This window comes from Desulfosporosinus hippei DSM 8344, from assembly GCF_900100785.1.
GTDB classification, from domain to species: domain Bacteria; phylum Bacillota; class Desulfitobacteriia; order Desulfitobacteriales; family Desulfitobacteriaceae; genus Desulfosporosinus; species Desulfosporosinus hippei.
Genome location: NZ_FNCP01000005.1, coordinates 1 through 194,987 on the forward strand (window position 1 = coordinate 1; position 194,987 = coordinate 194,987).

Genomic DNA, 194,987 nt, shown 5'->3' on the forward strand with positions numbered 1-194,987 from the left:
CCGCCAGCGTTCGTCCTGAGCCAGGATCAAACTCTCCAAAAAAAGTTATTTCAAACTTCTCATTAGAAGAAGATGATTGACTCATGATTTATTTTGAAACTCTTGCGAGTTTCTCTCATTGGCTGTCCTTGTTGTTTAGTTTTCAAAGATCAGGATTTTTGTTTTGACCCGTTTAGGCCGGAATCATATCTTAGCATTTTCAACTTGCGTTGTCAATACTTTTTTCAGTCGAGTAACACTGAGTATAAACTCTATGTACCTTTCGTTTCTATGATTCTCTTTGCCGGTTTATGACGGAATTTTACGTTAGCATTTTCAACTCTCGTTGTCAATAACTAATTTCGAACTTGTTGTTTAAGTGTTCGGCCTGATTCTTGGCCGGAAACACATAATAGCATCTTCAACTTATGTTGTCAACACCTTATTTGAGAACCCGAACTGAAGATTGACACCTATATCGGCAGACGATATAATTCAATATAATATCGGCAGCCGATATAACAAAGTTATTAAGTTTAGTTTAGGAGATCAAACAATATGCCTGAAAGTACAGAACGCGGTGCTCTTACGGAAGCCGTTTACTATATCCTCTTAGCACTACATTCTCCCATGCATGGTTATGGGATTATGCAGTACGTCAAAGAACTTAGCAACGATCGCGTAAATCTTGGACCGGGAACTCTCTATGGAGCTATCAATACACTAATCGAAAAGGGGTGGATTAAAGCCTTGTCTACTCCTGAAAATAGCAGAAAAAAGGAATACGAAATTACTCTAAAGGGCCGAAAAACACTGCTCTTGGAAATAGAACGTTTAGAGGAACTACTAGCCCATGGTAATAAAATTGCTAGGAGGGATGCCTGATGAAATATCGGACTTTTAAATTCTTTGTAGACTTTGAAAAAGAAGAGAAATGGTTAAATCAAATGGCTGCCAAAGGTTACAACTTTATAGATTTCAGTCTTCCTGGCCGTTATTTATTCGAAACAGGTAACCCTGGGGAATACATCTATCGAATAGAATTACTGAAGCATCTGCCAAACTCCCCAGAGAGTAAAGACTATATCGAATTTCTGGAAGATACCGGAGGCGAGCTGGTATCAAGCCATTTTCGCTGGGCTTGGTTTCGCAGAAAATCCGCAGATGGTCCCTTTCACTTATTCACAGATTATTCCTCCCAAATTAAACATTATCAAAGAATTATTTGGTTTATTGGTATTGTTGGTATTATTAATCTTGTTATTGGATTTTACAATCTGTGCTATGGCCTTCTTCTAACAGGCCCAGATTACGGTTTCTTCTTCAATGCCTATTTAGCGCCTATTAGCTTCTTAATAGCTTTCTTCTGTCTTAAAGTCACAACTTCCTATTATCTCAACCTAAAAAAGTTACAGAGGGAAAGCCAAATTCACGAATAACTATGTCAAGAGATGGAATATTGAGCTTCTTTATCTTTAATCCGCCGATAAAGTTCTTCATTGACAGGTGTAGAGACACCATATTTTTTCCCAATTCTATTACTGCCCCGGAGAATAAATCCACCTCACTGAAACGTTTCGCCTCCATATCTTGACGCATTGAGGGTTTGCCTTCTGGGCACAGTGGATCTAAAACATTCAGCCAATATTTTAAGTCCAGCTCCGTCAGATTAGTACCCTCCTTTTCTGACAGAACCATGACCTCCCTCATTGCTGCAATCATTGTATCTCTAGCCGCACCCTCTTTTTGAATTTCCCCATAATTGCTCTCATAGACGGCAACTGTTTGGTTCACACCTACATTGAGCATGAATTTACCCCAGATTCGCTTATTCATGTCCGTAACTGCTTCAAAAGGGACAGCCACGCTTTCAAAAAAGCGCGCGACTTCCCGAACCCGCTCTGAGATAACCCCTGATTCTCCCTCACCAAAGACCAGCATCCCCATATGATCATAAGTTGCTCGATTCCCAACTTTAGCAGCATCCATCCCTTGTGCTACACAATAGAGGATTTTGTCCATTCCATAAGTCTGTCCAATAATCCTTTCACTTGTGATTCCATTCAGTGCGGATAAAATGATGGTATGTTCCCCTACCTGATTCTTGACTGCTTTAATAGCATCATTAAGTCCACTGTATTTAACTGCAAAAATAATAAGATCCGCTGGTTCTTCTACGTCCTCGGGTGCTAGATAATTGAACTCGCAGCGCTCACCATTGCAAAAAACAGAATCACTTTGATACCGTCGGGTTCTTTCTTGGTCAGCAATAATTCTCAAAGCTCCTTTGGGCATTCTTTTGGTCAAATGATGTCCATATAAAATCCCTAATGCCCCTAAGCCAATAATACATACTTTCTTTATCGCCATAATACCTTTACCTTTCTATCATTTTTAATGACCTCAATAATATTAGCGTGCCAAATCCATTCGAATTGCCGTCTTCTTTCATGCCGATAATTATTTTTAAAATCGATATATTTGCTGTAATATTTACATGATAACTATACCTTTTTCATATAGCATTGACAACGATTAGGGCTTGTTTAGAAGATTCTAAGACCTATCCTTAATAGTGTCGTTGATATTTAAAACACCCTTGGTAAGTCAGAAACTTACCAAGGGTGTCTATTTAAGAAAAACTCTCTAAAGTGATATAGATATAGTAGGGAATCAGATATTTACAATCTTTGTCGAGATATTCCCGCTGAATGTCTTATCGTGCTCCACAAACAAAATAGTCGGTTGGTATTCAAGCAACAGTTCTTCGATCTGTATACGAGAAATTACATCTATAAAGTTGAGGGGTTCATCCCATATATATAGATGGGCTTGTTCACAGAGGCTTTTGGCAATCAACACTTTTTTCTTTTGACCGCCGCTAAACGTTGACATATCCTTTTCAAATTGAATTCTGGAAAAGGCCAGCTTTCTTAAAATGGACTTAAAAAGGCTTTCATCAATGGCGTTGTCTTTGGCATAGTCTGTCAAATTACCCTGTAGCTGCGAAGTATCCTGTGAAACAAAGGATATTTTAAGCTGACTCCCTTTCCTAAAGGTGCCAGTATAGTTTATAGCCTCGCCACAAATAAGTTTAAGAATACTTGATTTTCCTGAGCCATTTTTACCGATCAGGGCTATTCGGTCACCTTGCTCGATCGTGAAGCTTATATCGTTACAAATCATTGTTTTGCCATAAGAAACTGAAACTGCTTCAAGTTCGACAAGTTGATTCTTATGATAAGCAAGTTGAGAAATCTTCAGGCTGTCGGCTTCTTCAATATTTTTAAGGAGTTTAGACTTTTCAGCAATGGCTGACTGCTGTCTGCTTTCGATTGACTTGGAGCGTTTCATCATCTTAGCAGCCTTATGACCAACGTAACCCTTATCCAGCTTTGACCCGGAATTTGTTGTACCATTTTTAGTCTTTTCCACTTCCTGTGACCAGTTGTTCGTTCGTTTGGCCGAATTCGATAAGCGATTAATATCTTTTTTAAGCTTTTCATTTTCGGCAAGTTCAAAACTATCCTGCCTCTTTTTATTGTTCCACCAACTTGAAAAGTTACCTTTTTGAATTTCGATATCAGCCTTATTAATGGAAAGAATATGGTCAACACAGTTATCCAGGAATGCTCTGTCGTGGGATACCAGTATGAAGCCACTTTTTGTCTTGAGATACTCACTGACAAGTTTTCGGGCCGTCATATCCAGGTGATTAGTGGGCTCATCAATCAATAGAAAACTATTCTCCTTGAGAAATAAAGCAGCAAGTAACACTTTCGTTTGTTCACCCAAGGATAAGGAAGCAAAAGGACGATATAAAACCTCCTCGGAAACTTCCAGCAACGAAAATTCCCGCATTAATTTCCAGTGCAGGTAGTCTGGAAAAATGTCGTTGATTACATCAAGGGTATTTATTTCCTTGTTTTTAACCTTAAAAGGAAAATATTCAAAGCTGACACTGGCCGAAATCTTACCGCTATATTCATAGTTACCCAGCAATAACTTAAGAAATGTCGTCTTACCTCTACCATTTCTTCCGGTAAACCCTAATTTCCAATCTGTGTCTATTTGAAAGCTCACGTTTTCAAAAATGTTATCGTAGCTCCCGTCGTAAGCAAAGGTCAGATTTGTTACATTTATTAGTGACATAATTTTGTCCTCCTGTGCAAAAAAATAAGAACCGCAAGAAAGCACTTCTTACAGCTCTTAAATACACAGCTAAGCCAGACCCCTATCAGGGATATGGTAAAAATGTATCCTTTGAGTGAAAAGAGTTAGTAACTTTCTTGCCTAAGCACAACAAAACAAGCCGTTTCTGCGACTGTCCATATTATGCTTTGTAATTAGCAAGAAAAATTACGCATCTTTCCATCTCCAATCTCTAATTGATTTTTTCATTTTACTATACACCCTAAAAAAATACAACTGTAACATAGGGAGCATTAATCTCCATATATAGGAAACCACATTTTCAAAGTAATGCAGATTTTTGTAAGGAGCCATAGACCCTCTTTGTCAGGATGCCTGCAGCAATAGTTCCTACGAAGGCGGTTAGGCAGGAGGATAAAAGTGCGATCTTCCAGTCAAGATGAAAGACATAGATTAATCCAACCATAACGCAAAGGTTGCCGGAAACAGCAGTCCCGAGCATTGCCAATATGTGGTGGCCTAATTTATCCATGGATAATCTTCCGGAAATTAATGAGTAGACAACGGATCCGATAACATTGGCGAATAGGAAGAAAAAGCCCAGGGGCGAATAGCCTGTAGCCATGGCTACTACGGCTTCCACTACTCCGGCGATAATACCCGCCGGTTGTCTGTACATTAAGACAATCAGACCGGTAAAGAATGCCCAGCATGTGCCATTAAGTAGTAAGAGGGTTGGATCCAATATTGCGTCAATACGTCCTGTAACCTGCATCATGATCAACATGACGATTCCTATGATGACTGAGCCTACAAGTGCCTTTGTGTCAGTTCTGAATAATTTTTTATTCATCTTTTCTCCCCCTAAAATTATTCTAATTATATTAATGGCAATATCTTGCTTGTCAGGCTGATGATTATTACCATTAACATCCCAGAAATTAAAACAACATCGTACGTCCTAAGCTCCAGACTCGAGGTAAACGTGCGGGTTTTAGTTCGTCCGTAGCCTCTTAACTCCATGGCCAAGGCAGTTTCAGTGGCGCGTCGAACTGAGCGATATAAAAATGGCAGAAAGGTTGGAAAAATACCTTTGAGATTGTCCCAAGCACTTTCCATTCTGAGACCCCGAGCACGTTGGCTATCAATTATGGATATATATTCAGCTTTCATGAGTGGGAGGAAGCGGACACTTAGTCCTACCAACATAGCAAATCGGTAAGGAATCTTGAATTTTATCAGCATCAAGGTAAACTCTTGAGGTGAGGAAGATGTGAAAAAATGCATACTTGCCAAAACAATAATGCCAGCCTTGAGTATACCGGTGATCGCTAGTGGCAGGGCTTGACTGTATATTTTCAGAATTCCCCATTGGTAGATTAGAACGCCTTCCCGACAAAAAATCAGCTGTACGACCAGTATCTGAAGTCCCAAAAGCAATAAAATCACAATCATGGCTTTATACCGCTTTAAGGAACCCATCAAGATTAGCGAGGCCATAACCTCCACTAATAAAACAATACTTAACTGAACAGCAGTCCCACTAATCAGTGAGAAATTGATCATCAGAACATACCAGGCCAGCTTTGTCCGGGGATCAAGCTTGGAGAGACCCATCTTCAACCTCCCTGAAAGAAATAGGGTTATGAAAATTCAAACCAATGGCTTTAAGTGTATCAAGATGTTGATCGAGATCTCTTCTCGATATATCAAGTTGAATACGATGATTATGCAGGGCGACCAGCCTGTTGGAATAGTCTTTTGCCATGGTCAAGTCGTGAGATATAAGTAGGATTGTGTGGCCATTTTTTGATAAGTGAAGGAGTTTGTCCATGATCATATACCCTTGGTTTTCGTCAAGACCTGAAGTTGGTTCGTCGGCAATAATGAACTCCGGATCACTGACGAGGATGGAGGCCAAGGCTAAAAGCTGGCGCTGACCACGGCTTAAGCGATGAGGGTGTATTGTTTTATAATCCAGTAGTCCCACGAACTTGAGGGACTCCTCAATCTTTTGTACTATTACTTCATTTTGTTCCCCCCTTAACTTCAGAGAAAATCCGACTTCTTCTTCTACGGTGCTTGCAAAGATCTGATAGTCAGGGTTTTGAAACAGAAATCCTACCTGGGAACGGATCTCTGCCAGTTTCCCTTTATTCAGAGGCTGGTTAAACACTTTAATCTCGCCTTTTGAGGGCTTCAATAGACCGATAAGCAGCTTAGCTAAGGTCGATTTTCCGGAACCGTTTAAACCTATAACTGATAAAAAATCCCCCTTATAGATTTCCAAATTAATATCTTCACAACCTAGTAAATTGTTTTTGTACAGGTAGGTGACATTCGAAATTTTAGCAATAATTTCATTGGGCCTACTTTGATCCTTGTTGGAGGAGGAGAGGTGTTTTATCCTTCCTCTTCGATGCATCATTTGCTCCATGTAGTATGCTTTTGGTAAATACTCTTTAACAATTTCACCTGCTCGAATATAGAGGACTCTGTTGGCATAGTTGAGGACTTCTTCAATTCGATCCATAACTAAAACAATGGTTAAATTCTTAGTTTTATTCAATTGACCTAACCGCTCATAAAGCTCATTGCGGCCTTGTGGATCAAGTTCAGCCGTCGGCTGGTCTAGAATTAAAATAGGGGCATTGAGGGCTAAAACACCAGCCAGAACGACTCGTTGGGCTTGACCACCTGAAAGAGCTGCCGTTTGTCGGCTTTCATAGCCCTTTAAACCGACAAGTTGCAAGGCGGTTTTAACCCTCTGATCCATTTGCTCTAAGGGGATTTCCAGATTGCCGAGGCCAAATGCAATATCCTCGTAGACATCCAAACTAATAATTTGATTTTGGGGCTCCTGCATCATGTATCCCGCATAATTCGACATTCTATTAAGAGGCATATTCTTAATATCTTGCCCCATGATTGTGACTTTTCCCGTTAAGTCCGCGTCATGATAGTGAGGGATTGCGCCTGTTATGGTATGTAGTAAAATGGATTTTCCAGAAGCTACTCCTCCGGTAATGACGATGAAATCTCCCCTAACAATCTCAAAATCGATGTTTTTTAGTGCTGGTTTTTCTTCATGCGGAAAGACTAGTTTTTCAATTTTAATCTTAGCAATCGTTTCCATGACATCTCCTAAAGTTTGAATTAAAAAAAGCCCCAGCTTAATAAGCTAGAACTTTACCTTTGTCCTTTTGCAATATTTCATAGGCAGGTTTCCTGACTTATAGACTAGAATGTACGCCTTCCCAGTTACCCAGTGGCAAATGTACATTTTCAACATCTACTTACAGTGGTGGGTCCGTCCAGGATTATTAACCTGGTTCCCTATTATCCCTTGCGGGCACCTATTCAATAATGTATTCTATTAGACTTATGATAGAATAATTCGATTAGTTTGTCAATAAACGTTATAAAAATCACTCTGTATTTAACCCTTCTTTTTGCTTGATGGATACAGCATAACATCTGTAATTATGCACCATTAGATCTCTATAGGTTAAATAATCGGCCATACCGAACTAGGTGATAAATCATTCTCTTGATTCTTTTTTGTTATTTGGGTTAAGGATTTGGCCAAGCGCTGGACGCTTTCCAGTAAAACCGCTTCATTATGAGCGGTAAAACAAAGGCGAAGCTCCTTATCCTGGGTAGGCATTGTATAGAATGCTTCTCCTGGCACAAAAGAAATTCGGTTCTTGGCTGCTTCATGGAGGAGTCGCTGGGAAGTGCCCGCTTGTTTTAACTTACACCAAAAATAACACCCACCCTCGGGTACAGTGAATTCAAGATCGTTGGCACACAAACGCTGGAGGGCTTTAGCCATTGCATTTCGGCGTTTTTTATATTCCCTGCGCACAGTTTCCAGATGCGGAACCAACTTTCCTTCGTTTAAAAACATCGTCACCAACCATTGGGCAATGTTGTTGGAATGGAGGTCTATATACTGTTTTTCCAAGGCAAGGCGGTTAATCAAAACAGGCGGGCCTGCCAGATAGCCGGTGCGTAAGCCGGGGAAGAGAATTTTAGAGAACGTCCCTAAATAAACAACTCCTCCGTAAGTATCTATAGCTTTAAGAGACTGAGGGGGCTTTTGGTCATAATACAGATCACTATAGGGATCATCTTCCACGATAACAAGCCGATGACGTTTGGCTAAGTTTATCAGATCTTGGCGCTCATGCGCCGGCATAACCCTTCCGGTGGGATTTTGATAGGTCGGTATACTATAAAACAATTTTGGCCGATAGCGAATTATAAAGTCCTCCAACAGCTCTAATGATAATTTCCCCGAACAAGGTAGACTTAAAACTCTGGCCCCTGCGGCCTGAAACACCTGCATAGCCCCGATGAAGGTTGGACCTTCCATGACAACGTAGTCACCTGGTTCTAACAACACTTTGCTAAGTAAGTATAATCCCTGTTGTGACCCGGAGAGAGTTAGGATGTTCTCTGTGGAAGTCGAGATGCCCTTTTCACTCAACATTGCCGCAATTGCTTTTCTCAAGGGGGTATATCCTTCTGTAGGGATATGTCCAAAATCAGCAAGGTTAGCAGTTCCAATATTCCGGTTAAATAACTCGGTAAAGATGTCCAAAGGATAAAGAGCAGGATCAGCCATACCTGCCGCCAGAGATATAGTTCCTGTGGCAGGAGTAGAGACTAAATCTCTCAGAATTGATGCTAAGGGGTTTTGAGGATAGGCAGTAAACAGTTGGGGCCAGGGAACTTCAGATGAAGACTCAACATTAAGTGTTTGGGCTACATAAGTTCCACTGCCGACTTTTGTCCAGACCAATCCCATCTGCTCCAACTTCCGATAAGCATTTATTGCGGTTGTACGACTGACTGAAAAGAGGTCAGCCAATTCCCGCTCAGGGGGCAGCTTTGTTCCGGCAGGCAGGATTTCCTTGTGGATTTTGTCAGCAATCAGTAAGGCAATTTGCAGATAAAGAGGTTGTTTATCCGAGGGATCCAACTCTGCACTATTTAGGTATTTGGATATGTCCATTTATCACTCCACCTTATTATGTATCCAATTTTGATTATATCCTCATAATTGGATATTTACAATATTTTAGACAATCGTTAAGATTGAGTAAATGTTTAAGGTAGGTGGAGTGATCATGCAGCAAACAAGCCTCATCTCAGGCAAGAATTCATTTGCAGAAGAAGTGGGGGTCGCACTTCGAGAGTGTACACCTGTTGTGCTCGGGGTAGTTCCCTTTGGGATTACCTGCGGAATAATGGGCCTTACAGCCCAACTGTCAGGATTCGAAACTATTCTAATGTCGGTCTTAGTTTTCGCCGGTGCGTCACAATTTATTGGCATTACCATGTTAGGCGCAGGTATAACCGGTTGGGGAATTATAGTACTGACTACCTTACTGGTAAACTTACGCCACTTAATAATGGGATCGTCCTTGGCACCCTATATGATTAAACTGCCCCTTCCCCTTCAAGCATTTATGGCCTTTTTTTTGACCGATGAAGCCTATGCCCTGACCATTAGCAGAATTCCCAAAACCGGATACAGCGTGCTCTATCAAGTAACCGTAAGCACAACTCTTTATCTGGTTTGGGTTCTAGCTACTGTAACCGGGGTATTCTTAGGCAGCTACATATCCGACCCCTTAACTTGGGGGCTGGATTTCGCCATGCCGGCAACCTTTCTGGTATTACTGATCCCGATGTTGGCAAGCCGTATCAGTCTTATTGTATTCGGAATTGCTGCAGTAGTCTCGGTATTCGGGGCCCTGTATCTACCCGGCAAGTGGTACATTATCGTCGCCTGCCTTACAGCCAGTCTAATCGGCGGTTTATTGGAAGGAGATAGCAATCATGCGAAGTGAAGTTCTGGTCATTATTATTGGGATGACTTTAGTTACTTACTTTACCAGATTTGGAGCTCTAGCTTTATTCCGCTTTACTGGGATACCGACCTGGTTAAATAGATGGTTAAAGTATGTCCCAGTTGCTATCTTGACGGCCTTAATCATACCGTCATTACTTTTACCTCAGGGATATTTGGATATCAGCTTAAACAACCACTACCTAATTGCCGGCATAACTGCTGCTTTTGTAGCCTATAAGAGCCGTAATATCATTGCAACCTTGGGACTTGGAATGTCTGTAATGCTTATCTTGAAATTATTGTAGATACTTGAAATCAATCCAATAAAAAACACCCTGATATTGCTTCTGCAAATTCTTAAGGGTATTATAAAAAACCAATTCCTGGCATTGCCAATTATCAGAACTTGCCTAGTAAAAGGTTAAGGGCCCGTTCATTCTCATGAACAGGCTCTTTTTGTGTTTATTATTTTTTTGAGTTGTCACTTTAGCTTAAGTTCAGGGATTTGGGTGAGGGCATTCTCTGACCAAAAGAACACAGATAAAATTCGTGTACACTGCTACTTATAATTCTTAACTAGAGCCAGCAAATACTTCGACTTCATTTGTTCACTAGCCATAATCTGCTTGGTAGGAGGCATTTTTAAGATAGCTCCCAGGATTGCGGCCATAGCTCTGTGACTGTAATGAGCCTGGTTATCGAAAATCAGGTTTTGAAGTTTCCCTTGTTCAATACTCATCAACACAATTCGGTGAACGGAATTTATAGGAGTAATAACTCGTTTGTTCCGATGCTTAAGGGTAATTGACCCACGATTACAGGCTCTGACACAAACACCGCAGCCCAGGCATACTTCTTCGTCTATAACTGCTCTCTTTATAACTTTATGGTTCCCCGTCTCCTGAGTAACCAGCTTTATGGCTCCAACTGGGCAAGCCAAGACACACTTGCCACAGCCATTGCATTTGTCGTTGCTAATTTCAGGCAAGAAATTAGTAGTATTGATTGAATTTAAAGTTCCAAATCTCTTAATAGCCAGAAGGGCTTCGCAGCAACATCCACAACAATTACAAATAAAGGGTAAACCCTCTTGTTCATTTTCTCCAATTTGAACCAGATTGTGATCGTAAGCCTTTTCAAGCAAGCTCATACATTCGGAAACACTGACCTCCCGGGCATGACCATACTTAATAAGGCTTGAAGCCGTAGTTCCAAAGGTCATGCAGATATCCATAGGAGCATTACAAGCTTTGCCGAGATGCCTCATTTTATGCCTGCAATAACACATGCCGATTCCTATACTAGAGGCTTGTTTTATAACATTGCTGGTTCTTTCGTAATCTAGGATATGTAAATTGTTTACTGTGCTTAAAGCCTGTTCATTAACGAAGATTCTTCCCAGCTTTGTTTCAGTGACAAATAAATCCCGGACGAAATCCTCTTCAACATTTAAGTATTGGTAAAAAAGCTCGGAAAGCAGCTTCTGGTCCAGGTCTGCTCTGATGCGCATCAAGGAAAACTCAAAGAAGCCTGCCATTGGTGGCGGCAAAACGAAAGTTCTGTCCCCATCTGTGCCTTCAATATCTATCAATAAGGCGCGGGAAGCCAGTTCGGTAAGTATCTTTTCAGTGTCTTCTCTACTCATTCTTAAAGCTGCGCTGGCAGTTTGAATTGAGAAAGGTTTTATGGGTAAAGCCGACATAACCCTGGCTTCTTTTTCATTCATTAAGACACTAAGGATCTTAAATAAATAATCGGAAGGCGGAGCTCCTTGAGGAAATTGATTAAGTCGTTCACTCAATTGCTGGAATCCTGATTTAATACTTCTATGTGCCATAGCTCTCCTTATTTTAAAGGTTTGTTTTAAGATAATTATTTATTAATACTATAATTATTCCATGTTTCTATATCTATTTTTGACTAAGATTTGTCTGGTTAGACTATATTCAAATTCTATTTCTCATATTATATTTGCCATATTCTAGACTAATGCTGACGATAGTCCGCTTGTGAATATTAATTTTTGAAAGGCTCTGAATCTTATGCTATCATGAAACTGCGGTCAGGTGGTCTGACCATTAGTCATACTTTAAATAAATGATATTGCATTTATAGGAGGTTGAGTCATGCAAATCCTAGTATGTATTAAACAAGTTCCGGGAACCTCAAAGATAGACGTGGATCCAGTTACAGGTGTCTTAAAACGAGACGGAGTGGATTCCAAGATGAATCCCTACGATTTATTTGCAATAGAAACAGCCCTGAGGCTCAAAGAACAAAAAGGTGGAACCATTAAGGTCATAAGTATGGGACCACCTCAAGCTAAGGAAGTCATTAAAGAAGCCTTCATGATGGGTGTCGACGAAGGTGTATTGGTTTCGGATCGTAAGTTTGCCGGGGCAGATGTACTGGCAACCTCTTACGCTATTTCTCAAGGGGTTCGCCAACTGGGCAACCTGGACCTAATCCTTTGCGGTAAGCAAACAACCGATGGAGATACTGCCCAAGTAGGGCCCGAAATGGCTGAATACCTAGGTATTCCTCATATTGCCAATGTCTTAAGGATCATTGAAGTTAAAGAGTCCTCCATCCTTGTGGAAATGGATATGGCCAACACTATAGAAATGGCCGAAATTAAATTCCCTTGTCTCTTAACTGTGGAAAAAGACATTTTTCAACCCCGACTTCCTTCCTACAAGAAAAAGCTTAGTACGAAGGATCGTGAAATCAAGACGATTACCTTCAACGATCTTGAAGATAAAAATGAAAAAAGATATGGACTTAGTGGTTCGCCAACTCAAGTTGAACGAATCTTTCCCCCTTCTGTTAATACGGATCGAGAAACTTGGACAGGTACCGGAGCAGAGCTTAGTTCTCAAATAGCCGATAAACTCAAACAATTAAAGTTCATTTAAGGGGGAGAATTCATGAGTAAGTTAATTTGTCACCAAGAAAAATTAAACGAATCCATTATTCAAGCCTTAGTGGAGGTTTGTCCATTTAATGCTCTTGAAGCAAAGAATGGAACCCTGGAAATCACAGCAGCCTGTAAAATGTGCAAAATCTGTGTTAAAAAGGGTCCCCTAGGGGTCATGGAATTTGTCGAAGAAGTGGCCACCACCGTTGATAAAAGTTTATGGAAAGGTATTGGAGTCTACGTTGACCATGTTGAAGGGGAAATACATCCTGTAACCTTTGAGCTGATCGGTAAAGCCAAGGAACTTGCGGCAGTGGTCAATTTCCCGGTATATTGTGTATTTATTGGCAATGACATTAAAGATAAAGCTCAAGAGTTGCTTCATTATGGCGTTGACGAGGTCTTTGTCTACGATTATGAAGAATTAAATCATTTTCGTATCGAGCCCTATACCGCTGCCTTTGAAGATTTTATTCAGAAAATGAAACCCTCTTCCTTACTCGTCGGAGCTACAACCATTGGCCGCTCTTTAGCGCCCAGGGTAGCGGCAAGATTCCAAACTGGCTTAACTGCTGATTGCACAACCCTCGAAATGAAGGAGAATACTGACCTGGTTCAAATCAGACCTGCTTTTGGCGGCAACATTATGGCTCAAATTATTTGTCCTAATACCAGGCCTCAAATGGCAACCGTAAGATATAAGGTTATGGATGCTCCTGAAAAACAGTGTGAGCCAAAGGGTAAGATAACACTCTGTGAATTAGATCCAGCCAAACTTGTATCTGCTATTAAAGTTTTAAAAGTAACCCGCAAAGAGATCGAAGCAAATATCTCTGATGCAGAAGTAATTATTGCTGTAGGCAGAGCTTTAAAGTCCGAGAAAGACATGGCTATGATCCAGGAATTAGCGCAATTGTTAGGCGCTCAAATAGCAGGTACTCGACCCTTAGTGGAAGCCGGTTGGATTAATGCAAAGCAGCAAATAGGTTTATCCGGCAGAACCGTTAAGCCTAAACTGATCATAACGCTGGGAATTTCGGGCGCTGTTCAATTCGCTGCGGGAATGAACAGCTCAGAACAAATCTTTGCGATTAATAAAGACCCTCATGCATCAATTTTTAATATCGCTCATTATGGAATTATTGGAGACATTTATGAAGTCGTTCCTCAACTAATCGAAGATATCAAAAGCTCTAAGCCTCTGGCTTGCGCCCGTTAATTTATGGGAGTGGAGTCGTGAATCAGATAGAAAATCGTGGAGGGGATTGCATGAATAACTATAAAACGCTGGATGCTAAAGATAGAGAGTTTTTAGTTTCGCTTTTAGGTGAAGAGCGAGTTTATACCGGAGAAGCTATTAGCGATGATTTTAGCCATGATGAATTAGGCGGAATAAGTAGATTACCCGACGTTTTAGTGGATGTTCTGTCCACCGATGAAGTTTCAAAAATTATGAGCTATGCCAATGAAAATAATATTCCAGTGGTAGCCAGAGGATCAGGAACCGGACTTGTTGGAGCATCAGTTCCAATCTTTGGCGGGATCATGCTGAATATGTGCGGCATGAATAAGATCCTGGAACTCGATGAAGAGAACCTAACCCTCACCCTAGAACCGGGAGTGCTATTAATGGAAATCAGTAAATATGTAGAGGAACATGATTTGTTCTATCCCCCAGACCCTGGTGAAAAATCCGCCACCATCGCCGGTAATATTAATACCAATGCCGGTGGCATGAGAGCAGTAAAGTATGGAGTAACCAGAGATTATATCCGCGGGCTTGAAGTAGTGCTTCCCACTGGCAAAGTCATTAATGTCGGAGGAAAGGTCGTTAAGAACTCTTCCGGTTACAGTGTGAAAGATTTAATCTGTGGTTCTGAAGGAACTCTGGGTATTGTCACTAAAGTGATCTTAAAACTTATTCCTCTACCGAAGAAAGCTATTTCCCTCCTAATCCCCTTTCCCGATCTGGACAGCGCCATTAGTACGGTTCCTAAAATTATCAAATCAAAATCCATTCCTACAGCCATTGAATTTATGCAGAGAGAAGTCATTCTTGCTGCTGAAGAATTTCTCGGCAAAAAATTCCCCGACAACTCCTCCGACGCCTATCTCTTGTTGACCTTCGATGGCAATAGCACAGAAGAACTGGAAAAAGATTATGAGAAGGTGGCGAATATCTGCCTTGTAGAAGGGGCTTTGGATGCCTTCATCATCGACACCGATGAACGCAAAGAAGCTGTTTGGTCTGCCCGTGGCGCTTTCTTAGAGGCAGTAAAAGCCTCTACCACGGACATGGACGAATGTGATGTGGTTGTGCCCCGCAACCGGGTCGCTGAATTCATAAAGTACACCGATCTTCTTCAGGAACAGTTTAATGTTAGAATCCGAAGTTTCGGCCATGCCGGTGACGGCAATCTCCACGTCTATGTGTTAAAGGATGAGTTATCGGACGAGGCCTGGAAAATTAAACTGGCTGAAGTTTTTGAAGCAATGTATCGAAAGTCTCGTGATCTCCATGGACTGGTATCAGGAGAACATGGTATCGGCTATGCCAAAAAAGGCTATATGTTTGATCAATATGAACCAGACTATGTCGAACTTATGAGAAACATTAAGTTGGCCTTTGACCCTAAAAACATTCTCAATCCAGGTAAAGTCTGCGAGTAAAAGCAACGTTCAGCAAAATAAGAACCACCCACTAAAAAAGCCTAAAGTTTGCCGGAAATTCTCCGCAAGCTTTAGGCTTTTTATCTTCTTTCCTATCCAATATCAAGACAATGATATTAAAGACTATAACGAACTGTCTGCACATTAAGTTAGCTTTTCACCTTAAACCGGCCAAACTTAATTTTTATCCCTTGATTGCAAAATTTCTCTTCATATTCTGTCATAATATTTCCTTGAAAATCACTCTGATGTAAATCATCCGTGATATATAGTCCAGTGAAGCCTTCCCCTTTTAAATACTCTAAGCTATCTATAAAGAGTTTTTCATCATCCGTCTTAAACCAAATTTCTGATTCTTTTTTTAAAATGGTTTGATACTGTCTAAGCAGATTAGTATGAGTTAACCTTCTCTTGTGATGCCTTCTGTTAGGCCAGGGATTGCAGAAGTTAATGTAAAGTTTCTCAATTTCTCCCTGAGCAAAAATCCCCTCGATATTCTCAACATTTATTGGAATCAGTTTAAGATTCTTGAGCTGATTTTCATTAGCTTTTCTCAAGACATGAACCAACAGTTCGTAGTAGACATCAATAGCAATATAGTTAGTAGTTGGATTCGCACTTGCCAGTTCGTTAATAAACCGACCGCGACCACATCCCAATTCCAAATGGATTGGGTAATCATTACCAAATAAGCCCTTCCACTTTCCTTTATACTCCCAAGGGCTAAAAATGACATTCTGATCGTTTTCCAATTCAGGCTTAGCCCAGGCTCTTTTTCTAAGTCGCATCTAAACTTTTCTCCTCTAAATACCAATGATGTCTAATGATTATAGATGTTTCTTTATTCTTGATTCTTGATTCTTGATTCTTTATTCTTGATACTATAACGCTCTGTTAACACGGCAATCTAGAGCCCCTTTAGCCAGTGAATTAAGACAGTTGTTACACCCGATACAGCGCACAACATTTCTGTTGTCAGCAAACCAACTCCTCCTGAAGCACGCTGACGATAATACTCCACCATACGGTCGCTGACCTTACCTTCCTGGTCAGCAAACCCGGTAGTAATTGGGGGATAGACAATCCTGTTACGCAGTGGCACACCTGCGAAAGAAGTTGAAGAATATAGTAAATTGGTCATCGGAAAAAACCCTCCCTTTCTGAATAACAATAAGGAATTATTATAGTTGTGTCCCCCCTAAATATTTAACAGTTTTCGTATTCCTTATTATAAAAGGAACAAGGCTATAACTACTTGACACCAAAATTATGACCTAAGAACGTCTCTTTCTTATGATTAGTTTTGCTACCTCAACTTTGCTTCATCATCTCTTCTTTAAGGAAGGTGTACTCACATATGGCTAAAACATCAGTTTTTTTGCAAAAGTTCCCACATACTATTTTAGCTGTCCTTGGCGGATGTTTTGGCATCTTTATTTGTTTAAGTGATCTATTTCTACCAACTTCATTACGTTTGAATTTGTTTGTATTGCTCACTGTCATCCTTATTATAACAGGACTGTTCCTAGGTTTAATACTTAAAAAGCTATTTTTTAATGCCTACCGAGACACTCTTACCGGATTAGGAAACAGGGGTATGTTTTATCATAGCCTTAAAAATGAAGTGAATCGGATAAAAGGTAAAGACTTATGCCTGGCGATGCTGGATCTGGATAATTTCAAGCAAATAAACGATACCTATGGTCACATTGCCGGAGATATTGTACTTAAGAAACTGGCTAAATTATTAGAACAAAATATCCGCAAATCAGATACCGTCGTTAGATGGGGTGGTGAGGAGTTTGCAATCATAATGCCGGCTACTAATATGAAAGGGGCTTACGCATTATTGGAGAGAATAAGGACAATTATTGAAGCACATAACTTTGGCTCTGAGATAAACTCCAGACAAATTACCTTTAGCTCCGGTGTAGTCTCCTACTTAAATGTATCCAATGTATTGCTAACGAAGACTAATGAGCTAAATCCCTTAGACCTCTTCGTTAACTTGGCTGACAAGGCTTTATACAAAGCTAAAGACTCGAAAAATACTGTTGTTACATGGAATGAAGAGCTTTGTGCCTAAAAAGTTCTTCATGTTTATAGAGTGGCTTTTAATCAAATTTTAATTTTAAGCAAATTTCCCTTGAAGTTTTATAGGTTAGAATTTAGACATACTCAATGAAGCGTAACGATAAGCCTACAGGCTTTTCGCAAAGCCGTATTCTAATCTAAAAACAAGGGGGACTTTATCATGACAACCTTAGAACAAGTGGAAAAACTATGTGCAATGGCTAAAATCAGCTACGAAGAGGCTAAAGCAGCCTTAGATGCAACAAACGGCGATTTACTGGAAGCTATTATCTATCTGGAGAAACAAGGAAAGATAACAGCGCCAACAGGAGAAGGTTTTTACAGTAGTGAAAAGAAACAATATCATGATTATGATGCCCATCATGCTCATAATGCTCATCATCACTGTCACGATGGAAAACACTTTGCTTCCGGGCTAAAGAAAATCGGCAGCTTTTGCATGAAAATGATCCGTAAGGGTAATACAAATTCTTTTGAAGTACTTAAGGGAGAGGAAATCAAAGCCTCTTTTCCGGTGATTGTACTTGCACTGCTTCTGGTCTTTGCCTTCTGGGTCACTATTCCACTGATCGTAATCGGATTATTCTTTGGTCTGCGTTATCGGTTTAACGGGCCTGATCTTAAGCATAACCCGGTCAATGACGCAATGAACAGTGCAGCTGATGCAGCAGAAACCCTTAAGAAGTCTATCGAAATTTAAGAAATCCCCAGTCATGAACTCAAAGGATGCTGGCGCTAAAAGTCGTCTGCATCCTTTTCTTTTATGGATATTACTGCAAATGCGACGGTTGCCAATCAAAGTCTGCTCCTTGGTACTTGCATAAACCGTAAATTATAACTTACAATGTCCTTTATAGGAGTTGATATAGTTGATCAAGTTTTACAACCGGAAAAATAAATCCTACGAAATCGAGCAGGTGGCAGGAGAAAAGGTTTTAAACTGGACCTACTCTTCCCCACTGGGTATGAATCTCTTAGAAGCTGTCATCAAGAAAAAAATGTGTTCAAGCCTCTATGGTTGGTATCTGGACAGAAGAATAAGCAAGAATAAAATAAATCCTTTTATTGAAAAGTTTAATATAGATATGTCTATTGCCGAAAAAAACTCTCAGGATTATTTGTCCTTTAACGATTTTTTCTATCGGAAATTGAAGCCTACCGCACGTGTAGTAGATTCTGATCGGAATTCACTGGTTTCTTTTGGAGATGGGAAGCTTTTTGCCTATGAGAATATAGATTTAGAAAGACTTGTTCAGGTCAAAGGTCTCACCTACAGCCTTAAGGAGCTCATTAAAAACCCTCAAGTTGCTGAAAAATATCAGAAGGGCACCTGCTTGATTTTAAGGCTCTGCCCGACAGATTATCACCGTTATCATTTTATCGACAGTGGAACCTGTGAGGATACAGAGAAAATAAAAGGAGCTTACTACTCAGTAAATCCGGTTGCTCTTCGAAAGGTTAAAAAACTGTTTTGTGAAAACAAAAGGGAATGGAGTACTTTCCATTCGGATCACTTTGGCGATGTCTTATATGTTGAGGTAGGGGCGACCTGTGTCGGATCAATTATTCAAACTTATACCCCTCAGAAGCCCCTAAAGCGCGGAGATGAAAAGGGCTATTTCAAATTTGGCGGATCGACTGTGATTCTATTCTTCCAGTCCAATAAAGTAAAAATTGACGAGGACATAGTTGAACAAACAAAGCTCGGGTATGAAAGTTATGTGTTGCTTGGTGAAAGAGTCGGCACGAAGATTTAGTTGACTAAATCCTCAAGAAGTCCACAAGTCTACCTATATGTTTTCCAAAGGGCAGTCATAAATAGAATGATATTCTATTTTGAGACTGCCCTTTATCTTATTCTAAATTGCCAATACATAGGCATAGGCTTTGTCTTTGTTAAAGCTTCAGCTTAGTCCTTATCCTAATACTGAGAATTCTGATTGAAAAGAATGGCAAAAAGCCTTGACAATAATTTGAAGATGTATTATTGTATTAAGAGGTTAATACAATAATACAGAGGTGATATTAATGCCCTGGGAATTAAAAAATGACAGACCTATTTACACCCAGCTAATTGAACAAATTGAGCTAATGATATTTTCCGGTGTATACCCCCCGGGGTCTAAACTCCCTTCAGTACGGGATATGGCTCAAGAAGCCGCGGTAAATCCCAATACCATGCAAAGGGCTTTAGCGAAAATGGAGGACGATGGCCTCATCATTACTCACCGCACAAGCGGTCGATCGATTACGGAGGATGCACGGATGATTGAAAAGGCGAAAACTAAATTGGCTCAAGAGCAAATCTCGGACTTCTTAGAAAAAATGCAGTTGATGGGTTTCGAACAAAAGGAGATCTTAACTATTATCGATAACATGGTAAAGGAGATGAAGAAATGAGTTCGATTTTCGAATGCAGCGGCCTAACTAAACAATTTGGCAAGAAAGAAGCATTATCTGGGGTTAATTTAAAGGTCGAACGAGGGCAGATAGTTGGGCTTCTGGGACCAAACGGCAGCGGAAAAAGCACCCTCATCAAACTTGCCAATAAACTCTTAACCCCTACTAGTGGTACAATTCTCATTGGAGGCAAGAAACCGGGGGTAGCTACTAAGAAAATCGTATCCTACCTTCCGGAAAGGACTTATTTGAATGATTGGATGCGTGTAAACCAACTCATTGAGATGTTCTCAGATTTCTATGAAAATTTCAACCCTGAGAAGGCTTACGATATGTTAAAAAGTCTCAAGATCAATCCTGATGACAGGCTAAAAACCATGTCCAAAGGTACGAAGGAAAAAGTACAGTTAATTCTGGTTATGAGCCGCGAAGCAGAACTTTATCTATTGGATGAACCTATAGGCGGAGTTGACCCGGCAGCCAGAGATTATATTCTTCAAACAATACTTCGCAATTACAATGAAAAAGCAACAGTGGTTATCTCAACCCACCTGATTTCAGATATAGAGAATATCTTGGATTATGTGATATTTATAAATCAAGGGCAAGTAGTTTTGACCTCTTCTGTAGATGATATTCGAGATGAAAAAGGAAAATCTGTGGACAGTTTATTCAGGGAGGTGTTCAAATGTTAGGCAGGCTTATGAAGTATGAAGTTAAGGCTACCGGAAGAATATTCTTACCCCTATTTCTTGCTTTGTTAATTTTTGCAACTATCACCAGGTTCTTATCCTCAATTGGTCCGGAGGCATGGGATACCCCTGCAGTGATAAGCATGGTCATCTATGGCATTATCATGGTAGGAATGTTTGTAATGACCTTCATCATGATGATTCAGCGTTTTTACAAGAATTTGCTTTCTGACGAAGGCTATTTAATGCTTACTCTACCTGTAAAGCCCTGGCAGCACATTGTCAGTAAACTTTTGGTTTCAATGCTGTGGATAGCAGCCAGTATAATTACGACCTTTATTTCGAGTTTGGTTATAGCTCTTAAAAAAGGAGATCTCACAAAAGGTTTTGCAGAGTTTAGTGCACTTTATCACCGTGCTATTCAAGAATTGGGCTCATCAGTCTATATTTTGTCTTTCGAGATTATAATATGGCTTCTCATTAGCTTAGCTTCAGGCATTTTAATTATCTATGCCTCAATCGCTCTCGGACACCTCTTCAATCGACATAAAATGTTAGCTAGCTTTGGAGCTTTCATTGTCTTAAGTACCCTTACCCAGATCTTTTTCACATTCCTCGGCATGATCCCGGGAGCCACTTATTTACCCAATCTTCATATCTCAGCCAATGATATCATTGGCATGAAGCGAATCGCTCATCTGGCAATGTTTGGTGGAATCATTTTCAACGCTCTTCTCTGCTCAGCCTACTTTGCTATAACCAATTTCATTTTAAGTAAACGACTTAATTTGGAATAGTCTAGACTCTGCATCCCTGAACTTATGTTGAACCCACAGAATTAGGAATCAGCCCTTAAATTAAGAATATATCCCCTACATGAACATGGTCAGGATTTTTTTCAACAATCCTGACCATGTTCATTGTATTAAGGTCCTATCACAGACTGGCTCTTCTTGCTATATTCCCTGTTAATGAATGTCAAATTGGTGAATGCTACATTTGCTTAAATTTTTGACTTATTGATGAAACATAACTTAACTACTACCCAAAAGAGAGGTGCTATTATGGAATACTATAATGATTTAGAAAGTGAATCCCATCTACAAAAGAAAGCCGCAGATGTTTTAGCAGGTACAGCATTCAATGATCTATTTCCAGCAGAATTTATGAGACAGTATACAGAATTTAAATCAATCGAAGAATTATTAGCCTCAGGCGGATTTGTGATAAATTCTGAAGAAGATTATGATTCTATTCCTGATAAGGAAATTGATGCCCATATAGCCAAGACTACTCAATTTAAATCCTGGAGAGAAATGCTTACTAATGCCATACAAGCTGCAGCTCTCTTAAAAATTAGTAATTGATCACTCTCGAAGTTGCTCCAACATTTCAATATGCTTAGCTTTATTTTCAATCATATCTGTTAGTATTCGATAGGTATTTGTGCGAACATCATCACCGGTCTTTACAAATCTCCCTTGAATATCTAGAAATAAGGAATAAACTGCTTTCTCCATTTCCAGAGAAAAGTTCAATAACTCTCGTGCATTCGTTACATTTTCAGTATTAATACGATTATTAAAGTCATTAATCAGGAAAGAAATCTTATCATAAATTGAAAAATCTATTTCTTCGAAATCCCTATCATTAACTAAGTTTAATAAAGCCTCGTAATACTCTATTGTCTTGTTAACCTCTTTGCTTAAAACCTTAGTCAATATTTTAATTGATAAGATTTCCGCCTTATCCTGACCTATCTTTTCGTACACAGCTCTACGGCGAACTGCAATATTGACTGCTTTTTCAATGATGTCTGCTACGTTGTATCCCATAATTTAACTCATCCACCTTATGTTATTCGTCAGGACAAAAATTTCTCCATGATCTCAATAAATCTTGCCTCTTTTCTTATAAAAGCATCCACAATATCCGGGTCAAAATGTGTTCCTCTGCCCTCCAGGATAATCTCTTTCGCTTCATCATGGGTAAAGGCATTTTTATAGATTCTCTTACTTATCAAGGCATCATACACATCACTGACTGCCATTAGTCTACCTGAGATTGGAATTTCTGTTTTGGCTAAGCCCCTAGGATATCCTGATCCATCCCATTTTTCATGGTGTGTTAGAGCAATTTCCTTGGCTAGGGTTAGGAAGGAATCCTCGCCTAATTCTTTGATTCCAACCATGAGGGATTCTCCACCATAAATTGTGTGTTTCTTCATCTCTTCGAATTCTTCCTCGGTTAAGCGTCCTGGTTTCAAAAGAATGCTGTCCCGAACCCCCACTTTACCAATGTCATGTAAGGGGGCTGATTGATATAAGAGTTCAATATAGTCGTTGGTTAGAATTCCTTTATATTTGTCGATACCCTGCAGTTCTAAGGCCAATTCTTTGATGTATCCTTGAGTTCTTTTGATATGTTCCCCAGTTTCCGGATCCCTAGTCTCTGCTACTGCAGCAAGACAGTATATAGCGGCAGAGTTTGTTCTTTCGAGGAGTTTCGTTCTCTCCTTAACCTTTTCTTCTAAATACTGATTCTGATTTTCCAAGAGCAGTCGGGCTTCTTCAATCTTCAGTTGCGTTCTAACTCGGGCTTTTACTTCGACAATCTCAAAGGGCTTAGTAACATAATCTACTGCTCCTAAGGTAAATCCTTTGGTCTTTGAATCACTATCGGTAATTGCTGAGAGTAAAATGACAGGTATATTCTCCAAGTCAGGGGACTTCTTAAGTGTCCGTAAAACTTCATACCCATCCATCTCAGGCATCATAATATCGAGGAGAATTAAATCTGGTTTTTGCCCTTCAAGAAGTTCCATGGCCTCTACCCCATTAATGGCAATAATCAATTCATAATCATCTTGGAGTGCTTCAACCAGAATATCAATATTCATTTCCGTATCATCAACTATCATGATAGTCCTTTGTCTACTCATGGCTCTGCTCCTTTATCAGGTTCAGTAATTCTTGAACCATAACCTTAGCCTCTTTATAGCGGTAGCGATTGACCAGTTTTTTTATCTCGTTTATTTGTGTACTAAAGGGCAATTCTTGAGAATTAGAACCAAGCTCACTCATGATATCTTTTATTTCTTTAGCACGAGCTTTTTCCAAAGCCTCGGCTAGTTTAGATAAGGCATCATCAAGATCAAAATGGGAACTTAGCAGATTTTTCTTGGGATCCTTGACCGAAATGATCCCGTTAATAGTCTCAATTAGTTCTAAGTTTAATCTGGAAAGTTCATCAAGCTTTTGCGCCAAATCCTGTTCCTTGTAGGACTCATAGTCTTCTTCTAGCTGAATGATAAAAGTGCTGAGCTTAATTGCCCCTATATTTCCGCTAACACTTTTAAGACTGTGAATCAATCGCTTAGCATCTTCATGTTGATGATTCATCCTCATTGCCGTAAGATCTTCGGCTAGGTAGCTGTAGCTATCCGAGTATTTCTTTAATAAGCCAGAATAGAATTCTTGTTTATTACCCAATCGACTAAGGGTTCTTTCATAATCTAATATTTCCATCCTTTGAGGAGCATGCGTTCCAAGGCTTTTCGTATTCTTACCTACCAGCCATTTTTCAAGGGTCTCAAACAATAGTATTGGATCGATAGGCTTGGAAATGTAATCATTCATTCCTGCTTCAATGCTTTTTTCCCGATCCCCTCTAAGGGCATTGGCCGTCATAGCTATAATAGGCAATTCCTCGCTTGAATAGCTTTCCCTTAGAATCTCTGTGGCTCTATATCCATCCATAATAGGCATTTGCACATCCATTAAAACAGCATCATATCTATTCCCATGAACATATTTAAGAGCTTCCTGACCATTATCGGCAATGCTGACATGGATACCGGCTTGCTCTAGAATATCCTTCGCAACTAGTTGATTAATTTCGTTATCTTCAACAAGCAATAGGCGTTTGCCTGTCAGCTCCCCTCGATACTTTGATTGAACTTCTTCATTGTGTATCCTATTGGCCTGACTCCACTCTCTCCCTTTTAGAGCATTCATGACTGCATCAAACATAAGGGATTGGTTAATAGGCTTTACCAAGAAATATTTGATCCCCAATTGATTTGCTTGAGTATAATAACTTTCTCTTCCGGCGGCACTTACAAAAATTGTTTTTGGCAAAGTAATTTCGGTATTTGCTACTAACCTCTTATACATCTCTATTCCTGACAAATCAGGCAGATTATAATCTAATACGAGCAAATCAAAATCTATCTGATGCATCAGTTCAATGGCTTCAAACGGATTATTTAGGGCTGTTACCTCTAAGGAGAAAGAGCAAAGCATTCTTTCAAGAATTACTAGGGACGTTTTATTATGATCGACAACTAGTACTTTTTTCCCTCGTAAATCAGGATAGTCTGCAAAGTTAGGTTTTATTAGAGCCGAGTCCTTCTTAAATTGGAGAAGAACTTCAAAGCTGGCACCTTCTCCATAGACACTTTCGACCCAAATCTCCCCATCCATTAGTTCGACTAATTGTTTTGAAATGGTTAAACCAAGCCCAGTCCCGCCATATTTTCTGGTTGTTGAGCCATCTGCCTGGGTAAATGCCGTGAATAGTCTGCCTATATGCTCCTCTTTAATTCCAATCCCTGTATCCGTTACCCTAAAATGCAACTTAACTTTGTCTTCGGTTTCTTCGAAAACTCTTACGGAAACATTGACCTCTCCCTGATCTGTAAATTTTATAGCGTTAGTGATTAAATTCGATAAAATTTGTTCTAAGCGAAATGGGTCACCAATCAACTCATCCGGTACTGCTTCTCCTCTGTCAAGATTTATGTCAATTCCTTTATTAGTTGCAGAAATTGTATATAAATTTGATATATTCTCCAGAACTTTATCTAAATTAAACTGAATCATTTCTATTTCTAGTTTCCCGGCCTCAATTTTTGAGAAATCTAAAATATCATTGATGATTCGTAGCAATGCTTTTGATGCTTCTTCAGTCTTTAAAACATAACTCTTCTGAGTGTCCTTTAAATCCGATTGTCTTAATAAATGGGTCAGCCCCATAATAGCATTCATGGGTGTTCTAATTTCATGACTCATATTGGCAAGGAACTGACTTTTTGCCTGACTAGCTTCTTCCGCTTCTTCCATAGCAGCCTTTAGTTCAACTTCTATCCTTTTTCGTTCCGTGATATTTTGAAGCACTCCTATGAACCTTTGTACGTTTCCCAGCTCATCTCTTTCAATTACTTGTCCTATAAAGGAAAACCAACTATTCGGGTCTGCCTTTAATCGCACCTCAGTATAAAAGTCTTCGCCTATCATTGGTAAGTTCTCTTCCCGAAACGGGGTAAAATTGGAAAGATCTTTATCGTAAACATAATCCTCTAATTGTCCTTGAAACTGAACCCAATCGCTCTCCTTGATGAGGCCTTGCTGATACCCAGGTGCATTAATTAAGTTCAGGAAAATCCCATTAACCACCAAAACATTATTGTTGCAATTAGAATCATAGAGCCCTATATGCGAGGCTTCCATGGCAATTCTAAATCTATCTTCCGAAATAGCTAAATTATTCGTGACCTCTGTTAAAGCTAGAGTGCGGTCTTTTACCCGACACTCCAGTTCCACATTCAAACGTATTAACTCAGCTTCAGCACGCTGTCGTTCTTTAATTTCGTTGTTAAGGGCCTGGACATTGTTTCGAATATTGCTAGCCATTTCGTCAATGGTATTGGCAAGTATCCCGATTTCATCTTTGCTGGCTTTTAGGTCTAAGGGGATTTCAATAAGATTCGTACCATCAGAGTGCTGGATAATTTCGACCATACGAGTCAAGGGTTTTGTCATTACAGTTGTCATTTTATTAGCCGCAATGAAAATAAAGAGACATGCCACCACTGCACCGACAATAATTAAGAATAATAAAAATCTCATTGCCTCTAATGATTCACTGTGTTCTATTCCAATTGCTAAATATAAACCCTCAGAATTAGGTATTTTAGCGTAAATAAGATAATTGACTCTATCTTCTTGGGTAATTTTTAATTCTCCTGAAGAGTGTAAAGTTACTAGATCTTTAAAGTTTTCAATAGATGGCGAAGGTTTTTCTAAATTAGGATTTATAATAGCTTTGCCGTTTGAGTCAAGTATCCACATTTCAGTGAATTTGCTCATTTTCTCTTCAACAAATGATCCCATTAATTTTTCGATGGGAATATTAATAATGATTGATCCCTTTAGATTACCAACGTCATCTATTACCTTTGTACCTATGTAAGTAACATATTCTGCGTCATTTTCATCAAAAACGGGTTTAGAGATCAAGGTCAATTTATCTCCCGCTAACAATTGCTTTGCAAAATCAGCATCCTTAAGATTACCAGGGTTATGGGCATACTCTTCACCAGTTACCCACCTGTATTTCATAGCTGACCATAAATCATTTCGATTCATTTGCTTATCAATTTCTTTTTTAACACTTGGGTATTGACCTTTTTTGAAGGTTTCTGTACTAGCAAGCTGCTCTAACATATTTGCCTGGTTATTAAACCGTTCGCCAAGATATCGGGCTTCCCCATCAACAACCTGTAACCCGATATGACTTATCAAGGGTTTAATGATGTTGTCTACTTGATAATATAAAAAAGTACATATTAAAACTAGAACAATAAACATTAGCATTGTATAGGTAGCTCTTAATTTGTGTTTAAACGATTTATTGACAAAATTCCTTTTCAAAAACTGACATCTCTTTTCTTCCCTTAAGTTTCCTTATCTTTTCGACAATTAAGCATCTATTCCTGCTAATTTTCAGAACCTAATCTCATCTAGGATAACTGTACTAATGTCAAGACCGTCTTAGTCTTAGTCTTAGTCTTAGTCTTAATTTAGTGTTTAAAAACTTAGTTTATTATTATCAATATTAATTGACAAGCATATTCGTTCTTGATAAAATTTGTATTATAATTACTAATATAAATTTGCTTGCACTAATATCAAACTGAGCTTTTTCTATATGATTTAAAAGGGAGAGTTATGAAAATGCAAACCCCACCGTCCACTGAAATTCCGACAAACAAGAAAGTGCAGCTCATAAAAGCTCAGCAAGGGGAGCTGGATGCCGTAATGGTATATCGCAGATTGGCTGAAGCCGTAGACGACAAAAACAGTAAAAAAACCTTTCTGAGAATTGCCGCAGATGAAGGAAAACATGCAAGTATCCTAAAGAAATATACCAATGAAACTTTGCAGGCCAGTAATTTTAAGGCCATAGTAGTTACTAACCTGTACAAAATTCTAGGGTCTCGATTTACGCTTAAATTGCTAGAAAAAGGAGAACTCAAGGCCGTAGAGGGGTATTCCCAACTTGTCGCTGACTTCCCAAGTATTGGAGATATTATTCGTGACGAAGCATTACATGCAAATTTATTAAAAAAAATGTAGATGAAACATTAGGCGGCACCAGTGTTTTTTCATAAAATGTATCTAGCTTACTTAGGTCTAGATTTAAACATAATACTTCTAGCTCCGAAAAACTCTTTTATTTAACAAACAAGATGGTTAAGCATATGCGCTTAACCATCTTGTTTTTAGCTTCTGATTAACTTAGTCTCCATCGTGTTAAGGGAGAGACCACCTTCTTAATCTTCAAGTCCTGCAAAATCCAATGTTGCAAAAAGATCCTCAAGGGTCTCCGCCCGTCGAATCAGTTCAACACTGCCATCTTCCTTGAGAAGCAACTCAGCCGAGCGAAGTTTACCATTATAGTTAAATCCCATGGCATGACCATGTGCACCTGCATCATGAATAACCACGATATCATCAACATCCATTCTGGGCAAGGCTCTATCTATGGCAAATTTGTCGTTGTTCTCACAAAGTCCCCCTGTTACATCGTAAATATAGTCACAGGGCCAATCCTCTTTTCCCATAACGGTTATATGATGATAAGCGCCATAGAGAGCAGGTCGCATTAAGTTTGCCATACAGGCATCTACGCCTACGTAGTTTTTGTAGATTTCCTTCTTATGCAATACCTTTGTTACTAAATAACCATAAGGGCCCAAGATCATCCGTCCGCTTTCCATAGCGATCTTTAAAGGATCTAATCCTTTTTCAACAATAAATTTGTCATAAGCCTTTTTAATCCCTTGACTTACAACATCCAGGTTTACGGGTTCTTGCTCTGGACGATAAGGGATTCCAATACCCCCGCCTAAATTTACAAATTCTATTCTAATCCCTAACTTCTCGTATATTTCTCCAATAAGCTTAAACATCATTGTGGCAGTCTCAATAAAATACTTAGCATCCAGTTCGTTAGATATAATCATCGTGTGGATCCCAAAGCGTTCTACTCCTTTTTCTTGGGCAACACGATATGCTTCAAAAATTTGATCCTTGGTTAAGCCATATTTAGCATCAGCAGGCTTCCCTATAATCGCATTTCCACCGTCCCGAAGTCGACCGGGATTATAGCGAAATGATAAGATCTTTGGCAGGCCCACATTTTTGTCTAAGTAATCAATATGAGAGAAATCATCGAGATTTATGATTGCACCTAGTTCTAGGGCCTTATTATACTCGTTCAAAGGAGTATTATTGGATGTAAACATAATATTTTCATCAAAAATTCTAGCCTTTTCTGCTAAAATAAGCTCTGCCAAGGAACTGCAATCCGCTCCAAACCCTTCCTCCCTTAAAACTTTAAGGATATAAGGGTTAGGTGTTGCTTTAACTGCAAAGTACTCTTTGAACTCTGGAGCCCAGCTGAAGGCATCTATCAATTTACGGGCATTTTTTCGAATGGCCCCTTCATCATAGATATGAAACGGGGAACCGTATTCTTCAATGATTGTTTCTAACCGTTGAGTGTTAAAAGGTAAGCTTTTTTCTGCCACTAATGTTCTCCTCCTACTTCAATATATGCCCAAAATAAAAACAGTTGTTCAAGAGCGCAGGCGAATCCATGGATATTCTTTAGATACTTTTATTATAGCATTTAGTAGATCCGTGAGAAAATTGAACTCAGCAAAGAATTCCTAAATAACTTCTTAAACATTAATTATAAGGGGCGAATCGTCAAATTGTAAAGCCCAAAGAACAGCTACTTTATGTAGTAATAGGAAATCATCTACATTTGGGTGGAGAAGTCTAGTGGATAGTTCACCTTTTTATCTTTGAAGAGAATCAATAACCAAAAATACCCTCCGAGAACATTAGCACCTTAAATAAGCAAAAACCATTAAGAATAAAGATACTTCCTCAACTTGACTGCTCTTTTTTATCCAAATATTTCTTCAGTCCGGCATTTCGCAACTTACAAGCAGGACAATCGCCACACCCTTCTCCCATAATACCGTTATAACAAGTTAATGTATTCTTCTGTACGTATTCTAGGTGTCCTAATTGATCAGCCAATTCCCAAGTCTCAGCCTTATCAATCCACATCAACGGCGTATCTATGACAAAGGAATAATCCATTGCTAAGTTTAATGTAACATTCAAGGATTTAATAAAGATATCACGACAATCAGGGTAACCACTAAAGTCTGTCTCACAAACGCCTGTAACAATATGTTTAATACCTTTTTGCTTTGCCACAACCGCTGCGAATGAAAGGAACAATAAGTTGCGTCCGTCCACAAATGTGGTAGGTGGTTGCCCGTCTTCGCCGGTCTTAATTTCCAGCTCAGTTCTGGTTAGTGCATTCGGAGCCAACTGGTTAAGTAAACTCATATCAATTACCATATGCGCTATGTTAAACTCTTCAGCTATTTTCCTCGCACAATCAATCTCACTCTTATGTCTTTGATTATAGTTGAAGGTGACTGCTTCCACTCTTTCAAAGGTTTTCATTGCCCAAAAAAGGCAAGTAGTACTATCTTGTCCGCCACTGAATACGACCAGTGCTGACTGATTCATTAGATTCCCCTCCATGCTAACCTAAATTATTCTTCTTAATTCTACCGGCATCAGTAGAGATTCTATCCTTATTGTCAAAATATATTACTGTTCTATTACGTTCTCATCCCAAATTTAATGAACCTCTAAAGCACCAGAGGAATCACTTTGAAGGATCACTGAAGTTAGTCACAGATGGGATTTATCTCTACCTCTTCCGATTAAATTCGTATAATTATAGCATAAATCAGCGTCCCAAGGAGTGCTCTTTTCTATTGAAACGAAAAGGATTATGGGATAGAATTTTTTTAATGCAATTTTAATAATAAGCAAATTCTTCTTGAAGTTTTTTGGGTTATTATAAATCCATAGTCATCTGACTCAATAAACAAAAAACATTAGGAGGAACAAATTAATGACTACCCTAGAACAAGTGGAAAAACTACGCTCAATGGGAAATATAAGTTACGATGAGGCTAAATCTGCTCTGGATGCTTCAAACGGAGATTTGCTTGAGGCCATAATCCATTTAGAGAAACTGGGAAAACTAACTCCACCTACTGGAGGAGGTTACTATAGCAGCCATAAAACAATAGATATTAGCGCTGTAGCCTGCAAAGACGCTTACTGGGATAAGCATAAAACTAATCAAAGCGGAAAGACTTTTATGGCTACTGTGAAAGGGATTTGGAAATTTTGTTTGAACTTAATTCAGAGAGGTAATGCTAATTCCTTAGAAGTGCTAAAGGGCGAGGAAAGCAAAGCAGTTTTACCCGTCACAGTCCTTGCTTTACTGCTGATATTCGCTTTCTGGATTACTATTCCACTTATGATACTTGGGTTTTTCTTTGGTTTTCGCTATCGCTTCCACGGACCGGACTTTAAGGGAAGAACAGTCAACCAGGTGATGAATAGTGCTGCAGACGCTGCCGAGAATCTTAAAAAGTCAATGAATAAATAGTCAAAGAATCTACGAGAAATGGCGGGGCTTTGATGAGTTCGAAAATATTAATTATCGAAGATGAAGAAAAGATTGCCCGATTTGTCGAGCTTGAGCTTGGTTATGAGGGATATACTACAAAAAAGGCCTTCGATGGCCGAACAGGGCTTGAACTCGCTGAAACCGGCGAGTTCGACCTCATTTTACTTGATGTTATGCTGCCTCAGCTAAGCGGCATGGAAGTGCTGCGTAGAATTCGCCGCACTTCCTCAGTTCCTATTATCATGCTAACTGCCAGAGACAGTGTCATGGATAAAGTATCCGGTCTAGACAGCGGGGCAAGTGATTATATCACCAAACCTTTTGCTATTGAGGAGCTTCTTGCCCGCATCCGTACAGCTCTTAGAAAAAGCATACCTGAGGAATTGGTGTTGTCTGCCTCCGGTCTACAATTAGACACTGGCCGCCGCACAGTTACCATGATGGGCATACCTATTGATTTAACTAAACGTGAATTTGACCTCCTGCACTATCTCTTGAAAAATAAAGGGTTAGTCATTTCTCGTGAAACATTGCTTGAAAATGTATGGGGCTTTGATTTTTCCGGAGAAACCAATGCTGTTGATGTTTACGTTCGTTTTCTGCGTGGAAAAATTGACGAGGTGTTTGATACGAAGTTAATTCATACTGTAAGAGGAGTGGGATATGTGATTAAAGATGAAAAATGAACCGTCGAGCACTTCTACTAACGGTATTGGTAATAAAATACGATTTTCCTTAGTATGGAAGCTTAATATAAGACTTTTTCTACGTTTAGTTGTTATATTCCTAACAATTAATGTATTTCTATGCTTTGCGTCGGTGGCAGCAGTAATTGTGCGCACCGAGATGACTGTCACCAATGCCGCCCAATTGCTCAATCAAAGCGGACTGCCCTCAGAAGATGCGGATAGCTGGCTTAAACTCCAGGGCTACAGCGTGTCACTCCTGACAGAAGAACAGGAAGGGTTTAGAATTCCTAATTTCATTCAAAAAATTCTCCCCAACAAAGTTATCACCGGCTCAAGAAGTGTGCACATCCCAGAATCAGAAAGCATGGACTCTTGGCGGCACTCAGAGGGTATCCTTTATAATGTGACAATCGATGCTGACGGACGCACTTATCTTATTTCCATCAGCCTTAAAGAAACCCTAATAATATTTTTAGGGATATTTGTTTTACTACTGATTCTGGAGATTTTGATGTTGCTGGGCAGCATTTCTTCAGGGGCAGGAACCATACGCAGGGCTCTCAGACCTATAGAAGAATTAGCTGAAACTGCACAAAACCTCAATACTGACGGTACTTTTACTCCTCAACAGTTAGCAGTTCTGGCAGGCAAACTAGATGATATTAATGTTAGCCGGCTGGATACGAGAATCTCAGTAAACGATACCCAGAGTGAATTAAAGACTCTCGCCGGAGCTATTAACGACATGCTGGATAGAATCAACGCATCCTATCGTTCCCAAGTTCGCTTTGTATCTGATGCCTCTCACGAGCTTAGAACGCCCATTTCTGTTATTCAGGGGTATGCCAATCTGCTAGATCGCTGGGGAAAGAATGATGAAAAGGCTCTGCAGGAATCTATTGATGCCATTAAAGCAGAAACTGCGAATATGAAGGGATTAGTGGAACAGCTCTTGTTTCTGGCACGAGGGGACAACAACACCATGGCTTTGCAAATAGATCATTTTGAGCTGTCCCTTCTTGCTTTAGAAGTACTGCGCGAAACCCAGATGATCGACAGCGGACACGAATATAATTCCAGTGTTACATCAGTTTTTATTAAGGCAGATAAAGGTCTCATCAAACAAGCGATGCGAATCTTGATTGACAATGCTATTAAGTATACTCCTCCCGGAAACCGGATTACTGTTTCAGTTTCCGGAGCAGGTGGCTTTGCTCGACTAACTGTTCATGATGAAGGCATTGGTATTGCTTCAGATGCCGTTCCGAAAATCTTTGACAGGTTCTTCCGGGCTGACGAATCCCGGGCCAGAGCTACCGGCGGAACCGGACTGGGCTTATCCATTGCCAAGTGGATAACAGAGCGTCATGGCGGGCACATGGAGGTTCTGAGCAGACAAGATATCGGTACTAAGATTTCTATAGTATTCCCCATTGCTGAAGAGAATCTATAAAAATCTTAAAAGAATGATTAATCACAATTAGAGAATAAAAAATTGGGAATAATAAGACCGAATCTTAAAGGAGGTATTGTAATGGCTGAAAATAAATCAAAGGAAAAGTTCTTGGCAAACCCTATTGAAAGACACGACACAGCTGCTTGGCGCGGGCATATCGAAAAAACCAAACCTGAATCCAATGTCCCTATCCCCAGCGAAGAATCTGTCCATAATGCTAAAGAATGGGTTGACTCAAATTCCTTGTCCTAAAAGCTGAAAGAAGAATCTAACAAAAATGACTCCTGACTTAATCGGGAGTCATTTTTGTTGAGGTCAAGGACAAAAGAGAACGAGAAGTTAGACGTGTAAGAGGGACGGTCCTTTTAACACATTACTTTTGTGTTAAAAGGACCGTCCCTCTTACACGCTTTATTTTCCTCTTACACGCTTTATTTTCCTCTTACACGCTTTATTTTCGGTTTGATGTAACGAGAATTGCAGGAAGGCATGTCAAATCCATGACATGCCTTGCAGCTAGATTATCCTTTTTAAAGTTTATCAATACTGCATTTCTGCGAAACGCTTTAAGGTCTGATATTTTTCTTTAGCATGCCCTTCTGCCACATCGAACATCTCTTGAGCGACATCTGGGAACACATTCATGAGCGAGGAATAACGAATCTCTCCTTTTATGAAATCTTGGAAAGAAGCGGAAGGTTCTTTGGAATCCAGCATAAACGGGTTCTTCCCTTGACCTTTAAGACGTGGGTCAAAGCGCCAGAGATGCCAGTAACCTGATTCAACTGCTTTCTTCTGCTCAAAGATGCTTGTACCCATTCCAGATTTAATTCCGTGGTTCACACAAGATGCATAAGCAATGATGATAGACGGTCCCGGATAGCTTTCCGCTTCAGCGATTGCTTTAATCGTCTGATTCATATTAGCTCCCATAGCAATTTGGGCAACATAGACATAGCCATAGGTCGTCGCCATAAGACCCAGATCCTTTTTACGAACTTTTTTACCTGCTGCGGCAAATTTGGCAATGGCTGCAGTTTGGGTTGCTTTTGAGGATTGTCCACCTGTATTGGAGTATACCTCAGTATCCATAATGAAGATATTGACATCATCCCCGCTAGCGATGACATGATCAAGTCCATTATAGCCAATGTCGTAGGCAAAACCATCTCCTCCGAAAATCCAGACAGAGGGTTTGATCAGATAATCTTTCTTTTCTTTGATTTCAGAGAGAATTGGATTACCGGCGACATCCTCATTTTTCATAACCTCTAGTATATGAGCAGAGGCTCTCTTCGATCCCTCTCCATCCTCCATGTTATCAAGCCATTCCTTGAAGGCTTCTTTAAGGTTTTCGCTAATTGAACTTTCCAGCCCTTGTTGCATTAGCTGAGCAAGCTTAGCTCTGATTTGCTTAGATCCTAAATACATGCCATAGCCAAACTCTGCATTATCTTCAAAGAGCGGATTCATCCAGGCAGGTCCTTTTCCTTCCGCGTTAGTCGTATAAGGAACAGATGGTGCACTCCCCCCCCAGATTGAAGAGCAGCCTGTAGCATTGGCGATTAACATTCTATCACCATATAACTGGGTTATAAGCCTTGCATAAGGTGTCTCTCCGCAGCCTGGGCAAGCTCCATGGAACTCAAGCAGCGGCCGGGCGAATTGACTTCCTTTTAGAGTTTTAACATCCATGAGCTGACGTTTTTCGGTTACTTTGTTAATGGCATATTCCCAGTTTTCCGATTCCATTTCGATCTCATGGTCAGCAGCTTCCATAACGATTGCCTTACCTGGAGCCGGGCACACATCGGCACAGTTTCCACAACCGGTACAGTCGAGCGGCGCAACCTGAATTCGATAGTGGTAGCCATCGAGCCCTTTACCAATCGGCTTTTTAGTCTTAAAGGTATCCGGTGCTTTTTCAAGTTCGCTATCATCCAATAGGAAGGGGCGGATGGTGGCATGGGGACAGACATAGGCACACTGGTTGCATTGAATACACTTGTCAATTTGCCATTCCGGAATATAGACGGCAATGCCACGTTTTTCGTAACGGGTTGTGCTTAAGGGGAAAGTACCGTCTTCTATTCCGACAAAGGCACTGGTTGGCAAGTCTTCACCTTCATGGCGAGCCATTGGCCTTTGAATGTTTTTAACAAAATCCGGTTCATCCTTAATGGGCATATCTTCATCAGGAACCTCTGCCCAAGAAGCAGGAACTTCTACCTTATGTAAGGCTTCAATTCCACGATCCACAGCCTTATAATTCATTTCAACAATATTGGAGCCTTTTTTGCCATAGACCTTCTCGATTGAGTCTTTAAGATATTGAATTGCTTCCTCAACTGGAATTACTTTTGCCAATTTAAAGAAAGCAGCCTGCATAACCATGTTGATACGTCCGCCAAGTCCAATATCCCGAGCAATAGATATGGCATCGATGGTGTAAAAACTAATATTATTTTTGGCAATATAGCGCTTCAAATAAGCCGGCAGGTGATCTTCTAATTCTTTAGCTTGCCAAGGACAGTTCAAGACAAAGGTTCCACCTTTTTTTAATCCTTTTAAAATATCATAGTGATAGATAAACGACTTATTATGGCAAGCTATATAATCTGCATCAAACACCAGATATGATGATTTGATCAACTCCTTGCCAAAACGGAGGTGAGAAATTGTTGTCCCACCGGACTTTTTACTATCATATTCGAAGTATCCTTGAACATTTAGCTCAGTATTATCCCCGATAATTTTTATGGCGCTTTTATTTGCACCAACAGTACCATCAGAGCCCAGTCCCCAGAATTTACAACGAATTGTTCCTTCTGGCGATGCATCAATGGTCTCCTCGATTGGTAAGGAGGTATGACTCACATCATCGACTATGCCGATAGTAAAGCGATCCTTGGGCTGAGCCTTCTTCAGATTTTGGTAGGCTGCGAGAATCTGTGAAGGAGTTGTATCCCTAGATCCTAAGCCGTAGCGACCTCCGATAATTAACGGTTTTGTGGTTTCATGGTTAAAAATCTGTAGCAAATCCAGGTAAAGAGGCTCCCCTGTAGAACCCGGTTCCTTAGTCCGATCTAAAACCGCTATCTTCTTAACTGATTTGGGCAGAACATCAAAAAAGTATTTTTTGGAGAATGGGCGATATAAGTGTACCTTAATTAACCCTACCTTCTCCCCTCTTTGAGCCAAGAAATCAATGGTTTCTTCAATTGTATTACAAACCGAACCCATTGCGACGAGAATATTCTCTGCTTCCGGGTCACCATAGTATTGGAAGGGATGATATTCCCGTCCGGTTATTTTCTTGATCTCTTTAAAATAGTCTTCGACAATATCCGGAACGGCTTCAAAGAAAGGGTTAGATACTTCGCGTCCTTGAAAATAAATATCCGGATTTTGGGCGGTACCTCTAAGCACTGGATGGTTGGGATTCAAAGCCCGGTCTCTAAATTCTTGGATCTTTTGGAAATCAACAAGTTTAGCAATTTCGTCATAACTTGTGGTCTCAATTTTTTGTACTTCATGGGAAGTTCTGAAACCGTCAAAAAAGTGTAAAACGGGAACCCGTGATTTAATAGCTACAAGATGAGAAACAAACCCTAAATCCATTGCTTCTTGAACATTATTAGCACAAATCATTGTAAACCCCGTTTGGCGAGCAGCATTAATATCTTGATGATCTCCAAAAATTGATAAAGCATGAGCAGCTAAAGCCCTGGCACTGACGTGAAAGACTGCCGGAACGAGGTTTCCTGCCATTTTATACATTTCTGGAATCATAAGCAGCAAGCCTTGAGAAGCGGTATAAGTTGTTGTCAAAGCCCCGGCTTGAAGGGAACCGTGCAAGGCGGCTGAGGCTCCAGACTCAGATTGCATCTCAACTACTCTTACCGGTTGGTCAAAGATATTTTTTTTACCATGAGCCGCCCATTCGTCAACTCCTTCAGCCATTGGTGAAGATGGAGTGATCGGGAAGATGGTTGCGACTTCAGTCAGGGCATACGATGCCTCTGCTGCAGCCTGATTTCCATCCATTGTCTTCATTTTCTTAGCCACACAAAGAACCTCCTCAAAATGCTTTTTTGATCATAGGCTTAAATTAGTATTTGTCAATGGTCAACTCTCATACATATTTTTTCAAAAAAATACAAATTGGGCCGAACTCAATTAACAAAAGAAACGCCGTGTAGTGAGGTAAAACCTCCCAACACGGCGTTATTAGAGTTCTTATAAAGTTATTAACATAATGGAGCGGGTGATGAGAATCGAACTCACGTAGCTAGCTTGGAAGGCTAGTGCTCTACCATTGAGCTACACCCGCAAAACTGTTCGACATTTATTGTACCATATCAATCACCTTTAAAGAAGACCTAAAATAAAAATTTATTTTGCTACAACTGTGAAATCAATTGAAGCTTGATAGACAACTTTACTACCATCTCTATAAGTTACACTGAGATGATGTTTCCCAGGTGTTAACATATACTGACCCATCTGTGCTCGGTTTAGTGCATTATACGTGGATGTGTAGTTGTTCCAGGTCATGAAAATATCATTATGAGTTAGTTCGTTTTTATTCCTAAATCCCCTTTGATCTCAGTCTATTGCTTTTAATGACAAAATCAAGGCTAATTAGTATGCGCTTTCCCCAAGTATGCCTCTTGGATCAATGAGTCAGCAATGATATCTGAAGAATTACCGCTATGGGTTATCCCTCCTCTTTCCATTACTAAGACACTGTCCGCTACTTTTAGGGCCGATTTAGTATTCTGTTCTACCAGGATAATCGTAACCCCTTTATTTTTTAAAAGAACCAGAATGGACATTATCTCTCGAACGACTAATGGGGCTAGTCCGATGGAGGGTTCATCAAGCATTAAGAGGGTCGGGCGTGACATTAACCCCCTGCCAATAGCTAACATTTGCTGTAAACCACCGCTTAAACTGCCTGCCTGATCCCTCTCTCTCCCTTTTAAAGCTGGTAAAAGCTCCATTATTTCTTTCACATCATTCATCAATTCGCTCTTATCTTTCCTATAACGATGAAAAGCACCCAACATGAGATTATCTAGGACACTCAAGGAGCTGAAAATTTCTCTTTTTTCGGGCACAAGACTAATCCCTTGTTTGACTACCTGATCAGGTTTTTGTCCGGTAATGGAGTTATTCTTAAAGATAATCTCTCCCGCTGAGGGTCGGTACAGTCCTGCTATCGTTCCAAGAAGGGTACTTTTGCCTGCCCCATTCGCTCCTAAGATAACCAGCAGTTCCCCCTCCTTGGCTTCTAAAGAGAGATTGTTGATGGCCTGCACATAGCCGTGATAGACACCCAAGTTTGTAATGCTAAGCAATCTTTTCATCCTCTCCGAGATATGCTTTAATCACTTCAGGGTGAGCCTGAATTTCTGCTGGTGTTCCTTCCGCAATCATTTGACCAAAATTTAAAACGACAATCCTATCTGCAGCTTCCATCACGGTTTGCATATCATGTTCTATCAGGATCATGGCTGTACCTTTTGTTTTGAGTTTTTTTAAATAGTCTGTCAGGGCCTCTGTTTCCGAGGGATTCAAGCCTGCCGCAGGTTCATCAAGGAGTACCAGGGCTGGTCTAGAGGCCAGAGCTCTGGCTATTTCTAAAAGTCTTTGCTTACCAAAGGGTAACTGAGTAGCCGGCAGTCCGGCGGTTTCCGCCAACCCAATTTCTTCAAGTAAGATCAGAGATTCTTCCCTGATCTTTTTTTCTTCACGACAAGTTCCGGGAAAGGATAAAAATGAGCGGACAAATCCTTTTTTACTTCTTAGATATGCCCCGGCCATAACATTTTCCAAAACCGTCATGCTGCCGAAAAGTTGCAGGTTTTGAAAGGTTCTGGTGATGCCTGCCGAGGCAATCTCGAAGGGTTTTAGTCCGACAATTTCCCGGCCATTGATGGTTACTGAACCTGCCTCCGGTGGAAGAGCCCCAGTAATAATATTGAAGAGTGTAGTTTTTCCTGCCCCGTTGGGACCGATCAGAGCCAGGATACTTCCTTCTTTTACTCCAAACCCTATATCCTTGACTGCCACAATCCCACCAAAATGCTTTGATATCCCGCTTAGTTCAAGTAGCATTTGCTAGCCCTCCTTTTCCGCTTCTTACCCTTCAGGCTTTAGTTCCTTTTTCAGTGGTAGTCTGAAGTATCTCCCAATACTGCTTAAACCTTTGGGTTGGAAAATCATGAGACCAACGAGAATGATTCCGTATATGATGATTTGATATTCACCGCCCGCTCCCGGTATTAGTAAAGGTACAATCTCTCTCAATAGTTCATTCAAGGAAACCACCACAACTGCACCTAATAAGGGTCCCCAAAAGGTGCCCAGACCTCCGATTACCGCCATGAGCACAAATTGCACTGACGTATGAAAGCTGAAGGGGGAAGGACTGATAAAGCTAACATAGAATGCGTATAATCCTCCGGCAAGTCCGGCTAATAGTGCGCTGAAGATAAACGCCTGAAGCTTGAGCCTGGCACAGTCAACTCCAGCATTTTCGGCTGCATATTCACTTTCTCGAATTGAGCAAAGGGCTCTTCCTGTGCGTGAATGAACTAAATTATAGATTCCTACTAATATTAGTAATAGCATGAACCAGACCAGTAAATAGAATTTCTGATCATTGTCGAAAGATATAATCCCTATTGTAAGGTTTGGAATCCCACTCATTCCTGAAGGGCCACCGGTGAGTTCTCCCCCCTCGTTGAAGATAATATGAACTAATATTCCAAAACCAAGTGTGGCTAACGCCAAATATAGTTCCCGTAGCTTCAGGGTCTGCCGACCAATTATAGCTGCTATAATTCCCGGTAAGATCGCTGCTGCAAGGAGGGCTAAGAGGGTGGGCCACTGAAAGCGAGTTGTTAAAATGGCTGCTGTATATCCACCTAATCCAAAAAATGCCGCATGCCCAAAGGATACCTGGCCTGCATATCCCATCAAAATCCCCAAACCCTGCACGACGATTGAATAGATAGCAATAATAACTAATGTGCTGTAAAGGTAATTGCTATCTATCTTAAGAGGTATGACAAGAAGGAAAAGCAACAGAATTAAGCCTTTATGATTCTTCAAATGCATTGTTTCACCTCTAATCCTTCTATTGCTAAAAATTATATTTTCCGTTCTCTAATTGCTCCGATAATTCCCTCAGGTCGAATGAGAAGAACCCCCAGCAGGATGATGATAGATATGGCATCTTTTAAACCCGAGGAAATGAGTCCGGAGCTGAAGGACTCCAGAATCCCTAAGAGAATCCCTCCGATAACTGCACCACCGACATTGCTCAGACCTCCAATTGCGGCAGCCACAAAGCCTTTAACTCCCAGCATAAACCCCATATCATAAGTGACCATAGTGATAGGCCCAATACTCACCCCAGCTGCTGCCCCCAACCCTCCTGCGGATACGAAAGCTAACAAGGAGATGGTATTTAAGTTTATGCCCTGAAGTCTCGCGCCAGTTTGGTTATATACGGAAGCTTTTACAGCCTTTCCCCAGAACGTATGCTCAAAGAAGCCATATAATCCAGCTAAGGTAACTGCAACAAGAGCAAAAATCCAAATACTCTGAGGATTTAGGGCAGCTCCACCTATCATTATTGACCCCCCTTGGGAGAAGGCGGGGAGAGAATAGGTATCGGTTCCCCAGATAAGCAGCGCCAGACCGCGTAACGATATTGAGAGGCCAATGGTTATTATTAACATCCCCAGGCTGCTAGCGCCTCTCGCCCTGTTAATTGTCAGGCGCTCCAGCAAACCACCGAGGATACCTACTAAGATTACCGAGACCAGAAATACTACAGCCATTGGCATCCCGGTTCCTTGCAGGCTGACTGCTATCAGGGCCCCTATGACAACAAATTCCCCTTGGGCCAAGTTTAATATGCCAGTAACATTAAAAGTCGTAACCAGGGTTAAAGCAATGATGGAGTATATGCTGCCTAAGGTCAGTCCGGTGAGTAAAAGTTGTAATAGTTGTTCTCCCATCAATAAATCACCCCGTTATTCTATAAGCTTCCATTTTCCTTGATCGACCTTCACTAATACTGCAGAATCTTCCTTCAGGCCATTATGATCCTCAGGTGACATATTAAATACTCCTGAAATACCGACAAATCCCTGAGTCTTTTCCAATTCTCCTCTAATGGCCTCACGATCCGGCCCGGCTTTTTCCAGAGCGCTTACCAGCAAATTAAAGGCGTCCCAAGCATAGCCTCCAAAGGAATTCGGCTCGCTATTATACTTCTTGACATAATCTGCGATGTAACTTTCTAAAACTTTTTTCTGAGGATCAGCGTCTGTGATTTGTTGAGCCACAGATAGTTTGCCAATGGGAAGGAGAGTTCCATCAGCAGCACCTTGCGCAAGTTCAATGAATTTTTGATTACCTACTCCATGACTGTGAATCAAGGGAATAGTGAGACCTACATCTTTGAAATTTTTAGTCAGAATTGAAGCCGAAGGCGGAATAGCCCAAACGATTACCACTTGCGCCTCACTTGCTTTTACTTTGCTTAACTGCGGAGTCATGTCTTTGTCATTGGCATCAAATTTTTCTTCAGCAACAATACTAATTCCACTATCTTTTACTGCAGCAGTGATCGCTTTCTTACCGTTATCCCCATAGGAATTGTTCATATACAAGAAGGCAATTTTGTTCAAGTCATTTTTCTTAAGATAACTAATTATCTTACTAATCATGACAATATCGCTTTGGGCTGTTTTAAACACCCATTTCCTATCACTGGTTGGCTCAACGATACTGCTGGCAGCGGCTAGGGAAATCATAGGAACTTTTTCACTTTCCACAGTCTTGATCATGGCCATGGACGTTCCGCTGGAACTAGCCCCCAGTATTGCCAGTGATCCTTTTTCAATCAGAGTTTTAGCGGCTAGAACGCTTTCGGTTTCGTCACTTTTGTTATCCATGATAGTCAGATCCACCGGATGTCCGTTAATCCCCCCCTCCGAGTTGAGCTTCTCAACCATCATTAGCAGGGTGTCACGTTCCGGTACTCCTAGGGATGAGGAATTACCGCTGATATCCAATACTGCCCCAATCTTATAGGGTTCATTTGCCGATGCCGTAGTACTCTTTACGTCTGCTTCCTTAGTTGGGCTGCAGGCACTGATTAGTAAGCTGATTACCAATAGAAGCGCAAGTCCTAGTCTTCTCTTTAATCCCTTTGACATGTTTTTCATGCAAATCACTCCTTACGATTTTGTTATTAAGCCTCATATATAACCGCTGAGATTTTCACCTCCAAAAAATAAAATAATAAAAAAAATAAACACTTCTCATCCCTAAAGGGACGAAAAGTGCATTTCGCGGTACCACCCAGATTGAGTCTATAAAAAGACCCCTCCTCATTTAAGTACGGGAATAATAATATTCATAAAATATCTATTCCTTATACCCTCTTCCTTTTAACGGTGGAAGTCTCCGACCAAGCCTACTTTCCCTAAGGTTTCAGTTTGGTAGCTCAGAGGTGAACCTTCAACGGTTGATACCATAGCAGCGCTTTCAGTCTATGACGCCGCCTCCCTGAAAAGATCGTTCCGTTTACTTTACCCCGTCATCACAAATAAAAATATAGGTTATATGGTTGGTATTTTACCAGCTTTTTCTATTAAGGTCAATACTTAAAAATAAAAAGTCAAGGAAATGTTGCTAAGCTCCTTTTGCGCCTGCTTCCGTGAAAATAACCTTAAAATAGTATATAATAATTACAAATTATTGTTTTTAAGGTAGGGATTGTCCATGAATCCGCTTAATAAATCTATCGTACAAACCGAACTAGATCGTTTTCTAAACCGTGAAGTTTACCTTCACCTTGAGACAACCAATGGCGCTTATGCCGTTCATAGACAAGAGAGCAATATGACCGTGGGGGCGTATATACGTAATGGTCTTATCCGCTTTGGGCGGGGAATTATCACAGGGGCAGGCCCATACCGCGTAGGTCTGAAAATGGAAATCGGCTGGGTCTACGCCGAAGGCTTAACGGATTACGAGATAGATCCGGAAGGTCGGCTCTTACTAGCCGGCCATGATCAAGAGGGTCGCTTAGCAGTGGCATTAGAACTCAGCCTGTCTCCTTTTGAATTGTAACTTATAGTGTGGAGGGAATATTTCTTGAAAGAACATGTTCTAGTAGTTTTCCCGCACCCAGACGACGAAACGTTTGGCTGTGGCGGAACCATAGCTCAATTTACAAAATCCGGAGTACCTGTCACTTATGTCTGCGGTACTTTAGGACAAATGGGACGCAACATGGGCAAGCCACTTTTCGCCAACCGCGAATCTTTGCCAATTATTCGGGAAGTGGAGTTGGAGATAGCATGCCAGGCCCTTGGTATTCAACGCCTGATTCAACTTGGATTGCGAGATAAAACGATAGAGTTTGAAGACCCTGAATTATTGACGGACAAGCTTGAGCAAATCATTTTGGAAGTCAAGCCATCCTTGGTTCTTACCCACTATCCCGGTCATGCTGTTCACCCGGATCATAATGCTCTGGGCGACGTGACCATCCGAGCTGTATCCCGCCTTTCCCCTCAAGAACGTCCTACGGTGTATGCCCACGCTTTTGCTCGCGACTGTCAAGATCAGCTCGGAAAACCAGATATAATAAACGACATTACAGATGTAGCTGAGATAAAGCTGGCTGCAATCCGAGCTCACCGATCCCAATCACAAGTAATTCTTCCCCGTCTCTCTAATGGACAGTTTAAGAACCCGTCCTCGAAGAACTCATACAACCATATGCTCACTCGCGAATCCTTCTGGATCTATCGTTTTCTGTAAATACTCTTTACATTTCTTATATTGAACAAGAAACAATGATGTCGACATTGACCTAAAGGCACTTATGTTTAAAAACCGGGCGGTTTTGATGTGAACTAATCTAGATGAGTCACATCAAAACCGCCCGGTTTTTAAACAGGTTAATTGCCAGTTTACTTAGCAGCATTAGATCTAGGCTGATTTATTAAGGCACGCTCTGCTTTAACATCATTTTTTATATATACGAACCAATAAACTCCAGCGACAAAAAAGGATCCTCCTACAATGTTTCCCAGTGTAACCGGAACCAAGTTATTTATTACAAAGGTTCCCCAGTTTAAATTCGCTAGCGCTTGGGATCCCAAATGAGACTCAGTCACCCAGCTCGGATTTGCTTTTGCTAAAATTCCAGCGGGAATATAATACATGTTCGCTATACTATGTTCAAAGCCGGATGTGATAAAAAGCCATATCGGGAAGAAAATCGCCAGTATTTTACCGACCATATCCTTCGCCCCATAGGCCATCCAGACTGCCAGACAAACTAACATATTACACATAACCCCCAAATAGAATGCCGACATAAACGGTAATCCTACTTTATAGGAGGCAATTTTGATGGTTACTCCTCCTAAAACATTAGCACCACTGTTATACAATCCAGAATGAACCATCATATAAGCAAGAAGTATTGCTCCAATGAAATTGCCGCAGTAAACGAAAAACCAATTTTTTAGCATATCCTTGAATTTTACTTTTCCATCTAATACTCCGCCTAAAATCAAGGTGTTCCCGGTAAACAATTCTCCGCCTGCCAAAACAACCATCATAAGCCCTGTTCCAAATATTGCTCCTGCCAGAACTTTTCCCAAGCCATAGGTTTCCGGCTTGGCAAATAAATTAAAAGCCGCCATATTTGAGCCTTCGGCTGCAAAGGCAATGAAAGCACCCGCTAAAATTGCCAATATGAATTGATTGGAATATTTCATACCCACCTTTTTGATTCCTATTTGTATAGCAGTATTAGTTATTTCAGATGGTGGCAAATAATTTTTTGTCTCCACAGTTATCACTCCTACTTATAATTTCTGACTACTTGTTATCGTTTTTGCTTAAGAAATCTTATTTCTTTAAAGCCAGCTAGATACTCACTCCTTATTATTTAAATTACTCTTTCTTACTCCACCAATTAAACTGGAGATCAACAAGTTATGATGCCGTAGTTAAACTTTATCGTTCTTAGCCCAACCTGTCACCCATTTGAACATTAATAAAATGTTTTGTGGATAATTAATATATTTCGAAATTTTTGTTAATTGAAGAAAAAAGCAGCATGACACGGTTTAAAACCAAAATCATGCTGCTTAGCCTTTATTAAATGGAGATTAAAGAGTCTTTATGGAATGTTTATATAGGTGTAAATAACTTGACAGGTCGGCCAATCCCATATTTAAGCTTGGATATTAACAGGCCACGGTCTTCTAAGAACTCGAGATAGCGACGTACTGTTACCCTGGTTAGCTTCACTCCTTCAGCAACCTCTTCTGAAGAAAGGGGGCGGCGGTTAGCTTGTAGAAATTCTATGATCTGCTCAAGAGTTGTTTCGTTTAATCCTTTTGGTAACTCCTCCGCTTTGATAGACCATGCTGTGTCAGATTTAGATACTTCTTCTGGCTCACTAGTGTTAGACGTTAAGAGCGAAAGATCGGTTGTCTCAATGTCCTCAGAGGAATCAATTATTGGATTATCAATTTCGGCTAGCGGCCTTTCCGCATTACTATCAGCTCTGCTATTAATCTCCTCGATGGACGTTTGAAACTGTTCTACCATTTGGTTAAAGGCATCCTCCAACTCTTCAATTTCTTTGACTCTAGAAACTTTAACCTTCTCAGTAATGTGCCCAGTTGCCACATCTCGAGTTCCCAGCGTGATATTGTGTAAAGGGTTAATGATAACTTTCTGAATAAAAAACCAGGTTATAAGTGCTATTAAGATCGTTAAACCTAAACCTAGGATCGCCATTGTGATTAGAGATCGGGTGATTATTTCCTTCTCATAAGCATGGGAAATTCCCACATAAAAGATCCCAATAATATTGCCATTTTCCGCTCGTAAAGGAGCATATCCTGATTGGTGCCACTGTCCGACAACATTGGCCTCTCCTATAAAAGTTTGACCATCCTCCAATACCGTCCGGGCTACGTTAGCTGAGACCTTGGTTCCTATTACTCGTTCATCGTTTGACCCAAGAACTGTAGTTGCTACCCTTGTATCGCCCAAGAAAAAGGTCACTGTATCCCCGGTTAGACGAGACAAATGATCAACTAATTCGTTATTTAGGTTGATCTTAGTAGCCCCTTTATATAGGTTTCCATCTTGCACTGACCACGAACCAGGATAGGTCTTATCAATAATCTCTCCACATGTTGCCAAATCTGTCTGGGTTTTGATAATTGTGGCTGCCACAACCCGATCTTTCATATACCACCCCAGAACCGTGAGAAAGCAAACTGCCAGTAAAAACAATGAACCCAGCAGCAATATGAGCATTTGATGTTTGAGTGAACGCACTCAAATTCACCTCTTTCGTTTGTGCTTCGTTACTTATTAGTCTTATATAGATATTTAAGATTAATTCGCAAATAACTTTAAAATACCTTCTTTAATTACCTAATTAAGGCTTGCTTTTTTATCGAAAAGTCTAGATTTCTGAAGTTAAAGTGTAGTTTTGTGTAATAAATGTGAATACCAGCAATAAAGAGCCCTCCCGAAGCCGTTTTAACAGCATGGAAGGGCATGGCTAATATAGGCCTGGAGTTATTCCTAGACAGTCGGTTCAAATTTGTCATTAAGAATTAAAGCACCATAGTGTTTAAATTGATCACGAGATAGATTCGAAGTATTCGATAGAACTACGCCGACCCTTCCAGGATAATATCTTAGGATTTTGTCAACTATTTCAATAGAATCACATTTGATAATGAGGGGCTTCTTAACGAGATAGCTTATAGTGCTAATAAATTCCCATACGTCAAAGGTTTCACTCATATCGCCAAAATCTATGAATAGGCAATCCATCTTTGCCGCTTTATAAGCTTGCAGCAAACTATAAAAATCGCCTTTTCTTAACATGTCTCTCATTTCATCATTAATGAAAAGCTTTTCAATAGATAATTCCTTGTTAGAAAGTTCTAAGTAACTAAAAGCTGAGGCAATCATCGAATTCGAACGCAATTTTAAATCCTGAACCTTAATCTCATTGAGCTCTTTCCTCAAGGCACTGATAAATTCCGGGGTGGTTCCACAACACCCACCAATAAGTCTTACTCCATGCTCAACATATTCTTTTGTATAAGCACTAAATTGTTCTGGTTTTTGTTTATAGACCGCCTCTCCTGCTACTAATTCTGGCATACCAGCATTGGCTTTAACTGAAAGAGGAATGGAAACAACCCCATGCATTTTCTTGATAGGTTCAAGTAAACTGTCAGGTCCGCCGGAACAGTTAGCTCCAACTACTTCCACCTTTAAAGCTTCGCAGACTATTGCACATACCTCAGCTGAATTGCCCGATAGAGTTCTACTATTATCATTAAAGGTTACCGAAGCAATAATTGGAAGACTTGTAGTTTCTTTAGCAGCCAATATAGCTGCTCTTAACTCATTTAAATCTGTAAATGTTTCAAAATTAACAACATCTGCACCCGCATCCTCGAGTGCCTTTAATTGCTCTTTAAAAATATCATAAGCTTTGTCGAAACTTAAATCCCCCGCTGGTTCCATAATCATTCCCGTAGGTCCAACTGAAGCAGCAACGTAAGTGTTATCTCCAGCCACCTCTTTAGCCAATTTAACCCCTTCAAAATTCACTTGATAAGTCTTATCCCCTATGCCGTGCTTATCAAGGGTAACTCTATTACCAGGAAACGTATTGGTTTGGATTACGTCGGATCCTGCTTGTTTATAAAGATTATATAGGTTTTTGATCTCATCAGGTTTTGATAGATTCCATGATTCTGACGCTTCATTGCCTTTTAACCCTCTCTTCTGAAGCATGACACCTTTAGACCCATCATATAGTAAAACCCTTTCTTGGATCGAAGTTAAAAAACTCTTCATAAATTAAACCTCCTACTAAAATGCAATAATAAGCAATATTAATAAACTATACCTTATTTTTACGCAATTCTCTACTTTAAATCCCCAAAAATCACTTATTAATTATATTTGCCTTTAGCAAAAAACGAATTCGCCTTATTTATTAAATTAAGGATCATTTATTAAGAAAAAAAGTACTCAGGCTAAGCTGAGCAACCAATTTATGGAGGTGTTCATTTATAAGAATTGAAAGGAAACAATCAATCAATTGACACTTTCAACCTCATTCTAGAGGATGTTCAAGTAAACTCACGAGTAAATCCACGGCAGCTTGAACATCCCTGGAATCAACCATTTCTGCGGGACTGTGAACATATCTCGTGGGGATTGAAATTACACCGGAGGGAACTCCTCCTCTTGACAAATGAATAGCCCCGGAATCCGTCCCTCCGTACTCTAACACCTCCCACTGAAAGGGAATATTCCCTTCCGCAGCCACCGCAGCCATCCAGCGTTTTATTTGAGGAGGGGTAATCAACGAACGATCGAGGACTTTAATCCCCACACCACTTCCTAATTTCACTGACATGGGGTGGGCCTTAGGAGTATCTCCAGTAGCTGTCACATCGACAGCTATTGCCAGGTCAGGTTCAAGAACATAGGCTGCCGTTTTGGCACCTCTGGTTCCGAGTTCTTCTTGCGCAGTAAAAGCAAACACTAATTCATTAGTGGACTTGGAGCGTTTAAGGGCTTCGATAACCACAAAACAACCAATTCGGTCATCCAGAGCTTTGGCCATGATTCTTGATCCTACTTCCACGAAATCTCCTACAAACACTGCCGTTTCTCCTAGGTGGACAATCTGTTCGGCCTCATTCTGGGAAACTGCACCAATATCAATAAAGAGTTTATCTAGTTTGAAGTCACTTGGTTTAGCTATTTTTTCTACTCCGATAGTTCCCATTCTCCCCCTATTAAACTTAACCCTTTGTCCAACTAGGTTAGAGGTACGCACTCCACCGAGAGGGGTAAAACGTAAGAACCCCTCTTTATCAATATGTGTAATCATCAAGCCGATTTCATCCATATGAGCAGCAACCATGATTTTTTTACCAGTACCATGACGTACAGCTATGAGATTTCCTAAAGTGTCATTAATAACTTCGTCACAATAAGGACGTATCTGAGCAGATATGAAATCAGCGACCTGCTCTTCTGAACCGGAAGGGCCAAATATCTGGGTTAACTGTTCCAGAATTCTCAAATCCATATCCATTAGAATTGGTCCTCCTTAGCAAAATTAATTGAGCTGCCTTCAAAGATATTTGGCAATTCTTTTAGGAGAGCATTAGCAAGGTCATAACAAGCTCGATAATCCTTTTCTGAAATTACTGAGGCAAAAGAATGGATATAGCGACACGGCACACTCAAACTAATGGTAGGTATTCCAACTTTGCTGATATGAATAGAACCAGCATCGTTTCCGCTGCCAATTCCGCGGGGAAACTGTAACGGAATATCATTCTGTCGAGCTACATCCCTTACCCAGTGGATGAGCTTGGCATTATAGAGGGTCGAGCTATCCATTAATGAACAAGCCGGACCATTACCGAGCTCGGTGATCCACCCCTCGTCGGAACCCTCGGATATATCGTTAGCTACAGTTGCTTCCAGTACGATTGCAAAATTTGGAGCCAGGTGATGTGCGGCGACCTTAGCTCCTCGCTGGCCTACCTCCTCTTGAACTGTAAACGCTGCGACGATGGGAAAATCATAATCGTTTTTAAGCAGCTCTGCCAATAGGGCGCATCCCACCCGATGGTCTAAGGCCTTTCCCTTATAAAGCCCGTCACCGAAGGGCTCAAATTTTGTTATGAAATAGGCGTAATCTCCGAGTTTCACTTTGCTTAAGGCATCTTCTTTGGATTTTGCTCCGATATCAATATATAGTTGGTCAAAGGATAATGCCTTTTGCCGTTCTGCCTGTTTTTGGAGATGGATGGCCTTTGCTCCAATGACTCCGACTTGGGAATTATTAATTTGTACAGGTTTAGAGACAAGAATTCGGGCATCTATTCCGCCGACCGGACGAAATTTAAGAAATCCATCTCCGGTTATATCAATGATCATCAAGGCAACTTCATCCATATGAGCAGCAAGCATTACTTTTGGCCCGGAAAGAGAGTCATTCTTTATTCCAATCAGATTTCCTATTTTGTCAGTATTAATAATGTCTACAAAGGGTTCTATGGTTTGTTGCAAGAAAGTACGGACAAGACTTTCCGCCCCTGAAGTACCATTTAATTCGCTTAAAGTTTTTAGTAACATAACATGCCCTCCAAATCATCCGGTAAGGAGGCGATGAAATAGGCCAGCAGTTTTCCCGAGTTTAGGACATCTTGAATATCAAGAGTTTCTACAGAAGTGTGCATATACCGCAAGGGGATAGAGATCAACCCGGTAGGAATCCCTGCCTGAGCCACTTGAATAGGCCAAGCGTCCGTTCCTGAATGCCCCGGAATCGGTTCAATTTGAATAGGTAATCGATGAAAATGGGCTGACTCCACAAGATGCCGATAGATAGCTGGATGGATATTAGGCCCGAGGGCAACAGTCGGCCCTTTTCCCAGATCAATTGTTACTTGCCCCTTTAGATCAGGAGTACAGGCATGAGTAACATCTATAGTTACTGCCAGATCCGGATTAAGGGTATAAGCACCGGTAATTGCTCCCCTCGCCCCGACTTCTTCTTGTGTGGTTGCTACTGCAACTACATCATGAGAATGCTTAAGCCTAGACAATTCTTCCAGACAAACCTTCATTGCCACTACTCCGGCTCTATCATCTAAGGATTTTCCAGCTATTAGGTTATTCAGAAGCGGATAGGTTTGGCGTTTTATAGTAATGATATCTCCCACTTGGATAACCTCCTGGATTTTGGCCAGAGGCATCCCAACATCAATAACCATTTCATCCATTTTGACAGCCTGACTTGATTCCATTTTATCGAATTGATGGGGTGACAAAGAAGCTATAATACCAGGAATAGCTTGATTCCCATGAACCAGTACCTCTTGAGACAAGAGAGTGCGCTGGTCGGTCCCGCCAATGGATGTGAATTTAATAAAACCACGGGAATCAATCTTTTTCACAATCAGACCAATCTCGTCCATATGAGCAGCTAACATAATTTTTTTATTAGAATTTTTATTACCTCTTCTCAAAGCATAAACATTGCCGAATTTATCACGCTCTACCTCATTACTAAATTCTTCAAATCTTTCTCTGACCAAAGAGGCTATCGAAAACTCATACCCGGAGACTCCCGAGGCTATTGATATAAGACTAAGAAAATCTCTGGCATCCTTCATTTGCGGATTCATTATAAATCTTTCACCTTCTCTCTGAAAGATGTTCCAAGGGAGGGTATGTTTATATATTACTTTTGTTTCCTCTTCTAAATACCTTAAAAACCTTATAACTAAAAAAACAAGGGGCAGCCGGAACCATTATTTGTTCCAACTGCCCTAGCTATGTAATTCTCAGACAATTCTAGACGACTAAACAATTTCGACCTTTATTCTTAGCGGCATATAGCTTTTGATCTGCCGCTTTTATGACCTCATCAGGGCTAAGAAAAGACTTTGTATACTCTTGCATTCCCCCACTGATTGTTAAAATGCCATAGGTACTTTTCTCGTGGATAATACTAAGGTTTTGTATCTTTTCTAAAATCCGTTGACCTATCTCTTTTGAGAGATTGGCATCGGTGTGGTTGAAAATGACTGCAAATTCTTCTCCACCATATCTAAACACACGATCCTCTTCACGAATTGTTTCTTTAATTGCTTTGGCAATATCTTTTAAAGCCCGATCTCCTTCTGCATGACCATAACTATCATTATAGTTTTTAAAGAAATCTATATCTATCATCATTACAGTAAATGTTCCTAAGCCCTCTTCAGCATCCATAAAAATTCTAGCCATACTTCGATCCAAAGATCTTCGGTTGTGAATACTTGTAAGTCCGTCAAGCAAACTCATTTCCATAAGGTCTGCATTTGCCTTTTCCAAGGCATTAGTCCTTTCTTCTACGATCCTTTCAAGGTTTTCTTTAGAATCTTTTATATTAGTGGCCATTTCCACAAACCTTCTGGCAAGCATTCCAATTTCGTTTTGTAGGCCTATTGGCAGATTCATTCGTGCCTCTGCAATTTCTTTGTATTCTCCTCTGCCTATTTTTTCTGCTGCATAGCTTAACTGACTTAATGGTTTTTCTGCCTGGTATTTGATAACATAATATACTATTGTAAGAATTGCAAAAAGAACAATCATTCCTTCAATGAGAACTCTTTTAGCTGCTCCGTGCGCAGCCTCTCTAATAGTTCCGACAGGCAATACCCTAACATATAGCCACTCAGGCCCTTCGATCTCTCCCACTACAAGATAGCTATCATGAATTTTAGTCTTAATTACTTTTACTTGCGAGGTATTCTCTCCGAATTCTTCACTGATTAATTTATAGGCATCCTTAACTAATGGAATCTGTATCTTATCAAGGGATAATTGACCGACCCATTTTTGTTCATCGCTGGGGTCGCTGGGATGTGCCACGAGATATCCATCTTTTCGAATAATAAAACTATAGGAACCATCGCTGTTATATTCAAGTAATTGTTCTATTAAGTCTGTAAGATAAAGATCATGGCCTGGGGTTATAAGATGCCGTTCACCATAATCTACGGGATCCATATAGGTTATCATCCATTTCTCAGCAGTTTCGTCATAATACAACCCCGACCAAATCGACTTCCGCTCGGGATTTTCCCCTTTGTTGACAGCCTTAATAACCCCTAACTCATTCATGGGCAAATCTGCCCGAGCATTTAAACCCCACGGCTCTTCCGGGTAATATATAGACAGGACATTTTCTGGGAAGGCTACATGAACATTGGCAAATCTATTGACCCATGCCGCCCCCAATTTAGACAAGACTCGATTGGAAAGAACAATCCTTCTCTGAAGATCTGGGTTATCAAGCTTTTGATTGTTGCCGATAAAGCTACTCAGTCCGTATAGGTAATTTCCATCGTCAGTATAAACTCCTTCATAATACTCTGGTTTCATCCTTGTAGCACCTTGTTCATCGACAAAATAGTAAGTCCAGAACTCATCTTTAGTAACTTCAATATCTGATAGGTAAAGCTTCAAAAACTCATTTTCGAATACTTTTAGATTATCCTCTGCTAATGTAAAAATCTCGCTATCATATCTGACTCTATCAAAAACATAAGTTTTTAGTTGCTCTAACTTCTTCTCTGTCTCATTTGAATAAACGTTTAAATAAGTAATGATAGCTATGATAAAGACTATTCCGATTGACAGGAGAAAAATCCTTAAGAGAATATTTCTTATAAGCGAAAGTTTTCTCTTATCTACAACAATGTCTACTTCACTCTTCATTTAACCTCTCCTTCCTTATAGAGTACAGATCCTAGTGGAAGCATGGATACCATTTAGTAGACCTTTAAGTTAATTCATCTTCTTCTTTAGTTCTTTTTTATTATAAGGATTTTTTTAATGCTTTTAAAGGATTTATCAGGATATAAGGCTATTTAGTGTAAAAATTTTTTTTGTTTAAATATTTTGTTATCTTAAGTAAATTATTATTTCTTCGAATTTTGGAACTTTATTATATCGAACTATTCAGACCTAAAAAGTTATATAATTAGCTCGATGAGTAAAGTAGATACAATTGAAGCGAGGTAAAGCTAAATTGAGTATTTTTGAAATTATAATGTTAATATGCTTTGGTGCAGCTTGGCCCCTTTCCATTTACAAATCCTATACCTCTCGATCAACGGCAGGTAAAAGTGTATCTTTTTTAATTGTAATACTTATCGGCTATGTTGCAGGGATCATGCATAAGGTGTTTAATCAGTATGATGCAGTCGTATATTTATATCTGCTTAATTTTTTAATGGTCTTTACGGATCTTTTAATCTATTTTCGCAACAGTCGTTTCGCAACTTCAAACCATCCTAGTAAAAAGAAAGTATCTCACTCAGCAGTTTCCGCAAAATGAAATAATATCTATTGAAAGTTTCAGCTATTTGTGGAAACAACTAAGCTTAAATATCACCAGTATCAAATGGTATTAATTAAAGGGCTGTCAGTGACAGCCCTTTAATTCTTTTATCACCTTTTTCGTTTAGTTATCCTAAGTCATGTATGTAGATAAAACATTTTATCTTAAGCTAAAGGTTAGATCCCTCAAGTTCCATAATTCTATGATATAATGTACGCGATATTCAAAAATATAAAAGAAGGTTATTTTATGGTAAAGGTTTTAATCGCCGATGATCAGAAACTCTTACGGGAAAGTTTTAAAACTATAATTGAAAACCACGGGGAAATGAATGTTGTTGCCTGTGCAGCTAATGGGAGAGAGGCCTATGAATTATGCGGCAAGTGCAACCCTGATGTGGTGTTAATGGATATTTCTATGCCAGTTTGCAACGGAACGGAAGCAACAAAGTTAATTAAATCTGATTACCCACATGTCAAGGTTCTGATCGTTACTGCTTCTGATGACGAGGAAGATGTGTCTGAAGCAATCCGTAATGGAGCAAATGGCTACATTCTCAAAAATGTTGGTACGGAAGAATTGATGCTGGCTATTAAAAGCACTTACCATGGTTTACAGATAATGCATAAAGATGTTTTTAAGCCGGCAACATTTAATAAAAACCCTAAAGAACCCCTACGAACGCCAAACAATAAAGTAATTATTAATGGTATTCAAGTTCTTATATCGGAAAGAGAAGTAGAAATTATTCGCATGATTGTTGAAGGGAAAGACAACAAAGAAATAGGTGCTTCCCTTTTTATTGCGGAAGGAACCGTGAAAAATACCATAACCACCATTATCTCAAAACTTCAGCTTAAAGATAGAACCCAACTTGCCGTATTTGCAATAAAGAATCATTTAGTATAATTGTGCTATTTTTTTAGAAACGGTTGAGTTAAGAGGAGTTTGGTCATCTCGTTTTCTCCAACGGGCTTGCTGAAGTAATACCCCTGCATGATATCACAACCCATATTTTCAAGTAACACCACATGTTTTTCATCCTCTACACCTTCAGCCACTGTTCTAAGGTCTAAAGTATGAGCTAGTTCAATGATATGTTTGACAATCTCGTAATCAACTTTCTGGGTTAGAAAGTTTTGAACGAATACTTTGTCGATCTTTATTTCGTCAATTGGATAATCCTTTAAATAGGCTAAGGTGGCTTGTCCCGTGCCAAAATCATCAATCGAGAGTTTGAACCCTTTTTCTTTTAGGGAATACATTTTCTTTTGGGCTTCATCAGGATTAGCCATAATGGCACTTTCCGTTATTTCTATTTTAATAGTTTCAGGAACTAGATCATATAAACCAGCAAAGTTTAGAATCCTAGTTTCTAAACTTGGATCGTTAAACTGCAGTGCTGATACATTGACGGAAACACTTGTTGATATCTTTTTATTATGAGTTAGCTCAGCTAAATACCTCATAGAATCTTTAATTACCCAGTTGCCTAAATTAATTATGGTTCCATTTTCTTCAGCACGGTGAATAAAAAAATCCGGATACATAAAGCCATAATCTCTGCTGTCCCACCTGATAAGCGCTTCCATGCCAATTATTTCATGATTATCAGCCCTTATTTGAGGCTGAAAGTGCAGAACAAATTCACGATTATCAATTGCCTTGAATAAATTTGTAGCAATCTCAACATGATTCTTGTAATTTCTTTCAAGTTGCTCGTCATAAAATCGAATATAAAATTTTTCCTTGTTCTTTTCTTCGTTAGCTAGTCGGGCATTATTAACAAGTTCATCTCCTGTAGAACCATTTTGAGGGTATAGTGAAATTCCTATTTTGCAAGAAACCAGTAACTCGCCATTCAAATATTCAATTGGATTGGCAAATGCCTTTACAAGATTATCTGCAAATCTAGCCGCCTGCTCAGGCCCTGCACTATCAAGCAAGATTGTGAAATTGCCTTCTTTATTATAGGATATTATCTTTACGTCTTCTCGCCCATTTTGGAATTTTTCGACTAGTCCTTTAAGCATTTGTTGATCATTGATTTTTGAGAGGTAATTGTTTAAGAACATTGAATTGCTTAATTTTACTGCAACTATGGCAAATTGGGAGGCCATGCTTTGTTCTTGGCTTATCATAATATTATCAATATAGTCAATGAAAAGCATGTCATTGGGCAATCCCGTGCTATGGTCATATAACAGTCTTCTAAACCGATCAAGTTTTAAAACAGTCCTTACCCTTGCCTTTACTTCCAAAGCATCTAGGGGTTTACATAGAAATTCGTCTGCGCCTGATTGAAAACCTTTTATTTTTGATTCTCGATCTTCTAAAGCAGTAACCATAATAACAGGCATTAAGGATGTATAGGGATTGTTTCTGATTCTCTTACAAACTTCAAATCCATCCATATCTGGCAATATGACATCAAGGAGCACTAAATCCGGCTTTATCTCGAAGGCCTTTTTCAGAGCGTCCTTGCCGTTGGCTGCAAATTCTATATAGTAATCTTCTCCCTTTAGAAATGCATTCAATACTTTCTGTCCTGAGATACTATCATCCACAATTAAAATACTATTTTTTCTGTACATGATATCCCTCCTCTCTAAAGATCGAACAACATTTATTTGTGCAGATATTCATCACACTTCTCCTTAAGAACTCCCATTGAGACTGGTTTACTGATATAGTCATCCATCCCGGCGTTAATACATTTTTCTTTGTCGCCTTCCATAGTATAGGCCGTCATAGCGACAATGGTTGTGTTTTTATTAAAGACACTCTTTTTTCTTATTTCAAATGTAGCTTCATAGCCATCCATTATTGGCATTTGGCAGTCCATCAGGATCAGATCATACTCTTTAGTGTTACAGATCTCAACAGCCTGTTGCCCGTTAGTTGCCAGTTCGACAGTGTAACCAAGCTTTTTCAGCATTGTCATCTCCAGTCTTTGATTGGCCAGCATGTCTTCAACCAGCAAGATTGAAGGTTTGTCATCGCCATGGAACTCTTGGATAACTGAATGTTTTATTTCAACCTCTTCTGATAAAGCAGAGGTTTTTAGTAATGCAATCTGAGAAATAAGTTCAATTAACTCCTTCTTTCTAACAGGTTTTAAAAGGCATCCGGCAAATCCAATGGTTTTAGCTAATTTAGTATCTCCCTTCTGGGCGGCGGAAGTAATTAGGATGAGCTTAATGTCTCTATACCTTTCGTCCTTTAACACTTGTTTTCCAAATTCATAGCCGCTCATCCCAGGCATCATATAATCGACTAAAATAATTCGGGGTAAATTTCCCAACGATAATTCTCTTAGAATTTCTATTCCCTCAAAGCCATCCTTGGCACTATTTACAACACATCCTGCTTCACCCAGGTATTCTCGAAAGATCATCCTGTTAGTATCATTATCATCAATAATCATGACGGAAAGATCCTTCAGATCTTCTAACCTAGGCTTTTCTTCTTCGTTTTCGAGCCGTGCTTTTTCTAACTCTAGGGCAATTACAAAGGTACTTCCCTTACCTAAAGCGCTAACCACATCAATTCTGCCACCAATTAGTTCAATGATTTTTTTCGAAATCGCCAGTCCCAGTCCTGTTCCTTCGTATTTTCTGGTTGTAGAAGCATCTGCTTGAGTAAAAACCTCGAATAGGTTCTGCTTAGTCTTTTCGGACATGCCAATGCCTGTATCGTGAACCTCAATCTGCAATTGAATTTTTTCGTTATTATCTTTAATCTGCTTTACCGTCACTGTCACCTCACCCTGATCTGTGAATTTGACAGCATTGCCGATGATATTATTTAATACTTGCCTCAATCTGCTGGGATCCCCTTGAACACCGCTCGGTACTCCGGCAGTGATAAATAATGCTAAATCGATACCCTTACCATTTGCCTTTGGCGAAAATAGGGATACGCTCTCTTCCACAAGACTGTGAAGATTAAAAGGAATACTATCAATCAACAACTTGTTCGCATCAATCTTCGAATAATCTAAGATGTCATTAATTAACAATAGAAGCGCATCGGTTGAAGCTTTAACTTCTGCTAAGTAGCTTGCTTGTTGCCTTTCTAGCGGCATCGTTGAGAGCAGTTCTATGTAACCGATAATTCCATTCATTGGTGTCCTGATTTCATGAGACATGTTTGCCAGAAATTGACTCTTGGCGATATTTGCTGCTTCAGCAGCTTCCTTGGCCTGCATTAATTCTAATTCCGTTTTTCTTTCTTGTTCTAGGCTAATCATAAATTCATTGAACCAGCGACATAATTCTCCAATCTCATCGTTAGACAATGACTGAATTCGGGTTTCGGGATTTATTGTTCCCTTTTTTAACTCTTTAAAGGTTTTAGTTATTTTTTTAATCGGCTGAACAAATGATTTAGAAATGGCAAAGGCAAATAAGAAGATGAAAATGAATGAAACCCCTAAGAACAATATATTGTATCTGAGAATATCTTTAACTTTCTCAGAAATGCTCTTTTCTGATATTAAAGCCAGAAGCAGCCAGCCATTTTTAGTCTTGTCATAAATGACTTGTTTGTTATCTCCGTTAATTTCCGTAATGAAACTGCCAGAATTCTTATAAATATTTGTTATAAACTCGCTGTCGAGTTTACTTCCAATTGATGCCTTCTCCTGATGATAAATAAGTCGTTTTTCCCTGTCAATAATCATATATTCCGTGTCTTTATATGTACTAATAAAATGATTATAAAAAACGTCAATATCATAATTTATTAAAAGCAAGCCAATTGGCTTCTCAGTGAAACTAGTTGGGTCAATCTTTTTTAGAACCTTTCCAATCACAATAACCTTTTTATCACTTGATTTTAAGTTCAGATTGTCCTCAATTCCTTGCCATAGAATCGTACTTTCTGAGTTCAATGCTTTAGTAAAAAGTTTATTCTTAGATTCTGCATTAATATCTTGAACATCTAAGGTATCGCCGACATGATAATGCTCTCCACTCACTGAATAAATGTCAATTGAAACAAGTCCTTTAAGATTTGCAAAACCACTCAGTAGATCTCCTATTCTGGCTTGTGTAGCCAGTCTTTCGAAATCAGTTATTCCCTCGCCATTCTTCGCCAATACATCTTTGATATCCTCAATACTGGAAAGATTAGCAATCAAGCCTTCGACCTCTTCCATGATGAGCTCTAGATAACGTTTCTTCTCTTCTAATAAATTTATTGATGTCTTGTCAATCTCGTCTTTAAGAATAGATTTTGACTTACTATAGGACATCAATCCTAAAAAGGCTATAGGAACTATACAGGCTAATAATAGATAAATTATAAGCTTTTCGGTTATGTTCAATCTTAGAGATTTATGAAACATAAAATTATCCTTTCGGGATGATATTATTGTAATTCTCCAGTAGCAAGGTAAGATGTTAAAGCCTCAATCAATTGTTGATCTTGTTACCAACTTAACATCGATAAAGGTTTCTAAGGGTTGTTTCTTACCATTTATCATTTCATAAGCATAATGCACGCCTCTATACCCCTGAATATCTGCTTGTTGATTAATTGTAACTTGCATACTTCCTTTACTAATTGCTTTTTCTGCTTCTCTTAAATCATCAAATCCTGAAACAAGTACATTGCTGCGGTTTGATTTATCTAAGTATTGTATTGCTCCTAAGGCCATCATATCATTGGCACAAAAGATGCCCCCTAGATCTGGATATTTAGCAAAGATTGATGAAGTAATAAAGAATGCTTCATCAATTTTCCAATTTGCGCTTTCCATGGCCACGATTTGAATGTTAGGATTTTCTGAAAAGGCTTTCAAGGCCCCTTTCTTACGTTGTTCAGAATTATCAGCGCCGCGAATTCCTTCCAGTATTGCGACTTTGGTTGGTTTATTAATTTGGTCAGCGATATATTTAGCGGACTTATAAGCACCGTCTTCGTTGTTTACGCTAATAAAGGGGATGTCTGTTAAATTCATTTTTCTTAAAAAATTCGGATCTAACCTGTTATCAATATTTACAATCGCAATATCTGCTTTCTGAGCTTTTTGCAAAACAGGAATCAAATCTGTGGAACTTCCGGGCGCAATTACTATGGCATCCACTTTCGAATTTATAAGTTCTTCTACGATACCAATCTGTTGTTCGATTGAAGTCTCTTTTGCTCCAGTTTTAACAATTAAATTAACACCTAACTCGTTTTGAGCTAAGCGCGCACCTTTTTCCATCTCAATAAAGAAAGGATTTGTCAGGGTTTTCATTACTAAGGCGATATCTGGTATATCCTCATCATCCTCTATATTGACGATTTGCTGCGAATCGTTGTCGGGATTATCCGGGTTTTCATTTTGAATCTCTTTTCTACATCCTGTAAGTATAAGAGTAAAAAGAATTAATACACAGATTAAAACTCTCTTCATATAAACACTCCTTGGATTTAAAATTAGAATGATAATTACCCGTAATAAAATTAATCTTTCCTAGTTATAATATCGAATTTGCTACTTATAAGTCAGTGTCAATTGGCATTAATTACAATGCTTAAAGCACGTTCTCATTACTTTTTCAAAATGAATAACATTTTACGATACTGATGAAGCCAAAAAAGAGAAGGGATTTCAACACCTTCTCCTTTAAACAAGTCCTTATAAAAGAGTTCACTTTTTCACAGTTGCGACCAATTGCTCTCGTTAATTAGCGATCTTTATCAGCTAGTTTGACACCTCTCATATAACGCGAAGCGTCCACCCTATCTCTCTTTTTACTTATTTCCGGAAACCGTCCTAAAAGGCCAACGAACTATCCCGCCCAGATCAAAAACATTATTGTAGCCCTGTTTCAATAAGATCTTAACAGCAGCTCTACTCCGATTGCCACTTCTGCAATAGGCAAAAATTGTAGTTTGTTTGTCTGGTAATCTTTCACTCGCTTCCTGTCTTAAAACAGATAAAGGAATCGAGATACTCTTAGGTATGTGACTATCGATATATTCTTCTTGACTTCGAACATCAAGTAAAACGATGCCCTTTTCCTTATCTAATCTTCGTTTTGCTTCTTGAGGATCGATCCTTAGTTGACTGATATTTCCTCGGTTTTTTATATAAACTGCCAATATTAATAATCCTACCGATAAACTTCCTATTACGATTGCTTGGTCCATAATCATATCCTTTCCACTCTAAAGTGAACTGCTTAGCTATGACATAACGGAGTTTAGAATCCCTTATGCTCTCTAGCGTTGTTAAAGGAATTCTAATGCGCCATAGGTTCTTTTGTCAAATGAAACAATAAGAGGCGAACTCCAAATGTTTAAATGGAGTTCGCCCCAAGTGTTATCCGACATCAGTTAGTTGTGAATGAGTTCCAATCCTACTCTGTCTTTGGAGCATTTGAGTTTTTACGGCAGCAGCCTTTTTGGGGCCCAAAGCCATGGAATTCGCCTTTGTCGATATCTTGTTCAATCTTCGCTTGGCGTTCTTGCATGGATTTCTTGATTTTCTCGGCTTTTGCCTGATCTAATATTCCGGCCTCTACTTCTTTATCAATGATCTGAGCCTTAATGTTGGTCATTTGCTGATTCAGAGCTTTAATCTCTTTCAATTTCTCTTGATCAACAGCCCCGAAGGCAGGAACGGCACTTACGACCAAGAAAACTAAAGCCAAAACGCTTGCAGCCAATTTTCTCATTTGCCAGACCTCCCCATTCATTTTTATTTTGCCGGAAACAATCTTATAATGCCCAATAACGCTATTATTATAGTGGGAAAACATAGAATTTCATTATACATCTTTCATTTTGTGACCAATTTATTATTGATAAATCAACCTGGTATGCTAAGATTGTATAATCTAGCATTATACAAGTACGATGAACTATTTGTACTGAGTATATAGAAAGATACTTCAACTGTAAAATTAAGCACGCTTCCCTTTTAGGGAGAAAGCCTGAATGCCTTCGGGCTTTCTTCTCTTAGCGATTGAAAGAGAGTGAATTACAATGTCTATTCTTAAAAAATTCATAACTTATTACAGGCCCTATAAGCACTTATTTTATGCAGATATGTTCTGTGCTCTTCTTGTTTCGATTATTGACCTGGCCTTTCCTCAAATCCTTAATTATCTCGCCAAGAACCTATTCACCCAAGACAAAGGCGTCATTCTAAATGCTATTGGTTTTGTCGGAATATCCCTCTTGTTAATGTACGTCATTAAGTATTTCTGCCAATATTTCATCATTTCCTGGGGCCACATCATGGGCGCTAGAATGGAAACCGACATGAGAAAAGATCTATTTAGTCAATTTCAGCGCTTATCTTTTTCCTATTATGACAAAAACAATACTGGAGAAATGATGTCCAAATTAGTCGTAGATTTATTTGATATCTCTGAGCTGGCTCATCATGGGCCAGAGAACGTTTTTATCTCCGCTCTGAAAATTATTGGTTCTTTTAGTATCCTGCTCCTTATTAATGTTAGAATGACTTTGATTCTCTTACTAGTCACCATAATTATGGTGTTTTTCACTATTTATAAAAATTACAAGATGGCACCTAGCTTCTCAGATAGCCGAATCAAAATTGCAGCGGTTAATTCCAGCCTTCAAGATAGCCTGACTGGAGTTAGGGTGGTTAAGTCTTTTGCTAATGAAAACCTAGAAAGGCAAAAATTCCAAAAACACAATCATGAGTTTTTGGAATCCAAAAATAGAATCTACAAACTTATGGGCTCTTTTCACGCCTGGAATTCATTTTTTGAAGGATTACTCTACGTGGTAATCATTGTTTCCGGCGGAATATTTATTGCCGATGGTTCATTAAAGGTTTCCGATCTAGCTATATATGTTCTATACATCAACCTTTTCATCAACCCCATTGATGTCTTGATAAACTATACGGAATCATTTCAAAAAGGATACGCGGGTTTTAAGCGTTTTATCGAAGTGATGGAAACACTACCTGAAATTGCGGACAAGGATACCGCTGAACCTCTAACAGATGTTAAAGGAGATATTATTTATAAAAATGTTTCCTTCCGCTACAACGATGATTCTAACGTTTTAGATAATGTTAGTTTAGGAATAAAGGCAGGTAAAACCATTGCCCTAGTCGGTCCATCCGGAGGAGGAAAAACCACTTTATGTTCTCTTCTGCCCAGATTTTATGATGTGACTTCAGGATCAATTACTATCGATGGAAAAGATATCCGAGATGTCACCTTAGACTCCTTACGAAACGCCATCGGCATAGTACAACAGGATGTTTATATGTTTGCCGGCTCAATCAGAGACAATATTGCCTATGGCAAAGCTGGCGCTACCGAAACGGAAATTATTGAAGCTGCTCAAAACGCTAATATTCATGAGTTTATCTTGTCTTTGGAGCAAGGGTATGATAGTTATGTGGGGGAACGAGGGGTTAGGCTCTCCGGCGGGCAAAAACAACGGCTCTCAATTGCCAGAGTCTTTTTGAAAAATCCCCCGATATTAATCTTAGATGAAGCCACATCGGCTTTAGACAACGAAAGTGAACGATACATTCAAAACTCCCTAGAGAAACTATCAAAAAATCGAACGACTATCGTTATTGCTCACAGACTTAGTACGATAAAGAATTCAGACGAGATCGTGGTCGTTACCGATGAAGGTATTCAGGAAAGAGGAAGTCACAAGCAGTTAATCGAAAAGGCAGGTATCTACGCACGTTACTACAATATGCAGTTTGAAGGATTAGAATAATTCAGCTTCTACTCCAAGCTTGAATTATGTTACTCGCATATCCCAAAAATTCCTAAAATGTAAAAAAGAGCATTGCGATAGCCCTTTTCACAAAATTCATCTTTAGCTTAAGATAACGGTATCTCAGGTAACTCTTCTTTTCGATATTACATTATTAATCATCCGCTCATTTTTATTGCAACATCCTTACTACCACTTGTAATTAATCATTCCTAAGGATATCTATTGTTACTCGATTGCGTCCTTGATTTTTAGAACAGTAAAGTGCCCGATCCGCAGTCATTATTAAATCATTCGGGTTGTCCAAATGCCCTTGGAATCTTGTCACAACCCCCAGACTTATCGTAACATGATCTGCACAGGGGGAACTGATATGTTCAATGTTCGCTCTCTCGATACTGGCTCTCAACTCTTCTGCTATAACGGCTGCTCCAATATCATCTGTGTTCGGCAAAACAACGCCAAACTCTTCCCCTCCATACCGAGCGGGAAAATCACCGGGTCGTCTTAAGGTCTTTACCAACAAAGATGCTACAGTTATTAAACAATCGTCTCCTTTTAAATGACCATAAGTATCATTAAAGGCTTTAAAGTAATCGATATCCAGCATAATTAGAGAAAGAGGATTTTTCTCCCTCATGGAACGTTTTCTCTCTTGTAGTAATCTCTGGTCAAAATTCCTTCGATTGGCAATCCCAGTCAACCCATCAAAGAAAGAAAGATTTTGCAACCTCTCGTTAGCCGCTTGTAGCTGATGAGTAACCTCAAGCAGCTCCAATTCTCGAGCTTTTCGCCGAGCTGTCTCATGTTTCAACTTTAACGCCGAACGCACTCGCGCTAACAATTCAACACTATCAAGAGGCTTCTTAATATAATCCATAGCTCCTGCAGAAAATGCCAGTTGTAGATCATTTCTGTCTGTCCTCGACGTTACCATGATTACTGGTACGTCAACAAGCCATTCTCGCTTTTTGACACTCTGGCAAGCCTCAATTCCATTAATTTCCGGCATAACAATATCCATTAGAATTAGATCAACTTCCACAATTCCCCGTTCCGAATGGCCGTCGATCAGCCGATAAAGTTCCTTTGCTGACTTTACAGTAATAATATCCATATATCCCGCAGCTTTAAGCCATGCTTTTGTCACTTCTAAGCTAAAAACAGTATCGTCTACAATAACTATGGCCATTTTACCAATCCCCCTACCGCGTTTATTTCTCCCTCAAAAACTTAAATTCCTGCATTTTTTCAAGTAATTATGCATTTTTATCAGAAAAAGGATCTTCAATTGTTCTTGGTTTTAAAAGACCAATATCACTCTTATCTGAATTAATAGCTTGATTAATCAAATCTACAAATTTCCATACGAATAACAAGAAAACCTCACTTAGATTTGAATCTGAGCTGAGGTTTTTCTTACTAGTTTGCTTGCTGTTACAAATTTAACATTTTGGATCATAGGTATACAACCTAATAATTTTTCTATTCAACCACTTTTTCCAACAGCCAAACACCATTTACTTCCTGCAAGCCAACGGTAATAGTCATATTTTTTTTGCCTGCTGGAGAATCATCCGTTGTAAAAATTGTAAGCTTGGCAGATGTTTCGTTAATTGTTTCTAGAACATAGCTATAGTCATTCCAATTTACATAATAACCCAGACCAGCGTCTTTACTTATATCTCCATACAATTTGCCTTCTACATTTTGATACTTCCCGTTGCTTAAAAGCAAATCCGCTTCACTCCGAATATAGGTGCCTCTCACAAATTGTTCAAAATCAGCATAATTTACAAACCGCCTATCTATTACGGGAAATAAGACCTCATTATCCCCTCGTTTTTCGGGAATATCCATCGGTAGCATTGATAAGCCAAAGATTTCATAAAATGCTTCCTTATTACGCTCCAATAAATATCCGACCTGACTATAGAGATCGCGTTCTAGTTGGCTATTGGGTAGTGTAGGTATGTTTAAAGGCGGTGTTTTCATTTGGCTATATGGAAGGTCAAATTTAGGAATACCTGCGACATAGGCTGCTATAGCGTAAGGCTGATAATAAACCATCAAGCTGTTGCTGGTCAATACAAAATCGTCCTCCGAATAACTTCTTCGAACATTATCTGCATAGTTTTCCTGATAGACAAAATTTTCGGTTCCTTCGGTTTCTTTGATCTTAGCCAGAACTGTTTGGTACACCTTTTCAAGTGCTTCTTCGCTGCTGCCCCCAAGAATATCGGCAAGGGTCAATCTCATGCCAGTTTTCACATCAAAGGTTTCTGAAAGCCAACCTGAATTAGGATGAGCTCCACCGGTATTTTCATACACTAAATTTACAACTGAGAGTAAATCATTTCCATTATAATAAATTTCTGTACTTCGTTCATAGGCATGGGGGCGGAACTCGAACCCACCACTTAGGGCGACTTCCTTGTCAGCTCGAGCCATTTCTAAACCGTCCCCTAAGGCATTTCCTAAAAAGCTATCACATTGTTTACTATAGTACTCATTAATTTTTGAAATTCCAGGATTATTCTCCGGGTTCCTAATCTCAGGATAAGTAATTTTCAAATAAAGCAGCACCGAACCGTCTTGATCATCTCGATAGGCCTCGGTATGGACCTTACGCTCGATAACCAAAGCTGTCATTGCCCTATCCTGTTGAGACGTGTCTCCCGAACTTGAAGGTTGATTGTTAGCCTCTTTGGTACCACACCCTGTAAGTATTAACCCTAACATCAATAAGCCTATTAGAGACTTTAATAGAAAAATCCTTGTTTTACCCATAAATTTTCTCCTTCACTCACCTTATTAAGCCCGCTCTTGTTTCCATAACTCCATACTTCCACAAGACTGGTATCAACTTGAGTAAAATATAGAATCTACTACTCTTCTTTAGCAAGCTTTAATTCTTGCATATTATGTTCATATTCATTTGCGTAGTTTTGTCCCCATTTACACATAGTATCAAGTATTGGCAATAAACTCTGACCCGCTTTCGTTAGAGAATATTCTACTTTTGGAGGTATCTGAGTATAAATTAACCGCTTAACCAATCCACTGTCTTCTAGTTCCCGAAGTTGTTGGGTTAACATTTTAGGCGTGACATTCGGTATTACTTTTCTCATTTCACTGTACCTTAAAGTTTTGTCCCCTAAGTGCCAAAGTATCAACGCCTTCCATTTACCGCCAATAAGCGCTATAGTCAGTTCCATAGAACATTGATACTCATTATTTTTAAACTTAATCATGATTAATATCACCTCATGGAATTTCTATTTTTAAGTACATTTGTCTTTCACCAAAGTATCTAATTGGGTACTATATAACAAAAAGGTGCGTACTTGTTAATATGTATTATATAGTTTATTATAATATCCAACAATTACTTATGTCAAAGAGTTAGGAGTGTTCTTAATGAAAGTTATAGCATTTAACGGAAGTCCAAGGGCTAAGGGAAATACCTCACAAAGCATACAAATAGTTTTAGCAGAATTAGCAAAAGAAGGAATTGAAACGGAATTGATCCAATTGGGAGGTCGCAAAGTCTTTGGTTGCTTAGCCTGCGGTAAATGTAAGGAAACTAAAGATAATCGCTGTGCTCGTAAGGATGACGATATGAACACATTTATCCAGAAAATCGAAGAAGCCGATGGTATTATTATTGGTTCTCCTACTTACTTCAGTAATGTGAGTACCGAGGTAAAGGCTCTTATTGATCGCTGTGGTTATGTATCAAAATCGAACGACGGAGCCTTATTAAAGGGAAAGGTAGGTACCTCTGTTGTCTCAGCACGTCGAGCTGGAGCAACCTTTACCTATTCTGCCATTAATTTCTTCTTTGGCATTGCGCAGATGATCATTTGCAGTTCTAACTATTGGAATCTAACTCTATCAAGAGATCCAGGCGATGTCCAAAATGATAGTGAAGGCATCCAAACTTTTCAAACCTTAGGCCAAAATATGGCTAAACTCTTAAAACAGGTTCGATAATTTTAGTTAATTCGTTTCAGGTAAACACTGACAGAGTATCTGCTTTTGCCATTATTTAATATGAAGGGTTATTGATCTGAATATAAAAAGATGCCAGGGCGAATTACAAGACCGCTCGGGCATCTTTTAGTCATTAAACAATAAACCTTATTATTGCCTCTGTCAGCTCATTTACTTCCCTTAACAGTGCCATAAGGCAATCAAAAATCCCCTCCTAATGTACCTAGTGGATTAGGAAGGGTTTTGATTGTAATATTATATATTAAACCTTTGTTCAATTCACCTATCAATTGAGAACCTGACGCTTGCATTTTTTGCTTTAGAATTAAACGGATCAGGAACAACAATCAAATTGAACATCTTAGCCTTTTCTGACACCTCATATCCCAGTTCACCGGTTATTGCTTCTTTTGATCTAATGGTTCCATCAATACGGCTTTTTGCTGCCAGAAAAGCCCCTAGACTCGATTCATGACTATTACCATTTAAGTCTTTCAGTTTAAATCCAATTGTACTTCTAACCTCAACATCACTAGGGCTTTGGTTTTCAATGGTTAGATTTATAAAAAGAAAAACATTCCCTGAGCTAGGTGACTTAACCTCACTACTGCCGTCTGATGTCCGTATACTGTTTATTCGATATTGCAGATTACCTATCTTGAAAGTCTCCCCTATCATATATTCTTCTTGCAGGGTCAACAATGAAGCTTGCGACGTTAAAAATCGCGAAGAATTTGTGTGAGCTTGGGTGGTTAGGGCACCTGCACCTAGTAGAAAAATCACCATTGGGACAAGAAGGACGAGTAAACAATACTGAGCCTGGGAACAATACCTACGCTGCTTTCCCGCCTTACCAACTACTACAAGTTTCCCCATGTTCTTCGTCCTCCTCAATAATGATTTTGTCAACAGGAAATTGATAGGAATATCTTCAAGTGAATATTAGCACACCTCCTCCCCACTGTCTATAGCCCCGATATATAGCTTTATCAAAAAAGCTTATTGACAAAAGTGCCTTAGCGCTCATTTTCACCACTAAATTAAGGAATTATTATAATATTGCCTATGAACATTTATTATTCAGTTTAATTGTAGCTATAGAGCTAATCTATGATAAACAATTTTTATAGATCTATTTTGGAAAAGACCTTAAAAGTAAGAGGTTTCACGTTGCTTGTGAAACCTCTTACTTTAACACCCATGCTTTATATAGTAGTTTGACACCCTCCTCTATCTCATTTTTACTCAAGGCACCGAAACCAAGTAAGAAGGTATTTTCATACTTACTTATTACTTCGCCAATAAAATAATCTGAAATTGGATATACCTTAACACCATTTTCGATTGCAGCACTACACATTTGTCTTTCACTATTTTCTGTTATTAAATTAATGAGCAAATGATTCCCAGCGCTTTCACCAACAACTTTAATCCGGTCTCCAAAGATTGATAGTTCTTTGATGAAATGGGCCCTTTTGTCCTTATATAGTTTACGCATTCTATTGAGATGTCTTTCATAGCTGCCTTCTGCAATAAACTTTTCAATAATTTTCTGTTCAAGGATGGATACTTCAGAACCAAACTCGCTGAAAAGTTTATTATAAACTTTTAAAAGCATCAACGGTAAGATCATATAACTCATTCTAATGGAAGGTGCAATTGAGGTTGAAAATGTTCCGACGTATATGACTTTGCCATTTTGGTCTATACTTTGCAAAGAAGGCAAAGGCTTTCTGATATATCTAAATTCACTGTCATAGTCGTCTTCGATAATAAATCGTCCATCTGCTTTATTCGCAAAGTTTAAAAGCTCAATTCTCCTGCCTATTGGCATGCTTACCCCGAGAGGGAACTGATGTGAAGGAGTTACATAAACTGCAACATTAGAGTGATCTTTTAAGGGCTCTATTTCAATTCCTTTATTATCAATTGGTATCGGTAAAATCTCATGCCCCATATGTTCAAATGTCCTATAAGCTTTTCGATAAACTGGATTTTCTAAGGCGATGGGAGTTTTATTACCTAATATTAGACTTATTGTTCGCAAAGAACTTTCTGTACCGGCGCCAATGACAATCTGTCTTTCCTCACAGTTCACTCCTCTTGAACTATGCAAAAAAGAAACTAGTTCTCGGCGCAAACCCATATTTCCCTGAGCAGTCGTTCTTTTTAGTATGCTATGATCAAATTCATTAAAGCAGCTTTTAAAAAGATTTCTCCATGTCTTATATGGAAATGCTTTGTGGTCAATATCACTGGGAGAAAAATCAATTTTCAAATCATTTATATGTTCCGTTAGCAGAGTACCCTCATGCTGAACGATATTTATGTTGTGATATACGTCAATATTAGATACATAATAACCTTTCTTAGGGACGGATAAAATATACCCTTCATCCATTAATTGGCTATATGCTAAATCAATCGTATTGATACTTACACAAAGATGCTCTGATAGTTTCCTCTTTGAAGGAATCTTGTCGTTGGGCTTATAGTTCTTGCATTGAATTTCAGTTTTTAACCAATCGTAGATCTGCTTGTATAAAGGTGAATTATTAGTACATAACGGTAAGGTAATAATTATGGCACCTCCAAACTGTAACCATGAATATATCCAAAACTGACACTTTTATAGGTAACAGTATTATTCTATAATCAATTTATTAATTGTCAAGGAGGATCAATTCTATGAATAAGCAAAAAAGAATCGCTGCAATTCATGATATTTCTTGTGTTGGAAGATGTTCTCTTACAGTTGCACTACCCATACTATCAGCTGCGGGTTTTGATACCTCTGTATTGCCTACAGCAATTCTATCCACACACACTGGTGGGTTTGAGGGGTTTACCTATAGAGATTTAACGGAAGATATCAAACCTATTTCAGATCATTGGCAATCATTGAACATACAGTTTGATGCTTTATACAGTGGATTTTTAGGATCATTTGAGCAGATAGATTTAGTAGCCGACCTCTTCGATACCTTTAGGACAGACAATACACTAGTTATGGTTGATCCTGTTATGGCGGACAATGGAGTTTTATATTCAATTTATTCACCGGAAATGGCTAAAGGCATGGCTAAATTATGTGCAAAGGCAGATATTATTGTCCCCAATTTGACTGAAGCCGCTTTCCTTTTAGATGAGGAATACATCGGAGAAAACTACTCGCAAGAATATATTGAAACCACCTTGAAAAAACTCGCAGCTTTGGGAGCAAAAAAGGTTGTATTATCGGGGGTATCCTTCGAAGGTGAAAAATTAGGAGCAGCGTCCTACGATAGTGAAACAGGCAGCATCAGTTATGCCTTTAACGACAAGATAGATGGTTACTTTCATGGTACGGGGGATGTTTTTGGCAGTGCCTTATTATCCGCACTATTGAATAATTTCACTCTTGCAGAGGCAACACAAATAGCTGTAGATTATACTCAAATGTGTATTAGTTTGACTCAAGAAGCAGAACTAGAGAAAAGATATGGAGTCTGTTTTGAAAGAGCAATACCCGATCTTATCAAAAGATTAGGTTTATTCAGTGAATAAGTGAAAGGATATATTAAAACCCTTTAAGAATTGCTTTAAGTGCTTCAATCCCAGTCATCTGCTTTTTGACCACTTCCCTAGTCGGAAGCCCCAGAAAACTTTGTTCATTAATAACCTCAATTGTCGATAAAATTAATCCTTCTTTAGTATGCAAAAATGTGTACAATTCCCAATACCCCCTAAGGTAAGTAAGCGATTACTCACCTTATTTTTATATACATATTACTTCTTTTTTCTACAGAATATGAGATGTTTATACGGAATTTACTGTGAGCTGAAAACTCTAATTCCACCAACAGTTTTGCTACGGAACAGGATTTATATCGACATCCAAAGCATTGCTTGTACTCTCCTTTATGGAAAAGCCCGGCTTTCCGGGGTTCACTTTGCTTTGCATCACGGTTTTGGTGTCATTTCCTCCTCCAATTGCTTTTGGTAGTGTTTAGTGTTTAGCCTGCTTTTCCACCACCTCTTCGGTAGCCTTCCGTTGATTCGCATTCGCCTTACCTTAATATGGGTTCTATCAATAAACACCCCCTCCGTATAGTATAATTATACCATTTAAATAGGGGTATTTCTGCTTTTGCTGCAGGATGAGTCTCCCCTAGTCGGGGAGACTTTCCGAACTAGGCTATAGTTTACGAGTCCTAGCTTATCGACCTTCGGGTGATCTGTCTATCTGCTTCCGACACTTGGCCGGCGGGTAAGACAGGGTAAGCAATACTTCAACTTCACCTTTATAAATACTAAAATCAACAACTTGTTTGATGATGGATTCTTCTATAAACTGGGCAAACTAACCCGTTTGCAATTTCAAACCATCAAGCAACATTTTTAAAGTTTTTAAAATATGCTCCTTTAAAGAAAAACTATAGTTTTCTAGACGCCACCTCAGAACAACTACCCTTTCTAAGCCTATAATCAGATCTACTAAGCCTTCAGATTCGACATCCTTGGAGATTTCATTTTGACGTTTCGCATCCTCAACAAGCGTTTTGATCGTTCTGACCCGATTTGTAAAAATCTCATTTACCACAGCACTTAGCTCAACTTCCCGCATTAGTCCCTCATAGGATAGGATGATTGCTGTTATTTCAGGATAATTTTCATAATATATAGCATAGGCTTCTACAAAATATGTAATGGCTTCAATCGGTTTAAGCCCTTTAAGGTCTAATGATTCCTTAATTGGTTGATCATATTGAGAGAAATATTCGAGCACCGCAAGAATTAGTTCATTCTTCGATTTATAATGTTTGAAAATGGTTGATTCACCGATACCCTGCCTTTTGGCCACTTCCCTGGTCGTAAGCCCCTGTAGGCCCAGTTCACTGATAACCTCAATCGTCGATAAAATCAAGCTTTCTTTAGTGTGTAATAATTTGATCAATATCTTTTCCTCCATTGTGCGTGTAATCAATCACTCCCTAATATTATAATGTATAATCTCTTGTCTGAGAAATCTCTGAAAGGGTGGCTCTCTTTACTACGCCAATTTCTTTTGTAATTTTTTTGGCTGAGATGTCCCAGTTTCTCTGCTCTTTTCTCCTACGCCTTAATATCACTCCCAACGTTAGGACTTCCCACGATTATACCGGCAGGTAGAAAGAAGATTCGATCCCCCCAAAAATGGAAATACCCAGTATTTCAAAAACTTTTTCTCAGCTTAAAATAGAAAATTGAACCCTTTTTTACATTTTCCTCAAAACCAACAAAACCATTGTGCGCATCAATGATGTTTTTGGAAATATAAAGTCCAAGTCCATTGCCCTTCTCTCCCCCAGTAGGGGTTGTGGACGTTTTAGAAAACATCTTGAATAACCTATCTCTCTGAGATATTGGGATCCCATCCCCTTCATCGATTACTTTCGTTGTTATATAATCGCCGTCGTCTTCAATTTCCAGAAATATTTTTCCACCCTGCGCTGAGAACTTTATTGCATTCTGAAGGAAATTATTAATGACTTGACTGATTTTGATTTTATCAATAGAAATTGCAAGATTATCATCAATCTCCAGCCTCATTAGGACTGCAATATTTTTATTCTTAGCTAATTCTTTATTAATAGCAACTACTTTATTAAAGAAGGGACGATAATTTACACTTTCTACGTTAAGCGTCAGCCTTCCTGTCTCGATAGTAGACACATCTAGAATATCTTTAATGAGCCCTAATAAATATTTACTAGACTCTTGTATTAGTTCTGAAAACTCAAGACTTATGTCAAGGTCAGCGTACTTTACTGGCTCTTGGATAATCAATTTTCTAGCAGTTGTTGAAATATACTCAGACAGACTAAATATCCCTCCTACTGGGGCTCTTAGGTCATGAGCTACAATACCAAGTATTTTACTCTTTTCATTGCTTATCTTTTCTAATTCTTGATTCTTAGCTTCTAGTTCTTGGGTTCTTTCTATAAGTTTATCCTGTAGCTCTTGCATGTGCAAAATATTGTTTTTTAACACAATTTCTTTCTTAATAAGTTCTCTATTTAAGTTGTTGATCATTTGAGTGTTAGAAGACATTTCCTTAAAAAGCACTTCCAATTCCAATCCATCATACTCGCATAAAAAGAATAGCTCATCACTAAGCTTATAAATCTGGGCTAAATATGAAAAATTTAGAAGGTTTTTCGAAAGGGTAATAACTCCGTTAAAAACACAACGATCCCTAGAATCAATGACTAAAGACTCAAATACTGGATTAATAAAATATTGTTTAATATTATTCTCACCGTATCCCAAAATCAATTTGTATCCCACATTAAAAAACAATACATTCCCCTCAAAGTCCGTTGAAAAACAAATAAAATTCTGACTATCCAATAAAAATGTTTTAAGAATAGAAATCTTTTCTTGACCCAATTCCATGCTAATTAACCGCATGATCCATGTGTCTCGATTTCTCTAGTACTTCGTCTGAGGCAATCGTAAAATGGGGAATATTTATGAGAGAGTTCTTTTCCATACTATGCACATCCTTTAATATAACTTTCTATGGCTTCAAGATTTCTAAAATAAAAAACCTCTGTAAATCTATCAGCTAGTTCAACGCCGACATCATTTAGAGCCTGTCCACCAATCATAATGGGTATGTTGGTTACTGTTCTTATTGTGGCAATTTCTTCAAGGAGAAAATGAACATTTGAATAAACACTTAAAGATAAGCCAATCATATCAGGTTTGACTAAACCACAGAATTTAACCAATTCATTCATTGGTGTATTTGCACCAAGATAGTGGGCATCCCAACCATTTTTCTCAAAAATATCAGCAACCATTTTTCCGCCAATTTGATGTTCTTCGTTTTCAACACAGGAGATTATAACTTTTTTATTTTTCCTCTCCGGACTCATTATTTCTGGAAACAACTGGTTCATTAAACCTTCTGTAATCGATGTTGCCATATGCTCTACCGCAACACTAATTTTATTACATTCCCATCTTTGTCCAATTTCATATAAACTCTTCTTAAAGATTTCTTCATATAAAGCTATGATGGACGAATTTGATTTTCTAAACTCTTTCATCCCATTTTCACATGCGAGTCTATTACCTTTTAAAAGGGAGTCTAAAACATCCTCGTATATTTTCAAATTTTCCATAAATCCTCCAGGTGTAGATATTCTATTTGCGAACCAATTTCAGCACTTTTTAGTATAACGAAATGGTAGAAATACAGTAAATATACTTCCTGCTCCAAGAGTACTTTGAACTTTGATTTCCCCACCCAGCATTTCAACAAATTTCTTGGTAATTGAGAGACCAAGACCGGTCCCACCAACTTTTCTTGTATAGGCACTATCCACTTGGCGAAATTCCTCAAATATTCTTTCTAGGTACTCAGGAGGTATTCCTTTGCCTTCATCCTGCACGTCTATTCTAAAAAAAGCCTCATCATGGTTAATGGAAAGTGATAGCAATAGGTAAAGCTTTGATGTCATCTCCACTTTTTCCCCTGCTCCACACCGTGCATGCGGGTTTCCTCGCACACGGCGTTCCATCAATCTAAAGCTACTTCCTTATATCACAATATTTCCTACTTGTACTCTGAATTTATTCACTTTGGCTATCTGTCTTTTAGATAGCTTGAGTTTCGCCAGTATTTGATGAGTTGTCTCGGATTTGGTTGCATGTATCAGTCTGTGAATATCGGGTGAGATTATGACTAGGTTACTATATTTATCTTTTCCACCGGCACTAACAGGAATGATATGATGACAATGGAAGTTGTTTACCTCTAACCTTTCGCCGAGTACGCCACACTTGCCGTATTGGGCGGAAAATAGGGATATTCGGTTGTCGTTATACTCGATACTCCGGTTTGGTACTGGATTTTTGGTAAGGTATATAAACTCGGAGTTCGAAACACTTTCTATTTGTTTATGAATTAACTTTCTTCCTTCGAGAGTAAACTTGTTTACCTTTTTAGAGTAGCACCTTACATTCCTAGTTTTACATGCTGACATTGGAAAGATAATAAGCCCATTAATGTATGTCTTGTGCATATCATATCCTTTGTATTTTTCCAAGTATATCCTGCTAGGAGAACCCTTATTTGTGGAAATTGACTTCCATCTAATTTTAGTGTTCCTATCAAGGTAATATCCGATTTTTGAGAAGTCCTTGGTACAATGTGTTGCTATACGATAGTAATTTTGTGTGCCAAGAACATAAGAATTGTAGAGACTTACATTCTTGGCTGTAGGATTCTTTTGAATTCTCTTGATTAGCTCTTTTCCTTTGGCCATTATCTTTGTAACCGCACTCGGTTTGATATTTGAGTTAGCGATTCGTTTCATACCCTTAACAACCGCTTTGATTTTAAATCCTAGGAATTCGGATGATTTCTTTCTCAGGTTTGTAATCTTTGACTTTTCTGGACTTATCTCTAGGTTTAACCGTTCCTTGAGCCAAAGTTTAACTGCGATGAACATTCGTTCCGCAACATCTCTAGTTGAGCACATGATTTTGAGGTGAGTAGACCGGAGGAATTTCACCCCCAGTCTCTCTCAGAACCGGACTTGAACCTCTCGGCTCATCCGGCTCCCATTATCCAGCCCCAGGTAAAACCCCCATTTGCCACTGAACGAAAAGTTTCTGCTCGCGTCTGGCTATCCTACCAAGCCAAGCGTCTGCTCGTTGTTGATGTATCGCTAGTTTCTTGTATTTTCGTCTAGCCCATCGAACCAGTGCTCGATTCATGTGTTTGAGTACAGAGTACATTTCCGACTTATAAAAGCGACCGTAGTAATTGACCCAACCCCTAAGTATTGGGTTGAACATATGGGCCAAATCCTCAAGAGTTTTGTCTGGCTTTAGGTGCATACGCCAGTCATGTATTGTTTGTTGCATAGCTTTCTTGGCTTTGTTGCTGACTGCTGGCGTAAAGTTTATAAAGAACTTTCCATCTTTATTCTTTGATCTCCTTGGGCGAAATGTATATCCAAGAAAGTCAAAGGTTGTTTCAAGATAGTCTCCTCGCCGGTCATCATCTTTGCAGTAGACAATACGTGTTTTGATCGGATGAAGTTCTAAACCACATTCTGCAAACCGGGTCTCCAAACTTTTCCGTAGTCCTTCGGCGCCTTGTCTGCTACGGCAGTGTGCCACAGCATCATCTGCATATCGGGCAAACGGTTTATTTGGGTGATGCTTTTCCATCCATTTGTCAAACGCATAATGTAGAAACAGGTTTGCCAAAACCGGACTTATGACTCCGCCCTGCGGGGTTCCTTTCGTCCGTTCCTCGACTGTTCCATCAGGCATTTGAAATGGGACCTTAAGCCATCGTTTAATATATAAAATGACCCAAGGATTGTCCGTATGTTTGCAGACTGCTTTCATTAATAGTTCGTGATCAATATTATCGAACAGCCCTTTAATGTCGAATTCCAGTACCCAATCATACCTCCAGCATCGCTGGCGAGTAACTTTGAGTGCGTCAACAGCAGACTTACCCGGGCGATATCCATATGAGTCAGGATGAAAACAGGGTTCTACCCTTGGCTCAAAATAAAGTTTCGCCACCATTTGCGCTACACGATCGGCCACAGTTGGTACTCCGAGCATGCGCGTTCCGCCATTTTTCTTCGGTATTTCCACCGCCTTAACGGCTGGTGGAAAGTAACTACCGGATGACATCCTATTCCAAATCTTATAGAGGTTGTTCTTTAAGTTGCTCTCGAACGTTTCTAGATCCTCTCCGTCGATACCAGCCGCACCCTTATTCGCTTTTACTCTCTTAAATGCCTCTAACACGACGTGTTTGGAAATTTCATAAGACTTTGTTTCGTCCATTGGTTCCTCCCTTGCGGTTGACCGCTATTCAAAACTGGATAACACAACCCCTTCGCTTCCCTTCCATTAAGAAGCTTCATCACTACTACGGGTTATTCCGCCCCTGCACTTCGCGTCGATACTTTTATCCTTGTGGGTCTTCCACTTGGATTTTTCTCTTAGCATCGAAGTGCAGGTTCCCACGTTCCACACAGAAGCCTATGCTATGTTCAAGCCACCTTCATGCCGGTCACCGCCTGGACAGTAAACAGGTTTCCTCCAGACTTATCCCGGGCTAACGACTACCTCCCGGTTTTGATGACGTTCCTACGCTTTCGACACGTTATCAGCGGTTCATTTGTATTCTTCTCCATAGCACCTACCTGACGAGGTCAAGCCTCGCCTTTTCCTTAACGCTCACCACCATGGCTTTTGGACACAGCAACTTAAGGTGGTTTGGAATCTCTACCTGCATAGCGATTCCGAGGGGCCAACCCTCATCATCTGTGCAGCATAGCTGCTGTTCAAGCGACGATTCTTGTCGCTTGAACGCGCCTTCGTGGCGCACAGTCATCTGCATACCGAATAATGTAGCACTCCTTGAGTTCTGATCCTTTGCGTATTAATTTGAGTTTGCCGCTGTTATCAGAGTAGGGGTATAAGGTTTCAAAGCTTTCCCATTGGTCACTAATCCACCAGTCTAATTCATTGAGAACCACGTTAGAAAATAATGGCGAACACAGCCCACCCTGAGGTACTCCTTTACTTGGGATTCCTAATCTTTCAATTTCTGCTTTTAACATAGCCGATATAATGCATAGAAGGTTCTTGTCCTGAATTCCCATGGTCCATAGTTGTTTGAGAAGTTTTCCATGATCTACATTGTCGAAGAATCCTTTTATGTCAATATCTACAACAAAGTGTAAGTGTTGATGGTTAATCATCTTGTGCATCATGGCTTTTGCATGTTCTGTACTTCTATTTGGCCTAAAGCCATAGCTATGATTATGAAATTTCGCTTCACAGATTGGCTCAAGTATTTGAAGTATACACTGCTGGATAAGTCGATCGGACATAGTGGGAATTCCAAGAGGGCGTAGTTTGCCATTGTCTTTCAAAATCTCTACTCGTCTGATCGATTGTGGTCTGTAGTGCCTTAACCTTCCTTTTACCATTGTAATAACTTGGTGATTGGTCCTATCCGAGATGTCTTTAATCGTTAATCCATCGGTTCCTTTTGTCTTACTTCCTGTGTTGGCCTTGATATTTCGATAAGCCAAAAGGATATTGTTTTCTTCTACAATTTTTTCGTATAGGTTATTAAACTTTGCACCTTTAAGGCTTCTTGCATACAAATCATCAAGGGTACTTTGTTGGCCATAGTATTCATTATGGCGCAACTTGGTATTCGCGGTAGTGGTAGCCATAGTCGGCAGCACCTCCTTTCGAGGGTAGCCTCTTTTAGTCTCACCAGAACCTATGGAGTGATTTTGTGATTGTAAGTTTTCATTTATGATAATTGACTTGGGCCTCTCCCTCCACCACTTATTATCATGGTTTCATTGGTACTGTGACCCTACTTTCACGAAGGGGATAGTTCATCGGTAATAAGACCTCCCTATTCTTCGCTTACCACGTTCCAACATCTCTATCTGTACCATATACCTTTAGGTAGTTCCTCTGGGTTTGTAGACTTTCCGATGCCTAAAACATCGCAAGGATTTTCATACTGGAAATTTTTTACTCTTCCTCATCTACCAAACATAAATTTGCTCTGACATTTCTATCAGCTGGGTCACTCCCCCGTACATTCGGAACTTCGTCAGTAGATTTTATCTACATTCTTACCATGGATATTTTTTAGACTTCCGCACTATAGACTACGCCATCCACCTCTGGATAGGTTTCCTAAGAGATTCCCTCTTGGGGCAGTTCTCGCGCGACTTCACCGAGCTTTAGACGCTTCAATGCTTATTTATCTACACGCCTATCGGAGTATTAAAGAAAGCCTTTCAGGGTGTTATCCCTTCATTCGACTTTTCGTGATGTTAGTTCTATCAGAATTAGTCTGATGTCTAGGCTTTTATTGACCTAGAAACGTGTCGCACTCACAGGACCCTCCTCGGAGTATTTAAGTGCATTGCTAAGAAGATTTATTAAAATCTGCTTAACCTTTAATTTATCACTATAGATCAAGAGACTATTCAGTTCTGGTAGCTTTAGTTGATACTTAATAGGCTTCTCACCGACAAACTTTTTTGCCATAACGGATACCTGATTTACCACGTCTTCTAAATCAAATTCTTCTGCATATATTTCCATTTTCCCAGCTTCCACCTTAGAATAATCCAGCACGCTATCAATCAGCTTCAATAGATGCTCAGCCTCATCTCTTACAATTTCAAGGTTTTCAAACTGCGTTCTTGGCAACACCTTTGCACATTTTTTTAATACACGATTTGTAAATCCAATGATTGAGTTGAGCGGTGTACGGAGCTCATGAGACATGGTTGCAAGAAATTGACTTTTATGTTTATTAGCCTCCAAGGCCTCTTCGCGCTGTCGTTCAGCCTCAATTCTCTGTTCAAGCAGCTCGCTGTTCATTTGGTTCATCTCATTTGCGGCTGTAATACGGCTGGTAATATCCTGAGCCTGGGCAATGAAATATTGGGGGGTGCCCTCCTTATCCCTCAGCAACGAAGTATTTACCTGTACCCAAATCATATTCCCTTGCTTATGAATGTACCTTTTTTCTATATGAAAGCTCGGGATCTCGCCCTTTAGTAACTGATTAACCTCCTCACGGTTTCTTTCAATATCGTCGGGATGAGTTAACCTCAGGAACTTAGTATCGTGTAGTTCTTCATCTGTATACCCTACCATTTTACAATAGGGTCCATTTGCTCTAATAAACCGTCCTTCGATTGTCACTATAGCCATTCCCACGGCTGCATTTTCAAAGGCTGTCCTGAAACGTTCTTCACTTTCACGTAAGGTTTCTTCCATAATTTTATAGTCAGTTATATCCCTGAAATAAACTGATATTCCGTCGCTTTTGGAGTAGACGTTTGTGTTATACCAACGTTTTGAAGCTGGAGAATAACCCTCGAAATGCACCGGAATCTTCTCAATCATCGCTTGATTAAACTTACTATAGTAAAGTGAGTGTATCTCCTTCGGAAATATATCCCACATGCATTTGCCCAATATATCCTGATACTTTACATCAGTATCAGTAAGTACTTTATCAAATTCCTTGTTCGTATAAGTAAATTTCCAATCTTGGTCTACAGCAAAAAATGCATCTTGTATACTCTCTAAAATATTGACGATTTCTTGATTTGATTCCTTTAATTTCTTTCAATCACTTGTCTTGAAATGATATATTCTACAGCAAAGTAGGCCAATATTACTCCAAAAATTGATATCGCAATATAGTACGAAAACAATTCTAGTAATATGTAGAAATCTTTTATTAAATAACTAAAGGCAGCAATTGATATAGCCAATGCATATACGAGCATATAAGAAAACTTTTTCAATCGTGAAGTTCTTAAACAACTAAAGAATGCACACCCCAAACCCATAACCAAAGCTATCACCACGGCCATAACCGAGGCACTATTTACACCGAAATGCAATACTCTATATACGGCTATCATTACAGAGGTGATCATCACCGTAACAGGGCCACCAATAACTGCCGAGCTGATTATTGCAGTATTTCTTAGGTCAACTATAATCGTTGATGTAACATTGATGGAGTATATCATCAATGTAATACCCAGAACACCAAAACATATACCTATCCATATCCGTATTCGTAATTGCAAATTTCCATCCAATGTATACTTATTGAAAATTTGGCCAATCACAAATAAATATGCAACTACAATGACAATATTGGAAAATAAATCATAGAACATAACCCTCACCTACTAACTATTTAAGATAATCTCATCTGCCCTATAGACTTCAACCCTGTTACGTCCATTATTTTTTGCTGTGTATAAGGCTTGATCGGCGTTCTTAATTATGTCTCCTAGGGCAATTGTATTTTGGGGCGTTTTGAAGAAGATCCCCATACTTAACGTGATATGAACTGATTTATCGAACAATATGAACTCATGGTTTTGTACCTCTAAGCGCATCCTTTCACACAAATTTACAGCATCATTCAGCTCAGTATCGGATAAAATAATGCTAAATTCTTCCCCACCATATCGGCCTACTATATCGCTAGCTCTTACATTCTTGCGGATAATTTTTGCCAATTCCTTGAGGACAATATCTCCCGCTGTATGACCATAGGTATCATTAACGGTTTTGAAGCGATCAATATCAATCATCACAAAGGCAATCTTCTGATTGTTTCGCTCCTGTTTTAAGAGTTCTTTTTTTAATAATTCCAGTAACAACGAGTGATTGTATAATCCGGTCAGTCCATCCGTAGTTGCCATAGCTTTGAGTAAGTCCAGGTATTCTTTAACCTTCAGAGCTGACTTCAGCCTTGCTAATAACTCAATTTCGTTTATCGGCTTTTTAATGTAATCAAAGGCACCTAGTTCAAACGCTTTGTGCAGATCATTGGAATCCCTCTTTGCAGTAATCATGATAACGGGTATATCTTGGGTCTCATTATCTCTTTTTAATTGTTCACACACTTTAAATCCATCCATCTCTGGCATCATAATGTCCAGCAATATTACATCCGGTTGTACGATGTATGTCAATTCTAGCACGGTTAAACCGTTTTCTGCAGTAAAAACTGTGTATCCCTCCTCTTCCAAAATGTCAACGAACAAGCGAATATTGTTTTTATTATCATCAACAACCAAAACCTTTTTGCTCATATTTATATCACCTTTTCATCTACTTTTACTTTTATTTTCTCTATTAAGACCTCCATGATCCGCTCTATATTGATTTTCGGATTTTTGGATCAACTGATTAACACACTGCAATAAAATCTTTCATCCTCATCTCAAACTCCCATGTAAGAAATCGATTTTTTAAAGGTTTCAAATTCATAGTCTAATTGCATTGCATATTCTATTGCTTCCTTCAAATTGCCTCGCCTTAAAGCAAGCTCTATTCTGAAAGCAGAGTTCTTCAGCTCATCTGCCTCAATTTGATTAAATTGGTTTTTAACCCTTTTTGCGATAGTTTCAATATTAGAAAAATCATTACTGGCTAAATCCTTGGTAAGTTGCTTAACGTTATCAGTAATTTCCTGAATTACATTTTGTTTTTCTGCGTCCAACTGATAGTTAACAGCATCTAAAAAAACGACTTCTCCAGTCTCACTTGCCCGTATTCCACTTACCGGCAAGCCCCTTTCCCATTTTTGAGTAGACACATTATCAAGGGTCTTAATTAGCTGACCTAAAACAATTGGTTTCGAAAGATAATCATCCATACCTATTAATAAAAAGCGCTCTTTATCACCTTGCAATGCAAACGCCGTCAGAGCAATAATCGGAGTATGTATAAGACTACCTTCCCGCTCCCTGATCAACCGTGTTGCCTCAATCCCGTCCATTATTGGCAATTGAATATCCATAAAAATTACATCATATTGTTTTTGACTGTGCATCTCTATTGCTTCAATGCCGTTATTGGCCACATCTACCTGATGGCTCTTATCTTTCAAAACACGTGATACCACTAATTGGTTTACTTTGTCATCCTCTACTAACAAGATATGAAGCGATTTTTGTGTAGTAGGCAATTTTGCCTGATCACTCGGTTCAATCCTTGGCCGTTTCCCCAAGTTCATCTTCAGGGTAAAATCGAAGACACTTCCCTTGCTTTTTTCGCTTTCTACCCAAATTGTGCCACCCATTAACTCAATCAATTGTTTCGTTATTACCAGTCCCAGTCCGTTGCCACCATATTTCTTTGTATAGGAGCTATCAACCTGACTAAAGCTCTTAAAAAGCCTATTCATTTCATCATGGGCAATACCAATCCCTGTATCAGAGATCGAAAATTTTAGTTCAACCTGTTCATTAATAATCTCTTGTCGTTTTACTACCACTGATACTGCTACACTTCCGTCTTCCGTAAACTTTATCGCATTGCTAATTAGATTATTAACAACCTGCATCAATCGATTCGAGTCGCCAATGAGGAATTCCGGTATATTAGAAGAAAACATATAATTAAGTGCTAATCCTTTTTCTTCAGCAGATGACGAATGAAATTTGATTATACCTTCTATTAACTCTTTCACATTGAAATTGGTACTCTCTAACCTTAATATGTTTGCCTCTATTTTCGAAAAATCTAAAATATCATTTATAATGACTAAAAGCGAATTGGCGCATTTCTTGGCAATGTTCAAATTTTCCGATTGCATTGGCGTCAGTTCAGTAGAAAGTGTAATATCAATCATTCCAACAACACCAGTTAAGGGTGTTCTGATCTCGTGGCTCATATTGGCTAGGAATTCACTTTTAGCTTTATTTGCCGCATCTGCTTCCTCTTTTGCAATTTTCATAAGCTCCCTGGAGTTTCGTTCATAAGTTATATCGTTTAGAATGACTGCTAGATATCCCTTCTCCGGACTATAAGCAAAAACTGAACACCACTTGTTCAAGTCTTCTAAATACAATTCCTCAACTTTGTAATTTCCGCCTTCAAGTGCTACTAACTTTAGGACTTCCGTATATTTGTCTATAACGATCTTGCTAAAAGGTGATAGTTCTAAAATGCTCTTTCCAATGATTTGGTTGCTTTCCCTATTAATAAGGCGTTCAAAACCTTGATTAACTTCGAGATAAATGCAGTTGTTTGGAATACCCTTTTCGTCACAACTTACCTTAAAATATCCAAAGCCACTATTCATAGTCATGAGCATGGTTTGGTATTTGACTTTGCTTGCTTGTAGTGCCATTACAGCTCTAACTCTATCGCTTATTTCCTGGGACATGGTTGCAAAGTAACCTTTTTTCGGAGAGTACAAGGTTGTGGAGTACCATCGATTCATTGACTGGGAATATAAATTATCTAAAACATAGCTTTTGCCGTTGAATGCGGTATTATAGCATTTCTCCATCCAATCAGGATCTAATTTGAATTTATAGATTTCTGAAGCCCTTCTACCAATTGCATACTCCCGTTTGATGCCGGTTAATTTCTCATAAGCCTCATTTGCATCAATCATGATAAAATCCTCTGGGTTACCATCTTTATCAAATACCAACTCATTGTAAGTAAACCCATTAAGCATATTATCAAACAGTGATTGGTATTTTTCCTGACTTTGCCGAATTGCATCCTCTGCAAGTTTTCTTTCTGTGATATCAGTATAAATGGCTGCAAAATAACCGTGGCTAGTACTATATATATAAGTTGAATACCATCGTTTAAACACTTGAGAGTAGTACTCTTCGAGTCTTATTGGTTCAACTGTCGTTGCAACTTGTGCACATATTTTAATCCAATCCTTAGATAACTTTTTAATACCTGGTATCACTTCAGTAAGTCGTTTGCCAATTATTTCATCCCGACTGATACCTAATATTTTTTCATAAACACCATTCACTTCAATATATTCAAAGTCAATTGGATGACTATTTTCGTCGTAAAGAATTTTATGGAAGGCAAACCCGCTTGACATATTCATAAGGAGCGAGTGATAATTCTCCTGGCTTTCCTTTAAGGCCATCTCAGCTTGCGTCTTTTCAGTTATATCCCGTACAATAGAAAGATCTAGTGTCCTTCCCCTAAAGTTAAGCCAGGTCTTGTTAAAATAGTTACATTTTTTATCGACCCCGCAACGCCATATGAGCATAGGGAGCTTTTCCAAAATCTTATAACCATTATCCTTCGAACATGCTGTTTCTTTAGATGCTGCAGATAATCTCACGTTATATCCTTCACTTTTGAGTTTACACATCAAATCTTTTATCTTCTCTTCTGAATCCTCAATGATTAATACATTTTTTGAGTTCATAATAGATCGCCTTGCTTTCTATATGTTTTAGGCAGTGTTCCCCTAATCTCGCTAGTTGATATCAGTCTTAATGAGTCAAGTAATGTGATTGGGTTATCGAGAAAACATAAAAAGTATAGGGCAAGTAAAACTGACTTTCAGTTATTACTAACCCTATACTAAATATAACATGCTAGAAATAATTTTGTCTATATATGTAGAATATTTCAAAATACTGTTCCTAATTGGCGTGATTTGTCTTTTTAAAGATAATTTTTTACCGAATCAGTAGCTATGAATCCTATTCTATTAGCCCAATCTTTCTAATAACATCAAGCAGTTTGTTGGTATCAATTGGCTTAGCGGCGTAGGCTTCACACCCAATTTCAAACGCCTTATTAACATAGTCAGTTTCAGCCAAAGCCGTCGTCATAATCACTTTAACCCGCTGTTCAGGTGCTACCTTTTGCTTACTCTCAAATTCTCGAATAGCCTTTAATACCTTAACCCCATCCACTTTTGGCATCATAATATCCAGACAAATTAAGTCATAGGGAGCTTTTTCTTTGATAGCCATCAAATAAGCGTCAAGGGCTTCAAGTCCATCAACTACAAGATCGACTTCACCATATTGTGTGAGAAATTTCGACAAGAACCTACGACTGGCTAAATCATCCTCAGCAATTAAAATATTCATCTATCCATTTCCCCTTTCAGTCGGGTGTTCTAAGACCCTGTAACACTCAAATTCTCTTTTGATTCTTTGGGCGTATTGGGTTGCTTGTTCTTGATTTTCACGTCTAGCTGCCAGCTCAATTTTAAACGCTAACATTTTTAGTTCATCCGCTTCTATCAGATTGAAGTTGTTCTTGATTCTATGAGCAATTTCTTCAATCACGTTCAAGTCCTCCTCAAATAAGGCAAGACAAAGTTCTTCAATCTCCCGAGAAATTTGCTGGAGTATAGCAACTTTATTCTGTGCCGCGGCTACATCAGAGTTAATATTAACTACTTTTCCATTTTTACTAATTGTTACCTCAAGCTGGCTTTCAGGGTTTTGTTGATCTGAAATACTTCCGCTCACTACCTCTTCTAAGAGCTGGAATAATTCATTCATCTTAATTGGCTTAGGTAGATACTCATCCAACCCTTGGGAAAGGAATTTTTCCCGGTCTCCAACAAGCGCAAACGCGGTTAAGGCAATGATTGGAGTATGCCGGTTCCTACCCTCTCTTTCTCGAATTTTGGCGGTCGCTTCGATCCCATCCATGATAGGCATCTGAATATCCATAAAAATTACATCGTACTGACATTTCGAGTGGAATAACAAAGCCTCATACCCATTTGCAGCCGAATCTATAAAGTGACCTTTTTCTTTGAGCATTAAGGCCAAGACCATCGAATTAACCTTATCATCCTCGACAATCAGAATTTTCAAGGGTTTCATAGTATGGATGGGGTTGAAGGAGTTTTGGGTTAGACGGCTCAGTTCTTCCGAGAGCATGAATTTTAAAGTAAAGGTAAACGCACTCCCATGACCCTTACGGCTTTCCACATTGATTGTTCCACCCATCATATGAACCAACTGCTTGGATATCACTAAGCCTAAACCAGTTCCACCGTATTTTCTGGTGATAGAACCATCGACCTGACTAAAGTTTTTAAATAACTTCTCTTGGTCTAATTTAGATATGCCAATACCCGAATCTGAAACTGTAAACTTTATTTCCACCATTTCGTTGGTTAAAGCCTGCTCCCGAACTAAAAGAGTGACTTCCCCATGTTCCGTGAATTTCAAAGCGTTATTTAATAAATTATTAAAAATCTGTTTTAAACGGTTGGGATCACCCAACAAGGTTTGAGGTATAGCAGAGGAATAGTCGCAACACAATTTCAGCCTTTTTTCCTTGGCAACAGATAAGTGTGCTTTTATGGTTGAATCGATAAGTTCACGTAGGTTAAACGTTATCTTTTCGATCACTAATTTTCCTGCTTCAATCTTCGAAAAATCTAGAATATCATTAATGATTTTTAGCAGGGAGTCTGCACAACTCTTAGCAATTTCCAAATTTTCGCGTTGTTCACTACTTGTTTCCTTTAATAAGGTTAAATCAATCATTCCTAACATTCCATTAATCGGAGTACGTATCTCATGACTCATATTTGCTAAAAATTCGCTTTTGGCACGGTTAGCAGCTTCGGCTACTTCCTTAGCGAGATTGAGTTCATTTTCTTCACGTATGCGCTCCGTCATATCGGTGATGATCGAGACGAAAAATCCTGGCTCCGGACTATATAGTTTCACAGAAAACCAACGTTTACTCCACTCTGAATAGTAGACCGGCAAGACGAGTTTCAGCCCATTTGACGCCACCTCTCCGTATTCTACCATTCTTTGTTTGAAGATTTCTGGATCTTCACCGGAAAATAGTTCTGAATATTTCTTCCCGATAATTTCTTTCCGTGTCACATTAAATATTTTTTCATAGGCTTCATTAATCTCTAGAATCTCATAATCGAGGGGCTTCCCCACTTCATCATAGATAACTTTGTTATAAGCAAAGCTATCGGGCATATTCAATATCAACGAGCGATATCGTTCATATAAACGTCGTTGTTTTTCTTCGCTTCTCAGTAATTCTGTTTCTGCCTTCTTTCGTTCAGAGATGTCTCGGACAAACGATAGAATGCATTTTTTCTCATCCACCTCAACCAACTGTGTGCTGATCTCAACAGGAATTTCTTGACCCTCTTTGGTAACGTGAATATTCTCGAATGTACATTGTCCTTTTAGTATGATTTCTTGAATCATTTGGCTTACATAATTCCTATTACCTTCTTTATTAATATTTAGGACACTTTTACCTAACAACTCATCTTTGGAATACCCCATTCGCTGACAAGCCACTATGTTAACATCAATAATTTTTAAATCTATTGATTGCTCACCCTGAATCTCATATAAAAAAATACCGTCTTGAGCAACCTCAAAAAGGCTCCGGTACCGCCTTTCGCTATCCATTAACAATTTTTCTGCTTTTTTCCGGTCGGTTATATCACGGATGATGCTCACTAAAATTCGTTGCCCTTCTATATATGTACCATAGGCACTTACCTCAACAGGGAATCTACTGCTATCTTTACGAATGTGTCGAGTCTCAAATAAAATCCCTTGTTCCCCAACTTGATTCATTTGCTGTAAGGTCAAGTGAGCCTCCTCACGCAAATCAAAGATCGTTAAATCTAGTAGTTCCTCTCTCGTATAGCCGTACGCTCGAACAGCAGCCTGATTGGCTTCAATAATAGACCCTTTCATATCGAGCATTAAAATGATATCACGAGCTTTTTCAAGAAGAACTTGATACTTTTTAGCTGAATCCTCCACTAATTTGTTATCCGTAATGTTGTCTAGCGCTACGACCACATGGCGGTTGCCTTTGATCATAACTGGAGTAACGCTTGCCAGAAACCAATACTTTCTCGCTTTTCCGTTATGGATCAATATCTTAGTGTATTCCAAGTGAGTTATAGGTTGTCCTGTCTTTAAGGCTGACTCGATAGCCAAGCGCATCTTGCAGGTTTGGCATTGCAATCCAAAACCACACCCCTTAATATCTTCTGCGCTCCCCTTGCAACGAACCTCATCGCCGAAACGCTTACCCATAGACTCTTCCCGAGTTCGGTACAAAAACTCCAGTGCTGCATTGTTGATGTTTTCAAGCAACGAGTCTTCATTAAGTAAGAACATTCCAATGGGACTGGAGTTAAAAATCATTTCGAAATTACTCATTTCGGTATCATCTTGGTTCAAAGTCATACCCCAGCACCCCTTAAAAATTAATCTATTTAAGACGCCTCCGTTCCCACAATTTTACTCTAAATTAAATACCATCCCATTTCTCCTTACTTCTCATTAATTCCAACATTTTTTCAGTAAATATTCTTGTAATCTCAGGGTCAAACTGTGTACCAGCATTTTTTTGAATTTCCAATAAGGCTTCTTCTTCACTCAAAGAATTCCGGTATGGTCGGTTGCTGATCATTGCGTCATAGCTATCAGCTAAAGCAATAATTCTTGAAATCCTTGGAATAGAATCGCCCTTTAACCCCTTTGGATAACCATTACCATCCCATCGTTCATGATGTGCTAATATGCCGTCAGCTAATTCCGACATTTCATAAGAAGTACTTAGGATTCTCCAGCCAATATCAGGATGCCTTTTTATTTGTTCCCACTCATCCCCTGATAGTTTTCCTGGTTTATTAAGTATCCCCTCTTCGATGGCAATTTTTCCAATATCATGAAGAAGGCCTACAACTTTGAGCTTAGATACTTCGATTTCAGACAAACCTAATGCTCTTCCTATAGACTGACATAGTTGACTTACTCGCTTGGAATGTTGTTCTTCCCTTGGGTTTTTTTCGTGTAGAGTGTTAATGATTGTGTTGATTGTATTACCTCTCATCCCTTCGTTTTCGATAATTTTGTTTTTATATAAGGCGTCCTCAGCGCTTTTGAGGACTTTTAATAGATCCTCACCCGGTCTTTTCTTTGTCTCCCATCCAAATGAGATACTCACATTAATAGCATTAATGTCAATAGTTGAATATAATTCTCTCATTTTCTTAACAATAGTTTCAGCCTCTTCTTTATTCGTCTGAGGCAGAAGAATCACAAATTCATCTCCACCCCAGCGGGCGACTATATCCTCTAATCTACAGGCACTTCGGATGGCCGTTGCAGCTTTCTGTAAAAGCTCATCGCCTTTATCGTGACTAAAGGCATCATTCACAAGTTTTAAGCCATTAATATCCCCGATAATAATCGAAATAGGAAGATTTTTTTCAACGTCTAAGCGTTTCAGTTCTAATTCATAGAATCTTCTATTATTAAGGGCAGTTAAAACATCATAATAATTTAAATAGCGATTTTCCTCTTCCCTTTTTTTGCGTTCAGTGAGGTCTATCCCTATTCCAACAAACCACAGTTTCCCATCAATGACGACTGAACTAGCAGTCAAGTACATTGGAATTTTTGTGCCGTCTTTCCTTTGTAAATCGACTTCAGCATCTCCAAATCCATTCTGGCTAACCAGCTTAAGTCCATCGACTACCGCAGTTTGACTCTTTTCATCACCTTCATACCAATCCATCAACTTTATGCGGGCCAGCTCATCGGAGGAATATCCGGTCAGCTCTTCGTGTTTTTTATTCCATCTCACTAGCTTTCTTTGATCATCGTAAAGATAAATAATCCACGGGGCGCTGTTAAATAAGGCATCGGTGAAGTTTCTTTCTTTATCCAACTCATTTTTTGCTCGTACCTTCTCAACAATCTCTTCTTCCAGGATAGTATTCATATCCTTCAGCTGATTTGTGCGATGAATAACCTTGTTCTCAAATTCTTGATTTAAGCTGTTAATTTCTTTTTCAAGCATTTGACGCTTAGGAACTTTTTCTTCAGGCATGGCATTGACTCCTTTAAACACGACATTGGTCTCTTCTTGCTCTACATGAGTCTCTACTGCCAGCTTTTCTTAAGCTACATTTTCAGCAAACGATACATTAATCTGAATTTGTGACTCATCTTCGAATATCAAGGGTATACAGACAACAACGGTATTCGGAATGCTAAATTGAATATTGTCTCCTGTCAAAATGGTAGGAGGGGTGATATCTACGATTATTTCTTTTCTAGAAAATAAAGTTGCAGTATGGCCTAAGATCATATTACATAATTCTGCAATGGCACTTTTGGCAATTTCATCGAGCTCGCTTATCAGAGGACATCCCATCATCGCTGAGGCAAGCTTACAACATATTTCCTTGCTAAAGGTCATCACGACACTGCCATGGAACCCACCGGTTATCCCAATCAGCACCAGAATGCTTTCACTCATATAGGGCGCATCTTTGATATAGATCTTACCCATCTTCGTCTTAAAGCCCGTAACTTGATCAATCATTTCCGCGCTTGCTGATAAAAACGGATTAATATATTCCACCTTCATGAATAACCCCTTCTTTCGTTAACTTAATACATATAATCACCCTAATTTATCCAACACTTGTAATAACCGCTCTTCTGTGAAGGGTTTAACGAGGTAGTTTTTCGCTCCACTGATAATGGCTTCTTTGACCATTCCCTCTTGACCCAAGGCCGTAAGCATGACAACCATTGCCTTGGGATTAATCGCTTTAATAGCTTTTAACGCCTCTATTCCAGTCATTTCGGGCATTGTAATATCCATGGTCACGATATCCGGCTGTAATTGCTTATATAATTCGACGCCTATTACCCCGTTAGCAGCTTCACCGACCACTTCGTAATTCGAGTTTTCTAACATTTTTTTGATCGTCAATCTCATGAATATTGCATCATCGACAATAAGTATCTTTTTCATGGTGCCCGCCTCCTATACTTACTAAGCTTTTATTTAAAATTCCCACGCATGCTCTCCCACCAACGCTTAAGTTTTTCTTCATTAAGTTTGACAATTTTACTGACATCTTTAAACTCTTTAAACGGTTTTAGAATATAATCACTGGCCCCTTTTTCCAGACTGAGCATGGTGATCTCCATGGTGGAATAGCCTGTCATCATAATCACCTGAGCCAAGGGGTCATATTCTTTAATTTGGGTCAGCAATTCAAGTCCATTCATTTCTGGCATCACAATATCGGATAAAATGATATGGTATTTCGTCCCCTTAATCATTTCTAAAGCAGTGATGGGGGAAGAAGCCGTATGTACGTTATAGCCATCTAACCTTAATAACTGCGCTAGGGCAATCAGGATTTCTTCTTCATCATCAACTATTAAAACCCGCAGTTCTGGGTACATAGTTATCCCTCCTCTTAAAATATTAGTTACTTGTACCAAAAGAGGCGTTAAAGGCATTGGGAAAGATGTGCAAGTCCCTTGTGAATAGCGCGCTGGCCTCTAGGACATTGACTTGTCTCCGTGTATTAGGTCCACTGGAAACTAAGGACAAGCGAACACTATGGTGGTTAAGCTTTGTTTTTAAATCTTCTAATATCGATATATCCGAGGGTTCGAACACTCTCATTTGACTGAGATCGAGCACAGCCAGCTGAGGAACATCCTTTGTCAACGCTAATCTTTCCTGGAAAGCAGATGGTGAAAGTTTTACTTTTTCATCCATAATCTCCGTGAAGAAGTACACTTTGTTACATAAGACATCAAAAACCGTCTCCCAAAATCCCTGCAGGATACTTGCCGCCATTCTTGCTCGATCATTTCCATCCATTTCGGCAGTTTGAACTAAGAACGTGATATAACGCCTCCAACCTGCCAGCCCTCCAGGAAACCAACTCTCTGTAGCAACACTTGCTTCTTCCCCAAAATCTGCCAACCCCTGAACCAACCCAGCTATCTTTACCTTTGAATAGTCCTTTTGTCGGAATTCTTCCAGTAGGAGAGTCACTAATTGATCAAAATGTCCCACCTCCAGAACAGTCGGTAACTGCCCCTTGCCTTGTGAACTTCGGTCAAGATCCTTTTTCAGCTCTAATAGTCTAATTTCTGAAATGTCCCCCACATCACAGGTCATTCGCACTAGCTCATCGGTCTCATCCGTACTAAACACGATCGTTAAAGCATTATTCGTGGAACTTTCCGGCAATTCAAGACTTTCCAGATTAGGAAGAGAATAAACGACATTGCCGATTTCCTTCAAGCGTTCCAACACTAAAAACTGTCGAACCTGCGGCATGATCGACTCCTCGTCCATCTGAACATGAATATAGATTAAGCGTTTGCCAACAAAAGCACTGCTCCCTCGTGTGACCGAATTAAGATGTACAGTCCGCTCTTCTAAAACCTCCGGCTGGTGGATTCGTGCAATTTTCTCTAACAATTTCTTCTTATGCTCAAAATCCTGGGCCGTTATGATTTCCCCATTCCGAACATATTGAAGCTGCGTTTCCATCAATTCTAGGGCATCTAACATTAGAGTGGTGATTCCCTCATCTACCTTAAGTTTTCCAGAGCGGAGCGGTCCCAGCAAATCTTCGAGATGATGAGATATTTCTGCTAGATCGAGAAGTCCCAAAAATTGGCTGCCACCTTTAATGGAATGCACTACTCTGAAGACATGATTAATCCGCGCTAGTAACTCATCTGATTCATCTTCAACGAGTAACAAATTGGTGGCTTCTAGGAGCATATCTTCCGTTTCAGTGATAAATACACTCTTTAATTCATCATCCATCTCTAACCCTTCCCTTTCAGGTCATTCAATGGTAAGGCTCCCACTTCCATGGGAGCTACCAGTACTCCGCTTCGGTGTGACGACTTCCTCCGAAAGTCTCACTATTCAACTTTAGTTGAAAGATTTAACTTGGGTTCTGGGTTATAGCTAGGCAGGCGTAACGTAATCCTCGTTCCTTCGCCAAGTTCACTCGCCACGGCGATATGTCCACTATGATCCTTGACAATTCCATGTACTATCGAGAGTCCAAGCCCCATACCCTCAGGATCCTTAGAGTAAAATGGTTCAAAAATATGCGGTATTTCTTTGCTGTCTATGCCACAGCCATTATCTTGAACATCAACGAGGACCCAACCTTGCGTCATCTCTTCTTGGCGGACGGAAATTCGAATTATACCCATACTTCTTTTTACTTTATTTATAGCTCGCGTAGCGTTTTGTAAGAAATTAACAAACACTTGCTCTAACTGTTGATAACTTCCATAAACCAAGATCTTGGAGACTTCCTGATAATCCAGAGTTATACCACTGATTGCGGTACGATCGCTGGATATGAGCATCCAGGCCGAACTAATCACCTCAGCCAGATTGACTTCTTTCCGTTCTATAGCTTGTTGGCGAGAAAAATATTTAAGACCCGCGACAATATTGGAAATGCGTTCTACTCCCGACAAAATTGCTTTCATAGCCCTGCTTAAATCAAGAGACATATCGCTAGTTACGGCGTGTGACTTACTTTCCAGCAAGTCGTGATACCGAGTCATTAGTTCTAAATTCATGCGAATAAATGTCAAGGGATTATTGATTTCATGCGCCACACCCGCGACTAATTGCCCAACACTTGCCAAACGGTCCGCTTGCTGTAAGGCCAGCTCTTTTTCTCTGAGTCGTTCAATAAGCAAGCGATTTTCCTTGACCCGTTCATCAAACTGAAGCTCTATACTTTCCTCTGACGTCCCCTTACCATAATGTCCTTCTAGTTCTTCGACAAGGGCCACTATCCCCTGATTGGTCAGCAACAATTCCTGTCGATAATCCTTAATCTCCTGTTCCATGCCCAATTGATGATCGAGATACTCCTGAAGGTCCGTGTGTATACTCTCCCAGCTCATCGACCCATTTGAAGAGTTACGATTTTCATAAGGTATTTCGTCCACTGAACATCGAACGGTTAATTCCCACTTGTGATCTTGAATCATCATGATGATCGAGTTTTCAGAGAAAACTCGCATAAACCAATCCGGATAATTAATGTGTTTTATCTCGGCTTGAATACTGACTTCCGTACGCATTCTGATATAATTGCTGTCCCTCTCGATTTCTGCATACCATCCCGTACTCGCCCCGTGCTTCTCTAACTCTGCCAGCTGCCAGGTCACTAACACTGAAAGCTTTAAATAGACATTAAAGCCTCCCCCAACAGAAAGGACTGCACTCCATAAAGAAGGTAAGACTGCATTTTGAGGTGTACTGCGAACCGTATAAAGGCTTTGGCTCATAGGGCTTCCCGAGCAATCAAGACTGACGCATCGTCATTGTTCCTCCCGTAGTCCTGAACAATCTGGCGACAGACCATACCGGGGTCACCTCCTTTTAGGAAAAAGGGATCTAAGGATTTCCAGCGTTCAACTATTCCATCGGTATACATCAGGAGCCTTGACCCAGGCTTCCAGGGAAGGGTCGTTACTTTCATCTCAGGAAAACTTGCTCCCAGCACTCCGCGATACGACATTAACCGTTTGGGTTGCACCCCCTCTATGCCTAAAAAAGCCTCAATGTTTCCAATCCCGATATACTTCAGCTCGTTCTTAGTAATAACAGCTAAGAAAAGGACGGCTCCTCGACTCCCACGAAGTCGCTGATGAGAGTGTTGAACCATTTGTTCTAAGGATAATTTGTAGTGATATTTCAAGGAGTGTAATAATATATTAGCTGCTTGATACGCTAGCTCGCCATGCCCTACCCCATCAAACAAACCGAGGACATTCCTCGCAGGCTTTTGATGGATGAAAAAACCATCACCATTGCGGATATAACCTGGATAAGGCCGTGAATAGACCCCTACTGACAAACTTTGCTTCGTCTGGGAATCTAAATACTTGCCCACGATAATCTTAGTACCCTGTTTCCCCGTTTCCAATGAGAAATGATCGGCTAAGCGCTGAACTGCCCCTAGCCCCCCCCCTAATGACCCCTTAGAAGAAACCCCATCTGTCATTGAATTTTCAACGTTTGTAATTCCTGGCCCATCGTCACTTGTTTCAAGAGTCAAGCCCTGCTCCGGAGAACCGGAGTAATGGATAACTCCACCCCTGTTGGCATGCCGAACAAGATTAGTTGCTAATTCTGTCGTTATAATGGCAATATCTGATAGGTTCCTCGCGGACATTCCCAACTCTTGAGAAAAATTGACAACGGCTCTCCGAGCTCTGCCAATATCGTAGTCCGCTTCAACCCGAATTTCAGGCATTTCATACCCCCTACTTTGTCCATTTCACAACTCGAACTAGTGTACCTTGACCTAGCTTCGACTGTAACTCAAACTCATCCATCAAACGCTTGGCACCACTTAACCCCAACCCTAAACCCTGACCGCTGCTATAGCCAGCCGTCAAAGCTAGCTGCAGATCATCAATGCCAGGGCCTTGGTCCTCAAACACAAATTCCAATCCGACAATCCCAGTCGCCTTTTTTAACTCTTGGGCCTGCATTGATCCACTTGTGGCATAGGTATAAATATTGCGGGCTAATTCGCTTACGGCTGTAATAATCCTCGTCTGATCAACCAACGAAAAGCCTAAGTTGAGGGCAGCTTGACGTGCAACCTGTCTGGCCAGAACGATGTCCTGTTCAGAACAGATTTCCACCCGGCTCAAAGGCTTTCTTCCGAATAGCGACCTAACGTGGTTAGACCTGTCAACAGTTCCAAGGCCGCATCCAGATTAAGTGCCGTCTTAACCTCTTTTATATCAAGTCCCATATCGACCATCGTCAGAGCAATCATCGGATTGACCCCTACTAGAATCGTGATCCCCCCCATTAGCCGAATCATCCTCGCTGTATCTGAGAGTACCCTCGCCATGTACGAATCCACGATTTCCAACCGTGCAATATTTAAGATCACACCCCGTGTACTCGTGTTTCTGACCTCTTTCAATAACATATCCTGCATGGAAACGACTGAAAAATCATTGACTTCCCCCTCAATCGAGAGAATTAAGACCTTACCAATTTTTAACAGTGAGGTTTTATCCACCTTAATTCCTCCATCATTTACTCCTTATTATGGTCAACGATCCTCTTCTTCAGTAAAGCTAAGGCCAACTCTACCCCATCCGCCATCACAGCTCTCGTGACAATGTTTCCGAGATCAACTCCCAGGTGGACCATGGTTTGGGCAATCTCAGGACTTATTCCTGTAATAATCAGCTTCGCTCCGAGTAGATTGACCGCCGCAGCCGTCTTGAGAATATAATTTGCTACCAGAGTATCCACCGTCGAGACACCGGTAATATCCAGGATAATCACTTTTGACCCGTGAGTCACGATGGCATTTAAGAGCTTTTCCATAACCTCTTGTGTACGCTTGCTATCTAAGGTTCCAATCAGCGGTAGCACCAAAATCCCTTCCCATAACTTGATAATCGGAGTCGAAAGTTCTAAGAGGTCCTGTCGCTGCGCATGAATGATGTTCTCTCTGGTATCGAAGAACGCTTCCAGTCCGAAGATTCCTACTTCATCCATGACTTGATTCAACCGTTCTTCAGAGACGGTTGAGTTGATTCGATTCAAAAAGGGCCGAAAGGAAAAAGCAAACAAGGCAGTCTCCCTAGGATTCAATTCTTGCTGCTGACCAATTTTCACCAGTTCTAGCATAATTTTAGGTACTTCCGCACCAAGACCCTCTTCAGGGATACCACTTTGCAAGGCTTTGAACAGCTGTAGACCTAGACTTTCGAGCCTAGAAATGACACTGATTTCTTGTCTTCCCCAAACGCTAGTTTCTAAGTTAACTAACCACTCTTCATATAAATCATTCAAGGTACCCTTGCTTTCTTGATCCTTAACCATTGTTAGTTTCCTCCCATACTTGGATTATCTTGTGTGCATGCCTTAGCCAATAACTCCACCGCATTCAGTACAATTGCCACCTTGCCATTAGTCATAATTGTGGCTCCACCCATCCCTAGAATTCCAGACAAGTAATCGGGTAAGGGTTTGACTAAGACGTCCTGCTCATGGTGTAACCGATCAACAATCATGCCGATTTTCACACCCCCATCGTTCACCACAACAATGGATTTCCGATCCTCTATACCCTCCTGAGAGGAAGATGTTCCTAACAGGTCAGAAAGTTTGACCACCCCTAGAACCTCCCCTCGATGGTGGAGTATCCATTGTCCTCTACGTTTCATCAATTGGCTACTGGGAATTTTAAGGGTTTCTAGGATATTTTCCAAGGGAAGAATATAAGACTGTTGGTTGACTTCAACCAATAATCCTCTAGAGACCAACAGGGTCAAGGGGAGTTGCACTATCATTTTCGTACCCTTACCCATTTGACTGACAATATGAACCTTACCCTGTAGGGCATTGACATTTGATTTCACAACGTCCATGCCCACGCCGCGTCCTGAAATTTCCGAGACAACCCCCGCCGTGCTAAAGCCTGGTAAAAAGACTAGTTGAAACGCTGACTCGTCGGACATCTCCGCCGCTTGTGCCTCGGAGATAAACCCTTTTTCGTGCGCCTTGCGTTTTAAGGCTTGAGCATCCAAGCCCTTACCATCGTCTTCAACTTCGATATAAACATGTTTCCCGCGATTATACGCTCTGAGCCAAACCTTGCCCTGAGCTTCTTTGCCCACTGCGACACGCTGATCCTCTGACTCAATCCCATGATCTGCTGCATTTCTAACTAAGTGCATCAACGGATCGGCCATTTGTTCGATGATTGTTTTATCCAGTTCGGTATCTTCCCCTTCCATGATTAAGGCGATATTCTTACCCGTCTTTAACGCAATATCGCGAATAATCCGTGGAAACTTTTGAAAGACATGCCGAACTGCCGTCATTCGCATGGACATAATAATATCTTCCAGCTCTTCAGAAATACGATTAACGCTTAAACCGGCATCTTTAACCTCTCTAGAGATCGTCGGAAGATCGTGGTCAATAATTAATTTGCGCGCAATTAAACCGAAGACATTCTTCGTAACCACCAATTCTCCGATCACGTTCATCAGGCGATTTAATTTTTCTTCACTCACCCGAACTGATTGACTGACATGGATGGCGAGAGTCTCTGTCTTAGGCAGGGCTTCCTGTTTTTTTGACAGAGGGGACGATGCCGAACCGTCTGATTGAGTTCCCGAATTAGTTAAACGCTCCCTAGTGACCTTCAATTCTTGCAACAAGGGTTGCAGGTCAAGCTGAGTGGAATCTCCACCGGTTTGGGTAATCGTAATCCCTTTACGCAGTGCCTCCATGGCGAGGTAACAAAGATTGGTCACTTCGCTGAGCACTGGTTTCGTTTGATTTCGTACCCAATCCAGTAAACCCTCAACATTTTGGAACACTTCCAAAAGACCCTCTAACAAAGCACGCAGCTTACTTTCAGGTGTTTGGACGCTTAGCAATAAGCCGATATTTCCCTTGAGGCTATGCACTCGACGAAATAACTCTTTTAGAATCGACGTGTCCTCGGGATGAGAGTCAAGGTCGATTAGTAATTTATCTGAAATCATCGAAAGATGCTCATCCGCTTCTTCTAGGAAGTCCTCTAATAGACCCACTCCTAAGCCTTCCTTATTCGCTGGGCTCAAGGGGGGATTGTCTTTCTTAGGGACTGCCAACTCTTCTGGCTCTCCAACACTGGCTTCTATCTTCTCGGGTTCAATGATGCTATTTTTTGAATTAGGTATTTCTAGACCGGTGTCGACCGCGACCTTTTCGGCAAGTCCATAACTAGCGATCACCTCTTGAATTTGTTGAACGACGCAATCAATATCTTTGTTACTCGTAATTTCTGTGGTCACCCATTCCTCGGCATGGGCTTCCTGACACACGACATTCAATTGTCCGACCATATCGACTAAAATATCGAGGGCATCGAGTAATAATGCCACTACTTTGGTCGTTAAAACTAAACGTCCGGTCCGCAAAGCATCTAGCATATACTCTGCTTCATGACTTAGTCGCGTGATATCGGATAAGCCAAAAAAGGAGGACAGCCCTTTGATAGTATGCATCTGGCGGAATATTTCGTTGAGGGCTTCAGGATTTTCGTTCAAGCTTTCCTGTGTAAGCAATGCTTCCTCAATTTTTTGCAAGTTTTCCTCTGCTTCTTCCACAAAACTCTGCAGCATGTCCAAGTCATCCCTAGAGAATTTAAAGAGCATATTTTATCCCTCCTTCGGTTCAACCCCTTCCAATAAGCGGCTAATCCAGTCTATCAGTTTTTCCAATTCTGTTGGCTTGATAAAGATCAAATTCGCGCCCACCGCCTTTCCTTGATCGGCGTCTTGAACATCCTCTTGGGAGGTCACGATAATAATGGGTGTGTTCTGATAGCGCGGTACCTGACGCACTTCGGCAATAAACTGATAACCATCCATGCGAGGCATATTAATATCCGTTAAGATGAGGTCATAGTGATTTGAGAGCAACATTTCCAAAGCTACGTATCCATCCTCAGCCTCTGCAACCTGGTGCCCTAAGCCAGACAAGTAATATTGGTGGTACTTTCTGACCATGGTAGAATCGTCAACCACAAGTACATTGGCCATGTTCATCCCTCCTAAGGCTTATAATAATATATGTTGTCCTGGATGCGCTTCATTTTGAAGGCTTCCGTGATTCGCGCGACAGACTCTGAGTGACCTAGATAGATGATTCCACCACTTCTCAGGGAATTGTAAAAAGAATCGAGAACTTTAAACCGGGAGGCTGTATCAAAATAAATAAGAACATTGCGACAAAAAATGAAATCAAAGCTCTGATGATCCCTAAACTTGCTCTGATCACTCAAATTAAGGATGCGGTAATCCACCATGCCCTTAACATTCAAATTCATCGAGTACATTGATCCGCGTTTTGTAAAGTAGCGTTCCAGATAATCAAGCGGAACATCCTTAATCGAGCGCGAATTATATAAACCTTTACGTGCCAAGTCCAGCACTCGGGTATTGATATCTGTACCTAATATTTGAATCTTCCACTTTTCGAAGTCCGGGATCATTTCCATCAGAATAATGGCCAGCGTATACGGTTCTTCTCCTGTGGCGCACCCAGCACTCCATATTTTTAAGGTGCGTTGTCCAGCCGCTTCCTTGCTTTTGATCATTTGCGGCAGAACGGATTCGGCAAATCCTTGAAGTTGAGGAAAGTCACGAAAAAAATAGGTTTCATTAATGGTTAACCGATTGGTAATTTCCTGAAGCTCTGACTCGTCATTTGAATATTTCAACATAAAAAAATAGTCTCGGAAGGAATCAATTTCCAATTGTTCAACCCGATCCGTCAATCGGCGTTCAACAAAATACCGCTTATTTTCTTCAAACATAATGCCCGTTTTTTTATATACAAGATCAATGAAGCGCTGATAGAGTTCAGGGGTTAGAGTCATAAAACTAATCCTCCATTCTTGTCCAACTCCTGATGGATGATTTCCGCTAAACGCTTGTCCGTTTTTTCAGCGACTTGATAGATCTCTTGAAGGTATTGTCGACCAATCTCCCCCATTTCACTTAACCCTTTGGCGGCTGCCCACTGCAACAGTGGATCTGATCCCTGGATATTATCCTTCAGCCATTCCAGCGTTGTGGAATGCTGATAGATTTCCGGGCAGGCTAATATGTAGTAGCGATTATTGGCACTCTGTTCATAGCGGTACAAGTAACTCAACAAGGTGTAAACTTGGCTGCCCCTCCGCGTGGATAAACTTAAGATTACTTGGAGGCGTACCTCTGGAGCCGGATCGTTACTAAGAAGTTTCATCACTTTTAGAAAGAGTTCTTCCACTTTAATCAATCGAGCACTTTTGGCTATTCTCCCTCGTACAGCTTCATCCTCCACATCTCCAATCCGTTGAATGACCCGTTGAAGACTGGGATGCTCGAAAACAGCAACGACCTCTAAAATTTCTGGCAAACAATACTCTGGACTTTCTTCTGCCAAAGATCCAATTTGCTCCGTTAAGCAAACGGAAGGGCGTTTACAAAGTACTTCCACGACTCGTTTGCGCACGATTTGGTCGGGGTTCGACAATCCCTCCAGTAGTAGAGGATTCGCCATAGCACTTCCAAGTAACCCAAGGCCATTAATTGCTGCAGCAACCACTTCAGTATCCATATGCTTAACCAACCCCTGTAAGAAAACTTCCGCTCGAGGACCACTTAGCCAGGCTACATTAGCTGTTTTCTGAACAATTTCGTGATCTGATCTACTCGCTAATTTGATCAGAGTTTCGATTTCTATCGGAATTTGACAAATCTCACTCATCCTTAAGACGAATTTAGCTAACTTATCACTGGCTCCTAGTAGAAGTCCGTTGAGTTGCTCTGTTGAAGGCTTGGAACGGATCATTTCCTGAAGAAATTCCCCCATGGTGGCTTCCTCATCCTTAACATTATCTATGAGGCGCGGTAAATACTGATAGAAAATTTGCGGACTCTTTAGTAGCGCCAGATGAGCCACCGAATTCAGCTTAACATTCTCCAGCTTTATAAGTTGCCTGCGTAGAATCTCTTCTAACAAAGGATCTTCTTGTTCCCAGGTTATGCGTCGCAGGTAGAAGCTCACGAGGACTTCCACTACAGCATCTTCAGAAAGTTCCCCACTCTCTAACATTTCCCAAATTTTTGGTAGCCACTGGGTATCCCCTAACTGACCAACGGTAAAAGCCCATATCCCAAACAATAAAGCTCTATCTTGTTTCCCCCATTGCGCCTGGTCAATGTGCCGATAAAGCTCCTCCAGAACCCGGGGATCACCCAAAATCGCCGACGCTTCAATAACACTGAAGGAAATCCAGAGGTTCTTCGAGGTTTGAAGAAGTTCCAGTAGAGGTGCTAAGGCCCGCTGATCCCTTTTTCTCCCTAGTGCTTCAACACAGGCACTGACAATCACGGGTTCAGTATCCTTCAGTCCTTCAAGGATGAGGGAAAACGCTTTCTCTCCTGGGATTTTGTCCAAAACATCAACGGATAACTTCCGAATATCTCGAGAGGGGTCTGTCATCAAGGTTTCAATCGTAGGTATGGCAAACTCTTGCAACGCCTGCATTACTTCTACCGCTGCATTCCGGACATGGGTTTCTGGGGAAATAAAAAGCCTCGCGGCGATAAGTCCTGTTCGAGAACTCTGAAGCCCTCCCAGAGCCTTAATCAAACGCCGACGAACATAGTAGGACGTTTCTTTCTCTAGTTGATCAACTAAGAGGATGATCGCACTTAAATGTCCTTGCTTTGCCAATTCATCAACCGCTACACAACGCTCAGCTTCCTGCTTACTATTAATCTGCTTTGCTACGTTAAGTTCCATAGTTTTCTCCTTAATCTTCAATCCCGAATTCTCTATTTTAGATGACCTCTAAAAGACTAAAGTAATAACTTTTATTCGGAATCTCTTAAGCCCGCCTGATTGCTTTCACAATTTCCTTTGCCACCTGGTAGGACGGAACAACAATCTCAGCGCCACCGCGTTCTATGGCCTCACGAGGCATACCAAAAACCACCGCAGTTGATTCAGCCTCTGCAATAGTAACCCCTCCTGCCTGCCGAATTGCCACCATACCATCAGCTCCATCCGAACCCATCCCAGTCAATAACACTCCCACCGTTCGACGCCCAAACACCTCCACAATGGAGTTCATCGTGACATCCACCGAAGGCATAAAGAGCGTATTTTCGGGTAACGTGGTTAGACGAACCTGCCACTCATCTCGAGAAAAATTCTTACGAATAACAAAATGGATTCCTCCAGGGGCGACATACGCGCATCCTTTGGTCAAGACATCTCCAGATTTTCCTTCGGTAATAGAAATTTGACTATGTTCATCCAACCGTTTGGCGAAGGAACCCGTAAACATGGGGGGCATATGTTGAACGATGACCACCGCCGCATCAAGATCTGCTGGCAGTTGTGGGATAATCTCCATCAAAGTAGCAGGCCCACCTGTCGATACTCCTATCACAACCACCTTTCGAAATGCGGGGATTCCATCCATTAACTGCGATTTAACTAACTTCTTGACAGCGACTGCCTCTTTGATCGGCTTTTTGACCAACCCAGAACGCTCTCTCGTTTGGCGCAGAGTCCGCTTCGTTCGAGCTGCTGCCTTAACCTTTTCGATTAATTCTTTTCCGATGACATGGAGATTGGCTGATACCGTGCCTGAGGGTTTTGCAACATAGTCAAAAGCCCCTAATTCCAACGCTTCAAACGTTGTCATGGCTCCGTCTTGAGTCAACGAACTCAGCATGATAATGCGTACCTCAGGGTGTTGTTCTAATAAGTGCATCATGGAGGTGACTCCGTCCATCACCGGCATATTGATATCCATCGTGATCACGTCAGGAATAAATTCTGCATCTTTCTTTAAAGCATCCTCTCCATCTCTGGCGCTCCCAACCACGTCGATCTTGGAATCGGTCTCTAAAATTTGCTTTATTGCTCGTCGCATCATTGCTGAATCGTCGACGATGAGAACTCGAATTTTTTCGCTCATATTTCTCACCCTTATCTTAATCTGATCTAACTCTCATTAATTAATATCTACCTCAAAGAGCTTCATCAGAGCACCCACATAACTCGTTATTGTTCTATTCCGAGACGCAATTCAATTTCTCCCTGGGGCGTGGTAGCATTCGTTAATAACACGTCGTAGGAGCCCATCATCAACGCCATTCTAGTCCCTATTACCATGGTCGGTGGTGTAATATCTACCTTCATTCCTGGGGCAGGGACGTAACACAAGCACCCGCCGCCATATTGGCAAATTCACATATAGCACTTCTGTCCATATCATGAGCTCGGCAATCGCCATCCCACCCATCATGGTACTAGCAATATTGAGGGCCGAGCTTGGCGACATTCCGCAAAACGATACTTCCTCTTATATCCAGGGCATATGAGGGATTATCTAGCATCGTTTGCGAAGGGAATCACGAACGTACTCTCTCAAATAGGTAGCGAAGGAATCGAAAAGGAAGACTATGCTACACCCGAAGATATGTTTTGCAAGCATGAAGTGATCATTATTATTGGCTTGGAATAAAGGGAGAATCATCCACCACCAAGATTTTATACGCTTCGGTCTTCACATTCATTGTTCTAATCCTCCCTACTCTTGTTCTAACGTTGCTCTCTTAATGAGGGCTAGCCCATCTAACATTAGGCTAATCTGACCGTTCTCCAGGACAGCGGCTCCCGCTATCTCTCGATTGCCAACGAAAATATCCAATAGGGGTTTTACATGTACCTCTTGTTCCTTCGACCAATGCTCTACGGCAAGGCCCAGCTTCGTGTTACCATTCGAAATCACAACAATGCCCCTAACCTCCATTTTCTGAATAGTGGTTGATCCGTAAAAATCCGATAAAAATATAACACCTAAGGTTTCGCCTCGGAAATGAGAGAAGAAATGCCCCCGCCTTTTGAATAGATCCTTTCTAGAAACCTTAATCACTTCAAGCACCTGATTGACCCCGATAATAAAGGCTTGTCTACCCACTTTAATCGGTAAAACTTTTTGCTTTTGAATGACAAGATCTGGGTAGCGCTGGCATAGCCCCAGGACATTCTCTTCGACACGCTCCAACACATGCTGGAACTGGAGTCCCTTAGACTTAATTTTTTTCGAAAAAGTTGGCAAATTATGCTCTAGAAGAGCTTGACGGGACAAGTACTGAAAAACATTCCTGCTCATCCTCAATTCCCCTAACAGGTCTATCAGTTGAGCAAATTCCCGCTTGAGGTCTATTTCGTTTTTTATTTCTTCTGGTTCAACTATTTCCTCTGCTTCCGCTTCTTCTGAAGCTGCGTCCTCCAGCAGTTTTTCTCCTGATGGTTCATGACTTAACGGTTTAACGCTCGAACAGATCCTAGGAGACACGCTTGTTTCAGCCTCTGCTCTTAAGCACACCATCATCTGGCTAAAGGAACAAAGGCAAGCATAAATTGGATGGTCGATGATCCTTCGAGGAGGTTTTTCATTTCCCTTCTGACTCGGTAGTGCCAGAGAATGAAGAACTTGGTCAAATACTCTACAAAAGTTCATAAAAACGTTTTCCATCCCCACAGGAACAGTGCTCCCGGGGGACTCAACTAGTTCATCGTAAATACTCAGTATTCTTAGATACAAGGCCTTCAGAGCCGCGAGGTCTGGAGCGTCGCAATCAAGCGCTATAAGCAATTCATAACATAGTCTCTTAAGTTTTTTCTGAATAGCAGCGAGACAATTATCCAACATAGAGGCTCCCCATGACATGAAATGATTTAACAGGATAAAGGCGGGATCAGTTACCCTTCGCCCACCTTTTCCCTTTGATAATCTGGTTTCCTATCATTTATCCTACTTTCAAGGCATGTTGTAAATCTAAGATTAAGACCATTCGCTTACCATTATTCAGCTTACAGACACCATTGATATACTTGGTATCCAAGTCATTGGATAAAATTTTCGGTGTTTCTTCCACTAAACTGCGATCAAAGCGTAAGACCTCCGAAACGGAATCCACCACGACGCCATTCTTTTGGTTGCCAACATCGACAATAATAATTCGAGTTGAATCATCGTTGGCTCGTTCGGTCAAATTAAAGCGACGTCTCAGATTTACTACTGGGATGATATTGCCACGTAAATTGACCAAGCCGTCAAAATAAGCAGGGGTTCCAGGCATTCGAACCACTTCCGTATAGCGATTAATTTCTTGGACATCCGTAATTTTGATCGCAAATTCTTCGTTTCCTAGACGGAAAGCCACTAGTTGCTCCTCTTCCATCAATTGCTTCTCTAGTTTGTCTTCTATGCACTCCTCAGTTTCGCCAATCAACTCTTTCACAATAGCGGCTGACAAGAGATTCTGGGCATTCAGGCACATCAGTAAGCGAGCCCCTTGATTCAGCTTTGCGACCCCTCGAATTTGCTCTGACTCGCTCGATGAAAAAACAACTGGTGGGGGTTCAATCACGTTTTTGGGCACGCGGATCACTTCCATGACCCGATCCACTTTAAAGCCTGCTGAAGTATTACCTAGGTCAATGATTACCACTCGGGATTGATCGGTAATCGCAGCATCCTCCATGCCAAAAAAAGTGCGCATATTGACGATGGGCAAAAGGTGGTTTCGAATAGAAACAACCCCTTCAATATAATAACTGGCATTTGGCACAGCGGTAATCTCAGGCACACGAATGATTTCCTTAACATGCATGATATCAAAGGCGTATTCCTCATCTCCCAGCAGGAACGTGACGAGCTGTTCCTCTTCCAAATCCACAGCACTACTCTTCGTTTGTTCGAGAACAGTTGTTGTCGTGACCTGTGCTTGAATAGCATCTACTAAATCAACTGTAAGGATTTTTTTGAGATTGAGCGCCATGATTAAACGCTTTCCACCGCTAAGCTTAACCACTCCATCTAGGTAGTCCGCTTCTACATTTCGTATCACCGCCGGAGCAGGCTCTAGATCGTTGACATTAACGCGCAAAACTTCTGAGACCCGATCCACTACAATTCCTGTGACTCGCCCGTTGACATCGACGACCAAAATCCGTGTTCGCTCGTCTCTCGCACGTCGTTCCATACCAAACCGACTACGTCCATCAATGATGGGAAGGATACTTCCTCGAAGATTGCAGATTCCCTCGACATAATCAGGGGTTTGGGGAACCTTTGTCACTTCCGTAAATCGGATCGTCTCACGGACATTCATGATGTCGACCCCAAACTCTTCCTGTCCTAGATAGAAGGTCACCAACTGGCGCTCTTCCAAAACTTCTGTTAGATTATTAAGCGCTTCAGCCATATTTTTTTCCTCCTTATGAGCAAATCAAATTACATTGTCTGTAATTCATCCGCCAATCCCGAGATCTCTTCAATGGCCTCGGCAAGTTCTTGCATTCCTTTTGCTTGCTCTTGGGCTGCTGTGTTCGATTCAGTCACAGCTTTCTCCGCCTCTTGGGCAGCAGTGGCAATTTGATCAACACCCTTTCTAGCTTGTTCCAGAGCCACTAACGATTCCTCAGACCCCTTGGAAACTTCTTTTACTCCCTTTAAAATAATGTTCATATTCTCTTCTATTACATTGAGATTTTGGGTAGATTTTTTAGCATTCAATACTTCCTGAGTCGCTGTCTTGGCCGAAAGTTCAATATCACCGGTGACTTTTTGGATTTGATTCTGGATATTTCTGACTAAGTCCTTGATTTTATCCGCATTATCCGCCGACTCATTGGCGAGAGTGCGAATATCACCTGCAACCACCGAGAAACCCCGCCCAAACTCCCCAGCTCGAGCTGCTTCAATCGATCCATTGACCGCCAACATATTTGTTTGAATAGTAACGTTGACAATAGCATCGACAATCTTATCGATTTTGCGAGTGGTATCTTCCAGAATCTTAATGTTCTGGGCGGAGGCCATGCTCGCTTCGGAGGACTTTGTGATGCCAAAGATCATTTCGTCGACAGCCTTTTTGTTGCCTCCTAATAAGGATTGAAGCTCATTCACCTTTTCAACTGATTCTTCAGAACGCACTTTCATCTGAGTAGCGGCTACAACCAATCGTTCAGCAAGTTCTGCCCCAGAAATCGACAACTCCCCCTGAATACGAGCACCTTTACCTAGTTGTACCATGGCAACCATAATCTGCTGGGAGGCACTATTCGCTTCCTCAACATTGGCCGATAATTCCTCCGCTGCTGCAGCTAATTCTTCAGACGTTTTTTGAGAATCCGTGGAAACCTTTAATTGCTCCGCCATTTGCGCCAATTCATTGGCCGCCGTTCCCATCTCGTTAAAGGCCTTATTTTGTTCAGCGACGGATTTATTAACCTCTTCTGCTGCGCTTCCTTGCTCCTCTGCCGCAGCAGCAATTTGCTCAGACATCCCTAAAAAGTCTTTGGAACCCTCGTTGGTCGTTTTAGCGTTTTGCGTAACTTCAGTAACCCCCGCTTGAACCTGAGCCATTTCTGTGCCAATTATAAGAAGATCTTCTGTGATCTTCTTTCCTCGCTCCACTTCAGTATTAGCAACATTGCCCGCTTCCTCGACATCTTGAACCACCACTTTTACATTATCTTGAATTTCATTGACTAGTTCCCGAATATCACGAGCTGATTTCTCAGAAATCTCCGCTAAGTTTCGCACCTCGTCGGCTACAACTGCAAAACCCCGCCCATGTTCACCTGCACGAGCTGCTTCAATCGCTGCATTAAGGGCTAAAAGATTCGTTTGATCAGCAATCCGCACGACGGCGTCCACAATATTCCCAATTTCCTTGGATTGCTGTTCTAGGTCAGCCACCAGCTTAGTTGATTCAAAATTGGTTTCAGCCGCCTCTTTAATCCCATCAACCAACTTATCAATGTCATTTGAGGTCGACTTGACTAGGGCTTGAGCTGAATTGGTGCGATCTAAGGAATCTTTGGCTAAATCATTGGCTATTACTGCCGCCTTCTGAATCTGGTTGATCGCCGCTCTGGATTGTTCAGCTGCCGATGCTGCCTCATCGGCTCCGGTCGCTACCTGGGCCATTGCCGAGCCTAATTCAGCAGCTGCACTACTTGCCTCATCGATCCCCGATGCTAACTGCTCCGTCGCCGTGGCGATACGTTCAGCCAACTGTTGTTGTTTCGCCATGGTGCGCGCTCGCACTTTGTCCATCGCCCGGCGCTTTGCCAAATCCCTCTTCTGACCCATATCTGCTGAAACATTCGATTCCAATCTCTCATTTCTTGAACTTGAATCGATCGGTGGTCTTGATAATCTTTTTTCCATTGTTTCTTCCTCCTTAATGATCAATCCATTGATTAGCATAATTTAGTCACCGAACAACTCTCAATCCAAAAAGCTATTCCTCACAAAATTGTCTTAAGGAGAGTGATCACTCCCTCCCATTGCTCTACTGTATTATTCAACAAAACCTGACAATATCCTTTGTAACATTGACGAATATTAGATTTTTTTTTGATAATTTAGGAGATTAGGAAGTTGACTTTGACAATTATTTAGATGTTCCTAAAATGTGAACATCTTACCTCTACAAAGAAAGACAAAAAAGATTCCCCCAAAACGGGAGGAATCTAATTGGAAGCTAAATGAATGACTTCCATCGGTTAAGAGTTGTAAAACAGACTTACAGCAATCTAAACCGAGAGGAGTCATTTTTAATATTAGGAGATACCATAAACAGGAATGATTTAGGATCGTCCCAACTCGAGAAGTCTTTTAGCCATACTTTCAATTCTCACTAAAGTATTAGCTATTTCCGTTACATCATTGGCATGGCCTTCAGTCGCCTCGGTAAGCTGTTTTATAGCTTCAATTAAAAGCCCTACTGAAGATTGCACTTCCTTAACGTTACTTTCAATTGCGTGGGTAGAAGCATCTGTATCTGTCGCGAGCTTCCTGACCTCCTCTGATACTATTGCAAATCCCCTACCATGTTCCCCAGCTCGGGAAGCTTCGATGGCCGCATTAATTCCGAGGATATTGCTTTGTTTGGAAATTTTCTTTATTTCCTGAGTTAATTCATTGGTTTTCTGCATCTCAAGATTAACTTGTTTAGTCTCATCGTTCATGTTCCGTATTGTTGCTGCTAATTCTTCCGTAGCACTTGAAAGATTTTGGGCTGAAGAAGAAATTGTTACTACTGCATCAAGTATTTCCTGACCAGTTTCCAAGAGACTATCATAAAGTTCAAGGGAACAAGCAATCGCCAGACAACCTGCGAGCTTTGAGTCGTCGAAGATTGGAAGAGCAATACCAACAAAGGGAACACCAAATAGTTCTTTCGATACGCGCCTTACTACTCGTTTTCCACTTTTAAGAGCCTCTAACACATTAGAACCTGGGGTCGGTGGGCTGCCAATCTTAGCTTTTGTGTCAATTGTCTTTCCCGGGTAATAAGCAACAATTTTTTCAGTATCAAAAAGGGTAACCGCAACATCTTCATTAAAAAACTTCTGGATCTCCGAAGCTATAATCTGATAAGCCTCAAATTTTTTCACTCTTTCTAATACCCCCGCACGAGCAAAATTTCCTACTTATAATTTCCTTATTTTTTCTTTAGAATTTTTCACAATACCGTTAATTACTATATTCGACACAGACTCTCAAAAGCCTTCAAATATTGAGCTTATTTTAAAAAAGCAAACCTCTTGCAACCCTAGAAATATCTATCAGCTATTCGAGATTACCTTCTCCCATTTTCGCAAGCATTATCCTATATCCTTTGGCCTTTGGGATCAATATCGCAAGCCAACATAACTCTTATTGCCAGCAAGTCTATGATTGCAGTAACGTTTATACAGAAATTAGAAAAAACCTCGAATTAATATAATACAATTTAATATAAATCATCGAGAACATTGTCGTTTAAGATTGTACAATTCAGTAACGACAATATTTCTGCCACTTTCCTTGGCCTTGTATAATGCTCTATCAACCCTTTCCATAATTACATCTTGATTGTCATGGCCATAAAACGATGTTACTCCAAAGCTACAAGTTAGAGGCATTTCCTTTTTTAATGACGCTTTATAAATAGCCCTTCTCAATCTTTCCGCAAGGGCAGTGGCCTCATTGCTAACGGTGTGCGGCAGCAGAATGACAAATTCCTCGCCCCCCCATCGAGCGAAGATGTCTACTCCTCTAATCGATTCTTTAACTAAGTTGGAGACCTCTACAAGAATCTTATCTCCAAAACTATGCCCTCTTTTATCATTAAAATTTTTGAAATGATCTATATCGAACATTATTAGTGAAAAAGTATTCCCATACCTTTTGGCAAGTTCAATCTCACTGCTTAAGGATTCATTAAATTTTAAACGATTATATGTATTAGTTAAAGGATCCTTAGTTGATAGTTCTTTAAAGTATTGTTTGTATGCATAGTCAAGTCGCATATATTTTCCTAGACTGTATACCGAAATGGTGTTTATAAGTATTGCTATTAATAAATAGCTGTAAATAGCAATAAATTCAGTGAAAACCGGCGTATGCCTTACTCATTGTTACAACTAGGAATCCTGCTAAAGTGTACAATGCAATAAAAATCCTGTAATGAAGAATGTTCGGTATTAAGAAGAAAACTCCAAAAATAATTACATTAATTGCAAAAGCTTGGATTAGGAAATGAGACGTTTCATACACAAAGACAATTATATAAAAAAGATTTATATAAAGAAGTTCATAAATTGTAATTTTAAAAAATGCAGAAGATTCAAGAAAAAACTCTAATCGATAATAAAAGAAAATTGCTAAGAAAAGAAATAAAAAGCGGCATATGCAAATTATCACCAAATTTTCATTAGATTTGTTAGCAGAAAAATCATAGAATATAAAAATAAAAAAAAGTATTCCAATGGCTTGAGCAATTCTTCGAAGCTGGTTTTTAGATCGATTTAAGTAGGACTCCTCAAATCGTCTTTCGAGATCTTTATCTAAGAACATTCCTGTTACCTTAGAGATGGCCTGTGTCTGAGGATCCATCATCAAATCACTTCTTTCAACCCTCTTTATAGAATTACCAAACGTGCAGGATGCTTCATCGTCGACATTATCTATAAAATTAATTAGGATAATTATATTACAATGTGGTTAATATTTCCATCTTATGCATATTATTATATCTTATGATTTGAACATCCCTGCAGCCTCATAGGGATGACCCCCACTCCTCGATAAGGAATGGGGGTCACTGCTTTGCCTATTTTAATAATAACAGTTAACACCTAAAGCAGTCCAAGTCTTAATACCTACTATTCCATCTTGAACTAAGCCCATACACTCCTGAAAATACAGAACTGCTCCTTTCGTAATAGGGCCAAAGATTCCATCCACATTTCCCGAATAATACCCTTTCGATTTCAACAATCCCTGAAGTTTGACAACTGCAGGACCATTACTGCCCTCTTGGAGAGTTGGACAGTGGTTCACCGGTGGGGGCGGTGTAGGGGTACCGCAGTTCACCCCAAGTGCAGTCCAGGTCATTTTACCGACAATTCCATCTTGAGCTAGCCCAGCACTTTGTTGAAATGCTATAACGCCTGCACGAGTAATGGGTCCAAAGATTCCATCAATGTTTCCTGCGTAAAATCCTCTTGCTTTTAGGCGACTTTGAAGGTCAACAACAGCCGGTCCGGTACTTCCTTGTACAAGAGTCGGACAATGATTTACCGGTGGGGTAGGCGAATTACAATTTACCCCTAGCGCAGTCCAGGTCATCTTTCCAACAATTCCATCTTGAGCAAGATTTCTGCTCTTCTGAAAAGCTAGAACAGCCGACCTGGTTAATGAGCCAAAAATACCGTCAATTTTTCCTGGCGAAAATCCCGCCTCCAATAGCTTAGTCTGTAACCTTTTTACATCGGCTCCTGTCGAACCCATTCTTAATAAAGGACATTTCCATTGTCCATCACCTATGTTTTTATTGTGCAAGTTTAGCCCTCCTTTTTTTCTAGCATATGTATAACTAGCTTACGATGTTAATTGTCCTCCAGTCCAAAATATAATCATAAAAATTTAGTTTTAAAAGCATAATATTATCAGGAGGTGTCTCAACTCATGGATCTATATTGGCTAACACAAGCAGTTGCCTATTGGTCACTCGTTCTATTTTTTATACCACCCTATTATATTAAGAAACTAATGTTGTTTTCTTTTTTAGGTGGATTTGTGTATACATGGATAGTCCAAATAATTGCAGTAAATATCTTGAAGCGCTGGATCTTTGAAGCAGATATTTTTATGATCTACAATATTCCGGTTTTCTTCTCTATCAGTTGGTTTGCTGTTACTACAATTTTTGGTTATCTGTTATGGCGATTTTCTAGCTATCAGATATGGATCGTCATTTTTTTTACGTTATGGGCAACCTTGATGAACCTTACAGCAGTTTCCCTTGAACGGATATCTCTACCGGGATGGAGTATCCCTGAAACATTTATGTTTGCAATTTTTTCACACGTTCTTTTGCTATATGTTTTCAAATATATGCACCATGTTAACGCTTTAGGAGCCAACGAAGAGATGTTTAAGGACTCATTTATGGGATTTAGAAAAAGATAGGGAATTTTTTTAAGCGACTGGTTTGCAGTCGCTTTTTTGCATAGTTCATCGCTCCCCGTACCTTTACATACCAGGCTTACCCTTTTTATGAAGGTGAGTCTAGTAAGGTAAGAGTCGATTCATAATGCGTTAAATACTCGAAATTTATTATATAATTTTGATTAATTATTATATACATTATTATCAAACTTGTGATAATATTCAATTAAATGAATTTGGATTCATTTCCCTTCTTTCAGTCCTTATAAAGATATCCACTTTATTCGCAGATATATCTTTCGTCGAAAATTTCACTTTCGGGGGTACTTTAACCCAATTTTTAAAATGAAATGGCAGGCGACAATAATGTATCAAAAACAGGGATTAATTTATGATGACGTAAAAAAATGTGTTACCGAGGTTATTAATTATGTTGGGAAAAACGTTATTTTTAGTATACCTCTGGCCCTAGGAAAACCCGTCATATTCACAAATGAACTCTATCGGCAGGCAAAGGAGAACTCCGAGATCAATCTAAAAATCATTACTGCACTTACGCTAGAAAAACCTAAAGGACATACGGATTTAGAAAGGCGATTTTTAGGTCCTTTAGCAGATAGAGTTTTTGCCGGTGTCCCAGAATTCGATTTCATCCTTGATTTCAGAGCTGGAAAGCTGCCAAAAAACGTTGAGATATTTGAATTTTTCAGCAAAGCCGGAGGATATTTAAATAGCCCTGTTGCTCAGCAAAATCATCTTGCAACAAATTATACCCATGCTATTCGTGACGCTTTAGCCTTGGGGGCAAATGTTTTCGCTCAGTTAATTAGTCCCCGTGAATTTAATGGAAAAAATATGTACTCAATGGGTTGTAATACAGATGTTTGTATTGCAGCAATAAACGAGTTCAAATGTTTAAAAGCACAGGGCAAAAAAGTTGCGATTATTGGAGAAGCCAATATAAATATGCCCTTTATGTATGGAGATGCCGTTGTTGAAGCTGATTCCTATGACATAATTCTGCAAGGATCACAATTTAACTACGAGCTCTTCTGTCCGCCAAAAGATCCGGTTGCTCTTTCTGATCATATGATTGGTATCAATGTAAGCACCCTGATAAAAGATGGTGGAACCATACAAGTTGGGATTGGGGCTCTTGGGGACGCGATTGTATCAGGACTCATTATGCGTAATGAACATAACGAATTATATCAAGATGTCCTCCAAAAATCGGGAATTAAGCAACGATACAGGCAATTGATCGATAACTGGGGAGGTATAGGAGTTTTCCAAAAAGGGCTTTACGGTTCATCGGAGATGTTTGTTGATGCCTTTATGCAGATGTATAAAAGTAAAATTCTAAAAAGAAAAGTTTATGAAAGCGTTCCCATAATGAAATTGATCAATGAAGGTAGGCTTGCTTCAGATCACATACCTCCTGACATTATTGATCAACTAATTACACTTAAAGCGCTTAACTCTAGGCTCTCTGAAGAAGATTTTAAGTTCCTTACACAGTTTGGCATTTTAAAGCAAGGCCTAATTTATGAAAATGGTATTATTCTTGATCAAGGTGCTCCGTATTCTACAGATATGAGCGACGAAAAAGGCCGGAATCAAATTCAAAAGCTATTAGGCCAAGAATTATTAGGTGGTCAAGTTATAATTGGTGCATTCTTTGTTGGGCCAAAGGCCTTCTACCAAGCCCTTAATGATATGAGTGAAGATGAAAGAAAGCTATTTGGGATGTCTGGGGTTGATAAGGTAAATCAGCTTTATGGAGGGGAAGAATTAAGAGCCCTGCAGCGAAAAGATGCTCGATTTGTCAATACAGGCATGGTATCAACTGTTCTTGGGGCTATAGCTTCAGATCAACTTGAAGACGGCCGAGTCATAAGCGGAATCGGAGGGCAATACAATTTTGTCGCAATGGGGCATGCCTTACCCGATGCTAGAGTTATTATGATGATTAAAAGCACCAAGGGTTCAGGTAAGAGTCTTAAGTCAAATATTGTTTTCAGCTACGGCCATTGCTCCGTTCCCAAGCATTTAAGAGATATTATTGTCACAGAGTATGGTATCGCTGACGTTCGAAGCAAACCAGAAAAAGAAGTTATTGCTGAGTTAATTAAGGTGGCTGATTCTAGATTTCAAAACAAGCTCTTAGATCAAGCAAAAAAAGCCGGAAAAATTCCCAAGGATTACGAAATCCCACAGGAATACAGAAATAATACTCCCGAAAAGATCACTGCTTTACTCAAACCATATCAGTCGCAAGGAATATTTCAACCATTCCCATTCGGGACAGATTTGACTGAGATTGAGATAGCTTTAGGAGGAGCGCTAAAAGGCTTGAAGAAACTTGCCAACGGTAACCGCCTGAAAATGGCTACAGGGTTAATAAAAGAGTTCTTTAGGCCTATTCCTGCATCTAGCAGACCTTACCTCGAGAGACTAAATCTTCAAAGGCCTTCTTCTATGAAAGAAAAAATCATGCGAAAACTAGTTATCTTCTCATTAAGGAACAATAACATTTTTAACACCTTGACTCTTCATCATAAGTCAGCTTCAAATCAGGTAAAAGATCACCACGCACTTTAACCTTAGCATATAAAAATTATCACCCTTCCATTTTTAAGTGGGAGGGTGATAATTCTATTCAGCCTTCAAAAACAAATCTTAGAAAGACACCAGAAGGCGTCTATTATTGGGGACCAATATAAATGGGACATTTCACCTTTTTAGACAAAGAATTAAGGTTGAATCTAAGGCCAGCCGTAGCAGCCAGAGCGGTTGCGTAAGGATTGGGCAGAACTAATAAGGCGGTTTCCACTTCAGCGGTCAGCTCAACAATGACCTTTTCTGTCTTACCAATCTTTATTTCGGTTTCAACGTGCCCCCCATGTCCCTTGACCTTTTCAGTAACCTCCGCTAACACTTCTTGGGAGTGTTTATGAATTCCGTCTTCAAACCAATGAAAAAATCTCATCCTCGTTGAAGATGTATTAATCCATTCATCGCCCAAAAAGTTGTTCCATCCTTCATCTAAAATGAAGACCGCCCTTAAAGGTAGCTTTAAAGCTAGAGACATCTCGGTTGCCATTTGACCAGCAGTGTCCGCAGAAGGTGAGCCATCGGTAATCAATAGAATTTGACCGTTCATCGGAAACCTTCTTTCTTACTTAAAGAATTAAAACCAGGATCATGACAAGGGCAGCACCAAAAATAGCTACTAAATCTTCGTGTTTATCATTACTAAATAATGATAATTGTTTTTCTTCTTTTTTCTCTGACATATCATTACCTCCTTTAGAGTATTAGTCCTCAATAGGGAACTAGTATTAAAAGAGCCACAGCACAACGACCAAGGAAAGTGCAGCCTTCAGGAAACCTGCTACGGAACCGATAACCAATGGAGTTCCTCCGGCTTTTCTCATTTCACCAAAGGAGATTTGCAAGCCTAAGCCAGTAAGACCGATGGAGAAGAACCAGCTGTAAATGTCACGAAAAGCTTTTAGATCTGGCGAAACAGGATGAGTAGAACCAAAAGCACCGAAGGAAGTTAAAGTAACTGTTGCGATAAAACCAAGCACGAACAACGGAAATTTGCTAAAGAAGGTTTTTCCTGCACTAGCTGCAGTACCTACGGTTTTGTCATCCGACATACGCGCATAAAGAATCGTGATTAACAGAACAACTAGAGGTAAGAACACAACACGGGTTAAGTTGTAGATTTCGCCTACTTTTAAGCTAATGGAAGGCACATCAGCGGTACCAGGGTCAAAGGCAAGGGCAGCCGCTAATACTTGTCCAGAGTTCAAGATACCGGTACCTGCCCACATTCCGAACTGCTCAGGGGTCAATCCCATTAAGTGTCCCAGGATTGGGAAGGTAAATAGACAAACAATTCCAAATGATAGAATTGTGGCGATTGAGTAGGCTATATCTTCCCCTCTAGCTTTAACGGCAGGGGCAACAGCGACGATGGCGGATACACCACATACGCCGGCACCGGCAGCCAGACAAGCAGCAGAACCGGGATGCATATTGTACTTCTTACCGAGCCACATGGTGAAAATAATTGTTGAAAACATGAATGTTGCAATTAATAAGATCGAAGTAGAACCTAACGTAGCTAATTCGGCAAGACTATAAAGTGATCCAAGCAGAATAACACCCATTTTAATGAATATACGGGATGTTTTTACCCCTGCCTGAGCCCAAGAAGGAATTCCGATAGTATTTCGAATCACCATTCCAATGATAATAACTATAATAACGTGGTTGATTTTCAGTACATCCCCTAAGAATTTCGAGTTAGTTTTAATCCATCCTTCTAGACCAGCCCACTCACCACCTAAAGTTTTTGTCCCCATGGCTAGCAAAGCAATAACAAACATAAATAAAAGTCCGGGTAAAACTTTAACCCATTTACTAGCTGTGCTTTCGTTCACAAAAAATACCTCCTTTAAAAATTGACACTTCTTTTATTATTCTTGTCTAAATAACTTTACTTTATAGCACCTACCTTCAATTTTGGTTTGATTAGTGTCACCAGATTCTATTGCAATCCTTATACCAATATTTCATAAGAACTATTAAGATATTCTATAATCTAATCCCTATCCTTAAGGATATTCCTTAGGTGAAATAGGGGTTGTAGGCTGTTCCTCCGGTATGAATTCCCTTTAAAGCTTGAACCTTGGATTAATAAGCCAATTTCAGAGGACTTTTTCAGTCTGTATAAATAAGTACTTTCTATGGATAAATTGTTTAAAAAGAAAAAAATGGCTCGAAAAGCCATTGTTATAAGCAGAAATATTCCATATTCCTATCAATACGATTGCCATCTAAAGATTTTTTGCTAACATCACCTATCGCCTAAACATGACATAATGTCACGGTGACACATTGTCACGGAAGAAACCGTGACAATGTGTCACTGCACAATGTCGTCATTACCATAGGATTCGATTTTACGGTATAGATTTCTGACACTGATACCAAGAAGCTTTGCTGCTTGTGCTCTATTACCCTCTACTAACTTGAGTGTAGAAAGAATGTATAGTCTTTCAACCTCTTCAAGCATGGGGTAACCTTGTTTTTGAATTTGTGATAGACATTGCACAAATTCTGATTCACATACTTTTTCCTGCTCACTCGGGGCTCTTTCTTGAAGAGTACCTTTATATTTCTCCGGCCATATATCTTGTGGATAAATAACACTACCAGAGGCCAGAATCTGACCGCGTTTTATTAAATGAGCAAGTTCGCGAATATTACCGGGAAAGTCATAATCTAACAATATTTCTTTAGATTTCTCGGATAATACATAAACAGCCTCAAAACCATCTCCCGGACTCACTGTGGATGTCTTCAGAAAATAATCCGCAAGAAGGAGTATATCGCTCTTACGTTGGCGAAGAGTCGGAACATCTAAAGAGATAGCATTTAAGCGATAAAACAAATCCTGGCGAAACCTTTCTAGATTCATTTCATTTTGCAAATCCCGGTTAGTGGCTGCAACAATCCGCACATCAACTTGGCGCAGTCGATTATCTCCCACTCGCCTAAATTCCCCGGTTTCCAAAAAGCGCAAGAGTTTAACCTGAATGGATAGAGGCATTTCCCCGATTTCATCTAAAAATAAAGTACCTTGATCAGCCATTTCGACAAGACCTATTTTTTTACTTCCTGCTCCGGTAAATGCACCTTTTTCATGGCCAAAAAGTTCACTTTCAATGAGAGTTTCGGGAATTGCACCACAGTTTATGGGGATGAAAGCATGGTCAGCACGGTTACTCCAAAGATGAACAGCACGAGCGATAAGTTCTTTGCCACTCCCACTTTCTCCTCTAATAAGAACAGATTCATCACTCTGGGCTACTTTTCTAGTAATCGCTAAAAGGTCTTGTATTAAAGGGCTTTCCCCTATGATCTCTATTCCTGGGGCTTGACGATTGAGAACTTCTCGCAGGCCTTTGTTTTCAACAAGCAATTTTCGTTGATCACAGGCTTTTTGAAGAGATATTTCCAGTTCTGCTAAATTACAAGGTTTAGTCAGATAATCAAAGGCACCTAACTTCATTGCCTCAATCGCAGATTCAATGGTTCCATGCCCAGTTAGCATAATGATTTGCACATCCGGCTGCTGGACTTTGATTTGTTCCAGTAAATCAAGTCCGTTGCCATCAGGCAGCTTTAAGTCTAGAAGAACCCCGTCGAAAAGATTTTCCTTACAAAGGTCTAAACCCCCTTGAATTGTTCCTGTTTCGAAGACCTCATACCCTTTTCGTCTTAATCGTTTGCTAATGACGGAACGCAACTCAGCTTCATCGTCAAGGATCAGTATTCGATGTTTATATATCAATGCTTAACCACCTTTATAAGCAGGCAAAGTAATACTCACAGTAGTCCCTTTACCTTCAGTACTTTCTATAATTAAACGTCCATTCATTCGTTGTACTATCCCATAACTAACAAACAAACCCAAACCTGTCCCTTGACCCACCGGTTTGGTAGTAAAAAAGGGATTAAAGACATTTTTCAATTGACTCGGGGGTATACCCTGGCCATAGTCTTTGACTGTAAAGCAAATACTTTCATCAGTACGATAACTCTCTATTTCAACTTGGGAATTAGCTGGTGAAGCGTCCAGAGCATTTGATAAAATATTCAACACCACTTGTTGCCATTCATTTTCATTACCTGCAATATAAAGGCCAGGGTTCAGCTGTTTTTTAAGAGTTATAAATTTTTGCTTTGCTTTATATTCTGAAAGCTTAATCACCTGGGAACTTACGGCTCCAATATCCATCATGCTAAAGGAATGCTGTCGCTTGCGTGAAAATTGCAGGAGTCCATCTGTAATTTGCTTACAGCGAACAATTTGCTCTGACGTAATTCTTAAGCTCTCTTTGATTTCGTCTATGTCTACTTTATTCGGTTCTTCATTTAAGCAATCCAGCAGTTCCTCACTATAGGCTGATACTATCGCTAAGGGATTATTAATTTCATGCGCAATTCCTGATGCTAAAAGCCCTAGTGACGCCATTTTATCCGTTTCAATAACTCTGGACTCCATCTCAACCTGTTGTGTAACGTCTTCCAGTATAATTAGGTATTCTGCTCCTTCACTATTCTCACTTGGGATTTGATAGTGTAACTGCCTAAGATATTTCCGTTCCCCGTTTAGAACGAAAGAGTTTAACCGTCCACTTTGGAGAAATGAACAATCAAAGTCTTCTTCACCTTGAACAATGTCTTCACAGGAATGATTAAAATAATTAATCTCCCCGAACCATTCCGCAAAGGTTGGGTTCCACCATATAATTTGTTTTTGGCCATTTAACAAAACCATTCCTGCCCCAATGCCATCGACAACCGTTCTTAAAAGCTCCTTTTCCGCTTTAATGTTTTGATTCTTTTCATCTAACATTGCCATAAGTTGCTTAAACGAGTAGGCTAGTCTACCAATTTCATCTTGAGATGAATAGGGAATATCTGCTTGTAAGTCCCCCGTTACCTTAATCTTTTTGACTTGGGTTTCCAGGTCTTCTATGGGCTGTACAAGCTTTAATCCAAAGACAATACTTAGTATCGTCACCACCGCAATGGTTAGGAATAAAACTCCCCCCAAATTCCTGGCAAGTTCATAAATCGGCTCGTATGCTTCATTAACAGGCTGTTCGATAAATACTCCCCAATTAGGTTTAGCCACCCGAGCAAACGATCCAATGACTTTCCCTCCTTGATCACCTGTATACTCATTAGGAGGCTCCTCTCCAGTCAAAAAACTACGAACCGCTGGATTTTCCCTGATATCTTCTTGGCTCAAAACCCTGCTAAAATCCGTATGACCAATTAAGGAACCCTCTTCATCGACAAAAAAGACATATCCCTTATGCCCTATACGAGTATCTATATATTGATTAATCATTAGTTTTAAGTCAGCCTTAGCTTGAAGATATCCCAGGTGTTCACGAGTTTGCGTATCCCTTATTCCCAATGTGATAAAAAATTGCGGTCGTCGATCTTTAGAGAAAAAAACATCACTCACAGTATAGTGTTCAGGCATTGTTTCCGGCCCTACGTAGTCAACATTTGAAACAATACCATCTGCTATAACTTCCCTCCGGGAAACTTGAACTAAAGCATTTAAATTTTTATCTAAAATCTTAATATCTTCTAAATAGGGTTCTTGACGCAATACAATATTTAGGATTCCCTCTTGTTCTTTGTCCTTTCCTTTAATCAGGACAGTGGAGTTCACATCCGTAAGATTAGCCAAACTCTCGACAATATTTGTAATTGAAACTTGAAGCTTTGTAGCTATGACCATAGACTTTTGTATGTTTTGTTCTCTAATACTATCTTTAAATTTGTATCTCACTGTGTTAAACGTAGTCAAGGAAATAAACACCATGGGGATGATCGACATTAAAATTCCAAAAACTAAAACTCTCGTTTTAATACGCTGATTCCAAGGCGTCTTTCCCGCTTTCACTGATAGCCTCCTTGTCCGATAACTTTATCTGCAAAATATATATATGCTTCTTCAAGAGAAATTCCTAATTTTTGCGCAACCTCCAGGTTAACCGTAAAACTTAACTTTTCCGCTGTTTCAACAGGGATAGACTTAGGAGAATACCCCATTATGATTTTGTGTACCATATGTGCGGTTTGAGCACCTTGATTGTAATAAGACGTCCCGTAAGAAGCAATACACCCTTTTTCTGCATCACTAGGGTAGACTCCAAATACCGGTAGGCCCTTTATTAACGCATAACTTGCTATCGCCTTTGTATGGGTTTCCAAAAACAATCCCGGCATAATAAGGAGAGCTTGGCTAGTTTTGCTAATTTCATTGACGATTCTAGGAATATCTTGTTCCATTGAAATATCATACATTTTGTAGCTAATATTTAACTCCCGAGCAGTCTGCGCAAGCCCCGGTTGAGAATCTTGAAATAAATTTGTACGCCCATCTCCCAGAACCGCAACTTCTTCAACATGAGGTATTAACCGTTTAAGCAGATCAAGCCTTTTGGCAATGAGTTCATAATGATAGTTATTAAGTCCAGTAACATTTGTCCCCGGGATTGCCTCGCTTTCTACTAAACCAATTGCTATAGGAGAAAGTGCTCCCATGAAAATTATCGGCGGGGGATTGTTAAGTTTAGCTACCGTTTTTGACAGAGATCGTGTCTCTCCTTCTCCAGAAGCAACTAGTACATCAAATTTCTGGGATACTAACTTCTCAGCAAGTTGATCCATTTCTGCGTAGTCATTTGGGGCAGTCATTACCTCATAAACAACATCTTTTCCCTCTTGATAATTTAAGTTACTGAGTTCGTCCCTGAGACCCTCAAACTTCTCTAAACGATCTTCATTTTGAGATAGAACACCAATTCTAACAACTTTCTCATCAGCAATTGATACTTTACTCATATAAAAACCCGCTCCAACCAAGTACAATATATAAATAAAATAAATAACACGTCCCATATTCAAAGGCCTCATCTCAGTTTAATTATTATCTTTGATTAAACATAATAGTTTAAATCTCCTTCATTGTAACAGAGGCAGGAGAATATAGCACCACGGATTATATTTCAAATATTTTAATATAAATTAAAGAACTAAACTAATTTCTTAAATTATTACTTATAAAGGCGATTTAATTTTTTGATTTATAAATTTGACCTTTTGTTAATAATGAACTATTTCAACGAGTCTTTCTACTAGTAAAGAAATTCTTACCCATAACTTCTCCCTTATCCTTTTAAAACGTCAAAAAAGAAGGATAGTTTCATCGACTAACTTCCTTCTTTTTTCTTAGTAAACAATTCGAGGTTGAAAACAGCTCCCTTAGAGACCAATAAGCACTCTAAGGGAGCTATCTTTGAACTGCTTCTTTAGTAAAAATTTCTAGTTCAGGAACTGAGAGTCCTGGGCAATACCAGCCATCAGTAGACCCATAGTACGCTCATCAGCTTGCTCAACAGGTATAACCTTCATAATCTTACCTTCGTACAATACTGCAATGTTATCACAAATACTAGTCAATTCCTCAAGATCCTCAGAAATCAACAAGATTCCAACTCCATTGCTTCGGGCCTCTAAGAGTTTGCTGTGTAAGTATTCAGTCGCACCAATGTCCAATCCTCTTGTTGGATAAGCAGCTATTAAGGCTACTGGGTTTCGGGTTATTTCCCGAGCCAATACTACCCTTTGGATATTACCTCCAGATAGTCGTGCTGTAGGAGTTTCTAAATCCGGAGTTTTTATGCCGTACTTTTCCACTTGAGAAGAACTATGGGACATAATTTTTCGGTTTTGAAGTAGTGAATACTTGGCAAAAGGCGATCGGTGATGATCCTTTAGAATAAGGTTTTCCCAAATGCTAAAAGAAGGAATGGTGCCTACATGAATTCTATCCTCTGGGATATAGCCAAGACCTTGCTCTATGATTTCAGCTGGCGACATATTAGTGCTGTCTTGGCCGTTCAGAAAGATATTGCCAGAACTGAGTTTTCTCAAACCTGCAATCACTTCCGCAAGCTCTTTTTGTCCATTTCCGGAGACTCCGGCTATTCCCAATATTTCATTTTCTTTTATCTGAAGAGATACTCCTGCCAAAGCTTCAGATCCCTTATCTCCTTTTGCATGAACCTGCTGAAGGTCTAAGACTATCTTTCCCGGGGAATACTTACCTTCTCTTCTACAGGGAGCCATTTCTCTACCTACCATCAACTTGGCTAACTCTTCTTGAGTGGTTTCTTGAGTTTTGACATTTGCGCATACTACCCCATCTCTCAATACAGTAACTCTGTCACTTAGTGCCATAACCTCATTAAGTTTATGACTTATTAAGATTATTGAGTTTCCCTGTTGAGCCATGTTTTTCAACAGGAGGATCAATTCATTGGATTCCTGGGGTGTAAGTACAGCAGTGGGCTCATCAAGAATTAACAGGTTTGCTCCCCGGTACAGCGCTTTTATAATCTCTACTCGCTGTTGTTCCCCTACACTTAACTGCCAGACAAAAGCATCAGGATTAATTGCTAAACCATATCTATCGGTAATCTCTTTAATTCTTTTAGCAGCCGTTTTTAAATCCACAAAGAATCTTTTGGATAACCCCAGAATTACATTTTCACATACGGTTAAAGTGGGAACCAACATAAAATGTTGATGCACCATGCCGATCCCCAGCTCGATAGCCTCACTTGGCGAATTAATCCTGACTTGTTTACCGTTAAGCAAAATCTCACCAGCATCAGGTTGATAAAGACCGTAGAGGATATTCATCAGAGTGGTTTTCCCTGCTCCGTTTTCACCAAGAATGGCCAGTACCTCACCCGCTTCTAATTGGATATTGACCCTATTGTTACTTAGAACTCCAGGAAAACGCTTAGTGATTCCAGACATCTCTAATTGTTTAATCTTTTCAACCATTCAATTCACCCATTATTTCTTAGGTAGTTCCACCTTTAGTTTTCCGCTAATGATCTCTTGTTTAGCCGTTTCTACAGCAGCCTTTACTTCAGCTGGAACTTTATCAGCTAATTTTTCGTTATACTTAAATTCAATAGTTCCGTCAGCTAAGGTCAGGGTCAAGTGTTGTCCGCCCAGTGTACCTTGCTTTCTCAGGTCAATTATTTTGTTCACTACTTTTTCCCAATGATAAACTTGGGAAGCTAATACGTGGTCAGGAGCAATACTGCTTTGATCCATGTCTGTCGAAAGCCAATAGTTTCCTTTTGTTTCACCAATAGCTCTGACAGCTCCTACAGCTTGCTGTGAAGACCCGGTAATAATATCTGCACCGGCACTCATCTGAGTCTTGGCGAGATTACCAGCTCCCACAATGTCATTGAACGAGCCCGTATAGGCAATTCGGGTTTGAACATCAGCTTTACCCTTCGCAACACCTTGCTGAACACCATAATTATACTTAACAGCATCTCCGGACTCTACTGGCCCAACGATTCCAACAACTCCTGATTTGGTCATTTTTGCTGCCAATATTCCTAAGAGGTAGCCTCCCTCTTGCGCTTGGGGATCATAGGCAAAAATGTTCGGTTGAGTCGCAAAACCGGTTCCATAAGCAAAGGTTGTTTTTGGAAAGTCCTTAGCTATATCGTTTAAAACACTTTGGTACTGAGAACCATGAGCAAAAATAATTTCATACCCTTGGGTTGCATACTGACGGATAGCTGCCCCTGCATCCACAGCATTACCGAGTTTTTCACTGATTGCAACTTCTACTTTGTCTTCACCCATATTTTTCTGTACAGCTTTTAAACCCTCAACCATGGATTGGCCCCAAGCCATATCATCAACAGTAGCAGGAAGTACAAGAGCAATACGGATTTTTTCTGCGTCGGTTTTCTGGGGAGTTGTTTCAGTAGCTGGCTTGGCAGCACAACCTGAAAAGGCTAATATAGTAAGTGCAGCCAAAATAAGAGATAATACCTTTTTCTTCAATGTTTTCTCCTCCTTCAATTTTATTATGATCAACCTCTGGTTCCGCGCTCATAGGGCTTACCAAGGGCTGCTGGAGCCCAGACGCGTCCATAGGAGATTGCTAGAGCAATTATTGTTACCATATACGGCAGAATAACTGCCAGCTCATAGGGGAAATTGATGCCTAGGACTTGAACCATACTTTGGAAGGAATCAGCCATACTAAATAATAGTGAACCAAGCAGAATACCCCAAGGACTCCAACGACCAAAGTAAACAAGGGCTATGGCTATAAAGCCTCTGCCTGCAGTAATATTGTCTGCATACATATTAGCTTGCCCTATTGTCAAAAAGGCTCCTGCTAGGGCAGCAAGCATCCCGCCTACGATCAAACATTGATATCTGATTTTTACAACACTCACACCTAAAGTGTCTGCGGCTTCCGGTTTATTGCCTACTGCACGTACATTTAGACCCCAGCTCGTCTTATAGAGTATGATTCCAGACAAGGGTACCAGCAAAAAAGCGGTATACACCAAGACATTATGATTAAAGAGAACTTGCCCAATCAGAGGTATATCACTCAACATAGGGATTGCTATAGGCTTTAGTCCATCAATGGAAGTTACCCCTCCTACATAGAGCCGAAATAGCAAACCTGATAGCCCCCAGCCAAACATATACAACCCAATTCCACTTATTCCTTGTTCAGCCTTAAAAGTAACGCTGACAAAGGCCATTATTAATCCCATAAGTGCTCCAATGGCTAAACTTACGATGATTCCGAGTAGTGGACTCCCTTGTTGAAGTGTCGCAAAAAAACCTGCGAAAGCTCCCATCATCATAATACCTTCCACCCCGAGGTTATAAACTCCCGACCGTTGAACAAACATTTCACCTAATGCAGCTAAAAGAAAGGGGGTTGCCAGGCGGACTCCGGTGGCTAGTATAATTATAAAAATATCAATACTCATGAATCCTTCCATTTACTTCCCACCTCCCCTATCCACTTTTGTCCCAAAAATTTTGCTTTCAATTTAACGATAGAATCTGGGTTTCTCAAGAAGTAATCACTAGATACAACAAACAAGACAACCAATCCTTGAATGACCATAATCATAGCTGCAGGAATATTGACAGCCCTTTGCATCATATCCGCGCCTACAAGCAAGGCCCCAAACAATATCGAAGCAGGAATAGTACCTAATGGATGCAGGCGACCGAAGAGTGCAGCAACAATTCCGCTAAATCCATACCCTGCAGACAGACCTTCTAAAGAACGATGATGTACACCTGTTACTTCTACAACTCCGGCAAGGCCTGCCATTCCTCCAGCCATGGCCATGGCTAAAACTAAGTACCATTCTACTTTTATGCCTGCATACCTGGCAGCTTCAGATCCGGCACCAACCGCACGCAAACGATATCCACGGCTTGTTTTCCACAAAAATATATATACAAGCACTGCCAAAACTAGAGCAAAAATAAGTCCGGAGTGGATTCTAGTTCCTGGTACAAGTCGGCTAAGCCAGATTTGCTCAGGAATTAATGCTGTCTGTGGTACACCTGTACCGTAGGAAACCTCTTTTGGATCAATCAATGGCCCCCTAATAAGAAACAGATATAACTGTAACGCAATTTGGTTAAGCATTACAGTACTTAGTATCTCATTGACAGATAGACGAGCTTTGAGCCAACCGGCAATACCACCCCATATTGCACCACACGCTCCGCCTGCCACAAATACAGCAGGGAGCAGAATCATTGCAGGTACATCTGACAAAGAAGTCCCGACCGCTGTTGCTCCAATGGCCCCTGCCAGAATTTGACCCTCTGCTCCAATATTGATAATCCCACTGCGAAAGGAAATAACAATACCTAATCCCACCAATAGCAGAGGAACTGTCCTTACTAAAGTTTCGGTTATACCAAATTTATCACCAAGCGGCCCTGAAAACATTACTCCATAGGCCTTTATAGGGTCTGACTTAGCTAAGATAAGAAATAGGGCACCTACTAAAAGTGCTCCCAATAAGGCTAATAGTAAGACAATAATTTGTTTAAAGACCCCATTGTGTTTTGAACTCAAGATATGCAACTCCATCCTGTCAGGAAATTGTAAGTCTTCTAAATATACTACCTTAGTTTAAAGATGACTCATCTAATGAGGAAAAAATTCACCTCCTCCTCCAGAGAACTAGTCAGAGAAATGAATATTGAAGTTTACCATCTACTCGAGCTATAATAACTCTCCACATATGGAACTCCCTAAACATATGGAATCCTGATAGAACAAAAAAAGCTTCATAGAGACATAAAAACCTCTATGGAGCCTCCATTCTAATGATTACCAATTATATTATCAACTTAACAAAATTGCAATAATTTCTTATTATACCTAAATTTATCCTTGGCATTCATGATAAAGCAAATCATATAATATTGTAAGTAATCTAAAATATATAAAATTTATGGACAATTTAGATTATTGTTATTACATTTATAAGCAGTATATGATAGAATTTACCTGAATGAATTATCATTCAGGTAAATTCCTTTTTTTGGTGTTATTTATTAGGAAGAACGCCGTAAACATTCATAGACAAATTAAGATTGGAGGGAAAGTTGATTCTTGAATAGTCCCAATTTATAAAATGTTCATAAAGTAATTAGCAATAGTCTGGAGCTGCTCTCATTTTCTGTAATTTGTTGAAATGGTAGGTGAACTATTCAATGAAAGAAAACTCGGGAATGATCTATGACGATGTTGAAAAGTGTGTCGATGAAGTTATTAACTACATCGGCAAGGATATAACCTTTTCTATGACCCTGGCCTTAGGCAAACCGGTACGCTTTATTAATGAACTATACAAGCGTGCGAAAAAAGACCCGGAGTTAAAACTCAAAATTATTACTGCTCTTTCTCTTGAGATTCCTAAGGGCAGTTCAGAACTTGAAAAGCGTTTAATGCAACCAATAATGGACAAGGTTTTTGCAGGAGTCCCTGAGTTTGAGTATATGAAGGATTTTCGCGCTGGAACCTTGCCAAAAAATGTCGAAATATTCGAATTTTACTCCAAAGCTGGCAGTTATATAAATAATCCTGTTGCTCAGCAACGTCATTTGTCCTCTCATTATACGCACGTGGTTCGAGATGCTTTAGCTCTTGGCACAAATGTTTTCGGGGAACTAATATCCTACAGAGAAATTAATGGTAAGACTATGTATTCTATGGCCTGTAACCCGGATATTTGTCTGGAAACTGTTCGTAAAATGAGAGAACTAAGGGCCATCGGTCATAAATTAGTGATTATAGGGGAAGCCAATAAAAAGCTGCCCTTCATGTATGGTGATGCAGTTGTTGAGGCAGATGCCTATGATATCATTCTTCAAGGTTCAAACTTCGATTATGAGCTTTTCTGCCCTCCCAAGGATTCTGTTGCCCTCAGCGATCATATGATTGGGATTAATGTCAGCCCTTTGATCAAAGATGGTGGTACTATCCAGGTGGGGATTGGAGCCCTCGGGGATGCAATTGTTTCAGGACTTATTTTGCGTAACGAACATAATGCTATCTACCAAGAAATCTTGGAGAAAGCTGGTATAAAAAGACGATATGAAAAGTTAATAGCTGACTGGGGCGATACTGGCACCTTTGAAAAGGGCCTCTATGGCTCATCAGAGATGTTTGTTGATGCCTTTATGCAAATGTACAAAAAAAAGATTTTGAAACGGAAAGTCTACGAAAGTATTCCCCTTATGAAACTTATCAATGAGGGCAAACTAGATCCTGATTGCATTCCTCTTGACATCATAGATCAACTCATTGAAATCAAAGCAATTCATAGGAAAATTAAAGCCCAAGACTTTGAGTTTCTTACAGAATTCGGAATCCTTAAACAGGGACTCTCCTATGATCACTATACTATTATTGATGAAAACACCAGATACTCGGCAGATATGAATGAGGAGAAAAATCGATTAGAGATTAGAAAACTACTGGGCAAAAAATTGCTCAAAGGTACAGTGATTCTGGGCGCCTTCTTTTTGGGACCTAAAGCCTTCTATAAAGACCTCAACGAAATGAGTGAAGAAGAAAGACAGCTCTTTGCAATGTCCGCTGTTGAGAAAGTCAACCAGCTTTACGGAGGAGAGGAACTTCGTACTCTACAACGTAAAGATGCTCGCTTTATAAATACAGGGATGGTCGCTAGTGTTTTTGGAGCTATTGCTTCTGATCAACTGGAAAATGGGCAAGTCGTTAGCGGAATTGGCGGGCAATACAATTTTGTAGCGATGGGTCACGTCTTACCAAAGGCACGGGTCATAATTATGATAAAAAGCACAAAAGGATCCGGCAAAAACCTCAAGTCAAATATAGTTTTCAATTATGGCCATTGTTCAATACCGAAACATATGAGAGATATCGTAGTTACTGAGTATGGGATCGCTGACCTTCGCAGTAAGCCAGAAAGCGAAGTTATTGCTGAAATGATTAACATAGCTGATTCAAGATTTCAGAACAAGTTACTTGAAAAAGCAAAGAAGGCGGGAAAACTCCCCCAAGATTATGAAATACCTGCAGAGTATAGAAATAATACTCCGCAAAAAATTCAAGCTTTGCTAAAACCTTATCAATCTCAAGGCCTCTTTCCTCAGTTCCCGTTTGGCACAGAGTTATCAGCGCTTGACGTCACTCTGGCCGGAGCAATGAAAGGCATGAAGGCACTAGCAAAAGGAAACATATTGAAAATGGTTAAGGGAATCCTTAAGGAATTGCTTAGACCCATTCCTAATTCAGCTCAGCCCTACATTGATCGAATGAATCTAGCCCGCCCTGTTTCCATCAGCGAAAGATTCATGAGAAAGATGGTCGTTTTTGCCCTAAGGAATGCTAAGGTACTTCAAGCTTCTGAACAACATCCAGTTTCAATGTCGAACCGGGTAGAAGCAAAATAATCAAGATCCAAACAACAGCAGAAACACGCCAATGAGCAAGCTATCAAAGCTATCCTCATTGGCGTGTTTCTGTCGTAGAACCTTCTGTTAAGAAGGCATAAATATGCTACCTTTCCTCTCGGTCATAGGATAGACCTAACGCTCCGGGAGCAGTCAATCGTCCTTTTTGGCGCGCAACAACAAAGACTAGGATTAAGACTGTAAATAGATAGGGCAACATTTTCAAAAAGAAAGGTGACATTTGAATACCTAATACTTGTAACCGGAACCCCAGGGCATCGATTCCACCAAACAGATAAGCACCCATGAGAGCTCTCCAAGGATTCCATAACGCAAATATTACAAGAGCTACTGCGATCCATCCTCTTCCTGCTGTCATGTTTTCTAGCCAGCTAGGAGCATACGCCAGGGATAAGTATGCGCCACCAATTCCGCCTAAGGCACCACCAACGACAACATAAATATATCTTAGATAAAAGACATTTAAACCCAGAGCGTCCATAGCAGCAGGATTTTCTCCCAGTGCTCTGAGATTTAAGCCCGGTCTAGTATGAAACATAAAATACCAGATTGCAACAACCAAAATATAACTAATGTACACTAACGCATCATGTTGGAACAATATTGGACCAATGAATGGTATATCCCCTAATGGACCTAAAGGGATAACCTCAAATGGCTTAGGCACCGGAATACCAATATACTCCTTCCCCAAGTACCCGCTGAGTCCAGTACCGAAAATTGTTAAAGCTAAACCGCTAACGACTTGATTAGCTCGAAGCGTTATTGTAAGGAAGGCATGAATTAAAGCTAAAGCTCCACCGGCCAGCATCGATGCTAACAAACCATACCAAGGATTACCTGAGGTTACTGCCATCATAAAACCTGACACCGCACCGACGAGCATAATGCCTTCAACTCCAAGGTTGATGATTCCAGCCCGTTCAGTAATAAGTTCACCTAGTGCAGCATAGAGAATTGGCGTACCAGCAATCACTGAAGCTGCCAATAAAGGGATCAAGAATTCTTGAATGCTCACTTGCTTAATTCCTCTCCTTTCTGGCGAATCAGTTTTAACCGATAATTCGTAAATATTTCGCCTCCAAGGACAAAGAAGAGAATCGCCCCTTGCAGCATTGTAGCTACGGCAGCTGGGATACCTTCCACTTGGACTGCATATCCTCCTACCTGTAACGCCCCAAACAATACTGAGACTATTAGAATTGCGACTGGGTTAAGCTTACTTAACCAGGCCACAATAATAGCGGTATAGCCGTATCCTGGACTGATTCCATGTTGAAGCTTGCCAATAATACCACTAACCTCAGCCATACCTGCCATCCCTGAAATTGCCCCGCTAAGAAACATTACCAGTAATATATTGCGTTTAATGTTCATCCCAGCGTACCGGGCTGCACGTTCACTTGAGCCAATTACATTAATGCTGTATCCCCAACGAGAATACTTAAAAACAACAGCTAAGAGAACTGCCAATCCCAGAGCAAAAAATAAACCAGCGTGGATGCGAGAATCACCCAAACCAGGCAACCTGGCTGCTTCAGAAAAGGATGCAGAAATGGGGAAATTTGATCCATTGGGATCCTTCCAAGGACCATATACCAAATAATCCACCCACAGGATTGCTACGTAATTTAGCATTAGCGTTGTAATGATCTCATTAACCTTCCATATAGCTCTCGGGATAGCCGTCAAAAGCGCCCAAAGTCCACCTGCAATCATTCCGAGAATGAGCATTCCCGGAAGCATAATATAGGCTGGAAGAGAGGGCATAGTCAAAGGCAGCCATGAGGCAGCCATAGCACCCATGTAAAGCTGACCTTCGGCACCAATGTTCCACAGCTTCATTTTAAAAGCCAGCGAAACACCCAAGGAGGTCAACATTAGAGGAATGGCCTTAACCATTGTTTCTGTAAGTCCATATTTCGATCCCAAACTATCTACAAACATTAAAGAGTATACGTCCAGAGGATTTTCTCCGGTTAAAACTAAGAATATCCCTCCTAATAACAGGGCCAGCAGCACGGATATTAAAGGGATGATAAAAACCATTACCGGCGATGGAGTTAAGCGTTTCTCTAGTTTAAATGTGAGCCGGTTCATTCTCATTCACCCTTTCTCTCGCGGAGCAGGAACCTGTCATCAAAAGCCCTACCTCTTCCAAGTCTGCTTGTTCAACCGGAAAATCTCCTGTTAACTTACCGTCGAATACTACCCCAACCCGGTCTGCTAATTTGAATATTTCGTCGAGGTCCTCTGATATCAGTAAAATCGCTGTCTTACGTTTCTTTAATTCTAATAATAGTTTGTGAACCGATTCTGTTGCACCAATGTCTAATCCTCTCGCCGGATAAATCACTACCATCAGTTTAGGCGAACTGGATATTTCTCGAGCTAGCAAAAGCTTCTGCAAGTTTCCTCCTGACAGTACTTTTACAGACTGGTGCAAGCTTGAAATCTTAACTTGGTACTGTTTCACCAAGGTTTCAGCGTTACGCTCTACTGCTTGAGATTTCAATAACCAACGCCCAGAGAACTCAGGTTGATGATATTTTTTTAAAATAAGGTTCTCTAAGGCATTTAGATCCGGCACTAGTCCCATACCTAAGCGATCTTCAGGTACATAAGCAACCCCTAGGTCAATGATTGTTCGGGGGGAGAGATTGCTTATATTCCTGTCGTTTAATAGGATTTTTCCACTCTCAACACGACGCAAGCCAGAAATGACTTCCGCCATTTCCCTTTGTCCATTGCCTGATACACCAGCTAAGCCGAGGATTTCACCTTCGCGTACACAAAGACTCATTTCACGAAGGCAAGGAAGACCCATGTCATTTAAGGCATTTACCTTATCCAGTTGCAGTACGACCCCACCCACAGGAGAAGAGTCTCTATCATACTTTGAGGCCACAGCTCTACCGACCATCAGACGAACCATCTCTTTAGCGTTAATCTGGTCACGTTCTAACACGCCAGCAAACTTTCCCTGTCGCAACACTGTAACTCGATCTGCAATCGCCTCAACTTCATTTAACTTATGAGTTATAAGCACCACTGCACAACCTGCACTGGCCATTCTGCGCAAATTTTCAAACAATTCGTTGGCTTCCTGAGGAGTCAGAACAGCGGTTGGTTCATCCAGTATCAACACTTTAGATCCCCGATAGAGCATGCGAACGATTTCAACTCGCTGTTTTTCTCCAACCGAAAGCTGCCACACCTTAGCATTTAAGTTGATCTCTAGCCCATACTTTTTCCCAAGCTCGTTAATCCTGGCTTTAAGTTCCTTATTGGAAAGAAAAAAGGAATTTCCTTTTTCACCTAGGGTAATATTTTCTGCCACAGTAAAGGGTTCAACTAGTTTAAAGTGCTGATGAACCATACCAATACCACAAACTATGGCATCCCTAGGAGAACGAAATTTCTCTTCTGCTCCGTTAACCAAAATTTTGCCCGCATCAGGCTTATATAACCCGGCTAAAACGGACATTAAAGTGCTTTTCCCCGATCCATTTTCCCCTAATATAGCATGAATTTCTCCAGGGTTAATATCAAGGTCAACATTGTCATTTGCAAGTACACCTGGGAATTTTTTCACGATTCCCCGTAATTGGATTAGGGATTGGTTCATATTAGTTCCCCTCAATTCACAAACAATTTCCGGCAATACTCAGAAGAATTCTTTAATTAGAGATTATACTTCAAGGTCACTTACGCGCCTTGAAGTATAATCTCATAAGTTACTAGAAGCTATTTTGCCAACCGGATTTTATTTGGGGATTGTCCCGTCTACCCCTTCAACAAACCAGTCAAACGAAAGCATATCTTTGTCAGACATTACTTGGCCCTCGGGAACTTTGACAGCTCCTGATTGATCCTTTACAGGCCCTGAGAAGACATCCCATTTGCCAGATATGATTTTATCTTTAGCATCTGCTACAAGTTTTTTGGTATCATCAGTTACCATCGGGCCATAAGGAGCGATATCCACTATACCTTCGCTCATAGCACCCCAATATTGATCATTTTTCCAGGTTTTATTAATTACAGATTCGACTGTTTTTACATAGTAAGGACCCCAGTTCCAAACTGCAGAGGTCAATACTGCTTTAGGTGCCATTTTGGACATATCCATGTTATAGCCAATTCCGTATTTGCCTGCTTCCTCTGCAGCTTGCATAGGTCCAGGTGTATCTTGGTGTTGAGCAATAACATCTGCGCCATTAGTCAAAAGACTTTTAGCAGCATCTTTTTCCGCAGCAGGATCATACCAGGTATTCGTCCAAACAACTTTTACTTTAGCCTGAGGATTTACTGAACGAACCCCTTGGGTAAAGGCGTTGATTCCGCGAATAACTTCCGGAATCGGCATAGCAGCTACATAACCAATGGTGTTTGTTTTAGTGGTTTTACCAGCTACTATTCCTGTTAAATAACGGGCCTGGTACATACGACCAAAATAGGTTCCAACATTATCAGCAGTTTTATAACCGGAATTGTGCATAAATGTAACATCAGGGTATTTCTTGGCAACATTAATTGTCGGATCCATATAGCCGAAGCTGGTTGTAAAAATAATTTTGTTGCCTTTTTCGGCAAGCTGGGTAATTACACGCTCTGAATCTGCACCTTCAGGAACAGATTCGATAATTGTAGTTTCTACTTGCGGCATTTTTTCGATTAAGTATTTACGGCCTTGGTCATGAGCGTAGCTCCAACCAGCATCCCCTACCGGTCCAACATAGACAAAAGCAACCTTGACTTTCTCTTTGCCTGCGTCAGCTGGTGCTTTAGCCTCAGGAGCCTTAGCGCCACAACCAGAAATGACTAAGAGTAATGATACCAATAAGGTGATAAAAACTGCACTTCTTCTCTTGAAATTCATCTCAATGTTTCCTCCTTTTTCTCTCTTTGCTAAATAATAGACTTAATATCTGTTAAATTTCACCTCCTGTTGCGTTACAAGAAAAGCTTCCCAGAGATATCACCTCTAGAAAGCTTCGTTGCCAAATTACTCAGTCCTAGTTCTATTATATTACCTTCAAATAAAAAATACAATGATTTCTTATAGATGAAAGATTTACTTCGTCTTCAATAAAATACTAGGTAATATCAGTACTAGTTCAGCTAAAGCTTTAGTGAAATAATCTAAAATACCGTGCAATCGTTTATCTTTAAGGTATCTAAATTCCTTAATTCTTATATAAAAAAACAAGCACTTGCAGATAAATCTACAAATGCTTGTTTGAACTATTTAGTCTTCGTAAGTACCGTAAACGATACGCTCGCGAAGCTCGCCAATCATAGCCGGAACATTAATACTCATAGGACACCGCTCAACACATCTACCACAGCGCAAACAGGAATAAACCAGCGGAGCAGCTTTTTCCATTCCACCAGACACAAAAGCCGTCCAGACCGTGCCTATGCCTCCCATATAAGTGTGACCAAAATGACCGGCAGTAACTTGGAATACAGGACACTCATACATACATCCGCCACAACGCAGACAATGCAGAGCTTGAGTAAACTTCTCTTCCCGAGCCATTTCTTTACGACCATTATCTACGAAGATAACATAGAACTCCTTCGGGCCATGTGCTCCATAAGTGGTAACTTTTTCAATATCTCCCGTCTTACTGGGACCGCTAACAATATTGACATAGCCAGGCACTCCATACTGTGCATATCGCCAGGTAACTTCTGCTACCTTCATTGCATCTTGGAATGTAGGCACTAATTTCTCGACACCTACCATGACTATATGAACCGGAGGCGCCCCAGTCGCCAGACGAACATTTCCCTCGTTTTCAATAATAACCATCGCTCCGGTGTCAGCAGCCACAACATTAGCTCCGCTGATACCAACGTCAGAAGTAAAATACTTTTCACGCAGGAATTCTCTAACAACCTTTACTTCTTCTGCGATGTCAGGTGGCACTTCCTTCTTGAAAAACTTGGTAAAAACTTCAGCAACCTGCTCACGAGGAACATGAATCGAAGGAGAAAGAATGTGCATTGGACGTTCCTTACGCAGTTGGAGGATAAATTCTCCTAAGTCAGTCTCCCATACTTCGTTGCCATTTTCCTCTAAATATTCACGTAGGTGAAGTTCTTCTCCTAACATGCTTTTTCCTTTGACGACAGTTTTTCCCTTTCCAATAATCCCCAGGGCTATTTCAAGGGCTGCCTGATGATCTTTAGCATAAAAGGCTTTCCCTTTATTCCGTTCTACCGAAGCCATAGCTTGTTCTAATAATGTGTCTAAGGTAGCCATCGACCGAGTCTTGATCTCTTGTACTTCCTCTGCTAAAGCTGGAGTATGGGGAAACCGCTCCAAGGTTTCTGAAACTGTATTTCGGTAAGAACTTACAGCTCTGGATATCGCTGTACGAATGTTTTTGTCCTCACTAGCTTCATTAAGGGACTTGGCATACTTGACAAAGTCCTTTCTGAAATCGGTCATGCTTTAACCCCCCTATATAGGAATTCAATCAAGTCTTCAATTACTGCGGAATCACCTTTTGCTCGTCCTCCTTCTAGCGCTGACAGGCAATAGGGACAAGACGTTAATATATGGGATGAACCGCTGTCCTTCAATTCATTGACGCGGCGTCCGCCGATAACATGGGATAACTCCGGAAACAGAATTTTAATAGGCCCACCGCAACAAGACGTCCATTCGCGATTCATCTGTGCTTCTTTGACCTCAGCGCCGACACTTTCCAGAATGTCTCTTAATTCTTGGTGGATGTTTAATTCACGGGCCAAGCGACACGAATCATGAATCACGACTGACTCAGGGGATGAAATCTTAGCTAGCTTGTCTCGTCGTTCCCAAACAAGATCAATATAAGTACAAATTTCAAAATCAAAACCTTCGATCAGTTTTGGATAAACGAATTTAAAGACTTCTGCCGCATGTGGAGATAGGCAAACAATAGTTTTCGCACCACTTTTCTTAATTACCTCTACAACTCTCTTAGCATAGTCTTTCATATCCTTTAAATACCCTAATTCATAGAGCAAAGCTCCACTGTATAACTCCTCACTACCTGAGTAGCAAAACTCATATCCTAATTCCTTGAGTACCTTTGCCGCTTTAAAACAGACAGAGTTATATCTGTCCTTGTCCTTAGCCAGGACAGAAGCGTACATCTTTTCCGGGCTGATTCCAGTCTTATTTAAAATATTCCTGGCACCCATCATCATTGAAAAAACCTTACTGCCCTGGTCAAGATGGGTGATTGTTTTAACCAATGAGTCAATAAAGGGGAGCATTTGGTATTCTCCGCCTGTATAAAAAAGTAAATCTCCTTTAACCGGCAAGTTCAATTCCTTAGCCCAAGAAGCGACTTCGGAGCCCTTCAAGGCCAGGGGACTACCGTGCTTAATAATATTTTCACTTATTACGTCAAGTACCATTGGCATTTTTGTTTCCAAAACCTAACACGTCCTCCCATATTAAAATATGGTTCAAATACTCTTTCTCTGGAATTTGAGCATTTTTCTCCATTCAGAAAGCGCGCATCGATTTTCTCTAAGCGCGCCTTCATTATCCATCAAAAGCCCAAGCAAACGTAACTGCATACTCTTTATTATAATAAAAATTCCCTATTAAAGTAACCCCACCAGAAATTGTATTATGTATTCCTGATACAGTATTATGATACCGACTTCTTAACTATTAGAGCTCCACGAAAGGAGATAATTAATTGAAATGTATTGTTGTCCAATTATGTGGGGATTTAGCCCTTCGTATCTTCTTAACCGAAAAGTTACCAAGAACCAGAAACAATTCTTTGGATTTCTTGACAAATACTGTCATGAAGTTTATTGTACACATAAGTAATCGACATATCAAGCTATTTTTCTGGAGGAATGAGATGAAAGGTAAATATACGATAATATTTATCCCGCCCGGTCACTCTACTACTCGCCAATTCCAGATTACGAGACGAGGTAAGCAGTATTTGAGTGCCTTTATGCTTTTTGTTGGGGTGGTGGTTGTCGGTCTATTTGCTCGGAACCTCTATCTAAGTCATTATATAAATCATCTTCAGCCCACAATTGACCATATCACGCAGCTCAAGTCCACCATCAAAGAGCGCGACCAGACGATCAATAATTTAAGTGAACAGTCCACTCAAATAACCGAAGACCTCAAGCGAATAACAGACCTCGAACAAAAATTATCTTCAATTCTCCAACTAGATTCGCCCTCCCAAACAACATCCCTTAGCCGTAGCATTTCCTCTGAAACCTCAGTTCTCGCCAACGTTACCCCCCCGATTGGCACTCCCACTCAGTACGCTCTGATTGTGACAAACCATTTGAATACCTTACAACGTTATTATGAGATAGCCGTTGTACAAAAAGATAAATTAGACCACACACCAAGTATTCTTCCTGTAGAGGGTGAAATTACCTCTCCACATGGATACCGCCGCAATCCTTTTGGTGGCTTGTCTAAAGAATTCCATAACGGCATAGACATTGCCTGTAATTACGGAACTCCTATTATAGCGACAGCCGATGGAATTGTCACTTTTTCCGCTAGAAATTTAATTTTCGGTCTTAGAATAGATATCGATCACGGTCATGGTATCAGAACCTTTTATGGTCATAACTCCAAGCTGCTGGTCAAAGAAGGTGACAAAGTAAAAAAGGGTGACGTTATAGCTTACAGCGGTAACTCCGGACGAAGTACAGGATCTCATCTTCACTATGGTGCTTATGTTAATGGAAAGAATGTCGATCCATTAACCTTTACCGAATTATTAAAGGAGACTTAAAGCAAATGTTTAAAAAAATTTCCCCCTCTCATTCTAGTGGTGATACTACGCTAATTGCTGCAGAGTGCCAAATTACCGGGTCAATTAAAATCAATGGGAATGCCCGAATTGACGGAAAAATCGAAGGAACTGTTCAATCAACCGGTGATTTAGTAATCGGCCCTAGTGCCTTCTTGACAGCTGATATTGAAGCAAATACTGTAAGCATTGCCGGAGAAGTACACGGAAACATAAAGACTACAGATCTATTAGAGTTAAATTCAACCGCTCGCTTATTTGGAGATATCAGCACCCGCCAATTTAAAGTTGAACAAGGAGCTCGGTTTACCGGAATGAGTCAACTGCTTGATGAAACAACGCCCCCGGCGATCAGTCATGAAAACAGTAAAGACTCTTCCCCTGCCAAAGAAACAACACGAGTTTCAAAACTTGCCGAGATTTAGTGATTCCATATGACCAAAAGGCAGTCGACCAGTAGTTCTGGTTCAACTGCCTTTTGCGGTCAAGGATCCATTTCATTAATGGGGTAGCCCCCATGCAATGGGTTGTTTAAGCTTCCTCTTCGCTCCCCCCAGAATCGGGGCGTATTTCTCTCTTTTCGAGAGCATTAATATAGGCTTTAGCGCTGGCCTCTATGATATCAGTCGAAAAACCCTTTCCAACTACAAGACGTCCATCCTCGTGACGCAACTTAACCGTAGCCTCTCCCAGTGCCTCGCTGCTTCTTGTTACAGATTTCAGGGTGTAATCTTCAAGAATTGCGGTATTTCCTGTGATTCTATCAATAGTATTGAATAATGCATTTACCGGGCCATTTCCACAGGCGGCATCAGTCATTATAGTTCCTTCAATTTCCAGGCTTACCGTTGCCGTAGCCATCTCAATTCCATTTGTCGCAATAGACATACTCTGCAAAACAATACTATTAAGAGCACCTCCTGAATCTCCCATCAGAACAAACAAATCTTGGTCAAACACTTCTTTCTTAAGATCTGCCAACTGTAAAAATCTTTTATAAACGTCATCCAGCTGAGCTCCCGATACCTGGTAACCTAGTTCTTCTAAACAATGCTGAAGAGCATGCCTCCCCGATCTAGCTGTAAGGCTAATTAGGTTCTGCGCGACTCCAATAGTTTCCGGTTGAATAATCTCATAGGTTTCTCGATCCTTAAGAACCCCATCCTGATGAATACCCGAAGCATGGTTGAAAGCATTAGCACCTACAATTGCCTTATGATCAGGAACAGTTACTCCTGTTATGCGGGAAACCAGTCTGCTGGTGGCTGATATTTCACGAGTATTAACTTTGCTCTCTACTCCATACGCAGCCCGCCGAGTGTAAATTGCCATGATAACCTCTTCAAGAGAAGTATTACCTGCTCGCTCACCAATACCATTTATTGTTCCCTCCACTTGGCTGGCTCCTGCTCTTATTCCTGCTAAGGAGTTGGCCGTTGCCATGCCCAAGTCATTGTGGCAATGAACACTCACGATGGCTTTGTCAATATTCTTAACGTTTTTAATCACATAACCTATAAGCTCCCCATATTCCCACGGGCTGGCATAACCGACCGTATCGGGAATATTAACGACAGTAGCCCCTGCCGAAATAACATTTTCAATAACTCTTGCTAAAAATATGGGATCACTTCGAAACGCATCCTCTGCGTAAAATTCAACATCACTCACATATTTTTTGGCGTACTTCACTGCTGCAACAGCCTGTTCTACAACTTGATCTGGGTTAAGTTTTAATTTCTTTTCCATGTGGACTGGAGATACCCCTATGCCGGTATGGATTCGTGGATATTCCGCTTTGCGCAGAGCTTGGGCACAGAGATCAATGTCCGCTTCTACTGCCCTAGTCAGCCCACAGATGGTTACTCCTTTTAGTTCTTGGGCCATTGTACGAACTGACTCCATGTCGCCGGGCGAGGACGCCGGAAAACCCGCTTCGATAATATCTACTCCCAGCTTTACTAACTGGTGCCCTATTTCTAATTTCTCTCTAACGTTAAGGGTAATTCCTAAGGATTGCTCCCCATCTCTGAGGGTAGTATCAAACACATACAATTTACGCATTACAATTCCTCCTTAAAAATAAATAAACCCTTCATCTCTAATTGAGACGAAGGGTTAGTTCGCGGTACCACTCAAGTTGACGGTAAATAGCTAGCCGTCTTCTCTGCAGATACGAGACTTATCGATATTCCTTGATTGTGTTCATTGTTCGATCTAAAAGAACTTAATAGATCCAACTAACATCGATCGAGAATCTTCGAATCATCCGATATCCCCTTCCTTTTAACGGTGGAAGTTCCGTCCGAGCCTACTTTCAACATTTCGGTCGGCTACTCAAGGAAGAGTTCTAAACCCAAACCATTATTGCCTTTCACCAGCCGGCAACTCTCTTAAAACGGCACTAGGATTATACTATTTCCTGTCATCGTCATTTTAACAGTTTATAATATTCTACACTACTTCCATCGATTGTCAAGGGTGTTTCCGACTTTTCTTTCCTCTGATTTATACATAGATAGATAGAGTACACTCCAAAGACGATTCAACATAGTTCTATTTTATATATTCACAAACAATAGCAACGGATAATTCATAATCGGCTGCTATTGTAGTGCCCTTCATATTAAGGTATCCATTACTTATACTCTTTCTAGATCAACACAAAGGTATTTATATCGTAGGTCATACCACTTTTATACTATTTAAGGCGTTTTCCTTCTTTAAGTTCTTTTAAATTAGGATCCTGAAGAACTTGATCTCCTTCACTTAAGCCTTCCTCAATGGTAACTTGACTGTCATTTTCCAGTCCTTTCTTCACGGGCTGAATTTTTGCCTTACCTTCCTGAACTATCCAAACTGCATCTCCTTCTTGATAAGGAAAAAGGGACGTTTTAGGGATCATTAATTGATCTGGAACTTCTAAGGTGGTGAACATGACATCCACATTGCTTCCCAAAACGACAGTCGGTGAGTTTTCAGCGAGCTGAATAGTAACTTTAACCCGATTTTCTTTAAGTCCGAGTGGAGAAATCTTCTCGACAGCTGAGATAGCAACCTCATCAACTGTACCCTCAAAGGACTTATTACCCGAACTGGTTTCTTGAATCACTTGAACTGGACTTCCCACTTTAATATCAAGAGCGTCACTAGCCAGGACAAAGCTTTCCAGTTTGTACCCCCCATTTGTGAACACGGTCATAATTTGCTGACCTTGGGAGATGACGTTGCCTTCTTTTAGAGAAAGATCTTTGATAAACCCGTCATGCTGGGCAACCACTATGGCTTTACTAATCTTCTCTTCTAACTGGTCAATTTGCGCTTGAAGAGCTTTCTTCTGATTACTATAATATAGCTCTGTCCCTTTAGAAGTTTGATGTTGCTCATATATCAGTTGTAAGCCTAATTTCTGCTGCTCTAAGAGGTTTTTTGCCTTTTCGAAAGCTCTCTCGGCTTCTTCGTATTGAACACGCGCAATTGAACCAGCCTCATAGAGCGCCTTCTGACGAACTAAGTTTTCTTCCTCAGTCTGGGCATCCTTTTCCGCCAGCTGAATGAGTAAGGTTTGTTGGGCGATTTGCGCTTGATCAGGGTTTTTATACTTCTCCAAGCGCTGTCCTTCGAGACTCTGTAATTGTGCCTTCAATCCTTCCAGCTGATAATTCAAATCACTAGTACTCATCTCCAATAGTACTTGTCCTTTTATAACGCTGTCGCCATTTTCAACCTTGAGGGACTCCAGTTTTCCTTCAACCGGGTTAAAGATTGGCCACTCCTTTGCAGCCATAACTTCCCCCTCCTCAGTGAAACCTTTGCTAAAATCATTGGGCTGCAGAGTAATTAGGTCTACTGCCAGAGGCATGGCTTTAGAGATGGTGACCGCAATAAGAATCAGGAGTGCAAGTCCTCCAAACATTAAGAGTCTACGATTTTTAAACTTAGGCAATCTTAATCTATTTGATGTTTGATTTAACTTAGCTTTTTCTACGACCATTTTTACCCCTCCTACTCTCAACTCACAGATTTACAGTTTGCCTACTTTATCTTTCAGGTTCAATTCGAACTTTAGTCTCGAGTTGCCAGAATTTCTACATAGGGAAGTGATTTTATTTTGTAGTAAGCCCTGCTTTGAGCTACTAAAACGGAAAATGCAGTTCCTACAGCCGCACCCAGCAAAGCCATCGGCGGAAGATCTGCCGGAAGAGAGTACATGTCATTGCTCATAGACTGAGCCATACTCATGCTTAAGACAAAGGCCATAGGTATACCAAGCAGAACTCCAAAGGCATATAATGTCCATTGTTCTGAGGTGATTACTCTAAGCACCTCTCTGGGTGTCATTCCCAGCACACGAAGGGAAGCTAATTCTCGTTTCCGTTCTGAGAGAGAAATTATACTTGAATTATAGATGAGGGCAAATCCACAAATTCCTCCGAGAATTGCCAACAACCAAACAGTAAAACCAAAAGACTCCATCATTTTTTCGATCTTTGCCCCTGTATCCTTGCGAGATTCGATGGAAGATACATTACTGGCATTTTGATATTTGCTTTTCATGGCTCCTACTTCGGCAGGATCCATTTTGATCAACATTGCAGTACTGATTTCTCCTTGCCTGAGAAAGTGTTGTAATTCGGTATCCTTCATGAAGGCATTAAGCCCAACATACTGTGGAACGACTCCAGTGACCAATAAATTTTCACCTTTTTGACTAATGGTCTCTCTCCTTAAGGAGCTTTCCACATAAATAATGTCCCCCACGCTGACATTCAAGGATTTGGCCAAATGTTCGGAAAGTAATATTCCGTGGTCAGGAACCTCCAAGCGCAGTCCGTTTTTGTCCAGGATATTATAAAGTCTTGACCCTTCAGCTAGACCCATCAGGGCTACTTCTTTCTTTAACCAACCATTTCTCAAAGAAGCAGGCACTTCCAAGATTGGCTCAACTCTGGAAACCCCCGGGTCATGGGCAACGGCATATTTTGTAGCCCCAGTAGGGGAAGGTTCGCTAAGCTGTAATTTGACATCATAGGTTTGCACTTGTTCTAACTGAACCACAGTCAATAAGTCGGTCATATTCTGCATAGACCACGATACTGTCATTAAGCTATAGACTACAGCGATCCCTACAACATTAAAAACACTCCTGGTTGGTGTACGAAACACATCCCGAATACCCATCTGGGCTTGAGAGGAAAGGGATTGCCAAAACCAACTGAATTTCTCGATTAAGGTTTTGCGCGCAGTCCCTGGCGCTGGTGGTCTCATAGCTTGAGCTGGTTCCAGGCGCAAGATATCCAGACTGCCTTTTATTCCACTAAGTACGCTAAAGACTAAAGCAAGCGCCAGACTGATAAAGAGGTATTTAAACGAGAATTCACTTTTAAGACCAGGTAGGGCGAAGAAATTCCGGTACATTGTGGTTAAGGGAAATGAAAGAGCGATTCCAGATAATCCTCCCAGCAATCCCCCTGTTGTCCCTATAACCATGGGATAGGACAGATAGTGTAAAACAATCTCCAGATCAGTAAAGCCAAAGGCCTTTAGGGTTCCAATGGATACTCGTTGCTGTTCGATGAGCCGTCGCAGCATAGTATACAAAATGATGGCGGCAACTCCTAAAAACACTACGGGAAGGGTTTTGGTTGTAGTGCGGATTTGTTTAATTTCGCTGGTTAGAATGGAGTGACTTGTCTGATCCTTGCGAGGGACTATACTACGGAAGCCATAGGGCTTTAACTCAGCTTGCAGATTGTCTTTCACTGAATCAAAACTTACCCCTTCTTCCAGAGTAAACACAATATCATTAACTTGCCCTTTTTCCTTTACCAGTACCTTAAGTGTATCTAATGAAATATAGGCTATGCCAAATTCTTCAGCCGATGGATAAAGATCTTGGGCATTTCTCATAATGTATATGAACTCAGGACTTTGCCCAGTTCCTGTAATATATAGGGGGACCTGATTTCCATCGATACTCAGATCAATTGAATCCCCAATGGACAAATGATTAACCTCTAAAAATTTGGGATCCACGAGAATTTCAGGTTGGTTTTCCCTCGGAAGCTGTCCCTCAATAAGTTTAATCTGGTTAATCTGAGTAGCATTGCTCTTATTTAGCGTAACCATCTTCAAATACTTATTAGAATTTTTCTCTTGGTCTATGATACGAACTTCTTTGACAATCCGTCCTGTAACTTGATCAATACCAGGTAACAAGGTAAGTGAGTTTACTTTATTTTCAGGATACCCTGTTACAGTGATAAAACCGTCGGCGAAGTTGGTTTCTGTATAAAACTCCTGCTGTGCCTTATCCATACTTTCCACGGCAATGGACATCGAAGTATAGAGGAGTAAGCCTATGGCGATAACTATAATGCAGGCGAGATAAACTCCAAAGTTTTCTTTAATATCTCTTATCGCTTTTCTTCTAAGCATCACCATGTTATCTCCTCTGGACAAAGTGGTTTTTCAATGACTTTAACATCATCCAGTAATCCATCCTTTAAATAAAAAACCCGATTGGCCATTTTGGCAATTTCTACATTATGCGTAATAATAATGACGGTCTTATGGTAATTAAGGTTCAACTTCTGCAAGGCTTTTAAAACCTGAATGCCTGTTTGAATATCTAAGGCACCCGTCGGCTCATCGCAAAGCAAAAGCTCTGGGTTTTTGACAATAGCTCGTGCGATGGCCACCCGCTGCTGCTGGCCTCCCGAAAGTTGGGCAGGAAAGTGATCTTTCCAGTTTTCCAGACCGACTTCCCGTAAAATATCCAGTACTGAGAGTGGATTTTCGGCAATTTCTGCAACTAGTCTTACATTTTCATAGACAGTGAGATTAGGCATTAAATTGTAATTTTGAAAGACAAATCCGACCTCATTTCGTCGATAAAGGGTAAGCTGTTGGTCATCAATCTCATGTAGGGGCTGTTCCTTGTAATATAGCTCACCAATTGAGGCCTGGGTCATCCCGCCGATAATATTTAGCAAGGTTGTCTTCCCAGAGCCGCTTTGCCCCAATATTACAATAAATTCTCCGGAGAAGATCTGGAAGTCAATCCCCTTCAAAACCTCGATTTCTACTTCACCGGTACTATAATTTTTGCGAAGATTTTTTCCTTCCATCAGAATATCCATCTCTCTCACCCCCCAGAAAATGGCTTAGTTCGTGGAATCTAAGCTATACATTCCATACTTTAAGATTTCCATGTATCCCATATACTCTGCCATAATTTTATCGTAATCTTGGAACAGCTCATGTTCCTTACCCTTATAGTCCTTGAGATACTTTTCCCCAAGTGCACCTATAAAAAGCGTGATTACTTCAATTGCCTTGGACGGTTCTACTCCACCTCTGAACTTTGAATAATCGATATCCTTAAAAAACGTTGGCATATATTCTTTAGAAGCTTTTAAATACTTTTTTTCGATATCGGAACGCATCTCCTCAGGCGGACTTGCAAGTGCTTCCATAAACAGTTTTACAATATAGGGGTATTCCTGAGCTATCTTAAGCTTAATCACACCCAGTTCACTAAACCTTTGGAAGATATCTTTAGTCTCAGTTAAGGGATATTTCATAAATTCTTCTGTCATCGCCAGCATACAGTAATCTAAGACATAACAAAATAGAGCTTTCTTATTTTTAAAATAATGAAACAAAATTCCTTTGGATATACCAGCTTCCTTTATAATTGCATTGGTCGAAGCTTTGTCATACCCTTTATCGGCAAATTCAAGAATACAGGCATCTAAAATCTTCTTCTTCTTATCTTCATTAAGATTTTCAAAATTCTCGTACAAAAATATTCTCTCCTTAGTTGCAAGACATCCCTTATTAAGGCTTAGCCATTTGATATGATTATATCACCGAATTGACCAAGTGGTCAACGGGAATCGATGCATGGTCATAACTAGTTACCAGTCATTCTTGACCGAAATAGAAAAAGTGCACCTCCATTGTTAACGATGTCTAACAATTGGGGTGCAGATCAGATGCCCTCTGCTTTTTCTATTTCAATATTTAATTATCTTAAAAGACCCTGACTCTATTGGTTTCTAAGAAAATTCTCCCGTAAATACTCACAAACTTCATCCAGATAATGTCAGACCCATCCTTCTCAATAAAAAGGTGCTAACCACGAAAATTACTGATAAGTATTATATATCAAAACTAAAATTTCAGGCTAAAGATACCTTTACGTGGTAATAACTAATTATACGATCCAACGAAAGGGGGCTAAGGGCTTGGAAGAGATACTGTTATCCAATAGAATCATTGACTTAGGTTCCATCGGATTAATAATTGTACCGCTAGGGGATTCCTCTTTAAATGTTATAAAGCTAAAAGTTTATGAGCGAGAGAACTTTTTTTCGAACCCTATTCCTGACATTAATCAAACTCAAATAGCAGAGTTCTCAATTTCCGCCAACTCTTTTTCTGAAGCAGTTGAACAAATTCAAGAACTCTATGATGGCTGGTCAAAAATCGATAAGTCTGAGACAACGACTATTATTGGTATTCATAATCAAAATCCTAATGTCCTGTATATTCAGTTTTCACACGGCGAACGATATTATATCTATAAACGCTGCTTAACACTTAGTAAGGAAATGATCTTTGAAGAGTTATTTGGCAAAAATCATAATCTTAGTCGGCGCTCTTTAAACAATGAAGATGAACAATACTTGATTTCCAAACTCCGGTTTATGCCTAAAACCAAAAATGCTATTAGTTTCTATTCTTATAAGCCCCAGAAACGAGCAAAAAGACATTTTTCGTTTTCTAGTTCATCCTAATGAAGCCAGTTAACCTATACACTCAGCCACATTAAGGCAAAAAAGGATACCGAGGAAACCACTATAGAAGCAATAATCATAGCCAAAAGGGGTCTCATAGCACGAGTCCGTAAACTAGAGAGGTGAACATTAAGCCCTAACCCAACCATAGCCGCACCTAGAAGAAACGATGATGCTGAGGAAATGTCCTTTAACACATTCTCGGGAATCTCAAGATAGGTTCCTATCAAACTTGTAATGATAAATCCTACTAAAAACCAAGGAAAGGGTGCACTTTGATTACTCTTTCCACCTTCCTTACGCTTCATCCACATGGAGAGAAGAAAACTTAAGGGAATCAGCAGAAACACTCTGCCTAGCTTAGCAAGTAAACTTATAGCCATAACATCCGGACCTGCAGGCATAGCCGCTGCTGCAACATGAGCTATCTCATGCAAACTAACTCCACTCCAGATTCCATAAGTGACAGAACTTATTGGCAAAAAGGGCATCAAAAATGTGTAGGATAAAGCAAAAACTGTTCCAACCAAAGCAATGATTCCTGCTCCAATTGCAGTATCTTCATCATTGGCTTTGAGAATTGGAGAGACAGCGGCAATTGCCGCGGCCCCACAAACTCCAGTCCCGATTCCTAAAAGCAGCGAGAGATTCAAGTCTGCTTTAAATAACTTTGCCAATAACATGGTAACACTAATCCCCATAACAATTGTTAGAACATCATAGAAAAGCAGAATTCCACCTTTATGAATCACCAAATCAATATTTAACTTGAACCCATAAAGAATAATAGCAAACCTCATCAGATAACGTGCGGAAAATTGTATTCCTTCTCGTAGACTCTCGGGATACCCAACAACATTACGATATATTACCGCCATCAAAATAGCGCTTAACATTGCTCCAATTCGCTCTATAAACGGCAGGCTTCCTAGCAAGGTTCCAGCACCGGCAAAAACCATGGTAAACATAATTCCCATTACAAAACGGTTTCGCCTTTCCTGTTCTATCATTAAACTTTGCTGAAAACCTAAGTTCACTTTAGCCTGAAACCACATTTCTATTGCCTCCCTATTCTTGTCAACAAATCAAAATTCAACTCATCAGCAGCAAATGCCCTGTGAGTAAACTATAGATTCATACCAGGTTATGAGGCAATATAGGTTCCTTTAGCTTATCATTAGTAAACTGTATTTTTGTTTGCCGGTATTTGTTGTATTATTATGACGAGCATTCTGTATCTTGAAGTAAATTTTAAGTGCTAAATTAACCATTTAACTGGACTAGGGGTGTAAACAATGATTGCCGATCCTTTGAAAATCTTTGTAACCGTAGCTGAACTTAAAAATTTTTCCCGTGCAGCTGAAGAACTATATTTGTCCCAGCCCAGTGTAAGTTTACAAATAAGGAATTTAGAAAATGAACTTGGCTCCAAGTTAATTAACCGATCTCCAAAACACCTAGAGCTCACTCAAGCAGGTGAGATTCTCTACGGCATAGCTAAGCAAATTTTGCTGCTTTATGATAAAGCGAAGCTGGAAATTAACCAGTTAACCAACACGGTTACCGGATCACTTAAAGTTGGGGCCAGCTATACTATTGGAGAGTACATTTTGCCTTATGCCTTAACTGAATTTGTTGCCCAATTTCCAAATGTGGACATAGAGGCATCTATTGCTAATACGGTAGAAATCACTAATGCCGTTCGCTCCAATCATCTTGACCTGGGATTAGTAGAAGGTGAAGTTAATCACGCTGATCTGGACGTCCAAGCTTTAATGGATGACGAAATCATTTTAGTTGTGCCAAATCAACATGTTCTGGCCGGACTCCCCGTTGTTACAGCAGAGGATCTCCAAGATCGCGTCTGGATTCTAAGAGAAAGTGGTTCCGGAACACGCGATTATAGTGACAAGTTAATCAAAGAATGGAAAATTGATGTTAAAAAGACTCACATTTTTGGAAGCAGCCAAGCCGTAAAACAAGCGGTTATTGCCGGCTTAGGAATTGCCCTGGTCTCAAGCTGGATTGTACACAAGGAACTAAAAACAAAGGAATTAACCGCCATTCGGATTAAGGACAAACGATTAGTTCGTTCATTTTCCATAATTAGACCAAAGAACAGCGAAATGTCTATGGCTATGAATATTTTTACGGAAAACCTTCTCTCACACGACCTGATTTCGTCTTTAATTGATAATACTCAATCGGTCTAAAAGGAATGTTAACCGTAATCGCAAGCCTCCTCCTTTCACTATTAGAGTGGAAGGAGGAGGCTGCTTTTCGTGCCAGTACACCTTATGAGTTTTATACCATTCGAAAAATTTGGACTCCATCCTGGAATTCAATCTCTAATTCACCTTTTTCAGCCAAATATACAAGATGAGCTAAAGTTTCAGCCATTGCAAAACGCAGCTCATGAAAACTAAGGTCTTGTCTAAAAACTTGAAGGCATACCATTCTCACTAAACAAGACATTAAGGGCTTCGAGAATATATCTACGGTTAGCCCCTGCTACTTAAAATCAGCAACTGGATGTATTTCATAATCATCCAATTGGATGTTGTGTCGTCAGATTCTCCTTTCTATAATTAACTAAAACTTAATAGGAGGAAGAACCATTATGCAATATACCTTTGCTGAAAGAGTAACCCATATGGATAGCTCGGCAATACGTGAACTCTTAAAGGTTGCAGAGCAACCACAGATTATTTCGTTTGCAGGAGGTCTTCCAGCTGCGGAGTTATTTCCTCTTGAAGAAATTAAGGAATCCTATTACCAAGTTCTAGGAGCAAAAGATCCTTCAGTCCTTCAATATGGGGCAACAGAGGGATATCTGCCTTTGCGCCAGGAAATAGCCGCTCAAATGCGAGTGAGAGGAATCGTGACAGAAGCTGAGAACATTCTACTTACCAACGGTTCACAACAAGGATTAGATCTACTGGCAAAGCTATTTATTAATCCCGGCGACGTCGTACTTTTACAGAATCCCAGCTATCTAGGAGCCATCCAATCCTTTCAAAGCTACCAGGCCAATTTTATGACAATCCCAACTAATGACGCAGGAATTGACGAGAATGCTCTCGAAGTATTGATAAAACAGAACCAACCAAAGATTATTTACTTAACACCCACCTACCAGAATCCAACCGGAAGTACTTTTACCACTGATGAGCGAAAAGCTGTGCTCCGGATAGCACGCGACTATAGGGTTCCCATTATTGAGGATGACCCCTACAGCGAACTCTGTTATGATGGTCAAGCCGCACCTCCTATCCGATCCTTTTCAACCGACGATGAAGTAATCTACTTGGGAACCTTTTCTAAAACTCTGGCACCTGGAATTCGGCTTGGTTGGATTGTCGGAGGAAAGAGTCTGATAGCTAAACTTGTCATAGCAAAACAAGGTGCCGATTTGCACACTGGTACTTTACTACAGAGGGCTACCCATTACTATTTAACACACTTTTCACCAACTGAACATATTGAGACGATTCGCCATGCTTATCAATGCCGAAGGGACCTTATGCTTAGTGAGCTTAAGAAAGCCTTCTCGAACAAGGCCCTATGGACTGAACCAACCGGAGGAATGTTTATTTGGCTGACTTTGCCTGAAGGATATGATACCCTAAAGCTTTTACCTAAAGCATTAGCAACTAATGTAGCATATGTTCCTGGAGCTAATTTTTATGTGAATAAAAAAAGTCATAATAGCATGAGACTAAACTTCTCTAACCCTTCCCCATCTCAAATCCAACAAGGGATAAAACTTTTAGCCAAAATACTTTGATTGCGATGCCCTAGGCTCATGCTTTTGGCACGCATATACGAATTGAGGATATGAACATGAAGCTGAATTTAGACCGCTCCCTTAAGACACCGCTTTATTTACAGATAAGGAGCCAGATTCGTCTGCTTATCCTGACAAACGAACTTCCATCCGGTTACCGACTTCCTCCTGAGCGAAAACTGGCCACCCTATTAGGAGTAAATCGCACAACAGTGGTTAATGCCTATCATGAACTGGTAGCAGATGGCTTGATACGGTCACATGTGGGCAAAGGAAGTACTGTAAATTCTCTTCAAACAATTCAACACTCTCTGGAAGGCTCCTCTAATACCATTCGTGCAGAGGCACAACCTGTACCTGTTCAACCAATATCTTGGCAAAATTTCTATACCAGTCAGTCTAAACGAATGCATAACCCAGTATTAGCGTCGATATTAGACGAGATTAGTAACGAAGACCGGATCTCTTTTGCCTTAGGATCCCCTGCAGGGGAATATTATCCATTAAAAGAACTTAATGAAATATGTCAAGAGATAATTCGCCCTGGCAATTGGAAAGCTTTCGAATATGCATCTACCATTGGACATTATCCTCTGCGCCAATATTTAGCCAATTGGTTCAATAGCCAAGGCATAGATACCAACCCCCAAGAAATCCTCATAACTTCAGGATCTCAACAAGGACTCGATCTTCTGACTAAAGTATTCCTAGAACCCGGCGACTATGTTGTGATGGAAGAACCTTCCTTCTTAGGGGCGATTGGAGTTTTTAAATCGTCAGGTGCGCACATTCTTACTGTACCCCTGGATGAAGAAGGGTTAAGAACTGATGTATTAGAGCAGATACTCTCCAGACATCGTCCTAAATTTATCTACACCCTTCCAACCTTTCAAAATCCTACGGGAACAACCATGAGTTTGGAGCGGCGTCATCAACTTCTTAAGTTAGCTTATCAATTTCACATACCAATTGTGGAAGACGATCCCTATAGTGAACTCTATTATGGAGAAAAGTCTCTGCCAAGTCTAAAATCCTTTGACGAGCATGAGCACGTCATCTATCTCGGCACCTTTTCGAAAATGCTTTTCCCAGGTCTTCGACTAGGGTGGTGTATTGCTCCTTCCCAGTTACTTGAACAATTATCACTTGCCAAACAGCACGTTGACCTACATAGCAGCACAACAACTCAATGGATCATGACTGAATTCTGCAACCGAGGGCTACTTGACATTCATCTCCCCCTCGTACGTAACCACTATAAGCTTCAGCGTGATGCCATGATTGCTGCCTTGGAGGAGTATGCTCCTGAAGGCTTATCCTGGACAATACCGACAGGTGGGTATTACATATGGTGTCAACTCCCCCAAGAAATGAAAGCCACAGCTCTACTTACCAAGGCCGCCGAAAAAAAAGTAGCCTTCGTCCCGGGAAATGCTTTCTATGTTAACTCTGGTGGAAGAAGCTGTATTAGACTCTGTTTTTCTCGTCATTCCACATCAACAATTCGCGAAGGAATTTTTCGGCTTTGCAGAGCAATATCTGAGCTCATAAATCAGCCACACCTTGACAGAAAAACTCTACAACCTCATTTTAGGGAACCATTAGTATAGAATGATGAAGAAGGGGCTTAATCTATAGCCCTTTCTTCATCATTCTATGGATTCCGATACCACTTCATAGTCTCAATACATTTGACTAGCCGAAGAAAACTATTCAAAATCTATTGGTAAAGTCGACATTTTCCCTTGCAATAAAAGACTAAGTAACCCTATTAATAGTTGTGCCAATGGACTTTCTCAAATTGTAAGTCTTGATCTACATAAGGGGTTTTGGTCTCATCAGGGTATCCTATCGAAATTATCGAAGCGACCTTAAGGTTTTCTGGGATACTTAAGATCCTGCGCACATACTGTTCTGCGGTTTCATATTCCGAAAAAAGTCGTTCCCTTATTTGGATCCAGCAAGATCCCAAGCCTAATGATTCTGATGTAAGTTGCAGAATTGTCGCCGCAATTGAAGCGTCTTCTATCCAGACATCACTTTTTGCCGGATCAGCCAAGATCACAATGCCTAACGCTGCATCTTTCAGAAATCCAGCGCCTTTCTTGCTGGATGCTAATTGGGTTAATACGTCAGAGTCGTCGACAACAAGAAATTGCCAAGGTTGAAAACCACGAGATGATGGACTTAATAGCGCAGCTTTAATAAGTACTTGAACTGTTTCAGAATCCAATTTCTCAGGTTTGTATTTACGAATACTGCGGCGTCTATAAAGAAGATCCAGCATAATTTCTCCTCTCCCATTCAAATTGAAACTAATTAACCACGAATAGTCTTTCTGCGTATAATAACACCTTATACTATTTCAGCCATTTTTCAAGTCTTCCGATTCTCAAGTTAGAGAAATTCCTATTTTCGGTTAAGATCACTTATAGCTTATAATACCCATAAAATTATTCTCAAAGATCCTTTTTAGAAAAGGAAATGAGTATCCATCTCTAGAAAATAAATGGACAAATGGGTTCATCACTCCAAATCCTAGACTGCAAAGAAAGGATGTGTATTAGTCAATGCAAAAGAACAACCTAGTTATAATTCTCATTTTCTTAGCACTTCTGATTCTCACACTCCTTCTTTATAAATCTCAAGACTTAAAAAAAGCCTATAAATTAAAGGTCGAGGAAGGCTTAGGTCATGGAATTGAATTTGAAACTACATTAGTATCGGAAATTGACGTCAATCATTTACCTTTACCTGTTCAGAGATACCTGAACTATGTTGGTGTAATCGGTAAAGAAAAAGTCTATAATTTCAGAATTCACTTTACAGGGCAAATGAAGATAGACCCCAAAAAGGATTGGCTGAAGATTAATCCCGAACAATATAACTTTATGGATGACCTTGCAAGAATATTTTATATAAAAGCAAAAATGTACAGAATACCGATTTTAGGTTTAGATTCCTATAAGCGAAGCAAAGGGAATATGTTGATCAAACTGGGAGGCGTCTTTACCGTGGCTGATGCTTCAGGCCCAGAAATGGACATAGGTGAACAAGTTACTTTATTAAATGATATGTGTTTATGGGCACCAGCCACTCTAATTGATCCTAGGATTCAATGGGAAAGTATTGATTCCTTGACAGCTAAAGCTATCTTTAATGATAACGGACGTAAAGTATCCGCAATTCTATACTTCAATCCTAGCGGTGCGTTGACAAACTTTGTCACAGAAGATCGATACATGACCATTGGCAAGACATACCAAAAAGCACAATGGTCAACCCCTGTCAAAGATTACGCAGAAGTCAATGGATCTAAACTACCAACCTATGGTGAAGGCATTTGGCACTTACCTGAAGGTGATTATTGTTACGCTAAGTTTAAGCTAGAGCAAGTCGATTATAACGTTAAGACCATTAAACCTCAACCTAAAGTCTAAAGTTAAAATCTATTATGGTAAACCTTATTGAGTAAATGCAGAGCAAGTCGTCGCCTTAATCGGTTAACGGCTTGCTCTGCATTTTTGTTACCAAGAGAATTTAAGGCTCCTGAAAAGTTTCCCTAGTTGAAATACGTTCACAGCAAACAAAGCGTGCGTTCTTTCTTCACTGTCAAGAAGAAGGATGTCGCTTTGTTTGTATAGATGCTTCACGAGTTTTAGGATAGCCCCTTTATTATTAAGTTAAGTAGCTCTCGCAACATTAGCATCCACCCAATCTAGTAACTCATGAACACTATACACGGTTAATCCTAAATTAACTGTGTTTCTTTTTATTAGAACTATCTCTAAGCCCAACTCTAAGGCTGCAGAGATTTTCGTATCTGTTCCACCTGCAGACCCACTATCTCGAGTCAAAAGAATATCAGCTCCATAGAATTTAAAAAATACTCTATTAACCTCTTTTGAGAATTGCCCTTGCATAGCTACAATATCCCTTGGAGAAATGCCCATATCCTGGCATTTTTGAACCAAACGTCCTTCCGGCAAGACCCTGACAACTATACGGGCAAATCGAGCGAAGGAACTTCTAACTATACTGTCTAATTGGTGGCTACCCGTCGTAACAAAAACCGTTGCAAGACGGCCCTTCTCTTGATACAAAGCACTAACGCGTTGTTCTAATAGTGACAATGCCTCTTCCCAATTAGCAATAGGATATATTAAAGGACTGACAGGAATAATTGTCTCCGGTCTTTCTAAACGAAGATAAGGAATCCCTCTTTGTTCACCCCAATTGCGTAGAGGGGCAAACTTTAAACTGCTGGAAGGAGGACTAGCATCAATAATTAATGAAGGCAAATGCAAACATGATTTTTCATTCCACATTTGGATTCTCATAAGCTCAAGCCTTCTATTGTTGAGACACTCACTGATCTCTCTTGCTGCAGCTGTTTCTCCTAAAAGTAATATCATCGTTAACCTCCATGGAGATGTCCATTAACTCTATGCACTTTGCTGTCCTTTCTTAAGAGGGATGTTCTGAAACAATTGATCTTTTGTTTTCGGTAAAGGGGCGGAGGCAGGCAGCCATCCTTTTTTAACTAACTCACTATGTGCTTCTATTAGCCAGGGAATTGTAAGGTCAGCACGCTTAACTATCTCCGGACGAGTTAACAGGTCACCAGGCAATCCATGAGCGATAATTTCTCCGCGATACATTATTGCTAGCCTATCTGACCAGCTGTAAGCTAAATCAACATCATGAGTTGACAATACGATAGTTTTTCCTTCAGAACTCAGTTTATCGAGAAGCAGCATAAACTCCTGTGAATGACGCGGATCCATTCCTGCGGTTGGCTCGTCAAAAATAATAATTTCGGGTTCCATAGCTAATACCCCGGCAATAGAAACCCGCTTTTTCTGTCCGTAACTTAACAAGTGTGTTGGTTTCCCCTCTAGTTCTGAGGTCTCTGTATCTGTTAAGGCCTGTCTAACTCTTTTTGTAACTTCTTCTTCTGAAAGTCCCAGATTGAGTGGGCCAAAAGAGATGTCCTGCCATACACTCGCTGAAAACAACTGACTATCCGGATCTTGAAAGACAATTCCGACTTTCTTGCGTAATTCAATTAAAGGCTTCTTTTTATAAGAAATGGCCTGCCCTTGAAATTTAATTGTACCCGAGCTTGGGCTATAAATTCCATTAAAATGCATAAATAAAGTAGATTTTCCAGCTCCATTGGAACCAAGAATAGCTAATTTTTCTCCCTTTCGAACTTGCAAATTTACTTTGCGCAAAGCACTTGTGCCATCCGGATAAGAATACTCCAAATCAACTGCTTCAAGTATGAGCTCTGACATCAAATTACCTCCAAAGCAAATTCAATAGTATTAAAGGAATTTCAAGCCCTATTATTATACCATAATTCTTAAGATTAACTGGGTGTTTCTTGGTATGAACCCTAATCTCTCCTGTGTAACACCTAGAAGCCATAGTATTGTATAAGTCTTGGGATTTCAGAAAAACTTTCCCTAATAGTGCTGAAAACAACCTACTCATCGAGCGGAAAGAACTTTTCATAGATACATAACCTGACCGGGAAAGTTGAGCACGTCGAATCGTTGTTGCAGTATCTAAAAATACAAAGATAAACCGATAAATCAGCACCATTAATTCTGTAATGATAAAAGGAACTTTTAATCTATGTAGTACTGTAATCAGCTCCGTCAGAGGAGTCGTCAAAGCCAAGAAATAAAGACATGATACGGCCCCAATTGATCTGAGAAAGAGGTTGACGGCGGTGATCAAATCCGAGTAACGTATTCCTATCGTTAAGCTATTAATCCTATGAGCAAGCAAAAATCCCGAAGGATCGCTAGAAAGCGAGAATGCAATTGTTAAAACGCTAATCAAAAGAAAGGAAAGAGGAATTGCTAAAAGCTTAATTAATACACGTGCTGGAATACCTGCTTTTAGAATAATTCCTCCCGACATTATAGCTAAGATTACTAGAGGGGTGATCGTCGTTTTAGACGTGAGACACACAACCATTGTGAGCATAGCAAAAAGAGATTTTTCTGCGGGATGAACAGCTTTTAAATTATTATTATAAGCATAACTATCAATAGCTATCACGCTTGATCCCTCTTATTTTGACCCTGTCTGCCCTTGGAATAACCTATATAATAGAAAACAAATCCACTTCCTATTGCCGCTTGCAAGGCAAACAATAATGATTCAATCTCACCGCTAGGTGGTTCCCATAAGGACTCAAACCAAGGAGTGTAATCAGCATTGAGTTCCATGATAGCATCTGAAGCCAGACCATCTGCGCCGCCGAATTCGGCGTCTCCTGCTACATAGAGGGGTAGAACTGCTAATAAGACAACAAATAGTAGAATTATCATATTCTTAGTAAAGAGCTTCATGCTTTCACCCCCCGTTTTATGGAAGATATGGCGTTGCCAGTAAAGGCTCTTAAAACCTGTAACTCTTTTTGACTATAGGCCATCAGAATATTAAAGACCATCACTGTAAGTAACCCTTCACTAATCGCTAAAGGAATTTGAGTGAACGCAAAAATGCTCATAAACTTAAGTATCGCTGCCGTCACTCCGCCTGAAGCCGCTGGAAAAGCTAATCCCAACTGAATTGAGGTGGTAACATAGGTCATCAAATCACCAAGAGTTGCAGCCATAAAGATAGAAAACCACTGCGGTGCACCCATTCTTTTTAAGCCTCTGTAGATACCGTAGGAGACAAAAGGACCAACAATCCCCATAGAAAACGTATTGGCTCCTAATGTGGTTATTCCTCCATGAGCTAACAATAGTGCCTGAAAGATTAAGACTATCATTCCTAAGACAGTCATAGCTGCGGGTCCAAACAAAATGGCACCTAAGCCAACACCTGTAGGATGTGAACAACTGCCAGTCACAGAAGGGATCTTCAATGCAGATAAAACGAAAGCAAAAGCTCCTGCCATCCCCAGCAGCATCTTCAAATTAGGGTGTTGAGCCACAGTCTTTTTAATCGAAAACACCCCTGCAGCAACAAAAGGAATCATCACGATCCACCAGAAGGCTGCCCAATTAAAGGGCAAGAACCCTTCCATGATATGCATAGCATATGCATCATCTGGAAAAACGAAATAAACAACCATCACATAAGCTATCATTAAACCAATTTTTTTTATATTACGAAGAATCACAGTGTAACAACTCCTTCTTAATTATCCCCCTAAAGAAATTGAATATTGTTTATTAATACCCTCCCTCGAATTTTGTCTTTTCCCCCTTCCATCTTAAAAATAAAGAGACAACCTAATATATCACTAATCCATTGGACAGCAATGTACCGGTTATCTCGGACGGTGCGTTCTCTTCCACTTTCAAGTCGCATTCGCATGTTTGAAAGCAGATCCCGCTTGAACAAGACATTAACCTGCAGGTAGTTTCCCTCGAGAAACTATATGTACGATAAAAATAATCAAAGCCCTCCAAGAATGGAGGGCTGAATTAACAAAATCCCTGCCACCCATCCATCGTGAGTTAAAGCATACGAGCAATCAGGTCTCCTGGCTAAGGTTCCTCGTTCTATGCCTCCTTCCCAAGTTTCCTCAGTGGATATGGCAAAGAACTCCCCGTTACAGTGGCGGGACCGCGCCGGAATCACACCGGCTTCCCTGTTTCGATTTTTCAGCAAAGAAAAATCATTTGCTCGAAATATTTGATTATTATAAATTTAACACGAATGATCTTTAAGGTCAAGTAAGATTTAAAAAGACTTTGTCAACTTGCTACCTATTCTACTTCTTGAATAATTGGCAAGATCACAGGTCTGCGGCGAGTTTTTTCGTAGAAATGCTTACTTAAAGTATCCCTAATCTGGTTCTTAAAGACAGCCCACTCTGTAACCCTGTTTTCCCGGCAGCGAGCCATGGTTTGTTTAACTTTTTGTTTGGCTTCATCTAACATAGTCTCAGATTCCCGAACATACACGAATCCCCGGGTTACAACGTCGGGTCCCGATACAATAGCGCCGCTGGCACGACTTATAGTCATGACGACAATAAGAATACCGTCTTGAGAAAGTTGTTTGCGATCTCGCAATACAATGTTCCCCACATCTCCGATCCCCAATCCGTCAATTAAAACCTTACCGGCCATGACTTTGCTGCCTAATGCCGCTCCATGCCGAGTAAATTCAACTACGCCGCCGTTTTCCGTAATGAAAATATTTTCTCTGGGAATGCCCAGCTGTTCTGCTAATTGGGCATGTTTGATTAACATCCGATACTCTCCGTGCACAGGCATAAAATACTGCGGGCGAACCATACTCAGCATTAGTTTCTGCTCTTCTTGGCTTGCATGACCCGAGACATGCATACCTTCAGCCGATTCGTAAATCACATTAGCTCCCAGTTTGAACAATTGGTCAACCGTCTTAGCGACTGATTTCTCGTTACCCGGAATAGGGCTAGCTGAAATGATTACTGTATCTCCAGGTTGAATCGCGACATGCCGATGATCATGGTTAGCCATTCGAGTCAAGGCAGACATCGGCTCTCCTTGGCTTCCTGTTGTTAAAATACAAGCCTGATTCCCCGGTAAGCCAATAATCTCATCAATATCAATTAGGGTTCCTTCCGGGATATCCAAATACCCCAGTTCTTCAGCAATTCCAACAATATTAACCATGCTTCTTCCCACCACTGCTACTTTACGGTTTGTGTTTACAGCAGCAGTAATCGCTTGTTGGAGTCGATAAACGTTCGATGCAAAGCTAGCCAAAATAACACGATCTTTGGCATTCCTGAACGCTTCATCAATCATTTCTCCGACATGACTTTCGGATGGGGTAAACCCAGCTCTTTCAACATTAGTACTGTCAGACAGTAAGCATAGAACTCCCTTGTCCCCCAGTTCTGAAAATTTATGAATGTCTAGTATCTCACCTGACACAGGGGTATGATCCAGCTTAAAATCTCCTGTCACAACAACTGTTCCTAATGGGGAATGGATAGCAATGGAAACCGAATCCGGTATGCTGTGATTTACACGAATAAACTCAATACGGAAAACTCCAAGCTTTATTACATCACGGGGCTGAACAACGGTAGCCTGAATATTGCTGAGGTTGTTTTCTTTCATCTTGGATTGAATAATACCTAAAGTCAAACGTGTTCCAAAAACCGGCACATCCACATCTCTTAAAAGATAAGGCAATGCACCAATATGATCTTCATGCCCATGGGTTAATAAGATCCCAAGCAGCATTTCTTTGTGCTCAATTAAGTATGTGTAGTCTGGTATTACAATGTCTATTCCGAGCATGTCTTCATCCGGAAACGCTAATCCTGCATCAACTAGCACCATTTGGTTGTCATAGCGGATCACTGTCATATTTTTTCCAATTTCACCTAGTCCACCTAATGGGATAATCTGCAACTTATGCTCTTTTGGCAATCAAACCACCTCCTATTTTGTGTTTCTTTATATCTCATGTGCCCAAAAAGCTAACGGGATTCTCCCGGTTTCTTAGTAGCCCAAAATTTAAGCAACAAAAAAGACGCGAAATAACAAAACGAACACAATGACGCCCAGTGTTCGCCAATACTTCGATAATCATCTATGAAACTAGCCGCACAATAAAGATAATACATTATAGCGCGAAAACCGAAGGCTTGCAAGTTAGATCATTATCTCTAAAAATCCCTTAATTACTCTATTCTGACATGATCCATGTATTAAAAACCAAGATTCGGGAACGATATTTTAAGAGCATATAACTTTAGTTATACTTTCTGACTAGTAATGGAAAGGTGGAATAGTCATGACCAATGTTGTTTGTAGTGCAATCAAATGTCATCATAATGAGGATGGCCATTGTCAACTCGAGACATTAAGTGTAACCTCCAGCTTAATGGATCGTGAAGCAGAGTGTGCTTTTTATGAACCCGGAGATAAATAACTCCTTTTCCTTCTAATCCTAAACTTATCTCTCTCAATAAGTCATCACCAGATTGGTGATGACTTATTCCGGTGACTCAGAATACTTATATTGAGCTCAGAAAGCTAATAAACCCCTGCTTGCAGAGGTTTATTAGCTTTCTGAGCTCAATATTTAAGGGTGCTACCCTAAATACACCTTTTTATTTAGCAATAAAGTAGTTTATACGACTTAGACCACTGTATTTCCAGGAATATCAGAAGCGACCTTCAATTCTAAGATCTCTACCTGTCTCCTATTATCGATTTGGGATTTTTTCGTAATTTTTAAGAGCTCCTCAAGAAATTTTAGTTCCTCTAGTGTAGCCGCAACCAGCGGTAATCGGACTCCCCCGGCTTTAATTCCAATCATGTTCATGAGCGCCTTAATCGGAACAGGGTTTGAAGTGACAAATATTCCTTTGAATACTGGGTAAAGCTCCAGGTGCCATTTTGTTGCCAGGGCAGTATCCCCGGTAAACCAGGCATCGATCATTGCCTTCATCTCATCTCCAACAATGTGGGCGGCAACGCTAACAATTCCATTGCAACCTAAGGCTAGCATAGGTAATGTCATAGAGTCATCTCCGCTATAAATCTCAAATTCCGGCGGTAAAAGTCTTTTGAGTTCACTGACTTGATCCAGAGAACCGGCTGCTTCTTTTAATGAAACTATGTTAGGAATTTCTGATAGCCTTTTAACCGTATCAGGCTGTAAATTTGCTGATGTTCTACTAGGCACATTATAGAGCATTAACGGTAATGGTGCGGCCTCTGCAATGGCTTTAAAGTGTTGAAACATTCCCTCTTGAGATGGTTTATTGTAGTAGGGTACAACAGCCATTAATCCATCTACACCTGTAGTCGCTGCCATACGGGCTAAGGAAACACTTGAACTCGTTGAATTTGACCCAACCCCTGCGATGACAGTTCCTCTTGTTCCTAGGGCCGCTTTGACAGTCTTAAAGAGCTCAATTTTTTCTTTATCGGTTATGGTTGGTGATTCTCCGGTCGTACCACATACCACAACCCCGTCAGATCCGTGGTCTATCAAGTACTGTGCTAGGCGAACAGCTTCTTGATAATCTACCTCCAATGCGTCATTCATGGGAGTCACCATGGCGGTCAAGATTCTACCAAAAGACATCTTTCTCATCCTTTCTTCCCATTTCATTTAGCATACTATATGTCTAAATTAAACTTCTTGTGCAATGCTTGCACTGCAGTCACCATGTCTCTTTGATGAACTAGTACCCAGATCGTTGTATGTGAATCGGCTGATTGCAGGATAGTGACACCTGCATCTGAAAGTGCCTCAACCATGTCAGCCATAACACCAGGAACGCCGGCTATGCCAGCCCCAACGATAGATACTTTTGCACAACTAGGTACAACCTCTGTTTCAAAGTCCATATTCTGTAGTATTTGAACAGCTTTGGCAGCAACCTCATCTGATACAGTGTAGAGCACTGCTTCCGGCTGTACGCTGATAAAATCTACACTTATGTCAGCAAGGGCCATCGCTTTGAAGATTCGCTTATCAGTAAGCTGTTTGTTAGAAGCGTCTGTTGTCATTATCTTGAACTGCGTTACATTTGGTGTATGAGCAATTCCGGCGATGATTCGATCTGTAGTAATATCAGTTCCGACTTCTCGATCAGGATGCATATTAGTGACTAATGTCCCCGGAGCTTTTGAAAAGGTTGATTTGATTCTTAGAGGTATATTTCTTTGCATAGCAATTTCTACTGCCCGGGGATGAATAACTTTAGCGCCCTGATAGGCTAACTGACATATCTCGTTATACGTTACTGTGTCCAAAATCCGGGCATCCTCTACGATCCTCGGATCAGCCGTCATAATCCCTTCGACATCAGTGTAGATATCAATAGATTCGGCGTTAAGGGCAACCCCCAAGGCTGAAGCAGTAGTGTCGCTTCCTCCTCTTCCGAGAGTAGTGATCTGACCGTTTTCTGTCACACCTTGAAATCCGGTCACAACGACAACATATCCTCCTGCCAGTTGTTCTAATATCTCAGCAGGCTCTACTCGTACAATGCGAGCATCGCCAAAGTCATTATTTGTAATGATTCCTGCTTGACCACCTGTCAAGAGAACTGCTTTTAGTCCTAGACTTTTTAATGTACTTACTAAGACTGTCCCGGAAATTACTTCCCCACAACTCATCAGAAGATCTAATTCCCGTTTGGGTAAATCCGGATGAATTCCCTTGACCATAGTTAGGAATGTATCAGTGGCATAGGGATCGCCTGAGCGCCCAATGGCTGAAACAACAACAACCGGAGAATACCCTTCATGAACAGCCTCTGACACAATGGACGCCACCTGAGCCCTTCGCTCATCCGTAGCAAGGGAGGTACCGCCAAATTTCTGAACAAGAATATGCACCTTCCAACCCCCCTCTTCATGGTTCGATGTTCGATATCTTTAGTGAACCTACAAAAACCAACATTTTGCTTTATTCACCTGGCATTCAACTGGAAATCTACTTTATCCTTGATTAGAAATCCAAACTTATAAAAGGCCTTAGCAGTTAGCTAATACCAAGCATTTCTAATTTTGATCATTTCTTAACAGAATACTTAATAATCTCTATCCACAGTCCTATGATCGACGATTAAAGCAGTTCTGCAATCTGAACAGCGTTCGTTGCAGCACCCTTACGAATTTGATCCCCGACAACCCACAGGTTAAATCCTTTATCAATCGAAAAGTCTTTGCGCAAGCGACCTACATAGACTTCGTCTTTATCAGAACTAAACCAAGGCATAGGATAGTGATCCTTACCGGGATCGTCGATTACAATGACGCCAGGAGCCTTGCTTAAAGCCTCTCTTATTTCAGAAACACTAACTAAGCGCTCTGTCTCAACATTGATGGATTCAGAGTGGCTTCTAAAAACAGGTACCCGAACGGTTGTGGCAGTAATGGCCATGCTTGGTACATGGAATATTTTCTGCGTTTCTTTAACCATCTTCCATTCTTCCTTTGTATAGTCCCCCTCTTGAAAAACGTCAATGCGGGGAACTAGGTTAAAGGCAATCTGATGCGGGAAAATACTTGAGATAAGCTCCTCGCCTTGAGACCAAGCTTTTACCTGGGCACCCAATTCCTCAATACCTTCTCGCCCGGCACCTGAAACAGCTTGATAAGTTGAAACGACTACTCGTTTAATTCCTGCTAGATCAAAAATAGGCTTAAGTGCAACTGCCATTATAATTGTCGAGCAATTTGGGTTAGCTATAATCCCTTTGTGTAACTTTACATCTTCCGGATTAACTTCAGGAACGATAAGCGGCACTTCCGGGTCAAGTCTAAAAGCACTGCTATTATCAATAACCACTGCTCCACTTTCTACAGCAGAACGGGCATATTCCGTGCTAGCAGATCCACCAGCAAACAGAGCAATGTCTATCCCCTTAAAACTCTCGTGGGTAGTCTCCTGAACTTCAAGTTCCTGTCCCTGCCATGTAATTCGTTTCCCTGCAGAACGCTTGGAAGCTAACAACCTTAGTTCATCAACGGGGAAATTCCTCTCTGCTAGAATTTTAAGAAACTCTTGTCCTACTGCACCTGTGGCACCAACTATTGCTACATTAGACATTACTTATGTTCCTCCTTATTATTGTCTGAAATAGGGTTTAGTCAGGTGCACTTGAAGGCACCTGACCATCCCTTTTATAGCGTTGATCACTTTCCTAGATAGTCCACTAATACCGGTTGTATTTGTTTTCCTGCATAAGCCATTAAAATCGTCTCCGGAATTTTATCCATATGTGCTACTAGAGAATTTGCTTTATCCACGGGGTTATCTTGCCCAAACGGTACCAAGTAAACGTTTTTGGTAATCAATAAAGTTCCAATATTTCGAGCATTTAATCCGAGTCCATCGTTACTAGAAATCGCTAAAACAACGGGCCTTTGATTACGAAGATGAGATTTCGCAGCCATTAACACCGGAGTATCGATAATTCCGTTGGCAAGCTTAGCCAGGGTATTTCCGGTACATGGTGCTATTACTACACAATCGAACATTTTTTGGGGCCCAATCGGCTCGGCCTGAGGTATTGTATGAATAATCTCCTTTTGCGTAATTTGCCGGAATTGAAGTTTCCAATCCTCAGCTTTGCCAAAACGAGTATCCATACATTCAACTGAATAAGAGATAATCGGTGTCACCTCAGCTCCCTCATCAACTAACCCCTTCATTATTTTGGTAACCTCATGTATGGTACAGTGTGATCCTGTAATAGCAAACCCAATTTTCAACCCTTCAAACTTCATCCCTTACACCTCCACTTTACAAGTAGTGTTAATTGTGGTCAAGTGACGAAGAATAAGTTGCGGGTAGATATGAGCAAGAATTCTTCCAGCTGTTTTTGGGGCTACAATGCCTGGGAGGCCTGGCGCGAGCTGAGCTTTAATACCTAGCATTTGCGCATATTCAAAATCTGTTCCACCCGGGATTGAGGCCAAATCAATGATTACCGCATCACGAGACACCTTTTCTAGCATCATTTGATCTAAAACTTGATGAGGTACAGTGTTGAAAATTATTTCTGCCCGACCGATCTCATCCTCTAGATTTATAAAATGCAGTGCCTGAAGCCCCATTTCCTCAGCTCGTGCTATATCCGAAGGTTTGCGGGCAACTCCAGTAACATGCGCTCCAATTCCTACCAACATTCTTGCTAAAGTCCAACCACAGCGTCCTAATCCTAAGACAAAGCTTTGACTGCCATGGATTGTGATCTTAGTTGCTTCCATCGCCATTTGAATAGCGCCTTCTGCTGATGGTATAGAATTGAGGATCGCCAGTTCATCCAACTTGGCAGTCTCAAGCAATTGAATTCCTAAATTCTCTGCTGCAGACTTTAAAGCCGGCCTTGCATAGCCAATAACCAGTGGTACATTTCTTGGAATAGATTCGAGTAATTTTTTGTTTAAGACAATTGGTCTATCCGAGTATTTAGCTTTGACTACCCCACGTTCATCGGTTCCGAACATTGGAAAAAGCAATACATCCACTTTGCTTACAACATCCTCCAAAGACGTTGCAAGCATCATTTCTGAATTGGGAGAAGCCTTTTCGAATCCGACCCCGATTATGTAGGCTCCTTGTTTCTGTAATTCGGATATTAGATAGAGCTCCCGGTCATCTCCCCCGACTACAGCAAAACGAATTCCTTTCAAACCCGCACTCATTTTTATGCCCCCTTTGAGACAGTGTCCCATGACTACTATCCATTATATGAGGGTATGCAGGCTGCGGTTACGCAGAAATACATCTAATACATCTAATCGAGGAAATTATCCAGCCCAATTATTAGCTCAGTCAGTTCGTAAGATTTTCTTATACTTAAGATAATCCCCGGCATATAGGTTTCTCTGGAGAATGCATCATGTCTGATTGTTAACGATTGACCAAGCCCTCCAAATAGGACTTCTTGGTGAGCAATCAAACCAGGCAAACGCACTGAATGAATATGGATTCCTCCTAGGTCAGCGCCCCGAGCCCCTGGGATTTTTTCATACTCATTGGGATGTCCTTGAACCATAGGTTCACGAACTTCCAAAATCCCTTCTGCTGTTTTTAAAGCAGTCCCAGACGGAGCATCTAATTTTTGATCATGATGCAGCTCAATTATATCAACATGCGGGAAATATTTAGCAGATTCTTTGGCAAACCTCATCATTAGTATTGCTCCTATAGAAAAATTCGGGGCTAAAAAAGCACCCACATTCTTTTTCTCTACTAGAACACGTATTTCACTGATCTCTGCTTCATCCAACCCCGTAGTACCAATAATGGGAACTACTCCTGCCAAAATTGCTGTTTTGGAATTCTTTAGAACTGATTGGGGATTTGTGAAATCCACTAATACATCTGCCTTCGCAGAACGTAAGGTATCAATATCTAACGGTCCGGTAATATCTACTCCAACCCTTTGAGTGCCCACAACAAACCCAACATCCATTCCTTGATGTCGTGTATCAGAAGCCCCTACTAGCAGGAGATCAGCTTCTTTTAAAATCGAACGGATCACTTCTTGACCCATTTTCCCACATGCTCCTGCAACAAAAACACGAATTTTTTTCAACGGTACCCCTCCTGCGCTGATAAGGCAAAAACCCCGTTGCTAAAACGCAATGCGGGGTTAAAGCTTTTCCATACATTTTATTGGGTATGTGCTCCTTTTGTCAAATTGAATTTTCAGCGAACTCTTTCTGATCTGTTGTGTAATTCGACTATAATGACCTCTGAGCCCACTTTTTTAACAGTTTGCCAAGGAATTACCAGATGTTCACGATCCCGATCCCCTTTAGAACCCCAAAAGCCTGAAAAGCCTCCTCGCGAAGTTAGGATGATTGCCTCTACTGATCCGTTAAAGGAAATATCTAGGTCTGCATCCCCCACCAATCCTAGTTTTGCTCCATCATAGAGATTAATAATTTCTTTTCCGGCCAGATCACTTAAAAGCATCCTATCCTCTCCTCTACTTTCGTAATCTTACCCAGGCTCTTATTGCAAATGGCTGTAAAATAGCAAGTAATAACGAAATTACTGCTAAAGGCTCGACAAAAAAAACAGAATTATAGAACAAGTCTTCAGGTATTTTCAAAAATGAAAACAATAGCTCTAACGAGAGATAAATCCCCCCTGCAGTACCGACCAATTGGCTCAAGGCCCCAGCAAGTAAGTTTGAGGAACTTTCAGTCGATCGCCACATCATTCTGTACTTTCGTTCACGTACTGAAACTACAAGGCCTAGAATTAAAACTATTGCTCCAAGGGCTTCCATATCTAATCCCCCTCATGGGGATTCTATGAATAGACAAACATTATTAGAACAAACCATGAAGGTTTTTAATTGATATAATCCTGATAACCTTTACACCCCTGTTGAACCAAAGCCACCTACTCCTCTAGCGGTTTCTTCTAGTTCATTCACTTCCTCAAAAATGGCCCTAAAAATTGGCATGAAGATCATTTGAGCTATACGGTCACCAGGGTTGACTGCTAGAGGCTCACTCCCAAGGTTTTGCATTAAGACCTGAATCTCGCCTCGATAATCAGCATCTATTACCCCTACTCCATTAGTTAAACCAATTCCATAACGGCTGGCTAAACCACTTCTAGCAAATACCAATGCGACAATATGTGCTCCTGGAAGTTCAATAGCTAAACCTGTGGGAATTTTAATATTCTCGCCAGGTTTTAACACTATTGTTTCCTTTAAATCAGCACACAAATCAACCCCTGCCGAAGCAGCGGTTGCGTAGTGTGGAATATTCAGCGAATTTTCGCTTACCTTTTTTATTTTAACAGTTATTGAGCTTGTCACTGAAAGATCCCCCAATTCGATATTCGTGGTTCGATATTCGCGGTTCGACAATGTACCACGATCCTCAAACCACGAATATCGATTTTATTGCCATCCTGATTGCTTCAACAAGTCCGGTAATACAACATCGTGGCCGGATGGCCCCATTGTCATAATACTTATATTTTCCTTTTTCCATAGTCGCCCAATTACTCGTAAGACATCCTCAAGGGTGACCTTTTCCAGCTTCTCAACGACTTCCTCAGGAGATAACACGCGATTATAGGTTAGTTCTGTCTTACCTAAGCGACTCATCCGGCTACTGACTGCTTCTAATCCCAGATACAAGCCTCCTTTGATTTGCGCTTTTGTTCTTGCTAATTCTTCAGCACTAATTCCTTTTTCCTTCATTTCCATCAATTCTTCGAGAATACAGGCAATTACTTCCTGAGTATTTTTAGGACTTGTACCTGCATAAACCGCAAATAATCCGGTGTCGACATAGGTTGAGTGGTACGAATACACGGAATAAGCCAATCCTCGTTGTTCACGTATCTCTTGGAATAAGCGAGAGCTTAATCCACCACCTAGAATGTTATTGAATATATGCATAGCATAAATGTCTTCATCATCTTGACCTAAACCCGGCACACCCATGATGATATGCATCTGTTCAGTTTCTTTCTTTTGATAAAATCCAATCGTCCGGCCTATGGGAGTTTCTTCGAGTACCCTCCGACCGCCTCGATTAAAATTGCCAAATTGGGGAGACAACTTACCAACAACATCCTCATGCTTAATTTTTCCGGCAACAGAAATTACAAGATTATCAGGGGCATAGTGCTCAGTAAGGAACTGCATAATTTTCTCTCTGCTTAAAGCTCTAATACTCTCTTCCGTTCCCAAAATTGGTTTCCCAAGTGGATGATCATTCCATACTTGCTCAGAAAAAACGTCATGAATTAATTCATCTGGAGAGTCTTCATACATCTTAATTTCTTCAATGACTACATTTTTTTCTTTCTCAATCTCTTTTTCATCGAAAAGGGACGAGAAAAACATATCACTCAAGACATCTATAGCTAGATCTAGATCCTCATCAAGTATTTTGGCATAGTAACAAGTATATTCTTTGGTTGTAAAGGCATTCAATTGCCCACCGACAGCCTCAAGGGATTCCGCTAAAGCTCGAGCAGTTCGATGTTCAGTTCCCTTAAAAAACATATGCTCAATAAAGTGAGAAATCCCCTCAAATCCTTCACGCTCATCCCGTGAGCCAGCCCCTACCCACATTCCTATAGCTGCGGAACGAACATGGTCAATTTCCTCTGTAATGATCCTAACACCATTAGGCAGCAACGTCTTTTTATACAATAAATTCACTCCCTCTTACTTCCTTCTAAGTAAAGGAAATAATCGTCTTAAGGAACGATTTTTCTTCGACTTCATTTTCACTGATTAGAGGAACGCTGTTCAGTTTTTTTTCCCCCATCCAAACCTCTAGACGACCTAACCGCTCCCCAGCACCAATGGGTAGATTCGTTGGTTTTTCCCATTCGATACGCTTTTCCAGCTTCTTACGATCAGCCTTTTTAACGCTTACATCGAGGGGATCAGTCGATAATACTTGAACGGGCTTTGTAGTATGTTCAAATTTTCCAATCACCTCGCCTGCAGCCGCTAGCCGAACCGTTTCAGTGTATTGAAAACCCCATTCCAAAAGCTTCTTAGCATCTCCGAATCGATCAGGTGCATTGAGAACAACAACTAAAAGTTGGCGTCCCTCCTTGGTGGCAGAAGCCACCAAACATTTGCCGGCTGCCGTAGTTGTTCCAGTTTTAATACCATCTGCATAGGGATAGTTCCATAGCAATTTATTTGTGTTCCTAACGTCCATGAAAACGTCTGGCTCAATAAAGTGTATTTCGGTCTCTTTTAGCCGAGTAATTGATACAAATTGGGGAATCTGCAAACCATACCTAGCCATTAACGCCAAGTCATAAGCTGTTGAATAATGCTCTTTTCGAGGTAAACCGTTGGTGTTAACAAAATGTGTATTTTGTGCACCCAAGGCCAGAGCCTTTCGATTCATTAATTCTACAAACTGTTCTTCACTTCCGGCAATATGTTCAGCAATTGCTACACAGGCATCATTCCCAGAACGAACTAAAGCCCCTGTTATGAGTTCATAGAGAGCGATTTTTTCCCCGGGATCCAGGTAAATTGTCGATTCACCAACGGCTGCCGCTTTATCACTCACTGTTACAACTTCATCAGGTCGACCCAGTTCGAAGCCCAAAATTGCTGTCATGATTTTTGTAGTGCTAGCTGGAGGACGTTGTTTATCAGCTTTTTTGCTATAAAGAATATCTCCTGTAGCCACATCCATCAGCACTGCAGCATCGGCGGTCACTCCCGGGTCGGCACCCTCTGCAGGTTTATTTGCAGGCTTCTTTACCGGGGCACCGAAGACAGGTCCAGCAAGTAATAAGCAAATACCTATAACACAAAGAATAACGCAGTATAAAGCCTGCGTCCGCTTTAGCCTAGTCATTTAACCACCTCAACTTTTATTATTTCATGAGGTAGTATCTCCGCTCTGGTCATATGTTATTAGCTCATCAAGAGTTTGGAAAATATAACCCTGTTGCGCCAGTTGTTCGAGAATGACAGGCAAGGCTTTTACTGTATTAGCTTTAGGATGCATTAAAACAATGGCACCTGACTTGTTAGGCTTAATTCCAAATCTTATGGCAGGATTAATAATCCTGTTTGCAATTATTTCCGGCGTACTATCAGGCCTCCAATCAACAGTATCCAACGTCCAAAGAATTGTCTTATAATCCAGGTCATGGGCGGCTCTGAGTCCGGACGCTCCCTTCTCACCATAAGGAGGAGCATACAAGTGAGTCTTTTTTCCAATAATTCCTTCGATGATACTCTCCGTTTTTTTGATTTCTTCTTGGTTCGAACCTACTGAAAGCTGATCCGGATGAGGATGAGAATACCCATGGTTTTCTATTTGATGCCCTCTGTTATAAATTTCTTTCAGCAAATCCGGATTTTTCTTAGCCCATCGACCAGTTACGAAAAAAGTTACCTGAGCCTTATTTTTCTCTAATTCATCTAAGATTGCCGAAATAAATTCTTCTCCCCAGTCAACATTAATCGTTAAAGCCATGATTTTCTGATCCGTCTTGATTTGGTCAATAGGCTTAGGAACAGGTGTATTTGAGGCTACAACCCAACGCCCAGCAACAATTCCGACAATCAATAGAAAGAAAATCCCGCCAAACGAGAGTATTCGTCGCGAGATTTTTAAGTTAATGAACATATGCGTCCCCCCCTCTTTAACATTTATGCAAGTGGAGGGACTCACAGACTGATCATCGTTGATTATTTGGTTAGATTATTAAGATTTTTGCGGGGTTGGATTTTCTTTACGGGGTATTGCTTCTTTACGAGATAGATTCAACCTACCTTGCTTATCGATTGCAGTAGCCTTAACTGTAATTTCATCTCCAACTTTTACAACATCTTCTACTTTTTCGACACGTTCATGAGCCAATTGAGAAATATGAACTAGCCCTTCTTTGCCAGTGAGTCCCAAAACTCCTGGGATGACCTCAACAAATGCGCCAAAATCCATAACCCTTGTGACTTTACCTTGATATACCTTACCTACTTCAACTTCCTGGGTTAGGGCCTGAATTATTTTTAAGGCTCTCTCTCCGCCATCGCCGCCAACTGAAGATATGAAGACTCGTCCATCATCCTCGATATCGATTTTGACATCTGTTTCCTCGACGATTTTCTTGATAGTTTTACCTCCGGGTCCAATAACCTCACGAATCTTATCTGGATGAATCGTCGCGGTAATAATTCTTGGTGCGTAAGCAGAAAGCTGTGGGCGTGGCTTATCCATAACAGCTAGCATCTTATCAAGAATATGAAGTCGCCCAGCTTTAGCTTGAGTTAAGGCTTTTAAAAGGATTTCTCTTGACACACCCATAATCTTAATATCCATCTGCAAAGCGGTTACCCCTTTGCTTGTTCCAGCAACTTTAAAATCCATGTCTCCAAAATGATCCTCTAAACCCTGGATATCTGTCAGTATAGCAATTTGATCATCTTCCTTAATAAGTCCCATTGCAATACCTGCTACAGGTGCCGAAATAGGAACACCGGCATCCATTAATGACAGAGTACTACCGCATACGGAAGCCATGGAACTTGATCCATTAGATTCTAAAACCTCTGAAACCAAACGAATCGTGTAAGGAAAATCATCCTCGTTAGGAAGCACCGGAATTAAAGCACGCTCTGCTAATGCACCATGACCAATTTCTCTTCGTCCCGGTCCGCGCATAGGCCTAGTCTCCCCAACACTATAAGGGGGGAAATTATAGTGATGAATATACCGCTTTGATCTTTCTAAACCCAGACCATCGAGAATTTGCTCATCTCTAGCCGCACCTAGGGTTGCCACTGTTAACACTTGAGTCTGTCCACGTGTAAAGAGGCCTGTCCCATGTGTACGGGGTAAAATACCTACTTCGACACTAATTGGTCGAACTTCATCCACTGCTCGACCATCCGGCCTAATTTGCTCATGGGTAATCAATTTTCGGACAATCTGATGTACAATGTCCTCTAGAATATTTGAGATTGCCTTTGAGGCCTCAGGAAACTCTGCTTCAAGATGGCCTAGAGTTTCAGCTTTAACTCCGTCAATTGCATTCTCTCTAGCTTTCTTCTCTTCTACTCGTACAGCCTGATCTAATTTATCGTAAGCAAAGTCGCGTACAGCCTGGACAAGGTTTTCAGGGTAACCCACTATTGTCACTTGAAGTTTTTCTTTTGCCAAACCCATATTAAAAGCTTCTTCTCGATATTCTTCAATGAACTTGGCAATTTTTTTAATCTCTTCGTGCCCAAACATAATGGCATCCAGGATCTTATCTTCTGGTACTTCATGGGCACTGGCTTCTACCATCATAATTGCTTCTTGCGTCCCTGCAACTGTAATATGCATTTGGCTTTTAGCGCCCTGTTCAATGGTAGGATTAATAATATATTCATCATCCACAAGTCCAACTGTAACTGCTGCAATAGGACCTTCGAAGGGAATGTTTGATATGGCTAAAGCTGCAGACGCAGCATTTATTGCAGTAATATCTGTTGCACAATCTTGATCTACTGACATTACAGTTGCAACAACTTGAACCTCATTACGAAATCCTTGTGGAAACAACGGACGAATAGGTCTGTCAATTAAACGAGCTGAGAGGGTTGCCTTCTCACTTGCTCTTCCTTCACGTTTAATGAATCCGCCCGGGATTTTTCCTGCGGCATACATCCGTTCTTCAAACTCAACTGTCAAGGGGAAAAAATCAATTCCTTCACGAGCTACAGCACTGCAAGTTGCAAATCCAGTCACAACTGTATCTCCATAACGAAGAAATATGGCACCTCCCGCTTGCTTACCAAGTTTCCCAGTCTGGAAGGTCATAGTTCTTCCACCTACCGAGAGTGACCTTTCTAATATTTCCTGTTTCACAATGGAACCTCCTTAAATCTATTCAAATCCTTTTTAACTTGTTTTCTCTTCGACATATTATTATTATTTCCTGCAATTTGCAGAAATAAAACTATGTAACTTAATTTTCGTAGGGACGGTCCTTTTAACACATAATGTGTGTTAAAAGGACCGTCCCCATTACACATAAAAAGAAGCGGATCCCATAGATCCGCCTCTCTCATTACTTCCGCAAGCCAAGTTCAGTAATAATAGTACGATAACGATCAAAGTTACCATTCTTTAGATAGTTTAATAAAGCACGTCTCGATCCAACCATTTTTAATAGCCCACGGCGGGAGTGATGGTCTTTTTTGTGAGTCTTAAAGTGCTCTGTTAAATAGGTAATCCGTTCGGTAAGAAGGGCAATTTGTACTTCCGGTGATCCTGTGTCCCCTTCGTGCTGGGCAAACTTTGTAATGATCTCTTGCTTTCTCTCAGGTGTCATCATGATTAAATTCCTCCATTTTTTTCAATCCCGACTGCCCAGGTTTACGTTGGAGTCTCGCTAAGCCGAGTCAGTGGGTCTATTAGTATCTAAAGTAGTATACATTGTAATTTAGGTTTTGTAAAGTTTTGCTCATAGTTAACGATCTCTAGTTTGATTCAAAACGGCCTTAGCAGTTGAACAATCCTTGTCCAACTGTTTTAAAAGTTCATTAACTCCATCAAACTTCCGTTCATCACGTAAACGCTCTTCTATGAACACAGTGATCTCCTTCTCATATAGATTACCATCATAATCAAAGAAATGGACTTCGACCACCGTATCATACATTTCATGAAAGGTTGGTTTCATTCCAATATTCATCATTCCTAAGACACGTCTTCCATCTATTAAGCTCCAAATAGCGTAGACTCCCCGCTTAGGAATTAAAAAATCATCAGAAGTAAGTATGTTAGCTGTAGGATAACCCAGTGCCCTCCCACGCTCTTCCCCATGTATAACTGTACCACGCAGGCAAGGCAAATGCCCCAGAAGAGAGCTGGCCAGCTGAATATCCCCTTGCAGTATAGCTTTACGAATACTACTGGAAGATATCACGCGACCATCCTTTGTCTGGGCCTGGAGTACACTGACTCCGAATCCATGCTTCTGCCCTAAGGCTTGGAGCAACTCGGGATTCCCTTTGCCTTGAGCACCAAAAGAATAGTTAAAACCAACCACTACGTGCACAACACCTAGGGGTAAAAGGATTTTCTCTACAAACTCTTCTGGTGAAGTATTTGCCATTTCTAAGGTAAAAGGCAGATGGTAAACAGTATGGACTCCCAGTTCCTCCATATACTGCAAACGCTCTTGAGTACTAGACAATAACTTTACTCCTCTTTCAGGAAACAATACCTTCAAAGGATGAGGTTCAAAGATTAAGACGTCCAGCCCCACGCCTAAAACTACCGCTTGTTCAAATCCATGCAAGAGTAATTTACGATGGCCTAGATGTACTCCATCAAAATTACCTAATGCTAAGACACAGGGCTCTCTTTCCATAGGCAGACTTGTTCGAACTTGCACCGAATTAGACCTCCTAAATATAGGGAATAGCATACGGCATTCTAACAAAATTATTTAAAGACTTTATGTGGGTAAAGAGCTTCCTTGCGCCAGACTCCTATTCCTATCAATTGTTCACGCTCCATTACCTGCACGTAAGGCTCATTGCTTTCTTCATAAAGATTAACTTGATCTCTTCTGGTTGGTAATCCATTCCGAAAAGCATTAGCACGCACCTCGGATAATGATACCCGGGGCAAATCAATCCCAGCAGTTAAGGGCAAAATAAATGAATAGTCATTGTTCCGTACAGCTTCCTCAATCTCTTCTAAGGTCCAACTTTCCTGGATCTTAAACGACCCAGAACGAACTCGTACTAAATAGGACATATGGGCCCCACAGCCCAGAGTTTGTCCAAGATCATGACAAATTGTCCGTATGTAAGTTCCTTTTGAACACTCAATATTTAAGACAGCCTTGGGAAATTCTCCTTCGTACCATTGCTCAAGGTTCAATTTATAAATTAGCACTTCACGTGGAGTAACCTCAATAGGTATTCCCTTCCGAGCATATTCATAAAGATGCTTTCCTTCTTTACGAACAGCTGAAAACAGAGGGGGGAACTGAGATATTTTCCCTGTAAAATCAGGCAATATCCGTTCTAAATCGGCCTTGTCAAGACTAGGCAGGGCCTCTTGTATTACTTTACCATATGCATCCTGTGTATCCGTAGTAATCCCAAACTTTACTTCGGCAATATAATTCTTTCCTTGATCAGTAATGTATTCAGCTAAACGTGTAGCCTTGCCCACACAAATTGGTAATACGCCAGCGACTCCCGGGTCAAGAGTTCCGGTATGGCCGACTTTTTTCATCTTGAGATTTCTACGTATCCAAACCACAACATCAGAAGAAGTCATTCCCGGTGGTTTGAGAACGTTAATTATTCCTTCCACTCCTTAACGCCTCCTCAATCGCACCAATAATACTTTTCTTGGCCTCGATAAGAGGAATTTTTAAGGTGCAGCCTGCGGCTCGCTTGTGCCCTCCTCCACCGAATTGTGCTGCTATCTTATTGACATCCAGCCAGAGGTTGGAACGCAGACCAACTTTCACTTCCAATGATCCGACCTCTTTTAATAGTACCGCGGTCTCGACGCCAGCGATGCTGCGCACATGATTAACCAAACCGTCGCTTAACTCCTGCTCGGCACCGCTCTTTTGAAAATCCTCAAGGCTCAAAGTAATTAAAGCCAATTGTCCCTCAGCATACATTTCAAGACCAGCTAAGGCACATTGAAGAAGTTTCACTTGTGCTATTGGCTTTTGATCAAAAATATTATGATGAATAGAAGCTAAATCAATCCCTAAATCCAATAGGTTGGCTGTTAAGCGATGGGTCTGAGCTGTCGTATTACTATACTGAAAACAGCCGGAATCCGTCACAATTGCTGTGTAAAGATTAGTGGCTATGTCAAGATCAATCTCTACACCCAGCAGAGTTATCAGGGTTAAGGCCAGCTCTCCTACTGCACTTGCTCGAGCATCAACCCAATTAATATCTCCAAAGTTTAGATTTGAAATATGATGATCTAGGTTAAGAATTGTACTGTTACTATGGATATCGGATTTCACGAGATTTACTCTCCCCAAATCTGTACAATCTACAAAGAGCAGGGTTTCTGGCTGGGGATTTGGAAGGATCTTACTTATACAACTAGAGCCCGGCAAAAACCCTAAATTTCCTGGTATGGGATTGGGATTATAGTACACTACTTCTTTGCCCATTTTCTGTAAAGCTAGACCTATGGCCAGCATAGAACCAATACAGTCCCCATCCGGTGATATATGGGAGAAAAGCGCCACCTTTGGCGCTTTTCTTAGAACTCCGACGAACTCTTCCATGTAGGCGTTTTCATTCATGGGATTCTTCCTTACTTGTTTCCTCGGATACTCCAACATCTTTCAACAATTTTGCAATATGGGCACCATGTTGAATGGAGGGATCGTATTTGAAAACGATAGAAGGAACATGCCTAAGACGAATCCGTTTGCCAATTTCACTTCGAACAAAACCCGACGCACGATTCAAGGCATCTAATGACGCATTTCCTTCCTCCTCAGTACCCAAAACACTAATATACACTTTTGCGTGTGATAAATCATCCGCAACGTCCACACTTGTCAGAGTTACAAATCCTATGCGAGGATCCTTCAACTCTACACGAATAAGCTGAGAAATCTCTTCTTTAAGTGTTTCCGCCAACCGATTAGATCGATGTTTTGACATACCAATACCTCCAGGGATTACTATAATGTTCGCTTAACTTCTTCCATGACAAATGCTTCAATAGTGTCTCCCTCTTTGACATCATTATACTTTTCTATTCCAATTCCACATTCATAACCTTCGGCAACCTCTTTTGCATCATCCTTAAAGCGCTTAAGAGATTCCATAACACCTTCATGAATGACAATACTATCTCGAATAACTCTAACTTTAGCAGAACGAATAATTTTTCCTTCAGTTACCATACAACCGGCGACAGTTCCAGCTTTTGGAACTTTAAAGACCATACGAACTTCTGCCTTACCCACTACAACCTCTTTGAAGGATGGGTCTAACAAACCGGTCATTGCCGCTTTAACATCTTCAATGGCGTCATAGATAACTCTGTACAGGCGCAGATCTACCCCTTCTAACTCAGCTGTTGCCTTGGCATTGGCATCAGGGCGTACATTAAAGCCCAGAATAATTGCGTTTGAAGCTGAGGCCAGCATAATGTCTGTTTTATTGATTGCACCGACTCCGCCATGGATTGGATTAACTCTTACTTCGCCTGTTGAAAGTCGTAATAATGATTGCTTTAAAGCTTCGACTGATCCTTGTACATCTGCTTTGATAATAATATTGAGGTCTTTAATTTCACCCTCTTTAATCTTATCAAAAAGGTCTTCAAGGCTAACTTTCACAGCAACACTTTGTTTAGACTCTTCTACTTTACGCACTGCAATTCGAGCAGACGTTATCTGTCTAGCTAATTTTTCATCAGCAACAACGTAGAATGGTTCTCCAGCTTCGGGAACTTCGGATAAGCCTTGTACCTCTACAGGCATTGAAGGACCAGCTTTTTTGACACGTCGGCCTTTTTCATCCAACATAGCCTTAATCCGACCATATGCACAACCGGCCACTGCGACATCGCCAATATTAAGCGTTCCTTTGGAAACGAGCACTGTTGCTACCGGCCCCTTCCCTTTATCCAGTTCGGCCTCGATAACATTGCCGGCAGCCGGACGATTTGGATTGGCTTTATACTCGCGAACTTCTGCGACTAACAAAATCATCTCCAGAAGTTGTTCAATGTTAAGATGACTCTTTGCTGATACTGGAACGGCAATTGTATCTCCGCCCCATTCTTCGACAACAAGACCATACTCTGTTAGTTCCTGTTTTACTTTTTCAGGGACAGCATTCTCTTTATCTATCTTGTTAATAGCTACAATAATAGGAACCTCAGCCGCTTTAGCATGATTTATAGCCTCAATAGTCTGAGGCATTATTCCATCGTCAGCCGCTACTACTAGGATAGCAATATCCGTTACCTGAGCACCACGAGCACGCATAGATGTAAACGCTTCATGCCCCGGTGTATCTAAGAAAGTAATTTTTTGGCCGTTTATTTCAACTTGATAAGCCCCAATATGCTGAGTAATGCCCCCTGCCTCAGAAGCGGTTACATGTGTCGTCCGAATGGCATCAAGGAGAGAGGTCTTGCCATGATCGACATGCCCCATTACTGTAACTACAGGCGGACGGGTAACTAGGTCTTGGGGATCATCTTGGATTTCCTCAATAACAGCCAATGACTTCTCGGCCTTTACCTCAATAGTCACTCCCATTTCACCGGCTAGGATTGTTGCAGTTTCAACATCCAATTCCTGGTTAATAGTAGCCATAACTCCCAGGTTCATAAGCTGTTTAATCAGTTCTCCGCCTTTACGGCTCATCTTAGAGGCTAAATCCTGGACTGATATTGATCCCTGTATCACAATGTGCTTCGGCGTTGTATCCTTAACTTCTTTTTTGACATGTTTTTGTGGACGTCTATGGGGTGACCGAATTGCATTTTCTCTTTCTTTTTCTATTTCTCTTTTTCGTTCGTAAGCCTTATCCTGGGCTTTTTTATTTGCAGGCATCTGCCTTTTCGCTTGTTCAATAATAACGGGTGACGGCGGGGCACCCCCACCGGCACGCGGAGGCATTCCTGGACGAGCACCTTGCTGCTGGCCCTGGTACCCTGGGCGCGGACCTTGCTGCTGACCTTGATATCCCGGACGGGGGCCTTGTGACTGTCCTTGATATCCCGGACGGGGGCCTTGCGGCTGTCCTTGATATCCCGGACGAGGGCCTTGCGGCTGTCCCTGATATCCCGGACGGGGGCCTTGCGGCTGTCCTTGATATCCCGGACGAGGGCCTTGCGGCTGTCCTTGATATCCCGGACGAGGGCCTTGCGGCTGTCCCTGATATCCCGGACGGGGGCCTTGGGGCTGTCCTTGATATCCCGGACGAGGGCCTTGCGGTTGTCCTTGATATCCCGGTCGGGGGCCTTGCGGTTGTCCTTGATATCCCGGTCGGGGGCCTTGCGGTTGTCCTTGATATTCCGGACGAGGACCTTGCGGCTGTCCTTGATATCCCGGACGAGGACCTTGCGGTTGTCCTTGATATCCCGGACGAGGACCTTGCGGTTGTCCTTGATATCCCGGTCGGGGGCCTTGCGGTTGTCCTTGATATCCCGGACGAGGACCTTGCGGCTGTCCTTGATATCCCGGACGAGGGCCTTGCGGCTGTCCTTGATATCCCGGACGAGGGCCTTGTGGTTGACCTTGGTACCCTGGTCGCGGACCTTGCGGTTGTCCTTGGTACCCTGGTCGCGAACCTTGTGGCTGACCCTGACTCCCTGAACGTGAACCTTGTGGCTGACCTTGATATCCAGGTCGAGGACCTTGTGGCTGTCCTTGATTTCCTTGCCTTGGGGCTTGTGGACGCCCTTCGGCTCCTGGACGTCGTCCTCCCTCAATTTCTGGGCGAGCACTTTGAGGCTGCCTTTCAATTGCTGAACGGGGATCTTTCAGCTCTCCATCTTGTACTGATTCAGTTGTCATTGGTCTTGTTTCTTCAGTATTTTTGTGTTCAGAATGCTCCAAAACTGTCTCCTTTCCTTTCTGTTGGTTCCTTAAGCGATCTGCGTCTTTTTGATCGACTGTACTTAAATGATTTTTTACATCAGTTCCCATAGCCAAGAGTCTTGTCATCACTTCTTTACTACTAAAATTTAATTCTTTTGCTAATTCATGAACACGAATACTCATTTAACCACCCCCACATAATCGGCTCCCACATTACGCTCCAAGCATCAGCTCCTTGCTAGTAATATAGCCTTAGCAAACCCTTGATCCAAAATAAGCACTGCTGAACGCGGCGAAAGTCCTATAGAACATCCCAGCTCTAGTTTTGTACCAGTGATTAACACCGGTAGTCTTATATCATTAGCCCATTGAGTATACTTTTTTTGTGCTCCGTGGGCATCGTCCGCAATAATTAAGAGAAACCCTTTTCGTTTTTTAAGCATGGCCTCAATTTGAGCGTCTCCGGAAGCGATTTTTCCAGCTCGTCGTGCAATTCCTACTAATGATTCTATACGTGTATTCAAGAAGTTATTTTCCCTTCTAAATTCGCGAAAACTGCAGGATCCACGTCGACTCCAAAAGCTTTACGAAAGCGGCGCTCCTTAACAGCGGCTTGAAAACAGACTGAGTTTGGACAAAGGTAAGCGCCACGGCCATTCCGTTTTCCAGTCGGATCTAATTCCACAACCCCCTCTGGAGTTCTCACTACTCGCAAAAGCTCTTTCTTAGGCTTCATTTCTTGACACCCCAAGCACATCCGCATCGGAACTTTTCGTGTCTTCATCCCCTCACCCCTTCCCTTTGGGTTTTTCGGGAAGCTCATCTGAGCCAAGCAAGGTGTCCAGATCCTCTGGGAGATCTTCTAACACTAAAGAATCATCATCATTTGAAAGAAGTTCTTCTTCATATGTTTCAACGTAATTGTCAGCTTTTGGCTTAGGATCCCCATTAATTATATCCTCTTGATACTCTTGTTCTTCCTGATATTCTTGATAATTATCGGAATCTACGTACTCATCATATTCTGAGTACTCTTCATATTCACCGTACTCGGCGTAGGTCTCATACTCTTGTTGCCCTTGAGGAATGATATTGTGGGCAATTGCTTGTGACTCACTTTTTATATCAATCTTCCAACCGGTGAGCTTGGCCGCCAAACGTGCATTTTGCCCTTCTTTACCAATTGCTAATGAAAGCTGATAATCCGGAACTACTACAATAGCAACTTTTTCATTGAGTTTTGGATAGACTTGTAATACTTTTGCGGGAGATAAGGCATTAGCCACAAATTCTTGAGGATCAATTGAGAAATTTACAATATCAATCTTTTCTCCTTTTAATTCTGTGACAATGGTCTGCACACGTACTCCCTTAGGGCCAACACATGCCCCTACAGGATCAACATTTTGGTCACGTGAATGAACAGCAATTTTGGAACGCGCTCCAGCTTCACGTGAGACTCCTTTTATTTCAACAATTCCGTCATGAATTTCTGGAACTTCAAGCTCAAATAGACGTTTTATCAACCCTGGATGTGTCCGTGAAAGCATTATTTGAGGTCCCTTTGTCGTTTTTTTCACCTCTACGACATAAGTTTTAATGCGCTCAAACGACTGATATTCCTCCCCAGGTATTTGTTCCTGAGCAGGAAGTACAGCTTCCACCTTTCCTAAATCAACAATGACGTTTTTTTGCTCATACCGTTGGACAACTCCGGTAACAATGTCCCCTTCACGATTGACAAATTCATCATAGATCATACCGCGTTCTGCTTCTCTTATGCGTTGAACGACGACCTGCTTTGCTGTTTGAGCTGCAATTCGGCCAAATTCACGAGGGGTCACTTCGTATTCAACAATGTCTTCTAGTTGGTAATTAGGATCAAGATTACGAGCCTCTGCCAAACCAACCTGAGTCCGAGGATCCTCCACGATATCTGTGACGGTTTTTCGGGCATAAACTTTAAACTCACCGGTTAAACGATCAATCAGAACTCGCACATTTTGCAATGATCCGAAATTCTTCTTGTATGCGGAAATCAGTGCTGCCTCAATTGCCTCAAATAGAATTTCTGCAGAAATTCCCCGTCCTTTTTCTAATTCATGAAGGGCCTCGATGAACTCCATATTCATTTTTCAATTTTCCTCCTTATTCTGTTGTGCTTAGAACTCAAAAATCCAGTGCCAAATGGGCTCTCTTAACTAAATTGTGTGGAATGGCAATATGCTCATCATTGTATTCTAAAACGATCTCATCATTGATTAGTCCAATAAGATTTCCAGAAAACTTTTTAAACCCCTTAAAGGATGATGTTGTATGAACCATGACCATACTTCCCCGAAAACGAACAAAGTCCTCTTCCTTTTTAAGAGGACGTTCCAGTCCAGGAGAAGACACTTCCAGCATATAGGCTTGAGGGATAGGATTCTTCTGATCAAGCATTTCACTCACAACGTGACTGATAGCCGAACAATCGTCCATGTCCACACCGCCTTCTTTATCTATATAAAGACGCAGATACCAATGTGCACCTTCTTTTAAGTATTCTACATCGACCAATTCCAGGCCCTTTTCTTTTATAAGAGGTTCAACCATAGAACCAATTTGTTTTTCTATTGCCTCACTCATATGAATTCTCTCCTTTAAACGCAACGTATGGACATTTTCCTATAGTCTTACGAAGATGTCCTTAAGTTATACCAACGTTACGAATTGGACAAACGAAGGAGCGGGTTAGAACCCACTCCTTACCATCAAGACTACAAATTTCCTTATACTAATATAGCATATTAGTCATGACTGTGCAACCTAATGCTAAATTTGAATCATTTAAATTACCCTTTTTTTGCAAATAAATACTGTAAGCTATCATTAGAAAAGGCAGCTTAATTTATTCTTTGAGTGATCTGGTCAATTATCTTCTGGACGGAGGTTTCCAAAGCTTTTTCACTTTTCAATTTTGCTACTGGAATCGAAAATGTAAGAACTTGTTTCCTATTTTTTTTAAGATAAGAGAAAATTATTTGTGCCTCATCAATATCTCTCTCAGTCAGTTTATAATCTTCTTGGAGTTCTGTTGTGAGGTACCCCTTTCTGATTATTTGCAAAAAGGCTTGCTTCATTTCTGTTTTATCTATTTGGGTACTAATAACTTTTCCGCTTAGAAGCCGATTCCCTTTAATGAAAAATAATTTGGCCTGTGATCTGCCCATCAACTCTACTGCTAAGATATTTCTATTTTTACTTGACTGGTTAACCAGGCGCTGCTTATTAATAACATGTCTAAGACCTTTGTAATACTCTCTATATTCGGACGCTTTTTCAAATTTAAGATTCTCTATCGCTATATCGATTTTCTTTACCAAATTCCGGATGGCTGATTGATCCTTTCCGTTCAGAAGTTGCTGAATCTTTTCAATGTATGTCCAGTATTCTTCAGTTTTTACCTGCCCGGTGCAAACACCCAGACAGGAACCTAATTGCATAAAGAGGCAACCGTTATGTCTCTTGACTAATTTAGGAGTAAGACATTTTCGCAAGGGATAAAAGTCATTTAAATGCCTAATTACATTCTCTACCCCTTGAGGACTGGTAAACGGACCATAGTATGATCCGCTATCCAGGATTTCGTTAGTTACTGTCACTCGAGGGTATTGTTCATCGGCATTTCTTAAGTAAATATACTTTTTGTTATTCTTCATCTGACTGTTATAACGGGGTTTGAGTTCCTTAATTAAACGACACTCTTCAATGAAGGCATCTAATTCTGTATCAGTAATTTGATAATGAAATGAATGTATATGTTTTATCATATCAGCGACCTTCGGATCCCTATCCCTTTGGTCATAGAAATACTGAGATACCCTGCTTTTCAAATTTTTAGCCTTACCGACATAAATAATATTCCCCAATGAATCGTACATCATATAAACCCCTGGGCTTTGAGGAAGTTGCTTGAGCTTTTCTTTCAAAATAATTCTCTCCAAAGCTTATTTCCAATGTACTTGTAGTATATCACATGACTTTGGAGCATCAGTAATGATCATATAATAAAAGGAATGAACATCTTGGTTTGTTTCATATATTTCCAATACTCGTCCCCAAATTCAGCAAGCATATCTTTTTCTTCTCTCCTTGCAAGGCGTACATACATAACTATCATTACTGGATAGAGCAAGAGCATTGGTAACGTTGCCCATTCAGCAATCATCCCCAAGGATAATAGCAGGAGTCCTGTATATTGTGGGTGACGGATATACCTATACACTCCGTTTGTCACAAGTGAACCCTTTCCAGCGTCCTTTGACCAGTACCTTTTATATATATTGTACCAACCGTTTAAGATTAGAAGCAAAGCAATAATTACACAGGTAATATTTATATACATACCCCAAAATCCAATTGTGGAAACAAATGTATGCCCCCAAAGAATGCCTTCAGGTAGTTTCTTCCCAATGATCCAAGAAATCACATACATACTAAAAGGAATCCCATGCATTTCGATGGCAAACGCTATAATAAATGCTAAATAAGTACCAGCTGGTTTTTTGTCCATCTTTCGGTAAAAAGGGATAAATAGGAGCACAAAACTGTATAATACGATAAAAAAAACAACGCCAAGCCAATTGTGGAAATGACTTTCCAACGTTTCCACGAATTCGTCCTCCTTATAATCAAACAACCCTCATCCAGTCACTCATACTGTCAATAGCCAAGGATACTTAGTGAGAATCTACCCACTTAAGCTTGCATGAGAGTTTTTTCTCCGGCCATCCTTTCTATATATTACCATGACCAAAAAATGAAAGGAAGCCAAAGAATCATCTTTAACTTCCTTTCTTGCTCGTTATTTTACGACAAGAACTGGGCAAGTGGCGTATTTAATGACCGAATTGCTTATACCTCTAAATCCAGCTAGCCGACCAAATAGTTTATTATCCATTATAATAAGATCTGCTCTTTCCTCTGCCGCCATTTTAATGATTAAAGTGGTCGGATCACCCGTTGCAGCTCTTCTATCAATAGCGTCAGGTGGATGACCTATATCCACCATTATATCCTTTAGGATATCTAGGGCATTACTTTTTTCGAAAGGCACATACTGTCTTTCAGGCCCTAACCCAAAATTCAAGTATAGAGGAATGATGGGGTTTATATAAATAGCAATGGGCTTAGAGCCAGTTTGTTTGGCTAACTTTATTGCATGGATTAAGGCATTTTTGGAATGTCCAGCGGAATCCACCGGAACTACAATTCTATGATACATAATCTGCCTTATTTAACCCAAAGATTCATGTCTTCAAAAGAACCAGCAATATCGCAGTTGTTTATTAAACGGCCTTGATATCTGTATCCTAGTTTGTGAAATACTCTGTTCATTCCATAAGATTGTGCTCGTGCAAGAGTAAATAGGTTTAATGTTTGATGCTTTAGTACCTCATTTTCTAAAATGCCCAATAAACGTTCTGTTAGGGAATTTCCTCTATACTCTTCTAACGTTGCGCAATCCGTCATCTCGCAACGATTTAATTCTTTATCCGGATACGCAGCAGCAACACCGATCAGCTTCTTTTCAATAAACGCCCCAGCAAAAATATTACCATCTTTTATTAACGATCGAATATATTGAGAGTCTTCCACAGGAGAGGGATAACTTTCAAAGACACGGGTTAATAATTCAGATATTTGTTCTGCAAAGGATTGATTTAGGAGTTTCAACCTTATTCCTTCGGACAAACCTGTCAGACGTCGGATAGGTTCAGTCCGAACACTATCAACAATATCGTTTTCGGTCTGTAATTTATCGGAAAACGCCCTAACAGGATTTACATAGTAGGCCATGCTAATAGCAAACTCCTCAAAATTATCTCTGAAAAGACTTCCTTCTGTACGAAAGCCGAATCCTAGAAATTCTGGGACATCAGCGGGTAAGGCCCAAAGCCATATTTTTTCCAGCTTCTTATTGACCGCTAATTCAATCAATTCTCTGCTGAAGAAAGCTGGCTTTATTCCTCGTAAATAGCCGTTAACAACCAGCCGTTTATTCCTTTCATCCACGATAATGTGACTCGGGGAACTTACCGGGCTCATCTTACTAAGCATTTTTACTACCTCCACTGGAAACTTTTTTTCTTCTCTGCTCTCTGCTATTCTCTTGAGGCGTAAGGCTAATCCTTTCACCCTTTAGAAGCTTAACCAAGCCAATCTTGTGATTTTTCGTACTGATACAGGAGTTTGAGCATGTCTTGCAACGGCTTTCTTTGTCATCAGGTTCCTGATATACACTAATGACCCCTTCATAATTGCGTAGGATCACTTTGTCATTGGATTGAGAAATCAAGTAGTTTGGCTGTAGGGGAACTTTTCCTCCGCCTCCCGGTGCATCAACAACAAATGTTGGGACTGCGAAACCAGAGGTATGTCCCCTAAGCATTTCTATGATTTCTATGCCGGTACTGACAGAGGTACGGAAATGTTCGATACCACGAGATAAATCGCACTGATACAAATAATAAGGTCTAACCCGGCATTTGACCAGTTCATGAACCAGCTTTTTCATAATCACTGGACAATCGTTGATCCCCTTAAGTAAAACCGATTGGTTGCCAAGAGGTATACCAGAATTAGCTAGTTTGTTGAGAGCATTTCGTGCTTCAAGAGTAAGCTCTTGAGGGTGATTAAAGTGTGTGTTGATCCAAATCGGTTGATATCTCTGCAAAACTTCGATGAGATGATCTGTAATTCGCATAGGAAGGACTACCGGAGTTCTCGTTCCAATCCTGATAATTTCAACATGGGGAATCGAACTAAGATTAGAAAGTATATAGTCTAAACGTTCATCCGACAAAGTAAGGGGATCTCCACCTGATATTAAAACATCTCGAATTTGTGAGTTGGCACGAATATATTCAAGGGCAAGCTTAAACCGATTTAAGGGCAAGGCCTTATCCGTTTGCCCGGCCATTCTTCTTCGGGTGCAATGTCTGCAGTACATTGAACATTGATCTGTTACCAAGAGTAATACTCTGTCAGGATAACGGTGTGTCAATCCTGGCACCGGAGAATCAGCTTCTTCATGTAACGGATCCTCTAAATCACAGGAGGACTTGTTTAATTCCAGGATTGAAGGAATTGCTTGTTTTCTGATAGGGCAGGTTGGATCCTGTGGATTCATAAGTGAAAAGTAGTATGGAGTAATTGCCATACGAAAATTTTCCAGACACTTCCGAATTTGATCAGCCTCCTCTGCCGGAAGCGACATAGATTCAAGTAATTCTTTATGATTCGTAATTCGATTGGACATTTGCCAATTCCAATCATTCCATAGGCTGTCATTGATATTGGGCCATATCATTTCCCGTTGCTTATTCATTCTTCTACCTCCTCGTCTGGTTACCCGAAAGTTATTACAGGATAGCTCAGGCTTCGGTTAAAACATAGAAAGTGAGCGCCAAAAAAACAAACTACTGACAACTTTCAGTAATAGAATAAGTTGTTTGTAGATAATTGTCAACTAAAAGATTTGTAGAATTTTGAAGCTAAAAATATACAATTATTGGTCATAAATCGTATTGTATGGTATACTAAGGCACTAACAACTTATTATTTTCTTATAAGTTGTATGTTGGAGTAAATCTATGATTGCTCAGTTTCATTTGGAGGTGGTTCCATTGCTCTTATAAAAAGCAGTAATACATGATCCCTATCAAAAGGTACATAGGAGGTAGAAAGAATGAAAAAGATTAGAGCGCTTGTCCTTTTTACAATAGCCATACTGGTAATTACTGGTTGTAATGCATCGAAAAGTAATTCCGACACAACCCCTACGGCAACCTTAGATCGGATTAAGGCTAATGGCAAAATAACCTTTGCTATGAGCGGGCAGTATCCACCCTTCAATTTTTTTAATGAGCAGAATAAGCTTACAGGTTTTGATGTGGAAATAGGGCAAGAAATTGCCAAAAGAATTAATGTAAACTCAGACCCTATCGCAACTGAATGGGATGGAATTATCGCCGGATTAACAACAAGCAAATTTGATATGATTTTGGGAAGTATGGCCATCACAGATGAAAGGCTAGAGAAAGTAAATTTTAGTACACCTTATTATCGATCAGGAGCTCAAATTATTGTGCCCTCCGACTCAAACATCAGTGGATCCGCCGATCTTAAGGGCAAAAAGGTTGGGGTTGTGCTTGGCACTACATTTGAAACGAAAGCACGGGAATTGGGTGCTACTGTAAATACCTACAAAGGAGACCCGGATGCCTTTAACGATATGCTTAACGGAAGAGTTGATGCCGTGATTACCGACAAAATAGTTGGTTTAAATGCAATTAAGAAGAATAGTTATCCGTATAAACTGGTCGGAGATTTATTATATGTAGAAAAAATGGGTATAGCAATTCGTAAGGACAGTCCAAAATTGCTTGAAGCAGTAAACAACGCTCTCAAGGAAATGATGGATGATGGAACCTATAAACAGATTAGTGAAAAGTATTTCAATCAAGATATCCGTTAAAGCTAATTAGATCTAAATAGCGGGCTCGTAGCAGATATTTCAACTAACTTACCACATATAGTTAGGAGCTTAAGATTAGACATATTTGGCAAAGGGGTGTTCATTGATCAGACTGGAGGCATTGGTTTTATGAATCTCGATTTTAGTATCATCATTAAATATCTTCCCTTCTTATTGCAGGGAGCAGGTCTGACTATAGAACTTGCTGTACTAGGAATTGCTTTTGGTATCTTTATTGGCCTAATTGCTGCACTTTTAAAGATATCTCATACCCCTCTGCGATATGTTGCTCACTTTTACATTTGGCTGGTTCGAGGAACCCCTTTGCTTGTTCAGCTATTTCTCATTTATTTTGGTTTGCCACAACTTGGAATTACCTTAAGTGCCTTTGCTTCTTCGGTATTAGGACTGGGAATTAACAGTGGAGCTTATTTGGCAGAGGTTTTTAGGGGTGGAATAGAAGCAATTCCAAAAGGACAGACTGAAGCTTCTTTATCACTTGGAATGGGAAAAATCTTAACCCTGCGCAGAATTATCTTTCCGCAAGCCTTACGAATTTCAATTCCCTCATTAGGCAATCAGTTTATCATCTCTTTGAAAGATTCATCGCTATGTTCAGTAATCACTATGTCGGAACTCCTTCAAACTTCGCAACGTTTTGCCAGTGTTACTTTTGGTTCTTTGGAGTTCTACACTACCGCTGCTCTCTTCTATTTGCTGATGACAACCGTTATATCAGCAGTATTACGCAGCCTAGAATGGAGATTATCTAAAGAAAATAGGACAAGGGCGTGTTGATAATGGAATTAACTAAAATACATGAAAAGTCTATGATCAATGTAAACTCTTTAGTTAAAGACTTTGGCAATCATAGGGTTATAAACGGTATAGATGCTACAGTGTCTCCTGGTGAGGTTGTAGTACTGATCGGAGCAAGTGGTTCGGGAAAAAGCACTTTTCTGCGCTGTTTAAATGGGCTTGAGGCCTTAACTTCGGGGGAAATATTGATTGATAGCGTCCCGTTGGAAAGGAACTCAAAAAATCTGAAACAAATTCGTCGTCAAGTTGGTATGGTATTCCAGCAGTTCAATCTGTTTCCCCACCTAACAGTCTTGGAAAACATCATCGAAGCACCTGTTCATGTTCTTAATCGACCAAAGAGCCATGCAATCAAAGATGCCCAGGAATTACTTTCTAAGGTGGGACTTTTCGATAAACAGAACTGTTACCCTGGAACATTGTCTGGTGGACAGGGCCAAAGAGTTGCCATTGCGCGTGCACTAGCTATGCATCCAAAAATAATGCTTTTTGATGAGCCCACCTCAGCCCTTGACCCAGAGCTGGTTGGGGAAGTTCTTACTGTTATGAAGCAGTTAGCCGAAGACGGAATGACTATGGTTGTCGTAACCCACGAAATGGGGTTTGCCAAGGAAGTCGCGGACAGGGTAATTTTCATTGATGAAGGCCGGATCGTAGAGGAAGGCTCACCTACTCAGATTTTTGGAAACCCTCAAGAAACCCGCACTCAAACTTTCCTTGGCCGGTTAAGTCATTAACTACTTGAACGTTTTTATAATGCAATATTGAGTGGCTGCAACACTATTCAGCACACGGCTCAAATAAGATCCGTGGATACTCCCCTGGTATGACGGGCTCTTACGAATATATATTGATTAAAGTGCACTCAATTCAAAAAACGACCTTAAAGGTCGTTTTTTGAGTAAGATATAGTATTAGAATTAGTGTTTCAGAATGTTACTTTTTAACAACCGGAATGGGATCCTTTGAAACCTCGTCTAAATTATCCTCCCACAGATACTTTTTTGTTTCTGAGACGATAACTCCACTTAAGAGCAACAGGGAAACGAGGTTTGGTATAGCCATCAATGCGTTCATAGCATCTGCCATATCCCAGACCAGTTGAAGAGTCATTATGGACCCTAGGAATACAGCAAGTACCCAGACCCCTCGGTATGGCATAATTGCAGCCTTTCCAAACAAGTATTCAATGGCTCTTTCCCCATAATAGGACCAGCCGAGGATCGTTGAAAACACGAAGGTTAAAAGCCCAACTGTTAAAACAATGGGGCCAACTACGGGTATTTGAGCAAAGGCGATTTTCGTTAGCGCTGCACCTTTTAATCCTTCTGTGGCAGCAGGATTACTCATAATACTACTAACTACAACGATTCCAGTCATTGCACAGACCACAACAGTATCCCAGAAAGTTCCGGTTGCAGAGACTAAAGCTTGGCGAACTGGATTTCTAGTTTGAGCCGCTGCTGCCACAATTGGAGCCGACCCTAATCCTGACTCATTGGAGAACAGCCCTCGGGCAATACCGTAGCGTGCTGCCATCATGATAGAAGCTCCGATAAATCCACCCCCAGCTGCTTGAGGAGTGAAGGCAGATTTAAAAATCAGGCTGATTGCAGGTACTACAAATGAAGCATTTAGAGCTAAGATAATGATGCAACCAATTACGTAGAATATAGCCATAAAAGGCACAAGTCTTTCACACACTCGCGCGATTGATTTCACTCCGCCGATAATAACAAAGCCAGTGAGAGCTGCCATAACACCACCGGTGTAATAAGGTGAAATATTAAAACTTTCTTGGACCATAGTGGCTATCGAATTAGCTTGAACCGTGTTGCCAATTCCAAAAGCCGCAATCGCTGTAAAAATACAAAATAATACCGCCAGCCACTTTTGACCCAGACCATTTTCCAAGGCATACATAGGTCCACCAAGCATTGTCCCATCTGAGGTCTTAACTCTATACTTTACCGATAACAGTGCCTCAGAGTACTTAGTAGCAATACCGAAAACTCCCGTTAACCAGCACCATAGTACAGCGCCTGGCCCTCCCAAAGCTACGGCAGTAGAAACCCCTACGATATTACCGGTTCCTATCGTTGCCGCTAATGCTGTGGTGAGAGCCCCGAACTGGCTTACATCTCCCTCAGAAGACGTATCCTTCGTTAGCGAAAGTTTAATGGCTTTAATAATATGTTTTTGAATGAAGCGAGTACGAAAGGTTAGAAATAAGTGCGTACCGAAAAGTAAGATGAGCATTGGGGGACCCCAGAGATAATCGTTTAGCCAGATGATAGCGTTGTGAAATGATTCCATGACGTTTTTCCTCCTCCGTAAATATAATACCTTTGTGGATTGCTGATATGCGCTCCATCTTATATATAAACATTCATGAACCTTCCGTTCACAGGGAGGCATGAAAATTTTCGGACATCTTTTCATGGCAAGAATTAACTGAGATAATCTTAATAAGG

The 194,987-nt window shown here is 40.5% G+C and carries 167 protein-coding genes, 1 tRNA gene, 3 pseudogenes, 2 riboswitches and 2 other annotated features; of the genes and pseudogenes, 40 read left to right on the forward strand and 131 right to left on the reverse strand.

Annotated elements, in window-relative coordinates; all coding sequences use genetic code 11:
- Positions 1-537 precede the first annotated feature (537 nt).
- A complete protein-coding gene (locus BLS16_RS05770) occupies positions 538-864 on the forward strand; it encodes a PadR family transcriptional regulator (RefSeq protein WP_092331070.1) in 327 nt (108 codons plus the stop codon).
- Positions 864-1,418, forward strand: coding sequence for a DUF2812 domain-containing protein (locus BLS16_RS05775; protein WP_092331072.1), 555 nt, complete (start codon positions 864-866; stop codon positions 1,416-1,418). Before BLS16_RS05770 ends, BLS16_RS05775 begins: the two co-directional genes overlap by 1 nt.
- A 5-nt stretch (positions 1,419-1,423) precedes the next feature.
- Here BLS16_RS05775 and BLS16_RS05780 read toward each other — a convergent pair.
- From BLS16_RS05780 to pdxR (BLS16_RS05805), 6 genes and pseudogenes are all read right to left on the reverse strand, one after another.
- Positions 1,424-2,349 (reverse strand): annotated as a pseudogene (locus BLS16_RS05780) (ketopantoate reductase family protein).
- 303 nt (positions 2,350-2,652) lie between these two features.
- Positions 2,653-4,131 carry an Lsa family ABC-F type ribosomal protection protein gene (locus BLS16_RS05785; protein ID WP_092331074.1) on the reverse strand — a complete coding sequence of 493 codons (1,479 nt, stop codon included), beginning with the start codon at positions 4,129-4,131 and terminating at the stop codon, positions 2,653-2,655.
- Positions 4,132-4,453: 322 nt separating this feature from the next.
- Positions 4,454-4,984, reverse strand: coding sequence for a hypothetical protein (locus BLS16_RS05790; protein WP_092331077.1), 531 nt, complete (start codon positions 4,982-4,984; stop codon positions 4,454-4,456).
- A gap of 26 nt (positions 4,985-5,010) precedes the next feature.
- Positions 5,011-5,748, reverse strand: coding sequence for an energy-coupling factor transporter transmembrane component T family protein (locus BLS16_RS05795; RefSeq protein ID WP_092331079.1), 738 nt, complete (start codon positions 5,746-5,748; stop codon positions 5,011-5,013).
- Positions 5,729-7,267 (reverse strand): ABC transporter ATP-binding protein, encoded by a 1,539-nt coding sequence (locus BLS16_RS05800; protein WP_092331082.1) that lies wholly within the window; start codon positions 7,265-7,267, stop codon positions 5,729-5,731. The genes BLS16_RS05795 and BLS16_RS05800 overlap by 20 nt, the downstream gene beginning before the upstream one ends.
- A gap of 65 nt (positions 7,268-7,332) precedes the next feature.
- Positions 7,333-7,506, reverse strand: a riboswitch (cobalamin riboswitch).
- 133 nt (positions 7,507-7,639) lie between these two features.
- Positions 7,640-9,151, reverse strand: a complete 1,512-nt coding sequence (gene pdxR / locus BLS16_RS05805) for a MocR-like pyridoxine biosynthesis transcription factor PdxR (protein WP_092331085.1) — start codon at positions 9,149-9,151, stop codon at positions 7,640-7,642.
- 115 nt (positions 9,152-9,266) lie between these two features.
- On the opposite strand from pdxR (BLS16_RS05805), the gene BLS16_RS05810 reads away from it, so the two are divergent.
- Together BLS16_RS05810 and BLS16_RS05815 are read left to right on the forward strand one after the other, a co-directional pair.
- Entirely contained in the window at positions 9,267-9,992 is a 726-nt protein-coding gene (locus tag BLS16_RS05810; RefSeq protein WP_092331087.1) for an AzlC family ABC transporter permease, read from the forward strand.
- Positions 9,982-10,299, forward strand: a complete 318-nt coding sequence (locus tag BLS16_RS05815) for an AzlD domain-containing protein (protein ID WP_034600427.1) — start codon at positions 9,982-9,984, stop codon at positions 10,297-10,299. The genes BLS16_RS05810 and BLS16_RS05815 overlap by 11 nt, the downstream gene beginning before the upstream one ends.
- Before the next feature lie 254 nt (positions 10,300-10,553).
- Here the strand turns inward: BLS16_RS05815 and BLS16_RS05820 are convergent, their stop codons facing one another.
- Positions 10,554-11,831 (reverse strand): 4Fe-4S dicluster domain-containing protein, encoded by a 1,278-nt coding sequence (locus BLS16_RS05820; RefSeq protein WP_092331090.1) that lies wholly within the window; start codon positions 11,829-11,831, stop codon positions 10,554-10,556.
- Between the two features lie 289 nt (positions 11,832-12,120).
- On the opposite strand from BLS16_RS05820, the gene BLS16_RS05825 reads away from it, so the two are divergent.
- Genes BLS16_RS05825 through BLS16_RS05835 form a run of 3 tightly spaced genes read left to right on the forward strand, consistent with a single transcriptional unit; the run spans position 12,121 to position 15,581 of the window.
- Complete coding sequence (locus BLS16_RS05825) at positions 12,121-12,909, forward strand: electron transfer flavoprotein subunit beta/FixA family protein (RefSeq protein WP_092331092.1); 789 nt, start codon at positions 12,121-12,123, stop codon at positions 12,907-12,909.
- Between the two features lie 12 nt (positions 12,910-12,921).
- Positions 12,922-14,130, forward strand: a complete 1,209-nt coding sequence (locus BLS16_RS05830; RefSeq protein WP_092331095.1) for an electron transfer flavoprotein subunit alpha/FixB family protein — start codon at positions 12,922-12,924, stop codon at positions 14,128-14,130.
- Positions 14,131-14,180: 50 nt separating this feature from the next.
- Complete coding sequence (locus BLS16_RS05835; protein WP_092331098.1) at positions 14,181-15,581, forward strand: FAD-binding oxidoreductase; 1,401 nt, start codon at positions 14,181-14,183, stop codon at positions 15,579-15,581.
- A gap of 149 nt (positions 15,582-15,730) precedes the next feature.
- Here the strand turns inward: BLS16_RS05835 and trmB are convergent, their stop codons facing one another.
- Together trmB and BLS16_RS05845 are read right to left on the reverse strand one after the other, a co-directional pair.
- On the reverse strand, positions 15,731-16,369 hold the full coding sequence (gene trmB, locus BLS16_RS05840; protein WP_092331100.1) for a tRNA (guanosine(46)-N7)-methyltransferase TrmB: 639 nt from the start codon (positions 16,367-16,369) through the stop codon (positions 15,731-15,733).
- 119 nt (positions 16,370-16,488) lie between these two features.
- Positions 16,489-16,722 carry an oxidoreductase gene (locus BLS16_RS05845; RefSeq protein WP_092331103.1) on the reverse strand — a complete coding sequence of 78 codons (234 nt, stop codon included), beginning with the start codon at positions 16,720-16,722 and terminating at the stop codon, positions 16,489-16,491.
- 216 nt (positions 16,723-16,938) lie between these two features.
- Between BLS16_RS05845 and BLS16_RS05850 the strand changes: the two genes are divergently transcribed.
- The 7 genes from BLS16_RS05850 to BLS16_RS05880 all read left to right on the forward strand — a co-directional run bounded on the left by BLS16_RS05850 (position 16,939) and on the right by BLS16_RS05880 (position 22,134).
- A complete protein-coding gene (locus tag BLS16_RS05850; protein ID WP_092331105.1) occupies positions 16,939-17,667 on the forward strand; it encodes a GGDEF domain-containing protein in 729 nt (242 codons plus the stop codon).
- Between the two features lie 168 nt (positions 17,668-17,835).
- Positions 17,836-18,375, forward strand: coding sequence for a UBA domain-containing protein (locus BLS16_RS05855; protein ID WP_092331108.1), 540 nt, complete (start codon positions 17,836-17,838; stop codon positions 18,373-18,375).
- A gap of 169 nt (positions 18,376-18,544) precedes the next feature.
- On the forward strand, positions 18,545-19,432 hold the full coding sequence (locus BLS16_RS05860) for a phosphatidylserine decarboxylase (RefSeq protein WP_092331111.1): 888 nt from the start codon (positions 18,545-18,547) through the stop codon (positions 19,430-19,432).
- Positions 19,433-19,703: 271 nt separating this feature from the next.
- On the forward strand, positions 19,704-20,075 hold the full coding sequence (locus BLS16_RS05865; protein ID WP_034599789.1) for a GntR family transcriptional regulator: 372 nt from the start codon (positions 19,704-19,706) through the stop codon (positions 20,073-20,075).
- Positions 20,072-20,770, forward strand: coding sequence for an ABC transporter ATP-binding protein (locus tag BLS16_RS05870; protein WP_092331113.1), 699 nt, complete (start codon positions 20,072-20,074; stop codon positions 20,768-20,770). Before BLS16_RS05865 ends, BLS16_RS05870 begins: the two co-directional genes overlap by 4 nt.
- Positions 20,764-21,564, forward strand: a complete 801-nt coding sequence (locus BLS16_RS05875) for a hypothetical protein (protein ID WP_092331116.1) — start codon at positions 20,764-20,766, stop codon at positions 21,562-21,564. The genes BLS16_RS05870 and BLS16_RS05875 overlap by 7 nt, the downstream gene beginning before the upstream one ends.
- Before the next feature lie 267 nt (positions 21,565-21,831).
- Entirely contained in the window at positions 21,832-22,134 is a 303-nt protein-coding gene (locus BLS16_RS05880) for a hypothetical protein (protein ID WP_092331119.1), read from the forward strand.
- Here BLS16_RS05880 and BLS16_RS05885 read toward each other — a convergent pair whose 3' ends face one another.
- From BLS16_RS05885 to BLS16_RS05895, 3 genes are read right to left on the reverse strand one after another with little or no spacing between them, the layout of a single operon-like run.
- Positions 22,135-22,602, reverse strand: a complete 468-nt coding sequence (locus BLS16_RS05885) for a hypothetical protein (RefSeq protein WP_092331121.1) — start codon at positions 22,600-22,602, stop codon at positions 22,135-22,137.
- Positions 22,603-22,631: 29 nt separating this feature from the next.
- Entirely contained in the window at positions 22,632-23,708 is a 1,077-nt protein-coding gene (locus BLS16_RS05890) for an HD-GYP domain-containing protein (protein WP_092331124.1), read from the reverse strand.
- Positions 23,701-27,480: a response regulator gene (locus BLS16_RS05895; RefSeq protein WP_092331126.1), complete on the reverse strand. Its 3,780-nt coding sequence runs from the start codon at positions 27,478-27,480 to the stop codon at positions 23,701-23,703. Before BLS16_RS05895 ends, BLS16_RS05890 begins: the two co-directional genes overlap by 8 nt.
- 303 nt (positions 27,481-27,783) lie before the next feature.
- Here BLS16_RS05895 and BLS16_RS05900 point away from each other — a divergent pair, with 303 nt between their 5' ends.
- The gene (locus BLS16_RS05900; protein WP_176786083.1) at positions 27,784-28,185 is read left to right on the forward strand and encodes a ferritin family protein; all 402 of its coding nucleotides are present in this window, start codon (positions 27,784-27,786) and stop codon (positions 28,183-28,185) included.
- 197 nt (positions 28,186-28,382) lie between these two features.
- On the opposite strand, the gene lysA is transcribed toward BLS16_RS05900, so the two are convergent.
- Positions 28,383-29,642, reverse strand: a complete 1,260-nt coding sequence (gene lysA / locus BLS16_RS05905; protein WP_092331131.1) for a diaminopimelate decarboxylase — start codon at positions 29,640-29,642, stop codon at positions 28,383-28,385.
- Between the two features lie 364 nt (positions 29,643-30,006).
- Positions 30,007-30,681: a 7-cyano-7-deazaguanine synthase QueC gene (queC, locus tag BLS16_RS05910; RefSeq protein ID WP_143015511.1), complete on the reverse strand. Its 675-nt coding sequence runs from the start codon at positions 30,679-30,681 to the stop codon at positions 30,007-30,009.
- Between the two features lie 379 nt (positions 30,682-31,060).
- Here queC and BLS16_RS05915 point away from each other — a divergent pair, with 379 nt between their 5' ends.
- The 4 genes from BLS16_RS05915 to BLS16_RS05930 all read left to right on the forward strand — a co-directional run bounded on the left by BLS16_RS05915 (position 31,061) and on the right by BLS16_RS05930 (position 34,024).
- Complete coding sequence (locus tag BLS16_RS05915) at positions 31,061-31,606, forward strand: UBA domain-containing protein (protein WP_092331136.1); 546 nt, start codon at positions 31,061-31,063, stop codon at positions 31,604-31,606.
- A gap of 32 nt (positions 31,607-31,638) precedes the next feature.
- Positions 31,639-32,313, forward strand: a complete 675-nt coding sequence (locus tag BLS16_RS05920; RefSeq protein ID WP_034599807.1) for a response regulator transcription factor — start codon at positions 31,639-31,641, stop codon at positions 32,311-32,313.
- Positions 32,303-33,769 (forward strand): sensor histidine kinase, encoded by a 1,467-nt coding sequence (locus BLS16_RS05925; protein WP_092331139.1) that lies wholly within the window; start codon positions 32,303-32,305, stop codon positions 33,767-33,769. The genes BLS16_RS05920 and BLS16_RS05925 overlap by 11 nt, the downstream gene beginning before the upstream one ends.
- A gap of 81 nt (positions 33,770-33,850) precedes the next feature.
- Positions 33,851-34,024, forward strand: a complete 174-nt coding sequence (locus BLS16_RS05930; protein ID WP_014904322.1) for a CDIF630_02480 family spore surface protein — start codon at positions 33,851-33,853, stop codon at positions 34,022-34,024.
- A 288-nt stretch (positions 34,025-34,312) separates the two neighbouring features.
- Here the strand turns inward: BLS16_RS05930 and nifJ are convergent, their stop codons facing one another.
- From nifJ to BLS16_RS05965, 7 genes are all read right to left on the reverse strand, one after another.
- Positions 34,313-37,840: a pyruvate:ferredoxin (flavodoxin) oxidoreductase gene (gene nifJ, locus BLS16_RS05935; protein ID WP_092331141.1), complete on the reverse strand. Its 3,528-nt coding sequence runs from the start codon at positions 37,838-37,840 to the stop codon at positions 34,313-34,315.
- A gap of 191 nt (positions 37,841-38,031) precedes the next feature.
- Positions 38,032-38,105: transfer RNA gene (locus BLS16_RS05940), tRNA-Gly, on the reverse strand.
- 307 nt (positions 38,106-38,412) lie between these two features.
- Positions 38,413-39,135: an ABC transporter ATP-binding protein gene (locus BLS16_RS05945; protein WP_092331144.1), complete on the reverse strand. Its 723-nt coding sequence runs from the start codon at positions 39,133-39,135 to the stop codon at positions 38,413-38,415.
- On the reverse strand, positions 39,128-39,895 hold the full coding sequence (locus BLS16_RS05950; protein WP_092331146.1) for an ABC transporter ATP-binding protein: 768 nt from the start codon (positions 39,893-39,895) through the stop codon (positions 39,128-39,130). Before BLS16_RS05950 ends, BLS16_RS05945 begins: the two co-directional genes overlap by 8 nt.
- Before the next feature lie 24 nt (positions 39,896-39,919).
- Positions 39,920-40,900 carry a branched-chain amino acid ABC transporter permease gene (locus BLS16_RS05955; protein WP_092331149.1) on the reverse strand — a complete coding sequence of 327 codons (981 nt, stop codon included), beginning with the start codon at positions 40,898-40,900 and terminating at the stop codon, positions 39,920-39,922.
- A gap of 32 nt (positions 40,901-40,932) precedes the next feature.
- Positions 40,933-41,808 (reverse strand): branched-chain amino acid ABC transporter permease, encoded by an 876-nt coding sequence (locus BLS16_RS05960; protein WP_092331152.1) that lies wholly within the window; start codon positions 41,806-41,808, stop codon positions 40,933-40,935.
- A gap of 15 nt (positions 41,809-41,823) precedes the next feature.
- Complete coding sequence (locus BLS16_RS05965; protein ID WP_092331155.1) at positions 41,824-43,023, reverse strand: ABC transporter substrate-binding protein; 1,200 nt, start codon at positions 43,021-43,023, stop codon at positions 41,824-41,826.
- A 103-nt stretch (positions 43,024-43,126) separates the two neighbouring features.
- Positions 43,127-43,410 (reverse strand) — a binding site (T-box leader).
- 172 nt (positions 43,411-43,582) lie between these two features.
- Here BLS16_RS05965 and BLS16_RS05970 point away from each other — a divergent pair.
- Together BLS16_RS05970 and bshB2 are read left to right on the forward strand one after the other, a co-directional pair.
- Complete coding sequence (locus tag BLS16_RS05970) at positions 43,583-43,933, forward strand: YojF family protein (protein WP_034599822.1); 351 nt, start codon at positions 43,583-43,585, stop codon at positions 43,931-43,933.
- Between the two features lie 24 nt (positions 43,934-43,957).
- Positions 43,958-44,629: a bacillithiol biosynthesis deacetylase BshB2 gene (gene bshB2, locus BLS16_RS05975; RefSeq protein ID WP_092331157.1), complete on the forward strand. Its 672-nt coding sequence runs from the start codon at positions 43,958-43,960 to the stop codon at positions 44,627-44,629.
- A gap of 152 nt (positions 44,630-44,781) precedes the next feature.
- Here bshB2 and BLS16_RS05980 read toward each other — a convergent pair whose 3' ends face one another.
- The 7 genes from BLS16_RS05980 to BLS16_RS06010 all read right to left on the reverse strand — a co-directional run bounded on the left by BLS16_RS05980 (position 44,782) and on the right by BLS16_RS06010 (position 54,169).
- Positions 44,782-45,672, reverse strand: coding sequence for a formate/nitrite transporter family protein (locus BLS16_RS05980; protein WP_092331160.1), 891 nt, complete (start codon positions 45,670-45,672; stop codon positions 44,782-44,784).
- A 343-nt stretch (positions 45,673-46,015) separates the two neighbouring features.
- Entirely contained in the window at positions 46,016-47,179 is a 1,164-nt protein-coding gene (locus BLS16_RS05985) for a cache domain-containing protein (protein WP_092331163.1), read from the reverse strand.
- A 252-nt stretch (positions 47,180-47,431) separates the two neighbouring features.
- Complete coding sequence (locus BLS16_RS05990) at positions 47,432-48,727, reverse strand: homocysteine S-methyltransferase family protein (RefSeq protein ID WP_092331165.1); 1,296 nt, start codon at positions 48,725-48,727, stop codon at positions 47,432-47,434.
- Positions 48,728-48,989: 262 nt separating this feature from the next.
- The gene (locus BLS16_RS05995; RefSeq protein WP_092331167.1) at positions 48,990-49,982 is read right to left on the reverse strand and encodes a M42 family metallopeptidase; all 993 of its coding nucleotides are present in this window, start codon (positions 49,980-49,982) and stop codon (positions 48,990-48,992) included.
- A complete protein-coding gene (locus BLS16_RS06000) occupies positions 49,982-51,034 on the reverse strand; it encodes a M42 family metallopeptidase (RefSeq protein WP_092331170.1) in 1,053 nt (350 codons plus the stop codon). The genes BLS16_RS05995 and BLS16_RS06000 overlap by 1 nt, the downstream gene beginning before the upstream one ends.
- A complete protein-coding gene (locus BLS16_RS06005) occupies positions 51,025-52,092 on the reverse strand; it encodes a M20/M25/M40 family metallo-hydrolase (RefSeq protein ID WP_092331173.1) in 1,068 nt (355 codons plus the stop codon). Before BLS16_RS06005 ends, BLS16_RS06000 begins: the two co-directional genes overlap by 10 nt.
- Before the next feature lie 166 nt (positions 52,093-52,258).
- Entirely contained in the window at positions 52,259-54,169 is a 1,911-nt protein-coding gene (locus tag BLS16_RS06010) for a GGDEF domain-containing protein (protein ID WP_092331175.1), read from the reverse strand.
- Between the two features lie 313 nt (positions 54,170-54,482).
- Here BLS16_RS06010 and BLS16_RS06015 point away from each other — a divergent pair, with 313 nt between their 5' ends.
- The gene (locus BLS16_RS06015; protein WP_092331451.1) at positions 54,483-54,791 is read left to right on the forward strand and encodes a hypothetical protein; all 309 of its coding nucleotides are present in this window, start codon (positions 54,483-54,485) and stop codon (positions 54,789-54,791) included.
- Positions 54,792-55,043: 252 nt separating this feature from the next.
- Entirely contained in the window at positions 55,044-55,703 is a 660-nt protein-coding gene (locus BLS16_RS06020; protein ID WP_092331178.1) for a response regulator transcription factor, read from the forward strand.
- Positions 55,704-55,708: 5 nt separating this feature from the next.
- Here the strand turns inward: BLS16_RS06020 and BLS16_RS06025 are convergent, their stop codons facing one another.
- The 5 genes from BLS16_RS06025 to BLS16_RS06045 form a co-directional block, all read right to left on the reverse strand.
- Positions 55,709-57,388 carry a GGDEF/EAL domain-containing response regulator gene (locus tag BLS16_RS06025; protein WP_092331180.1) on the reverse strand — a complete coding sequence of 560 codons (1,680 nt, stop codon included), beginning with the start codon at positions 57,386-57,388 and terminating at the stop codon, positions 55,709-55,711.
- Between the two features lie 32 nt (positions 57,389-57,420).
- The gene (locus BLS16_RS06030; RefSeq protein WP_092331182.1) at positions 57,421-60,144 is read right to left on the reverse strand and encodes a response regulator; all 2,724 of its coding nucleotides are present in this window, start codon (positions 60,142-60,144) and stop codon (positions 57,421-57,423) included.
- 63 nt (positions 60,145-60,207) lie between these two features.
- Entirely contained in the window at positions 60,208-61,200 is a 993-nt protein-coding gene (locus tag BLS16_RS06035) for a sugar ABC transporter substrate-binding protein (RefSeq protein ID WP_092331184.1), read from the reverse strand.
- A gap of 341 nt (positions 61,201-61,541) precedes the next feature.
- Positions 61,542-61,946: a rhodanese-like domain-containing protein gene (locus BLS16_RS06040; RefSeq protein ID WP_345788516.1), complete on the reverse strand. Its 405-nt coding sequence runs from the start codon at positions 61,944-61,946 to the stop codon at positions 61,542-61,544.
- 203 nt (positions 61,947-62,149) lie between these two features.
- Positions 62,150-62,467: a DUF2680 domain-containing protein gene (locus tag BLS16_RS06045; RefSeq protein ID WP_092331187.1), complete on the reverse strand. Its 318-nt coding sequence runs from the start codon at positions 62,465-62,467 to the stop codon at positions 62,150-62,152.
- Positions 62,468-62,777: 310 nt separating this feature from the next.
- On the opposite strand from BLS16_RS06045, the gene BLS16_RS06050 reads away from it, so the two are divergent.
- On the forward strand, positions 62,778-64,514 hold the full coding sequence (locus BLS16_RS06050) for an ABC transporter ATP-binding protein (protein ID WP_092331189.1): 1,737 nt from the start codon (positions 62,778-62,780) through the stop codon (positions 64,512-64,514).
- 202 nt (positions 64,515-64,716) lie between these two features.
- On the opposite strand, the gene BLS16_RS06055 is transcribed toward BLS16_RS06050, so the two are convergent.
- The 3 genes from BLS16_RS06055 to BLS16_RS06065 form a co-directional block, all read right to left on the reverse strand.
- Positions 64,717-65,706, reverse strand: a complete 990-nt coding sequence (locus BLS16_RS06055; protein ID WP_092331192.1) for a diguanylate cyclase domain-containing protein — start codon at positions 65,704-65,706, stop codon at positions 64,717-64,719.
- Between the two features lie 293 nt (positions 65,707-65,999).
- Positions 66,000-67,304, reverse strand: coding sequence for a DUF3298 and DUF4163 domain-containing protein (locus tag BLS16_RS06060; RefSeq protein ID WP_092331195.1), 1,305 nt, complete (start codon positions 67,302-67,304; stop codon positions 66,000-66,002).
- Between the two features lie 98 nt (positions 67,305-67,402).
- Entirely contained in the window at positions 67,403-67,768 is a 366-nt protein-coding gene (locus BLS16_RS06065; RefSeq protein WP_092331197.1) for a winged helix-turn-helix transcriptional regulator, read from the reverse strand.
- Positions 67,769-67,934: 166 nt separating this feature from the next.
- On the opposite strand from BLS16_RS06065, the gene BLS16_RS06070 reads away from it, so the two are divergent.
- Entirely contained in the window at positions 67,935-68,510 is a 576-nt protein-coding gene (locus BLS16_RS06070; RefSeq protein ID WP_092331200.1) for a flavodoxin family protein, read from the forward strand.
- Between the two features lie 279 nt (positions 68,511-68,789).
- Here BLS16_RS06070 and BLS16_RS06075 read toward each other — a convergent pair whose 3' ends face one another.
- Together BLS16_RS06075 and pdxR (BLS16_RS06080) are read right to left on the reverse strand one after the other, a co-directional pair.
- The gene (locus BLS16_RS06075; RefSeq protein WP_092331202.1) at positions 68,790-69,386 is read right to left on the reverse strand and encodes a DUF4352 domain-containing protein; all 597 of its coding nucleotides are present in this window, start codon (positions 69,384-69,386) and stop codon (positions 68,790-68,792) included.
- Positions 69,387-69,696: 310 nt separating this feature from the next.
- On the reverse strand, positions 69,697-71,124 hold the full coding sequence (gene pdxR, locus BLS16_RS06080; protein WP_345788518.1) for a MocR-like pyridoxine biosynthesis transcription factor PdxR: 1,428 nt from the start codon (positions 71,122-71,124) through the stop codon (positions 69,697-69,699).
- Positions 71,125-71,198: 74 nt separating this feature from the next.
- Between pdxR (BLS16_RS06080) and BLS16_RS06085 the strand changes: the two genes are divergently transcribed.
- On the forward strand, positions 71,199-72,056 hold the full coding sequence (locus BLS16_RS06085) for a pyridoxamine kinase (protein ID WP_092331207.1): 858 nt from the start codon (positions 71,199-71,201) through the stop codon (positions 72,054-72,056).
- A gap of 13 nt (positions 72,057-72,069) precedes the next feature.
- Here BLS16_RS06085 and BLS16_RS23465 read toward each other — a convergent pair whose 3' ends face one another.
- The 35 genes and pseudogenes from BLS16_RS23465 to BLS16_RS06260 all read right to left on the reverse strand — a co-directional run bounded on the left by BLS16_RS23465 (position 72,070) and on the right by BLS16_RS06260 (position 114,174).
- Complete coding sequence (locus tag BLS16_RS23465; RefSeq protein WP_176786085.1) at positions 72,070-72,222, reverse strand: hypothetical protein; 153 nt, start codon at positions 72,220-72,222, stop codon at positions 72,070-72,072.
- Between the two features lie 630 nt (positions 72,223-72,852).
- Complete coding sequence (locus BLS16_RS06090) at positions 72,853-73,446, reverse strand: TetR/AcrR family transcriptional regulator (protein ID WP_242876216.1); 594 nt, start codon at positions 73,444-73,446, stop codon at positions 72,853-72,855.
- Positions 73,447-73,703: 257 nt separating this feature from the next.
- On the reverse strand, positions 73,704-74,927 hold the full coding sequence (locus tag BLS16_RS06095) for a sensor histidine kinase (RefSeq protein WP_176786086.1): 1,224 nt from the start codon (positions 74,925-74,927) through the stop codon (positions 73,704-73,706).
- A 98-nt stretch (positions 74,928-75,025) separates the two neighbouring features.
- Positions 75,026-75,661 (reverse strand): cobalamin B12-binding domain-containing protein, encoded by a 636-nt coding sequence (locus BLS16_RS06100; protein ID WP_092331213.1) that lies wholly within the window; start codon positions 75,659-75,661, stop codon positions 75,026-75,028.
- Between the two features lie 39 nt (positions 75,662-75,700).
- Complete coding sequence (locus tag BLS16_RS06105) at positions 75,701-76,060, reverse strand: ATP-binding protein (protein ID WP_092331215.1); 360 nt, start codon at positions 76,058-76,060, stop codon at positions 75,701-75,703.
- Between the two features lie 18 nt (positions 76,061-76,078).
- Positions 76,079-76,993, reverse strand: coding sequence for an HNH endonuclease (locus tag BLS16_RS06110; RefSeq protein ID WP_242876217.1), 915 nt, complete (start codon positions 76,991-76,993; stop codon positions 76,079-76,081).
- Positions 76,994-77,108: 115 nt separating this feature from the next.
- Entirely contained in the window at positions 77,109-78,356 is a 1,248-nt protein-coding gene (gene ltrA, locus BLS16_RS06115) for a group II intron reverse transcriptase/maturase (protein ID WP_092331217.1), read from the reverse strand.
- Positions 78,357-78,880: 524 nt separating this feature from the next.
- Positions 78,881-79,762, reverse strand: a pseudogene (locus BLS16_RS06120) (reverse transcriptase domain-containing protein); the annotation flags it as partial.
- Positions 79,763-80,426: 664 nt separating this feature from the next.
- A complete protein-coding gene (locus tag BLS16_RS06125) occupies positions 80,427-81,668 on the reverse strand; it encodes a PAS domain S-box protein (protein WP_345788519.1) in 1,242 nt (413 codons plus the stop codon).
- A 17-nt stretch (positions 81,669-81,685) separates the two neighbouring features.
- Positions 81,686-82,261: a LytS/YhcK type 5TM receptor domain-containing protein gene (locus BLS16_RS06130; protein ID WP_092331224.1), complete on the reverse strand. Its 576-nt coding sequence runs from the start codon at positions 82,259-82,261 to the stop codon at positions 81,686-81,688.
- A gap of 12 nt (positions 82,262-82,273) precedes the next feature.
- Positions 82,274-83,188 carry a diguanylate cyclase gene (locus BLS16_RS06135; RefSeq protein WP_092331227.1) on the reverse strand — a complete coding sequence of 305 codons (915 nt, stop codon included), beginning with the start codon at positions 83,186-83,188 and terminating at the stop codon, positions 82,274-82,276.
- A gap of 131 nt (positions 83,189-83,319) precedes the next feature.
- Entirely contained in the window at positions 83,320-86,295 is a 2,976-nt protein-coding gene (locus BLS16_RS06140) for a PAS domain-containing hybrid sensor histidine kinase/response regulator (protein WP_092331230.1), read from the reverse strand.
- 280 nt (positions 86,296-86,575) lie between these two features.
- Positions 86,576-86,971: a response regulator gene (locus tag BLS16_RS06145; protein ID WP_092331232.1), complete on the reverse strand. Its 396-nt coding sequence runs from the start codon at positions 86,969-86,971 to the stop codon at positions 86,576-86,578.
- The gene (locus BLS16_RS06150; protein WP_092331234.1) at positions 86,972-90,091 is read right to left on the reverse strand and encodes a PAS domain S-box protein; all 3,120 of its coding nucleotides are present in this window, start codon (positions 90,089-90,091) and stop codon (positions 86,972-86,974) included.
- A 64-nt stretch (positions 90,092-90,155) separates the two neighbouring features.
- A pseudogene (locus BLS16_RS06155) lies at positions 90,156-91,721 on the reverse strand (bifunctional diguanylate cyclase/phosphohydrolase); the annotation flags it as partial.
- 90 nt (positions 91,722-91,811) lie between these two features.
- Positions 91,812-92,285, reverse strand: a complete 474-nt coding sequence (locus tag BLS16_RS06160) for a chemotaxis protein CheX (protein WP_092331239.1) — start codon at positions 92,283-92,285, stop codon at positions 91,812-91,814.
- 36 nt (positions 92,286-92,321) lie between these two features.
- Complete coding sequence (locus BLS16_RS06165; RefSeq protein ID WP_092331242.1) at positions 92,322-92,678, reverse strand: response regulator; 357 nt, start codon at positions 92,676-92,678, stop codon at positions 92,322-92,324.
- Positions 92,679-92,707: 29 nt separating this feature from the next.
- Complete coding sequence (locus BLS16_RS06170) at positions 92,708-93,118, reverse strand: response regulator (protein ID WP_176786088.1); 411 nt, start codon at positions 93,116-93,118, stop codon at positions 92,708-92,710.
- Positions 93,119-93,140: 22 nt separating this feature from the next.
- Positions 93,141-94,508: an Hpt domain-containing protein gene (locus BLS16_RS06175; RefSeq protein ID WP_092331247.1), complete on the reverse strand. Its 1,368-nt coding sequence runs from the start codon at positions 94,506-94,508 to the stop codon at positions 93,141-93,143.
- A 101-nt stretch (positions 94,509-94,609) separates the two neighbouring features.
- The gene (locus BLS16_RS06180) at positions 94,610-96,007 is read right to left on the reverse strand and encodes a sensor histidine kinase (RefSeq protein ID WP_092331249.1); all 1,398 of its coding nucleotides are present in this window, start codon (positions 96,005-96,007) and stop codon (positions 94,610-94,612) included.
- Positions 96,004-96,978: an ATP-binding protein gene (locus BLS16_RS06185; RefSeq protein WP_092331252.1), complete on the reverse strand. Its 975-nt coding sequence runs from the start codon at positions 96,976-96,978 to the stop codon at positions 96,004-96,006. The genes BLS16_RS06180 and BLS16_RS06185 overlap by 4 nt, the downstream gene beginning before the upstream one ends.
- Positions 96,979-96,988: 10 nt before the next feature.
- Positions 96,989-97,375: an anti-sigma regulatory factor gene (locus BLS16_RS06190; RefSeq protein WP_092331459.1), complete on the reverse strand. Its 387-nt coding sequence runs from the start codon at positions 97,373-97,375 to the stop codon at positions 96,989-96,991.
- 5 nt (positions 97,376-97,380) lie between these two features.
- A complete protein-coding gene (locus BLS16_RS06195) occupies positions 97,381-97,764 on the reverse strand; it encodes an STAS domain-containing protein (RefSeq protein WP_176786089.1) in 384 nt (127 codons plus the stop codon).
- Between the two features lie 17 nt (positions 97,765-97,781).
- Positions 97,782-98,579 carry an STAS domain-containing protein gene (locus BLS16_RS06200; protein ID WP_092331257.1) on the reverse strand — a complete coding sequence of 266 codons (798 nt, stop codon included), beginning with the start codon at positions 98,577-98,579 and terminating at the stop codon, positions 97,782-97,784.
- Between the two features lie 2 nt (positions 98,580-98,581).
- Positions 98,582-100,909, reverse strand: a complete 2,328-nt coding sequence (locus BLS16_RS06205) for a chemotaxis protein CheA (RefSeq protein ID WP_092331260.1) — start codon at positions 100,907-100,909, stop codon at positions 98,582-98,584.
- A gap of 3 nt (positions 100,910-100,912) precedes the next feature.
- Positions 100,913-101,296 (reverse strand): response regulator, encoded by a 384-nt coding sequence (locus tag BLS16_RS06210; protein WP_176786090.1) that lies wholly within the window; start codon positions 101,294-101,296, stop codon positions 100,913-100,915.
- Between the two features lie 11 nt (positions 101,297-101,307).
- Positions 101,308-102,135 carry a CheR family methyltransferase gene (locus BLS16_RS06215; RefSeq protein WP_092331265.1) on the reverse strand — a complete coding sequence of 276 codons (828 nt, stop codon included), beginning with the start codon at positions 102,133-102,135 and terminating at the stop codon, positions 101,308-101,310.
- Entirely contained in the window at positions 102,132-104,051 is a 1,920-nt protein-coding gene (locus BLS16_RS06220) for a HEAT repeat domain-containing protein (RefSeq protein WP_092331267.1), read from the reverse strand. Before BLS16_RS06220 ends, BLS16_RS06215 begins: the two co-directional genes overlap by 4 nt.
- Positions 104,052-104,136: 85 nt before the next feature.
- Positions 104,137-105,237: a protein-glutamate methylesterase/protein-glutamine glutaminase gene (locus BLS16_RS06225; RefSeq protein ID WP_092331270.1), complete on the reverse strand. Its 1,101-nt coding sequence runs from the start codon at positions 105,235-105,237 to the stop codon at positions 104,137-104,139.
- A 615-nt stretch (positions 105,238-105,852) separates the two neighbouring features.
- Entirely contained in the window at positions 105,853-106,980 is a 1,128-nt protein-coding gene (locus BLS16_RS06230) for a chemotaxis protein CheW (protein ID WP_176786093.1), read from the reverse strand.
- 97 nt (positions 106,981-107,077) lie between these two features.
- Positions 107,078-108,538: a chemotaxis protein CheW gene (locus BLS16_RS06235; protein ID WP_092331275.1), complete on the reverse strand. Its 1,461-nt coding sequence runs from the start codon at positions 108,536-108,538 to the stop codon at positions 107,078-107,080.
- 29 nt (positions 108,539-108,567) lie between these two features.
- A complete protein-coding gene (locus BLS16_RS06240; protein WP_092331277.1) occupies positions 108,568-110,511 on the reverse strand; it encodes a methyl-accepting chemotaxis protein in 1,944 nt (647 codons plus the stop codon).
- Between the two features lie 422 nt (positions 110,512-110,933).
- Positions 110,934-111,743 (reverse strand): methyl-accepting chemotaxis protein, encoded by an 810-nt coding sequence (locus BLS16_RS24540; protein ID WP_092331280.1) that lies wholly within the window; start codon positions 111,741-111,743, stop codon positions 110,934-110,936.
- 348 nt (positions 111,744-112,091) lie between these two features.
- A complete protein-coding gene (locus BLS16_RS06250) occupies positions 112,092-112,640 on the reverse strand; it encodes a GGDEF domain-containing protein (RefSeq protein WP_092331282.1) in 549 nt (182 codons plus the stop codon).
- Positions 112,641-113,448: 808 nt separating this feature from the next.
- The gene (locus BLS16_RS06260) at positions 113,449-114,174 is read right to left on the reverse strand and encodes a peptidoglycan-binding domain-containing protein (RefSeq protein ID WP_242876218.1); all 726 of its coding nucleotides are present in this window, start codon (positions 114,172-114,174) and stop codon (positions 113,449-113,451) included.
- A gap of 126 nt (positions 114,175-114,300) precedes the next feature.
- On the opposite strand from BLS16_RS06260, the gene BLS16_RS06265 reads away from it, so the two are divergent.
- On the forward strand, positions 114,301-114,804 hold the full coding sequence (locus tag BLS16_RS06265) for a hypothetical protein (RefSeq protein ID WP_092331287.1): 504 nt from the start codon (positions 114,301-114,303) through the stop codon (positions 114,802-114,804).
- Between the two features lie 345 nt (positions 114,805-115,149).
- On the forward strand, positions 115,150-117,384 hold the full coding sequence (locus tag BLS16_RS06270; protein WP_092331290.1) for an acetyl-CoA hydrolase/transferase C-terminal domain-containing protein: 2,235 nt from the start codon (positions 115,150-115,152) through the stop codon (positions 117,382-117,384).
- Between the two features lie 103 nt (positions 117,385-117,487).
- Here the strand turns inward: BLS16_RS06270 and BLS16_RS06275 are convergent, their stop codons facing one another.
- The 9 genes from BLS16_RS06275 to BLS16_RS06315 form a co-directional block, all read right to left on the reverse strand.
- On the reverse strand, positions 117,488-117,946 hold the full coding sequence (locus BLS16_RS06275; RefSeq protein ID WP_092331292.1) for a universal stress protein: 459 nt from the start codon (positions 117,944-117,946) through the stop codon (positions 117,488-117,490).
- 178 nt (positions 117,947-118,124) lie between these two features.
- The gene (locus tag BLS16_RS06280; RefSeq protein ID WP_092331295.1) at positions 118,125-119,237 is read right to left on the reverse strand and encodes a YeiH family protein; all 1,113 of its coding nucleotides are present in this window, start codon (positions 119,235-119,237) and stop codon (positions 118,125-118,127) included.
- Positions 119,238-119,722: 485 nt separating this feature from the next.
- Positions 119,723-121,153 carry a sigma-54-dependent transcriptional regulator gene (locus tag BLS16_RS06285; RefSeq protein WP_092331297.1) on the reverse strand — a complete coding sequence of 477 codons (1,431 nt, stop codon included), beginning with the start codon at positions 121,151-121,153 and terminating at the stop codon, positions 119,723-119,725.
- Positions 121,154-121,156: 3 nt separating this feature from the next.
- On the reverse strand, positions 121,157-123,289 hold the full coding sequence (locus BLS16_RS06290) for a sensor histidine kinase (RefSeq protein ID WP_092331300.1): 2,133 nt from the start codon (positions 123,287-123,289) through the stop codon (positions 121,157-121,159).
- Positions 123,286-124,233, reverse strand: coding sequence for an ABC transporter substrate-binding protein (locus tag BLS16_RS06295; protein WP_242876219.1), 948 nt, complete (start codon positions 124,231-124,233; stop codon positions 123,286-123,288). The genes BLS16_RS06290 and BLS16_RS06295 overlap by 4 nt, the downstream gene beginning before the upstream one ends.
- 480 nt (positions 124,234-124,713) lie before the next feature.
- Entirely contained in the window at positions 124,714-126,243 is a 1,530-nt protein-coding gene (locus BLS16_RS06300; RefSeq protein ID WP_092331305.1) for an ABC transporter ATP-binding protein, read from the reverse strand.
- Between the two features lie 12 nt (positions 126,244-126,255).
- Positions 126,256-127,275 (reverse strand): BMP family lipoprotein, encoded by a 1,020-nt coding sequence (locus BLS16_RS06305; protein ID WP_092331307.1) that lies wholly within the window; start codon positions 127,273-127,275, stop codon positions 126,256-126,258.
- Between the two features lie 29 nt (positions 127,276-127,304).
- Positions 127,305-128,240, reverse strand: coding sequence for an ABC transporter permease (locus tag BLS16_RS06310; protein ID WP_092331310.1), 936 nt, complete (start codon positions 128,238-128,240; stop codon positions 127,305-127,307).
- Positions 128,225-129,343 (reverse strand): ABC transporter permease, encoded by a 1,119-nt coding sequence (locus BLS16_RS06315; protein ID WP_092331312.1) that lies wholly within the window; start codon positions 129,341-129,343, stop codon positions 128,225-128,227. Before BLS16_RS06315 ends, BLS16_RS06310 begins: the two co-directional genes overlap by 16 nt.
- A 644-nt stretch (positions 129,344-129,987) precedes the next feature.
- Here BLS16_RS06315 and BLS16_RS06320 point away from each other — a divergent pair.
- The gene (locus BLS16_RS06320; protein WP_092331315.1) at positions 129,988-132,213 is read left to right on the forward strand and encodes an acetyl-CoA hydrolase/transferase C-terminal domain-containing protein; all 2,226 of its coding nucleotides are present in this window, start codon (positions 129,988-129,990) and stop codon (positions 132,211-132,213) included.
- 106 nt (positions 132,214-132,319) lie between these two features.
- Here BLS16_RS06320 and BLS16_RS06325 read toward each other — a convergent pair whose 3' ends face one another.
- The 6 genes from BLS16_RS06325 to BLS16_RS06350 form a co-directional block, all read right to left on the reverse strand.
- Complete coding sequence (locus BLS16_RS06325; protein ID WP_034599894.1) at positions 132,320-133,252, reverse strand: ABC transporter permease; 933 nt, start codon at positions 133,250-133,252, stop codon at positions 132,320-132,322.
- Positions 133,249-134,334, reverse strand: a complete 1,086-nt coding sequence (locus BLS16_RS06330) for an ABC transporter permease (RefSeq protein ID WP_092331318.1) — start codon at positions 134,332-134,334, stop codon at positions 133,249-133,251. The genes BLS16_RS06325 and BLS16_RS06330 overlap by 4 nt, the downstream gene beginning before the upstream one ends.
- Positions 134,315-135,862: an ABC transporter ATP-binding protein gene (locus tag BLS16_RS06335; protein ID WP_092331320.1), complete on the reverse strand. Its 1,548-nt coding sequence runs from the start codon at positions 135,860-135,862 to the stop codon at positions 134,315-134,317. Before BLS16_RS06335 ends, BLS16_RS06330 begins: the two co-directional genes overlap by 20 nt.
- 138 nt (positions 135,863-136,000) lie before the next feature.
- Entirely contained in the window at positions 136,001-137,116 is a 1,116-nt protein-coding gene (locus BLS16_RS06340) for a BMP family ABC transporter substrate-binding protein (RefSeq protein WP_092331323.1), read from the reverse strand.
- A gap of 369 nt (positions 137,117-137,485) precedes the next feature.
- Positions 137,486-138,697, reverse strand: coding sequence for an LUD domain-containing protein (locus tag BLS16_RS06345; RefSeq protein WP_092331325.1), 1,212 nt, complete (start codon positions 138,695-138,697; stop codon positions 137,486-137,488).
- Positions 138,694-139,674 (reverse strand): (Fe-S)-binding protein, encoded by a 981-nt coding sequence (locus BLS16_RS06350; protein WP_092331328.1) that lies wholly within the window; start codon positions 139,672-139,674, stop codon positions 138,694-138,696. Before BLS16_RS06350 ends, BLS16_RS06345 begins: the two co-directional genes overlap by 4 nt.
- A gap of 443 nt (positions 139,675-140,117) precedes the next feature.
- Between BLS16_RS06350 and BLS16_RS06355 the strand changes: the two genes are divergently transcribed.
- Together BLS16_RS06355 and BLS16_RS06360 are read left to right on the forward strand one after the other, a co-directional pair.
- Positions 140,118-141,026, forward strand: a complete 909-nt coding sequence (locus BLS16_RS06355; protein ID WP_092331464.1) for a M23 family metallopeptidase — start codon at positions 140,118-140,120, stop codon at positions 141,024-141,026.
- A 5-nt stretch (positions 141,027-141,031) separates the two neighbouring features.
- Positions 141,032-141,469 (forward strand): bactofilin family protein, encoded by a 438-nt coding sequence (locus BLS16_RS06360; RefSeq protein ID WP_092331330.1) that lies wholly within the window; start codon positions 141,032-141,034, stop codon positions 141,467-141,469.
- A gap of 106 nt (positions 141,470-141,575) precedes the next feature.
- On the opposite strand, the gene BLS16_RS06365 is transcribed toward BLS16_RS06360, so the two are convergent.
- The 5 genes from BLS16_RS06365 to BLS16_RS06385 form a co-directional block, all read right to left on the reverse strand.
- Positions 141,576-143,108: a 2-isopropylmalate synthase gene (locus tag BLS16_RS06365; RefSeq protein ID WP_092331333.1), complete on the reverse strand. Its 1,533-nt coding sequence runs from the start codon at positions 143,106-143,108 to the stop codon at positions 141,576-141,578.
- A gap of 39 nt (positions 143,109-143,147) precedes the next feature.
- Positions 143,148-143,482: a binding site (T-box leader), on the reverse strand.
- 263 nt (positions 143,483-143,745) lie between these two features.
- Positions 143,746-145,038: an efflux RND transporter periplasmic adaptor subunit gene (locus tag BLS16_RS06370; protein WP_092331335.1), complete on the reverse strand. Its 1,293-nt coding sequence runs from the start codon at positions 145,036-145,038 to the stop codon at positions 143,746-143,748.
- A gap of 71 nt (positions 145,039-145,109) precedes the next feature.
- Positions 145,110-147,488, reverse strand: a complete 2,379-nt coding sequence (locus BLS16_RS06375) for an ABC transporter permease (RefSeq protein ID WP_092331338.1) — start codon at positions 147,486-147,488, stop codon at positions 145,110-145,112.
- Complete coding sequence (locus tag BLS16_RS06380) at positions 147,482-148,186, reverse strand: ABC transporter ATP-binding protein (protein WP_092331340.1); 705 nt, start codon at positions 148,184-148,186, stop codon at positions 147,482-147,484. Before BLS16_RS06380 ends, BLS16_RS06375 begins: the two co-directional genes overlap by 7 nt.
- A 24-nt stretch (positions 148,187-148,210) precedes the next feature.
- Entirely contained in the window at positions 148,211-148,852 is a 642-nt protein-coding gene (locus BLS16_RS06385; RefSeq protein ID WP_092331343.1) for a TetR/AcrR family transcriptional regulator, read from the reverse strand.
- 444 nt (positions 148,853-149,296) lie between these two features.
- On the opposite strand from BLS16_RS06385, the gene BLS16_RS06390 reads away from it, so the two are divergent.
- Positions 149,297-149,848: a hypothetical protein gene (locus BLS16_RS06390; protein ID WP_092331346.1), complete on the forward strand. Its 552-nt coding sequence runs from the start codon at positions 149,297-149,299 to the stop codon at positions 149,846-149,848.
- A gap of 14 nt (positions 149,849-149,862) precedes the next feature.
- On the opposite strand, the gene BLS16_RS06395 is transcribed toward BLS16_RS06390, so the two are convergent.
- A complete protein-coding gene (locus BLS16_RS06395) occupies positions 149,863-150,903 on the reverse strand; it encodes a YeiH family protein (protein ID WP_092331348.1) in 1,041 nt (346 codons plus the stop codon).
- A 240-nt stretch (positions 150,904-151,143) separates the two neighbouring features.
- Here BLS16_RS06395 and BLS16_RS06400 point away from each other — a divergent pair, with 240 nt between their 5' ends.
- Positions 151,144-152,061 carry a LysR family transcriptional regulator gene (locus tag BLS16_RS06400; protein WP_092331351.1) on the forward strand — a complete coding sequence of 306 codons (918 nt, stop codon included), beginning with the start codon at positions 151,144-151,146 and terminating at the stop codon, positions 152,059-152,061.
- Between the two features lie 91 nt (positions 152,062-152,152).
- Here the strand turns inward: BLS16_RS06400 and BLS16_RS24760 are convergent, their stop codons facing one another.
- Positions 152,153-152,323, reverse strand: coding sequence for a hypothetical protein (locus tag BLS16_RS24760; protein ID WP_345788517.1), 171 nt, complete (start codon positions 152,321-152,323; stop codon positions 152,153-152,155).
- Between the two features lie 145 nt (positions 152,324-152,468).
- Between BLS16_RS24760 and BLS16_RS06405 the strand changes: the two genes are divergently transcribed.
- Positions 152,469-153,635 carry an aminotransferase-like domain-containing protein gene (locus tag BLS16_RS06405; protein WP_092331354.1) on the forward strand — a complete coding sequence of 389 codons (1,167 nt, stop codon included), beginning with the start codon at positions 152,469-152,471 and terminating at the stop codon, positions 153,633-153,635.
- 56 nt (positions 153,636-153,691) lie between these two features.
- Positions 153,692-155,245 (forward strand): MocR-like pyridoxine biosynthesis transcription factor PdxR, encoded by a 1,554-nt coding sequence (gene pdxR / locus BLS16_RS06410; protein ID WP_092331356.1) that lies wholly within the window; start codon positions 153,692-153,694, stop codon positions 155,243-155,245.
- Positions 155,246-155,406: 161 nt separating this feature from the next.
- Here pdxR (BLS16_RS06410) and BLS16_RS06415 read toward each other — a convergent pair whose 3' ends face one another.
- Positions 155,407-155,922 (reverse strand): nitroreductase family protein, encoded by a 516-nt coding sequence (locus tag BLS16_RS06415; protein WP_092331359.1) that lies wholly within the window; start codon positions 155,920-155,922, stop codon positions 155,407-155,409.
- A 283-nt stretch (positions 155,923-156,205) separates the two neighbouring features.
- Here BLS16_RS06415 and BLS16_RS06420 point away from each other — a divergent pair, with 283 nt between their 5' ends.
- On the forward strand, positions 156,206-157,075 hold the full coding sequence (locus tag BLS16_RS06420) for a DUF6544 family protein (RefSeq protein WP_092331361.1): 870 nt from the start codon (positions 156,206-156,208) through the stop codon (positions 157,073-157,075).
- A 243-nt stretch (positions 157,076-157,318) separates the two neighbouring features.
- On the opposite strand, the gene BLS16_RS06425 is transcribed toward BLS16_RS06420, so the two are convergent.
- The 6 genes from BLS16_RS06425 to BLS16_RS06455 form a co-directional block, all read right to left on the reverse strand.
- Positions 157,319-158,050 carry a precorrin-6A/cobalt-precorrin-6A reductase gene (locus BLS16_RS06425; protein ID WP_092331364.1) on the reverse strand — a complete coding sequence of 244 codons (732 nt, stop codon included), beginning with the start codon at positions 158,048-158,050 and terminating at the stop codon, positions 157,319-157,321.
- A gap of 30 nt (positions 158,051-158,080) precedes the next feature.
- A complete protein-coding gene (locus tag BLS16_RS06430) occupies positions 158,081-158,935 on the reverse strand; it encodes an energy-coupling factor ABC transporter ATP-binding protein (RefSeq protein WP_092331366.1) in 855 nt (284 codons plus the stop codon).
- A gap of 4 nt (positions 158,936-158,939) precedes the next feature.
- Entirely contained in the window at positions 158,940-159,710 is a 771-nt protein-coding gene (gene cbiQ, locus BLS16_RS06435) for a cobalt ECF transporter T component CbiQ (RefSeq protein ID WP_092331369.1), read from the reverse strand.
- Complete coding sequence (locus BLS16_RS06440; RefSeq protein ID WP_092331371.1) at positions 159,707-160,003, reverse strand: energy-coupling factor ABC transporter substrate-binding protein; 297 nt, start codon at positions 160,001-160,003, stop codon at positions 159,707-159,709. The genes cbiQ and BLS16_RS06440 overlap by 4 nt, the downstream gene beginning before the upstream one ends.
- Positions 160,000-160,752 carry an energy-coupling factor ABC transporter permease gene (locus BLS16_RS06445; RefSeq protein WP_092331466.1) on the reverse strand — a complete coding sequence of 251 codons (753 nt, stop codon included), beginning with the start codon at positions 160,750-160,752 and terminating at the stop codon, positions 160,000-160,002. The genes BLS16_RS06440 and BLS16_RS06445 overlap by 4 nt, the downstream gene beginning before the upstream one ends.
- A 372-nt stretch (positions 160,753-161,124) precedes the next feature.
- Positions 161,125-161,309: riboswitch (cobalamin riboswitch) on the reverse strand.
- Positions 161,310-161,377: 68 nt separating this feature from the next.
- Positions 161,378-163,042, reverse strand: coding sequence for a ribonuclease J (locus BLS16_RS06455; protein WP_014904393.1), 1,665 nt, complete (start codon positions 163,040-163,042; stop codon positions 161,378-161,380).
- A gap of 367 nt (positions 163,043-163,409) precedes the next feature.
- Between BLS16_RS06455 and BLS16_RS06460 the strand changes: the two genes are divergently transcribed.
- On the forward strand, positions 163,410-163,547 hold the full coding sequence (locus BLS16_RS06460; protein ID WP_014904394.1) for a DUF1540 domain-containing protein: 138 nt from the start codon (positions 163,410-163,412) through the stop codon (positions 163,545-163,547).
- A 210-nt stretch (positions 163,548-163,757) separates the two neighbouring features.
- On the opposite strand, the gene dapA is transcribed toward BLS16_RS06460, so the two are convergent.
- From dapA to kamA, 28 genes are all read right to left on the reverse strand, one after another.
- A complete protein-coding gene (gene dapA, locus BLS16_RS06465; protein WP_092331376.1) occupies positions 163,758-164,711 on the reverse strand; it encodes a 4-hydroxy-tetrahydrodipicolinate synthase in 954 nt (317 codons plus the stop codon).
- A gap of 35 nt (positions 164,712-164,746) precedes the next feature.
- On the reverse strand, positions 164,747-165,973 hold the full coding sequence (dapG, locus tag BLS16_RS06470; protein WP_092331379.1) for an aspartate kinase: 1,227 nt from the start codon (positions 165,971-165,973) through the stop codon (positions 164,747-164,749).
- 229 nt (positions 165,974-166,202) lie between these two features.
- Positions 166,203-167,189, reverse strand: a complete 987-nt coding sequence (locus tag BLS16_RS06475; protein WP_092331382.1) for an aspartate-semialdehyde dehydrogenase — start codon at positions 167,187-167,189, stop codon at positions 166,203-166,205.
- Positions 167,190-167,275: 86 nt separating this feature from the next.
- A complete protein-coding gene (locus BLS16_RS06480) occupies positions 167,276-167,869 on the reverse strand; it encodes a dipicolinate synthase subunit B (RefSeq protein ID WP_092331384.1) in 594 nt (197 codons plus the stop codon).
- A gap of 3 nt (positions 167,870-167,872) precedes the next feature.
- On the reverse strand, positions 167,873-168,790 hold the full coding sequence (gene dpsA, locus BLS16_RS06485; protein WP_092331386.1) for a dipicolinate synthase subunit DpsA: 918 nt from the start codon (positions 168,788-168,790) through the stop codon (positions 167,873-167,875).
- A 92-nt stretch (positions 168,791-168,882) separates the two neighbouring features.
- On the reverse strand, positions 168,883-169,686 hold the full coding sequence (gene dapB / locus BLS16_RS06490; protein WP_092331388.1) for a 4-hydroxy-tetrahydrodipicolinate reductase: 804 nt from the start codon (positions 169,684-169,686) through the stop codon (positions 168,883-168,885).
- A 113-nt stretch (positions 169,687-169,799) separates the two neighbouring features.
- Positions 169,800-170,069 (reverse strand): YlmC/YmxH family sporulation protein, encoded by a 270-nt coding sequence (locus BLS16_RS06495; protein WP_014904401.1) that lies wholly within the window; start codon positions 170,067-170,069, stop codon positions 169,800-169,802.
- Positions 170,070-170,082: 13 nt separating this feature from the next.
- Positions 170,083-170,388 carry a hypothetical protein gene (locus BLS16_RS06500; RefSeq protein ID WP_034598695.1) on the reverse strand — a complete coding sequence of 102 codons (306 nt, stop codon included), beginning with the start codon at positions 170,386-170,388 and terminating at the stop codon, positions 170,083-170,085.
- 90 nt (positions 170,389-170,478) lie between these two features.
- The gene (gene dut, locus BLS16_RS06505; RefSeq protein WP_092331391.1) at positions 170,479-170,931 is read right to left on the reverse strand and encodes a dUTP diphosphatase; all 453 of its coding nucleotides are present in this window, start codon (positions 170,929-170,931) and stop codon (positions 170,479-170,481) included.
- Between the two features lie 84 nt (positions 170,932-171,015).
- A complete protein-coding gene (locus BLS16_RS06510; protein ID WP_092331393.1) occupies positions 171,016-172,284 on the reverse strand; it encodes a M16 family metallopeptidase in 1,269 nt (422 codons plus the stop codon).
- 25 nt (positions 172,285-172,309) lie between these two features.
- The gene (locus BLS16_RS06515) at positions 172,310-173,464 is read right to left on the reverse strand and encodes a D-alanyl-D-alanine carboxypeptidase family protein (RefSeq protein ID WP_092331396.1); all 1,155 of its coding nucleotides are present in this window, start codon (positions 173,462-173,464) and stop codon (positions 172,310-172,312) included.
- A gap of 24 nt (positions 173,465-173,488) precedes the next feature.
- A complete protein-coding gene (locus BLS16_RS06520) occupies positions 173,489-174,244 on the reverse strand; it encodes a polysaccharide deacetylase family protein (RefSeq protein WP_092331397.1) in 756 nt (251 codons plus the stop codon).
- Positions 174,245-174,322: 78 nt separating this feature from the next.
- The gene (locus BLS16_RS06525; protein WP_092331400.1) at positions 174,323-176,470 is read right to left on the reverse strand and encodes a polyribonucleotide nucleotidyltransferase; all 2,148 of its coding nucleotides are present in this window, start codon (positions 176,468-176,470) and stop codon (positions 174,323-174,325) included.
- Positions 176,471-176,672: 202 nt separating this feature from the next.
- Positions 176,673-176,939 carry a 30S ribosomal protein S15 gene (gene rpsO, locus BLS16_RS06535; protein ID WP_014904408.1) on the reverse strand — a complete coding sequence of 89 codons (267 nt, stop codon included), beginning with the start codon at positions 176,937-176,939 and terminating at the stop codon, positions 176,673-176,675.
- A 135-nt stretch (positions 176,940-177,074) separates the two neighbouring features.
- Positions 177,075-178,004: a bifunctional riboflavin kinase/FAD synthetase gene (locus tag BLS16_RS06540; RefSeq protein ID WP_092331405.1), complete on the reverse strand. Its 930-nt coding sequence runs from the start codon at positions 178,002-178,004 to the stop codon at positions 177,075-177,077.
- A gap of 50 nt (positions 178,005-178,054) precedes the next feature.
- Complete coding sequence (gene truB / locus BLS16_RS06545; RefSeq protein WP_092331406.1) at positions 178,055-178,939, reverse strand: tRNA pseudouridine(55) synthase TruB; 885 nt, start codon at positions 178,937-178,939, stop codon at positions 178,055-178,057.
- Positions 178,923-179,906: a DHH family phosphoesterase gene (locus tag BLS16_RS06550; RefSeq protein WP_092331409.1), complete on the reverse strand. Its 984-nt coding sequence runs from the start codon at positions 179,904-179,906 to the stop codon at positions 178,923-178,925. The genes truB and BLS16_RS06550 overlap by 17 nt, the downstream gene beginning before the upstream one ends.
- Positions 179,899-180,273: a 30S ribosome-binding factor RbfA gene (rbfA, locus tag BLS16_RS06555; RefSeq protein WP_092331411.1), complete on the reverse strand. Its 375-nt coding sequence runs from the start codon at positions 180,271-180,273 to the stop codon at positions 179,899-179,901. The genes BLS16_RS06550 and rbfA overlap by 8 nt, the downstream gene beginning before the upstream one ends.
- Before the next feature lie 20 nt (positions 180,274-180,293).
- Entirely contained in the window at positions 180,294-183,356 is a 3,063-nt protein-coding gene (infB, locus tag BLS16_RS06560) for a translation initiation factor IF-2 (RefSeq protein WP_092331414.1), read from the reverse strand.
- Between the two features lie 44 nt (positions 183,357-183,400).
- Complete coding sequence (locus BLS16_RS06565) at positions 183,401-183,697, reverse strand: L7Ae/L30e/S12e/Gadd45 family ribosomal protein (protein ID WP_092331417.1); 297 nt, start codon at positions 183,695-183,697, stop codon at positions 183,401-183,403.
- On the reverse strand, positions 183,694-183,957 hold the full coding sequence (rnpM, locus tag BLS16_RS06570) for an RNase P modulator RnpM (protein ID WP_092331419.1): 264 nt from the start codon (positions 183,955-183,957) through the stop codon (positions 183,694-183,696). Before rnpM ends, BLS16_RS06565 begins: the two co-directional genes overlap by 4 nt.
- A gap of 4 nt (positions 183,958-183,961) precedes the next feature.
- On the reverse strand, positions 183,962-185,305 hold the full coding sequence (gene nusA, locus BLS16_RS06575) for a transcription termination factor NusA (RefSeq protein ID WP_092331422.1): 1,344 nt from the start codon (positions 185,303-185,305) through the stop codon (positions 183,962-183,964).
- A 37-nt stretch (positions 185,306-185,342) separates the two neighbouring features.
- The gene (locus BLS16_RS06580; protein WP_092331425.1) at positions 185,343-185,801 is read right to left on the reverse strand and encodes a ribosome maturation factor RimP; all 459 of its coding nucleotides are present in this window, start codon (positions 185,799-185,801) and stop codon (positions 185,343-185,345) included.
- 257 nt (positions 185,802-186,058) lie between these two features.
- Complete coding sequence (locus tag BLS16_RS06585; RefSeq protein ID WP_092331428.1) at positions 186,059-187,144, reverse strand: GIY-YIG nuclease family protein; 1,086 nt, start codon at positions 187,142-187,144, stop codon at positions 186,059-186,061.
- 71 nt (positions 187,145-187,215) lie between these two features.
- On the reverse strand, positions 187,216-187,827 hold the full coding sequence (locus tag BLS16_RS06590; RefSeq protein ID WP_092331430.1) for a methyltransferase family protein: 612 nt from the start codon (positions 187,825-187,827) through the stop codon (positions 187,216-187,218).
- 192 nt (positions 187,828-188,019) lie between these two features.
- Positions 188,020-188,439, reverse strand: coding sequence for a universal stress protein (locus BLS16_RS06595; RefSeq protein ID WP_092331433.1), 420 nt, complete (start codon positions 188,437-188,439; stop codon positions 188,020-188,022).
- Positions 188,440-188,447: 8 nt separating this feature from the next.
- Positions 188,448-189,275 carry a putative beta-lysine N-acetyltransferase gene (gene ablB / locus BLS16_RS06600; protein ID WP_092331436.1) on the reverse strand — a complete coding sequence of 276 codons (828 nt, stop codon included), beginning with the start codon at positions 189,273-189,275 and terminating at the stop codon, positions 188,448-188,450.
- A complete protein-coding gene (kamA, locus tag BLS16_RS06605) occupies positions 189,268-190,545 on the reverse strand; it encodes a lysine 2,3-aminomutase (protein ID WP_092331438.1) in 1,278 nt (425 codons plus the stop codon). Before kamA ends, ablB begins: the two co-directional genes overlap by 8 nt.
- A gap of 360 nt (positions 190,546-190,905) precedes the next feature.
- Between kamA and BLS16_RS06610 the strand changes: the two genes are divergently transcribed.
- From BLS16_RS06610 to BLS16_RS06620, 3 genes are all read left to right on the forward strand, one after another.
- On the forward strand, positions 190,906-191,694 hold the full coding sequence (locus BLS16_RS06610) for an ABC transporter substrate-binding protein (protein WP_092331441.1): 789 nt from the start codon (positions 190,906-190,908) through the stop codon (positions 191,692-191,694).
- 129 nt (positions 191,695-191,823) lie between these two features.
- Entirely contained in the window at positions 191,824-192,492 is a 669-nt protein-coding gene (locus BLS16_RS06615) for an amino acid ABC transporter permease (RefSeq protein ID WP_092331443.1), read from the forward strand.
- A gap of 32 nt (positions 192,493-192,524) precedes the next feature.
- Positions 192,525-193,250 (forward strand): amino acid ABC transporter ATP-binding protein, encoded by a 726-nt coding sequence (locus tag BLS16_RS06620; protein WP_143015514.1) that lies wholly within the window; start codon positions 192,525-192,527, stop codon positions 193,248-193,250.
- Positions 193,251-193,449: 199 nt separating this feature from the next.
- Here BLS16_RS06620 and BLS16_RS06625 read toward each other — a convergent pair whose 3' ends face one another.
- Entirely contained in the window at positions 193,450-194,829 is a 1,380-nt protein-coding gene (locus tag BLS16_RS06625) for an alanine/glycine:cation symporter family protein (RefSeq protein ID WP_092331448.1), read from the reverse strand.
- Between the last annotated feature and the right edge of the window lie 158 nt (positions 194,830-194,987).

Excerpts from the sequence above, each read along its gene's own strand:
- kamA (WP_092331438.1), bottom strand. The coding sequence starts at position 190,545 with ATGAATAAGCAACGGGAAATGATATGGCCCAATATCAATGACAGCCTA.
- BLS16_RS06275 (WP_092331292.1), bottom strand. The coding sequence starts at position 117,946 with ATGAACGGTCAAATTCTATTGATTACCGATGGCTCACCTTCTGCGGAC.
- BLS16_RS06320 (WP_092331315.1), top strand. The coding sequence starts at position 129,988 with ATGAAAGAAAACTCGGGAATGATCTATGACGATGTTGAAAAGTGTGTC.
- BLS16_RS06100 (WP_092331213.1), bottom strand. The coding sequence starts at position 75,661 with ATGGAAAATTTGAAAATATACGAGGATGTTTTAGACTCCCTTTTAAAA.
- BLS16_RS06405 (WP_092331354.1), top strand. The coding sequence starts at position 152,469 with ATGCAATATACCTTTGCTGAAAGAGTAACCCATATGGATAGCTCGGCA.
- infB (WP_092331414.1), bottom strand. The coding sequence starts at position 183,356 with ATGAGTATTCGTGTTCATGAATTAGCAAAAGAATTAAATTTTAGTAGT.
- BLS16_RS06140 (WP_092331230.1), bottom strand. The coding sequence starts at position 86,295 with ATGAACTCAAAAAATGTATTAATCATTGAGGATTCAGAAGAGAAGATA.
- BLS16_RS06160 (WP_092331239.1), bottom strand. The coding sequence starts at position 92,285 with ATGAAGGTGGAATATATTAATCCGTTTTTATCAGCAAGCGCGGAAATG.
- BLS16_RS06335 (WP_092331320.1), bottom strand. The coding sequence starts at position 135,862 with ATGAACCAATCCCTAATCCAATTACGGGGAATCGTGAAAAAATTCCCA.
- BLS16_RS06225 (WP_092331270.1), bottom strand. The coding sequence starts at position 105,237 with ATGAGCGAAAAAATTCGAGTTCTCATCGTCGACGATTCAGCAATGATG.
- BLS16_RS05880 (WP_092331119.1), top strand. The coding sequence starts at position 21,832 with ATGGAATACTATAATGATTTAGAAAGTGAATCCCATCTACAAAAGAAA.
- BLS16_RS05870 (WP_092331113.1), top strand. The coding sequence starts at position 20,072 with ATGAGTTCGATTTTCGAATGCAGCGGCCTAACTAAACAATTTGGCAAG.
- BLS16_RS06070 (WP_092331200.1), top strand. The coding sequence starts at position 67,935 with ATGAAAGTTATAGCATTTAACGGAAGTCCAAGGGCTAAGGGAAATACC.
- rnpM (WP_092331419.1), bottom strand. The coding sequence starts at position 183,957 with ATGAAGACACGAAAAGTTCCGATGCGGATGTGCTTGGGGTGTCAAGAA.
- BLS16_RS06010 (WP_092331175.1), bottom strand. The coding sequence starts at position 54,169 with ATGAAGAGTGAAGTAGACATTGTTGTAGATAAGAGAAAACTTTCGCTT.
- BLS16_RS06150 (WP_092331234.1), bottom strand. The coding sequence starts at position 90,091 with ATGACTTTGAACCAAGATGATACCGAAATGAGTAATTTCGAAATGATT.
- BLS16_RS06515 (WP_092331396.1), bottom strand. The coding sequence starts at position 173,464 with ATGACTAGGCTAAAGCGGACGCAGGCTTTATACTGCGTTATTCTTTGT.
- BLS16_RS06400 (WP_092331351.1), top strand. The coding sequence starts at position 151,144 with ATGATTGCCGATCCTTTGAAAATCTTTGTAACCGTAGCTGAACTTAAA.
- BLS16_RS06610 (WP_092331441.1), top strand. The coding sequence starts at position 190,906 with ATGAAAAAGATTAGAGCGCTTGTCCTTTTTACAATAGCCATACTGGTA.
- BLS16_RS06380 (WP_092331340.1), bottom strand. The coding sequence starts at position 148,186 with ATGGATATTCTGATGGAAGGAAAAAATCTTCGCAAAAATTATAGTACC.
- BLS16_RS06200 (WP_092331257.1), bottom strand. The coding sequence starts at position 98,579 with ATGGTTAAGGATCAAGAAAGCAAGGGTACCTTGAATGATTTATATGAA.
- BLS16_RS06145 (WP_092331232.1), bottom strand. The coding sequence starts at position 86,971 with ATGAATATTTTAATTGCTGAGGATGATTTAGCCAGTCGTAGGTTCTTG.
- BLS16_RS06355 (WP_092331464.1), top strand. The coding sequence starts at position 140,118 with ATGAAAGGTAAATATACGATAATATTTATCCCGCCCGGTCACTCTACT.
- pdxR (WP_092331085.1), bottom strand. The coding sequence starts at position 9,151 with ATGGACATATCCAAATACCTAAATAGTGCAGAGTTGGATCCCTCGGAT.
- BLS16_RS06180 (WP_092331249.1), bottom strand. The coding sequence starts at position 96,007 with ATGAGCCAAAGCCTTTATACGGTTCGCAGTACACCTCAAAATGCAGTC.
- BLS16_RS06205 (WP_092331260.1), bottom strand. The coding sequence starts at position 100,909 with ATGCTCTTTAAATTCTCTAGGGATGACTTGGACATGCTGCAGAGTTTT.
- BLS16_RS06060 (WP_092331195.1), bottom strand. The coding sequence starts at position 67,304 with ATGGGTAAAACAAGGATTTTTCTATTAAAGTCTCTAATAGGCTTATTG.
- BLS16_RS05930 (WP_014904322.1), top strand. The coding sequence starts at position 33,851 with ATGGCTGAAAATAAATCAAAGGAAAAGTTCTTGGCAAACCCTATTGAA.
- BLS16_RS06185 (WP_092331252.1), bottom strand. The coding sequence starts at position 96,978 with ATGCCTGAAATTCGGGTTGAAGCGGACTACGATATTGGCAGAGCTCGG.
- BLS16_RS06095 (WP_176786086.1), bottom strand. The coding sequence starts at position 74,927 with ATGGAATTGGGTCAAGAAAAGATTTCTATTCTTAAAACATTTTTATTG.
- BLS16_RS06615 (WP_092331443.1), top strand. The coding sequence starts at position 191,824 with ATGAATCTCGATTTTAGTATCATCATTAAATATCTTCCCTTCTTATTG.
- BLS16_RS05955 (WP_092331149.1), bottom strand. The coding sequence starts at position 40,900 with ATGCATTTGAAGAATCATAAAGGCTTAATTCTGTTGCTTTTCCTTCTT.
- BLS16_RS06050 (WP_092331189.1), top strand. The coding sequence starts at position 62,778 with ATGTCTATTCTTAAAAAATTCATAACTTATTACAGGCCCTATAAGCAC.
- BLS16_RS05800 (WP_092331082.1), bottom strand. The coding sequence starts at position 7,267 with ATGGAAACGATTGCTAAGATTAAAATTGAAAAACTAGTCTTTCCGCAT.
- BLS16_RS06170 (WP_176786088.1), bottom strand. The coding sequence starts at position 93,118 with ATGTACCCAGAACTGCGGGTTTTAATAGTTGATGATGAAGAAGAAATC.
- BLS16_RS05775 (WP_092331072.1), top strand. The coding sequence starts at position 864 with ATGAAATATCGGACTTTTAAATTCTTTGTAGACTTTGAAAAAGAAGAG.
- BLS16_RS06345 (WP_092331325.1), bottom strand. The coding sequence starts at position 138,697 with ATGACCGATTTCAGAAAGGACTTTGTCAAGTATGCCAAGTCCCTTAAT.
- BLS16_RS05875 (WP_092331116.1), top strand. The coding sequence starts at position 20,764 with ATGTTAGGCAGGCTTATGAAGTATGAAGTTAAGGCTACCGGAAGAATA.
- BLS16_RS05825 (WP_092331092.1), top strand. The coding sequence starts at position 12,121 with ATGCAAATCCTAGTATGTATTAAACAAGTTCCGGGAACCTCAAAGATA.
- BLS16_RS06310 (WP_092331310.1), bottom strand. The coding sequence starts at position 128,240 with ATGGAAGGATTCATGAGTATTGATATTTTTATAATTATACTAGCCACC.
- BLS16_RS06230 (WP_176786093.1), bottom strand. The coding sequence starts at position 106,980 with ATGTTGGATAATTGTCTCGCTGCTATTCAGAAAAAACTTAAGAGACTA.
- BLS16_RS05795 (WP_092331079.1), bottom strand. The coding sequence starts at position 5,748 with ATGGGTCTCTCCAAGCTTGATCCCCGGACAAAGCTGGCCTGGTATGTT.
- BLS16_RS06065 (WP_092331197.1), bottom strand. The coding sequence starts at position 67,768 with ATGATTAAGTTTAAAAATAATGAGTATCAATGTTCTATGGAACTGACT.
- BLS16_RS06595 (WP_092331433.1), bottom strand. The coding sequence starts at position 188,439 with ATGTATCATAGAATTGTAGTTCCGGTGGATTCCGCTGGACATTCCAAA.
- BLS16_RS06075 (WP_092331202.1), bottom strand. The coding sequence starts at position 69,386 with ATGGGGAAACTTGTAGTAGTTGGTAAGGCGGGAAAGCAGCGTAGGTAT.
- BLS16_RS06625 (WP_092331448.1), bottom strand. The coding sequence starts at position 194,829 with ATGGAATCATTTCACAACGCTATCATCTGGCTAAACGATTATCTCTGG.
- BLS16_RS05790 (WP_092331077.1), bottom strand. The coding sequence starts at position 4,984 with ATGAATAAAAAATTATTCAGAACTGACACAAAGGCACTTGTAGGCTCA.
- BLS16_RS06330 (WP_092331318.1), bottom strand. The coding sequence starts at position 134,334 with ATGAACCGGCTCACATTTAAACTAGAGAAACGCTTAACTCCATCGCCG.
- BLS16_RS06440 (WP_092331371.1), bottom strand. The coding sequence starts at position 160,003 with ATGAAGCTCTTTACTAAGAATATGATAATTCTACTATTTGTTGTCTTA.
- BLS16_RS06415 (WP_092331359.1), bottom strand. The coding sequence starts at position 155,922 with ATGCTGGATCTTCTTTATAGACGCCGCAGTATTCGTAAATACAAACCT.
- BLS16_RS05810 (WP_092331087.1), top strand. The coding sequence starts at position 9,267 with ATGCAGCAAACAAGCCTCATCTCAGGCAAGAATTCATTTGCAGAAGAA.
- BLS16_RS06045 (WP_092331187.1), bottom strand. The coding sequence starts at position 62,467 with ATGAGAAAATTGGCTGCAAGCGTTTTGGCTTTAGTTTTCTTGGTCGTA.
- BLS16_RS06430 (WP_092331366.1), bottom strand. The coding sequence starts at position 158,935 with ATGTCAGAGCTCATACTTGAAGCAGTTGATTTGGAGTATTCTTATCCG.
- BLS16_RS05890 (WP_092331124.1), bottom strand. The coding sequence starts at position 23,708 with ATGAGTAGACAAAGGACTATCATGATAGTTGATGATACGGAAATGAAT.
- BLS16_RS05785 (WP_092331074.1), bottom strand. The coding sequence starts at position 4,131 with ATGTCACTAATAAATGTAACAAATCTGACCTTTGCTTACGACGGGAGC.
- BLS16_RS06040 (WP_345788516.1), bottom strand. The coding sequence starts at position 61,946 with ATGATTATGGACCAAGCAATCGTAATAGGAAGTTTATCGGTAGGATTA.
- BLS16_RS06360 (WP_092331330.1), top strand. The coding sequence starts at position 141,032 with ATGTTTAAAAAAATTTCCCCCTCTCATTCTAGTGGTGATACTACGCTA.
- BLS16_RS06165 (WP_092331242.1), bottom strand. The coding sequence starts at position 92,678 with ATGAAAAAGATACTTATTGTCGATGATGCAATATTCATGAGATTGACG.
- BLS16_RS05965 (WP_092331155.1), bottom strand. The coding sequence starts at position 43,023 with ATGAAAAACATGTCAAAGGGATTAAAGAGAAGACTAGGACTTGCGCTT.
- BLS16_RS06340 (WP_092331323.1), bottom strand. The coding sequence starts at position 137,116 with ATGAATTTCAAGAGAAGAAGTGCAGTTTTTATCACCTTATTGGTATCA.
- BLS16_RS05855 (WP_092331108.1), top strand. The coding sequence starts at position 17,836 with ATGACAACCTTAGAACAAGTGGAAAAACTATGTGCAATGGCTAAAATC.
- BLS16_RS05970 (WP_034599822.1), top strand. The coding sequence starts at position 43,583 with ATGAATCCGCTTAATAAATCTATCGTACAAACCGAACTAGATCGTTTT.
- BLS16_RS06085 (WP_092331207.1), top strand. The coding sequence starts at position 71,199 with ATGAATAAGCAAAAAAGAATCGCTGCAATTCATGATATTTCTTGTGTT.
- BLS16_RS05820 (WP_092331090.1), bottom strand. The coding sequence starts at position 11,831 with ATGGCACATAGAAGTATTAAATCAGGATTCCAGCAATTGAGTGAACGA.
- BLS16_RS06020 (WP_092331178.1), top strand. The coding sequence starts at position 55,044 with ATGGTAAAGGTTTTAATCGCCGATGATCAGAAACTCTTACGGGAAAGT.
- BLS16_RS06025 (WP_092331180.1), bottom strand. The coding sequence starts at position 57,388 with ATGTACAGAAAAAATAGTATTTTAATTGTGGATGATAGTATCTCAGGA.
- BLS16_RS05770 (WP_092331070.1), top strand. The coding sequence starts at position 538 with ATGCCTGAAAGTACAGAACGCGGTGCTCTTACGGAAGCCGTTTACTAT.
- BLS16_RS05990 (WP_092331165.1), bottom strand. The coding sequence starts at position 48,727 with ATGAAGAGTTTTTTAACTTCGATCCAAGAAAGGGTTTTACTATATGAT.
- BLS16_RS05960 (WP_092331152.1), bottom strand. The coding sequence starts at position 41,808 with ATGGGAGAACAACTATTACAACTTTTACTCACCGGACTGACCTTAGGC.
- BLS16_RS05850 (WP_092331105.1), top strand. The coding sequence starts at position 16,939 with ATGGCTAAAACATCAGTTTTTTTGCAAAAGTTCCCACATACTATTTTA.
- BLS16_RS06000 (WP_092331170.1), bottom strand. The coding sequence starts at position 51,034 with ATGTTACTAAAAACTTTAAGCGAATTAAATGGTACTTCAGGGGCGGAA.
- BLS16_RS06035 (WP_092331184.1), bottom strand. The coding sequence starts at position 61,200 with ATGAAGAGAGTTTTAATCTGTGTATTAATTCTTTTTACTCTTATACTT.
- BLS16_RS06580 (WP_092331425.1), bottom strand. The coding sequence starts at position 185,801 with ATGAGTGAGGCAATAGAAAAACAAATTGGTTCTATGGTTGAACCTCTT.
- BLS16_RS06500 (WP_034598695.1), bottom strand. The coding sequence starts at position 170,388 with ATGGAAGCCCTTGGAGCAATAGTTTTAATTCTAGGCCTTGTAGTTTCA.
- BLS16_RS05920 (WP_034599807.1), top strand. The coding sequence starts at position 31,639 with ATGAGTTCGAAAATATTAATTATCGAAGATGAAGAAAAGATTGCCCGA.
- BLS16_RS06250 (WP_092331282.1), bottom strand. The coding sequence starts at position 112,640 with ATGCGACTTGACTATGCATACAAACAATACTTTAAAGAACTATCAACT.
- BLS16_RS05815 (WP_034600427.1), top strand. The coding sequence starts at position 9,982 with ATGCGAAGTGAAGTTCTGGTCATTATTATTGGGATGACTTTAGTTACT.
- BLS16_RS06460 (WP_014904394.1), top strand. The coding sequence starts at position 163,410 with ATGACCAATGTTGTTTGTAGTGCAATCAAATGTCATCATAATGAGGAT.
- BLS16_RS06175 (WP_092331247.1), bottom strand. The coding sequence starts at position 94,508 with ATGGATGATGAATTAAAGAGTGTATTTATCACTGAAACGGAAGATATG.
- BLS16_RS06520 (WP_092331397.1), bottom strand. The coding sequence starts at position 174,244 with ATGTTCATTAACTTAAAAATCTCGCGACGAATACTCTCGTTTGGCGGG.
- BLS16_RS06105 (WP_092331215.1), bottom strand. The coding sequence starts at position 76,060 with ATGGAACGCCGTGTGCGAGGAAACCCGCATGCACGGTGTGGAGCAGGG.
- BLS16_RS06475 (WP_092331382.1), bottom strand. The coding sequence starts at position 167,189 with ATGTCTAATGTAGCAATAGTTGGTGCCACAGGTGCAGTAGGACAAGAG.
- BLS16_RS06135 (WP_092331227.1), bottom strand. The coding sequence starts at position 83,188 with ATGAGCAAAAAGGTTTTGGTTGTTGATGATAATAAAAACAATATTCGC.
- BLS16_RS05830 (WP_092331095.1), top strand. The coding sequence starts at position 12,922 with ATGAGTAAGTTAATTTGTCACCAAGAAAAATTAAACGAATCCATTATT.
- BLS16_RS06300 (WP_092331305.1), bottom strand. The coding sequence starts at position 126,243 with ATGGTTGAAAAGATTAAACAATTAGAGATGTCTGGAATCACTAAGCGT.
- BLS16_RS06480 (WP_092331384.1), bottom strand. The coding sequence starts at position 167,869 with ATGAAGTTTGAAGGGTTGAAAATTGGGTTTGCTATTACAGGATCACAC.
- BLS16_RS06235 (WP_092331275.1), bottom strand. The coding sequence starts at position 108,538 with ATGGCTGAAGCGCTTAATAATCTAACAGAAGTTTTGGAAGAGCGCCAG.
- BLS16_RS06395 (WP_092331348.1), bottom strand. The coding sequence starts at position 150,903 with ATGTGGTTTCAGGCTAAAGTGAACTTAGGTTTTCAGCAAAGTTTAATG.
- BLS16_RS06210 (WP_176786090.1), bottom strand. The coding sequence starts at position 101,296 with ATGGCCAATGTACTTGTGGTTGACGATTCTACCATGGTCAGAAAGTAC.
- rpsO (WP_014904408.1), bottom strand. The coding sequence starts at position 176,939 with ATGATGACACCTGAGAGAAAGCAAGAGATCATTACAAAGTTTGCCCAG.
- BLS16_RS06265 (WP_092331287.1), top strand. The coding sequence starts at position 114,301 with ATGGATCTATATTGGCTAACACAAGCAGTTGCCTATTGGTCACTCGTT.
- queC (WP_143015511.1), bottom strand. The coding sequence starts at position 30,681 with ATGGAGGGGAATCTAATGAATCAGTCAGCACTGGTCGTATTCAGTGGC.
- rbfA (WP_092331411.1), bottom strand. The coding sequence starts at position 180,273 with ATGTCAAAACATCGATCTAATCGGTTGGCGGAAACACTTAAAGAAGAG.
- BLS16_RS05845 (WP_092331103.1), bottom strand. The coding sequence starts at position 16,722 with ATGACCAATTTACTATATTCTTCAACTTCTTTCGCAGGTGTGCCACTG.
- BLS16_RS06240 (WP_092331277.1), bottom strand. The coding sequence starts at position 110,511 with ATGGAAAAAAGATTATCAAGACCACCGATCGATTCAAGTTCAAGAAAT.
- BLS16_RS06030 (WP_092331182.1), bottom strand. The coding sequence starts at position 60,144 with ATGTTTCATAAATCTCTAAGATTGAACATAACCGAAAAGCTTATAATT.
- BLS16_RS05835 (WP_092331098.1), top strand. The coding sequence starts at position 14,181 with ATGAATAACTATAAAACGCTGGATGCTAAAGATAGAGAGTTTTTAGTT.
- BLS16_RS05900 (WP_176786083.1), top strand. The coding sequence starts at position 27,784 with ATGCAAACCCCACCGTCCACTGAAATTCCGACAAACAAGAAAGTGCAG.
- BLS16_RS05995 (WP_092331167.1), bottom strand. The coding sequence starts at position 49,982 with ATGGATATGGATTTGAGAATTCTGGAACAGTTAACCCAGATATTTGGC.
- BLS16_RS06420 (WP_092331361.1), top strand. The coding sequence starts at position 156,206 with ATGCAAAAGAACAACCTAGTTATAATTCTCATTTTCTTAGCACTTCTG.
- BLS16_RS05915 (WP_092331136.1), top strand. The coding sequence starts at position 31,061 with ATGACTACCCTAGAACAAGTGGAAAAACTACGCTCAATGGGAAATATA.
- BLS16_RS05885 (WP_092331121.1), bottom strand. The coding sequence starts at position 22,602 with ATGGGATACAACGTAGCAGACATCATTGAAAAAGCAGTCAATATTGCA.
- BLS16_RS06055 (WP_092331192.1), bottom strand. The coding sequence starts at position 65,706 with ATGGCCATAGTTATTGTAGACGATACTGTTTTTAGCTTAGAAGTGACA.
- BLS16_RS06620 (WP_143015514.1), top strand. The coding sequence starts at position 192,525 with ATGATCAATGTAAACTCTTTAGTTAAAGACTTTGGCAATCATAGGGTT.
- BLS16_RS06295 (WP_242876219.1), bottom strand. The coding sequence starts at position 124,233 with ATGAGTAAAGTATCAATTGCTGATGAGAAAGTTGTTAGAATTGGTGTT.
- BLS16_RS05925 (WP_092331139.1), top strand. The coding sequence starts at position 32,303 with ATGAAAAATGAACCGTCGAGCACTTCTACTAACGGTATTGGTAATAAA.
- BLS16_RS05865 (WP_034599789.1), top strand. The coding sequence starts at position 19,704 with ATGCCCTGGGAATTAAAAAATGACAGACCTATTTACACCCAGCTAATT.
- BLS16_RS06370 (WP_092331335.1), bottom strand. The coding sequence starts at position 145,038 with ATGGTCGTAGAAAAAGCTAAGTTAAATCAAACATCAAATAGATTAAGA.
- ablB (WP_092331436.1), bottom strand. The coding sequence starts at position 189,275 with ATGCTTAGTAAGATGAGCCCGGTAAGTTCCCCGAGTCACATTATCGTG.
- ltrA (WP_092331217.1), bottom strand. The coding sequence starts at position 78,356 with ATGGACGAAACAAAGTCTTATGAAATTTCCAAACACGTCGTGTTAGAG.
- BLS16_RS05950 (WP_092331146.1), bottom strand. The coding sequence starts at position 39,895 with ATGCTACTTGAACTAAGCGGGATATCAAAGCATTTTGGTGGGATTGTG.
- BLS16_RS24760 (WP_345788517.1), bottom strand. The coding sequence starts at position 152,323 with ATGTCTTGTTTAGTGAGAATGGTATGCCTTCAAGTTTTTAGACAAGAC.
- pdxR (WP_092331356.1), top strand. The coding sequence starts at position 153,692 with ATGAAGCTGAATTTAGACCGCTCCCTTAAGACACCGCTTTATTTACAG.
- BLS16_RS06365 (WP_092331333.1), bottom strand. The coding sequence starts at position 143,108 with ATGCGTAAATTGTATGTGTTTGATACTACCCTCAGAGATGGGGAGCAA.
- BLS16_RS06375 (WP_092331338.1), bottom strand. The coding sequence starts at position 147,488 with ATGGTGATGCTTAGAAGAAAAGCGATAAGAGATATTAAAGAAAACTTT.
- BLS16_RS06550 (WP_092331409.1), bottom strand. The coding sequence starts at position 179,906 with ATGAATGAAAACGCCTACATGGAAGAGTTCGTCGGAGTTCTAAGAAAA.
- BLS16_RS06215 (WP_092331265.1), bottom strand. The coding sequence starts at position 102,135 with ATGACTCTAACCCCTGAACTCTATCAGCGCTTCATTGATCTTGTATAT.
- BLS16_RS06130 (WP_092331224.1), bottom strand. The coding sequence starts at position 82,261 with ATGTTCTATGATTTATTTTCCAATATTGTCATTGTAGTTGCATATTTA.
- BLS16_RS06425 (WP_092331364.1), bottom strand. The coding sequence starts at position 158,050 with ATGATATTACTTTTAGGAGAAACAGCTGCAGCAAGAGAGATCAGTGAG.
- BLS16_RS06495 (WP_014904401.1), bottom strand. The coding sequence starts at position 170,069 with ATGCTTTTAAGTGATCTGGCCGGAAAAGAAATTATTAATCTCTATGAT.
- BLS16_RS06270 (WP_092331290.1), top strand. The coding sequence starts at position 115,150 with ATGTATCAAAAACAGGGATTAATTTATGATGACGTAAAAAAATGTGTT.
- dpsA (WP_092331386.1), bottom strand. The coding sequence starts at position 168,790 with ATGAGTGCGGGTTTGAAAGGAATTCGTTTTGCTGTAGTCGGGGGAGAT.
- BLS16_RS06110 (WP_242876217.1), bottom strand. The coding sequence starts at position 76,993 with ATGTTCATCGCAGTTAAACTTTGGCTCAAGGAACGGTTAAACCTAGAG.
- dapA (WP_092331376.1), bottom strand. The coding sequence starts at position 164,711 with ATGTCTTTTGGTAGAATCTTGACCGCCATGGTGACTCCCATGAATGAC.
- BLS16_RS06445 (WP_092331466.1), bottom strand. The coding sequence starts at position 160,752 with ATGATAGCTTATGTGATGGTTGTTTATTTCGTTTTTCCAGATGATGCA.
- nusA (WP_092331422.1), bottom strand. The coding sequence starts at position 185,305 with ATGAATATGGAGTTCATCGAGGCCCTTCATGAATTAGAAAAAGGACGG.
- BLS16_RS06220 (WP_092331267.1), bottom strand. The coding sequence starts at position 104,051 with ATGGAACTTAACGTAGCAAAGCAGATTAATAGTAAGCAGGAAGCTGAG.
- trmB (WP_092331100.1), bottom strand. The coding sequence starts at position 16,369 with ATGCGACTTAGAAAAAGAGCCTGGGCTAAGCCTGAATTGGAAAACGAT.